Below are 230686 nucleotides of genomic sequence, written 5' to 3'. Positions count from 1 at the left end.
CAGCACGGCGATGAACGCGATCCATGGTGCCACCAGCCAAGGCGAGGCGAACAATGGTTCGTCGGTCCAGAACCAGAAATAGAGCGGCAGCATCGCCAGGGCGGCACCTGCCGGAGCTGGCACGCCGGTGAGGAAGCCGGCCGACTTGTGCGGCTGTTCGTCGGCGTCGATCCGCGCGTTGAACCGCGCCAGACGCAAGGCGCAGAAAACCGCGAAGACGAGCGCGCAGATCCAGCCGAGCCGCGGCAAGGCGGCCAGCGACCAGAGATAGACGATCAGCGCCGGCGCCACGCCGAACGAGATCGCGTCGGACAGGGAATCGAGTTCGGCGCCGAAGCGGCTTTCGCCTCGCAGCAACCGCGCGATGCGACCGTCGATACCGTCGAGGACACCGGCGATCATGATCATCGTCACCGCGCTCTGCCATTCGCCGCCGATCGCGAAACGCACGCCGCTCAGCCCCGAACACAAGGCAAGGGCGGTGACGGCATTGGGCGCGACAGCGCGCAACGGCAGCCCGCCGGCCGGACGACGCAGCGCCCGCATCGGCCGGCGCGGCCGCACTGGCGGAGTCGTAGGCATCAGATCGGGATCGCTCACCGGGAACGAAGGATCGTCCGGCGTCACTGGCTGATGCCTGCAACCGGCACGCCGCCGACGCGACCGATCACCGTCTCGCCCGCGATCGAGCGCTGGCCGAGCACGACCTGCGGCACGATGTCGTCGGGCAGGAAGACATCGACGCGGCTGCCAAAGCGGATCAGGCCGATCCGCTGGCCGGTCGCCACCATGTCGCCGGGCTTGACGAAGGGGACGATGCGGCGGGCGACGAGGCCGGCGATCTGGGTAAAGCCGATGCGACGGCCGTCGCGGCCCTCGACGACGATGTGCTGGCGTTCATTCTCGTCCGAAGCCTTGTCGAGATCGGCGTTGAGGAACTTGCCGGAGATGTAGACGACCTGGCGGATCGTACCGGCGATCGGCGTGCGATTGATGTGGACATCGAACACCGACATGAAGATCGACACACGGGTCAACGGTGCATCGCCCAGCTCGCCGACCAGCTCGCGGGGCACCGGCACGCGCTGGATCATTGTCACCAGTCCGTCGGCAGGCGCGATGATCAGGCCCTCACCGGTGGGCGTCGTGCGTACCGGATCGCGGAAGAAGGTCAGCACCCAGATGACGACCGCGAACAGCGGCCAGAACAGCACCTTGGTGACGATCGTCGCCAGCAAAGTGATGCCGAAGGCGATGGCGGCATATTTGTGCCCCTCCGGATGAACGGCGGGAAAGCGCCATTTGACGGTGGTCGTCGGCAGCGGCGTGTGGGGAGGCTTTTCGAGCGATGGCATAGATCGAGGGTGTAACCGTGACCTTCCGGCAACACAACGCCGGAGCCGCGCAGCGGCGCGCGATCCGCGGACCGGCCCGCATCGCAGGTTGATCCCCTGCCCGCTTCTGCCTAGACGAGCGGCAAATTCCCCCTCCCATAGGATGCGAAACATGGCGAAGATCAAGGTGAACACGCCCGTCGTGGAGATCGACGGCGACGAGATGACGCGGATCATCTGGGAATGGATCCGCGAGCGCCTGATCAAGCCGTACCTCGACATCGAACTCGATTATTACGACCTCGGCATCGAGCATCGCGACGCCACTGAGGATAAGGTGACGGTCGACGCCGCCAAGGCGACGCAGAAATATGGTGTCGCGGTGAAGTGCGCGACGATTACCCCCGACGAGGCGCGGGTCGAGGAATTCGGCCTGAAGAAGATGTGGAAGTCGCCGAACGGCACGATCCGCAACATCCTGGGCGGTGTCGTGTTCCGCGAGCCGATCGTGATCAAGAACGTCCCCCGCCTGATCCCGGGCTGGACGCACCCGATCGTCGTCGGCCGCCACGCCTTCGGTGACCAGTATAAGGCGACCGACTTCCGCGTTCCCGGTCCGGGCAAGCTGCGCCTCGTCTTCGAGGGTGAGGACGGCACGCGTATCGACGAGGAGGTGTTCCAATTCCCCTCGTCGGGCGTCGCGATGGGCATGTACAATCTCGACGACTCGATTCGCGACTTCGCCCGCGCGTCGATGCACTATGGCCTCAACCTGAAGTGGCCGGTGTATCTGTCGACCAAGAACACGATCCTCAAGGCCTATGACGGCCGCTTCAAGGACCTGTTCGCCGAGGTGTTCGAGGCCGAGTTCAAGGACAAGTTCAAGGAAGCCGGCATCGTCTACGAGCATCGCCTGATCGACGACATGGTCGCATCGGCGCTGAAGTGGAACGGCGAGTTCGTCTGGGCCTGTAAGAACTATGACGGCGACGTCCAATCGGACCAGGTCGCGCAGGGCTTCGGCAGCCTGGGCCTGATGACCTCGGTGCTGCTCACCCCGGACGGCAAGACGGTCGAGGCGGAAGCGGCGCACGGCACTGTCACCCGCCACTATCGCCAGCATCAGCAGGGCAAGGCGACGTCGACCAACCCGATCGCGTCGATCTTCGCCTGGACCGGCGGCTTGAAGTATCGCGGCAAGTTCGACAACACGCCCGACGTCGTCCGCTTCGCGGAGACGCTGGAGCGCGTCTGCATCGAGTGCGTCGAGAATGGCCAGATGACCAAGGATCTCGCCATCCTGATCGGGCCGGACCAGCCGTGGATGACCACCGAGCAGTTCTTCGAGGCGGTGCGGTCGAACCTGGAAACCAAGATGGCCGCCTGGGCCTGATCGCCTTCAGGCGAACCAACAAAAGACGGGGCGCGACCGCGAGGTCGCGCCCCTTTTCGTATCAGCGCTGGCGCAGCTCGACGACCAGCCCCGCGTCACCGCGCACGACGGCGACGCCGCTCGGCGGCACGGCGATCGTCTGACGCAACTCGACCGAGCGGCTCCCGCCGCAGACATCGTCGCCGGACCGCACCCAGCGCACGGTCACCGCGATCCGCGACGCATTCGCCTCGTCGATAACTGGCGACAATTGGACGCTGATCTCGTTCTGGTCGTTGGACCATGGCCGGGGGCCGCATTGTTCGGGCAGCGGCTCCTGCACGCTCTGTCGCCAGACGCTGACGCCGCGACTGGCGACCCAGAGTGCGCCGTCCCACAGCGGCAGATTGCCCGCCCTCACCACCACACCGATCCGGCTGCGCTTCGGTGCCGGCATCGTCGGCACACCGTTGCGGTTCGATTGCCCCGGCGGGGGGCTGATCGGGGTCAGGTAGATCTGGGGGGGCGCCGGGGGCGCCGGCGGCGCCGCAATGACGGCGGCTTGCAGTGCGGTGAGCATGATGATCATCAGAAAATCTCCCCTTCGATCACGATGATGCCCTGCTAATCTTTGCCGCGATTGCAAGAAGAGCGGTTAATGGGCTGACGCGCGCAACACCGACAAAACATTGCCGGACGCGGCAAGCGGACGATCAATGCCTGACAAGCGACGCCCAACATGATTAAGGTCGCGGTATGGCAATTGGTCTCGACAATGAAGGTTTCTCGGACACGCTGGTGATCCTGGGCGCAGCGGGGTTGGTGATCCCCGCCTTTGCGCGCTTCAAAGTCAGCCCGGTGATCGGCTTCATCCTGGTCGGCATATTGGTCGGACCAGCGGGGCTCGGCAGCCTCGTGCCGCAGGCGCCCTGGCTTTATTATCTGACCATCTCCAACCCGGAATCGATCGAGCCGTTCGCCGAACTCGGCATCGTCATGCTGCTGTTCTCGATCGGGCTGGAATTGTCGTTCCGACGGCTCTGGTCGCTGCGGCGCCAGGTGTTCGGCACCGGTCCGGCGGAGCTGCTCGGCTCGGCGGCGCTGATCGGCGTCACGCTCCACCTGCTGGGCCAGCCCTGGGCGGGCGCGGCGGGGCTCGGCCTCGCGCTGGCACTGTCGTCGACCGCCTTGGTGCTGCCGCTGGTCGGCACGACCAGTCCGGTCGGGCGCGGCGCCTTCTCGATGCTGCTGTTCGAGGATCTGGCGCTGGTGCCGATCATCTTCGCATTGGGCGCGATGGCGCCGACCGCCAGCGAGGGCGGCTGGGTCGGCTTGGCGGGCGTGGCGCTGCGCGGCATGGGCACGGTGGCGGCGATCTACATCGGCGGCCGCATCTTCCTGCCCCGCCTGTTCGCGCAGGCGGCGCGGACCAAGAGCCCGGAACTGTTCCTCGCCGCCTCGCTGCTCGTCGTCATCGTCGCCAGCGTCGCGACCACCGCGGCCGGTCTGTCACCGATCGTGGGTGCGTTGCTCGCGGGGCTGCTGATCGCCGAGACCGAATATCATACCGAGGTCGAACTGGTCACCGCGCCGTTCAAGGGCCTGGCGCTCGGCGTGTTCCTGATCACCGTCGGCATGAGCCTCGATCTCAGGCTGATCCTCGCCAATTGGCCGGGGCTGCTCGCCGCGGTGGTCGGCGTGGTGCTGGTCAAGTCGGTGGTCACCTATCTGCTGCTGCGCGTCGCCCAGTCGCGCCGCGGTCTGGCGGCGGAAACCGGCCTGCTGATGGGCAGCCCGTCCGAAACCACGCTGATCGTGCTCGCCACCGCGACGCAGGCGCAGTTGATCACCGCCTCCACCGCCGCCTTTTGGCAGACAGTGACCGCGATCGGGCTGACAATCACGCCGTTGCTCGCGCGTGCCGGCCAGGTGATCTCGCGGCGGATCGACGCCCGCGCGCAGGACGCCCTGACGCCGGAGCCGGACGACACCGCCGCCGTGGTGATCGGCTTCGGCCGCGTCGGCCGGATGGTCGCGGACCTGCTGCGCGTGCACAAACAGCCGTTCATTGCGGTCGAAGCCGACATCGACGCGGTCGGTGAGGCACGCGAGGCCGGCTATCCCGTGGTGTTCGGCGACGTCGCCCGCGGCGAGCTGATCGAGCGGCTGGGCATTGCGCGAGCGCGCGCGCTGATCCTGACCATGGACGATCCGGTGCTGACCGTGCGGCTGACCCGGCGGATCCGCGCACTGGCGCCGGACCTGCCGATCATCGCCCGTGCGCGCGACCCGGACCATGCCGCCGAACTCTATCGCGCCGGCGTCACCGACGCGGTGCCGGAGACGCTGGAAAGCTCGTTGCAGCTCTCCGAGGCGGTCCTGGTCGATCTGGGCGTGGCGATGGGTCCGGTCATCGCCTCGATCCACGAGAAGCGCGACGAGCTGCGCCAGACGATCCGCCAGGCCGCGGCGCTCGACCGCGAACCGCGTATCCGCCGCGTCCGCCGGCTGAGCGAGGCGACGGGTCAGACGTAGAGGTCGACGACCTCCGCCCGCTTCGCCACCGCGGCGAGCAACAGGGTGCGGTGGCAATGGCCGGGTTCGCGTTCGTAGCAGAGCAAGGCGCTCGGCATCTCGCCGGCAAGGTCGAGCATCGCCGCGGCCGCCACCTGCGCTTCGGGCAGGTCGAGCTGCTCGTCGTAGACCGCGCGCAGCGTCGCGACATCGCCCTTCTTGGCCGCATCCCGACCGCGCTTGGGCGTGCCGAGCGCCTTGAGGTGGATATAATCGATCCCCGCCTCGCGCAGGCTGCCGGCGAGCGGCGTCTTGGAGAAGCCGGGGCGGCGCGACGAGGGCAAGGCGCGGACGTCGATGACGCGGCGCACGCCCGCGCCGGTCAGCGCGGCAAGGAAGTCGGCCATGGTCGCGCCCTCGTAGCCGATGGTGTAGATGGTCGTCATCGCGCCGATATAGGCACGACCGCGCCATGCCGCTAAGGCCCGCGCTTTCCTCTTACCTGCTCGGCACCACAGTCATGACTTCGCATCATATCCATATCGTCGGCGGCGGCCTCGCCGGATCCGAAGCCGCCTGGCAGCTCGCCGAGGCCGGCTTTCGCGTCAGGTTGTCGGAGATGCGCGGCGGCGGCGATGGGACGGCCGCGCATCAGACCGACCGTCTCGCCGAACTGGTCTGTTCGAACAGCTTCCGGTCGGACGATGCCCAGTCCAATGCGGTCGGCCTGCTGCATCAGGAGATGCGCGCGATGGGATCGCTGATTATGGCGCAGGCGGACAGGCATCGGGTGCCTGCCGGCTCAGCACTGGCGGTCGACCGGGAGGGGTATTCGGCGGGCGTCACCGCGGCGCTGGCGCAGCATCCCAATGTCACGTTGGTGCGCGAGCGCATCGACACCCTGCCGGAAGGACCGGCGATCCTCGCCACCGGACCGCTTACCGCGCCGGCGCTGGCGGAGGCGATCGGCGGCGCGACCGGGGCGGAGGCGCTCGCCTTCTTCGATGCGCTGGCGCCGATCGTCCATTTCGACACTATTGACATGGACATCGCATGGAAGGCGTCGCGCTGGAACAAGGGCGAGGCCGATTACATCAACTGCCCGATGGACAGGGACCAGTATCTCGCCTTCCACGCCGCGCTGCTGGCGGGTGAGAAGACCGAGTTCAAGGAGTGGGAGAAGAACACGCCCTATTTCGACGGCTGCATGCCGGTCGAGGTGATGGCGGAGCGCGGCGTCGACACGCTGCGCTATGGCCCAATGAAGCCGGTCGGCCTGGACAACCCGCGCACCGGTCGCTGGCCTTATGCGGTGGTGCAGCTGCGGCAGGACAATGCCCAGGGCACGCTGTGGAACATCGTCGGCTTCCAGACCAAGCTGAAACATGCCGAACAGGTGCGGCTGTTCCGCACCATCCCGGGGCTGGAGAATGCCGAATTCGCCCGGCTGGGCGGGCTGCATCGCAACACCTTCATCCGCTCGCCGGACCTGCTCGATGCCACGCTCCGCCTGCGCAACCGCCCCAATTTACGCTTTGCCGGGCAGATCACCGGCTGCGAGGGCTATATCGAAAGTGCGGCGATCGGCCTGCTCGCCGGCCGCTTCGCCGCCGCCGAGCTGGCCGGCCAGTCGCTGGCGCCGCCGCCGGTGGAGACCGCCTTGGGCGCGCTGCTGCACCATATCACCGGCGGAGCGGAAGCCGCCACCTATCAGCCGATGAACGTCAACTTCGGGCTGATGCCGCCGATCGAAGGGCGCACCAAGAAGGCCGACCGCAAGAAGATGTACACCGCGCGGGCGCGAACCGCCTTCGACGGCTGGCTTAGCTGTCTTCCGTCTCGGCCGGCGCCGTCGACGGACGCTCCGCCGGCGGACATTTCGCGCGCGATGGCGACTTCCGCTTGACCGCGGTGGTGGCGAATTCCGCCGGGTCCATCGCACCCGAATGATCGCGATCGGCGGCGGCGAACTTGGTCGTCGCCTTGATCGCCCATTCGTCGAACGACAGCCGGCCGTCGCCATTGGTATCGAGCTTGGCGAAGGCCTTGCGGCGGGCGGCGAGATATTCGTCGCGCGTCACCTTGCCGTCGCGATCCTTGTCGTAGCGGGCGAAGCGCTTCTCCTCGCGGGTCGCCGCCGTCGCCTCCGGCACGACACCCGCATCCCCCGCCGACACCGAAGTGGTCGCCTGGGCCGCAGCGGGCGCGGTGGGCAACAGCGGCTGCGGGGCACCGCCGCCATGCATCAACAGCCATGCCGCCACCGCCGCGGCAGCGATCGCCGCGCCCCCCGTCAGATATCGCCACATGATCCGCCCTCCGGTCGCGCCGAAATCTAGCGCGGCGGAGGCTGCGAGCAACGCCTATCGACCGGTCATCCGAAAGCGCACCACGATCAGCGACTTGGCTAGCGGCGACCGATCGCCGAGCGCGAGCCGGGCGAGCAAGGCGAGTATTCCGACCGCACGGGCAGCGTCCCACCGATTCGCGAAGGCCCGCTGGAGCAGATCGTCGGCATGGCGACGGATCTCCCCGGCCAGCGCGTCATCGCTGCTGTGCGACGCGAGATCGGCGAGTGCCCACCCCTGCCCGGCCGTACGCAATGCTTCGGCATCGGCGCCGAGGACGCGGCCGGCCAGCGCAAACAAGGCGCCGCCCCGCGCCGCCGCATAGGCGTCGAAACCGGCGGGGTCGTCAGGCATACCCTCGAGCAACATCTCCCATCCCTCGACCAGCATCGCGAGTTCGGCGCCCGTGACGCCATGCGGCAGGACCTCGGCGGCCAATGCCTGCAACAATGGCTCGGCGGGAGGCGGAGCTTGGTCCAGCCGGGCGAGGGCATCGTGCCACCATGTCAGCCGCATCTGGCCGATCATCGGATCGCGCGCCGCCCGGACAATCGCGCCGAACCGCTGGTCGAGCGCGAGCAGCGCCGCCAACCCACCGCGATCGGTCGGCGCGGCGCTGGCGACGGCGATCTCGCGATCGGGGGTCAAATCCTCGACGATACTGTCCATCAGACAGCCCTATCGCCACGCTAGCGGCGCGTCGTCCCCTTTCGCGCGAGGCCCCGTCAGCCATCACGTCCAGCCCTTGCTATCGACGGGTCGCTCAATCGGCCTCATCGCTGCGACCGCGCCGATCTTCCAAATGAAAAGGGCGGCCCCGCGGGACCGCCCTTTCCCCGTCGTACCGGCCGATTGATCAGGCGGCCGGCGTCGCGGCCGTGCTGGTGCCGGTCTGCAGCCACGTCGTCCACAGGCCGGCGATGTCGGCGCGCGGCTGCGTGGTGATCGAGGCGAAGGTGGTCTGCGCCCCCGCCTTGTCGCCAGAACGTGCCTGGGCGATGGCGAGGTGGGTGTTGACCTCGTCCTTGTCGACGCCGCCCTTGGTCAGCGCCTGACGGTAGAGCTCGATCGCCTTGGCGTAATTGCCCTGGCCGAGATAGGCGTCGGCGGTCTGCGCGGACAGCTTGCCGTCCTTCGCCGCCGCGGCCTGCTTCTCGCTGCTGGCGAGCGAACCCTCGTTCTTGATCGCGGTGTTGGCATCGCCGAGCAGCCGCTTGGAGAAGGTGCTGGTCGCGGGGATCTTGCCCGACGCCATGCCTTCCTTCAGCACCGCCGCCGCCTCATAGGGGTTGCCGCGATCGTAGACCGCCTGGGCATATTCCTCATAGGCCGCCTGGTCGACCAGCGAGTTGCTCGCGCGCATCAGGCGGAACAGGTCGATCTGCTGCAGCTTGTCGGTCTTGACCGGCGCATTCTGGGCGAAGGCGTACTGCAGGATGACGTCGCGCCACACCTTCGGCGTCGGATAGGCGACCAGATACTTTTTCATCCAGTCGATCGTCTGCGCCTTCATGCCCTTGCCGTTGGCGGTAGCGATGGCATAGCGGTAATAGGCTTCCGGCGGGGTCTGGCCGGCGGCCTTCTGCGCGGTCACGACCTGATCGAGATCGGTAAGGCCGCCGGCGACGTCGCCGCTCTGCACCTTCAGCTTGGCGAGCTGGATGTCGAGATCGGGGCTGGTGAAGCCGGCCTGCTTCGCCTGGGTGAAATATTGCACCGCGACCTGCGACTGGCCGCTGTTCGCCGCCAGCGCGCCGCGACGGAACAGATACTTGCCGCGATCGGCGGCCGGCGTGCTCTTCGCCGCGATCAGCGCGTCGAGCGGCTTGGCGAGCACGGTCTCGTCGACCGGCGCCTTGGGATTGGCATCCTGTGCCGCGGCGAGCTTGCGGTTTTCGAGATCGTAGCGCAGCGCGGCAGCGACATATTTGTCGTCGTCGGTGGTCGCGGCAGCCTCGATCTGCGCGACCAGCGGCTCCGCCGCGGCGACGTTGTTCTGCGAGATCGCCGTCTGCGCCTGCGAGGCGACCGCGAGCACGGGCTTGCTCAGCTTGAAGCCGGGAGCCTGGGCCTGTTCCTTCTTGTCCTTGGCGACGGCAGGCGTCGCGAGGGCAAGGCCACTCACGCCGGTGGCCAGCGCGGCGGCCAGCGCCAGCTTCGAAAGGGTCTTCATGCGAACTCTCTCCGTTTAGGGCATGCCAAGTGAACGATTGGCAGGGCAACGTGCGGCGTTGCTGTAGAGGTCCCTGCCGAGCCGTTCAAGCGAGGCTAACCATCGCGCCCTTGCCGCCAGCCACTGAACGGCGATTGAACGGCATCGTCGCGCCGGCTACCGGCGGAGCCATGATCGCGCTGCTCTCCCCCGCCAAGACGTTGGATTACGAATCGCCGCTGCCGGCAGTCGCACCCAGCCGGCCACGCTTTGCTGACGAGGCGACGACGCTGGCCAAGGCGGCGTCGCACCTGACGCAGAAGAAGCTGCAGGAGCTGATGCACATCTCGCCCGCGCTGGCGAAGCTCAACGCCGACCGCTTCCGCGACTTCGCCGACGCGCCGGAGCGGCCCGCCTTGTTCGCCTTCGCCGGCGACGTCTACACCGGGCTGGAAGCGGCGACTCTGCCCGAGGAAGCCTTGCCCTTCGCGCAGGATCATCTGCGATTGCTGTCGGGCCTGTACGGGTTGCTGCGACCGCTCGACCTGATGCGCCCCTATCGCCTCGAGATGGGGACGCGCTGGGCGCCCCGGCGCAGCAAGCTCACCGACTGGTGGGGCGATCGTATCGCCGTCGCGCTGGTCGACGATCTGCGCGCGGAGGGTGGCGACACCATCCTCAACCTCGCCAGCCAGGAATATTTCGCCGCGGTCGCCGGCCGCCTGCCCAAGGACGTGCGCGTGATCGCCGTCGACTTCCGCGACGGCGACCGCTTCATCAGTTTCCACGCCAAAAAGGCGCGCGGGATGATGGCTAGCTGGATGGTGGAGCATCGCGTCACCGATCCGCAGGCGATGCAGGGCTTCGACAGCGACGGCTACGCCTTCGACGCCGCCGCCAGCGACGACGACAGCTGGACGTTCCGCCGGTGAGCGCCGCGGTGGTCATCGGCGCCTCCGGCGGGATCGGCCATGCGCTCGTCGCCGCGCTGCGCGAGGAGGAGACGTACGACGTCGTTCACGCCCTGTCGCGCAGTGGCCCCGGCGATGCCCGGATCGACATCGAGGACGAGGAAAGCATCGCCGCCGCCGCGGCGCGGATCGCCGCCGGTCCGTTACCGTCGCTGGTGATCGTCGCCAGCGGGCTGCTCCACGACGGAGAGCGAGGCCCCGAGAAGACCTATCGCGACCTCGATCCGGCGTGGCTGATGCGGACGCTGGCGGTGAATGCGGTCGGCCCGGCGCTGGTCGCCAAACATCTGCTGCCGCTGATGCCGAAGCAGGGGCGCAGCATCTTCGCCATCCTGTCCGCCCGTGTCGGCAGCATCACCGACAACCGCCTCGGCGGCTGGTACGGCTATCGCATGGCCAAGGCGGCGGCCAATCAGCTGGTCCGAACGCTGGCGATCGAGGAGAAGCGGCGCAACGATCGGTCGATCGTCGTCGGCCTGCATCCCGGCACCGTCGATACCCGCCTATCGAAGCCGTTCCAGGCGAACGTGCGGCCCGGAACGCTGTTCACGCCCGATCGCGCCGCATCGCAACTGCTCGATGCCCTCGACGGACTGAAGGTGACGGATAGCGGACGGCTGTTCGACTATGAGGGCAAGGAGATCCAGCCCTGAAGGGGGTGGAAGCGAAGATGACACCAATGTCATCGGCCAGCCACGCTGCCGACAGATGGGCGCGCGCATCCTTGACTGACGACGTCCGTCGGACGGACGATCGGTGCATCGCAAGGAGAGAGCCATGACCAAGTCGCTTCCCGTCCTGATCTTGTCCACCGCCGCATTGCTGACCGCCGGCACCGCGTCGGCACAGGGCATGACCCCGACCCACAAGGCGCAGGCGAAGACCACCGTCGCCACCAAGACGACCACCACGACCCGTCCGTCCGCCGCTCCTGCCGCCAAGGCGACCAGCCGCACGACGACGACCCGGCAGACCGCGGCCAATGGCCGGATGGTCACGACCAAGACCGCGACTGGCAAGACCGTGACCTACAATTGCAGCAAGGCCGGCAACGCCAACAAGAAGGCCTGCAAATAAGCATCTCGCCGTGCCGCGCGCCGCGGCGCGGCCGATCGTCCAGCGCGGCCGGGTTTCGGCCCAACCGCGCTGGCAGCGTCTCTCGCGGGCGCACGCGCGCGTGACATTCCGGCGACTCATGCCTAGATAGGGGTTCGTTACACCCCCATCTTCGGAAAGCATGATCCTTGGCCGACGAGACCGTCCTCGCCGAACCCCCCGCCCATCCCGAGGGCATCTCGACGATCTCGATCGTCGACGAAATGAAGTCGAGCTACCTCGACTATGCGATGAGCGTGATCGTCGCCCGCGCGCTGCCCGACGTGCGCGACGGGCTGAAGCCAGTGCATCGGCGCATCCTTTTCTCGGCGCAGGAAAGCGGGTTCTTCTTCAACCGGCCCTATCGCAAGTCGGCGCGCATCGTCGGCGACGTGATCGGTAAATATCACCCGCACGGCGACACCGCGATCTACGACGCTTTGGCCCGCATGACCCAGGATTGGTCGATGCGGCTGCCGCTGATCGACGGCCAGGGCAACTTCGGTTCGATGGACCCCGATCCGCCCGCCGCGATGCGCTACACCGAGGCGCGGCTGGCGCGGGCCGCCAACTATCTGATGGAGGATCTCGACAAGGATACCGTCGATTTCCAACCCAATTACGACGCCAGCGAGCGCGAGCCGCAGGTTCTGCCGGCGCGCTTCCCCAATTTGCTGGTCAACGGCGCCGGCGGCATCGCGGTCGGCATGGCGACCAACATACCGCCGCACAATCTCGGCGAGGTGGTCGACGCCTGCCTGGCCTATATCGACAATGGCGCGATCACGATCGAGGAGCTGATGGAAATCGTGCCGGGGCCCGACTTCCCGACCGGTGCGATCATCCTCGGCCGCGCCGGCGCACGTTCCGCCTACAACACCGGCCGCGGCTCGATCATCGTGCGCTCGCGCCACGAGGTCGAGGAGGGTCGCGGTGACCGCCGGTCGATCGTGCTGACGGAAATCCCGTTCCAGCAGGGCAAGAACGCGCTGGTCGAAAAGATCGCCGAAGCCGCCAAGGACAAAAGGATCGAGGGCGTCAGCGACATCCGCGACGAATCGAATCGTGAGGGCGTACGGATCGTCATCGACCTGAAGCGCGATGCGACGCCGGACGTGGTGCTGAACCAGCTGTGGCGGCATACGCCGGCGCAGGGCTCCTTCCCCGCCAATATGCTCGCGATCCGCGGTGGCCGACCGGAGACGCTGAACCTCAAGGACATCATCCAGTCCTTCGTCCAGTTTCGCGAGCAGGTGATCACCCGCCGCTCCAAGTTCGAACTCGCCAAGGCGCGCGACCGGGCGCACATCTTGCTCGGCCTGGTGATCGCGGTCACCAACCTCGACGAGGTGGTGCGGATCATTCGCGGTTCGGCCAGCCCGGCGGAGGCGCGCGCGGCGCTGCTCGGCCGCGAATGGCCGGTGGCGGAGATCGCGCCCTATCTGAAGCTGGTCGAGGCCGTCGATACCCAGGCGACCGGCGACACCTATCGCCTGACCGAGGTGCAGGTTCGTGCGATCCTCGACCTGCGGCTGCATCGCCTGACCGCGCTCGGCCGCGACGAGATCGGCGACGAGCTGAAGGGCCTCGCCGATTCCATTGCCGAGCTGCTCGCCATCCTCGGCAGCCGCGCCAAGCTCTATGAAGTGATGCGCGAGGAATTGGTCGACGTCCGCGCCGCCTTCGCCACGCCGCGGCGTACCGAGATCGCCGCGGCGGCCGACGGTATCGATGACGAGGATCTGATCGAGCGTGAGGACATGGTCGTCACCGTCACGGTGCAGGGCTATATCAAACGCACGCCGCTCGACACCTTCCGCGCCCAGAAGCGCGGCGGCAAGGGCCGCGCCGGCATGGCAACCAAGGACGAGGATGCGATCACCTCGCTGTTCGTCACCTCCACCCACACGCCGGTGCTGTTCTTCTCCAACCACGGCAAGGTCTATCGCAAGAAGGTCTGGCGCCTGCCCGAGGGTGGACCGGCGACGCGCGGCCGCCCGATGATCAACCTGCTGCCGCTCAGCCCCGGCGAGACGATCTCGACCGTGCTGCCGCTGCCCGAGGACGAGACGCGCTGGGGCGATCTGCACGTCATGTTTGCGACCGCCAACGGCACGGTGCGGCGCAACGCGATGGACGCCTTCGCCAACGTTCCGACCAACGGCAAGCTGGCGATGCGCTTCGACGAGGGATCGGACGACCGGCTGATCGGCGTCGCCCTGCTGACCGAGGACGACGACGTCCTGCTCGCCACCCGGGCTGGCAAGGCGATCCGCTTCGCCGCGACTGAGGTGCGCGAGTTCCAGAGCCGTACCTCGACCGGCGTGCGCGGCGTCAGCCTCGCCGAGGGCGACGAGGTCATCAGCCTGTCGATCCTGCGCGGCTTCGCGGCGACCACAGAAGAGCGCGACGCCTATCTCAAGGCGGCGCCGTGGAAGGAAGGCGACCGCGAAATGTCGCTGCCGCCAGAGCGTATGGCGGAGTTCGAGGCGGCGGAGGAGTTCATCCTCACCGTCACCGCCAACGGCTATGGCAAGCGCACCTCCGCCTATGAATATCGCCGCACGGGTCGCGGCGGCCAGGGGATCACAAATATCGTTTCCGCCGGGCGCAACGGCCCGGTGGTGGCGAGCTTCCCGGCGCACAACGGCGAGCAGCTGATGCTGGTCACCGATCAGGCGAAGCTGATCCGCATGTCGGTCGGCGACGTCCGCGTCACCGGTCGCAACACGCAGGGCGTGACGCTGTTCAACGTCGCCAAAGACGAGCACGTCGTCTCCGCCGCGCGGATCGACGAGGAGGAAGAGCCGGAGAATGCCGCCGAGGCACTGGTCGCGGAGGAGCGTGCCGATGCTCCCGCCGCGGACACCTCCGACGCGATCATGCTCGACGACGGCACGGGTCCGCAGACCATGGACGAGCGCGTCGACGAAACCGACGACGAGGGGGACGAGGCATGAGCGAGAAGCCGCTGACCGCCTATAAGGTACTGACCGCGGACGAGATGGCGACGCTGGAACGGGACGGGCACTTCGCCGGCGCCCCGATCGACCTCGCCGACGGCTACATCCATCTGTCGACCGCTGCGCAGTTGACCGAAACGGTCGACAAGCATTTCACCGGCCAGACCGACCTTTACGTCGCCGCCGTCGACCTGGAAGCGCAGGACGACCCGGTGCGGTGGGAGACCTCGCGCGGCGGACAGCAGTTCCCGCACCTGTATGGACCGCTGCTGCTCGAAACCATCGTCGCCTATTCGCCGCTGACGCGCGACGAAGACGGTCGCGTACGGCTGCCGATCACCGGCTGATCGCGCCCGCCACTCCGTCCGCCGCAGAAAACGGGCGGAACCGCGATACGCACCCCATCGTTTCTCTGTCTCAACGACGCGAAACAATTGGGAGATATGTTGATGCGTACCTTGGCCCTGACGATCGGCACCCTGATGCTGGTGCCCGCCGCGGCTCAGGCCCAGCAGGCCGCGCCGCAGTCCACGGTTGAAGGCGGCGCGAGCGCGACCGCCGCGACCCCGACGGTCGGCGCCACCGTCTATGATTCCGCCGGCGTCGCGCTCGGCACCGTCGCGCAGGTGACGCCGCAGGCAATCATCCTCAACACCGGTTCGGCGCAAGTGCCGGTGCCGCCGACATCGATCGGCAAGACCGACAAGGGCTTTGCCATGGCGATGACCAAGGCCGACCTGGATGCCGCCGTCGCCTCGTCGCAGGCGCAGGCCAAGGCCGCGCTGAAGGCGAAGCTGGTCGCCGGCACGCCGGTCACCGGCCTGAACGGCGCGACGCTCGGCACGGTCAAGGGTGCGGACGAGCAATATGTGACGCTGACCACGGCCAAGGGCGATGTGAAGCTGCCGATCGCCGGCTTCAGCCTGAATGCCAGCGGCAATGTCGTGGCCGGCGTCACCGCCGACCAGCTGGCGGCGGCGACGGCATCGGCGACCGCTAAGTAACCTTGATCGGGGTTTGCCCGGTTGACCAAAAAGAAGCCCCCTTCCGATCCCATCGGCAGGGGGCGTTTCTTTGGCACTGGCGGGGCCCATGCCGAAGCGACGTGTTACCCCGCGAGGGCGGCGCGGATCGCGTTGAGCGCGTCCGCGGCCTTGTCGCCGTCCGGGCCGCCGCCCTGCGCCATATCCGGCCGGCCACCACCGCCCTGCCCCCCTAGCGCCGCGACGGCGCGCCGCAGCAGGTCGACCGCATTGTGGCTGGCGACCAGATCCTCGGTCACGCCGACCGCCACCGAGGCGCGACCGTCGTTCACCGCGACCAGCGCCGCGACGCCCGATCCCAGCCGCTGCTTGGCGTCGTCCACCGCACCGCGCAGGCCCTCGGCCTCGAAGCCGTCCAGCACCTGACCAATGAACGCGACTTGGCCGATCTGCTCCGGCCCCGCCGCCTGGCCGCCGCCGCCGCCCATGGCCAGGGCCTTCTTCGCCTCGGCCAATTCGCGCTCGAGCCGGCGCCGCTCGTCGACCAGCGCGGCAACGCGCGCGGGGACCTCGTCAGGCGTCGTCTTCAACGTCGCCGCGGCGTCGCGCAGCTTCTCGTCGCGACCGTTAAGATAGCTGCGCGCCGCCTCGCCGGTGAGCGCCTCGACGCGGCGCACGCCGGAGGACACGGCACCCTCGCCGACGACCTTGAACAGGCCGATGTCGCCGAGCGCATCGACGTGCGTGCCACCGCACAGTTCGAGCGAATAGGTCTGGCCGCCATCGTCCATGCCCATCGACACGACGCGCACCTCGTCGCCGTATTTCTCGCCGAACAGCGCCATCGCGCCCTCGGCGATCGCCTCGTCGGGCGTCATCAGGCGGGTGGTGACGCGGCCGTTGCCGCGGATCTGCGCATTGACCGCGGCTTCCGCGTCGGCCAGCTCATCCGCCGTCATCGCGATCGGATGCGAGACGTCGAAGCGCAGCCGTTCGGGTGCGACCAGCGATCCCTTCTGCGCGACATGGCCGCCCAGACGTTGGCGGAGCGCCTCGTGCAACAGGTGGGTGGCGCTGTGATTGGCGCGGATCTGGCCGCGGCGGGCGACATCGATCTGCAGCTTCACCGCGTCGCCGACCTTGATCGTGCCAGCCTGCACCTCGGCATGATGGACGAACAGGCGGCCGAGCTGCTTCGACGTGTCGGTGACCAGCGCGCGCAGCCCGACGTCGCTGCTGATCGTGCCGGTGTCGCCGACCTGGCCGCCGCTTTCGGCGTAGAACGGCGTCTGGTTGACGATGATCGCGACCGTGTCGCCGGCGGTGGCGTGATCGACGCGCGCCCCATCCTTGACCAGCGCGAGCACCGCGCCCTCGCCCTGGTCGACGCTGTAGCCAATAAATTCCGTCGAGCCGCTTTCCTCGGCGATGTCGAACCACAGATCGTCCGATGCCTTGGCGCCGGACCCCTTCCACGCGGCGCGCGCCGCACGCTTCTGCTCGGCCATCGCCGCGTCGAAGCCGGCGCGGTCGACGTGCAGGCCCTGGGTGCGTAGCGCGTCCTCGGTCAGGTCGTAGGGGAAGCCATAGGTGTCATAGAGCTTGAACGCGGTCTCGCCGGCCAGCGTCGCCCCGTCGCTCATCCCGGCAGTCGCCTCGTCGAGCAGCTTCAGCCCTTTGTCGAGCGTCTTGCGGAATTGCGTCTCCTCCTGGCGCAGCGTCGCCTCGATCAGCGGCTGGGCGCGGACGAGTTCCGGATAGGCTGCGCCCATTTCCGCCACCAGCGCCGGCACCAGCCGGTGCATCAACGGCTCCTTGGCGCCGAGCAGATGCGCGTGCCGCATCGCCCGCCGCATGATCCGGCGCAGCACATAGCCGCGGCCCTCGTTGGCCGGCAGCACGCCGTCGGCGACGAGGAAGCCGGACGAGCGCAGGTGATCGGCGATGACCCGGTGCGACGCTTTCTGCGCACCTTCGGCTTGGGTCGCGGTCAGCGATTCCGATGCGGCGATCAGCGCCTTGAACGTGTCCGTGTCATAATTGTCGTGCACGCCCTGCAGCACTGCGGCGACACGCTCCAGCCCCATGCCGGTGTCGATCGACTTCTTCGGCAGTTCGCCGACGATCTCGTTGGCCTCCTGCTCATATTGCATGAAGACGAGATTCCAGATCTCGACGAAGCGGTCGCCGTCCTCATCCGGGCTGCCCGGCGGGCCTCCGGCGATATGCTCGCCATGGTCGTAGAAAATCTCCGAGCACGGGCCGCACGGCCCGCTGTCGCCCATCGCCCAGAAATTGTCCTTGGTCGGAATGCGGATGATGCGATGATCGGGCAGGCCGGCGATCTTCTTCCACAGGTCGAACGCCTCGTCGTCGGTGTGGTAGACGGTCGCGGTCAGCTTGTCGGCCGGCAACCCCCAGTCGCGCGTCAGCAGCGTCCAGGCATGCAGGATCGCCTGTTCCTTGAAATAATCGCCGAACGAGAAATTGCCCAGCATCTCAAAGAAGGTGTGGTGGCGCGCGGTATAGCCGACATTGTCGAGGTCGTTGTGCTTGCCGCCGGCGCGCACGCACTTCTGCGACGAGGTGGCGGTCGAATAGGGCCGGCTCTCGAGGCCCGTGAAGACGTTCTTGAACGGGACCATGCCGGCGTTGACGAACATCAGCGTCGGGTCGTTCTGCGGCACCAGCGGCGCGGACGGCACGATCTGGTGCCCCGCCTTGCCGAAATAGTCGAGGAAGCCGCGGCGGATGTCGTTGGTCGAGGTCATAGGGGATGCGACTTAGGCGAGAGCGCGGCCCGCCTCAAGGCGACTCGTCGTCATACCGGTGCGTCGATCGACGTCGGCGGCGTCGAGAACCAGCGCGGCCCCTCGCCGGTCATGTGGAAACAATCCTCGAGCCGGACGCCGAACCGGCCGGGGAGGTAGAGACCCGGTTCGTCGGAGAAGCACATGCCGGCGGCGAGCGGGGTCGTCTCACCATGGACGAGGTTGACGGGCTCGTGCCCGTCCATGCCGATGCCATGGCCGGTGCGGTGCGACAGGCCCGGCAGGCGATAGCCCGGTCCGTAACCGGCGCGCTGGTAGAGCGCGCGGACGGCATCGTCGACGCTGCCCGCCGGCGCGCCCAGGCGCGCCGCGGCGAGCGCGGTCTGCTGGCCACGGGCGACGAGGTCCCAGACGTCGCGCTGCGCCTTGCTCGCGCGGCCCTGCGGTACCCAAGTGCGCGACACGTCGGACTGATAGCCCTGCACCGTGCAGCCGCAGTCCATCAGCAGGATCTCGCCCGGCGTCACCCGGTGCACCTCACGGCTGCCATGCGGTAGCGCGGCGGCGGGACCGATCAACGCCAGCGCGAATTCGGGATCGCCGCCCAACTTGCGGGTCGCCGCGTTCATCAGCGCGGCGATCTCGCCGCCGGTCATCCCCGGCTCGACGCGCGGATGCAGCCAGCGATAGGCGGCGATCGTCACGTCGGTGGCACGCTGCATCAGCGCGATCTCCGCCGGCGTCTTGATCATCCGGCAGCCGCGCACGACCGGATTGGCCGAGACGAGCCGCGCGTGGCCGAGCGCGCGGGCGAGCCCGTCGGAGACGAAATAGCGGACGCTCTCCTCGATGCCGACGGGACGACCGGCCAGCTGGCGGTCGCGCAGGAAGCCGGCGACGGTGCGCAAAGGATCCTCGTCCTCCTGCCAGACGCGCACCTCGGCCGGCACCGCCAGCGTCTGGCGGACCGATGGCTCCTCGAAGAAGGGCGTGACGATGCATGGCTGCCCCTCGACCGGGATCACCGCCGCGGTCAGCCGCTCGCTGCGCCCCCAGCGCACGCCGGTGAAATAGATCAGGCTGGAGCCCGGTTCGACCAGGATCGCCCCGATCCCCGCCGCCTTCATCAGCGACTGCGCACGGGCCAGCCGGTCGGCGCGTTCGGCCGGGCCGATCGGCACCGCATCGCCGGTGATGTCGCGCAGCGCCGACAGGTCCGGCTCGGCGGCGCGCAGGATGGCGGCGGAGGCGAGCGGCAGCAGCGTGGCGGCAGCAAGCAGCGAGCGGCGGGAGGGCGTGAAGGCCATGTTGCCAAAGCGATAGGGCGCTTGACCCGCGCGCCGCAATCCCCTCTCTGTCGCGCCGTTACCGGGGAGCATCGAATGGCCAAGCGGCTGACCTTCTATATCCTGATCGGCCTGGTGCTGGGCATCGTCGTCGGCCTGGTCCTCAACGGGCTGCTCGACGACGGCACGCCGGCCGCCGCGGCGCGGCTGAAGAGCATCGCCGGCTATTTCACCATCGGCACCAGCGTCTTCCTGCGGCTGATCAAGATGATCATCGCGCCGCTGGTCTTCGCCACCCTCGTCTCCGGCATTGCGCAAATGGGCGACACCGCCGCCCTGGGGCGGGTCGGCGCGCGGGCGATCGGCTGGTTCATCGGCGCGAGCCTGGTCTCGCTGAGCCTCGGCCTGGTGCTGGTCAATCTGCTGCGCCCGGGCGTCGGCATCAACCTGCCGCTGCCGCCGGTCACCGCCGATGCCGGCGTGGCGACGGCGGCGTTCAGTCTCGATAAGTTCATCACCCATATCGTCCCCGCCTCGATGATCGAAGCGATGGCGACCAACGAGATCCTGCAGATCGTCGTCTTCTCGATCTTCGTCGGCGTCGCGATCACCGCGGTCGGCGAGAAGGGCCAGCCGCTGATCCGCGCGGTCGACGGACTGGTCGCGGTGATGCTGCAGATCACCGACTATGTCATGCGCGTCGCGCCGTTCGCGGTGTTCTGCGCCGTCACCGCGACGCTCGCCGAGCGCGGCGCCGGGGTGATCGGACAGCTCGCCTATTTCATGGGCAGTTTCTACCTCGCGCTCCTCGTGCTGTGGGCGGTGCTGCTCGGCCTCGGCTTCCTGGTGATCGGCGGGCGGATCACAACCCTGGTCCGCTACATCCGTGAGCCGTTGCTGGTCGCCTTCACCACCGCCTCGTCGGAAGCCGCCTATCCGCGAATGCTGGAGGCGCTCGACCGGTTCGGGGTGCCGCCGCGCATCGCCAGCTTCGTGCTGCCGCTCGGCTATTCGTTCAACCTCGACGGCTCGATGATCTACATGACCTTTGCGTCGCTGTTCATCGCCCAGGCCTATGGCATCGCCATTCCACTCGGCACGCAGATCGCCATGCTGCTGTTCCTGATGATCTCGTCCAAGGGCATCGCCGGCGTGCCGCGCGCCAGCCTGGTGGTGATCGCCGCGGTGCTGCCGGTGTTCGACATTCCGGAAGCGGGGCTGCTGCTGATCCTGGCGGTCGACCATTTCCTCGACATGGGCCGCACCGCGACCAACGTCGTCGGCAATGCGGTGGCGAGCGCGGTGGTGGCGAAATGGGAGGGCGGCTTCGACCCGCGCGAGCCGGTCGCGATCGAGCCGCCGCATGCCCCGTCGGGCGGCCCGGCGCCGCAGGCGCCGGACAGCCTCCGTCAGGCATAGGCATAGGGCCCACCCTGCGCCAGCGCCGCCTGATAGGCGGGGCGGGCGTGGATCGTGTCGAGCCAGGCGATCGTGTGCGGGCGTGACGCGTCGAGCCCGGCCCGGCTGCGCGCCGCCTCGAGCGGGAAGCTCATCATCACGTCCGCCGCGGTCAGCGCGTCGCCGGCGAACCAGGTTCGCTGCGCCAGTTCCGATTCGACATAATCGAGGTGCACGTCGATCATCGGCTGGATGCGCTTTTGCGCCGCCTTGCCGAACAGCGGCACGCGGCCGAGCACCAGCTTGACCAGCAGCGGCGGCATCAGCGAGCCCTCGGCATAATGGAGCCAGAAGCGGTAGCGGAGCGCCGAGTCGCGGTGCGCCGGCGGCCCCAGGCGACCATCCGCCTTCTCGACCAGATATTCGACGATCGCGCCGGTCTCCGCGATCACCCGGCCGCCATCGGCATCGAGATCCTCGATCACCGGCGACTTGCCGAGCGGGTGGATGCGCTTCAGCTCCGGCGGGGCGAGCATCGTCTGCTTGTTCCGCTCGTAGCGCTTGACCTGATAGGGCAGGCCCAGTTCCTCCAGCATCCACAGCACCCGCTGCGACCGGCTGTTCTCGAGATGATGGACGATGATCATCGTGCTTACCCCCTTGCCCGCGCGGACCAGATCCAGGCCGCAGCGGGAAAATCGATCGTGGACCCATTTCGTTGCGCCGCCAAGCGATCGCGCAGTCGCGCCAGCATCGCCGCGCGATCGGCGGCGGCGGCATCGCGCATCAGGCGCGCCGCAGGGCCTATGCGGCCGAGGAAGGCGATGGCATCGGCGACCGGATCGTCGCCTTCGCCGACGCGATAGGCGAAACCGATCTTGACCGGCTGCGCCGCCTGCCAGCCGGCCGCGGCCAGCCATGCCGCCACCCGATCGGGTTCGGCAAAGGCAAAGGGGCCGGGGGCAAAGGGGCCGGGGGCAAAGGGGCCGGGGGCAAAGGGGCCGGGTGGGGCGTCCGGCGGACCGACAAGCAGCGACCAGGGATTGTCCGCCTGGGCCGCGAAGCAGCTGAACACCAAGGCGCCGCCGGGCGCCATCGCCCGATCCAGGCGGGCGAAGGCCGCCGTGGGATCGGCGAAGAACATGACGCCATGGCGGGACAGGACGAGATCGAGCGGCGCGGCCGCTTCCGCCGCCGACAGGGCGTCGCCGTGGTGGAAGTGGACATGGGGCAGCGCGGCGCATCGCTGACGCGCGACGGCGAGCAGAGGCCGGGACAGGTCGACGGCGGTGATCGCCGCGTCCGGGCGCGCCGTCGCAAGCGCCGCGGTAGTGGCGCCGGCACCGCAGCCGAGATCGAGCGCCGCGAACGCGCCCGGCGGCGCGGCGGCGAGGATCGCTGCATCGAGCCGCGGCGCCAGATCGGCGAAGGACCGGTCGGTGCGCCGCCACTCCTCCGCCCATATGTCTCCGACCCGCCCCGTCCAGTCGCCGCTCGCCGTCATTCCGTCCTCCAATGATCGCTGCGCTGCCAACCTCCGCCGCCAACTGTCGGAAGGACTATGCCGGCGCGCTCCTTTCGCGAGGAGGCCTCAGTCGCCCGGGGGGAGGATCTGTCCGTTGGAAGGTCTCAAAGGTCGCACCCAGGCGTCCTCTCGCGAAAAGTCTCAAAGGTCGCACCGAAGCGCCCTCTCACGAAAAGTCTCGAAGGTCTCACCGAGGCGCCCCTCGCGGAAAGTCTCGAAGGTCTCACCGAAGCGCCCTCCCGCGGAAGATCTCGAAGGTCGTACCAGAGCACCCTCGCGCGGAAGGTCTCGAAGGTCGCACCGAAACGCCTCACCGGAACGTCGCGAAAGTGGCGTCGAAGCACCCTGCCGTCATCGCTCTGCCAGCCGCCCGTCGGAGGCGGGGCGGCTGCAAACGAAAAGAGGCCCTTCGTCGCCGAAGAGCCCCTTTCCTTTCGCACGGCTGGTCGGATCACAGATCGTCGTCGGCATCCGGACCGGTCATCATCTCCTCGGCGACCTTGTCGGTGCGCTGACGGATCGCCTTTTCGAGGCGGTCGGCCATTTCGGGATGTTCGCGCAGATAGTTCTTCGCATTCTCGCGGCCCTGGCCGATGCGGGTGCTGTCGTAGCTGAACCACGCGCCCGACTTCTCGACGAGACCCGCCTTGACGCCGAGGTCGAGGATCTCGCCGATCTTCGAGATGCCTTCGCCGTACATGATGTCGAATTCGACCTGCTTGAACGGCGGGGCGACCTTGTTCTTCACGACCTTCACGCGCGTGGCGTTGCCGACGATGTCCTCGCGGTCCTTGATCTGGCCGGTGCGACGGATGTCGAGGCGGACGGAGGCATAGAACTTCAGCGCGTTGCCGCCCGTCGTCGTCTCCGGATTGCCGTACATCACGCCGATCTTCATGCGCAGCTGGTTGATGAAGATCACCATGCAGCGCGAGCGGCTGATCGAACCGGTCAGCTTGCGCAAGGACTGCGACATCAGCCGCGCCTGCAGACCGACGTGGCTGTCGCCCATCTCGCCTTCGATCTCCGCGCGGGGCACCAGCGCCGCGACCGAGTCGACGACCAGCACGTCGATGGCGTTGGAGCGCACCAAGGTATCGGTGATCTCGAGCGCCTGTTCGCCGGTATCCGGCTGCGACACGATCAGCTCGTCGATGTTGACGCCGAGCTTCTTGGCATAGACCGGGTCGAGCGCATGTTCGGCGTCGACGAAGGCGGCGGTGCCGCCGTTCTTCTGCGCCTCGGCGATGACGTGCAGCGCGAGCGTCGTCTTGCCCGAGCTTTCCGGCCCATAGACCTCGATGACGCGGCCGCGCGGCAGGCCGCCGACGCCAAGCGCGATGTCGAGACCCAGCGAGCCGGTCGAGATCGCCTCGACCTGCATCGCCTCCTTCTGGCCCAGCTTCATCGCCGACCCCTTGCCGAAGGCGCGGTCGATCTGCGCGAGGGCGGCGTCGAGCGCCTTCTGACGGTCTGCGTTTGCGGTAGCCATACCGGAGTCGATCACTTTCAGATTGGCGGCCATAAGGATGTTCCCTTCGCTTAGGCGATGCGCGCGCGCGGGGCAACGCGGTTGACAGCCATGTACATCTTTTGTTCCGGTGGAACAAGAGGGGAACCGGATGTTCCTGAGCGAACCTAGGATTTTTTCCGCAATGCCGTGCGGCGGTCAGTCCAGCGTGGTCGCCAGTGCCCACCAGCCCCGCCCCCGGGCCGCTTCGGCCGCTGCGTCCCGCGCCGTCTCGCTCTCGAACAGCGCGAAGCAGGTGGCGCCCGAGCCGGACATGCGGGCGAGCGTCCCGCCCTCGGCGCGGTCGAGCAGCGCCCGCACCTCCGCGATGACGGGGGCGAGCGCGGTGGCGGGCGGCTCCAGGTCGTTGCGGCCGGCGTGGGCGGCGGCGAGCAGGTCCGCGCCGACCGCGAGCGGTCCGCGGTCAATGCCGTCCCAACGGGCGAACACCGCCGCGGTCGATACGGCGACGCCGGGATTGACCAGCAGCAGCGGCGTGCCGGCGAGCCCGGCGACCGCGACCAGCGCCTCGCCCCGGCCGGTACCCAATGTCGTCCGCCCGTCGAGACAGGCGGGCACGTCGGCGCCGAGCGCCGCCGCGATGGCGAACAGCCGCGGGTCGTCGCTCGCCGTTTCCGCCAGCCGGGCGAGCGCGCGCAGCGTTGCCGCCGCGTCCGCCGAACCGCCGCCGATGCCGGAGGCGATCGGCAGATGCTTGTCGAGCGTGATCGCCACCGCTCCGCCGCCGAAGGTCGCGCGGAAGGCATCGCGGGCCCGCAGCACGAGATTGTCGGGCGCCGGCTGCAAAGCCGCCGCGAACGGTCCGGTGATGATGAAATCGTCCTCCGCCGCCGGCACGACGGTGATCGTGTCGCCGTCGCGGGCGAAGGCGAACAGCGTCTCGAGCTCGTGATAGCCGTCGGCGCGTCGGCGGCGGACGTGGAGGGCGAGGTTGATCTTCGCCGGTGCGGGCTCGACGATCATCGCCGCGGCAATCCATTGGCGATCTTGCCGGCGAGGCGCTGGCTGTCGCCGGCGTCGGCGACGACCTGCGCGGCGCGCCAGGCATAGCGCGCCTCGTAGCGGCGGCCGAGCGTCCAGAAGAGATCGCCGAGATGTTCGCCGATCTCGGCATTGTCGGGCTCGCCGATCGCCGCCGCCTCGACCAGCGGCAGGCCGCGGGCGGTCTGGCCGCCGAGATGATAGACCCAGCCGAGCGAATCGGTGATCGACGTGTCGTCGGGCTTGAGCGCATGCGCGCGTTCGAGCATCCGCGTCGCGGTGGGCACGTCCTCGCTGTGCGCCGCCTTGGCATAGCCAAGATAGTTGAGCGCCAGCGGTTCCGCCGGCCCGAGCTGGACGGCGCGTTCCAGCGCCGGCCGCGCCCGCTTCCAGTCGCCGGCCTGATCGAGCGCGCCGCCATATTGCAGCCACAGCGTCCACTCGCCGGTGCCGCCGGCATCCAGCACCCGACGGTACCAGGGTGCCGCCTCCGCATAGCGCGACGCGGCGACGAGCCGGTCGCCGTAGCGCTGCCAGTCGCCGTCGGTGGACTCCGGTCGCTCGGCCTGGGTCTTGGCGAGGGCCAGCGCCTCCGCCTCGCGACCGGCACCGGCGAGCGCGGTGACGCGCGCCGCGGCGGCGGAGGACGCAAAGGGGCTGGTCGTCGGCACGGCGGCAAGCTGCGCCAGCGCGGCATCGGTCGCGCCGTCGGCGGCGAGCGCGCTGGCGAGCAACAGGCGCGCGCGGTCGTTGGCGGGATCGGCGATCAGCGCGGTGCGGGCGAGCGAGGTCGTCAGCGGCGACGCCCCCTGCCCGGCCAGGTCGCCGGCGATGCGGGCGAGCAGACGCGACACGCCGAAGCCGAGCGTCGGCCTGGCGGCGATGCCGGTGCGGAAGGCGGCGAGCACCGGATCGTCGCCGGCGATCAGGGTACGCGCCGGCTGCGCCTCGCCGCGGGCGAACAGCAATTGCGCCGCGGCGAGGCGCAAGTCGATCGGCGCGCCGGTCGCCTGCAGCGCCTGCACCGCGGCGAGACCGTCGTCGGTCTTGCCGCGCGCGATCTGCAACAGCGCGCCCGTTTCGGCGGCGAGGCGTTCGGCGATCGGCTGCTTCAGCGCCGCTGCCGCGGCCAAGGCCGGCGCCGGGTCCTTGCCCTCGGCAAAGGCGATCCAGCCGCGCAGCGACGGGGTCAGCACGGCGAGCGGCGTACCGTCGAGGCCCGCGACCGCGGTGGCGGCGGCTGCGGTATCGCCGCGCGCCGCCGCTTCGGCGAGCGGCAGCAGGGCGAGGTCGCCGGGCGCCTGCGCACTGCCCTTCAACGTCGCGGCGGCGCGGTTGGCGAGCGACAGGTCGCCGGCGGCCAGCGCCTCGCGAAAGGCGCGCAGCGCGATGCCGGTGTCCGCCGGCGCCGCCGCGAGCGCCTGGCCATAGCCGGCGGCGGCGACATCGACCCGCCCGCCCGCATCGGCGGCGCGCGCGGTCATATAGGCGGACAGGCCACGCCCGACGTCGCGGGTATCGGCAAGGGCCGGCTGCGCGACGATGCTCGCAACCGACGTCAACAACAGGAGCTTACATGTTGGGATAATTGGGGCCTCCACCGCCCTCCGGCACAACCCAGTTGATGTTCTGGGTCGGGTCCTTGATGTCGCAGGTCTTGCAGTGGACGCAATTCTGGGCGTTGATCACGAACTTCGGATCGCCCTCCTCGACACCCACCACCTCGTAAACACCGGCCGGGCAATAGCGTTGCGCCGGTTCGTCGTACAGCGGCAGGTCGTAGCTGATCGGAACGTCCGGGTCCTTCAGCGTCAGATGGACCGGCTGGTCCTCCTCGTGATTGGTGTTGGACAGGAACACCGACGACAGCCGGTCGAAGGTCAGCACGCCGTCGGGCTTGGGATAGACCGGCGGCTTGACCATGTCCTTGCGCCACAGCGTCTCGTGATCGGGATGGTGACGCATGGTGAACGGCATGCGGATGCCGAAATGCTCCAGCCACATCGTCACGCCGGCAAGGCCCGAGCCGAGGAAGTCGCCGAACTTCTTGACCAGCGGCACGACGTTGCGGACGATCGACAGCTCCTTCTTCACCCACGATTGCTCGAACGCCTCCGGATAGGCGGCGAGTTCGTCGTGCTGGCGCTGCGACAGGATCGCGTCGACCGCGGCCTCGGCGGCCATCATGCCGCTCTTCATCGCGGTATGCGTGCCCTTGATCCGCGGCACGTTGAGGAAGCCGGCGCTGTCGCCGATCAGCGCGCCGCCGGGGAAGACCAGCTTCGGGATCGACTGCAGCCCGCCGTCGCTGATCGCGCGCGCGCCGTAGGAGACGCGCTTGCCGCCCTTGAGCAGCGCCGCGACCTCCGGATGCGTCTTCCACTTCTGCATCTCCTGGAACGGGGAGGTGTAGGGGTTGGAATAGTTGAGCCAGGTAACGAAGCCGAGGCTGACCTGGCCGTTCGCCTGATGGTAGATCCAGCCGCCGCCATTGGCGTCGTCGCCGAGCGGCCAGCCCTGGGTGTGGATGACGCGGCCGGGCTGGTGCAGCGCCGGATCGATGTCCCACAATTCCTTGACGCCGAGGCCGTAGACCTGCGGGTCGCTGTCGCGCGCAAGGTCGAAGGTGCGGATCACCTCCTTGGTCAGATGGCCGCGGCAGCCTTCGGCGAAGAAGGTGTATTTGGCGTGGAGTTCGAGACCGGGCTGATAGTCCGGCTTGTGCGTGCCGTCGCGGGCGACGCCCATGTCGCCGGTGGCGACGCCCATCACCCGGCCCTGGTCGTCGAACAACACCTCCGCCGCGGCGAATCCGGGGAAGATCTCGACACCCAGCTCCTCCGCCTTGCCCCCCAGCCAGCGGCAGAGATTGCCGAGGCTGCCGGTATAGGTGCCCTTGTTGTGCAGGAAGGGTGGCGTCCACAGGTGCGGCAGCACCGTCTTCTTCTTCGCCGACAGCACCCAATGCAGATTCTCGGTCACCGGCACCTCGGCGAGCGGGCAGCCGTCCTCGCGCCAGTCGGGCAGCAGCTCGTCGAGCGTGCGCGGGTCGATCACCGCACCCGACAGGATATGCGCCCCGACCTCCGAGCCCTTCTCCAGCACGCAGACGCTGAGGTCGGCACCCTGTTCGGCGGCGATCTGCTTGAAACGGATCGCGGCGGTCAGGCCGGCGGGGCCGGCGCCGACGATCACCACGTCATAGGGCATCGATTCGCGGTTCGACATCATCTCACTCCCGGGGCCGGCGGCTTTCCGTAACGACAACGATCGCTGACAGCGATCGGGCGCGGGCCGGCAACGTCTTGTCTCCCGAACGCGATCGGACAAGTTGACGAAAACGTCAACCGCGGGAACAAGGCCGCCCGTGGGGGCCGATCAGCATCTCGACTGGATAAGCGCAGCCGCGGCGACGCTGGACTGGTGGCAGGAGGCGGGCGTCGACGTGCTCGTCGACGAGGCACCGCGCGACTGGCTGCACGCGCCGATGCCCGAAGCGCCGGCCTTGCCGCGCCCCGCCCCGGCCGGCAGCGCGCCCGTCGCCGCCCCTGCCCCGCCGCCCGCCGCGACGATGCCCGACGCGCTCGACGCCTTCCTCGCCTGGCGGCTCGGCGAGGCGGTGCCGGAGGCGCGCTGGCACGGGATTTCCGTAGCGTCGAGCGGCCCGGCCGATGCCGCGCTGATGGTGTTGGTCGACTGCCCGGACAAGGACGACGGCGATGCCGGCACGCTGCTCAGCGGCGCCGCCGGCCGGCTGTTCGACCGGATGCTCGCGGCGATCGGCCAGTCGCGGGACACGGTACACCTCGCCGCGGTCTGCGCGCGCCGGCCGACCGCGGGGCGGATGCCGCGCGACGTCGAGGACGAACTCGCCACGATCGCCCGCCACCACATCGCCCTGGTCGGCCCGAAGCGGCTGCTGTTGCTCGGCAATGCGGCGAGCCGTGCGATTCTGTCGGCCGAAATGCCCGGCAGCCGCGGGTCTTTACACCCGTTTAACCATACACGCGGCACGACCGAGGTGGTCGCCAGCTTTCACCCGCGCTTCCTGATCGAGAAGCCGGTGGCGAAGGCGGAGGCCTGGAAGGACCTGCAATTGCTGATCGGGGGATTGTCCGCGTGACCCGCAAGCTGGCGCTAGTGATGGCGATGTCGATGGTGCCGGTGGCGGCACAGGCGAAGGGTGCGGCCGAGGCCTCGCCCGCCGGCGACGCCCGCCTGACGACCCCGATGCGCGGCAGCGAAGCCCTTCCCGCCCAGCTCGATGCGCAACAGCGCGAAGGCTATCGCGCCGTCTTCCAGGCGATCCGCGACGGCCGCTGGCAGGATGCGCAGCTCGGCCTGGACGCGATGAAGCCCGGCCCGCTGCACGCGATCGCACGCGCCGAACTCTATACCGCCAAGGGATCGCCCAGGGTCGAGCTGGAGCCGCTGGTCGCGCTGCTCAACGATGCGCCCGAATTGCCGGAGGCGGCCGATGTGGCGCGGCTGGCGCGGGCGCGCGGCGCAAGCGACCTGCCGCCGCTGCCGGTGGCGCAGCGGCTGATCTGGCAGGACGGTGCGCCGCGCCGGGTCCGCGCCAAGACGACCCGATCGGACGAGATCGCCGCGGCGCTGGCGACGCAGATGCAGCCCTTCGTCAAGGCGGACATGGGCCGCGAGGCGCAGGCGCTGCTCGAATCGACCGGCGGGCTGAGCCCCGAGGCACAGACCGAATGGCAGGCCAAGGTTGCCTGGATGTATTATCTGTCCGGCGACGACGTCAGCACGCGCGCCCTCGCCGCCAAGGCCGGCGACGGCGTCGGCGACTGGGCGGTACAGGGCCGCTGGATGGGCGCGCTCGCCGCCTGGCGGCAGAACGACTGCGCCGCGGCGGAAAGCGGCTTCGAGGGCGTCGCGGCGCGCGCGACCGACATCGACCTGCGCGCGGCGGCGCTGTATTGGGCGGCGCGCGCCGACATGGTCTGCGGCCGGCCCGACAAGGTGCAGCCGCGCCTGCAGTCGGCGGCACAATTTTCCGAAAGCTTCTATGGCCAGCTCGCCCGCCAGGCGCTGCTGATCCGCGACAAGGACAAGCCGGCCGGCGGCGTCGTCGCGGCCGACTGGGCGCGGCTGGAGAAGCGGCCCAATCTGCGCGTCGCGGCGGCGCTGGTCGAGATCGGCGAGACCGATCTTGCCGACGACGTCATCCGCCAGCAGGCGCGGATCGGCGCGCCCGAGGAATTCGGCAGCCTGGTCCGTGTCGCCGAGGCGCTGAGCCTGCCCGCGACGACGGTATGGCTGGCGCACAATTGCCCGCAGGGCGTCACCGCGACGGCCGAGGCGCGCTATCCGACGCCGAACTGGACGCCGGTCAGCGGCTGGCGCGTCGACAAGGCGTTGGTCTATGCCCACACGCTTGAGGAGAGCGGCTTCCGCAGCCGGGTGACCAGCCCGGCGGGCGCCTATGGCCTGATGCAGATCATGCCGGCGGCGGCGACCGATTATTCGCGCGAACAGGGCGTGCCGCTCGACAAGGCGGCGCTCGCCAAGCCGGCGACCAACATGGACATCGGCCAGCGCCATCTGGAGCGGCTGCGCGACATGGCGGGCATCACCGGCGGTCTGCTGCCCAAGGTGATCGCCGCCTATAACGCCGGGCCGAAGCCGGTCGGCGAATGGAACGCCATCGTCCGCGACGGCGGCGATCCGCTGCTCTACATCGAGAGCATCCCCTATTGGGAAACGCGCGGCTACGTCACCACGGTGCTGCGCAATTATTGGATGTACGAGGCGCAGTCGGGTCGAAAGGCACATGCCAGCCGATCGGCGCTGGCGCAGGGCTTGTGGCCGCGCTTTCCGGGCCTGCCCGGTGCGGCGGCGGTGCGCATGGACGCCCGCCCGGCGACCACCGCGATCGCGATCAACGGCAGCGTCTCGCCCCGTTCGACCACGGTGACGACGGCAAAGGACTGATCGGGCCCCGGCATCGCGGTTCGCACCTGGCCGCCTCGTGCAGGTGATTTAGCGCATCCGCTAGAGGATGCCGACGATCGGCGCCTTGAAGCACAAGGGGATGGTGCGGTCGAACAGGCCATGCCTGGCGAATGGTGCGACGCGGCCGCCGGTGAAGGGCACGAACAACGCCGGTCCGAGGGCGCATCGATCCAGGCTTCCGTCGGCGCGTTTGGTCATGCGCAGCAATTGCGTGCTCATATCGGTCGCCCCAATCGGCATCACGATCCGGCCGCCGACCTTCAACTGCTCGATCAACGGCGGAGGCGGCGCCGTGGCGCTCGCGGCGACGATGATACCGTCGAACGGGCCGCGATCTGGCCAGCCTGCAAAGCCATCACCAGCGCGCACGACGACGTTCGAATAGCCCATGCGGTGCAGGCGTGCCGCGGCAGCCCGCGCCAGCGGCGCGACGATCTCGATCGACGATACCCGGGCCGCGACATGCGCGAGCACCGCGGCCTGGTAACCGGAACCGGTGCCGATATCGAGGACGTTGGCGCGACGATCGGCGGGCAGATCGAGCGCAGCCGTCATGACGGCGACCACATAGGGGTCGGAGATGGTCTGGCCGAAACCGATCTGCTGAGGAAGGTCGACATAGGCGGCGGCGCGCCCTTCGACCGGGACGAATTCTTCGCGCGGGATGGTGCCGATGACCGCCAGCGCACGGTCGAGCGCTGGCGTATCGGCGATGGGGTCGCCATCGCGAACGCCTGCCCGGATCTCGGCCACCATGTTGGCGCGCCGTTCAGCCGGCGTAGCGGCGACTTGCGCCTTGGCCAGCGTCGACAAGGCATTGGCGGCGCCGGTCCGTCGTTGCGCGCATGCGGTCGCCAGCAGCGCGACGGCGATGATGGGCAGGTTGAGGCGCATGGGCATCCGGCGCCGTTCGGACAGCCCCGGATCGGCCGCAACAAAACATTTGTTCATGGTCCGCCGTCGCCGGACATGCCCGAAGCGGGAAAGGCCGATCGATGGCCGCGCGTCGCCCCGCCACGATCGTCGGGACTGCGCCCAACCTCCATCGGCGATCACAGCGATGCCGACCGGCGCTGCACGGCCGGGACCTCACACGGGCGGCTTGTCCGATTTCCTGCCGGCGGTATGGTTGCCTGAACGGTGCCGTTCGACGGTGTCGCGGTGAAGGAGTGGGATAATGCTGGGCGGGATGCAGGACTTCGAACTTCGGGTTCCCTCGCTCATCGACCACGCGGCGCGCGAACATCCGACACGGGCGATCGTCAGCCGCTGGGCCGACGGGCGCGAGACGCGCACCGACTGGGCCGGGATCGCGCACGATGCGCGGCGGCTGGCGCAGGCGCTGGAGCGGCTCGGCATCGCGCCGGGCGAACGCGTCGCGACGCTGGCGATGAACCATGCGCACCACCTCGCCGCCTGGTATGGCGTGATCGGCATGGGCGGCGTGATCCACACGATCAATCCGCGGCTGTTCGACGACCAATTGGTCTATATCGCCAACCATGCCGCCGATCGCGTGCTGCTCTACGACCGCGCCTTCCAGCCGATCGTCGACCGGCTGCGGTCCCGCTGGACGACGATCGACCATTATGTCGTCATGGACGGCGACGGCGCCGACGGCTTCGAAGCGTTGCTGGCCGCGGAGAACGGCGACTACGCCTGGCGGACGGGACCGGAGCGCGATCCGTGCATGCTCTGCTACACCAGCGGCACGACCGGCAATCCCAAGGGCGTGCTGTTCACGCATCGCTCCAGTATCCTCCACGCACAACTCGTCGCCTCCCCCGCAGTGCTCGGCCTGACCGCCGGATCGGTGTTGTTGCCGGTGGTGCCGCTGTTCCACGCCGCGGCCTGGGGCACGCCGTTCGCGGCGCCGATCGCCGGCGCGACGCTGGTGATGTCCGCGGTCAACGACGCCGGCGTGCTGTGCGACCTGATGAACCGCGAGCGGGTGACGATCTCGTCGGGGGTGCCGACCGTCTGGCTGGCGATGTTCGCGCACATCGATGCCACCGGGCAGCGGCCCGAGCATCTGCGGCTGGCGACGATCGGCGGCTCGGCGGCACCGCGCGCGATGATCGCGCGGCTGATGGACATGGGGGTCGAGGTCAAGCATCTGTGGGGCATGACCGAGACCTCGCCGGTGGCGACGGTCGCCGCGCCGCCGCCGGGCTTCGCCGACTGGCCGCGGGAGGCGCAGCTCGACCTGCTCGTCCGCCAGGGTCAGGTCCCCTATGGGATCGAGCTGACGATCCGCGACGCCGACGACCGCCCGTTGCCGCGCGACGGCGTCAGCGCGGGGCGGCTGCATATCCGTGGGCCGTGGGTGATCCAGCGCTATTTCGGCGCCGAGCAGGACGCGGTGGATGCCGACGGCTGGTTCGACACCGGCGATGTCGCCATCCTCCATCCCGACGGTACGATGCAGATCACCGATCGGTCGAAGGACGTGATCAAGTCCGGTGGCGAATGGATCAGCTCGGTCGAGCTGGAGAATGCGGCGCTCGGCTGTCCCGGTGTCGCCGAGGCGGCGGCGATCGGTGTGGCGCATCCGAAATGGGACGAACGGCCGCTGCTGCTGGTCGTGCGCAAGCCGGAGGCGGCGGTCGACGCGGCAGCGATCCGCGCGCATCTCGCCGACGTGGTGGCACGGTGGTGGCTGCCCGACGCGATCCTGTTCGTCGACGATCTGCCGCATACCGCCACGGGCAAGCTGCTCAAGACCGCCCTGCGCGACCGCTATCGGGATTTCCGGTTCGACGGCGCCACGCCGGCGTGACCGGCGGCCGGGCGCTTGGCCCGACGCCGGTCAGCTAGCGACGTCAGCCTTCGTTGTCGTCGTTGTCGGGCGCGTGATTGCCATAGCCGGCACCGGATTCCGGTGTCTCGGCACGGTTAGCGTCGGTGCCCTCAGCGCCTTCGCGCTGGCGATCGGCGTCGTTCGGGGTCGGCTGTTCGGGATCGGTCATCATATCGTCCTCCATCCGTGACAGAACCGTTCAGGCCAGCGAAGCGATCCCGAGGCGTCTATCCGGCAGGCGATCAATGGCTCGCCGTCGCGCCCGCGGCGCGCAGGTCGGCATATTTGCGGGTCAGATCGGGCAGGCTGTCGAGCACCCAGGCGGCCATCCTTTGCTCCTCGCCGAGCGACTGTTCGAGCAGGCTGCGCTGGCCGCCGAAGCCGCCGAGCTCGGCGAGCGTCAGCAGACCGGTATAGCTGGCGATCTCGAAATGCTCGAAGGCATGGTTGGCGAAGCTGTTCTTGAGGATCTCGTCCGGGGCGAAGACGTGCGCCAGCGCGGCGAGATTGCCCGAGATGCTGAGGCCGAGATCCTTCAGCGTCGACGGCGTTTCGTCGAAGCCGGTCAGGATCTCGTCGATGCGACTGATCTGCGTCTCCGTCTCGCCGCGGTGACGGCGCAACTGCGCCTCGACTTCCGGATAATTGGCAAGATGGTCGAGCTGCCGGTCGATCAGCGCCAGCGCCTGATGCTCGACGCCATGGGCGTTCTTCAGGCCGGTGACGAACAGCGAGCGGACGACGTCGGTCGGTACGGTGGCCATGCGAGGGTCCTCCTTGGCTGGAATAGGTCTCGGCTCAACGAGCCTTGCCTTGGGAGGATGCAGTAAAAGTGTTTAACCTCAATCAGTTGGTTCGAGCGTAGACGGCGTAGCCGAGCGTCGTGCCGACCCGGCGATAGTGGCTGCGGACCGCGGTGCGGACGAGCGCCACGGTGGCGGGATTGTCGCCGCTGCCGGGGCGGCGCGAGACGATCACCGGCGGGCGCGACGCCAGGATGCGTGCCACCTCCACCTGCGGATCGATGCCGATCGCGCCGCGCTCGCTGATGTTGCCGAGATGTTCGGAGAAGGGGTAACGAGTCGGCAGACACGATCCGCTCGCATTGTAGAAGGCGGGCGGCCCGAGGAAGATGTAGGCGCAGCCCCGCCCGCGGTAACGGTCGATCAGCCGCGCGGACGCGACAACCGCACGCCGCGCCATCGCCGTCTCGCCGCGATGGGGATAGCCCGACAGCCACAGGAACCAGCCGGCGGGAATCGCGAGCAGCGCCGCCGGCGCCCAGGAGCGGCGTACCGCCAGCCCGGCGCCAAGCGCGATCGGCAGCATCAGCGGCATCGCATAATGGACCAGATAGGGCGGGATCGCGAGCCAGCCGAGCAGCGCCGCCGCCAGCCAGCCGGCCAGGAACGGGCGCATCGGCCCGGCGTGGCGCGCGATGCCATATATCGCCACCGCCAGCGGGATGGCGACGATCGTCGCGGTGTTGATCACCCGGCCGCCCACCGGGTCGCTCGGCGTGATGCCGCGCAGGAAGATCGAATCGACATTGGCGAACCACCAGGCCTGGCCGTGGCCGCAGACCGCATAGACGCCATAGGCCAATAGGGTCGGTGCCAGCGCCAGCGCGATCATCGCCGCCGCCTCGCCCGCCAGCGCAAGCAGCGCGCGCCCGCGTCGCCAGTCGCCGAACAGGATGGCGGCGCCGAAGAAGCAGCCCTCGAACACCACGGTCGGCTTGATCTGCAGCGCGACGCCGGCGAGCAGCATCGCCGCCGCCGTCCAGCCGCGCCGCCCGCCGCGCGCCGCCCGCCACGCCGCCCAGGCCGCGGCGGCGACGAGCGGCTCGTAATAGACCGGCGCCTGCCCGCCACGGCCGCCGAGCGAGGCGATCCACAGCATGTAGACCAGCCCGCCGACCAGTCCGCACCAGGGCGATGCGATCCGCGTCAGCCACGTTGCGATCAGCATCGCCGTCCCGGCGACGCAGAGCAGCGCGAGCAGATGATAGGCGACGATCGGATCGCCACCGAATGCCTGCGATCCGGCATAGACGAGGAACAGCCCGATCGGCTTGCGGTCCCAGATGTCGATGTACGGCCAGGCGCCGTCCCACATCCGGCGGGCGACCAGCAGGTACATCTGCTCGTCATAGTCGATCAGCGGATTGCCGACGTCGGGCAGGCGCAGCGCCACGGCGGCAAGGCAGAGGATCAGCCAGGCGCGGCGCAGCGTCATCGCCCGGCCTCTAGCGCGGGATGGTTACCAGCGCGCTAAAACAATTCGCCCTGCGGCCCGGCGGGCGGCCGGAACAGGTCGCAACGCAGCGTCACTCCATGGTTGACGAGGCCATGGCGGCGGCAGGCGATGCGGAAGCGCGTGCGCATCAATTCCGCCCAGGGCCCCTGCCCCTGCATCCGCGTGAAGAAGCCGGGATCGTTGTCGCGGCCGCCGCGCAGCGACTGGATCGTCGCCATCACCTTGCCGGCGCGATCGGGATAATGAGCGTCGAGCCAGGCGCGGAACAACGGCGCGACCTCGTGCGGCAGGCGGACGGGGATGAAGAAGCAGGCGCGTGCCCCCGCCCGCGCCGCCCGCTCGACCAGATGCTCCAGCTCGTGATCGGTGATCGCCGGGATCACCGGCGCGATCGAGACATAGGTCGGCACCCCGGCGTCGGCGAGCGCGCGCACCGCCGCCAGCCGCCGCTCCGGATGCGGCGCGCGCGGCTCGAGCGTGCAGGCGATGACCGGATCGAGCGAGGTGACCGACACCGCCACCGCCGCCAGCCCCTGCGCCGCCATCGGTGCGAGGATGTCGAGGTCGCGGGCGACGCGATCCGATTTGGTGGTGATGGTCAGCGGATGGTGGGTGTCGCGCAACACCTCCAATATGCCGCGGGTGATCCGCCAGTCGCGCTCGATCGGCTGATAGGGATCGGTGTTGGTGCCGAGCGCCATAGGCCGCACCTCGTACTGGCGCTTGGCGAGCTCGGCGCGGAGCAAGGCCGGCGCATCGGGTTTGGCGAACAGGCGGCTTTCGAAGTCGAGCCCCGGCGACAGGTCATGGAAGGCGTGGCTCGGCCGCGCGAAGCAATAGATGCAGCCGTGTTCGCAGCCGCGATAGGGATTGATCGACCGGTCGAAACCGACGTCGGGGGAGGTGTTGCGCGCGATGATCGTGCGCGGATGCTCGACCGTCACCGACGTCGCCAGCGGTGGCGACGCGCCGTCGATATCGGCGCGCGCATCCAGCCAGTCGCCATCCACCTCCGTCTGGGGCAGGTTAAAGCGCGTGCTTTCCCGGTTCCAGGTAGCGCCGCGCACCGGACGTGGCTTGCGTTCGGGCATCGCCGGAGACTAGAAGAAACGTCAGAACATAGCAAGAACGCACGGGAGTAGTGACGTGGCACGACTCAACTATTGCGAACTGCCGGTGGCGGACACCGGCCGCGCCAAGGCCTTCTATGGGGCGGCCTTCGGGTGGGAGATCATGGACTTCGGGCCGAGCTACGCCGCGACGACGAGCGGCGATACCGATCTCGGCTTCCAAGCGGACGAGGCCGAAAAGACCGCATCGGTGCTACCGGTGATCGCGGTCGACGATCTCAATGCCGCATTGGCGGCGGTGGAGAAGGCCGGCGGGCGGATCGCCAAGCCCATCTTCGCCTTCCCCGGCGGCCGGCGCTTCCACTTCTTCGATCCGGACGGGCACGAACTCGCCGTCGTCCAGACCGACTGACGCGCGCTACCGCTCGGTCAGCCGCGGCATCAGTTCCACGAAGTTGCACGGGCGGTGGCGGCTGTCGAGCTGGTCCTTGAGGATGCCGTCCCAGCCGTCCTTCACCGCCCCGGTGGAGCCGGGCAGCGCGAAGACATAGGTGCCGCGCGCGACGCAGGCGCAGGCGCGCGACTGGACGGTCGAGGTGCCGATTTTGGCATAGCTGAGCCAGCGGAACAGTTCGCCGAAGCCGGGGATCATCTTGTCCGCGACACGCTCGACTGCCTCGGGGGTGACGTCGCGGCCGGTGACGCCGGTGCCGCCGGTGGTGACGATACAGTCGACGGCGGGATCGTCGATCCAGCGGTCGAGCTGCGCCGCGATCGCGTCGACGTCGTCGCGCAGGATCACCCGATCGGCGAGGACGTGCCCCGAGTCGGCGATCCGCGCCACCAACGTGTCGCCGGAGCGGTCGTCGGCGAGGCCGCGCGTGTCGGAGACGGTGAGCACCGCGATACGGACGGGCAGGAACGGCAGGGCGGCGTCGATCGGCATCGGATCAGCCCACCGAGCGCAGCTGCGAGGCGGCGCGGTCGAGCGCGACCTCGGTGATGCCGGGAATCGCCTCGATCGCGGCGACCAGTTCGAGGTCGAGCAGGAAGTCGCGGCCGAGCAGCAGCTTCGCCTCGCCGCCCTCCATCGGCAGCCGCACGCGCACCTCGCCGCGCGCGCCGCGCTGCGGCCCGAGCAGTTCGGCGAGGCGGCCAAGCGCCGCCGCATCCGCGACCCGTGCCTCAATGATGAAGCGCGCGTGGGTCGCCAGGCTCTCGAACGGCTGGATGCGCTTGACCGAGACGCGCGGCGTCTCCTCGCCCGGCCGCCGGTCGAGCTCGACGGTGATCAGCCCGCAGCCACCCTCGCGCGCCGCCTCTTCCAGATCGGCGGCGACGCCATCGTCGAAACAGGTCGCCATGAACTGGCCGCTCGCGTCGGACAGCGTCGCCATCATATAGCGCTTGCCGCGCGCCGACGTGCGCCAGCGCGCCTCCTCGACCAGCACCGCCATGGTCGCGCCGGCGCGCGTGCCGTCTTCCGGAATGCGCAATTCGGTCAGCGCGACATATTGCCGCGCGCCGTGCATCCGCGCGAGATGGGCGTGGCGGTCGACCGGATGCGCGGAGAAATAGAAGCCGAACGCCTCCTTCTCCTGCTCCATCGCCTGCGCCATCGACCAGCGCAGGTTCGCCGGCAGCTTGATCGTGTCGCCGGCGACGTCGTCCGCACCGAACAGGCCGCCCTGACCGCTGGTCCGCCCGGCATGGGTATGCGCGGCGAGGCCGAGGATGGTTTCCGCCACCGCATGGACCGCCGCGCGGTTCGGCTCGATCGAGTCGAAGGCGCCGGCGGCGGCGAGCGTTTCGAGCTGGCGCTTGTTGATCAGCCGCGGATCGACCCGCTCGGCGAGGTCGTCGAGGCTCTTGAACGGTCCTGCCGCTTCGCGTTCGGCGACGAGCTTTTCCATCGCGCCCTCGCCGACCGACTTGAGCGCACCGAGAGCATAGCGGACCGCAAGGCCCCGCTCCTCGCCCTCGCCGACCTCCTGCACGTCGAATTCCGCCTCGCTGGCGTTGATGTCCGGGCCGACCACGGTGACGCCGAGGCGGCGCATGTCGTCGACGAAGATGCTCAGCTTGTCCGTCAAGGCCATGTCGTAGCACATCGACGCGGCGAAGAATTCGTGCGGGTGATGCGCCTTCAGCCAGGCGGTCTGATAGGCGAGCAACGCATAAGCCGCCGCGTGGCTCTTGTTGAAGCCATAGCCGGCGAACTTGTCGATCAGGTCGAACAGCTGGTTGGCATAGTCCTTCTTGATGCCGTTATGCTTGGCGCAGCCCTCGACGAAGGTGGCGCGCTGGGCGTCCATCTCCGCCTTGATCTTCTTGCCCATCGCGCGGCGCAGCAGGTCGGCGCCGCCGAGGCTGTAGCCGGCGAGCACCTGCGCCGCCTGCATCACCTGTTCCTGATAGACGAAGATCCCGTAGGTCTCCTTCAGGATCGGCTCGAGCAAGGGATGCGGATAGGTCAGCTCTTCCGTGCCCTGCTTGCGGCGGCCGAAGGACGGGATGTTATCCATCGGGCCGGGGCGGTAGAGCGAGACGAGCGCAACGATGTCGCCGAAATTGGTCGGGCGGACCGCCGACAGCGTGCGCCGCATGCCCTCCGATTCGAGCTGGAAGACGCCGACGGTGTCGCCCTTCTGCAGCAGCTTGTAGACGCCCTCATCGTCCCAGGTCAGCGCGTCGAGGTCGACCGCGATGCCGCGCTTGGCGAGCAGCTGCACCGCCTTCTTGAGCACCGACAGCGTTTTCAGGCCGAGGAAGTCGAACTTCACCAGCCCCGCGCCCTCGACATATTTCATGTCGAACTGCGTCACCGGCATGTCCGAGCGCGGATCGCGATAGAGCGGCACCAGCTGCGCGAGCGGCCGGTCGCCGATCACCACGCCGGCGGCGTGGGTCGACGAATGGCGCGGCAGCCCCTCCAGCTTGGTGGCGAGGTCGAGCAGGCGGCGGACCTGATTGTCGTTGGCGTATTCCTTCGCCAGCTCGGGCACGCCGTTGAGCGCGCGCTTCAGGTCCCAGGGATCGGTGGGATGATTGGGGACGAGCTTGGCGAGCCGGTCGACCTGGCCATAGCTCATCTGCAGCACGCGGCCGGTGTCCTTGAGCACCGCGCGCGCCTTCAGCTTACCGAAGGTGATGATCTGCGCGACCTGATCGCGGCCGTATTTCTCCTGCACGTAGCGGATCACCTCGCCACGCCGGGTTTCGCAGAAGTCGATGTCGAAGTCGGGCATCGACACGCGTTCCGGGTTGAGGAAGCGTTCGAACAGCAGACCGAGCTTGATCGGATCGAGATCGGTGATGGTCAGCGCCCAGGCGACCGCGCTGCCTGCGCCCGAGCCGCGGCCCGGCCCCACGGGAATGTCGTGATCCTTCGCCCATTTGATGAAATCCGCGACGATCAGGAAATAGCCGGGGAAACCCATCTGGACGATGACGTCGATCTCGAAGTCGAGCCGCTCGAAATACTCCGGGAAGCGGCTGCGGAGATAGTCGGGGGTGACGTCGTCGACGGCGGCCGAGGTTGCGGGGCCGACCGGCGCGGCAGCCGCACTTTCCGCCACGGTGCCGAGCGGCACCTCCGCCACCGCGACGCCGCGCTCGACCTCGACGATCCGGCGCAACCGCGCCTCCAGCCCGGCGTGGGCATCGCGGCGCAGCATCATCGCCTCGCCCTCGCGGTCGCCGGCGAGGCTGGGCAGGATCGGCTTGCGCTTCGGCGCCGCCACCGCGCAGCGCTGCGCGACGAGCAAGGTATTGTCGATCGCCTCGGGCAGGTCGGCGAACAGCTCGCGCATCGCCGCCGCCGGCTTCAGCCAGGCGTCGGGCGAGGATTTCGGCCGGTCGTCGCTTTCGACATAGGTGGAATGGGCGATGCACAGCATCGCGTCATGCGCGTCGAGAAAGCCGCTGTCGGCGAAGCAGCAGGGATTGGTCGCGACCAGCGGCAGGTCGCGGGCATAGGCAAGGTCGATCAGTGCCTGCTCCGCCGCCTCTTCGACCGGGTCGCCGCGGCGGGCGAGCTCGACGAACAACCGATCGCCGAACAGCGCCTGCAGCCGGTCGCAATAGGCCTCCGCCCGCGCCGGCTGGCCCTCGGCGAACAGCCGCGCCAGCGTCCCCTCGCCCGCGGCGGTCAGCGCGACCAGCCCGTCGGTACGGCCGGTCAAAGCGGCGAAATCGACGTGCGCCGGCTGTTCGACCGGGCGGTCGAGATGCGCCAGGCTGACCAGGGCGCAGAGATTGTCGTAGCCGGTCGCATCCTGCGCATAGAGCGCCAGCCAGTCGAGCGGCGCGGCCACCCCCTCCGGCATGTCGGGCCGCGCGACGCACAGCATCGTGCCGATCACCGGCTGCACGCCGTCCTTCTTGGCCGCGTCGGAAAAGGCCATGGCGGCATAGAGGCCGTTGCGGTCGGTGAGGCCCGCGGCGGGGAATTGCAGCGCCTTGGCCTGTTTGGCGATCGCCTTCGGCTCGATCGCGCCATCCAGCATCGTGTAGGACGAAAAGATACGGAGCGGTACGAACCCGGAATGCATCGCGCCCATGTAGCGGATGGGGGGCGATTCGAACAGGGACGGCGCGGAACCGGCGGTGGATAACTCCGTTGCGTCAGAAACGGAGGGATCGAACATGACCGACGCGCGCAGCTTCACCAACCCGCTCGCCACCGGCTCCGCCGGCGCCGGCTGGGGATGGATTCTCGCTTATGGTGTGGTGTCCGCTCTACTGGGCCTCGCCGCCTTCGCCTGGCCGTTCGCCGCGACGCTGGCGGCAACGCTGGTGATCGGCGCCTTCTTCATCGCGGCGGGCATCGTCTCGATCGGCGCCGGCATCTTCGGCAAGGGGCATGAAGGCCGCGGCTATGCGATCGGTTTCGGCCTGCTGTCGCTGATCGTCGGACTGCTGATGGCGTTCGAGCCGGCGACCGGCGCCTTCTCGCTGACGCTGATGGTCGCCATCTGGCTTGGGGTGCGCGGCGCGATGGAGATCGGGCTGGGCGCGCGCTTTCGCCGCGGGCGTGGGCTGATGATCGCGCTCGGCGTCATCAACATCCTGCTCGCCGTCTACGTGCTGATGACCTTGCCCTGGTCGGCGCTGACGCTGCCCGGCTTCATTCTGGGCATCAGCTTCCTGTTCGGCGGCGTGACCTCGATCGCCGCGGCACTGAACCACCGCAAGGGCGCCCCCGCCTTCGCCACGCCGGCGGTGTGAGTCGCTAGAGCAGCGCCTCAATGTCCGCCGCCAGCGCCTCCGGCTTGGTGGTCGGGGCATAGCGGCGGACGACCTTGCCGGACCGGTCGACGAGGAACTTGGTGAAGTTCCACTTGATCGCTTGCGAGCCGAGCAGTCCCGGCGCGGCCGCCTTGAGCCGATCGAACAGCGGATCGGCGGCGGCGCCGTTGACGTCGATCTTGGCGAAGACCGGGAAGGTCACATCGTAGGTCAGCGAACAGAAGCTGGCGATCTCCGCCGCATCGCCCGGCTCCTGGCTGCCGAATTGGTTGCACGGGAAGGCGAGCACCGCGAAGCCGCGGTCGGCATAGCGGCGGTAGAGCGCCTCCAGGCCTTCATATTGCGGAGTGAAGCCGCATTGCGAGGCGGTGTTGACGATCAGCAGCACCTGCCCGGCCCATCGGTCGAGCGCCACTGGCGCGCCGTCGGCGCCGCGGATGGAAAGGTCGGTGATGGTCGTCATCCGTCGTGCCTCGCCAGCAAATATTGGAGGTTCGCTTTTACCCCCGGCCATTCACGGTCGAGGATCGAATAGACGATGGTGTCGCGCAGCCGCCCGTCCGCCATCTGCTGATGGCCACGCAGCACGCCGTCCTTCTTGGCGCCGAGCCGCTCGATCGCCCGCTGACTACGGAGATTGAGCGCGTCGGTGCGGATCTGCACGCACTGGCAGTCGAGCGTCTCGAAGGCGTGGCTCAGCAGCAGCCGTTTGGCCTCGGTATTGACGCCGGTGCGCTGCACCGCCTTGGCGTAGAAGGTGCCGCCGATTTCCAGCCGGCGGTGGCCCGGGTTCATCCGCATCAGCCGGGTCGTGCCGACCAGCTGCCCGTCGGGCGTCTCCACCGCGAACAGGCGGGCGCGGCCATAATCCTTTTCCGCCGACGCCGCCGCCCACCAGCGGTCCGGCGTCTTCATCATCGCGACGTTGGCGTAGAAGATGTCCCACAGGTCGCCGACGCGCGCGACCTCGACCAGCGCCGGCAAATCGCCCTCGACCAGCGGGCGCAGCGTGACATGGCGACCGACCAGGGTCGGCGTGTCACGCCAACCGGTCACGATAAGACGCCGTCGTGCAGGCGGACGACGCGATCCATCTTCTGCGCCAGCCGCTCGTTATGCGTCGCGATCAGCGCCGCCGAGCCCTCGCCGCGGACCAGCCGCAGGAATTCGGCGAGGACGACATCGGCAGTCGATTCGTCCAGATTGCCGGTCGGCTCGTCGGCCAGCACCAGCATTGGCCGGTTGGCGAGCGCGCGGGCGACGGCGACGCGCTGCTGCTCGCCGCCCGACAATTGGCTCGGCCGATGGGTCAGGCGGTGGCCGAGGCCGAGCGCGGTCAGCAGCCCGGCGGCGCGCGTCTCCGCCGCACTCCGCTCGGCACCCTGGATCAGCTGCGGCAGCACGACATTCTCGGTGGCGTTGAAGTCGGGCAGCAAATGGTGGAATTGATAGACGAAGCCCAAACGGTCGCGGCGCATCACGGTGCGGCCGTGCGCGTCGAGGCTCGCCGCCTCCTCGCCGCCGATGCGGATCGAGCCTTCGAACCCGCCTTCGAGCAGGCCGACCGCCTGCAGCAGGGTGGACTTGCCCGATCCCGACGGCCCGACCAGCGCGACGATCTCGCCGGGGCCGACCGACAGCTCGACGCCGCGCAGCACGTGGATCGTGTGGCCGCCCTGGGTGAAGCTGCGCGTCAGGCCGCGGGTCTGGAGGACGGCGTCATTCATAGCGCAGCACCTGGACGGGGTCGGTGCTCGCCGCCTTCCATGCCGGATAGAGGGTGGCGAGGAAGCTGAAGCCCAATGCCATCACGGTGATGACGACGATCTCGACCGGATCGGGCTTGGACGGCAGTTCCGTCAGATAGCGGATCGACGGGTCCCACAGATTCTGGCCGGTGACGAACTGGACGAAGTTCACCACCGCCTGGCGGTAGAACAGGAACACCGCGCCGAGGATCAGGCCCGCCACCGTGCCGAGCGCGCCGATGATCGTGCCGACGGTGACGAAGATGCGCATCATCCCGGCCCGCGTCGCGCCCATGGTGCGCAGGATCGCGATGTCGCGCGTCTTGGCGCGGACCAGCATGATCAGGCTGGACAGGATGTTGAACACTGCGACCAGAATGATGATCGACAGCACGGTGAACATCGCGACGCGCTCGACCTCCAGTGCCTGAAACAGCTGCGCATTCATCGACCGCCAGTCCTGAATGATCGCACCGGGTGGCAGCTTGTCGGCGAGCGGCGCGAGGATCGGCCCGACCCGATCGGCATCGACGGTCTGCAATTCGATCATGCCGATCGCATCGCCCATCAGCAGCAGCGTCTGCGCATCCTGGATCGGCATCATCACGAACTGCTTGTCGTAATCGTACAGGCCGATCTCGAAGATCGCCCCGACCCGATAATTGACGATCCGCGGCACCGTTCCGAACGGCGTCGTCTGTCCCTGCGGATTGAACAGCTGGATTTCGCTGCCGACGGTCGCGCCCAGCGCCTCGGCGAGGCGGGAGCCGATCGCGATCCGCCCGCTGCCCGGCGTGACCGAGGCGAGCGAACCCATCACGATCTTCTTGCCGATCACGTCCTGCACGTCGTTCATCCGCACGCCGCGGACCAGCACCGCCTCGGCACGGCCATTGTAGGTCGCGGCAAGCGGCTGTTCGATCAGCGGCACGGCGCTGGTCACGCCGGGGGTCGCACGCGCCTGGCGGACGATGTCCTGCCAGTCGGGGAGGCGACCGCCGACGCTCTGGATCACGGCGTGGCCATTGAGCCCGACGATCTTGTCGAACAGCTCTGCCCGGAAACCGTTCATCACGCTCATCACGATGACGAGCGCGGCGACGCCGAGCATCACCGCGACGAGGCTGATCGAGGCGACGAGGAAGATGAACGCCTCGCCCTTGCCCGGCAGCAGGTAGCGACGGGCGATCATCCGTTCATAGCGCGAGAGGATCATGGCGCGAGCCTGTAAGCGGGCCCAGCGGTGCGCGCAACGAGATGTTGCGGAATCGTCACAGGGCAGGCGCAATCGTGATGCGGACGTGACATAGCCGATGACAAAGGCCGGCCCATGCCATAGCAGAAACTCATCTGAGACACAGGCAACGGCCGTGGTTCGGGGACGACATCGGGACGACGCAGCGAACACGCGCGATCGGCCTGACGACCAAGGGGGCTGACGAGTTTCTCGTCACGCAGGCGCCCGGATCGGCAACGGTCCGGGCGTTTGCCGTTGAAAGGCCGCCCTCCCCTCCCCGCCGCGGCCGAGCCGGGCAAAGGGCGGGAGCTTCCAAATCGCGCCCCTTGTCCGGCTGATCCGGATTAGCCGATCCATTCTGAACGATCGCCTAACGTGGCCCAATCTTTGTATTTTCCGGCGGCATCGGCCGAGGCCGGGGGATGGCGGCCGCCCCTCCCCCGGCCCGGCTGCGGCCGACACTGCGCGTCGGGCGCCGCCGATCGCTCTGCCTAGAAGGACTTCGACACGGTCACGCCATAAGTGCGCGGATCGCCCGGCTGGCCGACGATCAGCCCGGTGCTGCCCGACTGGGTCGACAGCAATTCGAAATAATGGTGGTCGAAGACGTTGCGCACCCAGGCGAAGACATTGGTGCCGTTCTGCCGATAGCCGAGCCGGACGTTGGAGAGCGAATAGCCCTCGATCCAGGTATAGGTGGACGGCGACGGATTGGACGAGAAGCGCGAGCGATAGCTGCCGTCATAGCCGACATAGGCCTCGCCGCCGGCACTCGGCACCGGCAGGCTGTATTCGCCGCCGAAGGAGAAGGCCCATTTCGAGATGCCGGGCAGCCGCTGGCCGGAGATGTCGCATTGCGCGGGGCTGTACGACGGTTGCGTGGCGGTGCCCGCCTGCCCCGCCGGGCTAGCCGGGTGGGTGGCATCGGCGGCGGTACCCCCCGTCAGTTCGGGCGGGCATGGCGCGTTGGTGAAGCGGACATATCGGGCGTCGGTAAAGGCACCGCTGAGATACAGGCTGAGGTGTTTGTCGGGACGGAAACTGCTGTCGAATTCCACCCCGCGCGAACGCACCTTCCCCGCATTGGCCAGATAGCCGCGGATCACGTTGATCGCATTGTTGTTCACCGTCGCCTGATAATCCGAAACATCGGTCCAGAAGCCGGCGAGGTTGAAGGTCAGGCGCCGGTCGAGGAACTGCGTCTTGAGGCCGATCTCGTAATTGTTGACCTTTTCTGGCTTCACCGTCTGGGTGGACAGATCGACGCCGGTACTGTCCTTGTTGAGCGGCAGGCCGGACAGGTTGATGCCGCCAGATTTGAAGCTGCGGGCATAGGTCGCATAAGCGTGGATGTCCGGCGTCGCGTCGTAGGAGACGGTGATGTCGCCGGATGTGTTCCAGGCGCTGAATCGCGGACTGTAGCGTTGCGGTGCGAGCGTGTTGATCTGGTTCTGGAAGGTGGTGCGCGCCGCCGCGGTCGGCTGGGCGGCGAGCAGGGCGGCGACATTGTCGGCGGTCGCGGTGAAGCGATATTGCGCATTGGCGATGCTGACCACGGACTCATAGAAGCCTGACTTGCGGTCATAGTTGACGCGCAGGCCGGGCTGGACGTGCAATACGTCGGTCAGCGCCCAGTTGAGCTTGGCAAAAACGGCGAAACTGTCGTTGCTGAAGTCGATCGTGTTGGTCGAGGTCAGGCCGTTCAGCACATTGGGATTGTTCGCGTCCGAACCGGACAGCAGGAAGCGGCTCGCCGCCGATCCCTGCACCTGCGATCCCTGGGTGTGGATCGTCTGGTGGAACAGGAAAGCGCCGACCGTATAGTCGAGCCGGTTGCTGCCGTTCGAGGCGAGCCGGAATTCCTGCGACACCTGTTTCTGCTGCGACGGGTTCTGCGACACGGTGGTGATCGGCAGGCCGGTGAAGTCGCGATCGTTCTGCGGCTGCCAGTCCCAATAGCGCCAGGCGCTGACCGAGGTCAGCGTCGCCGGGCCGACATCCCAATTGGCGACCAGCGACGCGCCGCCGACCTCCTGCCGGGAATTGATGCCGGCATCGAGATCGGTGACCCGGTCGAAGGGATCGGTGCTCGGCGGCCGATAGTTGAGCGCCGCCGCCAGCGCGGCATATTGGCGGGCGAGCGGCCTCTGCGTCGTCCCGACGCGGGCGTAATATTGCACGCAGCACAGCGGGTTCTGGACGTTGAAGTCACCCGACAACGTCAGGCTGAGCGCGCTGGTGGCATGCCAGAGCAACTGGCCGCGCAGGCCGAGGTTGCGCTGGCGGTGCAGATCCTCTCCCGAACTGGTGTCGTAGATCGTCCCGCGGCGCGTCGTCGCAGAGGCCGACAGGCGGAGCGCGATATCGTCGGACAGCGGCCCGGACACCGATGCCTTGGCCTGGACGAAGCGGTAATTGCCAAGGCTGATTTCCGCCCGCCCCTCCGGCGTGAAGCTGGGCGCGCGAGTGGTGACGTTGAGCGCCCCGGCCGTGGTGTTCTTGCCGTATAGCGTTCCCTGGGGACCGCGCAGCACCTCAACCCGCTCGACATCGACGAAATCGAAGGTCGAGGCGCCGATCCGGCCGATATAGACACCGTCGACATAGAAGCCGACGCCCTGTTCGATGCCGTCGTTGGTCAGGCCGAACGGGGCGCCGAGCCCGCGGATGTTGATCGCCGAATTGCGGGGGTTGCTGGAGTAGAATTGCAGGGCCGGCTGTTGCTGCTGCAGCCGGTTGACGTTGAACGCGCCGGTCTTGTCGATGTCCGCCCCACCGATCACCGACATGGCGATCGGCACGCGCTGGACCGATTCGGAACGCCGCCGCGCGGTGACCAGAATGTCGCCCTGCTGCGCGCTGGCGTCCGTCGCCGTCGGTGCCGCCTGCCCCTCCGCCGGCGCATCCTGGGTCGGCACGGCGGACGCGGCGGCGGTCTGACCCGCCAACAGGATTGCGAGCGTAAGCGACATGCAGGACCCCTTTATCGTTCGCCGGCAACGTCCACTGGTTGACTAGGCGATCAAAGAAGGACTTGCTTGTCCGGGACATAGCGCGGCTTGCCGGCCAGCGACGCCGGCTCCCTTGAAAAGGGCCGAAGCCTTCCCAAATCTGGGTCGCACGGGGCCGATACGGACCGTGCAGAGGTGCCGCGCACGAGCGGGCGCCGAACACATCAACTCGCTTCTTTCGGAGGATTTGACATGCGACTCGACCTGACCCCCTATCGCCGCTCGACGATCGGTTTCGACCGGCTGTTCGACCTGCTCGAGGCCAATGCCCGCAGCAATGCGGCGGAGAACTACCCGCCCTTCAATCTCGAGCGCGTCGCCGACGACCGCTATCGCATTACGCTGGCGGTGGCCGGCTTCACCCGCGACGAGATCGAGATCACCGCGCAGCAGAATCTGCTGCTCGTCGCCGGCAAGAAGGATGACAAGGCGGCGAACGCCAACTTCCTGCACGTCGGCATCGCGAACCGCAGCTTCGAACGCCGCTTCGAACTCGCCGACTTCGTCTTCGTCGAGGATGCCCGTCTCAACGACGGTCTGCTCGTCATCGACCTGGTCCGCGAAGTGCCCGAGGCGATGAAGCCGAAGAGCATCGCGATCAAGACGGGCGCGCCGCTCGCCGCCGTCGAGAACCAGACCGAGGCGACGCAGCAGGCCGCGTAACACGGATCGGCGTCTGTAGCTCCCTTTTCCAGACGTCGTGGGGCGTCCGGGCCGACGGGTCCGGGCGCCTTCTTGTATGCAGCGACAAGGGTCAGCCGCGCACGAATGCGGGGGAGCGCGGGTCGAACCAGTCGCTCGCGTCGGGGCTGTACAGGATGAGGATCGCCAGCCCCTCGATCATCAATTGGGCGATCGAAGCGACGATCATGACCGGCGTCGTCCCCTCCGGAGGCACGACCCCAATCGCGCGCAGCAGCGCCACGCTGGTCGCCAGACCCATGAACCACCGAAGCAGCAGCGTTCCCCGCGCTCCGGCCGAGCGCCGGAAGACGACGAGGACGAACAAGGTGGCGGCAAAGCCGATCCCTGCGACACGGATCCAAAAGATCCGACGCGCCAGCATCCGGGCGGCCGCCGGCGCCAGTGCGACGCTGAAGGTCATCGAACGGCTCGCCGCGATGGCGAGCGCGACGCTCAGCAGACAGGATGCGGCGAACAGGAACGCGAACAGCTTCAGCGACAGCGGCCGTGCCACAAGCGCCTCCGGGGGACGAATGAATCGTCCCCTTCCTATCGTTTCAGCGCTTAACGCTTTGCGACGTCGGCGTCAGACCAGGCGGCTCTGCTTCACCGCCGCGGCGATGAAGCTGGCGAACAGCGGATGCGGGTCGAACGGCTTGCTCTTCAGCTCCGGATGGAACTGGACACCGACGAACCAGGGATGGTCCGGCCGCTCGACGATTTCCGGCAGGGTGCCGTCGGGCGACATGCCGCTGAACACCAGCCCGCCCTTTTCGAGCGCGTCCTTGTAATGGGTGTTGACCTCATAGCGGTGGCGATGCCGCTCATGGATCGTCGTGCCGCCATAGATCGAGGCGACCACCGAATTGCCGTCCAGCGCCGCCTCATAGGCGCCAAGCCGCATCGTGCCGCCAAGATCGCCCGACGCCTCCCGCTTCTCCAGCCCGTCGCGACCCATCCATTCGGTGATCAGACCGACCACCGGCTCCTCGGTCGGTCCGAATTCGGTCGACGACGCCTGCTCGATCCCGGCGAGGTCGCGCGCGCCCTCGACACAAGCCATCTGCATGCCGAAGCAGATGCCGAAATAGGGGATCTCGCGCTCGCGGGCGAATTTGACCGACTTGATCTTGCCCTCCGCGCCGCGCTCGCCGAACGCGCCGGGGACGAGGATCGCGTCGCACGGCTCGAGCTGGCTGACGATCTCGCTGGAATCGTTCTCGAACATTTCGGCGTCGATCCACCGGATGTTGACCTTCACCCGGTTGGCGATACCGCCATGGACGAGCGCCTCGTTGAGCGACTTGTACGCATCCTGCAGGCCGACATATTTGCCGACGACGCCGACCGTCACCTCGCCCTCGGGATTGGTCAGCCGGTCCATGATGTCGGTCCAGCGCGACAGATCGGGCGCCGAGGACGGCGTGATGCCGAAGGCGCGCAGCACCTCCGAATCGAGGCCCTCGCCGTGATATTGCAGCGGCACGCCGTAGATGCTCTTGGCATCCAGCGCCGGAATCACCGCGCTCTCGGGCACGTTGCAGAACAGCGCGATCTTGGCGCGCTCCGACGGCGGCAGCGGATGTTCGCAGCGGCAGACCAGCACGTCGGGCTGCACGCCCAACGCCGCCAGGTCACGCACCGAATGCTGCGTTGGCTTGGTCTTCAACTCGCCGGCGGCAGCGATATAGGGCACCAACGTCACGTGGATGCTGATCGCATTGCCGCGGCCGACCTCGTTCTTCAACTGGCGAATCGCCTCGATGAACGGCAGCGATTCGATGTCGCCGACCGTGCCGCCGATCTCGCAGAGCACGAAGTCGAGGTCGTCCGTCTCGGCGCGGGCGAACGCCTTGATCGCGTCGGTGACGTGCGGGATGACCTGCACCGTCGCGCCGAGGTAATCGCCGCGCCGTTCGCGCTCGATGATCGACTTGTAGATCCGGCCCGAAGTGACGTTGTCCGACTGGCGCGACGCGACGCCGGTGAACCGCTCGTAATGGCCGAGGTCGAGGTCGGTCTCCGCCCCGTCGTCGGTCACATAGACCTCGCCGTGCTGATACGGGCTCATCGTGCCCGGATCGACATTGAGATAGGGATCGAACTTGCGGATCCGGACGCGGTAGCCGCGTGCCTGGAGAAGAGCTGCAAGAGAGGCCGCCATGAGGCCCTTGCCGAGCGACGAGACCACGCCGCCGGTGATGAAGATATACCGCGCCATGGGAAGAACCGCCTAGCTTGGGTTGGGGGCAAACGACAAGAGCGCGCGCCGCGAGGACGCGCGTTTATGCGGCGAACCGCTGAACCGGATTAGCGGGCGAGCGGAACCGCGCCGTTGTCCGCCGGCGCCGTCGCGGGCGCTGCCGCGTTGCTCGGCGTCGCCGGCGCCGCATCGGCGGGCGTGTTGGGCACCGCATCCTGCTTCGGTGCCGGAACGGTCCGCGCCAACGAGGTATCGATCGTCTGCGTCTGCCGGCTCGCCGCGAGGAACGCCAGCGCGATCGACATGACGACGAACACCGTCGCCAGGATCGAGGTCAGGCGGGTCAAGAAGTCCGCCGCGCCGCGCGCCGACATCAGGCCCGACGGGCTGCCGCCCATGCCGAGGCCACCGCCCTCCGACCGCTGCATCAGGATCACCGTCACGAGTGCGGCAGCGATGATGGCATGGACGACGAGAAGGAAGGTGAACATCTAAGGTCCCGATTGTCGGTGAAGGCGCGCACATAGGCGAGGTGGGCGGGGGGATCAACCGCGCGTTCCGTCGCCGCGGCACGGGCCGGGATCGCCCTCGCCAGACCAGTGTCGATTCGCGTCCCGAGCCGGCCGCGCGGCCGCGCCAACCGCCGCTGCCGTCCGACCGGCCGGCAACGGCCGCCTTTTCGTTAATTTTTCGCGGAAACCTGCAGCGGGGCGCGGCGTTATGACCGCGAAACGACACCCGAAAATGGGTGCAGATACGGGTATTTGCACGTGGGAACAGCCGCCGCGCAATCACTGTCGACGTGGATGACCGCTCTGGTCGATTACGTCCGCTCGGGCGAGCCCGATCTGACCAACCGGCAGATGGCCTTGCTCATGCTCGTCTACCTCAATCCCGGCCCCCATACCGTCCGCGGTCTGGCGCGCGCTCTGAACGTCTCGAAGCCCGTCGTCACGCGCGCCTTGAACAGGTTGGGCGCACTCGGCTATCTGCGCCGGCAACGCGACGACAGCGACAAGCGCAACATCTTCGTCGCTCGCACATCCGAAGGGGCAGATTTTCTTGAAGAGTTCGGGCATTTCCTCGGCGAAGGCGACCCGCCAGCCCCCCTCCGAGCCCCTCTCCGCGCCGCAATCGCGTAAGACGTTCGCACTGACGGGCCCGTCGGTCGTGCTCGATCCCCGCACGCATGCGGTGCGCGGCGACCTCGCCGACGTGCGCCTCGCCGAGCAGGTGTTCGCGCCGCATTATGCCGCGCCGATCCTGACGGTCGCGCGGCAGGCGGCGTCGATATTCGCCGATCGCAACCGCACCGCGCCGCTCGCCGAACTGGCCGAGGGCGATCGGTTCGAGGTGCTCGAACTGGCCGGTGATCATGCCTGGGGCCGTGCGCCCGAGCGCGACGTCGTGGGCTATGTCGACCGCGCGGCACTGGATGCCAGCGCATGACCGTCGCCGTCTTCATCGACGGTGCGGTCGGCACCACCGGGCTCGACATCCGCGATAGATTGGCCGGGCGGCGCGACCTGTCCGTCGTCACCCTCGACGAGGCGCGCCGGAAGGACGCCGCGGCGCGCGCCGAGGCGCTGAACGATTGCGACATCGCCATCCTGTGCCTGCCCGACGACGCGGCGCGCGAGGCGGTGGCGCTGATCCGCAACGATCGTACCCGCGTGATCGACGCCTCGACGGCGCATCGCGTCGCCGATGGCTGGACCTATGGTTTCGCCGAGTTGGAGCCCGATCAGGCGCAGCGCATCGCCGCCGCCCGCTTCGTCGCCAATCCCGGCTGCTATCCGACCGCCTTCCTGGCGCTCGTCCGCCCGCTCGTCCGTGCCGGGCTGATCCCGGCCGACTGGCCGCTGTCGTTCAACGCGGTGTCGGGCTATTCGGGCGGCGGCAAGGCGATGATCGCCGAATTCGAGGAGGGGGGCACCGACACCGCCTTCCGCATCTACGCGCTCGGCCTCGCCCACAAGCATCTGCCGGAGATGCGCGCGCATGCCGGCCTGTCCTATCCGCCGATCTTCGCACCGTCGGTTGCTCGCCTGCTCCGCGGCATGCTCGGCGAGGTGCCGCTGCCCCTGCTCCATCTGCCGGCGGCGCCGTCGCTGGCGGACGTCGAGGGTGCGCTGTTCGCGGCCTATGCCGGCTCGCCACTGGTCCGCGTCGCTCGCGGCGATACGCAGACGGTGACGATCGAGGAGCATAGCGGCACCGACGGGATGACGCTGCGCGTCTGCGGCAACGCCGACAGCGGCCAGGCGCGGCTGATCGCGACGCTCGACAATCTCGGCAAGGGCGCCGGCGGCGCCGCCGTCCAGAATCTCAACATCATGGCCGGACTCGATCCGCTCGCCGGCCTGACCCTGACGAAGGAATAGCGACATGCCGCGCACGCCCGTGGGTAAGCTCCTGCTGTTCGGCGCGACCGGCGATCTCGCCCGGCGCATGCTGCTGCCCTCGCTCTATGGCCTGCATGCCGACGGGCTGCTGCCGGAGGGGCTGACGATCACCGGATCGGCGCGCGGCGACATGGACGACGCCGGCTATCGCGACGTCGTCAAGAAGGCGCTCGACGAATTCCTGCCCGACGATCGCAAGGACGAGAGCGCGCTCGGCACCTTCATGGAGCGAATCCAGTTCCAGCCCGCCGACCTGTCGGATCCGAACAGCTTCCAGCCGCTCGCCGACAAGATCGGCGACATAGCGGGTGGCCTCGCCATCTATCTGTCGACCGCCCCGTCGCTGTTCGAGTCGGCGGTCGAGGGGTTGGAGAAGGTCGGCCTGACCGGCCCGACCGTCCGCATCGCGCTGGAAAAGCCGCTCGGTTACGACCTCGCCTCGTCGATCGAGATCAACGACACCGTCGCGCGTGCCTTTCCGGAGGAGCGGACGTTCCGCATCGACCATTATCTGGGCAAGGAAACGGTCCAGAACATCCTGGCGCTGCGTTTCGGCAATTCGATGTTCGAGCCGATCTGGAACGCGCAGGGGATCGACAACGTCCAGATCACCATCGCCGAAACCGTCGGGCTGGAGGATCGCGCCGGCTATTACGAGGGCGCGGGCGCGCTGCGCGACATGGTCGCCAACCACATGCTCCAGCTCGTCGCGCTGATCGCGATGGAGCCGCCGGCATTGTACGACGGCACCGCGATTCGCGACGAAAAGGCGAAGGTCTTCCGCTCGATGCGCCAGATCAAGCCGGAGGAGGTGCAGGCCTGCACCGTCACCGGCCAGTATGAAGAGGGCGCGGTCGGCGGCAAGGTCGTCAAGGGCTATGACGAAGAGCTCGGCTATGACAGCGACGTCGAGACCTTCGTCGCGATCAAGGCACATATCGATAACTGGCGCTGGCAGGGCGTGCCCTTCTACCTGCGCACCGGCAAAAGGATGGCGAAGCGCCGCAGCGAGATCGCGATCCAGTTCAAGCCGGTGCCGCATTCGATGTTCTCCGGTCGTGGCGGCCTGCTCCAGCCCAACACGATGGTGATCCGTCTGCAGCCGGAAGAATATGTCCAGCTGCTGGTGATGACCAAGGAACCGGGTCTCGACCGCGAGGGAATCAAGCTGCGCGAAGTGCCGCTCAATCTCAGCCTCGACGCCGAATTCTCCGGCAAGCGGCGGCGCATCGCCTATGAGCGATTGCTGCTCGACCTGATCGAGGGCGACCAGACGCTGTTCGTCCGCCGCGACGAGGTCGAGGCGCAATGGAAGTGGATCGACGCGATCCGCGCCGGCTGGGCGGCCAACCAGACCCGGCCGAAGCATTATGCCGCGGGCACCTGGGGCCCGGCCGGCGCGATCGCGCTGACCGAGCGCGACGGCGTGACCTGGCAGGACGATTGACCTTTTACTGTCATTCCCTCGAAGGCGGGAATCCAGACGCGCAGGGCTGCGATAGAGCCGCGACGGCATAGTGTGTGGATCCCCGCCTCCGCGGGGATGACGGCAGTTTGAAGAGATTGGACGACGCATGACCGAAATCGAATGGTGGGAATACGACGACGCAGGCGAGCTCGCCGAGGCGATCGCCGGCGACATCCAGTTCGTCATCGAAAGCGCGCTGGATGCGCGCGGCTCCGCAGTCATCGCCCTCGCCGGCGGCAAGACGCCCTTCCCCGCCTATGAGAAGCTCGCCAAGGCGAAGCTCGACTGGAAGCGCGTGACGATCGTCCCTGGCGATGAGCGGATCGTGCCGCTCGGCGACCCGCTGTCCAACGTCACCCAGCTCGGCAAGCTGTTCATTCCCAAGGGCGCGCGTGTCATCCCGATCGTCCCCGCGGCGACCGAGGATTACAAGGCCGCGGGCCGCTCCGCCGATGCGCTGATGCAGGATCTGCACTGGCCGCTCGACCTCTGCCTGCTCGGCGTCGGCGGCGACGGCCATACCGCGTCGATCTTTCCCGGCCCCGATTTCGACGAGGCGCTCAACGGCCCCAAGGAACGACGCATGCTGGGCGTGATGCCCGATCCGCTGCCGCCGGAGGCGCCGGTGGCGCGCGTCACCCTGTCGCGCGCCGCGATCGCCAGCGCGCGCGCGCTGATGATCGCCGTGACGGGACAGGCGAAGCGCGAAGTGATTGAAAAGGCCATCGACCAGGGGCCGTCCTCGCCCTATCCCATCGGCCGGGTACTCGCCGACGTCGAGCTGCCCGTCGACATCCACTGGGCGCCCTGACCGGACGCCCCACTTCTACCGGACGGATTTCCTCCCCATGAATCCCGCCGTTTCCGCCGTTACCGACCGGATCATCGAACGATCCCGGCCGCGCCGCTCTGCCTATCTCGCGCTGATCAAGCGCGAGCGCGAGAATGGCGTTCGCCGCCCGCAGCTGGGCTGCGCCAATCTCGCCCATGCCTATGCCGGCACCGAGGAGGATCGCGACGCGATGCGCCACGGCCCCGGCATGAACATCGGCATCGTCACCGCCTACAACGATATGCTGTCGGCGCATGCGGTCTATTATCGCTATCCGGAACTGATGAAGGTCTGGGCGCGCGAGGTCGGCGCGACGGCGCAGGTCGCGGGCGGCGTGCCGGCGATGTGCGACGGCGTGACCCAGGGCTATGCCGGCATGGAGCTGTCGCTGTTCAGCCGCGACACGATCGCGCTCAGCACCGCGATCGCGCTCAGCCACGGCACGTTCGAGGGGGCGGCGCTGCTCGGCATCTGCGACAAGATCGTGCCCGGCCTGCTGATGGGCGCTCTGCGCTTCGGCCATCTCCCGATGGTGCTGATCCCGGGCGGCCCGATGCCCACCGGTATCGCCAACAAGGCCAAGGCGGCGGTGCGCGAACGCTATGCGGTCGGCGAGGCGACGCGCGACGAATTGCTCGATACCGAAATCCAGGCCTATCACGGCAAGGGCACCTGCACCTTCTACGGCACCGCCAACACCAACCAGATGATGATGGAGGTGATGGGCCTGCACATGCCCGGCGCCGCCTTCGTCCAACCGCAGACCAAGCTGCGCCAGGAGCTGACGCGGGCGGCGGTGCACCGGCTTGCCGGCCTCGGCTGGCGCGGCGACGATTACCGGCCGCTCGGCCATTGCGTCGACGAGCGCGCGGTCGTGAACGCCGCGGTTGGCCTGCTCGCCACCGGCGGCTCCACCAACCATCTGATGCATCTGCCGGCGATCGCGCGCGCGGCGGGAATCGTCATCGACTGGGAGGATTTCGACCGCCTGAGCCAGGCGGTGCCGCTGATCGCGCGCGTCTATCCGAACGGGTCGGCGGACGTGAACGGCTTCGAGGAAGCGGGCGGCATGCCGTTCGTGATCCGCGAATTGCTGTCGGCCGGACTGCTCCACGGCGACATTCCGACGATCGGCGGCGGTGATCTCAGCGCCTATGCCGAAAAGCCGGTGATGCAGGACGACCGGCTCGCCTGGCAGCCGGTCGGCGACAGCGGCGACGAAACAATCCTGCGCCCCGCCACCAACCCCTTCTCTCCCGACGGCGGCATGCGCATCCTCACCGGCAATATCGGCCGTGCCTGCATCAAGGTGTCGGCGGTGGAGCGGTCGCGCTGGATAATCGAGGCGCCGGCGCGGGTCTTCACCGATCAGGCCGACGTGCTCGCGGCCTTCAAGGCGGGCGAGCTCGAGCGCGACGTCGTGGTCGTGGTTCGCTTCCAAGGGCCGCGTGCCAACGGCATGCCGGAATTGCACAAGCTGACCCCGCCGCTCGGCGTGCTGCAGAATCGCGGCTTCAAGGTCGCGCTGGTCACCGACGGCCGGATGTCCGGCGCCAGCGGCAAGGTGCCGTGCGCGATCCATTGCTCGCCCGAAGCGCTCGGCCGGGGCGCGATCGGCAAGATTCGCGACGGCGACCTGATCAGGCTGGATGCCGAAGCCGGCACGCTGGAGGCGCTGGTCGATGCGACGGAATGGGACGCACGCCCCCTCGCCGAGGCGCCGCCCGCCGCCGAGGGCATGGGCCGCGAGCTGTTCGCGATGTTCCGCCAGCTGGCCGACGAGGCGGAGCAGGGCGCATCGCCGATGCTGGCCGCGGCGGGGCTTTAAGGAACGCGATCACCCTCACCCTTGCCATCGCCATCCGGCGATGGGCCCCTTCCCTCTCCCAGCGGGAGAGGGAGGGAGGCGCGAAGCGCCCGAAGGGTAAGGGTGAACAACGATATATGGAGGGATGAATGCACGTCGTAGCGGTGGACATCGGGGGCACGCATGCCCGTTTCGCGATCGCGGAGGTCGAGGGCGGCCGCGTCGTCTCGCTCGGCGAGCCGATGACGCTGCGCACCGAAGACCATGCTAGTCTGCAGACGGCATGGCAGGCCTTCGCCGCTACGCATGGCGGTGACCTACCCAAGGCGGCGGCGATCTCCGTCGCCTCGCCGATCACCGGCGATGTGATCCGGCTGACCAACAATCCCTGGGTGATCCGCCCGTCGCTGATCCCGGAACGGCTCGGCGCCGACATTTATACGGTGATCAACGATTTCGGCGCGGTCGGCCATGCGGTCGCGCAATTGCCGCAGCAGCATTTCGTCCATCTCTGCGGACCGGACACGCCGATCCCGACCGACGGCATCACCACCGTTTGCGGGCCCGGCACCGGCCTGGGCGTCGCGCAGGTCTTCCAGACCGACAATCGTTATTATGTCCTGCCGACCGAGGGCGGCCATATGGACTTTTCGCCGCTCGACGCGATCGAGGATGCGATCGTCCGCCGCCTGCGCCGCACCTTCACCCGCGTCTCGGCCGAGCGGATCTGCTCGGGCCCCGGCATCGTCGCGATCTACGAGACGCTGGCGGAGATGGAAGCGCGCCCCGTCCCCAGCCGCGACGACAAGACGATCTGGACCGAAGCCCTCGACGGCACCGATTCGATCGCGCTTGCCGCGCTCGATCGCTTCTGCCTGTCGCTTGGCGCGGTCGCCGGCGACCTGGCGCTGACCCACGGGGCCAAGGGCGTGGTGATCGCCGGCGGTCTCGGCCTGCGCATCAAGGACAAACTGATCCGTTCCGGCTTCGACCAGCGCTTCGTCGCCAAGGGCCGCTTCCAGTCGATGATGGCCGGCATTCCGGTGAAGCTCATCACCCATCCCCAGCCCGGCCTGTTCGGCGCCGCCGCCGCCTTCGCCCAGCAGCATACCGGCCAATAAGGACCTAACATGACCGACATCGCCACCATCATGCAGACCAGCGCCGTGATCCCGGTTCTGGTGATCGACGACGCCGCCACTGCCCGGCCCCTGGCCGAGGCGCTCGTCGCCGGCGGTCTCAAGGTGCTCGAGGTGACGCTGCGTACCGGCGCCGCGATGGAGGCGATCGCCGAGATGAAGCAGGTGCCGGGGGCGATCGTCGGCGCCGGCACCGTGGTCAACGAGGCGCAGGCGCGCGACGTGATCGATGCCGGTGTCGAATTCATCGTCTCGCCCGGCCTGACCGAGCGGCTCGCTAGGCCGATCCTCGACGCCGGCGTCGCCTATCTTCCCGGCACCGCGACGGCGGGCGACATCATGCGCGGCCTCGATCTTGGCCTCACCCACTTCAAGTTCTTCCCCGCCGAAACCAGCGGCGGCCTGAAGGCGCTGAAGGCGCTCGCCGCCCCCTTCTACCAATGCCGCTTCTGCCCGACCGGCGGCATCACCGAGGCGTCTGCGCCCGAGTGGCTGGCGTTCAAGCCCGTGCTCTGCGTCGGCGGCAGCTGGGTGACCGGCGGCAGCATGGCAGAGGTGGAGACCAACGCGCGCGCAGCGAGCGCATTGCGCGGCTGAGGATCGTGACGGCGGGGAGCATCATACGATGCGTCCCGCCGGCCCGGTGATCAGCATTCAGCCGACGCCCCCATGCTGGGATCAACGACGGCGTGGCGGCGTTTCGGGCAGGCGATCGCTCGTGCAGCTGAATTCAGCGAGAAGCGCATTGCCCACCGCTTCCACCCAATCGCCACTCTCATGGTCAAAGCGCAGCGCGCGGACCGCCACCAAACGCAACCGGTCCGGCTTCGCAGTCGGCGGCACGCATTGCGGCATTTGATGCGCCGCCCGGTACGCATCGATCCGGTTGGCTATCGCATAAACGTGCTGAAGGCAGAAATCGCTGTCTCGCGCGAAGTCAGGCGAGGTCGCAGCGGTTGCGCAGCGCTTCCGCAGCATCTTGGGGCTGAAGCCCTCGTCCCCGTTGATGGCGGGCGTTGCGGCGGCGGCGAGTGCGAGGACCACGCCGAACACGCCTACATCTCCCCCCGCGCACGGCGGATGGCGTACCATTTTTGGACATTGGCATTATGCTTGGCGAGCGTGTCGGCGAAGACGTGACCGCCGGTGCCGTCGGCGACGAAATACAGCGCCTTCGATTGCGCCGGATCGAGCACCGCGTCGATTGAGGCGCGGCCCGGATTGGCGATCGGCCCGACCGGCAGACCGGTCTCGGCATAGGTGTTGTAGCCGTTCTTGGCGCGCAGCTCGGAGCGCAGGATGCGGCGGCCGAGCGGGCGCCCCTTGGTGATCGGATAGATGACCGTCGGATCGGCCTGAAGCGGCATGCCGGCCTTCAGGCGGTTGCCGTAGACGGCGGCGACCATCCGCCGCTCGGACGGCTTGCCCGTCTCCTTCTCGACGATCGAGGCGAGGATGACCGCCTGTTCGGGCGTCGACACCGCGATGCCGGGCTTGCGCTTCGCCCAGGCGGACTGGAGGTAGGTGCGCATCGCCGTCTGCATCCGGGTGACGACGGAGGCGCGCGTGTCGCCACGCTGGAAGGCATAGCTGTCCGGCAGCACCGATCCTTCCGCCGGCACCGGTACCGGGCCGACCAGACCCTCGGCCTTCATCAGTGCGTCGTGGACGAGCACCGACGGATAGCCCTCCGGCACGACGACGAGCCGCTGCAGCACCTTGCCGCCCTGCAGCATCTTGAGGATGTCGGACTGGCTGGTATGCGGCGGAATGCGATATTCGCCGGCCTTGATCGGCTCGCCCGAGCCGAACAGCCGCGCGAGCAGGCGGAAGCGGCCGGCGGAGGGGATCGCGCCTGCCTTCTCCAGCTCGCGGGCGGCGCCGGCGAGCGTGCTACCCTCCGCCACCTGCACCGTCAGCGTGCGCGGCGCCGGGCCGCTGCCGCCCCAGCCATGCACCACCCAGAAGGCGGCGACGATCGCCACCAGGGCGACCAGCAATCCGACACAGCCGACCTTGCGCACGTCCGTCTCCCCGCCGTGCGGATCAGATCGCCTTCATCACCAACGACGCATTGGTCCCGCCGAAGCCGAACGAGTTGTTCAGCACCGCCTTGACCTCGCGCTTCTTGGCGGTGTGCGGCACCAGGTCGACGCCCTCGGTCCCCTCGTCGGGATCGTCCAGGTTGAGCGTCGGTGGCACGATCTGGTCGCGCAGCGCGAGGATGCAGAAGATGCTCTCCACCGCGCCGGCGCCGCCGAGCAGATGGCCGATCGCCGACTTGGTGCTCGACATGGACGCCCCCGACAGGTCGTCACCGAACACCCGCTTGGCCGCGGCGAGTTCTATCGTGTCCGCCATGGTCGAGGTGCCATGGGCATTGATGTAATCGATGTCCGAAGGCTCCATCCCCGCCTTGCGCAGCGCCATGCGCATCGCATTCTCCGCGCCCTTGCCCTCCGGATGCGGCGCGGTGACGTGATAGGCATCGCCCGACAGGCCGTAGCCGACCACCTCGGCATAGATTTTGGCGCCGCGCGCCTTGGCGTGCTCATATTCCTCGAGCACGACGACGCCCGCGCCCTCGCCCATCACGAAGCCGTCGCGATTGCGGTCATAGGGTCGGCTCGCCTCGGTCGGGCGGTCGTTCATGCTCGTGTTGAGCGCCCGCGCCTGGGCGAAGCCGGCGACGCCGAGCGGGTTGATCGTGCTTTCCGCACCGCCCGCCAGCATGATGTCGGCATCGTCGTCGCGGATCATCCGGGCGGCATCGCCGATCGAATGCGCGCCGGTCGAGCAGGCGGTGACGACGGCGTGATTCGGCCCCATCAGCCCGTATTTGATGCTGACCTGACCGGAGATCAGGTTGATCAGCCGGCCATGGACGAAGTGCGGGCTGACCCGGCCGGGGCCGCGTTCGTGCAGATTGACCGATTCGATCTCGATGCCGGGCAGGCCGCCGATGCCAGAACCGATCGACACGCCGGCGCGCAGCTTCGTCGCCTCGTCCATCTCGGTCAGGCCGGCATCCTCCAGCGCCTGGCCGGCGGCGTCGATGCCGTAGACGATGAACGGATCGACCTGGCGCTGGATCTTGTGATCGACGCGCTTGTCGGGGTCGAAGCCATAGTCATGGTCCTTGGGCTTCACCTCGCACGCGATGGTGCATTTCTGCCCCTGGGTATCGAACCGCGTAATCGGGCCGGCGCCCGACTTACCCGCGATCAGATTGGCCCACGCGGTCTCCACGTCCGCACCCAGCGGAGTGACCAGACCGAGACCGGTGACGACGACGCGACGCATGCTCTTCTTCCTCTCAGGCGCCCTGCCGGTCGCGACCGGCATCCCCGCGCTGGGTGACCCCGCGACGATGCGGAGCGGCGACGACATTCAACGCAAAACGGCTCCCCGCCCTCGAGCCGGGGACGGGGAGCCGCTCAATTCCGGCCCGATGTCGACATCGGGCGAGGGCTTAGCCCTTGTGCTCGTCGATATAGGTGATCGCGTCCTTCACGGTCGTGATCTTCTCGGCGGCATCGTCCGGGATCTCGACCCCGAACTCTTCCTCGAACGCCATGACGAGCTCGACGATGTCGAGGCTGTCGGCACCGAGGTCGTCGATGAAGCTCGCATCCTCGGTCACCTTGTCGGCTTCGACGCCGAGATGCTCGACGACGATCTTCTTCACGCGGTCGGCGGTCTCGCTCATGTTCATATCCCTCTTCAGATTGGGGGGTTTTGTCAAAATTGCCCGCATGCCCGTAGAACGGGGCCGTGCGGCTGGCAAGCGTCTGTTAAGACTGGTCCGCGTTCGCCAGTCTTCTTAGCAACTTAGATCATCGCCATGCCGCCGTTGACGTGCAGCGTCTGGCCGGTGACATAGCCGGCTTCGCGGCTGGCGAGATAGACGACCGCGGCGGCGATGTCCTCGCCCGTGCCGAGGTCGCCCGCCGGGATGCGGCCGAGCAGCGCACTCTTCTGCGCCTCCGGCAGCACGTCGGTCATCGCCGAGCGGATGAAGCCCGGTGCGACGCAGTTGACGGTGATGTTACGGCTGGCGAGCTCCTGCGCCAGCGCCTTGGACATGCCGACCAGTCCGGCCTTAGAGGCGGCATAATTGGCCTGGCCCGGATTGCCGGTCTGACCGACGACGGAGGTGATCGACACGACGCGCCCGAAGCGCGCCTTCATCATCGGCTTGGCGGCAGCACGGATCAGGCGGAAGGCAGCCTCCAGATTGACTCGGATCACCTGATCCCATTCGTCATCCTTCATCCGCATCGCCAGATTGTCGCGCGTCACGCCCGCATTGTTGACGAGGATGTCGAGCTTGCCGCCGAGCGCCGCGAGCGCCTGCGGCACCAACGCGTCGACGGCGGCACCGTCCGACAGGTTGCATGGCACGGCGACGTGATCGCCGCCGAGCTCGGCCCGAAACGCCTCCAGCTTGTCGGCATTGCTCCCCGACACCGCCAGCCGCGCCCCCTGCGCCGCCAGACCCTTGGCAATCGCGGAGCCGATGCCCCCAGACGCACCCGTCACCAGTGCGGTCATTCCCGTCAGATCGAACATCTAGCCTCCAAAATTCTTGTTCACGCGGAGGCGCGGAGGCGCGGAGGAAGAAGAATAGTCGTTCACCACCCTCTTCACGCCCTCCTTCAGCGTTGCGCCTCCGAAGTTGATGAGCAGCCCTACGGGCTGATTCAATAATCTGAGATAGGTCAGCAGTTGCTTGGCATGAGCGGCAGTCAGCCGCTCAATCGATTTAACCTCGACGACAAGACGTGCGTCAACGAGGAGGTCGACCCGAAAGGCGCCAGCGAAGCGTTGGCCGTCGGAAACGATATCCACGGGACGCTGCCTGACGATATCATACCCCATTGCGGTGAGGCGCCGGGCAAGTACCGTTTCGTACACGCTTTCAAGCATACCCGGACCGAGCTCCCGGTGGAGACGAAGCGCCAGGTCAAGAACGTCGCCGCTGACGGCGTCGATATCCCTCACGTCTTCTCCGCGCCTCCGCGCCTCCGCGTGACCATCAAGCCTTCTTAAGCCAATCCTCCAGATCGTCCATCGTCACCACGCTGATCGCCTCGACGTCCGGCGCGATGCGCTTGACCATCGGGGCGAGTACCTTGCCGCCGAATTCGACGAACTGCGTGACGCCCGCGTCCGCCATCGCCAGCACCGACTCGCGCCAGCGGACCATACCGGTGACCTGCGCCACCAGCGAGGCGCGTATCGCGCCGGGATCGGCGATCGGCGCGGCATCGACATTGGCATAGACCGGCACCAGCGGCGCGGCGATGCGCGCGTCGGCCAGCGCCGCATCCATTGCGTCGGCGGCCGGCTGCATGAGCGGGCAGTGGAAGGGCGCCGACACCGGCAGCAGCAGCGCGCGCTTGGCTCCCAGTTCCTTCGCCAGGGCGACGGCGCGCTCCACCGCGACCCGGTGGCCGGAGATGACGACCTGCGACGGGTCGTTGTCGTTGGCGACGGTGCAGACGAGCTCCTCACCACCCTCCGCAAGGATCGAATCGACCGCAGCGCCCGCGATCGTCCGCGCCTTGTTGAGGTCGGCGCCGAGCAGCGCCGCCATCGCCCCCTCGCCCACCGGCACCGCCGCCTGCATCGCCTGGCCGCGACGCTTGAGCAGCCGCGCGGTGGTGGCGAGGTCGAACGCCTCGGCGGCGCAGAGCGCGCTATATTCGCCGAGCGAATGGCCGGCGACGAAATCCGCCTTGTCGGCCAGCCGGACGTTGCCCTCGCGCTCCAGCACGCGCAGCGTCGCCACGGCATTGGCCATGATCGCCGGCTGGGCGTTTTCGGTCAGGGTCAGCGCATCGGCTGGCCCTTCCGTCATCAACCGGAACAGGGTCTGGCCCAGCGCCTCGTCGACTTCGCCAAATACCTCGCGTGCGACCGGGCTGGCATCGGCCAGCGCCTTGCCCATGCCGACCGCCTGGCTACCCTGGCCGGGAAAGATGAACGCCCGCATGATGCCGCTCCTGTTCGAGTTATGGCAGGCGCCCCTAGGGCCGCTGCGGTCCTCGTGCAACCTGAACGAACCTTCTGGAGTTGCGACACCATGCGACCGTTTTCGGGGTCGGACGGGAGAGGTCTGCGACAACCGGACTCCATCTTGTCACTCGACGCCGGATGACGGCGCCAGTTCGTAATGGGAGTACGACATCATGAAGAAGATCATCCTCTCCGCCATCGCCGCCACGCTGATCGCCGGCCCGCTCGCCGCCACCGCCGCGGAGGCCGCGCCGCAGCAGCGCCGCGAGGTGACCACCGTCCGTGAGCGCCCGAACGGCACCACCGTCGTGACCACGCGCACTTGGCGCGCCGGCCAGCGGTTCGACCGCCGCTATGCGCCGAACTATCGCCGATCAACGAATATCGCACCTATCGGCTGCGCGCGCCGCAGCGCGGCTTCTACTGGGCGCGGTCGGGCCGCGACGCGATCCTGGTCCGTCCGAACGGGACGATCGTCGAGGTGCGGCCCGGCCTCTTCCGCTAAGACGTGAGGCTTGCCTTTCCGGCCGTCCGAGGCTAAGGGCGGCCGGATGGAACGGGGCGGTGGGCGTTGCCTGCCGCCCCGATTGCATGGACGACAGCCGGAGGGGCATCGCATGGGGCGGTGTCAGCGATCGGCCAACGAAGGACAAGGCATGGCTCTGTACGAGCACACGTTCCTTGCGCGCCAGGATCTGGCACAGGCGCAGGTGGACGCGCTGGCGGAAAACGCCACCAAGATCATCGAAGACAATGGCGGCAAGGTCGTCAAGACCGAGACCTGGGGCCTGCGCAGCCTCGCCTATCGGATCGCGAAGAATCGCAAGGCGCATTACGTCATGCTCGAGATCGACGCACCGGGTTCGGTCGTTGCCGAGCTGGAGCGCCAGACGCAGATCAACGAGGACGTGATCCGCTACATGACCGTCAAGGTTGACGAACATGAGCAGGGCCCGACCGTGATGATGCGCAAGCAGGAGCGCGACCGCGAGCGTCGCAGCGACCGTGAAGGTGGTCGCGAGAGTGGCCGTGACGGCGCGCCGCGCGGCGACCGTGGCCCCCGTCGTGACCGTGAAGAGGAGGCCGCATAATGGCTCGCCCGTTTTTCCGCCGCCGCAAGTCGTGCCCGTTCAGCGCCAAGGATGCGCCGCGGATCGACTATAAGGACGTCCGCCTGCTGCAGGGCTTCGTGTCCGAGCGTGGCAAGATCGTCCCGTCGCGCATCACCTCGGTGAGCGCCAAGAAGCAGCGCGAGCTCGCCCAGGCGATCAAGCGCGCCCGTCACCTGGGCCTGCTGCCCTACGTCGTGAAGTAAGGAGCGACCCCTATGGACGTTATTCTGCTGGAGCGCGTCGAGAAGCTCGGCGCCATCGGCGACGTGGTCAAGGTGAAGGACGGCTTCGCCCGCAACTACCTGCTGCCCAACAAGAAGGCGCTGCGCGCCAACGAAGCCAACCGCAAGGTGTTCGAGGCGAACCGCGCTCGCATCGAGGCCGACAATGCGTCGCGCCGTTCGGACGCGGAGAAGGAAGCCGGCTCGTTCAAGGACGCGCAGGTCACTCTGATCCGTCAGGCGTCGAACACCGGCCAGCTGTACGGCTCGGTCGCGGTGCGCGATCTGGTCGAGGCGCTGGAAGCGGCCGGCCACAAGGTGACCAAGAGCCAGGTCGTGCTCGACAAGCCGATCAAGGCGATCGGCGTGTACGACGTGCGCGTCGCGCTGCACCCCGAGGTGGCGGTGACCGTCAAGGTCAACGTCGCCCGTTCGCCGGAAGAGGCCGAGATGCAGGCGCAGGGCGTCGACGTCATGGCGCAGATGTTCGAGCGCGACGAGGCCGGCTTCACCGAGGATTACGATCCCAATGCCGAGCCGGGCGCGACCGCCGAGGTTCAGCCGGAGGAGCAGGCGCAGGGCTGATCGCTCACGCGCCGGCATCCGCCGCACGCAAAAGGGCCGTCCGATCTGTCATGGATCGGGCGGCCCTTTTGTCTCCATTGCACTCTGTTCAAACGGTCCCATCATCCCGGCTGCAGCGGCGGCCGATAGCTTACCCGCTTATGGGCAGGAAACGCAGGCGCTGACCACCGCGGCCAGAGGAATAAGGGCAAGAACGAGCGGCACGATCTGTTTCATGACATATTTCCGTTTCGATCACGCACTGAATGCGCGCCCGGCGAAAAGGTTTCCGCTTGGTGAATAGATGGTGGCCATTCGGCTTGTCGCAAGTGAGAAACGGTCTGTCTCTTGAATGACCGTTCCAGTAACGCGTCCTGCGCAGCGTTACGCCCAGGGCTGATGCCGGACGCTGCGTCGCTACGTGCTGGATGCGGCAGCGAGATCAGACCGAGCACCCGGACGCTTGATACCGCATACCGAGCGGGATCACTGCGCAACCTTGGCAGGCTCGCTCCACCCCAGCCCGAGCGCCTTCTGCACGGCAATATAGCTGTTGGTCAGCTGCGCCTTGCCCTGCGCGACGCCGATCGCCGCGGACAGCCGCTGGCGCTCGATATCAAGCTGGTCGATCACCGTGCTGGTGCCCGCCTGGACGCGCTGATCGTTGAGCCGGGCTGCCCGGGTCGCGGTGCTCTCCGCCTGGACCAGCTGACCCAGCTGCTGGCGGACATTGCCGAAGCGCGACAGCGACGTCTCGGCATCCTGCAGCGCCTCCAGCACGGTCTGGCGATATTGGGCCTCGGCGGCGTCGCGTTGCGCCTCCGACTGGCGGACATTCGCCCGGGCGCGGCCGAAGTCGAGGATCGACCAGCTCAGCATCGGCGTCAGCAGCGCGGTGAAATTGCCCGGGTCGACGACATCGCCGATGCTGGTGCCACCGAGCCCGAACAGACCCATGAATTTGAGCGATGGGAACAGCTTGGCGGTGTTGACGCCGATCTGCGCATTGCTCGCCGCCAATGCACGCTCGGCGGCGCGGACGTCGGGCCGGTGCGCGATCAGCGCGGCGGGATCGCCGATCGGGACCTCGCGCGGCGGCATCGGAACCGGCGCCGGTACCGCCAGGGCCGCATCGAGCGCGCCGGGCGTCCTGCCGGTCAGCACCGCCAGCTGATCGCGATATTCGTCGATCTGGGCGGCGAGCGGAATGTTTTGCGCGTCGGTGCTCTGCAATTGCTGTTCGAGCCGGTCGACCTGCAATTGCGAGGCGGTGCCGGCGGCGAAGCGCTGGCGGGTCAGGGCCAGCGCCTGCCGCTGCAGCGCGGTCGAGCGGGCATTGAGGCGCGCCCGCTCCTGCACGTCGCGCAACCCGACATAGGCCTGAGCGACCTGCGCCGACAGGCTGACCTGCGCGTCGGCGAGATCGGCATAACGCTGGCCGACGGCGGCGCGCACCTGCTCGACGCCGCGGCGCGTGCCGCCGAACAGGTCCGGCTCCCACGACGCGGTGCCGCCGAGATTGAAGAAGTCGAGCGTCGACAGCGAGTCGCCTCCGCTGCTGCCACCGCCCTGCCCGCTACCGCCGGACTGGCTGGTGCTCCCGCCGATACCGGTGCCGGGAAGCTGAGCATGCAGATAGGTCGCGCTGGCGCTGACGTTGGGCAAGGCGGCGGTCCGCTGCGCGCGCAGCTGCGCCTGTGCCGCGCGGATGCGCGCCTCGGCGGCGTCGATCGTTGGGCTGTGCGCCAGGGCATCGTCGACCAGCGCGGTTAGAGTCAGATCGCCCAGCGTCTCCCACCAGCGCGCAACGCCGGGCGCACGGCGGATCGCCGGATCGCTCGCCCGGACGAAGGTGCCGCGCGCCGCCGCGTCGGACGCGACCGCGGGCGGCCCCTTGTAATCGGGCCCAACCGTACAACCGGCGGCCAGGATCAGCGGCAGCAGCGCAAACGTCTGTCTCATCAGTGCATCGCCGCGGGTGCGGCGTCCTTCGGCAAGGGGCGGAGGAACAGGACCAGGGGCAGCACCACGAAGGTGCCGACCCCCATGATCCAGAAGATGTCGTTATAGGTCATGACCAGCGCCTGCCCCTGAATCTGCCGCTCGATCAGCGGGATGCCGGCCGAACCTCCCAAGCCGCGAAGATAGTCCTGCACGGCCACGCTGTTGGCGCTCAGCGTTTCCTCGATCCGGCGGGAATGGAACCACAGCCGCGTGTCCTGCAGGATCGATATGCCGGCGAGCGCGAGGCTGCCGCCGAGATTGCGGACGGCGTTGAACAGGCCGGAGGCATCGCCCGCATCCTGCGGCGGTACCGCGCGCACCACCGCCTGGCTGAGGAACAACATGCCCAGAATCTGCCCAACCCCGCGCAGCAGCTGCGACGCGGTGAAGTCGCTGCCGTCCGACGTGATCGTCAGATGGGCGTCCATCAGCGCGGCGCCCCCCATGATGACGAGGCCGGTGGCGACCGCGATGCGAATGTCGATCCGCTTGAGCAGGATCGGCACGATCGCCATCATGAACAGGCTGGGGATGCCCGAGAGCAGCACGACCTTACCCGATTGCAACGCATTATAGTCGGCGATCGATGCGAGGAACTGGGGAATGGCGTAGGAGGTGCCGTAGAGCACGATGCCGAGTACCACGCCCATCAGCGCGACCGCGCCGAACTGACGGTCGAGCAGCAGCTTGAGCTTGATGACCGGCCGCTTGGCGGTGACTTGGCCGGCGAAGAGCAGGGCGAAGCCGACGAACGAGACCAGTGCCATCAGCCGGATCAGTCCGGACGAGAACCACTGCTCGCGCTGCCCTTCCTCGAGCAGCACGGTCAGCCCGCCGAGACCGAGGGCGAGGCCGGCGATACCCATCCAGTCCGCCTCACCGAGCAGGTTGAGCCGGCTCTTCTGGTGTGGCAAACCGACCAGCAACAGCGCGACTAGCAGCGCGCAGATCGGCAGGTTGATGAAGAAGCTGTAGTGCCAGCTGATATTCTCGGTCAGCCAGCCGCCGATCAGCGGACCGATCACCGGGCCCATGATCGCGGTGACGCCAAAGGCGGCGATGCCGATCGGCTGCTGGCTGCGCGGCAGCCGCGTCGCGATGATCGTCTGCGCGGTCGGGATCATCGCCCCGCCGGTGAAGCCTTGACCAACGCGACCGATGATCATCGCGGTCAGCGTGGTGGCGGTGCCGCAGATCACCGAAAAGCCGGTAAACAGACCCGCCGCGATCAGCAGGAAGGTGCGCAGGCCGAGCAGCCGCTCGAGCCAGGCCGCCATCGGGATGATGACGATCTCGGCGACGAGATAGGCGGTGGCGACCCAGGTGCCTTCCGTGCCGCTCGCGCCGATCTCGCCCTGGATCGTCGGCAAGGCCGAATTGACGATCGAGATGTCGAGCGTCGCCATCAGCGCGCCGAGCGTTCCGGCGGCGACCGCCAGCCAGGCGCCGAGGTCCGCCTTCTGTGCTCCGCCCGCCGGCTGGCTGCCAGCGCCGGAAGCGGCCGCCGCGCTCGCCATCGTCAGCGGCCCTGCTTGCCAAGCTGCGTCTGCTGCTCCTTGAGCCGGTCGAGGTCGCCCTTGGCGCCGATCGTGTCGACGGTGACGGTGACCGATAGGCCCGGCACGAGCAGCCGCCGCGCGGCCGGCGTCGCCTCAATGCCGATCCGCACCGGCACGCGCTGGACGATCTTGGTAAAATTGCCCGTCGCATTCTGTGGCGGGATTAGTGAAAATTGCGCACCGGTGCCCGGGGACACACTCTCCACGCGACCGCGCAACTCGGTGCCGTCGAGCGCGTCAACCTTGATCGTCGCCGGCTGGCCCGGCCTCATCAGCGCGAGCTGCGTCTCCTTGAAGTTCGCGGTGATGTAGAGCCGGTCGAGCGGCACCAGCGACATCAGTCGGGTGCCGGCCTGGACGAACTGCCCGACTGTCACCGTCTTGTTGCCGACCCGGCCGTCGGCGGCGGCGCGGATGAGTGTCGCCCCGACGTTGACGTTCGCCGATTCGAGCTGCGCGCGTGCGGCCTGGGCCTGGGCGTCGCCCTGGCGGATCTGCGCGCGGAAGGCGCCGATCCGGCGCTGCTGCATCGTCACCGCCGCCGCCTGCGCGCGCACGTCCTCCGCCGACTGGCGCGCGGCGAGCTCAAGCTGGGCGAGCTGCTCGCGCGTTTCCGCCCCGGATGCGGCGAGCGGGCGATAGCGCGCGACCTCGGCCGCATCGTGCGCGGCTTTGATCCGGGCGGCGTCGAGTTGAGCGCGTGCTTGGGTGATCGTCGCATATTGCTCAGCGATCTGCGCGCGCGTCGCGTCGGATCCGGCATTGGCCTGGGCGATCTGCGCCTGCGCCTGCGCCGCCTGCGCGCGATAGTCGCGCGGATCGATGCGGACGAGCGGCTGGCCCGCTTTCACGTCCTGATTGTCACCGACCAGCACCTCGGCGACATAGCCATTGATCTTCGGCGCCACCGTGATCGCATCCGCCTGGATCGTCGCGTCATTGGTGTCCTGGAGGAACTTGCCACGGCTTTCGTAGCGCACGTACCAGAGAGTGCCGAGCACCACCGCCACTACCAGAATGACGAGCAGGATCAGCTTGGCCCGCGGGCTCAGCCGCTTGGCGGGCTTCGTATCCGTGCCGCCGGCGTGCTGAGCTCCAGAATCCTGGGAGCCGGTTGGGGACGAGTCGCTCATCGTGATGCCATCCGTGTCCATCGCGCGCGCCGGCGCCGCCTGATCTTTAACGCATCGCGCATAAGCGGACGCCGTGTCCGCTATCGCAGGAACACCGCGCGCCGGCAAGGGTTCCGCACTGCAACATGATATGCCCACACAGCTTGCTCTTGCATTTGCCACGATGCCGCTCATTCACGTCCGAGTGACATGTAACCGATCTTGGGCGGAAATCTGGTGACGGATCGGGCACCCTTGCGGCGCGACGCCCAAGCGAGGCGCGAGGCCTTGCTGTCCGCCGCAGCCGACTGCTTTCGCGACGGCGGCTTCACCGTACCGCTCGAACAGATCGCCGAGCGCGCCGGCGTCGGCCGCGGCACCCTATACCGCAATTTCGCCGACCGTTTCGCGCTGGCGATCGCGATCTTCGAACGGGAGATCGATGCGGCCGAGGCGCATATCGACCCGACCGCACCGATCGGTGAGACCTTGCTGCTGCTCGTCCGCCAGGGGGCGCAGGCGAGTTCGCTGTTCCAGCGCATCGCAGTGGACATTCCGCCGACCGACGAGAATCGTGCTCGCTTCGAGGCGCTACGTCAGCGCATGGTGCTGCTGATGGAGCCGGTTGCGGCGCGTGGTCATGCCGACGGTTCGCTGCGCCAAGACGTCACCGCCGACGATCTGGTGCTGGCGATCCGCATGCTGAGTGGCCTCGTCAAGCATCGCCTGCCCGACGATGAGATGGAGGTCGCACTAGGCGCGGCGCTGCCGCTGCTGCTCCAGGGGCTGCTCCCCTAGACGGTCTCAGACAAGGATCGCGCCGGCCGATAAACTGGATCCGCCGTATGACGTCGCGCTGTTGCGCGAACTGCCAGTGCCGAAACCCGCTTTGGCAGCGATTATTGCGGCCGGGATGGTTCCGCAGTCACGACGGATCGCGCGGGGTCCGCCGCAATCTGCAGGTAGATGATCACGGAGGTGCCGCGTCCCAGCTCGCTCTCCAGCCTGACGGTCCCGCCGAAACTCCGGGCGGTGTCCATCACCATGCTCAGTCCCAGCCCGGTCCCCTTACCGGATGGCTTGGTGGTGAAATAGGGCTCGAGCGCCTGGCGGAGCACCGCCGCCGGCATCCCCGGGCCGTTGTCTCTCACCGTGATCGTCGCATAGCGACCGGCCGGAAGGTCGAGCGGCGCGGCGTGGCTGGCAAGCATTGCTCCGCCGATAACCAGCTTGCAGCCATGAGGTCGCGCGTCGCGCGCATTGAGGCCGAGATTGAGCAGGCACGCCTGCAGCAGCCCATGGTCGGCAATCACGTCACAGCGACCCTCCATCGGCTGCACCGCGATCTCGACGCCCGGCAACGTGCCTTCCAGCAACGGCAGCGCATCGTTCAGACAGGTCTGGAGATCGATCGCGCTGGCCGGCACCTCCTGCTTACGAGCGAAGGTCAGCAAACGCCGGGTGATCGCCTCGCCCTGGCGGATCGCCTTGCTGCCCTGTTCGAGCACCCAATCGACTTCGGCGGACGGATTGATCTTTGCCAGACGGAGGAAGCAGCCTCTCAGGCTGGTCAGCGTGTTGTTGAAATCATGCGCGACGCCGGCGGCCATATGCCCCAGCGCGCTGATCTTGTGCGATTGCTGGAGCGCCAGCGCGGTCTGTCGCTGCTCCGTGACATCGCGTGCCCGACACAGAATGGCCGTGACGCTGCCCCTTTCGTCCCGCAGGGGCATATAGATCGCGTCATAGACGACCGATTTCTCGCTGTAATCGAACGTCGGCTCATAGTGGACCGGCAGTCCGGTTTCGACGACGGACCTCAGCGCGGCTTCCATCTGTCCGCCGTTGCCCGCGCCGAGCACTTCGACCGGGGTCAGACCGTGGGCGGCCGCCATCGTCATGCCGATCATCTTCAATCCCGAGGGATTGATCATCTGATAGGTGAAGCGGCCATCGGCCTCGACCTTCAGTTGCACGAGGCAATCGGACGTCTCCTCGAACAGGACATCGAAGCGGCTCGGCCCACCGAAGAGGTCGGCGAGTTCGGCATCGCGATGCGCGCGGGCAAGGGCCAGCCGCTGCTCGCTCTCGGTCACGTCGCGGCTGGTGCCGATCATCCGCAACGGCGAACCGTCGAGACCACGGATCAGCCGTCCCCGCGAATGGATCCAGTGGACATCGACCTTGGCAGCCTCGTCGTCCCTCCAGAGAACGCGGAATTTCAGGTCGATCTCGCATCCCGAGGCGATGGTGTCGGCGATCGCCGCCTGCACCATGGCCTGATCGTCCTTGTGGATCGCTTCCAGCCAGCGCTCGTAGGTCAGCCCTTCACCCGGCACGGGCTGAATGCCGAAATGGGCATATTGCTTGGGTGACCAAGAGAAACGGTTGTCGACGATGTCCCAGTCCCAGGTCCCGACATCGGCCGCTTCGGTAAGTAGCTCGACGAGCCCCTGGCGACAGTCCGAGGGCAAATCCTCCAGCCGCGCATGCATGGTCCCAACTCCCCTGTGCCGGCCGCTTTGTGCCGTGCACCCGATTGATAACCCGAGAGAAAGGAGGCCGCAAGATGGTACCGGATCGAGACTTATCCGCTTTTGGCTATGCCTTGTGGATCGGTGGATCGGTCGTCGCAAAAGCGACGAGGCCGTTAGTTCATAGGGCGCCGAAACTTGCAGTCTCTGCACGCGACGAGGGACAGAGACGAAGCTGAGCCGCGGGCGAAATATCGCCCGAGCATAGGCATGGGCTAGCCCTGGCCGCTCACCGCCGTCCGAACAATTTTTCGATGTCGCCGTGCGCGAGCTTCACCCAGGTCGGCCGGCCATGGTTGCACTGGCCCGAATGCGGCGTCGCCTCCATCTCGCGTAGCAGCGCGTTCATCTCCGCGACGGACAGGATACGCCCGGCGCGCACCGAGCCGTGACACGCCATCGTCCCGGCGACGGCATCGAGTCGCTCACGCAGCGACAGCGCCTCGTCATAGGCGGCGAGTTCGTCGGCGAGGTCGGTGACGAGGCCGCGCGGATCGGCCTGGCCGAGCAGCGCCGGCGTCGCGCGGACCAGCATCGCGGTCGCACCGAACCGTTCGAGGTCGAGGCCAAGATCGGCCAATTCCGTCGCCCGTCCCTCCAGCCGATCGCAGCCGGGCTCGTCGAGTTCGACCACCTCGGGGATCAGTAGCGCCTGGCTCGCCACGCGCCCGCCAGCCAGTGCGGCGCGCATCCGTTCCAGCACCAGCCGTTCGTGCGCGGCATGCTGGTCGACCAATACCAGGCCGTCCTCCGCCTCGGCGACGATATAGGTCTTGGCGACCTGCCCGCGTGCGACGCCGAGCGGATGCGCCCCGGTCTGCGGCGGCGGCGCCCAGGCCGGCTCCGCCCGCGCAGCCGGCGGTGGCGTGAGGAAGGTCGCGCGGCGGTCGTGGAGGCTGTGCGTGGCAGGCGCCGACTCGCTATGGAGCGCGAGATAGGCGTTCGGACGTTCCGCGCCCGGATGATCACCGGCGGGCTGATCCCATCCCGCTTGGGCGAACGTACTACCGGCGACCGGCTCGGCCTGCCACATGGCCAGCGCGGCTTCGGCCGGGCGTTGAACGCTGCGGTGTCCTGCCGCGTCCAGCGCCCGCCGCAGTCCGGAGACGATCAGCCCGCGCACCAGCATCGGGTCGCGGAACCGCACCTCGGTCTTGGCGGGGTGGACGTTGACATCGACCTGATCGGGCGGGACGTCGAGAAACAGCGCGACCACCGCATGCCGATCGCGCGGCAGCATCTCCGCATAGGCGCCGCGGATCGCGCCCATCAGCAGCCGGTCGCGCACCGGGCGGCCGTTGACGAAGAGATATTGGTGATCGGCAACGCCGCGATTGTAGGTCGGGATGCTCGCCACCCCGCCCAGCACATGCCCCTCGCGCTCCAGATCGATGGGCACCGCATTGTCGGCGAGCGCGCGATCGGTCAGCGCCGCGACGCGGCCCGCCCGGTCCTCGCCCGCGGTCACAGCCAAGGCGCGGCGGCCGTCATGTTCGAGCGAAAAGGCGACATCGGGTCGCGCCATCGCGAGACGGCGCACGACGTCCAGGCACGCGGCATATTCCGACCGCGCGCTGCGCAGGAACTTGCGGCGCGCCGGCACGCGGGCGAACAGCTCTTCGACCACGACGCGCGTTCCCGGCGGCAAGGCGGCGGGCCCCTCGCGGACCAGCGCGCCATTGTCGACCACCCTCGCCCAGCCCTCCGCGCCCGGCATCCGGCTTTCCAGCGTCAGGCGCGCGACGCTGGCTATCGACGGCAGCGCCTCGCCGCGAAAGCCCATGGTCGTGACGTTCTCGATCGCCTCGTCGGGCAGCTTCGAGGTCGCATGCCGCTCCAGCGCCAGCGCCATGTCCGCCGGGGTCATGCCGCAGCCGTCGTCCGCCACCTCGATACGAGCGAGACCGCCGTCGCGCAGCACTACCGCGACTCGCGTCGCACCGGCGTCGATGGCGTTCTCGACCAGCTCCTTCAACGCGCTGGCGGGCCTTTCCACCACTTCACCGGCGGCGATGCGATTGACGAGTTGTTCGGGCAGACGACGTATTGACACCGCGCAAGCTCTATACCAAGCGGCGGCATCCCGCGAGCCTGCCGCAACGACGTGACGGAACGAGCCCTGGCCGATACCGTGGCGTGGGGCGGCGCTGGCGGAGCCCTGGCACCGAAGACGGAACCTATCGCCCGATGGCCTTCCCCCGCTTGTTCAAATTCATGTCGCACGACATGGCGATCGACCTCGGCACCGCGAACACCGTGGTCTATGTCCGCGGTCGCGGCATCGTCCTCAACGAACCGTCCGTGGTGGCGGTCGAGACGATCAACGGCATCAAGAAGGTGAAGGCGGTCGGCGACGACGCCAAGCTGATGATGGGCAAGACCCCGGGCAATATCGAGGCGATCCGGCCGCTGCGCGACGGCGTCATCGCCGACATCGACGTCGCCGAAGAGATGATCAAGGCGTTCATCCGCAAGGTCCACGGGCCCCGCAAGTTTGCGCGTTGGCCGGAAATCGTGATCTGCGTGCCATCGGGTTCGACCAAGGTCGAGCGTCGTGCGATCCGCGACGCGGCGTCGAACGCCGGCGCCAGCCAGGTCTATCTGATCGAAGAGCCGATGGCCGCGGCGATCGGCGCCGACATGCCGGTCACCGAGCCGATCGGTTCGATGGTGGTCGATATCGGCGGCGGCACGACGGAGGTCGCGGTGCTGTCGCTGCGCGGTCTCGCCTACACCACCAGCGTGCGGGTCGGCGGCGACAAGATGGACGAGGCGATCGTCAGTTACATCCGCCGCAACCACAATCTGCTGATCGGCGAAGCGACCGCCGAGCGGATCAAGCAGGAGGTCGGCATCGCCCGCCCGCCGGCCGACGGCATCGGCACCACGATCCACATCAAGGGTCGCGATCTGGTCAACGGCGTGCCGAAGGAAATCCAGATCAACCAGGGCCAGATCGCCGAGGCGCTCAGCGAGCCGGTCGCGACGATCGTCGAGGGCGTCCGCGTCGCGCTGGAAAACACCGCGCCGGAACTCGCGGCAGACATCGTCGACCAGGGCATCGTGCTGACCGGTGGCGGCGCGCTGCTGCAGGGGCTGGACGAGGTGCTGCGCGACGAGACCGGCCTGCCGGTCACCGTCGCCGAGGACCCGTTGACCTGCGTCGCGCTCGGCACCGGTCGTGCGCTCGAGGATCCGATGTTCCGGGGCGTGCTCCAGAACGGTTAACCGCCAACGGGGGGAGCGGCGCATGGCGCCTGCCCGCGACCGTCGCACGGGGTTTTCGCGGCGGCGGCAATATTCGGCCTTTCTCGGCTACGTGCTCGCCGTCGCGGGCACGCTAGTCGGCATCGTGCTGCTCGTCGTGTCGAGCTTCAACCCGCCCGCCTTCGCCGCCTTGCGGATGACCGCGGCCAGCGTCGTCGCGCCGGTCGCCAGCGTTCTCGACAGCGCGACGCGCGCGGTGGCCAGCGTGCCGGCTGCAATCGGTACCTGGATCGACGTCCATGGCGAGAATGCCGCGCTGAAGGCGGAGGTGGTGCGCGACCGCGCGTTGCTCACCCGCGCCCGCATCCTCGCCTATGACAACCGGCGTCTGCGCGCGTTGCTGGCGATCCGCGATCGTTCGCCGGCGCCGGTGATCACCGCGCGCCTCGTCGCCTCGTCGGCGACGAGCGGGCGACGCTTCGCCTTGCTCAATGCCGGCCGGTTGCAGGATGTCCGACCGGGCATGCCGGTGCGCGGGCCACTCGGACTGGTCGGCCGGGTGCTGGAAAGCGGCCCGATTGCCGCCCGCGTCCTGCTGATCACCGATCCGGAAAGCCTGGTGCCCGTCCGCCGCACGCGCGACGGCCTGCCCGCGATCGCGGCCGGCCGTGGCGACGGCCGTGTCGACATCCGTTCCGTCAATGCCACGAACGTCCGGTTCAGGCCGGGCGAGCTGTTCGTGACCACCGGCACCGGCGGCATCTATCCGCCCGGCATCCCGGTCGCCGTCATCCCCGCCACGGGGATCGACAATGTCGTCGCCATCCCCGTCGCCGCGCCGGATGCCGTCGATTTCGCTCTGGTCGAACAGCCGTTCATGCCCATGCCGCCGCCGCGCCGCGCCGTCGCGCCGCCGCCCACTGCGCCCCCCCTGCCGGCGAGTTCGCCGGCGCCATGAACACGATCGACCACCAGCCGTTCCGCGCGCCGCTTCCCCCCGGTCGCGCGCGCGCGGTGCCGTGGATCAGCGTGCTTGCCGCCTCGCTGGTCGGCGCCGTGCTGCCGGTGGTCGCCAGCCTCGCGCTGCTGCCGCCGCTCGGGCTGATCATGCTCCTGACCTGGCGGTTGCTCGCCCGCTTCGCCCTGCGCCCCTGGGCGGCGGCGCCGCTCGGCTTCGTCGACGATCTGGTCAGCGGCCAGCCGCTCGGCTCGGCCGTGCTGCTCTGGTCCGCCTGCTTCCTGGCGATCGACCTGATCGAGCAGCGGCTGGTGTTTCGCGACTTCTGGCAGGATTGGCTGATCGCCAGCGGCGCCCTCGCCTTCTGCCTGATCGCCGGGCGCTGGATCGCGCTGCCGTTCGGTGCCCGCGTGGATACCGTGCTAGTGGCGCAGATCGTGATCGCCGTGCTGCTCTTTCCCCTGTCCGCCCGCCTCGTCGCGTGGATCGACCGCAAGCGGGGTGTCGCCGCGTGAAGCGATCGAACCGCATCGTGACCGAGGCCATGCAGACCTACAGCTTCTCGCGTCGCGCCTGGCTGCTCGGCACGGCGCAGCTCGGCGTCGGCGCGCTGCTCGCCGGTCGCATGGGCTGGCTGGCGATCGCGCAGAACGAGAAATACAATGCGATGGCGGAGAGCAATCGCGTCAGCCTGACCAAGATCCCGCCGCGCCGCGGCTGGATCATCGACCGGCACGGCGCGCCGATCGCCAACAACCGCACCGACTTCCGCGTCGACATCATCCCCGACCGGCTCGAGGATCCCGACCGCACGCTCGGCCTCCTCGCCCGCATCCTGCAGCTGCCCCCCGAAGAGGTCGAGCGGATCAAGCTCGACCTGAAGGGTGCGGCGGGCTTTCAGCCGGTACAGGTGGCGGAGAATATCGACTGGGAGCGCTTCGCCGCGGTGTCGCTGCGCCAGCCGGAGCTGCCGGGCGTCGAGCCGACCCGCGGCTTCGCCCGCCATTATCCCGGCGGCGCGGCGGTCGCGCATCTGACCGGCTATGTCGGCACGCCCACCGCCGAGCAATATAAGGCGACGCACGACCCCCTGCTCGTCACACCGGGCTTCAAGATCGGCAAGGACGGGCTCGAGAAGATGCTCGAGAGCCAGCTGCGCGGCGTCGCCGGCGCCAAGCGGCTGGAGGTCACCGCGCGCGGCAAGCTGGTCGCCGAACTCGCCACGCGGCCCGACGTGCCCGGCAAGACGCAGCGGCTGACCATCGACGCGGCGCTGCAGGATTATGCGGCGCGCCGGCTCGGCACCAATTCCGGGTCCGCCGTGGTGATGGACTGCAACACGGGCGAGATCCTCGCGATGGTCTCGGTACCGGCCTATGACCCGAACAGCTTCTCCAACGGCATCAGCCATCTCGAATGGCAGATGCTGTCGGAGAACGACCATGTTCCGCTGATGAACAAGGTGACGCAGGGCCTGTACCCGCCGGGATCGACGGTGAAGCCGATGAACGGGCTGGCCCTGCTGCATTCGGGGGTCAAGGCGACCGATCGCGTGGTCTGCACCGGCGCGATGCGGGTCGGCACCGGCATCTTCCACTGCCACAAGAAGGGCGGCCATGGCGCGCTCGACCTCAAGGGGGCGATCGAGCAGAGTTGCGACATCTATTTCTACGAGATGATCCGGCGCCAGGGCTATGACGCGATCGCACCGGTCGCCCGAACGATGGGGCTGGGCCAGAAATTCGACCTGCCGCTCGCCACCCAGCGCTACGGCACCGTCCCCGATTCGGCGTGGAAGCTGCGCAAATACAAGAACCGCTGGACTGTCGCCGACGGCCTCAACGCTTCGATCGGCCAGGGCTATGTGCTCGCCAATCCCTTGCAGCTGGCGGTGATGGCGTCGCGGCTCGCCTCCGGCCGGATGATCCAGCCCAGTCTGCTCGCCGACCATGTGCATCGCGATGCCGCGCCGTTGCCCTTCCCGGCCGAGGATCTCGCGGTCGTGCGCAATGCGATGTTCGGCGTGGTCAACAGCGGCGGCACCGGCGGCGCGGCGCGGATGTACGTTCCCGGCGTGGCGCTGGCGGCGAAGACCGGCACGGCACAGGTCCGCCGCATCACCATGGCGGAACGGCGGGCGGGCGTGCTGAAGAACGGGCAATTGCCGTTCAAGCTGCGCGACCACGCGCTGCTGATCGCCTTTGCGCCGGCCGACAATCCCAAATATGCGCTCGGCATCGCGCTCGAGCATAACGGCCATACCGTCCGCAACCTCGACGCGCCGCTGATCGGCCGCGACATCATGACTTATCTGTTCGACAAGCAGCGTGCGATGACCAGCCTGGCCGAGATGGAGCCCAGCTGGGGTGGCGACATCGCGACGCGGATGACCGCGGAAGCGGCGGCCTATCGCGCCGCCCATACCCCCGCCCCCGCCGTCCAGGCGACCAAGACGGACGCGGTCGTGCCGAGCGATTCGGCCGCGGTCGAGGCGGCGACCGACCTCGCCAACCAGACCCAGGCCGCGCTAGTCAACGAAAGCGCCGGCGATACCGTCGCGGAAAGCGGCTCGACCGAACGGAGCGACGATCAGTGAGCCGCGCCGGCATCGTTCCCGATCCGATCGCCCGCCTGCCGTGGAAGGTGATCCTGCTGGTCGTCGCGATCGGCACCTTCGGCCAGGTCGTGCTCTATTCCGCGGCGGGCGGCTCGCTGCGGCCCTGGGCCCTGTCGCAGGGCCTGCGCTTCTACGTCTTCGTCGCCGGTGCGATCGCTCTGTCCTACGTGCCGGAACGGGTCTGGCGATCGGGCGCCCTGCCTGCCTATGGCGGCCTCGTCGTGCTGCTCGTCTTCGTCGAGCTGCTCGGTGCGGTGCGGGGCGGCAGCCAGCGCTGGCTCGACCTCGGCTTCATCCGCCTGCAACCGTCCGAGCTGATGAAGCCGGCGATCGTGCTCGCCTGCGCACGCTTCTACGACATGCTGCCCGCCAACGAAACGCGGCGGTTCAGCGCGATCTGGCCCGCGGCGCTGCTGATCGGCCTGCCCGCCGCGCTGATCATGAAACAGCCCGACCTTGGCACCGCGCTGATGGTCTGCGCCGGCGGCGCGACGATCATGTTCCTTGCCGGTGTGCCGCTGCGGCTGTTCGTCGGCGGTGCGATGGCGGTGGCGGTGGCGGCGCCGCTCGCGGTCAATTTCCTGCTCCACGGCTATCAACGTAATCGCGTGCTGATCTTCCTCGATCCCGAAAGCGATCCGCTCGGCACCGGCTACCATATCAGCCAATCCAAGATCGCGATCGGCTCCGGCGGCCTGTGGGGCAAGGGCTTCCTGCAGGGTACGCAGAGCCATCTCGACTATCTGCCGGAGGGACAGACGGACTTCGTCTTCGCGACGATGGCGGAGGAATGGGGGCTGATCGGCGGCTGCCTGCTGATCCTCGCCTTCCTGCTCGTCATCCGCTGGGGCGTCAACGTCGGCCAGAATGCCGGCACCCGCTTCTCGCGGCTGACCGCTGCCGGCCTGGCGACGACGATCTTCTTCTACGTGGCGATCAACCTGGCGATGGTGATGGGGCTGGCGCCCGTCGTCGGCATCCCGCTGCCGCTGGTCAGCTTCGGTAGTTCGGCGCAAATGACGGTGCTGCTGTGCCTAGGCATCATGATGTCGATCGACCGGGAAAATCGGCGCCGCGTGCGCTGGTAGGCAAAAAAGGGGGTTGCATCGCGCCGACACGATGGTAATTGCGCGCCTCCCGACGCGGTCGGCGCTTCACCAAGGCGCCGCGCATCACCGGTCACGGACGCATAGCTCAGTTGGTAGAGCAGCTGACTCTTAATCAGCGGGTCCTTGGTTCGAGCCCAAGTGCGTCCACCAGTTTCTCCGACGGCCTCGCAGCGATGCGAGGCCGTTGTGCATTGGGCCTTCCCGCATCGCCAGGCGTTGGGGCAAGGCGGCAACAGCGACGGAAAGGTCGATATGGCAGGATACAAGACACCCGATTTCTCGCAGCGCGCGTCCGCGTCGCGTGACGCCAAGGCCGCGGCGCTCGATAAATTGCGCAACAAAGCTGCCCCCGATCCGGAAGCGGTCGCCGCACGTGCCGCAGCCCGCGCCGCCAAGGAGGCCGCGGAGGCGGAGCGTCGCGCGGCGCACAAGGCCGCGATCGAGCAGAAGAAGGTGGCCAAGGAAGAGGCACGCGCCCGCGCCGCCGCCGCGGCAGCCGCCGCCGCCGAAGCCGCCGCCGCCGCCAAGCGGCCGCCGGTGGTGCCGACCGCGGCCGAGCTGAAGGCGGCGCGTGACGCGCGCTATGCCGCTCGCAAGGCGCGCCAGGGCAAGTGACCCCGCGCGAGCTGCTGGGCGTGGCCGATGTGCCCGGCGGCGAGCCATTGCGCCTGTTCCGGCGCGACGGCGACTTCATGATCGTGCTCGACCGCAACGAATTGATGAGCACGCGGATGAGCGGGTCCGAGGTCGCGCTCGGCACGATGACCTGCGACCGGCTCGCCGGCCGCCCTTCGCCCCATCTGCTCATCGGCGGCTATGGCATGGGCTTCACCCTGCGCGCGGTGCTCTGTCGGCTCGGGCCGCAGGCGCGGGTGACGGTCGCCGAGCTCGTCCCGGGCATCATCGAATGGGCGCGCGGGCCGATGGCGGCGCTGACCGACGGCTGCCTCGACGATCCGCGCGTGACGTTGGCGATCGGCGACGTCGGCGATGCGATCCGCGCGGCGCCCCGCGGCTATGACGCGATCCTGCTCGACGTCGACAACGGACCCGACGGCCTGACCCGCGCCGCCAACGACGGTCTGTATTCCGCGCGTGGGCTCGACGAGGCCCGCAACGCGCTGCGCCCGGGCGGCGTGCTGGCGATCTGGTCGGCCGGCCCCGACCCCGCCTTCGCCAAGCGGCTGGCCCGCGCCGGTTTTACCGTCGACGAAGTCCGCGTCCGTGCCCGCGACGACGGCAAGGGCGGCGGCAAAGGCGCCACCCATGTCATCTGGTTCGCCGTCCCGCGGTGAACGACCCTCTGGACTAGCGCGCCGCCCTGACGCATGGGGGCGACGTCGCCGGGTTAGCTCAGCTGGTAGAGCAGCGGTTTTGTAAACCGAAGGTCGCGGGTTCGATCCCTGCACTCGGCACCAGTTTCTGACGGAAGGCCCTGCCCTGGTGATCGTCGCACGTATCGGTTTCTGGGCGGCGCTCGCATTCGCGCTGACGATGGCGTTCCTGCCCCATCCCCCATCGATCCCGACCGGCGACAAGGTGCAGCATATGGCGGCGTTCGGCACGCTCACCATCCTCGCCGTCGCGGGCCATCCCCACGCCGAATTGTTGCGCATCGGCGAGCGGCTGTCCTTTGTCGGGGCGCTGATCGAGGTCGTGCAGGCGATCCCCGCCCTACACCGCGACTGCGACATTCGCGACTGGCTGGCCGACACGGTGGTGATCGCCGGCGTGTTGATCGTCGTCCATGTCTGGCGCCGGCGGAATCGCGCCGCCTGATCGACTGCAACCGCGCGCGCCTGCGGAGCGTTGCGCAGGTGCAATGGTTTCCCCGCCCCCGCTCAAGGTCGCCAGCTACAATATCCACAAGGGGATCGGTCTCGACCGTCGCCGCAATCCCGAACGGGTGCTGGAGGTGCTGCGCGAGATCGATGCAGACATCATCGCCTTGCAGGAGGCGGACCGCCGGTTCGGCACGCGCGAATCGGTGCTGCCGACCCATCTGATCGATGAGCATAGCGACTGGAAGCCGGTGCCGTTCGGCATGCGCGCGCTGTCGATGGGGTGGCACGGCAACGTCATCCTCGTCCGCAAGGACGCGCAGATCGTCGATCAGGAGCCGATCCACCTCCCCGCCCTGGAGCCGCGCGGCGCGGTCATGGCCGATGTGCGGACCCAGGCGGGCATGGTCCGCGTCGTCGGCATGCATCTCGATCTGTCGGGCCTGTGGCGGCGACGGCAGGCGGCGGCGATCATGACTCATGTCGACGCGTCGACACGTCGCTATCCGACGGTCCTGATGGGCGACCTCAACGAATGGACGAGTGCGTCGGGCTGTCTGCGCGACTTCTGCCGGGATTATCAGATGGCGCCGACCGGCCCCAGCTTCCATTCCCGCCGCCCGGTCGGCCGGCTCGACCGGATCATGGTGTCGCGGGAATGGACGGTGGCCGCATGCGGCGTGCATGCCAGCGCCGCGGCGCGCAAGACGTCCGACCATTTGCCCATCTGGGCGACGCTGACCGCCGCATGACGCGCCGCGGCCCGGATCGCCGCTGATGCGGGAGAAGGAACTGCGGCTCGCGCTCGTCTGCTACGGCGGGATCAGCTTGGCGGTCTACATGCATGGCATCACCAAGGAGGTGTGGCGCGTCGTCCGGGCCAGCCGCGCCTGCCACGACGGCACGCCGCCGGGCGACTGCAGCGAGGGCGTCTATGCCGGGCTGATCGCCGCGATCGAGGAGACCGCGGGCATGAAGCTGCGCGTTCTCGCCGACATCGTCGCCGGCGCGTCGGCGGGCGGCATCAACGGCATCTTCCTGGCGCAGGCGATCGCCACCGGGCAGAGCCTGGAGCCGCTGACCGACCTCTGGCTACGGTCGGCCGATGTCGAGGCGCTGATCGACCCCGCCGCCGCCCCGGCCTCGCGCTTTTCGAAGATGTGGGCGCTGCCACTGGCGTGGATGGCGGCGGGGCGCAGCGCCGACAAGGTGGCGGAGCTGGACGGGACGACCCGCGACGAGGTACGCGCCAAATTGTCGCATTTCGTCCGCTCGCGCTGGTTCGAACCGCCGTTCGGCGGCGCCATCTTCACCAATCTGCTGCTCGACGCCTTCGACGCCATGGCGGCGGGGCCAAGGGGTCCGCGGCTGTTGCCGGAAGGGCAGCCGCTCGACCTGTTCGTCACCGTTACCGACTTCAGCGGCCATCCCGAGCGGCTGTCGCTCAATTCGCCGCCCGAGGTGCTGGAGACAGAGCATCGGTTGGTGATCGGCTTCACCGACCACGGCGCCGCCGACCGCCCGCTCGCCGACGTGCCCGATCTCGCCTTCGCCGCGCGTGCCACGTCGAGCTTTCCCGGCGCCTTCCCGCCGTTCACCGTCGCCGAACTGGACCGCGTCCTCGCCGATCGCGGCGTCGACTGGCCCGGGCGCAGCGCCTTCCTGCGCCGCACCCTGCCCCGCCAGTTCGCCGTCAACCGGGCCGAGACCGCGGTGCTGATCGACGGTTCGGTGCTCGCCAATGCGCCGTTTCGGCCGGCGATCGACGCGCTCAAGGAACGGCCGGCGCGGCGCGAGGTCGACCGGCGCTTCGTCTACATCGACCCATCGCCAGGGATCAAAATCCGCCTCGGCGCGGCGGGCGGCGACCCCGGCTTCTTCCAGACGATCCTCGGCGCGCTGAGCGACCTGCCGCGGCAGCAGCCGATCCGCGACAATCTCGACGCGATCGCCGCGCGGTCGGCGCGGATCGATCGGATGCGCGGCATCGTCACCGCGCTGCGCCCCGCCGTCGAGGCGGAGATCGAGGCGCTGTTCGGCCACACCTTCTTCCTCGACAGTCCGACGCCGGCGCGGCTGGTCGCTTGGCGGCGGCGGGCGCAGGCTGCGGCGGCGACGCGGGCGGGCTACGGCTATGCCGCCTACGGCCATCTGAAGCTCACCGGCGTGGTGGAGACGATTACCGCCCTGCTCTATCAGGTGGGCGGCGAGCCGGGACAGCAGCGCTGGCGCCGCATCCGCGCCAGTATCGAGGCGGCGATCGCCGCGCGCGGCTTCGGCGGCGAACAGCCGGTGTTCATCGGCAAGGACAGCGCGGCGACGATCGACTTCCTGCGCACCTACGACATCGGCTTTCGCATCCGCCGCCTGCGCCTGATGGCGCGGCGGCTGACCGAGGTCGAGGCGGGCACCGAGCTGGAGCCGATGCGTGACGCCATCTACGATTCGCTCGCGCTCTACCTCGAGGCGCAGCGCGCCGACGATCATCCGCAGCTGCGCCAGATGGTGCGATCGCTCCGCGGCGACGCCGGCCCGCTCCTCGATGCACTAGCCGAGGCACTGGACCTCACGCGTCTGGATGCGGAAACCGATACCCGCCTTGCCACCGCGCTGGTCGCGCTCGACCGCACACCGCGCCGCGCGCTGCTGCTGACCTATCTCGGCTTCCCCTATTACGATACCGCGACGTTGCCGCTGTTGCAGGGCGAGGGGCTGGACGAATTCGACCCGATCAAGGTCGACCGCATCTCTCCCGACGATGCCACCGCGATCCGCGGCGGCGGCGCCGAGGCGACACTAAAGGGCATCCAATTCAACAGCTTCGGCGCCTTCTTCAGCCGCGCCTATCGCGAGAACGACTATCTGTGGGGCCGTCTGCACGGCGCGGAGCGGATGATCGACATCTGCGTCTCGACCCTGCCGCCGCAGGTCCGGATGCGCGCCGGCCGGGTCGCGGCGATCAAGCGCGACGTGTTCCGTGCCATTCTCGACGAGGAGGCGCCGCGTCTGACCGCCATCCCCGGACTGATCGCCAGCCTGCGCCGCGAGATAGGCTGACCCGGGCGGGTCGCTCCCGGACCGCCATCGACGGGCTGGCCTTCCGCCCCCCGCCCGGCTAGCGTCACCCCCGCCCCTGGGAGTCCCGCATGCAGTTCCTCAAGATCCTGTTCTGGTTCCTGCTCGCCTTCGTGGCGGCGCTGTTCACCTCGACCAACTGGAACAATGTGCAGATCAATCTGTGGAGTGGGCTGATCGCCGACGTGAACCTGCCGCTGCTGCTGCTTGTCACCTTCCTGCTCGGCTTCCTGCCGACCTATCTGTATCTCGGCACGGTCCGCTGGCGGTTGCGCCAGCGCGTCGCCGCGGCCGAACGGATGCTCGCCGACGCTCGCGCGCTGCCGCCGGTGCCGACCGCGGCCTTGCCGATCGCCGCGGCCGGGGAGCCGATCGCTGCCGATGAGGCGGCCGCGGTCGAAGGACGCCTGCTGTGAGCCCGGTCTACGTCGCGATCGACACGCCCGACCTCACCCGCGCCAAGGCGATCGCGACGCGCGTCCGCCACCATGTCGGCGGCATCAAGCTCGGGCTCGAATTCTTCTGTGCCCATGGCCAGCATGGCGTGCGAGAGATGGAGGCGCTCGGCCTGCCCGTCTTCCTCGACCTCAAGCTGCACGACATCCCCAATACCGTTGCCAAGGCGGTGCAGGCGCTTAGCCCGCTCGCCCCGGCGATCCTCACCGTCCATGCCGCCGGCGGCCGGGCGATGCTGGAGGACGCCAAGGCGGCGGCGCATCCGCAGACGAAGGTCGTCGCAGTCACCATGTTGACCAGCCTTGATGCCGACGATCTCGCCGCGACCGGTATTGGCGGCAGTCCGCATGATCAGGTGCTGCGCCTCACCGAGCTCGCCCATGACGCGGGCGTCGATGGCATCGTCTGCTCGGGGGCGGAGGTCGCGGCGGCGCGCAAGGCATGGCCGAAAGGCTTTTTCGTCGTGCCCGGCGTCCGGCTCGCCGATGGCGTCGTCGGCGACCAAAAGCGCGTCGTCACGCCGCGCGCCGCGCTCGACGCCGGCGCCTCGGTGATCGTCGTCGGCCGCCCGATCACCCAGGCGGAGGATCCCGACGCGGCCGCACGTGCGATCGGCGCAACGCTGTGAACGACGCGCCGCTCTGCAACGGCGGATGCCATTGCGGCGCGGTACGGTTCACCGTGCGCCTGACCGGCGGCCTGGCGGCAGCGCGGCGCTGCAACTGTTCCTATTGCCGGATGCGCGGCGCAGTGGCGCTGACCGCCAGGGTCGGCGACCTCGCCATCACCGCCGGTCACGATCACCTGACGACCTACCGCTTCAACACGGGCAAGGCGGAGCATCATTTCTGCTCCACCTGCGGCATCTATACGCATCACCGCCGCCGCTCGAACGGCGACGAATATGGCGTCAATGCCGCCTGCCTCGACGGCGTCAGCCCGTTCGATTTCCGCGAAATCCCCGTCAATGACGGCGTGCATCATCCGTCCGACGGCGGCGGGCATCGCGTCGCGGGAATCCTGCACTATCATCCGACGGAGTGATCATGGCGTCGATCCGCCCGTTCCTGCCAACGCGCGACTTCGCGCAATCGCGCGCTTTCTATGAAGCGATCGGCTTCACACCCGGCTATGTCGACACCGAGCTGGCGATCTACGACCATGATGGCGCCGGCTTCCTGCTGCAGAACTACTTCCAGCAGGAATGGGCGGGCAATACGATGGTGCAACTGATCGTCGCCGATCTCGATCATTGGTGGCGGCGGACCGACGGGCTTGCCGAGCAATTTGGCGTCCGCGCGCCGATCGCGCCCGAAATGAAGCCCTGGGGCCTACGGGTCGGCATGCTGTTCGATCCGGCCGGCGTGCTGTGGCACATCGTTGAGGAATCGCCAGCCGACGCTTGAATTCGCGGAGCGGTGGCGCGATGGCCGCGCCATGCCCGTTGCCACCAAGATCTGCGGCCTGACCACCCCCGACACGCTCGACGCGGCGCTCGGCGGCGGTGCCAGTCATGTCGGTTTCGTCTTCTTTCCCCCCTCGCCGCGTCATCTCGACTTCGCCCGCGCCGCCGGCCTCGCCGCGCGCGTGCCCGACGGCGTCGGCCGCGTCGGAGTGTTCGTCGATCCTGATGACGCGCTGCTCGACCAAGCGATTGCCGCCGGGCGCCTGTCCGCCGTCCAGCTTCACAAGACGGCGCCCGACCGCATCGCGGCGATCCGCGCGCGCACCCGCCGCGACACCTGGGCGGCGGTGGCGGTGAAGACCCGCGCCGATCTTGATCAGGCACGCCGCCATGCCGGCGCCGCCGATCGCATCCTCTACGACGCCAAGACTCCTGATGGCGCGGCGCTGCCCGGCGGCATGGGCCTGCGCTTCGACTGGGCGCTGCTCGACGGCTTCCGTCATCCGCTCCCCTGGGCGCTGTCCGGCGGGTTGGACGCCGGCAATGTCGCGGACGCGATCCGCCGCACCGGGGCGCCGCTGGTCGACGTCTCCTCGGGCGTCGAGAGCGCAGCGGGGGTCAAGGATGTGGACAAGATCGCCGCCTTCCTTAAAGCGGCACGGCTATGAACGCCCCGAACAGCTTCCGTAATCAGCCAGACGACCGCGGCCATTTCGGCCAGTTCGGCGGCCGCTATGTCGCCGAGACGCTGATGCCGCTGATCCTTGACCTGGATCGCGAATATAAGCGTGCCAAGGCGGATCCCGCCTTCCAGGCCGAATTCGACGACCTGCTCGAACATTATGTCGGCCGGCCGAGCCCGCTCTATCATGCCGAGCGGCTGTCCGCTGCGCTGCGCGACGGCGCACCGGACGGGATGGGCGCGCAAGTCTGGTTTAAGCGTGACGAGCTCAATCATACCGGCGCGCACAAGATCAACAATTGCATCGGCCAGATCCTGCTCGCGATCCGCATGGGCAAGACCCGGATCATCGCGGAGACGGGTGCCGGGCAGCACGGCGTCGCCACCGCCGCGGTCTGCGCGCGGTTTGGCCTGCCTTGCGTCATCTACATGGGCGCCAAGGACGTGGAGCGGCAGCAGCCCAACGTCTTTCGGATGAAGCTGCTCGGCGCCGAGGTCCGCCCGGTGACCAGCGGCGCGGCGACGCTGTCGGACGCGATGAACGAGGGGCTGCGCGACTGGGTCGCCAACGTCCACGACACCTTCTACATCATCGGCACCGCCGCCGGGCCGCACCCCTATCCCGAGTTGGTCCGCGACTTCCAAAGCATCATCGGCCGTGAAGCGCGCGAACAGATGCTGGCGCGGACCGGCCGCCTGCCCGACCTGCTGGTCGCGGCGATCGGCGGCGGATCGAACGCGATCGGCCTGTTCCACCCCTTCCTCGACGATGCCGAAGTCGCGATGCTCGGCGTCGAGGCGGCGGGCCACGGCCTCGGCGGCAGCGAACATGCCGCCAGCCTGGCGGGTGGTTTCCCGGGCGTGCTGCACGGCAACAAGACCTATTTGCTGCAGGACGAGGACGGTCAGATCGCGGAGGGTCATTCGATCTCCGCCGGTCTCGACTATCCCGGCATCGGGCCGGAACATGCGTGGCTGCGCGATATCGGCCGCGTCGAATATGACAGTGCGACCGACGCCGAGGCGCTCGACGCCTTCCAGTTGCTCTGCCGTACCGAAGGCATCATCCCGGCGCTGGAGCCGAGCCACGCGATCGCGGCCGTCGCCCGCCGCGCGCGGACGATGCGCGCCGACCAGATCGTCCTCGCCAACCTTTGCGGCCGTGGCGACAAGGACATCTTCACCGTCGCCGCCGCGCTCGGGGTGGCAATATGAGCGCGCGCTTGGCGGCAGCCTTCGCCAAGGGGCGCCCGGCGCTGGTCACCTTCGTCACCGCGGGTGATCCGCATCCCGCGGCGACACCGGCGATCCTCGATGCGCTCGTCGCCGGCGGCGCCGATGTGATCGAGCTGGGCATGCCGTTCACCGATCCGATGGCTGACGGCCCGGCGATCCAAGCCGCCAACGTGCGCAGCCTCGCCGCCGGCACCCGCACCGCTGACATCCTAGCCATCGCCACGGATTTCCGCGCCCGGCACCCCGACGTGCCGCTGGTGCTGATGGGCTATGCCAATCCGATGCTGCGCCGCGGGTCCGACTGGTTCGCGGCCGCCGCCGCCGAGGCCGGCGTCGACGGCGTGATCTGTGTCGACATCCCGCCGGAAGAGGATGATTCGCTCGGGCCGGATCTGCGCGCCCGAGGGATCGCATCGATCCGCCTCGCCACCCCGACGACCGATGCCGCCCGCCTGCCACAGGTGCTGGATGGTGCCGGCGGCTTTCTTTATTATGTCTCGGTGGCGGGCATCACCGGTTTGCAACAGGCCGCACAGGCCTCGATCGACAGCGCCGTCGCCCGGCTGAACGCGGCGACCGACCTGCCGGTCGCGGTCGGATTCGGCGTCCGGACGCCCGAACAGGCGGCGGCGATCAGCGCCGTCGCCGATGGCGTCGTCGTCGGCTCCGCGATCGTCGAGATCGTCGCAAAACATGGCCAGGATGCGCCGGCGGCGGTCACCCCCTATATCCAATCCCTCGCGGCCGCCCTCGCGACCGCCCGAAAGGTCATGGCATGAGCTGGATCACCAGCGTCCGCAACGCGCTGTCCCGCGTCACCACGCGCGAGACGTCGGAAGAGAATCTCTGGCACAAGTGCAAGGGCTGCGGCCAGATGGTCTTCTCCAAGGAATTGGAGGAGAATCTCTACGTCTGTCCGAAGTGCGACCATCACGAGCGCATCGGCCCCAAGCAGCGCTTCGCGCAGATCCTCGACGAGGGCAGTTGCGCCGAGATCGCCCCGCCCAAGGTGCCCGAGGATCCGCTGAAGTTCCGCGACTCCAAGCGCTACAGCGATCGGCTGAAGGCGGCGCGGACCAGTGCGCAGGAACAGGATGCGCTGATCAATGCGCGCGGCACGATCCATGGCCACCGCGTGGTGATGGGCGTACAGGACTTCGCCTTCATGGGCGGTTCGATGGGCCTGGCGGTCGGCGAGGCCTTCGTCCGCGGCGTCGAGGCGGCGATTGCCGATCGGGCGCCCTATTTGATCTTCACCGCCGCCGGCGGTGCGCGCATGCAGGAAGGCATCCTCAGCCTGATGCAGATGCCGCGCAGCACCGTCGCCATCCAGATGCTGCATGACGCGGGCTTGCCCTATATCGTCGTGCTGACCGATCCGACCACCGGCGGCGTCACCGCCAGCTATGCGATGCTGGGCGATGTCCAGATCGCCGAGCCGAACGCGCTGATCGGCTTCGCCGGCGCCCGCGTCATCGAAAGCACGATCCGCGAGAAGCTACCCGAAGGCTTCCAGCGGGCCGAATATCTGCTCGACCACGGCATGCTCGACATGGTCGTGCACCGCCGCGACCTGCGCGAGCGGCTGGCGACAGTGATCGGCTACCTCCGGCCGACCGCCCAGGCGGCGTAACGGCGTTCCTGTCGGTTGCGGGAGGGGTGGCGATGCCCGATCACGCGATGTCCTCCGATCCCGCCGTCCAGGCGCAGCTCGACCGCCTGGCGGCGCTGTCGCCCGGTGCGGACGTGCTCGGGCTGGAACGAATCACGCGGCTGCTCGCCCGGCTCGGCGATCCGCAGGATGCAATGCCGCCGGTCTTCCACGTCGCCGGCACCAACGGCAAGGGGTCGACCTGCGCCTTCCTGCGCGCGGCGATGGAGGCGGCAGGCCATCGCGTCCATGTCTTCACCAGCCCGCATCTGGTCCGCTTCAACGAGCGGATCCGGATCGGCGGCCGGCTGGTCGACGACGCGACGCTCGCCGCGCTGCTCACCGAGGTCCTGGACCATGCCGACGGCATCGGCGCCAGCTTCTTCGAAGTCACCACTGCCGCCGCCTTTCTCGCCTTCGCCCGCGCGCCTGCAGCGGCAACGATCGTCGAGGTCGGGCTTGGCGGCCGGCTCGATGCAACCAACGTGATCCGCAAGCCGGTGGTGACCGGCATCGCCGCGCTCGGCCTCGATCACGAAGCCTTTCTCGGCAACCAGCTCGCCGGAATCGCCGCGGAGAAGGCCGGGATCGCCAAGCCCGGCGTGCCGCTGGTGACGATGAATTACGCCCGCCCCGCCCGGGAGCGGGTCGAGGCGGCGGCGGCGGCGGTCGGCGCGCCGGTAATCGCGCGGCATCGGCAATGGTGGAGCGAGAGCGCACGGACGACGATCCGCTATCGCGACACCGGCTTCGCGCTCGTCGCACCACGGCCGCGATTGGTCGGGCCGCATCAGACCCGCAATTACGCCCTGGCGATCGCAATGCTGCGTCACCAGGGCGCCGTCACCGTGCCCGAAGCGGCGATGCGCGCCGCCGCCGACTGGGCGCAATGGCCGGCGCGGATGCAGCGCCTCGGCGACGGTCCGCTGCACGCCCTGCTGACCCCCGCCAGCGAACTATGGCTGGACGGCGCGCATAATCCCTCCGCGGCGCAACCCGTTGCCCGGGCGCTCGACGGCATCGCGCGCGGCCGACCGGTGGTGCTGGTCGCCGGACTGCTGTCCAACAAGGATGCAGACGGCGTGCTGCGCCTGCTCGCGCCGCATGCCTCGCGCATGATCGCGGTGCCGGTGCCGGGGCACGACAGTCATCCACCCGCCCGCCTTTCGGCACACGCGGCCAGCCTGGGTCTGCCCGCTGATACCGCCGCCGATCTGCCCGCGGCACTCGGCATGATTCGCGACGATGCCGTGGTGCTGATCGCCGGGTCGCTGTACCTCGCCGGCATCGCGTTGCGCTTGAACGATGAAGCGCCCGACTGACGCTATCACTGCGATTGACTTGCAATAGCGGATCGCGGACGATGCGGTTCGCTCAGAGGAGTCGCAGAATGTCCGACGTCAGCACCACGCTCCATCCCTTGCCGCATACGCTGCCCGCCTGCCCGAACGCGCGGCTGGCGCTGTTCGCGATCCGAAGGATGGGTGCTCATGGCCTCGCCGATGCGCGCGCCGCCCATGCGCTGTTCAGCGCCTTTGGCGAGGCGTTTCAGCGCCCGCTGGTGCTGCTGCGCGCGCTGATGGCGGATCTTGCCGGCACGGCGGCGGACACGATCGCGATCGCGCCATGCTGCTGCGCCCGCATGACCGCCGCCGAACGCGCGCTGCTGACCATCGTCGCGCGGGTCGAGACGGGGTCCGAGGTCGCGCGCCTGCTGCTCGCCGACCTGCTCGCGATGCGGCGGGTCGATGGCGTCCTAGCCAGTGCCGCAGCGGTCGCCGCCAGCTTCGCCGACGAGGGTCGCCCTATTTGCGTCTAGGCGGCGGTCTCCTCCGCCCGCGCATCGCCCGGACCGTCGATGCCCGCGCTGCCGATCGATCGGTCGACCAGCCCCGTCCGGCTCATCCACCAGAACAGCAGTACGCCGGGCATCGCCAAGACGGTCGTCAGCAGGTAGAAATCGACGTAGCCCAGCGCCTCGATCAGCGCGCCGGCGGTCGTTCCCGTGACGATCCGGCCGAGGATGCTCGCCGCGGCGGAGATCAGCGCGAACTGGGCCGCGGTGAAGCGCAGGTCGCACAAGGCCGAAAAATAGGCAATGACCACCACCCCGCCATAGCCGCTGGCGATATTTTCGAAGCCGATCGCGCCGGCCATGCCAAGGTTCGAATGTCCCGCCGCGGCGAGCAAGGCGAAACTGAGGTTCGACACCGCCATCAGCACCAGTGCGATCAGCACCGACCGCTTCAGCCCCAGTCGGGCATAGAGCACGCCGCCGATGAAGATGCCGATCAGATAGGCGAGAAAGCCGACGAAGACGTCGTAGAAGGCGATTTCGTCGCCGGTGAATTTGAGATCGTCGAACAGCAGGCGGAAGGTCAGATTCGCAAGCGTGTCACCGACCTTGTGGATCAGGATGAACGTGAGGACGAGGAACGCGCCGGGTCGGGTGAAGAACTGCACGAACGGCCCCCAGACGGCGCGCGCCGCCTCGCCGATCCCGCGCCGTGCGACGGGCTCGCGATACCGTTCCGGCTCGCCGAAGCTGATACCGCAGAGCATCGCCGGCAGCGCGAAGATCGCACAGGCGATATAGGCCGCCGACCAGCCGAACCGTTCGGCGACGATCAGCGCCAGCGCACCGGCGCCGGCGGAGCCAATGCGCCAGCCATATTGGCTCATCCCCGAGCCGACGCCGAGTTGGCGCGGCTCCAGCATCTCGATACGATACGCGTCGATGACGATGTCGAAGGTCGCGCCGGCGGCGCCGACCAGGATCGCGGCAAGCGCCATCGCGGCGATATCCGCCCGCGGATCGACCAGCGCGAGATGGACCACGGCGGCGATGACCAGGGCACCGGCGACGAGCAGCCACGATACGCGCTGGCCCAGTCGGCCGATCACTGGCAGCCGGACGCCGTCGACCACCCAGGCCCACAGAAATTTCAGATTGTAGACTAGGAAGGCGAGGCTGAATGCCGTCACCGTCTTCTTGTCGATGCCGTCCTGCGCCAACCGCGTCGTCAGCGTCGCGCCGATCATCGCATAGGGAAAGCCGGACGACAGACCCAGCGCCAGCGCGGCGATCGGCCCACGCTCCATGTACGGCCCGGCGCCGTCCCACCATGTCCGCGACTGCAACTGATCCATCCAGGCACCACCCCGCCCCATACCGGCCCACGGCATAGAGCGGATGCCGCGATCAAGTCCATGTGGTGAATGGCGCGATCAGGCGTCCATGCCGACGAACAGGCGGAAGCCGTTGGGCAGCTTGCGCGGCTTGCGGCCGTCGAGATGAGTCTCGATCGCGGCGATCGCGCCGATCAGGTCGCGCTGTGCATAGGGTTTGGCGAGGCAGCCGGCGGCGAGCGTCGCCGCCTCCACCGGGCAATTGCCGGTGACGAACAGCACATGGACGTTATGGTCTGCCGCCGCCCGCGCGACGTCGAGGCCGGAGCCGTCCGCCAGGCTGACGTCGACCAAGACCAGATCGAGGGCCGTGCCCGAGGCGATCAGCTCGACCGCCTGCGCGACCCGGTCGACCGTCGCGACGATCTCATAGCCAGCGTCGGTGAGGAAATGCTCCGTGTCGAAGGCGACCAGCGGTTCATCCTCGACGACGAGCAACCGCACGATCCGTCGCTTCTTCTTCCCGAACAACATCCACCCGCTCCGCGCGGCGTTCATTTCGTTACGCCTGCGCGACTTAACGCGCGTTGGCCGGTTCGGTCGCAAATATTTCGCAACATAAGTGGGATCGCGTTATGAGCCGCCGCATGGCCCCCACCTCCGGTTCGTCCCGCGGCGATCGCATCGCCAAGCTCCTCGCCCGTGCCGGCATTGCGTCGCGTCGCGAAGTCGAGCGCATGATCGCCGGCGGGCGCGTCGCCCGCGACGGCGTGGTGATCGACACGCCGGCGACCGTGCTGACCTCGCTGAAGGGGATCACCGTCGACGGCAATCCGGTCGCGACGCCGGAGCCGACCCGACTGTTCCTGTTCCACAAGCCCACCGGCCTGCTCGTCACCGAACGCGATCCGCGCGGACGGCCGACGATCTACGAGCGCTTGCCGCACGACCTGCCGCGGCTGGTGCCGGTCGGCCGGCTCGATCTCAACACCGAGGGGCTGCTGCTGCTGACCACCGACGGCGGCTTCAAGCGTCAGCTCGAACTGCCGGCGACCGGGGTGGAGCGGACCTATCGCGTCCGTGCCTATGGCAACATCACTCAGGCGCAGCTCGAGGATCTCGCCGACGGTATCGAGATCGAGGGGGTTCGCTACGGCTCGATCGACGCCAATATCGAGCGGCGGACCGGCGCCAACGTCTGGATCGAGATGACGCTGACCGAGGGCAAGAATCGCGAGGTGCGCCGCGTCCTCGAACACCTCGGCCTGCAGGTCGGCCGGCTGATCCGCATCCGCTACGGCCCCTTCGTGCTCGGCGACCTGCCGGTCGGCGAGGTCGGCGAGGTCAAGCAGCACGAATTGGTCGCCTTTCGCCGCACGCTGAATGGCGGTGTGCCGGACGAGTCGTTCGTGACGGTGTCGGCGGAGCCGCGTCCCGGGTTTCGCAGCGCGCCGACCGTCGATCGTGCCGCCCGCAGCCGCGCCCGGTCCGACGGGGCGGCCCGACCGACAGCCGCGAGCGGGACGACCCGCCCGCAGCCGACTCGCGCCACATCCCCCCGCGACGGGCAGGCCGGCCGGACGCGCACCCAGCTGCCCCGCGACGGCTCGGAGCGCCCGCGCTTTTCGCGCGCCAGTGGTGATGACCGTACTCGCCCGGCGAAAGCGAACGCGGCTTCCGAGCGGACGCGTCCGGCAAGGTCAGGCGCCGAAGGCGAGCGCAACCGCCCGGCACGAGCGGAAGCTGCGGGCGATCGCCGCGCCGCGCGGCCCGGCACCGGCGAGCAGCGTGGCCGACCATCGCGCCCGGGCGATGGCCCGCGATCACCCCGCCCCGGCGGCAATCGTCCCCGATCCGGCAGCCCCGGCAGCGGCAGCCCGATTGGCGGTGGCCCGCGCCGTCCGCGTGGGGGCAAGGCATGAGGGTGATCGCCGGCACCTGGCGCGGCCGTCCGCTGGTCGCACCGAAGGGCGACGCGACGCGCCCGACCGCCGATCGCACGCGGGAAGCCCTGTTCTCGATGCTGGCCAGCCGCCTAGGCAGTTTCGAAGGGCTCGCCGTCGCCGATCTCTTCGCCGGCTCCGGCGCATTGGGTATCGAGGCGCTGTCGCGCGGCGCCGGATCGTGCCTGTTCGTCGAACAGGATCGCGCCGCGCTCGATGCGCTCAAGGCCAATCTCGCCAAGCTCGGCGCGCGTGGCGATGTCCGCGCGTCGTCGGTGATGGCGCTCGGCCCGGCGCGGGCGCCGCTCGACCTGATCATGATGGACCCGCCTTATGGCACCGGAGCGGGCGCGGTCGCGCTCGACAAGCTGGCGCGGCTCGGCTGGGCCGGCCCGGCGACCTGGATCAGCGTCGAGACCGCCAAGGCCGAGGAAATCGCCGTGGCGGGCTTCACCATCGACGCCACCCGCGTCCACGGCAAGGCACGCCTCACCCTGTTGCGCGCGGAATCCTGACGCCACGCGGCAGCAGCGCCATGCCGGCGAGGCTGAGCAGGCCAGCTCCGACGAGATACAGTCCGATCCACCAAAGACCGCGCGTCGCCAGCATCTGTGCGGCGATCGGCGCCAGCGCGCCGCCGATGATCCCGCCCATGTTGAAGGTCATCGACACGCCGGTGTAGCGCACCCCTGCCGGGAACAGCTCGGGCAGCCAGCCGCCGAGCGGTCCATAGGCGAAGCCCATCACGAACAGGGCAAAGGCCAGCCAGGCGAAGACGATCGCCAGCGAGCCCGCGCCGAGCATCGGCCCCATCAGCAGCCCCGCGACGATGCAGCCGCCGAAGCCGAGCATCAGCATCGGCCGCGCGCCATGGCGGTCGGCAAGCATGCTGGCGACGATCACCCCGCCGGCGAGGAACAGGATCGCGACCAGTTCGCACGCCAGCAAGGCTTCCCGCCCATAGTGCAGCGTGGCGGTGCCGTAGCTCAAGGTGAAGGCGGTCGCGAGATAGAAGAGCGCGAAACAGGCGATCACGCCCCCCGTCCCCGCCACCAGCGCACGGCCGTGGCCGGACAGCAGCGTCGCGATCGGCACCTTCGGCAGAGCCTCCGCCTTGGCCGCCTCGACGAAGGCGGGCGTCTCGGTCAGCTTGAGGCGAACCCACAGGCCGAGCATCACCAGCACCGCGCTGACCAAGAAGGGCAGCCGCCAGCCCCAGCTTCGGAACGCCGCTTCGTCCAGCCCGAGGCCGATCAGCAGGAACAGTCCGTTTGCCATGATGAACCCGACCGGCGCGCCGAGCGGTGGGAACATCCCCCAGGTATTGCGGCGATGCGGCGGGGCATTCTCGACGGCCAGCAGCGCCGCACCGCCCCATTCGCCACCCAGACCCAGACCCTGGCCGAGGCGGAGCAGGCAAAGCAGCAAGGGGGCGAGCCAGCCCATCTGCGGAGCCATGCGCTCGATCTGAGCGTAGGTCGGCAGGAAGGCGATGGCGACGGTCGATCCGCCCATCAGCATCAGGCTGGCGACCAGCGTCGACTTGCGGCCGATGCGATCGCCGAAATGGCCGAACACCGCCGCCCCGATCGGCCGGGCGAAGAAGGCCACTGCGAAGGTCGCGAAGCTGAGCAACTGCCGCGCCGCCGGGCTTTCGCCGGGAAAGAACAGCGCCGGAAATACCAGTGCCGCTGCGGTCGCGTAGATATAGAAGTCGTAGAATTCGACCGCCGTGCCGACGAGGCTGGCGGTCAGGATGCGACGAGGAGACGGAGCCTGCATGCCACCCTGATAGGCCGCGTGCGACGCTTGGCAAAGCGGCGGCGGGGCAAGCCGCTCACGCCAGGAGCGGCGGGTCGGTGACCGAATGAATATTGCTCGTCGTCTGCGAGAGGCGACGGTCAGTATATCGCGAGACGCACCTTCGCTCGAAATGCGGCGCCTAGACGTATGTTCAGGGCGCGCCTTTTCAGCAGCGGACCGTGCACAGTGGCAATGCCCTCGATCGCTCGCGGCACGTGCGCCCCCCCAGCAGCGCTACATCGGCAATTACGATAATGCCTGCGGGAGGCTTTCGGAAACAGATGGGGAGATCTCACCGCCGTCATAACAAATCCGCCGCCGGTCACGCCATGACATCTTCGCGCAACAATCGCTACCTAGAGCGATCCTTGTCGCGGCCCTTCTTCCCCCTGTGGGCGCGACGTCCGGTCGCCTCCCTGTCGACCGGTCCTCCCTGAACTACGGGGCAGCCGATCCCGGCTGCCCCGACTTTTCAGGCAGGACGATCGCCCGGCGGCGATTACCCCATCATCGGGCGCTGACGACCTCCGCCGACGAGGAAAGACTGGCGAGCCGCACCGCTTGGTGCCCGACCAGCGTCGCGACAGAGGTGTGGCCACTCTCGCGCATCTCGGCGCGGCAATGTTCGGCATCGCGCTGCGCCGCGACGTCGGCACCATATGGCGCACAGGCCCAGGCGGCGGCCCGCATCACCCGCGCGTCCAGTATCGCCCGATGTTTCGGGTTGTTGAGGTTCAGCCCCTTGGTCGAGACGCGTGCCGAAACGGTTTCCCGCTCGGGATCGGCAGCTACCGTGCCGATGCTCAGGCACGACAGAAGGAGCGACGCCGAAGCGACGCGGATCAGGCTCTTCATGGTGATACTCCTGCAATAGCTCGCGCCGTATCGGGTCGCACCCCGCGCCGCGTCTCTGCCGGACCGGCTAGTCGGGGCCGGCCTGCGCTCCGGCAAGGCGCCGATAGGCGCAATCCGTGTCGCCAAAGCGACGTATCGGCGACAGCTATGTTGCGGCGCACCATTGCGATGCGGCTTGCCTCCGCTTGCCGCGTTCCCTACCTGTTCGCCGGTGACCGATGCTGCGCAATCCCTGCAAGATCCGCCCTATCTCAAGGGCCTGAACCCGCCCCAGCGCGAGGCGGTGCTGACCACCGAGGGGCCCGTGCTGATGCTGGCCGGTGCCGGCACCGGCAAGACGGCGGCCTTGACCGCGCGGCTCGCCCACCTGCTGTGGACGCGCAAGGCCTATCCGTCGGAGATCCTCGCGGTCACCTTCACCAACAAGGCGGCGCGCGAGATGCGCGAGCGCGTCGGCCGGCTGGTCGGCGAAGCGGTGGAGGGCATGCCGTGGCTCGGCACCTTCCACGCGATCGGCGCCAAGATGCTGCGCCGCCATGCCGAACTGGTCGGTCTGCAGAGCAATTTCACCATCCTCGACACCGACGACCAGCTCCGGCTGCTCAAGCAGCTGATCGTCGCTGCCGATCTCGACGAGAAGCGTTTCCCGGCGCGCAGTCTCGCCGGACTGATTGACGACTGGAAGAACAAGGGGCTTGTCCCCGCCGATATCGACGCCGGCGAAAGCGAGCGTTTCGCCAACGGCCGCGGCGGCGAGCTCTATGCGCAATACCAGCAGCGGCTGAAGGCGCTCAACGCCTGCGACTTCGGCGATCTGCTGCTGCACATGCTGACCATCCTGAAGACGCATGCCGACGTGCTGCGCCTGTATCAGGAGCGGTTCCGCTACATCATGGTCGACGAATATCAGGACACCAACGTCGTCCAGTATCTCTGGCTGCGACTGCTTGCCCAGGCGCGCAAGAACATCGCCTGCGTCGGCGACGACGACCAGTCTATCTATTCGTGGCGGGGTGCGCAGGTCGAGAACATCCTGCGCTTCGAACGCGATTTTCCGGGCGCGACGGTGATCAAGCTCGAGCAGAATTACCGCTCGACCCCGCATATCCTCGGCGCCGCCTCTGGCGTGATCGCCAACAACGGCGGGCGATTGGGCAAGACGCTGTGGACGGAACTAGACGTCGGCGAAAAGGTCCGCGTCATCGGCGTATGGGACGGACCGGAGGAAGCACGCCGCGTCGGTGACGAAATCGAAACGGCGCGCCGCAACGGCGTCAGCCTCGACCGGATCGCCATTCTCGTCCGGGCCCAGCACCAGACGCGCGAGTTCGAGGACCGATTTATCGCGATCGGCCTGCCCTATCGAATCGTCGGCGGGTACCGCTTCTACGAACGCGCCGAAATCCGTGACGCGCTTGCCTATCTGCGCATCGTCAACCAGCCCGCCGACGACCTCGCCTTCGAACGGATCGTCAACGTTCCCAAACGCGGCCTCGGCGACAAGGCGCTGGCCAAGATCCACCAGCTCGCCCGAATCGAGGGGCTGCCGCTCACCATCGCCTCGGCCCGCATCCTCGACACCGACGAGCTGACGCCACAGGCGCGCCGCGCGCTCGGCAATCTCGTCGGCGACATCGCACGCTGGCGCGACATGGCGCGCGAGCTGCCGCATGCCGAACTGGCCCGCCAGTTGCTCGACGAGAGCGGCTATACCGCGATGTGGCAGGCGGAAAAGTCGGTCGAGGCCGCCGGGCGCCTGGAGAACTTGTCCGAACTCGTCCGCGCGATGGAGGAATATGAGTCGCTCGGCGCGTTCCTGGAGCACGTCAGCCTCGTCATGGACAATGAGGGCGCTGCGCAGGACCCGCAGGTGACGATCATGACGATCCACGCCGCCAAGGGGCTGGAGTTCGACACCGTCTTCCTGGTCGGCTGGGAGGAAGGTCTGTTCCCGTCGCAACGCGCGCTCGACGAGGGCGGGACCAAAAGCCTCGAAGAGGAACGCCGCCTCGCCTATGTCGCAATCACGCGTGCGCGGCGACTGGCGGTGATCATCCATGCCGCCAACCGCCGCATCTACGGCCAATGGACGTCGAGCATCCCCAGCCGCTTCGTCAACGAACTGCCCAACGAGCATATCGATGCCGAGACGACCATGTCCGGCGGCGAGAGCCTGTGGCGCGCCAACTGGTCCGAACGCGCCGATCCCTTTTCCGACGTCGCGCGCGGCACGGGGCGCGGCCCCGGCTGGCAACGCGCCGCCGGCAGCGGATCGAGCTTCACGACGCAGCCGACGCGGATCGTCGAGAGCCGCGCGAGTGCCGTCAGCCTCGGCAACAAGGGCCGCGACGATCTGTCACCGGGCCAGCGCGTCTTTCATCAGAAGTTCGGCTATGGCGCGATCGCGGAGATCGAAGGCAACAAGCTCGAGATCGACTTCGAGACCGCGGGTCGCAAGCGCGTCATGGACAGTTTCGTCACGCTGGCGTGAGCAGGTCATTGACGCATCCAGGGATCATCGCGGATTTATCGGGACGAAGAGTGGTGATTGAGGCGGGCGAACAAGTCGGGCCTCTAGAGCTCGCGACCCGGTGCCAAATTACTCATTTTGGCTGAAGCGTCTAACTGCCCAGCTTTTCTTCAACCCTTTGAGGACGCTTTCAAACCCGAGAAATCAAAGCATTGAGTACGGATATATTTCGGCGATTTCCTAGCGGAGACGGTCCTACTTCAAGCCAATCTTCACGGATTTCATCCGCGAATGGTTCATATCCAGTATGTCCCCATTTATACATTTCCCTAGCGTCGCGTCGGGCGGCGTCGGATGGGGAACCAACATGAAGAAATATCTGCTCTTTTCCGCAACGGCTGCGGCAACGCTGCTGGCAGCGGTACAACCGGCGTCGGCAGCGTCGATCATCGACCTGAAGACCGTCAAGCTGACCAACGACGGCTCGACCGGCTTCGGCAGCACCGAACTCGCCGACCTGCGCGCCGCTGCCGACAAGGCGGCCGGCGTGACGTCGCAGATCGATATCCTGCCCGATGTCTTCGGCGGCTCGATCGCCAATTGGACCGCCGAACTGTTTTCCGGCACGCTCAACGTCGCCACGACGGGCTTCTACGACTTCAATTTCACCCCGTCGAACAGCCCGATCGCCGGCTTCGTGAAGATCGACGGCACGATCATCGACCGCGTCACGCTGGGGAGCAACGGCAACGGCTCGAGCCTGAGCGGCTCGACTTTGAGCGCCGGCGCCCATGCGTTCGAGGCGTTCATCGTCAAGAAGGGCGGCAGTGCCGGTAGCTTCACCGCCAACGCCAGCGGCACCAATGCGGCATCGCTGACCTTCTCGCCGCTCACCGGCGCGGTGCCGGAACCGGCGACCTGGGCGATGCTGATCGTCGGCTTCGGCATGATCGGCGCGGCTGCGCGCTACCGCCGGAGCAGCACCCGCGTCGCGTTCGGCTGACCCGCGTCGGCACGGAAGCTTGGGGGCCGTCGCGGCGCAGCGGCGGCCCTTCGCGCTTCGGTGGTGTGCCGCAGGCGCGTCGTTCAGGAACCGCCAAGGCACGATCTGCGTAGATTGACCTTACGCCCGGTATGGCCGGATGTTTGAGGAGGATTACGCCGATGTTCGCCCGTTTGCTCGCCACCGCCGCCGCCGCGACCGCCCTTGCATCGGCGGCTGCGCCGGTCGCCGCCCAGAGTGGTGCCGATGATGCCCGCTTCGCCGCCGCACAGGCCCGCTTCGATGCCGAACTCGCGCGCTATCGGGCGGAATTCGATCGCTATCGCGCCGCTCGTGGCGGCGGCTACAGCTCGAACGCCGGCCCAGGTGGGTATCGCCAGGCGCCGGTGCCGGGCAGCTACGACCCGCGCTATGCCGACAACGGCGACGACGATCGTTACGAAAACGGCTACGATCCAGCCCGCTATTATCGCTCGGGCGCCAGCTACCGTGAACGCGTGCTGAGCCCGGACGAGCGCGTCTATGCGGGTAACGACGGCCGCTATTACTGCCGTCGCAGCGACGGCACGACCGGGTTGATCGTCGGCGGCGCGGCGGGCGGCCTGCTCGGCAACGTCATCGACGGCGGCCACAGCCGCATCGTCGGCACACTGCTTGGAGGTGCCGCCGGCGCACTGGCCGGCAAGGCGATCGATCAGAACCAGTCGGACATCCGCTGCCGCTGATCGCCGACCGATTGCCGTCGGGTGGGTTTAGGCCCGCTCGACGGCGAGCAGGGTCACACCGGCATATTTCTCCTGCGCCGGATCGTAGAGCGTGCTCGGGAAGAACGGCCGATCCTCGACGATGGTCGGCGCGCCGAGGCCGTCGAGCTTGAACGTGCCCATCTTCTCCTCGCGCGGCGGCTTGCCGTCCCGCTCCAGCGTCACCGCGTCCAGATAGATTTCGCCATGGCGCGTGAACAGGATGTGCGGGGCGAGCAGCACCGCACCGCGATTGTAGGTGGCGGTGATCGCCCGCATCCGGACGATCGCTTCGAACAGGGTCGGCATCGGGCCGCTGGGGGTCGGCTCGCCTGCATGGGGCTCAGTCATCGGGATCGCTCTAGCCAAGGTCGCTGCAGTGCAGCAAGAACGCTTTACGCAACGCTGCGTTCAACGTTCGCAATCGAAGAAGGGACGCGACGATGAGCGACACGGCGGAAAAGACCGACCCCGCACTATGGGAGACGGTCAAGGCGGAGGTCACCGCCGGTGCCAAGGGCGGCCGCAAGGGCCAGTGGTCGGCGCGCAAGGCGCAGATGGCGGTCGCCGAATACAAGAAGCGCGGAGGCGGCTACAAGGGCGGCAAGGACCCGCACAATTCGCTGCACGAATGGACCGAGGAGGATTGGGGCACCAAATCGGGCGTGGAGAGCGGCAAGACCGGCGAGCGCTACCTGCCGAAGAAGGCCCGCGAGGCGCTGAGCGACGAGGACTATGCCCGCACCACCGCCAAGAAGCGCGCTGACACCAGGAAGGGCAAGCAATTCTCCGCCCAGCCCGACGACATCGCCGACAAGGCCCGCCCCTATCGCGACCACCGCAGCAAGGCCAATCTGTATGAAGAAGCGAAGAAGCGCGACATCAAGGGCCGCTCGACGATGACCAAGGCGGACCTGGTCAAAGCGCTGGATCACGGGTGAGGTCCGAGCCGAACCCCACCCTCGCTGGTAACTGACGGCGAGAACCGATGTCGTCACCCGGGTTTGAGACGAGGTGACGAGAACCGCGTTACCTATTTGGACGCCGTCTGCCCGCCATTGGCGGGACCCAGCAGCTTCTGCGCGAAATAGGTCATCTGCAGCGCCTGCAGCCGCGCGCCCTGCTCGATGTCCGCATCGCCCGAATGCCCACCCGCCGTGTCCTCGTAGAACAGATAGGGCAGATGATATTCCTTCAGCCGTGCCGCGAACTTGCGGGCATGCTGCGGGCCGACCCGGTCGTCCTTGGTCGTCGTCCAGATATAGGGCTCGGGATAGGCGACGCCCTTCTTGATGTTCTGGTAGGGCGAGATGGTCTGCAGGAATGCCTTTTCCGCCGGCACCGAGACCGAACCATATTCGTCGACCCAGGATGCGCCCGCCGCAATCTGTTCGTAGCGGATCATGTCGAGCAACGGCACCTGGATCGTCACCGCTTTCCAGAGGTCGGGATGCTGGTTGAACTCGACGCCCATCAGCAGGCCGCCGTTCGATCCGCCATAGATGCCCAGCTTCTGCGCGCTGGTCAGCCGCCTTGCGAACAGATCCTTGGCGACGCTGGCGAAGTCGTCATAGATCACCTGCCGCTTGGTCTTGCGGCCGGCATCGTGCCACGCCGGGCCGAATTCGCCGCCGCCGCGGATGTTGGCGAGGACATAGGAGCCGCCCTGCTCCAGCCACAATTTGCCGGTGATCGCCGAATAGCTCGGCAGCATCGGCAGTTCGAATCCGCCATAGGCGGTCATGATCGTCGGCGTGCTGCCGTCGAGGCGGATGCCCTGCTTGTGGACGATGAAATAGGGCACCTTGGTGCCGTCGGTCGAGGTCGCCTCATGCTGTTCGACGACCAGACCGGTGGCGTCGAACTTCGCCGGCAACGTCTTCACCGCCGCTCCCGCCCGCGCCGCCGCCGCATCGAGCGGCAGCAGGGTGGTCGGCGTCAGGAAGCCGGTGACCGTCACATAGGCATGGTCGCTCTTGTCATCGGCGCTCGCCACGCCCAGCGACGCATTGTCGGGCAGGGTCACCGGCCGCGCCGTCCAGCCGCCCTCCCCCGGCGTATAGACCGCCGCCCGCCCGCGGACGTTGTCGTTGTAGATCAGCACCAGCCGATCCTTGGTCGTCACCACCTCGTCGACCGACTGGCGCGGATTGGGCGCGAACACCACCGTCGGGTTCAGCACCCCCTTCTCGACATCGGCGAGCGGCACGGACGCGATCGCCCCAGCCGGCACCTTGCCCCACGGGTCGCTGGTGCGGAACAGCACCTGGCCTTGCACCATGCCTTCCGGGAAGGTGCGCGCCGGGATGTCGAGCTTGCGCGTCCCCGCCGGCGTCCAGACATAGGTTTCGCCGCCGAAGAAGGTCGTGCGCCGCGTGATCGCCACCAGCCGATGGCCCTGGCCGTCGGTGATCACCCCGGCATAGGTGCCGAGCTGGTCGCTCGGCTGGCCGCGATAGATTTCGGTCGCCGCGTCCAACGGCTGGCCCCGCTTCACCATCTTGACCACGAACGGATAGCTCGACGCGGTCATCGTCCCCGCGCCCCAATCGCGGCTGACCAGCAACGTATCCTTGTCGAGCCAGCTCGCGCCCTGCTTGGACTTGGGCAGGGCGAAGCCATTCGCGACGAATTGGCCGGTTGCCAGGTCGAACTCGCGATAGCTGATCGCGTCCTCACCGCCTTCCGATAGCGCGACCAGGCACAGCCGCTCCTCGGGCTGCAGGCAGGTCGCGCCCTTCCACACCCATTTCTTGCCTTCCGCCTTCGACAAAGCGTCAAGGTCGAGGACGGTCGTCCAGTTCGGCTGCGGCCGGGCGTAATCGGCCTCGCTGGTCCAGCGCCAGATACCTTGCGGATGATCGGCATCACGCCAGAAATTGTAGATGCGGCCGTACATCTGGCTCGGCATCGGGATCCGGTCCTTCGCCGCGGCGATCGCCAGCGCCTGTTGGTAGAAGGTCTGGTAGCGCGGATCGTTCTGCAGCCGGGGCAGCGTGCGGGCATTCTCCGCCTCCACCCAGGCGAGCGGCTTGGCGCCGTCCTTGTCCTCGAGCCAGATGTACGGATCGCTATCGTTCGTCATCGGTTTGCTCTGCGCGAGCGCGGGCGCCGCGGCAAGCATCGAGGTGGCGATCAGCAACGCGCGAAACAGCATGGAGTCCCTCCCAGGTCAGGCAGCCAGCTTGGCCGCGAACGGGCGTGAGCGCAATCCGCAGTCAGTCACTGGAGACGGTCTGCCGCTGCCGCGGCGTTATCTGGCGATCGGGGCGATTTCCGCCGGAACCGCGTTGACGATCATTGACGGCGGCATCGCCACCGTCGCGTTGCCGACGATCGCGCGCGACCTGCATGTGTCGAGCAGTGCGGTGGTCGCGGTGGTCACCGTCTATCAGCTCATCCTCGCGATGATGATCCTGCCCTTTGCCGGCCTTGGCGACCGGTTCGGGCTGAAACGCACCTACCAGTTCGGCCAGATCGTCTTCACCGTCGCCACCTTGCTCTGCTTCTTTGCGCGAAGCCTACCGTTCCTGCTGGTTGTGCGGGCGGCGCAGGCGTTGGGGGCGGCGGCGGCGCTCAGCGTCTCGTCGGCGCTGATCCGGTCGATCTACCCGGCGAAGCAGCTCGGCCGCGGCCTCGGCATCAATTCTGTGGTGGTGTCGAGTTCGGCGGCACTGGCGCCGACGCTCGGCGGCTTGGTGCTGTCGATCGCCCCCTGGCCCTGGGTCTTCGCCAGCGCCGTGCCCTTCGCCATCCTCAGCCTCGCGCTCGGCCGCGCCCTGCCCGCGCCGCGGCTGCGTGACGAGCCGTTCGACGTGCTCGGCGCGGTCATGTGCGCCAGCATGATAGGCCTCGTCATCGGTGGCGCGGAAAGCGCCGTGCGTGGCGACAGCCCGGTCGTTTCGGCGGCGATCGTCGCACTCGGCATCGGCATCGGCGCGATTTTCATCCGTCGCGAACGCGGTGAGGCCAAGCCGATCCTACCGATCGACTTGCTCGGCCGCCCGGTGATCGCACTGTCGGTGGTCGGTGCCTATACCGCCTTCACCGCCTCGATGACGCTGCTGCTGTCGACCCCTTTCCGGCTGCAACATGAATTCGGTTTCGCCGCGGCGGAGGTCGGCGCGATGATCGCGCCCTGGCCGCTGACCAACATGATCGTCGCGCCGCTCGCCGGCTGGCTGTCGGATCGCGTTCCCGCCGGCATCCTCGGCGGCATCGGCATGGCGGTGTCGATCGTCGCGCTGGTGCTGATCGCCCTGCTCCCGGCGCATCCCGGCTATGTCGACATCGCCTGGCGGATGGCGCTGTGCGGCTCGGGTTTTGGCCTGTTCCTGCCCCCCAACGCCCGGCTGATCATCGGTTCCGCGCCGCGCGAGCGGGCCGCGGCGGCGGGCGGTCTGGTCGGCACCGTCCGCCTCGTCGGCCAGACCACCGGCGCGACCCTGGTCGCCGCCCTGCTGGCGCTCGGCATCGGCGGCGGCGCCACTCCGCCGCTGATCGCCGCCGGCCTCGCGCTCGTCGCCGGCCTGTGCAGCCTCGCCCGCCTCCGCCCCTCGATCCGCAATCCGCGCAGCGACGAGGCGGAGGATGAACAGCCCGGCACGCAGGTGTCGCGCTAGATCTTCACGCTGGCGCCGAGCAACACAGTGCGGGGCGGCTGGACGAAGACATAGCCGGAGGCGAGGAACCCCCAGCTCGCACGGTCGGAAAGGTTGTAGACCTCGGCGCGCAACGTCACCGGCGTGCCGTTCGGCTTCACCACATAGCTCACACGCGCGTTGACCAACGTCACCGACGGGACGCGGAAGCTGTTGACGTCATTGCCCCACAGGCTGCTGCTGCGCTGCGCCTCCAGCGTTGCCTTCAGGTCGGGCAGAGCCGATGGCTGCTCGCTCAGCTGTACCGTCTCCTTCAGGCCGGGCACGCCCTCGACCGACTTACCCTGTAACAGCGGGTCGGTGCGGCGATAGACGGCGCGCTCGACGGCGATGCTGTCCGCCAGCACCAGTCCGAGCGGCAGTGACACTCGCGCCTCCGCCTCTATCCCCTCGTAGCGTTGCTGCCCGTCGGAGACATAGACGCGCGCCGCATTGGCATATTGCGCCCCGCGATCGATCCGATACGCCGCGGCGGAAAAGGACCAGCCCGCTCGATCGATCTTGATCCCGGCCTCGACCTGCTGCGACTTGACCGGCGGCAGGGTCTCGCGCGCATTGACATAGGTATCGGGCACGGTGATCCCGCTCTCCAGCGCCTGGACGTAGCTGAAGTACAGTGTCGCGTCGTGCCAAGGGTGATAGAGTAGCGCCCCGACCGGGGTTACCGGTGTCTTGGCATAAGGCGTGTGCACGCCAGTCTTGCTGATCTGGTCCTCGGCGAAGCGGCTGGCGCGCAGTCCGGCGATCAGCGACACCCGGCCGAGGGTCAGCGTGTCGCTGGCGAATAGTCCGCCCTGTGTTGAACGATAGTTGTGATAGACGCCGCCGGTAAACTCGGTCGGATAGGCGATAGGTACCACCGCCGCATAAAGGTTCTCCGTCCCGACCAGCGCGGAGACGCGGCTCAGCGGCAGATATTTGTTTAGCCGTTGCCAGTTGGTCCCTAGCGTCAGTTGATGGCGTATAGCGCCGGTCGCGAAATGCCCCTCCAAAGAGAGCTGCACCTGATTGTAGCGCGACCACGATCGAGGATTGGTCGACAGGAGCGGCTGATAATCGCCCGCCGGATTGGTCAGCGACATCCATTCCGACTTGTAGGTCCGCCAATCCAAACTGTTGCTGTAGGCGGCGTGCGCCGTCCAACGGGGCGTCACCGCCCAACTGAGGCCGGTGCCGCCGTAGAAGGCGTGGCTGGTGAAGAAGAGGTCTGGATAAGCGGCCAGATTGGTCCGTCCGCTCACCGGTCGCGGCAGATGGTCGGCGCCATAGGCGTCGGGATCATTGATGAAGAAATCCTGCGTCCCGCCGCGGATGCGCCGATCCTGATAGATGAGGTCGCCGGTCCAGGTCAGCGTGTCGTTCAGCCGCGTGTCGAGGCCGAGCGAAGCCGAATAACGCTGGACATGCGAGCCGCTGTACGTCTCGCCGCGCTCATGCGTTGCATTGAGGCGATAGCCGAAGCCGCCGGCGATCGGGCCGCCGAGATCGACATGTTCCGATAGGATGGTGTCCGACGAGGAGCCGATATCCGCGCTGGCGAAGGCCGCGGGTGTCGACCGCTTGGTCCGATAGTCGATCAGCCCGCCCGGCGCGTTGAAGCCGTAGAGGAAGCCCGATGCCCCCTTCAACAGTCGTATGCTCTCGAAGGATTCGAGCGGCAGCTCGACCGTCGTCATGTAGAACGGGTCGCCGTTGATCCGATAGCCATTATAGTCGTCGAGTGGAATGCCGCGCACGGTCTGCGAATAGGCGTTGAACGTGTAGGTGTCGCCGTTGGCGACAACGGACGCATCCTGCGCGAAGACGCGGGCAAGTGATTTGACCTGCCGCTCCGCCAACTCCTCGGCACCGACCACATGCACCGAAAACGGCGTGTCGAGGATCGACCGCGTGCCGAGCGCTCCGCCGTCCGCGGCCCGCCGCTCCGCCGCCGTGCTGACGACGATGTCGGTGCGGTCCTGGTCGACGGGGTCGCCGGTGGATTGCACCTGCGCGACGGCGGGCTGCGCCAGCGCCAGAGCGGGTAAGGCCAGCCAGCAAGGACGGGTCATAAACTTCTCCGATATCCGACTCTGTCAGTAGGGTATCGGTGGCCTATCTGCGACGCAGTCGTCATTTAGTCCGATAAAGACCTATCTTACATCTTGAGGCTTGGCTCCCCAGGCAGGAGATCGTCCGCGGTGTGCCCCGGCGCGGCGACAGGAGCGTGATGCCGCGGAACTACCGTTTTTGGATTTGTTAAGGCACAGGACGACAGCTCAGCACGAAGGCGTCGCGCCAAAATCGCTGCTTCCTCGAATGGCTGTCCTACAACGTTCCCCGCTGATAGATATAAGACGCCATCGCCGCGCCTGCTCTTTGAACCGTTGAGATCAACCATCGAATGCCGGTCACGCACAGGACCGCACAATCGCACGTTCAGGCGTCAATTCTGTCAAGACTCACCATCGCAAGGAGGGGGCTGCCAACGGTGTCGACCGCCGCACAGCCCCCTCGCCGTCTCAGAACAGCGCCTTTGCGGTTGGCTCACCCATCATCTGCTGGCGGACCAGCGGGATCGGCGGGCCGCCGTAGCTCAGGAACTGGTCGTGGAACGCCTTCCACGCCTTGCGTCCGCCGCGGCTGGCGGTCCAGTCGGCGCGCAGCTTGCGGATCATCAACTTGCCCATCGTATAGTTGAGATAGGCGGGGTCGTAGGTGCCGCGTGCCGCCTGCTGCCGCGAATTGCCTTCGTCCTGATAGCATTGCTCGCGGAACATCTTGAGGCTCTGGTCCTGCGTCATGCCGCGCGCATGCAGCCCGATCGCCGACAGGAAGCGGCAGTCGCGCAGCAGCGCGTTGCTGATCTGCCCGACATGCGTCTCGGCATCGCCGTTGTTCAGCCCCGCCTCCCACATCATCTCCTCGGCATAATGCGCCCAACCTTCGGCGAAGGCATAGCCGACGAACAGCCGGCCGAAGAGCGACGGCGAGCGGTTGGCGTGGAGAAACTGGACGAAATGCCCGGGCATGACTTCATGCACCGAGGTGAACAGCAGGTCCGCCTTGCCCGGCACGAACGCGTCCTGCGTCTTCTTGTCCCACGCCGGATCGGGCGGCGAGATGTAGTAGACCGAGGGGATGCCCTTATCGAACGGCCCCGGCGGATCGATATAGGCGCTGTTCTGCCGGTTGTAGGGCGGGCTTTCCTCGACCTTCGCCTCCTCCGTCCCCGGGATGGTGACGAGGTCGTTCTTGATGACGAAGGCGCGCAGCGTCGGGATCTGGCGCCGCGCCTCGGCCACCGGGCCGTCCGGCGCCTTGTTGGCGCCCATCTTGTCGATGCACTGGGGGATCGTCTGCCCGGGCGCGAATTGCGCGCAGGCCGCGGCGAGCGCCTGCTGGTTGCGCTTCAGGTCGGCGCGCCCCGCCGCCTCCAGCGTTGCGAGCGGCGTGTCGACGCCCTCCGTCGCCGCAATCATGCGCTGGAAGCGATCGGCGCCGAGCGCGAAATTGCCGGTCGCGCTGCCCTTCTGGCTCGCCACCCAGCCGCCGAGATCGCGCATCGCCTTGCTGGCGTTGGCGGCGGCGACGTCGAGCTGCCCCTGCAGGTTCGCGTCCTTTACCCCGGCAAACGCCTTTTTCGCATCGCCGACGTAATAGTCGGCGAAACCGTTGAAGCCGGCGGTGCCATAATCGACGAAGGACCGCGGCATCGGCGTCTTCAGATTGGCGCGAATGTTGGCGACCGCATCGGGGACGCGGGTGAGGAAGGCGATCAGCGCCTTCATCCGCGTCGGCGCATCGGCATAGGGCCGCGCGATATAGACGTTGGGATCGAGCCCGCCGCCGACATAATAGGCCGGATTGGTATGCGGCTGGTCGGCATCCTCCAGCCAGAACAACTTGCCGCGCGCGACCTGCACCAGATAGTCGCGCTCGAACCGCTCCTCCGGCTTCAGATCGGCGTCGGCGAACCCCTTCGCCTTGTCGATCGCCTGATGCAGGAAGTCGCTCTGCCGCTTCAGCCCCGCGGCGCTCCAGTCGGGCAGCTGACCGTCGAAATCGTGCCGGCCCTGATAGACGGCATTGGCCGGATCGAGCTTGAACCAGCCTTCGATGAAGCCGTCGCGGAACTGCGCCCAGCGGCTCTTCGCCATGCCGGCCGGCGCCGCCGCCGGCGCCGCTGCGGCGCTCTGATTGTTGTCCGCCTCGTGTACATTCACCTGACAGGCCGCCGTCGCCATGGCGAGCGCCGTCAGGGATGCCGCTACCCTCAATCGCATATCGTCTCCTGATTCGTATCGCGTCGGATGCTGGCACCGTTGGTACGGTTGCGCCAGCCCGCCAGCGGGAACGGCGGCGAGGACGGGCTCGTTGAAGCGGAGGGCGGTGAAGCCACGGAGAAACTGCAATGCCTTACGTCAAGACGCGCGACGGCACCGACATCTATGTCAAGGATTGGGGCGAAGGCCGCCCGGTTGTGCTGCTGCACGGCTGGCCATTGTCCGCCGACAGCTGGGACCCGCAGATGATGGCGCTGGCCGACGCCGGCTTCCGCGCCATCGCCTATGATCGTCGCGGCTTCGGCCGCTCGGGCCAGCCATGGAGCGGCTACGACTATGACACGCTGACCGACGATCTGGCCGACGTGCTCGAGGCGACGGGCGCGACCGATGGCGTCACGTTGGTCGGCTTTTCGATGGGTGGCGGCGAGGTCGCGCGCTACATGAGCCGCCATGACGGCAAGGGTATCGTCGCCGCCGGCCTGATCAGCTCCGTCGTGCCGTACATGCTGAAGACCGACGACAATCCGCACGGCACGCCGGAAGAGACGCTGCAGAGCATCGGCGACGGCATCAAGCAGGACCGCGCCCACTTCTTCCGCCACACCTTCTTCAAGCAGTTCTTCGGCGTCGGCTATATCAGCTCGCCCGTCAGCGACGAGGTGCTCGACTGGGCGACCACAACCGCGATGATGGCGGGGCTGAAGCCGACTTTGGCCTGCGCGGAATCGTTCGGTCATACCGATTTCCGCCCCGATCTCGCCGCCTTCCGCGTGCCGACGCTGATCATCCACGGCACCTCCGACCAGACGGTGCCGATCGACGCCGCCGGCCGGGCCGCGGCGGTCGGCATCGCGGACAGCCAGCTGGTCGAATATGACGGCGCGCCGCATGGCCTGTTCGCCACCGAGGGCGACCGGCTGACCAGCGATCTGCTGACCTTCCTGGGGCGTTGAACAACGTCCCGTCATCCCCGCTCAGGCGGGGATGACGAAGGCGGTGGTGACGTCTTGCCTGCTGCCCCAACCCGACTACAGTCCCGCCGCCCTGCCACCCGATCCCTGGAAGCGTCGATGACCGATCCCGAAATCTACCCGATCACCGGCGACTGGACGGACGCCAGCCTGACGCCCAAGCGCTACACCGACCTGTACGAAGCGGCGGCCAATGATCCGGGCGGCTTCTGGCTCGACCAGGCGAGCAAGCGGCTCGACTGGGTCACCGCGCCGACGATCGCCGGCGACTGGTCGTTCGCCAAGGCGGACTTTCACATCAAATGGTTCGAGGACGGCGTGCTCAACGTCGCGGCCAATTGCATCGACCGGCACCTCGCCAAGCATGGCGAGACCGTGGCGATCATCTGGGAGCCCGACGAACCGTCGGAAGAACCGCGCCACATCACCTACAACCAGCTCCACCGGGAGGTCTGCCGTTTCGCCAACGTGCTGAAGGGCCAGGGCGTCGGCAAGGGCGATCGCGTCACCATCTACATGCCGATGATTCCGGAGGCGGCCTATGCGGTGCTCGCCTGCGCCCGGATCGGCGCGATCCATTCGGTGGTGTTCGGCGGCTTTTCCGCCGACGCGCTCGCCGGCCGGATCGAGGATTGCGGCTCGACGATCGTCGTCACCGCCGACGAGGGCCGCCGCGGCGGCAAACGCATCAAGCTCAAGGCCTGCGTCGACGAAGCCGCGGCGCGCGCACCGACACTGCAGCGCGTGATCGTCGTCAAGGCGACCGGCGCCGACGTGGCGATGACCGATCGCGACATCTGGTATCATGAGGCCGCCGCCGCGGTCGGCACCGATTGCCCGGCCGAGCCGATGGGCGCCGAGGATCCGCTGTTCATCCTCTACACCAGCGGCTCGACCGGCAAGCCCAAGGGCGTGCTCCATACCAGCGGCGGCTATTTGCTGTGGGCGAGCATCACGCACCAATGGGCATTCGACTATAAGCCCGGCCAGGTCTTCTGGTGCGCCGCCGACATCGGCTGGGTCACCGGCCACACCTATATCCTCTACGGTCCGCTCGCCAATCGCGCGACGACGCTGATGTACGAAGGGCTGCCCAACTGGCCCGATGCCAGCCGCATCTGGCAGGTGGTCGACCGGCACAAGGTCCACGCGCTGTTCACCGCCCCCACCGCGTTGCGGGCGCTGATGAAGGAAGGCGACGGCTCCGTCACCCGCACCGATCGCTCGAGCCTCAAGGTGCTCGGCTCGGTCGGCGAGCCGATCAATCCGGAGGCGTGGCGCTGGTATCACGACGTCGTCGGCGGCGGCCGCGCCCCGGTGGTCGACGCCTGGTGGCAGACGGAAACGGGCGGCATCATGATCGCCCCCCTGCCCGGCGCGATCCCGATGAAGCCGGGTTCCGCCTCCAAGCCATTGCCCGGCGTCACGCCGCAGCTGGTCGACGAGAAGGGCTCGCCACTGGTCGGTCAGGCGGAGGGCAATCTCTGCATCATCCAGAGCTGGCCGGGCCAGATGCGCACCGTCTGGGGCGATCACGATCGCTTCTTCCAGACCTACTTCACCACTTACGAGGGGAAGTATTTCACCGGCGACGGCTGCCGCCGCGACGCGGACGGCTATTACTGGATCACCGGCCGCGTCGACGACGTCATCAACGTCTCGGGCCACCGGATGGGGACCGCCGAGGTCGAGAGCGCGCTGGTGCTGCACGAGGCGGTCGCGGAGGCCGCGGTCGTCGGCATGCCGCACGACGTCAAGGGTCAGGGCATCTACGCCTATGTGACGCTCAACAGCGGGCAGCAACCGACGGACGAGTTGCGCGAGACGCTGAAGCAATGGGTGCGCCGCGAGATCGGCCCGATCGCCACCCCTGACAAGCTGCAATTCGCCCCCGCCCTGCCCAAGACGCGCTCGGGCAAGATCATGCGCCGCATCCTGCGCAAGATCGCGGAAGGCGGTACGGGCAGCCTCGGCGACACCTCGACCCTCGCCGATCCGGCGGTGGTCGACGATCTGGTGGCCAATCGGGTGGGGTGATACGCGCCGCCATCACTGACCAAGGAGTTGGGGGCCGGAAGGCCGCCGACGCCCACTTCGTCATTCCCGCGGAGGCGGGAATCCAGAAATGCTGACCTGGCGGATGACCTAGGAACCTGCGTATCTGGGTCCCCGCCTGCGCGGGGATGACGAGCTATTCGAGCATCGTCCCGACCACCACCCCACACATCTCAGCCCAACAGACGCAATCAGCGCACCCCCTCGTCGACGTCCGCCTCTTCCTCCGCGCCGACGCCGTCGTCGAGCGCCGCCTCGTCGCGCGCGAGATCCTCGGCATCCTCGGCGAAGATGCCGAAACGCGCCGCGACGTCCGGCGCATAGCGCAGCAGATCGGGCCGCAGCTTCAGCAAGCTGAGGTCCTTGGCCTTGCCCTCCATCATCACGTCGAACACAAGCCCCTCGGCATCGCGCATGAAGCGGGCGAATTCGAACGGATTGGTGAAGTCGGCATGGCCGGTCCACACCGGCGGGCGCAGCACGGTCTTGACCCGCGCGTTGTCCTTGACCGGTGCCTTGGTCACTTCACCTTTCCGGACCGCCTTGCCGCTCGCGCGCTGCTGCGCAGTGATCTTCTGCTTCACCTCGCGCATCTCGGTGCGTGGGCTGGAGAAGTGGATCTTCGGCCGCACGCCCTCGGGCCAGCTCGCCATGAACCGTTCCAGCGTCTCGCGCATGTCGAGCCGCTCCGGGTTGAGGCACCAGAAGTGCTGATAGTCGAAGATCAGCCGGACGCCGGTACGCTCGTGGATCCACAGCACGTCCGCGGCCGAGAACCGCAAGTCGTCATTCTCCAGCACCAGCCGCCGCCGGACATGATCCGGGCATTGCTCCCAGCCCGCGATCCACCGCGCCCGGCTTGCCTCGCGATCGTCGTAGACGCCGCCGACATGGGTGACGACCACCGCCTCGTCGTCGAGCTCCATCCGCTCGAGCATTTCCGACTGGCTGGCGAGGTCCCAGATGCTCTTCTTGGTCAGCGCCGCATCGGGGCTGTTGAGCAGGACATATTGCGACGGGTGGAACGACAGCCGGATGTCGAGCGCCCTCGCCTTGGCGCCGAACGCCTTCAGCTCCGCGTCGCTCTCCGCGACCATGTCATGGAACTGCGGCAGGTCGGGATGCGTCGCATAGGGTGCGAGATCCGACGACAGCCGGTACATGTGCAGATCCTCGGCGGCGAGATAGTCGAGGATGCGGTCGACCTCCTCCAGCGACGCCTTGAGGTGCGGCCCCTTCTGCCAGCGGCGGGTGTCGTTGCTCTTGAAGTCGGGCCGGCCCATCACCTTGACGGGAAAGCCGAGCCGCAGCGGGCGATCGGGATCGGTCATCGCGGGTGAACGAGCGTCAGCGCGGGCGGTTGCGCGACATGACATCGCCGCCTACCGCCTACCTGTCACCCGGGACATGTTCCGGCATGACGGGTGAGGTGCACAAGGGAGAGGCCATGAGAATCGCGAACAGGCTCTGCTGGATCGCTCTCGCCCTGCTCGGCGCCGGCGCGCTCGGCCTTGTCGCGCTCCACCGCGGCGAAAGCGTCAACGCGCTGTGGATCGTCGTCGCGGCGGTGTGCGTCTACCTCATCGCCTACCGCTTCTATTCGCTCTACCTCGCCAAGGTCGTCGTCGGCCTCGACCCCGCCCGGCCGACGCCGGCGGTCCGTCACCCCGACGGGTTGGACTTCGTGCCCACCGACCGCCGCGTGCTGTTCGGCCATCACTTCGCCGCCATCGCCGGCGCCGGGCCGCTGGTCGGCCCCGTGCTCGCCGCGCAGATGGGGTACCTCCCCGGCATGCTGTGGATCCTCGCCGGCGTCGTGCTCGCCGGCGCGGTGCAGGACTTCATGGTGCTGTTCATCTCGATGCGCCGCGACGGGCGTTCGCTCGGCGAGCTGATCCGCATGGAGATGGGCGCGGTGCCCGGCACGGTGGCGCTGGTCGGCGCCTTTGCGATCATGGTCATCATCCTCGCCGTGCTCGCGCTGATCGTCGTGCGCGCGCTGGCCAACAGCCCCTGGGGCCTGTTCACCGTCGCCGCGACCATCCCGCTCGCGCTGCTGATGGGCATCTACACGCGCTGGATCCGGCCGGGTCGGATCGGCGAGGTGTCGCTGCTCGGCCTCGTCGGGCTGATCCTCGCTATCGTCTACGGCCGCGATGTCGCCGCCTCCGCCATCCTCGCGCCGCTCTTCACCTACACGCCGGTGCAGCTCTGCTGGATCCTGATCGGCTATGGCGCGATCGCCTCGCTGCTCCCCGTCTGGCTGCTGCTCGCGCCGCGCGATTATCTGTCGACCTTTCTGAAGATCGGCGCGATTGCGGCGCTGGCGATCGGCATCGTCGTGGTGATGCCCGCCATGCGCATGCCGGCGCTGACCCGTTTCGTCGACGGCAGCGGCCCGGTCTGGTCGGGATCGCTCTTCCCCTTCCTGTTCATCACCATCGCCTGCGGTGCGGTCTCCGGCTTCCACGCGCTGATCGCCAGCGGCACCACGCCCAAGCTGATCGCAAGCGAAGGCGATGCGCGCTTCATCGGCTATGGTGCGATGCTGATGGAAAGCTTCGTCGCGATCATGGCGCTGATCGGCGCGTCGATCATCGATCCGGGCGTTTATTTCGCGATGAACAGCCCCGCGGCGGTGGTCGGCACGGACGCCGCCAGCGCCGCCGCCGCGGTAACGGCGATGGGCTTCCCGATCGACGCCGCAGCCCTCGCGCAGACCGCCCGCGACGTCGGCGAGACGACGATCATCAGCCGTGCCGGCGGCGCGCCGACGCTGGCGGTCGGCATGGCGCACATTTTCAGCCGTATCATCGGCGGCCGCGAGATGATGGCTTTCTGGTACCATTTCGCGATCCTGTTCGAGGCGCTGTTCATCCTGACCGCGGTCGATGCCGGCACCCGCGCCGGGCGGTTCATGCTGCAGGATCTGATCGGCCTCGCCGTCCCGTCCTTCCGCAACGCGACCTCGTTCGTGCCCGGCCTCGTCGGCACCGGCCTGTGCGTCGCCGCCTGGGGCTTCTTCCTCTACCAGGGCGTCACCGATCCACTCGGCGGGGTGAACACCTTGTGGCCGCTGTTCGGCATCTCCAACCAGATGCTCGCGGCGGTCGCGCTGCTGCTCGCCACCGTCGTGCTGTTCCGGATGAAGCGCGAGCGCTACGCCTGGGTGACGCTGGTGCCGACCGCCTGGCTGATCGCCTGCACGGTCAGCGCCGGGCTGCTCAAGCTGCTGTCGTCCGATCCGCGCGTCGGCTTCCTCGCGCATGCACGCCGCTTCGCCGATGCGCTGGCGCGCGGCGAAACGCTTGCGCCCGCCAAATCGCTCGCCGAAATGCGCCGCATCGTGTTCAACGACCGCGTCGATGCCGCTCTGTGCGCGCTGTTCCTTGCCGTGGTGGCGACGATCATCGTCTACGCCATCCGCACCTGCCTTGCGGCGCGGCGGATGCCGGCGCCGAGCGTCAACGAAATTCCGGCGGCGGCATGAGCATCTGGTCGCTCGTCGCCGACACCGCGCGTGCGATGGTCGGTCAGCCGTCCTACCGCGCCTATGTCGACCATATGGCCGCGCATCATCCCGACGCGCCGGTGATGACCGAGGCGCAATTCTTCCGCGACCGGCAGCAGGCGCGCTACGGCGGCCGCGGCGGCGGGCGATGCTGCTAGGCGATCAGCCGATCGCGAGCAGCGCCGTGCAACAGAGCACGACCGCGGTGCCGCTCATCCAGCACAAAGACCGGAAGCTGCACGCGCACACATGGGGATCCATCCATTCCATGGCACCTCTCCATCCCGTTCTGCGACGGTATGGAGCGGAGCCTATCACGACCGGATCGGCACAAAAAGACAGCGATGCCGACTGATTGCCGTGCGTGCGGGCCTTCAGCCGTTCGCCGCCTGCGCCTCCGGTTCGTGCGCGCGCACCTGGGCGAGCGCCACCGCCTCCATCTTCGCAAGTTCGCTCAGCGTCGTGTCGAGCGCCTGACGCTGCTGTTCCAGTTCCTCGATCCGCTCGCGGCAACGCCCGGCGAGCGCGCGCATCTGCTCGAGATGCTGCGGATCGGCGTCGTACAGGTCGAGGAATTCCTCGATGTCCTTGAGCGAGAAGCCAAGCCGCTTGCCGCGCAGGATCAGCTGCATCCGCGCGATCTCGCGCCGACGGTAGACGCGCGTCGTGCCGATTCGGCACGGCTCGATCAGCCCGCGATCCTCGTAGAAGCGCAACGTGCGGGGCGTGATACCCAGCCGATCGGCGACCTCCTGTATCCCCTGAAGTTCGGAACCCTCCTCCATCATCCCTCCGTTACGGCTTATCGCGCCGCTTTTTGCAATTCCTCTTCGACCAGCTCCTTCTTGGACAGCTTGCCGATCAACGTCTTGGGCAAAGTCTCGCGTATCTCGATCTCGCGGGGAAGCTCGATCTTGCTCACCTTGTCGCGCAGGAAGTCGCGTAGCTCAATGGCGGTCACCGCCCCGGCTTCGGACAAGGTGACGAACGCCTTGGGGCTCTGGCCGCGATGCGCGTCGGGTACACCGATCACCACCGCCTCGGCGACGGCGGGATGTTCGTACAGCGCTTCCTCGATGACGCGCGGATAGACGTTGTAGCCGCCGCACAGGATCATGTCCTTGATCCGGTCGACGATGAACAGATAGCCGTCCGCGTCGAGATAGCCGACGTCGCCGGTGCGCAGCGCGCCGTCGGCGAAGGCACCTTCGGTCTCCGCCGGCTTGTGCCAATAGCCGCTCATCACCTGCGGCCCGCGCGCGCAGATCTCGCCCTTCTCGCCTTGCGGCATGATCCGCGTCGGGTCCTCGCGATCGCGGATCTCGATCGTCGTGCCCGGAAAGGGCAGCCCCGCCGAGCCTTCCTTGTTGACCCCGGCAAAGGGGTTGCAGGTGATGATCGGCGACGCCTCCGACAGGCCATAGCCCTCGACCAGCTTGGCGCGGGTGCGCTGTTCGAACAGGTGGCGGACCTCGATCGGCAAGGGCGCGCCGCCGGAGATGCAGACCTTGATCGTCGACAGGTCCGGCACCTTGTCGTCGCCAAGGTTGGCGAGCGCATTGTAGATCGTCGGCACCGCCGGGAAATAGGTCGGCCGCGTCCGCTTCAACGTGGCGAGCAGCTGCTTCATCTCGAAGCGCGGCAACAGGATCATCTCCGCCCCGACCAGCGTCGAGAAGGTCAGCACGTTGGTCAGCGCGAAGACGTGGAACAGCGGCAGCACGCCGAGCACGCGGTCCTGGTCCGCCGTCTCGCCGCCGACATGGACCAGCATCGCATCGGTATTGGCGACGATATTGGCATGGCTCAGCATCGCCGCCTTGGGCAGGCCGGTGGTGCCGCCGGTATATTGCAGCACCGCGGTCTCATCGGGATCGACGGTGACCGCGGCGGGCGCCCCGCCCTTGGCCATCAGGTCGGCAAAATAGAGATGCGACGCGCTGCGTGGCGCCCGGCCGATCTCCTTGCGCTTGAACAGCCGGTACAGGATTTTCTTCACCGGCGGCAGCGCGTCGGCGATCGGGCAGGTGACGACGTGGCGGATGCCGGTCTCCCCCGCAACCTTCAGCACCCGCGCCTGGATCTCGGCGAGGTCGCAGGTGACGATCACCTCCGCCCCCGAATCATGGATCAGATGCGTCAGCTCGCGCTCGACGTAGAGCGGGTTGACGTTCACGACGATCCCGCCCGCCTTCAGCGTCGCGAAGAACAGGATCGGATAATACGGCGTGTTGGGCAGGCACAGCGCGACCCGCGTGCCCTTGACCACGCCGAGCGCCTGTAGCCCGGCCGCCGTCCGATCCACCTGCGCCGCCAGCGCGCCCCAGGTCGTCGTCGCGCCGAGGAAATCGATCGCCACCCGCGCCGGAAAGCGCCCGGCCGACTGCTCGAGCAACGCGCCCAGCACGCGGGGTCGCTCGATCAGCGGTGCGCCCCTCATCACGGCCAGCGCGCGGTGCGCAGGGTCCGCGACGGCATCGCTCGGCATCCCGGTCATGTCTGTCCTCTCGCTTATCGGGCCGGTCGACGCAGCTTGTCGATCCGCCCCACTTGACGTAATGGGAAGCTATCGCACCTATACGGTACTTCGCAAGGCCGACGCAGCACGATTGCTGTATTTCGAGAGGATCCCATGACCAACGTCGTCATCGCCGGTTACGCCCGCTCGCCCTTTCACCTCGCCGGCAAGGGGGCGCTCGCCCGCGTCCGGCCGGACGATCTCGCCGCACAGACGATCCGCGGCCTGATCGAGAAGACCGGCGTCGACCCGTCCGAGATCGAGGACATCATCCTCGGCTGCGCTTTCCCGGAGGGCGAACAGGGCCTCAACGTCGCGCGGATGATCGGGTTGCTCGCCGACCTGCCGCTGTCGGTCGGCGGCATGACGGTGAATCGCTTCTGCGGATCGTCGATGAGCGCGATCCATATCGCGGTCGGCCAGATCCAGATCGGCGCCGGAGAGGCGTTCATCTGCGCCGGGCTCGAATCGATGAGCCGGGTGCCGATGGGCGGCTACAACCCCCTGCCCAACCCCGCGCTCGCGAAGAAGAACGCCGGCGCCTATATGGGCATGGGCGACACGGCGGAGAACGTCGCGCAAAAGTATCAGATCACCCGCGCCGAGCAGGACGCCTTTGCGGTGAAGAGCCAGCACAAGGCCGCCGCCGCGCGCGCCGACGGTCGCCTCGCCGACGAGATCGTGCCGATCCAGACCAAGGCCGGCGTGGTCAGTGAGGACGGCACCATCCGCCCCGACACCAATGTCGAGGCGCTCGCCGGCCTCAAGCCCGCCTTCAGCCAGGACGGTTCGGTGACTGCCGGCACCTCGTCGCCGCTGACCGACGGCGCCTCGACGGTGCTCGTCACCTCGGAGGAGTTCGCCAACACGCACGGCCTCAAGATCCTCGCCCGCATCAAGTCGGTCGGCGTGTCGGGCATCGAGCCGGAGACGATGGGACTCGGCCCGATCAGCGCCTCGCAAAAGGCGCTGCAGCGCGCCGGACTGTCGGTGGCCGATCTCGACGTGGTCGAGATCAACGAGGCCTTCGCCAGCCAGGCGATCGCCTGCATCCGCGACCTCGGCCTCAAGGACGAGACGATCAACAAGGACGGCGGCGCGATCGCTATCGGCCATCCGCTCGGCGCCACGGGCGCGCGCATCGTCGGCAAGGCGGCGGCGCTGCTGGAGCGCGAGGGCGGGAAATATGCCCTCGCCACCCAGTGCATCGGCGGTGGCCAGGGCATCGCCACGGTTCTGGAGCGCGCGTGACATGAGCGACACCATCAAGAAGGTATGCGTGATCGGCGCCGGCGTGATGGGCGCCGGCATCGCCGCGCAGATCGCCAACGCCGGTATCCCGGTGCTGCTGCTCGACATCGTTCCCAAGGACGGCGACGACCGCGACGCGGTCGCCAAGGGCGCGGTCGCGAAGATGCTCAAGACCGACCCCGCCCCCTTCATGTCGAAGGCGGCGGCGAAGCTGGTCGAGACCGGCAATATCGACGACCATCTGCCTCGCGTCGCCGAATGCGACTGGATCGTCGAGGCGATCGTCGAGCGGCTCGACATCAAGCAGGCGCTCTATGCCAAGCTCGAACAGCTCAAGCGTCCCGGCACTGCGGTCAGCTCGAACACCTCGACCATTCCGCTTGGGGCTTTGGTCGAAGGGCGGTCGGATCAGTTCAAGGCGGACTTCCTGATCACCCACTTCTTCAATCCGCCGCGCTACATGCGGCTGATCGAGATCGTGCGGGGCGAGCACACCGACGCCGCCGTGGCCGAAAAGGTCGAGGATTTCGTCGACCGCTTCATGGGCAAGCGCATCGTCCGCGCCAAGGACACGCCGGGCTTCATCGCCAACCGCATCGGCACGTATTGGCTCGCCGTCGCGATCAACGCGGCGATGGACCAGGGGCTAACGGTCGAGGAGGCGGACCAGATCGGCGGCCGGCCGATGGGCGTGCCGAAGACCGGCATCTTCGCGCTCGTCGACCTCGTCGGTGTCGACTTGATGCCGCTGCTGTCGAAGAGCCTGTCGTCGACGCTGCCGGCGGGCGACCCCTATTTCGACACCGTCCGGCCGATGCCGCTGGTCGACAAGATGATCGCGGAGGGCTTCACCGGCCGCAAGGGCAAGGGCGGCTTCTACCGTTTCGACAAGGCGACCAAGACCAAGTTCGCGCTCGACCTCGCCACCGGCGATTATCGCCCTGAGGCGAAGCCCGAGAAATTGCCGTCGGCGGCGGAGAAGGACCTGTCCACGCTGATCGCGCTGCCCGGCAAGGCCGGCACCTATGCCTGGGAAATCCTCGGCAAGGTGCTGAGCTATGCCGCGTCGCTGGTCGGCGAGGCGGCGGACAACGTCGTCGCGATCGATGACGCGATGAAGCTCGGCTACAATTGGAAGTTCGGGCCGTTCGAGCTGATCGACCGGCTTGGGCCCGGCGCGCTCGCCGACCGCCTGCGGGCCGAGGGCCGCGCCGTGCCGCCGATCCTGGAAACGGCGGGCACGCGTCCCTTCTACCGGGTCGAGAACGGCACGCGCCAGTTCCTGGGCGCGGACGGCGCCTATCATGACGTCGTGCGCGGCGAGGGCGTGCTGCTGCTCGAGGACATCAAGCTGCGCAGCGAGCCGCTGCTCAGGAACGGTTCGGCGGCATTGTGGGACGTCGGCGACGGCGTCGCCGCACTCGAGTTCACCACCAAGATGAACGCGCTCGACGAACAGATCATGCAGCTGATCCAGAAGGCGATTCCCGTGGTGAAGGCGCAGTTCAAGGCGCTGGTCATCTACAACGAGGGGTCGAACTTCTCGGCGGGCGCGAACCTCGGTCTCGCCATGTTCGCGGTCAACATCGCCGCCTGGGGCGAGGTGGAGAAGCTGATCGCCGCCGGGCAGGCCGCGCTCAAGGCGCTGAAATACGCGCCCTTCCCCGTCGTCGCCGCGCCCGCGGGCATGGCGCTGGGCGGCGGCTGCGAGGTCGTGCTCCACGCCGACGCGGTGCAGGCGCATGCCGAAAGCTATATCGGCCTGGTCGAATGCGGCGTCGGCCTGCTGCCCGGCTGGGGCGGCAACGGCGAACTCCTCGACCGGATGGCGAAGGCGCCGATGATGCCGAAGGGGCCGATGCCTGCCGTCGCCAAGGCGTTCGAGACGATCTCGACGGCGCAGGTGTCGAAATCCGCCGCGCTGGCCAAGGAAATGATGTTCCTGCGTGCCAGCGACGGCATCACGATGAACCGCGACCGCCTGCTCGCCGATGCCAAGGCGAAGGCGCTGAGCCTAGTCGACGGCTATGTCGCGCCGGAGAAGCCGACCTTCCACCTGCCGGGCGAAAGCGGCCGCGTCGGCATCGCAGGCGTCGTCGACGGCTTCCGCAAGAAGGGCATGGCCACGCCCTACGACGCCGTGGTGTCGGACCGATTGGCGACCGTGCTGACTGGCGGCGATGCCGATCTGGTCGACACGGTGACCGAGGACCAGCTGCTCAAGCTGGAGCGGCAGGCGTTCATGGCCAGCGTCAAGGACGGCCGCACCCAGGCACGGGTCGAGCACATGCTCGAGACCGGTAAGCCGCTGCGCAACTGATCGCATGCCCTTCCGTCCCCGCGGCGGAAGGGCATCAGAGGATAGAGGACGACGATGCAAGTCTACACCGCCCCGTTGCGCGACATGCGCTTCGTGCTGCACGAGCTGTTCGCCGACGACCAGTTCGCCAATCTGCCCGCGCATGCGGACTTCACCCCCGACCTGCTCGACGCGGTGCTGGAGGAAGGCGCGCGCATGGCACAGGAGGTCTTGCTGCCGCTCAACGCCAGTGGCGACCTCGAAGGGTGCCGGCTGGAAAACGGCGTCGTCCGCACGCCCGCCGGCTTCAAGGCGGCCTATGATCAGTTCCGCGAGGGCGGCTGGGCGGCGCTCGCCTCGGCGCCCGAATGGGGCGGCCAGGGCCTGCCGGAAAGCCTCAACAAGCTGGTCGAGGAGATGATCTGTTCGGCCAATCTGTCGTTCAGCCTCTATCCCGGCCTGACCCACGGCGCGACCACGGCGATCGAGGGCCATGCGTCCGAGGATCTGAAGCGGGCCTATCTGCCCAAGATGGTCAGCGGCGAATGGTCGGGGACGATGTGCCTGACCGAATCGCATTGCGGCACCGATCTCGGCCTGCTCCGCACCAAGGCGGTGCCGCAGGACGACGGCAGCTACAAGGTGAGCGGCGCGAAGATCTTCATCTCGTCGGGCGACCACGACCTGACCGACAACGTCGTCCACCTCGTCCTCGCCCGCCTGCCCGACGCGCCGGCCGGCGTGCGTGGCATCAGCCTGTTCCTGGTGCCGAAATATCTGCCCGACGCCGCCGGCAATGCGGCCACCGCCAATGGTGTCAGCGTCGCCGGCATCGAGCACAAGATGGGCCTGAAGGCGTCCGCCACCTGCCAGATGGTGTTCGAGGATTCGACCGGCTGGCTGGTCGGCGAACCCGGCAAGGGCCTCGCCGCCATGTTCACGATGATGAACACCGAGCGCGTCTCGGTCGGCATCCAGGGACTCGGCATCAACGAGATCGCCTACCAGTCGGCGGTCGCCTACGCCAAGGACCGGTTGCAGGGTCGCAGCCTCGCCGGCCCGGCGCGCCCGGACCTGCCCGCCGACCCGATCATCGTCCACCCCGACGTGCGCCGCAGCCTGATGACGATGCGCGCCTATGCGGAAGGGTGCCGCATGCTCGGCCAGTGGGCCGCCCGCGCGCTCGATGCGGAAAAGCACGCCGACGATCCCGAGCTGCGCCAGCGCGCCGCCGACTTCGTCGCGCTCGTCACCCCGGTGGTCAAGGCGCTGTTCACCGACCTCGCCTTCGACGCGGCGAACCATGGCGTCCAGATCCACGGCGGCCACGGCTATATCCGCGAAACCGGCGTCGAGCAGTTCGTCCGCGATGCGCGCATCTGCCAGATCTATGAAGGCACCAACGGCGTCCAGGCGCTCGACCTCGTCGGACGCAAGATGCCCGCGCACATGGGTCGCCAGCTCCGCCCCTTCTTCCACGCCGTGGCCAATTTGTGCGAGCAGATGGCGGGCGTGCCCGACAAGGCGCTCGCCGGCATGACCGCCGGCCTGCAGCAGGCGTTCGGCGCGTTGCAGCTGTCGACCGCGACGATCGCGCAAAAGGGCATGAAGGACCCGGAGGAGGCCGGCGCCGCCGCCACGGACTATCTGCGCCTGATGGGCCTGGTCGGTATCGGCCATTGCTTCCTCAAGGCGGCGAAGATCGCCACCGACCGCCTCGCCGAGGGCAGCGACGACGCCGCCTTTTATCGGGCCAAGCTCGCCACCGCCGGCTTCTTCTTCGACCGCATCCTGCCGCAGGCGACCGCGGCCTTTCTCGCGATCAAGACCGGCAAACGTTCGACCATGGCTCTGGAACTGGAGGCATTCTGACGGTTTTGCAGGGTTGACAGCGCCGCCACCGCGACTAGGCCGGCCGGTGACTGCCGTATAGGGCAGCCGGCTCGCCATTAGGTCGATCGACTGACGTGGCGTGCCGGTAAGACGATCGCAAGCATGCGGCGTCCAGGACCAAGGTCACTGTTCGCCCCCGCGGCTGTTAGCGGGGGCAATGTCCGGAGAGGAGTTTCATCATGTCCCTGCTTCTGCTTGGCGCCTTGCTCGCCGCCGCCCCGGCCGCCGCCCCGTCTGCGGATTCCGCGATCGGTACCTGGAAGACCGAGACGCGCGGCGGCGTGGTCGAGATCCAGCGCTGCGGTCCGTCGATCTGCGGCCGCCTCGTCACCTCCGAACTGCTGCGCACCCAGCCGGACCTCAAGGACACCAAGAATTCCGACCCCAAGCTGCGCAACCGCCCGCTCAAGGGGCTGCTGCTGCTCAGCGGCTTCAAGGCCGACGGCGACGCCTGGACCGGCGGTTCGATCTACAAGGCCGACGAGGGCAAGACCTACAAGGCCACCGTCACCCCGATCGACGCCAACACGCTCAAGGTGCGCGGCTGCATCTTCGTCCCGCTCTGCAAGACGCAGACCTGGACGCGCCTGCGCTGATCCCTCTTTTTCGATGACAACCAAAGGGTATTACCATGTCTCTGCGTAACAAGGTCGCGCTGACCGCCACCGCTTTGCTCGCCTCGGCCGGCTGGAGCGCCGCCGCGCACGCCCAGGCCTTCTACCTTCAGGAACAGTCCGCCCGCGGCGCCGGTCGCGCCTTTTCGGGCGAGGGCGCCGATACCGGCGCGCAGTCGCTGTGGTGGAATCCGGCGTCGATCGCCGGTATCGACCGCGCCGAAGCGGCGATCCAGGCCGCGGTGATCCTGCCCAAGGGCTGGGTCAACAACAACGGCACGGTGATCTGCCGCCCGGCGGGGGTGAGCTGCGCCAATCCGGCCAATTACCGCCCGGTCGGCGGCGACCAGAGCGCCAAGGACCCGATCAACAACGGCGTGCTGCCGTCGGGCGCGGTCGCGGTGCCGTTCGGCGACAAGGTCGCGGTCGGCCTGGCCGTTACCTCGCCCTATAGCTTCACCACCGATTATGCGCCGACCAGCTGGACCCGCTACAGCGCACTGCGCACCAAGTTGCAGACGATCGACCTGCAGCCGAGCCTGGCGATCGCGCCGACCGACTGGCTGCGCATCGGCGGCGGCGTCAATGTCGAGCACGTCTATGCCAGCCTCGGCAACGCGCTGCCCAACCTGACCTCGACGACCGACGGGCGCCAGAAGCTGGAAGGCGACGGCTGGGATCTCGGCTGGTCGGCCGGCATGCAGATGCACAACAGCTGGGCGACGATCGGCGTCAGCTACAAGTCCCGGATCAAGCACACGCTGACCGGCGATCTGACGATCAGCGGCCTGGTCGGCCCGCTCGCCGGCCAGAATGCGACGCTTTCCGACCTGAAGGCGACCTTCTACACGCCGGCGCAGACGATCGTCTCGGGCCGCTTCAAGCTCGCCTCGCCGCTGACCTTCAACGCCCAGATCGTGCGCTATAACTGGAGCAAGTTCGACGCGATCCGCCTCGGCTCGCCGCTCAACGTCGCGCTGCCGGAGAACTACCGCGACAGCTGGAGCCAGGCCGGCGGCTTCGACTATATGGTCTCGCCCGCGCTGACCCTGCGCGCCGGTGTGCAGCATGCCAACACGCCGACCCAGAACGGTCTGCGCGACGCACGCGTGCCCGACGCGGACCGCTGGAACTACGGTGCCGGCGGCACCTTCCAGCTGACGCCGCGGATCGGCATCGACTTCGCCGGCAACTACGTCGACTTCAAGGATGCGTCGATCGACCGTGTGACCGCCGCCTATGCCGGCACCGCCGCGCAGACGCCGGTGCTGACCAACGGCACGCTGACCAACGCCCATGCTTTGGTCTTCTCTCTCGGCGCCCACGTCGGCTTCTAAGTCCGGAAGGCCCTTCCCGGCGGGAGGGGCCTGACACCGATCCTCCCCGCTCGCGGGGAGGTGGCAGCGCACCGGCGCTGACGGAGGGGGCTCGCCACGCAGCGCAACGCCCGCGGACACCCCCCTCCACCGCCTGCGGCGGTCCCCCTCCCCGTGTCGGGGAGGGTTGCCGTCCAACACCATTCCTCTCCGCTCGCGGGGAGGTGGCAGCGCGCCAGCGCTGACGGAGGGGGCTCGCGACGCAGCACAACGTCCGTAGCGCCTCCCGCTGAAATCGTGAATGCGGCGAACCGCGATCGCCTCTCGATAAGTCACCCGACCTTCCCTATATCCCCCTCACCGCCGCGACAGACGACGCAACCTCCCGGGAGAGCCGGCCGTTCGGGCTCCGCCACCGTCAGGGAAATTTCCGTCCGTTGCAGTTCCATCTCCCCAGCGCTCTCGATCCCCGCCAGTATCTGCGCCCGCGCCGGCGCGGCATCGCCTCCGTCAACGCGGAGGTGCGCGACGGCATCGTGCCCGCCGGCAACGCCATCGCCCAGACCCGCGACGAGGACGACGGCGTCGTCCCGATCCGCAACTACCGCACGGTCGCGCTGATCATCGCCACGGCGATGTTCATGGAGAATCTCGACGCCACCGTGCTCGCCACCGCCTTGCCGACGATGGCCCGCGACTTCGGCGTGCGCGCGCCGGAGATGAGCATCGCGCTCACCTCCTATCTGCTCGCGCTCGCCATGTTCATCCCCGCTTCCGGTACGATGGCCGACCGGTTCGGCGCGCGCACCGTGTTCCGCGCCGCAATCGGACTATTCGTCGCCGGTTCGCTGGCCTGCGGTCTCGCCCCGACCCTGCCGCTGATGGCGGTCGCCCGCTTCGCGCAGGGCATCGGCGGCGCGATGATGATGCCGGTCGGCCGGCTCGTGCTGCTCCGCTCGGTCGCCAAGCGCGACATGGTGTCGGCGATGTCGTGGCTGATCATGCCGGCGCTGATCGGCCCGATCGTCGGTCCGCCGCTCGGCGGCTTCATCGTCACCTATCTCGACTGGCGCTGGATCTTCTGGCTCAACCTGCCCATCGGAATCGCCGGCATCTGGCTGGTCGGCCGGTTCATCGCCGATATTCGCGAGGATCGCCCTCACCCCTTCGATCCGGCCGGCTTCGTGCTGTCGGGTATCGCGCTCGGCTGCCTGCTGATGGGGTTCGAGATGGCGAGCCGCAGCGGCGAGGGGCGTCTCGCCGCGACATTGATCGCCGGCGGGGCGATCGCCGGCGCGCTCTACCTGCGCCATGCCAAGCGCACCGCCCACCCGATCCTCGATGTCGCGCTGATGCGCGTGCCGACCTTCCGCCTCTCGGTGATCGGCGGCTCGCTGACCCGCATCACCCAGGGCGCACAGCCCTTCCTGTTACCGCTGATGATGCAGCTCGCCTTCGGCCTGTCGGCGGCGCAGAGCGGCGCGATGACCGTCGCTGGCGCGATCGGCTCGTTCGGCATGAAGGGCGTCGCCCGCCGCATTCTCGCCCGCTTCGGCTTCCGCAACAGCCTGATCGTCATGGGCGTGCTTGGCACGCTCGCCTATGCCACTTGCGGCCTCTTCCGCAGCGACTGGCCGCTGTGGGCGGTGTTCGCCGTGCTGGTCGTCTCCGGCTTCCTGATGTCGTTTCAGTTCACCGCCTACAATACGATCGCCTATGACGAGATCGACAAGGCACGGATGAGCGCGGCGACCAGTTTCTATTCGACCTTCCAGCAGCTGATGCTGTCGCTCGGCATCTGCGCCGGCGCCACGGCGCTGCACGCGTCGATGGCGTGGAGCGGCCGGTTGCGCCCTGCCTTCCCCGATTTTTCCGTCGCCTTCTGGACGGTGACCGCGATCTCGCTGTGCGCGGTGCTGGTCAACGCCCGGTTCAAGCGGGATGCGGGGGCGGAGCTGACCGGTCAGGCACCGCCGCCGGTGGCAAAGCCCAGCCGTCGGGATCGATCCGCGACTGCATGAAGTCGACGAACGCCGCCACCGCCGGCCGCACTCGCGGCGCCGGCAGGTGGACGGCATGGACCGCCGAATCTGTCGACCCCTCCCACGGCACCAGCACCCGCACCAGCCGCCCCTCCGCCAGCAGGTCGCCGACGTCCCAGATCGACCGCAGCGCGATGCCCGCACCGTCCAATGCCAGTTCGCGCACCATCTCGCTCGAATTGGTCGCCACCGCGCTCGGTCGGTCGATCGTCGCCGCCGTACCGGGCGCGACCAGCCGCCAGGGCATCTGCCCGTCCGCCGCCAGCAGGCGGTGCGCGGCGAGCGCATCGATCGACGTCGGCACACCCCGTTCGGCAAGATAGCGCGGCGCCGCGCACAGCACGCGCCGACTCGTCGCCAGCCGATGGCCGACCAGCGGCGGCCTGACCGACGGCGCGATCCGTATCGCCACGTCGACCCCCGCCGACGCCAGATCGACAAAGCCGTCGTCCAGATCGATGCGCAGCGCCACCGCCGGATAGGCGCGCAGGAACGAGCCGAGATGCGGTGCGAGATGCAACCGCCCGAACGACGTCGGCGCACTCACCGTCAGCCGGCCGGCGGGTGCCGCCGTTTCCCCCGCGATCCGCGCCTCCGCCTCGCGCACCGCGGCGCGCACCGGGATCAAATCGTCGCGGAACTGCGCGCCCGCTGGGGTCAACACCAGCCGCCGCGTCGTCCGGTGCACAAGCCGCACGCCCAGCCGCTGCTCCAGCCGCGCCAGCCGCTTCGACGCCATCGCCGGCGAGATGCCAATCGCCCGCGCCGCCGCCGACAGGCTGCCCGCCTCGGCGACCAGTGCGAAGAGATCATAGTCGGGATCGAGCGGCATTGTTTCCTTAATGGAACAGGAGCTTCAACATCTTCGCCCCTACCGCACAAGTTGCCGCGACACTATGCTCGGCATCGCTGAACGAGGGAGGTTCCATGTTGTCGATGGTCGCGCGCGCCGGGTTGCAGGTCGATCCCGGCTTCGTCGCCTTTCTCGAATCGGAGGCGCTGCCCGGGAGCGGTGTCGCACCCGGCGCCTTCTGGGACGGCCTCGCCGACCTGTTCGCGCGCTTCACGCCCGACAATCGCGCGCTGCTCGCCGAGCGCGACCGGCTGCAGGCCGCGATCGATGCGCGCTATCGATCTGGTGCCAGCGCCGACGAAGGCTTTCTGCGCGGAATCGGCTATTGCCGGCCCGAACCCGACCCCTTCACGATCGATCCGCAGGGTGTCGATGCCGAGGTCGCCGCGATCGCCGGACCGCAGCTGGTCGTGCCGATCCTCAATGCCCGCTTCCTGCTCAATGCCGCCAATGCCCGCTGGGGCAGCCTCTACGACGCGCTCTACGGCAGCGACGCAATCCCCGGCGCCGCGGCCGGCGGCGGCTACGACCCCGTCCGCGGCGCGGCGGTGATCGCATGGGCCAAGGCGTTCCTCGACGAGGCGCTGCCGCTCGCCGACGGCTCCTGGGCGACGCTGACCGGCGATCCGATCCTCGCCGACCCGAACGCCTTCGTCGCGCGAAGCGACAAGGTCCTGCTGTTCCGCCACCACGGCCTGCATATCGAGGTGGTGATCGACCGCGACCATCCGATCGGCCGTGACGATCCCGCCGGCATCGCCGACGTGGTGCTGGAAAGCGCGGTGACGACGATCTGCGACCTCGAGGATTCGGTCGCGGCCATCGACGGACCGGACAAGGTGTCCGCTTACGCCAATTGGCTCGGCCTGATGCGCGGCGATCTGTGCGCGAAGTTCGAGAAGAATGGCCGCAGCCTGACGCGCCGCCTCGCCGACGACCGCCGCTACACCGGCTTCGACGGCACCCCGCTGACCCTGCCCGGCCGCAGCCTGCTGTTCGTCCGCAACGTCGGCCATCTGATGACCACCCCCGCCGTGCGCCTCGCCGACGGTTCGGAAGCACCGGAGGGCATCCTCGACGCCGCCGTCACCAGCCTGATCGCGCTCCACGATCTCCGCGGTCCCCGCCGCAACAGCCGCGCCGGCTCGATCTATATCGTCAAGCCGAAGATGCATGGCCCGGAGGAGGCGGCGTTCACCGACCGGCTGTTCGACGCGGTCGAGGACCTGCTCGGCCTCGCCCGCCACACGATCAAGGTCGGCCTGATGGACGAGGAGCGCCGCACCAGCGCCAACCTCGCCGCCTGTATCGCCGCGCTGCGCCACCGCATCGTCTTCATCAACACCGGCTTTCTCGACCGCACCGGCGATGAGATCCACACCGCCATGCACGCCGGCCCGGTGATCCCGAAAGCGGCGATGAAGACCAGCGCCTGGATCGCCGCCTACGAGGATCGCAACGTCCAGATCGGCCTCGCCTGCGGCTTCGGCGGCCGCGGCCAGATCGGCAAGGGCATGTGGGCCGCGCCCGACCGCATGGCGGACATGCTCGCCCAAAAGGGCGCCCACCCGCAGAGCGGCGCGACCACCGCCTGGGTCCCTTCGCCCACCGCCGCGACGCTGCACGCCACCCATTACCACCGGACCGATGTGGCGGACCGCCAGCGCGCCCGCACCGCGGAAGCCATTGCCCCCCTCGACGCGCTGCTGACCCCGCCGCTCGCCACCGGCCGCAACTGGTTGCGCGAGGAGGTCGAACGCGAACTCGACAACAATGCCCAGGGCATCCTCGGCTATGTCGTCCGCTGGATCGACCAAGGGATCGGCTGCTCCAAGGTGCCCGACATCCACGACGTCGGCCTGATGGAGGACCGCGCCACCTTGCGCATCGCCTCACAGCATATCGCCAACTGGCTGCGCCACGGCGTCGCCGGCATCGCCGATGTCGAGGCAGCGCTGGGCCGCATGGCAGCCAAGGTCGATGCCCAGAACGCCGGCGATCCGCTCTACCGGCCGATGGCACCCGATCCGGACGGCAGCATCGCCTTCCAGGCCGCCCGCGCGCTGGTCCTCGAGGGCGTCGACCAGCCGAATGGCTATACCGAACCGCTGCTCCACCGCTTCCGGGCGCAGCGCAAGGCGGCGGATGCGCCGCGGCAGGCTGATACGCTCTTGCCCTGACCGCCCGTGTCGCGGCAAGCAGTCGCCGCCATGCCGCGTCCGCCGTTTCCGATCGCCTCGCGCCTGATCGCGCTGCTGCTGCTCTGCATGCCGGCGCTCGCCACGGCGCAGGTGCCGACTCCCGCCGACCTGACCCGCCAGATCGCCGCGGCGGGCGACGACGTCCATGCCGTCGATCGGGCGCTCGATTCACGCGTCGATCCGGCCGATGTCCGCGCGCTGCGCGACCGCGCCAGCGGCGCGCAGCAGAATGCGCAAAGCGCCGCCGACCAGCTCGACGAGCAACGCGCCCTGCTCGACGCCCGCATCGCCCAGCTCGGCCCTGCCCCCGCCGCCGGCGGCGAGGCGCCCGACATCCACAGCCAGCGGCTGCGCCTTACCCAACAGCGCAGCGTGCTCGACGCCGCGGTCAAGCGCGGCCATCTGCTCGCCGTCGAGGCGCAGCAGTTGCTCGCCGAGATGGATCGCAGCCAGGCGGAGGAGCTCAGCGAGCGCTTCACCGCCAAGGCCCCCTCGCCCGTCTCGCCGGACTTCTGGCGCCAGATCATCGTCAATCTGCCGCGCGACCTGCGCCGCATCGAGCTGTTCCTGTCGCAGGGGTCGTTGCAGGTCCGGGCGCAATGGCGCGGCGGCCTGCCCTGGCATGCCCTCGCCGGTGCGCTGCTCGCGCTGGTGCTGCTCTTCCCCGCACGGCTCGCGGCCCGCGCGGCGGTGCAGCGGATGCTGATCGAGGATGCGCCCGGCCGGCGCGTCCGCCGCTCCGCCAATGCGATGCTGCGGGTACTGATCGGTACTTTGTTCCCGACGCTCGCCGCCGCCGCCTTCGTCCAGGGATTGCGCTGGTCCGGCCTGTTGCCGCAGCGCTGGAGCGGCCTGCTCGACGCCCTGGTCGGCGCGACCGGATTCACCGGCTTCACCATGGCGATCTTCGGCGCCTGGCTGATGCGCGGCCAGCCGTCGTGGCGGATCGCCCCGCTCGACGACGACACCGCCAACGGCCTGCGACCGCTGACCCGCCTGCTCGCGCTGGTCGCCTTCCTCAGCCTGATGCTGCAGGCGTTCAACACCGCAGTCGGCGCCAGCGGTGCGGCGCAGATCGCCGCCCAGGCGGGCGAGGCGCTGATCCACCTGCTGCTGATCGTCGCGACCCTGCTGGTCGTCGCCCGGCTGCGCGCCCGCCGCGCCGGCACGCCGGACCAGGGCAGCACCGGCACCCGCGCCGGCCTGGCCGCAGCGACGCTCTTCGCCTGGATCGTGGTCGCCGTCGCGCTGGCGGCGCTGCTGCTCGGCTACATCAGTCTCAGCCTGCTGATGGCGCAGATGATCGCCTGGGCGGCGGTGCTGGGCTGTAGCGTCTATCTGCTGATGGCTGCGGTCGACGACCTGTCGACCAGCCTGTTCCGCCGTGACAGTCCGCTCGGCACCACCCTTGTTGCCGGCCTCGGCATTCGCGGCAGTGCGGTGGACCAGTTCGGCGTGCTGCTGTCGGGTGTGCTGCGGTTGGTCATCGCGATATTGGCGATCGGCATGCTGCTGACCCCGTTCGGGGCCGGGGCCGGCCTGTCGGCGATCTTCGGCCGCATCGGCGTGTTGGCGCAGGGCGTCCAGGTCGGCGGCGTCGCGATATCGCCCTGGGCGATCCTGCGCGGGCTGGCGGTGATGTTCGTCGGCCTGGCGCTGGTGCGCGCCTTCATGGGGTGGCTGGAAGGCCGCTACCTGCCGACCACCGATCTCGACGGTTCGGGCCGCAACTCGGTCAGCCTGATCGCCCGCTACGTCGGTGTCGCGCTGGCGGTGATCTGGGCCCTCGCCTCGCTCGGCATCGGGGTGGAACGGATCGCGCTGCTGCTCTCGGCCCTGTCGGTCGGCATCGGTTTCGGCCTGCAAGCGATCACACAGAATTTCGTGTCCGGCCTGATCCTGCTCGCCGAACGGCCGATCAAGATCGGCGACCTCGTCCGCGTCGGCACCGACGAGGGCGACGTCAAGCGGATCAGCGTCCGCTCGACCGAGATCGAGCTGGCCGACCATTCGACGCTGATCGTCCCCAATTCCGAACTGATCACCAAATCGGTGCTCAACAAGACGCTGAGCAACGCGCTCGGCCGCATCCAGCTGCAATTCTCCGTGCCGCTCGGCACCGATGCCGATGCGGTGCGCACGCTGGTGCTGCAGACCTTCGCCGCCGAGCCGGCGGTGCTCGACGCGCCCGCCCCCGCCGCCTTCGTCGACGGCATCGCCAACGACCGTATCTTGTTCAACTGTTTCGCACATGTCGCCAGCGCGCGGGCCGCCTATCCAGCCCGCAGCGCGATCCTGCTCACCCTGCTGCGCGCCTTTCGCGAACGCGGCATCGACATCGGCACCGTGCCGCAGAAGCTGGAGATCGTCGGCAGCGCAGCGGAGCCCCAACCGCCGGCCTGAGGCGTGGCCGCACGACGTCGTCACAAATAGGTAATCGATACTTCACCAAATTGTCCTGCTCCCTTCGTAGCGCGCGGCATCGGCCGCCGCGGTGCGGCCCTGGGGGAAGATCATGACACTTCATCGGTTGCTCGCCGGCGCCTCCGCGCTTGGCATGTTCGTTGCCACCGCTGCCGCGGCGCAGGAGGCGCCCGCCGCCAGCAACACCGCCTCGTCGCAGGACGCGGCGCAAGCGGACGTACAGACCGATGCCGACATCGTCGTCGTCGGCACGGCGCAGGGCGAGAAGAAGGCGATCGAAGCCAAGCGGCAAGCGGACAATGTCGTCGAGGCCCTCTATGCCAACGACGTCGGCAAGCTACCCGACCAGAATGTCGCGGAGGCGGTGCGCCGCCTGCCCGGTCTATCGGTCGCCAATGATCAGGGCGAGGGCCGCTACGTCATCATCCGCGGCGTCAATCCGAACCTCGTCAACGTCGTGCTCAACGGCCTGACGCTGCCCGCCCCCGAACCCGACGGGCGGCAGGTCAAGCTCGACGACATCCCTTCGGCGCTAATCAATTCGGTGATCGTCACCAAGTCGCTCACCCCCGACCAGGACGCCAATGCGATCGGCGGCGAGGTCAACATCCGCACGCTCACCGCCTTCGACCGCAAGGCACCGCTGTTCGCCGACGCGCGGGTGCAATACGGCTCGTTCCACCTCAACGGCGAGCATCCGTACGAGGGCGACGTCCAGGTCGGGGGCCGCTTCGGCCGCGACGAGCAGTTCGGCGCAGTGCTATCGGTCAATTATTCGCGTCGGCCGATCGAATCAGAGAATTTCCAGGGGTCGACCAACTGGCGATCGGTAAGGACGGCCGCCGGATCGACGGTGCCGAGCGTGCTGCTGCCCGACCAGGCGGGCCTGCGCGACTATAATCTCGTGCGGACGCGCAAGGGCGTGGTGCTCAATCTCGACTGGCACGCAACCGATGCGGTGAAGCTGTTCCTGCGCGGCACGCTATCGCGCTTCGACGACAACGAAACGCGCGACCAGTTCATCATCGACAACGAATCGGCGGTCACCGCGAACAGCGCGACGACGGGCACGTTCCGCGGCCGCGGCAGCGAGCGCGTGCGACGCCGACAGGAGGTGGACAACACCAAGTCGGTGCAGGGCGGCGGCAACTTCCGCTTCGGCGACGCCGCACTCGACATCGCCGGCGCCTGGACGCGCGCACAGAAGCGCGATCCACTGCGCTCCGAATACAATTTCCGGACGGGCGGCAGCGCCCTCACTGTCAATTACGACGTGTCGGACACGCCCTACAATTTCATCCCGACGGTGCAGCCCAACGCCAATCAGACCGCCTACGGCCTCAACAGTGTCAACTACGACTATCGCAACGCGGTCGAAACCTTGTGGCAGGGCCGTGCCGACCTCACCCTGCCCTTGTCCGTCGGCAGCGACAGCGCGATCAAGCTGGGCGTCAAATATCTCGACCGGCGCAAGACCAACGATCGCGATTACCTGACCTATGGGCTGACCAGCGGGCGCACCTTCACGCTCGCCAACGTCTCCTACCTCGGCGACACGAGCTTCTACGATCGCTACACTTTCCCGGTTCGCGTCGGCTATGACACGGCGCAAGCCTATATCGCGGCGAACCCCGGCATTATCACCGCGAATATCGCGTCCAGCCGCGCCAACAGCCTCGCCAACGACTACGACGTGCACGAGCAGATCTGGGCCGGCTATGCGATGGTGACTGCGCATCTCGGCCCAGTGACCCTCGTGCCGGGCGTGCGCGTCGAGCACACGCAGGACCGCACCAAGGGCAAGCTGATCACGGCCAACACGGCGCTCAACAGCGATTACAATGCGTTCGGGTCGAAGAATTACACCAATTGGTTTCCGGGCCTGAACGCCAAATGGGAGGTGACGGACGGGCTGATCGTCCGCGCCGCGGCGACCACGTCGCTCGGCCGGCCGAATTATCCCGACCTCGCGCCCTATGCGCTGATCGACCAGACGACGTCGCCCAATACGGTGACGCTCGGCAATCCCAATTTACAGCCGTACAAAGCGGTCAATCTCGACAGCGCGATCGAATATTACCTGCCGGGTCAGGGCCTGATCTCGCTTGGCTATTTCTACAAGCATATCGACGATCCGATCTACACCGGCTCGACGATCAACGTGAACGGCACCTATGCCGGCCAGGCACTGACCGGCGTGACGGTGACGCAGGCGACCAACGTCGACAGCGCGGTGCTGCAGGGTTTTGAGGCGAACCTGCAGGTCCGCTTCACGTTCCTGCCCGGCGTGCTCGATGGCTTCGGCATCGCCACCAATTATGCGCACATCACCGGCCACGGGGAGGGCAATATTCCCGGTGGCCGCAGCGGACGCTTCCCGCTGTTCCTCCAGTCGCGCGACGTCGGCACGGCGCAGGTCTTCTACGAGAAATACGGCGTCGCGATCCGCGCCGCCTATTCGTTCCGCTCGAAATATCTCGACACGCTCGGCACGACGGCGGCCACCGACCAATATACCGACACCAACGGCCAACTGGATGCCAACGTCAGCTACGAGGTGACGCCGCAGCTGACCTTCTTCGGCCAAGCGCTCAATCTCACCGATGCGCCGTGGCGGCGGTTCATCGGCGCCAAGCCGCTGTTGGTCGAGCGCGAACGCTACGGCTACAGCTTCCGCTGGGGCGCTCAGCTGCACTTCTAGGAGAGGGTTGGCGATGACGAAGACGATTTTTCTGGCAGGCGCCCTACTCGCGGCGACGCCGACACTGGCGCGTGAGCCGGCGGTACCGGCCGGATTGCGGGTCGATCGCGTCGTGATGCTGATGCGACACGGCGTCCGGCCGCCGACCAAGGCACCGCCCATGCCCGCCGGCACCGCGATCGAGCGCTGGCCGGACTGGCCGGTCGCCCCGGGCTATTTGACGCCGCACGGTGCTGCGGCGATACGGCGCGTCGGCGGTTACGATCGCACCGCCTGGACGGCGCTCGGACTGCTCGCGCGCTCCGGCTGTCCCAAGGTGCGGATCGTCGCCGACAGCGACCAACGCACGATCGAGACGGCACGTCACTATGCCGCCGCGCTCGTGCCCGGCTGTACCATCACCACGGAGCATCGCCCTCAGGACGTGGCGGACCCGATCTTCTCGCCGATCGACGAGCGGGCGACCACGTTCGACGCAGAGGCCGCGCGCAAGGCGGTGCTCGCCGCGGCGGGGCCCGGCGGGATTGCGGCGGAAGAGCGCCGTCTCGCTCCGTTGATCGAACGGCTCGACACGATCCTGTGCCAGCGGGCCAAGCCGGACTGCGGCGTCGCCGCCAGCGGACCATCCGACCTGGCGCCCGCACGACCGGGCAAGCGCCCGAAACTGACCGGTACGCTCGACCGCGCCTCGACCGCAGCGCAGATCCTGCTGCTCGAATATGCCGAGGACAAGTCGATGCCGCAGGTCGGCTGGGGTCGCGCCACGGCGGGGGACATCGCGTCGCTCTCCGAATTCCACGCGGTCGAATTCCGGCTGCTGGCGCGGCCCAGCTATGTCACCCGCGCCAATCTTGCGCTGATCGCCCCGCTGATCGCCGACGCGATCACCAAACCCGACGGTGCGGTCATCACGATGTTGTCGGGGCATGACACGAATGTCGCCAGCCTCGGTGGCCTGCTCGATCTCCACTGGCAGGTGCCCGGTTTGGCCACGGACGATCCCAGCCCGGGCGGTGCCATCGTGTTCGAGCGGCTCACCGACCGGTCGGGAAAGCACTATGTCCGCGCCCTCTATCGATCGCAGACGGTGGATCAGATCCGCGACCTGACCGCGCTGACGGGCAAGGCGTCACCCTATGTCGCCGTACTGCCGATCGCCGGCTGCAGCGCCCGCGGCATCAACGGCCTGTGCAGCGCCGAGCAATTCGCCACCGCGCTGGCGGTGCAGCGCTGACAGGGTTGGGGCGGTCGGCCGCCCGCGTTCTCAGAGCGGTTTGAAGCCGCCGATGCCGCGCAGATACTGGACCCGGATGGTGGTGACGGTGACCCCGTCGCCGGCATCCACCAGAGCCTGTGAAAAGGGCGGTCGCGAGCGGCCAATCGTCCCATTGCCCGGGAGGCCGACGCCGTCATTCCAGATGGAGAATTTGTCTTTGCCCGTGCGGTTGTGCCGCAGCAGCAGCGCATAGCGGCCGGCGCGCGGCAGCTGGACGCACATTGCGAACGGGCCGGTGCTCGGCGGGGTCGCGCGCGTCCGCCGGAACGTCTTGCCCGACGCGGCGAGTTCGGTGTCGTCCTTGAGGAAATCGGCCTCGTTGGCGGGATAGAGTTCGAGCCACATCTGGCCGCGACGATCCTTCAGTCCTTCGACATTGACCTGCACCGCGGGGCCGTGGCCGGTGCGGCAGATGGCGGCATCATCGCCGACCGGCTGCCCCGCCGTCGGCTCAACGGCGACTAGCGCGGTGAACAGGAGCGAGGCGGCGAAGCTGAGGCTGAAGGTCGGGGTCACGACAAGGCTCCGAGGGCGGCTGCATTCCTATCATAGACGACGCCGTCCGGTGCGACCCGCAACACGGTTCACCGCACCGCAAGCCGATCCCGGCGCACATAGGCCAGCAGATGACCGTCCTCGCGAGGCGCCCGCAACACGAGGCGATAGTCCGCCCGCAGGGTCGCCGCGACCTGCCGCTCGCTGTCCGCGTTCCACGGCGCGAAGGGTTCGTCCATCGTGACGATCACCGGCGGCCGACGGGCGAGGATGCGTCCGACCTCCGCCGCTTCGTCGATCCCCGTGGCGCCACGCTCGGGCTCGTAGGCGAGGGTCGACGGAAAGGCATAGGGCGTCGGCGTGCAGGCGTCGGCGAGCAGATAGAGCACCGAATCGCCGGCGAAGACGAAGGGACAGCCGTCCCCATCATAACGGCGCATGACCTGCGCCACGGCCCGAGCCGATGGGGCGTCGGTCGGCACGAACGCCACCCGGGCGACGAACAGGATCAGGCCGTAGGCGAGCAGGGCGACGATCGCACCGCGATGCCGGCCGAGCACCGGCGCCGCGACCATCGCCAGCGGGATCATCAACGGCAGCGCATAATGATCGAAGAAGGCGCCGATCATGGCGAAGGCGACCAGCGCCGCCGCCAGCCAGCCGAAGGCGATCAGCGTTGCGTCGGTCCGCGGGCGCCGGCGCCAGGCGACGATCGCGCACAGAATGAACGGGAGCAGCTGCGCGCCCGTCCCGGCGAGGCGCGCGGCGATCTTGGCCGCGGGATAGCCCCGCCGCAGCGCGATCGAGGCAAAGTTGGAGAACCAGAAGGCGGCGAACACCTCCGAGCCGCGCCAATAATAAGCGAGGATGACGAGCAGGGTCGGCATCAGGCCAAGCACCGCCCAGAGCAAGGCCGCCCCAACGATCTGGAGCAGCGATCCACCGGCACGCCGGCCATACCAGAGATGGACGAGACCGAAGAACGCCCCCTCGACCACCGGCGTATATTTGGTCTGGATCGCCAACCCAGCGAGTAGGCATGCGGCGGAACCGTTGACGACGATCGCGCCGACCCGCGCGCGCCGCGCCAGATCGGGCAGCCGCAGCGTCAGCACCGCCGCGGCCGCGGTGAACAGATTGTAGAAGACCGGCGACTGACCGCCCCGCCCGCTGAGCAGCGACAGCCAGAGAATGTAGGCGACCCCCGCCGCCAGCGCGCCCGCCGACGTCGCGCCGAGACGCCGCCCGCCGGCCGTCACCAACCAGGCCGTCGCCGCCGCGAACAGCGTCGCGACCAGTTGATAGACCAGGATCGGATCGCCCGGGATCAGCCGGATGCCGGCGAAGATCAGAAACAGGCCGACCGGCTTGCGATCCCATAGATCGATATAGGGCACGGCGCCCTGCAGCATCCGGCTGCCGACCAGCAGATAATATTGCTCGTCGACGTGAATCACCGGATTGCCAAAGTCCCGACAGCGGATCGCGACGCCGGCGGCGAGCAGCCACAGGAAAACGATCGCGCCGCCCGATCGGGGGGACGCGGCAGCGGGCGCAGAAGAATGGTGAGCCGTCATGGCCGCCCGGTAGCGTAGCAGCGGGCGGCGGTCATGGGCGATCTCAGCTGTCTTCGTCCGATTGTCGCCGCCTAACCGTCGGAAAGGATTTTTTAATCTGAACCGCTGCGGGAACTGTGGATCGGCATCGTCTTGATCACGGGCGAGATAGCGGATGTCGCTCGGACCGTGGGGACGGTCCGGTTGAGCGAGCCGCCAGCGGGAACGTGGCATGTACTTGAATTTCGATCAGGATGTCGGTCTTGCCAGCGAAGGCTGGGTCCGTCGGGCGACACCCGCCTGGACCGTCCTGATCCCCTTCTTCAACGAAGCCGCCTTGCTGGCCGACACGATCGCCAGCATCGCCGCACAGACCGTGCCGCTGACGCTGATCCTGGTCGACAACGGCTCGACCGACGGCAGCGCCGATGTCGCCCGTGCCGCGATCGACCGCCACGGCCTCGACGCGATCGTCGTCACCGAACGCCGGGCCGGCAAGGTCGCCGCGCTGCGCACCGGCCTCGGCTGGGTCCGTACCCGCTTCGTCGCCACCTGCGACGCCGACACGCTCTACCCGCCGCATTATCTCGCGGAGGCTGAGCGGCTGCTGCGACGTGACGGATGCGTCGTCGCCGGCGCCTATTTCGTGGCGCCCGGTGCCGATCAGGCCGCACTGGATGCCGAGGCGCGCAAGATTCTCTCGGCCGCCCGCGCGCTGCCGCGGCAGTGCCATGCCGGTGGTGCTGGCCAGGCATTTGATGTCGCCGCACTGCGCGCCGCGGGCGGCTTCGACCCGGACATCTGGCCGTTCATCCTCGAGGATCACGAGGTGATCCACCGCACGATGACGCAGGGCGGGATGCTCTATTCGCGTGACCTGTGGTGCATGCCGTCGCCCCGCGAACGCGACCGCGAATCGATCCGCTGGACGCTCTTCGAACGCTTGGTCTATTCCGCCACGGCGCCGTGGGCAGGCAGCTGGTTTTTCTACAATTTCCTCGCCACACGGTTGCAGCGCCGGCGCCTGTTGAGCAACAAGATCCGCGAGCGCGCCTATCACGATCTGGAAGGCCCGGCCTTTGCCACGACTCATCCTGTGTGCTGACGATTTCGCCTTCTCGCGGGGCACCAGCGAGACGATCGTCCAGCTTCTCGCCGCAGGCAAGCTGAACGCCACCAGCTGCATGACCGTGATGCCGGGCTGGGCGGAGGATGCCGAGCTGCTGCGCGACCTGCCGCCGCATGCCGAGGTTGGCCTGCACCTGACGCTGACCGGCGAGACGCCATTGACCGCGATGCCCGAAACCGCACCGGACGGCGTGCTGCCGGAAATCGATCCGCTGTGCCGGCTGGCCGCGCGTCATCTCGTCGCCCTGGATGAAATCGCGCGCGAGGTGCGGGCGCAGTTCGATGCGTTCATCGGCGTGCTGGGCCGCCCGCCGGCCTTCGTCGACGGCCATCAGCATAGCCATGCGCTGACCGGCATCCGCGACGTGGTGCTTGCCGAAACCGCCCGCCGCGCGCCCGAAGCATGGGTGCGCGATTGTACCGACACGTTGCCCGCGATGCTGGCGCGTCCCTTTCCGGGAAAGGCGATCGGCAGCGCCTACCATTGCCGAGGACTGCGGCGCGACGCCGCCCGTCATCGTCTGCGCTGCAACCGCGGCTTTGCCGGTCATTATGATTTCGCCAGCAATTACAACGTGATGCTGCCAAAGTTCCTGCGCCGGCCGGGCGACATGCATCTTGTCATGTGCCATCCCGGCGCGGGCCGGCGCAATGGCGACGCGATCGCGGATGCGCGCCCGCGCGAGGCAGCGGCCTTGCAAGCCGCGTCGATCGCCGACATGGCTGCTGTGCAGGGGCTCAGCTATCCGGCCTGATCCCCCGCGGGGCGCGACGCGAGCGGGAGCAGGATAGACTTTGTCGGACAATGGGCTTCGCGGGATCTTCCTCACGCAACGGCCGATGCTGTTGCGGATGCTGACCGCACGGCTCGCCAGTCGGGACGATGCGGAAGACGTGCTGCAGGACATGTGGCTGCGCCTCGACCGGCTGGCCGCCGAGCCGGTCGCCCAACCCGCCGCCTTCCTCTACCGTATCGCCGCCAATCTCGCCACCGACCGCCGCATTGCCAGCGGCCGGCGCACCGCCCGCGACGCCGCCTGGCTGGAGACGCAGCCGGCGGCCCACGAACTGCCGGACATGGAGCGGCAGCTGGTCGCGCGCAGCCAGTGGCGCGTCGTCGAGGCGGCGATCGCGGACATGCCCGAACGCATGGCGACCGCCCTGCGCATGTTCCGCATCGAGGGCCAGCCGCAGCGCGCCATCGCCGAAACGCTGGAGATCAGCGTCAGTGGCGTCGAGAAGCTGCTGCAGCGCGCCTATCGAATAATTCACGACCGCCTGCAGCAAGTCGATGAGGATCATCCGGGACCGCGTCGTCTAGGAAGTGGAAAGGGCGTGGATCGTGCAGATTGACCGCGAGACGATGATCGACACGGCGATCCACTGGCATCTGCGCCAGGCGGAGATGACCGACGCCGAGTGGGAGGAATTCACCCTCTGGCTTGAGGCGGATGCGGCGCATGCCGAGGCGTTCGACCAGGTCGCGTCGCTCGACGCGCTGATCGACGTCGCCCGGTTTCCGCCGCCGCAGGATCTGCGCGCGGCGAACGACGATATGCCCATTGTCGCCCCACGGCGGCGATGGGGCTGGATCGCGGGCGGCGGCGCAGCGGTCGCCGCGACGCTGGCCGTCCTCGCCACCAATTTCGCCGGCACCACGACAGATTCCAGCTATGTCGTTGCCACCAAGGCGGGCGAGCGGCGCACCGTCGCGCTGGCCGACGGCAGCCGGATCGAGATGAGCGGCGGCAGCCGCCTGCGTCTCGACCATGGCGACACCCGCATGGCCTCGCTGGAGGCGGGCGAGGTGACGCTGCATGTGCGTCACAATGCCGAGGCGCCGTTCACGCTTCAAGCCGGCGACCTCGCCGTGCGCGATCTCGGCACCGTGTTCAACGTCGCGCGGACCGGCGAACGGACCGATGTCGCGGTGGCCGAGGGATCGGTGATGCTCGCCCCGACGGATGCCCGCGTCGTCCTTGCCGCCGGTGACGCGGCCAGCGTCGCCAGCGGGCAGATCGCGCGGAGCAAGGTGTCGCCGGCCTCGGTCGGCGACTGGCGCACGGGTCGCCTCAGCTTCGATGCGGTGCCGCTGCGCCGTGTCGCCGAACGGCTGGCGCGTCTGTACGGTTTCCGGCTGTCGCTGGCCGCGGACTTGTCCGAAAGGCCCTTTACGGGCATGATCGCGATGACGGGGATTGCCGATCGGGACGTTCCGCATCTGGCCGATCTGATCGGGGCGACGTGGCGGCGTGACGGCGACACATGGATATTGGCTGGCGAGGCGGTTTCCGCCCGCTGAGCTGCGCCGTCGCCGCCTAGTCGGCGTCCGTACCGTCACTTTCCCCATATTGGCCGGCCTACTGACTGTCGCCGCGCCAGTGATTGCCGCGGCACCGCGCGACGTGCCGGTCGCCATTCCCGCCACCACGCTTGATCGCGCGCTGACCGCGCTGGCGGTGGCGAGCGGGGTCGAGATCATCAGCACCGAACCGGGGCTGCACGCGATCCGGACGCGCGCGCTCAGCGGCCCGATGCCGCTGCGCCGGGCGCTGGCGGCGATGCTGGCCGGCACCGTGTTCAAGGCGGAGCCGACGCGCGGTGGCGGCTTCCGCATCGTGCGTCGTCGCACGCCGCAGATGGTGGCGCGGCGCCAGGCGGCGCGTGCCGCCTATCACCCGCAGCCGACCGATGCCGCCGGCCACGATATCGTCGTCACCGCCAGCAAACAGCCGGTGCCGCTGCTGCGCTATCCCGGCAGCCTGACGCTCGCCCTCGGCGGGCCGACCCTGCCCAATGGCGGGGTCGGCGAGGTCACCGATCTGTCGCGCACCATGCCGGTGATCCAGAGCACGCAGCTCGGCCCGGGCCGCAACAAGCTGTTCATCCGCGGCATCGCCGACAGCAGCTTCGCGGGCACGACGCAATCGACCGCCAGCGTGTATCTGGACGATGTCCAGCTCAACGCGTCCGGGGCCGATCCCGGCTTGCGCCTCTACGACATCGCCAGCGTCGAAGTGATGGAGGGGCCGCAGGGCACGCTGTACGGCGCCGGTGCGATCGGCGGCGTCGTGCGGTTGACCACCAACGCACCCGACCTGCGTCGCGCTGGCGGGATGGTGGCGGCCGGGCTGGTCGCGACGGCGCATGGTATGCCCGGCGCCGATCTGGCGGCGATGCTCAACGTTCCGGTGACGGACACGCTCGGCCTGCGCGCGGTCAGCTATGTCGCGCGGGACGGCGGCTATATCGACGATCCCCGGCGCCGCCTCGCCGACACCAACGCGGTCCGTACCGACGGCGGCCGTTTGGCCGGACGCTGGCAGCCGGATGGTGGCTGGCGGATCGATGCCAGCGGCGCGATCCAGACGATTCATGCCCGCGACGGCCAATATGCCGAGCCCGCCTTCGGTCCGCTTGCGCATGCCGCCCTCGTCGCGCAGCCGTTCGACAGCCAGTTTCTGTTCGGACGGCTGGTGGCGACCCACGATTGGGAGAGCGGCCTGGCGCTGTTCGTCTCCGCCGGTGCGGCGCGGCTGACGACGGCGGACACGTTCGACGCGACCGCGCCCTCCCCGCGCGCGTTGCCGACCCGCTATCATGCCCAGAATGCCAAGACTTTGCTGTCGCAGGAGGCCCGCCTGTCGCGCGCGCTGCCGGACGGGCGGCAGTGGCTGGTCGGCTACACGCTGATCAGCGACAAGTCGATCCTCAGCCGTTCGGTCGAGGCGCAGGGCCGCGAGGCGGACATCGTCGGCGTCAGCAACGTCACCCGACAGGCTTCGGTGTTCGGCGAGGCGACCCTTCCCGTCACGCCGGCGCTGGCCCTCACCACCGGCCTGCGCTGGACCGCGGCGCGGGTCGATGGCGAACCCTCGAGCACACCGCGCGGCGGCAGCTTCATCCGCGGCCGGTCGACCCTGCGCTTCGATCCGACCGTCGCCCTCTCCTACCGGCTGGCTTCGCGTCTGGCCGCCTTCGCGCGCTTCCAGACCGGCTTCCGCACCGGCGGCCTTGCCGTGGCGCAGGGGATCGGCCGGGTAGCGAACTACAAACCCGATTCAATCGTCACCGGCGAGTTGGGCTTGCGCCGCCTGCGCAGCGGCACCACCGGCCTGGCCCTGTCGACGAGTGTCTCGACCGCCTTCTGGCGCGACATCCAGGCCGATCTGATCAACCGGCGCGGCGCGCCCTACACCAGCAACATCGGCAACGCCGTGATCCATACGGTGGAGGGCACCGCCGACTGGGTGCCGATCGCCGGCCTGTCGCTGACCGGCGCGTTGCTCTACACCGAAAACCGGGTGTCCGGCGAGATCGCGGATCAATCTCGCCTCGCCAATCGCCGCCTGCCCGACACGCCGCCGCTCGCCGGCAATGCCGCCATCGCCTATGCCTGGAACCGGGATGCGATGTGGCGGCCGCGGATCGGCGCGACCGCCGCTTACGTCGGCCGATCGGTGCTGGGCACGGGCGATCTGCTCGATGTCAGCCAGGGCCGCTATTGGAGCCTCGGCGTCTCCGCCGGCCTGCGCTGGCGCAATCTCGATACGACGCTTGGCGTCGACAATCTGACCGACACGGCGACCAGCCGCTTCGCCTACGGCAACCCTTTCAGGCTGGCGATGCGTGACCAGACGACGCCGCCGCGTCCACTCAACGTCCGGCTCGGCATTACCGCCAGCTGGTGAGCATCTGGAAAAGTCTGCGCGCTTCGACTATGTGCGCGGGCCTCCCATGGCAACGAAACTTCCTCTCCCGCCGCGGGTCGGCATGGTGTCGCTCGGCTGTCCGAAGAATCTGGTCGACAGCGAACGCATCCTGACCCAGCTCCGCTCTGACGGCTATCAGATGTCCGCCGACTATGCCGGCGCCGACGTCGTGCTGGTCAACACCTGCGGCTTCCTCGATTCCGCCAAGGAAGAGAGCCTGGAGGCGATCGGCGAAGCGATCAAGGAAAACGGCCGCGTCATCGTCACCGGCTGCATGGGCAAGGAAGCCGAGGCGATCCGCGCCCGCTTCCCCGACGTGCTCGCCGTCACCGGCGCGCATCAATATGAGCAGGTGGTCGAGGCGGTGCATGCCGCGGCGCCGGCCAATCTGTCGCCCTACCTCGATCTGATCCCCGACGCTGGCCTGAAGCTGACGCCGCGGCACTACAGCTATTTGAAGATTTCGGAGGGCTGCAATCACCGCTGCTCCTTCTGCATTATCCCGAGCCTGCGCGGCGACCTCGTCAGCCGCCGCCCCGACGCGATCCTGCGTGAAGCGGAGAAACTGGTCGCCGCCGGCACCCGCGAGTTGCTGGTGATCAGCCAGGACACCAGCGCCTATGGCATCGACATCCGTAAGGAGCCGCGGCTGTGGCAGGGCCGCGAGGTCGTGCCGCACATGACCGATCTGGCGCGCGAACTGGGCCGGATCGCGGCGTGGGTGCGGCTGCACTACGTCTACCCCTATCCGCACGTCGACCAGGTCATTCCGCTGATGGCGGAGGGGCTGGTGCTTCCCTATCTCGACATTCCGTTCCAGCATGCTGCGCCGTCGGTGCTCAAGCGCATGAAGCGCCCGGGCAACGACGCCAAGGTGCTGCAGCGCATCCATCAATGGCGCGAAATCTGCCCGGATATCGCGATCCGCTCGACCTTCGTCGTCGGCTTCCCCGGCGAGACGGAGGAGGATTTCGACTATCTGCTCGACTGGCTCGACGAAGCGCAGCTCGACCGCGTCGGTGCCTTTCGTTTCGAACCGGTCGAGGGTGCGGCGGCCAACGCTTTGCCCGATCCGGTGCCGGAAGAGGTCAAGGAAGAACGCTACGCCCGGATCATGGAAAAGACCGCGGCGATCTCGGCCGCCAAGCTGAAGGCGAAGATCGGTCGCACGCTGCCCGTGATCATCGACGAGGTCGGCGACGAGGGCGCGACGGGCCGCAGCCAGGCGGATGCGCCGGAGATCGACGGCCAGGTCTTCCTGCGCGATGCCGCCCATCTCGCGGCCGGCGATATCGTGCCGGTGGTGATCGAGGATGCGGACGAGCACGACCTGTACGGCGTACCCGCCACCTGACACGCGGGACTTACGGTTAACAAAGTCGCCATTGCGCGCACGGCCGCTTTCTGGTTCCGTGCCGCGATGCTTCGTAGCCTGATCGTCGCCGCCCTCGTCGCGGCGCCCGCCCCCGCCCTCGCGCAAGCGCTCACCCCCGACGAAAGCGCGAAGATCGAGAAGATCGTCGCCGACACGCTGCGCGACACGGGCGTGCCCTCGGCCTCGGTCGCCGTGGTACGCGATGGCCGCATCGTGCTGGCCAAGGCCTATGGCAAGCAATCGGAGACGGCCGGGACCGCCGATCCGAAGGCGATGTATCAGATCGCCTCCATCTCCAAGCAATTCACCGCCGCGGCGATCCTGTTGCTGGAGGACGAGGGCAAGCTCAAGCTCGACGACCCGGTCAGCAAATACGTCTCCGGCGTGACCGAGGGCGATCGGATCACCATTCGCCAGCTGCTCAGCCACACGTCCGGCCTGCGCGACTATTGGCCGCAGGATTATAGCTTCAAGGCGATGGCGACGCCGGTCACGCCGGGCGAGATCGTCCGGCGCTGGGGATCGGAGCGGCTCGACTTCCGGCCCGGCGCGCAATGGCAATATTCCAATACCGGCTATGTCGTCGCCGGCATGATCGTCGAGAAGGTGTCGGGACAGCCGCTGCTGGCGTTCCTGCAGCAGCACGTCTTCGCGCCGCTTGGCATTCGCGCGATCGACCAGGACAAGGCGGTCGGGCCAGGCTTCCCCCAGGGGTACAAGCGCTATGCGCTCGGCCCGGTCCGTGTCGAGACTCCCGCCGCGCCCGGCTGGCTCTATGCCGCCGGTGAGCTGGCGATGAGCGCTGAGAATCTGGCGAAATGGGACGTCGCGCGGATCAACCGCTCGCTGTTGCCGGCTGACGACTGGCAGGCGCAGGAAACGGAGGTCAAGCTGAACGACGGCTCCGGCACCGGTTACGGCCTGGGTGTCGACGTCGGCGTGCGCGACGGCCGGCCGATCGTCGAGCACGGCGGCGAGGCGGTCGGCTTCCTGTCGGAGAACATCGTCTATCCGAAGGATCGGGCGGCCATCGTCGTGCTGACCAACGCCTGGTTCGCCGACGCCCAATCCCGCATCGCCAATGGCATCGCCAAGGTGGTGCTGCCGGCCCCCGCCGCCGCCATTCCCGGCGATGCCGAGGCGCTGACGCAGGCGCGCAAAGTGTTTGACCAGCTGCGCGGCGGCACGCTCGATCGCGCGCTGCTGACCGAAGACGCCAATTTCTATTTCACCCCGGCGGCGCAAGCGGATTACCGCACCAGCCTGACGCCGCTCGGCGAGCCGACCGGCTTCACCCAGGTGGGCCGCGCGCGACTGCGTGGCGGCTTCGTCTATCGCGGCTTCCGCGTCACCTATCCCGACCGCACCTTGTCGATCGCGACCTTCGCGCTGCCCGGCGTCGGCCAGCCGTTTGAACAGTTTCTGGTGAGCCCTGCACAATGATCGATTTTGCGCCGCTGCTGCAGCCGGATCGCGGCCAGACCGCGCGGGCGATCCATGTCGTCCACCCCGATGCCTATGCCGATTGGCTGTCCCACCAGCCGGTCCGGGTCCGCACCGCGGTGGCGGCGCACGGCCTGACCGGCAAGGCCGGCGACCGGGCGGTGCTGCCCGGCGAGGCGGCGGACGAGTGGGCGATGCTGCTCGTCTGCAACGAAGCCCTTGATTCACCCTGGCGGATCGCATCGCTGGCGTCGACGCTGCCGGCGGGGACCTATCGGCTGGCGACCGGCGAGGTCGGCGCGGCGGGGCTCGGCTGGCTGCTCGCTCAGCATCGCTTCGACCGCTACCGCAGCGGCGCGCCGGAGGCCGGCGCTCGCGTCCTGCTGACCACCGAAGCGGCGGCGATCGACGAGACGGTGCGCCTCGCCACGGCGACCGCGACCGTCCGCGACCTGGTCAACACCGGCGCCTCCGATCTCGGCCCGGCGGAACTCGAAGCCACGGTCGAGGCATTGGGGCGCGAACATCACGGCCGGGTCACGGTGACGCGCGGCGAGGCGTTGGCGACCGGCTATCCGATGATCCACGCCGTCGGCCAGGCCGCGGTCAAGGAGCGCGCGCCCCGGCTGATTGAACTGGAATGGGGCGATGCCGGTTATCCACGGGTAGCCATCGTCGGCAAAGGCGTGGTGTTCGATACCGGCGGGCTCGACCTCAAGCCGTCGGCCGGCATGCGGCTGATGAAGAAGGACATGGGCGGCGCCGCCCATGCGATCGCACTGGCCGGGCTGGTGATGGCGGCGCGGCTGCCGGTGCGGTTGCACCTGCTGATCCCGGCGGTCGAGAATGCGGTGGCAGGCAACGCCTTCCGCCCCGGCGACGTGCTGCGCAGCCGGGCTGGCCTGACGGTGGAGAACACCAATACCGACGCCGAGGGCCGGCTGATCCTGGGTGACGCGCTAACCCGCGCGGGTGAGGAAAAGCCGGAACTGATCCTCGACTTCGCCACGCTGACCGGCGCTGCGCGGGTCGCGCTCGGCCCCGATCTGCCGCCGCTCTTTACCGACGATGCCGCGCTGGCGGGCGATCTGCTCGCTGCCGGGGAAGCGCTCTATGACCCGTTGTGGCGCCTGCCGCTGTGGGACGGCTATGACGAGATGCTGAAATCGGACATCGCCGATCTGGTCAACGCGCCCGACGGCGGCTTTGCAGGGGCAATCACGGCCGCGCTGTTCCTGCGCCGCTTCGTGCCCAAGGGCACCGCCTGGGCGCATATGGACGTCTTCGCCTGGCGCCCTGCTGGGAAGCCCGGCCGGCCGAAGGGCGGCGACGCTTATGGCCTGCGCGCCTGCTACCAGCTGCTCAAGAGCCGTTACGCCGGGCATTGAGTTCGTCGTCGCCGGGGATGTCCCATTCTTGGTCGCGCAGCACCGTCGACGGCACCGCTCGGCCATCGGCATCGCGCCACGGCCGGTAGCGGAAGCGCGTCTCAACCGCGCGGCAGGTGATCGCATCGATTTCCGCGCTGCCGCTGCTGCCGACGACGCGACAGCCGGTGGCGCGGCCGTCGACGCCGACACGGTACCGCATCCGGACGACGCCGTGGAAGCCTTGCTCCAGCGCCCAGGCCGGCACGTCCCGACCCTTGACGTCGCCGCGGATCAACACCGGCGTCCGTTCCCAGCCGCTGCCGTCACCATCCCCGTCGCCGCCTGCACCATTGCCGTTGCCGATGCCGCCCGCCCCCGTGCCCGGACCGCGCCGGTCGGACGCACCGGACGTCGCCTGCGCGCCGATATTGGGCAATGGCGCGACGATGATCGGCGGCGGCACGGTGGCGATGATCGGTACGGGCGCGGTCACTTCCGTCGCCTTGGAACGCAAGTTCGGCGGTGATGCCTTGCCGCTCGGCCGGTTGACCTTGCGCGGCGGCGGCACGATCCGCGGGGGCGGCGGCGGATCGGGCAGTACGGCGAAGGTCGCCAGCCCATCCTGCACGACCGCCGGCAGAGCAGGCGCGCCGAGGCCGCGCAGCAGCACGACCCCCAGCGCACCGACCACCAGGGCGGTCAGCGCCGCCGCACCCGCGCGTTCCCTAAAGCGTTGTTCCGGCACCGCCATCACGACGAGATGATGACGCCGATCGCCTTTCGCAACGCTGACCGGCCGCTCAGACGGCGGCGGCGGCGCGGATAATCGGCACGAACTTCGCGGCGGTCAGGCTGGCGCCACCCACCAGCGCCCCGTCGACGTCGGGACAGGCCAGGATCGCGCCGGCATTGTCGCCCGTCACAGAACCGCCGTAGAGGATGCGGATGCCGTCGGCGGCGTCGCCGACCAGCATGCGCAGCTTGGCGCGAGCGATGGCGTGGATCGCCGCGATTTCGTCCAGCGTCGGGGTCCGGCCGGTGCCGATCGCCCAGCGCGGCTCATAGGCGAGCGTGAACCAGCTGCCGTCCGCATGATCGGGCACCGATTTCTCGATCTGCGCCTGCACCACGCGTTCGGCGCGATCGGCGTTGCGCTCCGCCTCCGTCTCGCCGCAGCAGGAGATGACCTGCAGTCCCTGCCGCCGCGCCGCCGCCGCCTTGGCCCAGGCATCGTGGCTGGTCTCGCCCTGATCGGCGCGGCGTTCGGAATGGCCGACGATCGTGAAGCGGGCGCCCGCCTCCTGCACCATCGCGGCGGAGACGCAGCCAGTATGCGCGCCATTCTCCGCCTCGTGCACATCCTCGGCGCCGATCGCCAGCCCCGGCACGCGCTGCGCCGCCGGGGCGATCAGGGTGAAGGGAACCGCGACCGCGACATCGACCGTCGCCGCCTCGCCCGCGGCAGCGGCGATCGCGTCGAGCTCGCCGAGGCTGGCCAGCGACCCGTTCATCTTCCAATTGCCCGCCACCAGCTTGCGCCGCATCGTCATCGGATCCCCCTGTCTGTTCTGTCGCTATCGTTATGTCGGCCGGCGATGGCGCGCCGCGCGCTTGATGGCAAGCCGTCGTCCCCCTAAAGCCGTCTCACTACTGTCCAGGGACGATCGGCCACTTCATGCTCAGCTTCTTTCGCCGGATCATCAATTCCAAGGCCGGCGTCATCGTCACCTTCATCGTGCTCGGCATCATCGCGCTCGCCTTTGCGGCCGGCGACGTCACCGGGCTGCGCACGGGCGGCGGCGGGCTGACCGGCAATACCGTGGTCAAGGTCGGTGGCCAGAGCGTCACCACCGCCGACCTCGAAAGCCGGATGCAGAGCGAGCTGGAAGGGGTCCGCCAGCAGCAGCCGACGATCACCATGCCGTCCTTTCTGGCCCAGGGCGGGCTAGAGGGCGTGCTCGACCGCCTGGTCAACACGCTTGCGCTCGAGGAATTCGGCCACAAGCAGGGCATGGTCATCTCGAAGCGCGCGGTCGACGGCCAGATCGCCAGCATCCCCGGCCTGCGCGGGCCGAACGGCCAGTTCGATCCCGCCATCTACCAGCAATTGCTGTCGCAGCGTCGCCTGACCGATGCTCAGGTGCGGACCGACATCGCCCGCGACTTGATGTCGCAGCAGTTGATCCTGCCAACGCAGGGCGCAACCCAGCTGCCCCAGCAAGTCGCGCTGCAATATGCCTCGATCCTGCTGGAGAAGCGCGAGGGGCAGATCGGCTTCATTCCCGCCGCCGCCATGGCGACCGGCGCCGCCCCGACCGATGCCGAGATCCAGGCGGCTTATCGTCGCAACATCGCGCGCTACACCGTGCCGGAACGACGCGTCGTCCGCTACGCCCGCGTCGACGCCGATACGGTCAAGAGCCGAAGCACGCCGAGCGATCAGGAGATCGCTCAGGCCTATGCGCAGCAGCGGCCCCGTTTCGCCGCAACCGAAAAGCGCGACGTGACGCAGGTCGTCGTCCTTGATCAGGCCGGCGCCAACGCTCTGGCGGCCAAGGTGAAGGCCGGAACGCCGCTTGCCGATGCAGCACGCGCCGCCGGCCTCGAACCGCTGACGCAGACTGGTCTGACCAAGGACGCCTATACGAGCGCGTCCGGCGCAGCCGCAGCCACGTCGGTCTTCGGCGCCGTCAAGGGCGCAGTCGTCGGGCCGGTGCGTGGCACGCTCGGCTGGATCGTCGCGCGGGTCGACAATGTCGTTCAGGTGCCAGGCAAGACGCTGGAGCAGGCCAAGCCCGAAATCGTTGCCGAACTGACCAAGCAGAAACTGCAACAGGCGCTCGGTGCGGCGCATGACGCGCTCGACGACGCGCTTGCCAAGAATGCGACCTTCGACGAGGCGGTGGCCGACCAGAAACTGGCGGCACAGCAGACGCCGGCGCTGCTCGCCAACGGCACCGACCCCGACTCCCCCGCGACGCCGGCCAATCCCGCCTTGGCACCGATTGTCGCCGCCGCCTTCCAGATGCAGGATGGCGATCCCGCGCAGCTCGTGCCGGTCGGCCAGGATGGCAGCTTCGCCGTCGTCGCGCTGAGCCGCGTCGTCGGCGCCTCGCCGCGTCCGCTCGCGCAGGTACGCGACGCGGTCGTCGCCGACATCCGCGCCGACAAGGCCCGCGCCGCCGCGCGCGCGATCGCCGCCGACGTCCTCGCCAAGGTCAATCGCGGCACGCCGCTCGGTCAGGCGCTGGCCGGTACCGGACGGACGCTGCCGCCGAGCCAGCCGATCACCGCGAGCCGCGGCCAGCTCGCGTCCAATCCGCGCGGGGCGCAGCCGGGCCTCGTGCTGCTGTTCAGCATGGTGCAGGGCACCGCCAAGCTGCTCGAGGCGCCGAACCGTGCCGGCTGGCTGGTCGTCAAGCTCGACCGCATCACGCCCGGCGACGCCAAGGGCAACACGCAACTGATCCAGGGCACGCGCCAGGAGCTCGGTCGGATCGTCGGCCGCGAATATGTCGACGAATTCGCCCGCGCGGTGCGCAAGGAGGTCGGCGTGAAGACCGACACCGGCGCGCTAGCCCGCGTCCGCAGCGCGCTGACCGGCGCCGGTCAGGGCGCCGGCAACTGACGTGAGCGAGCAGACGGCCGCCATCGCCGCCGCGCGGGCTGCGCTCGACGCCGGCCGTCCGGGCTTCATCTGGCGCCGCCGCGTCGCCGACACCGAGACGCCCGTGGCCGCCGCGCTGCGCCTGATCGAGCCGGGGCGCGGCGACTATCTGCTCGAATCGGTCGAGGGCGGCGCGACCCGCGGCCGCTACAGCCTGATCGGCTTGGCTCCCGATCTCGTGTTCCGCGCGTACGGTGACGCGGCCGAGGTCAATCGCCACTGGGCAACCGATCGCACGGCCTTCGAGCCCTCGGCGTCTACGACGCTGGCGGCGCTCCGCGCGCTGATCGAGGAATGCCGCGGCGAGGTCCCGGCCGGACTGCCGCCGGCGCTCGCCTGTCTGGTCGGCTATTTCGGCTACGAGACGATCGGCCTGGTCGAGCGGCTGCCGCAACAGGCGGCCGATCCGCTCGGTCTGCCCGACATGCTGTTCGTGCGGCCGACGATTATCCTCGTCTTCGACCGGCTGGCCGATACGCTCTTCTTCGTCGCACCCCTGTGGCCGGGTCAGGGTGACAGCGAGACGATGATCGCAGCGGCGCAGGACAGGCTCGACGATATTGAGGCAAGGCTGGCCCATACGCCCCTACCCGCCCCGGTCCGCGACGAGCTTCCCGAACCGGCCTATACGCCGGCGATCCCACCCGCGCAGTACGAACAGATGGTGTTGCGGGCGCAGGACTATATCCGTGCCGGCGACATCTTCCAGGTCGTGCTGGCGCAACGCTTCTCCGCCCCTTTCGAATTACCCCCGTTCGAATTGTACCGCAGTCTGCGGCGGATCAATCCGTCGCCCTTTCTCTACCATCTCGACCTGCCCGGCTTTGCCCTGATCGGCTCCAGCCCCGAAATTCTTGTCCGCGTCCGCGACGGCGAGGTGACGATCCGTCCGATCGCCGGCACCCGCCCGCGCGGCCGCACCGGCGCGGAGGACGAGGCGAACCGCCAGAGCCTGCTCGCCGATCCGAAGGAACGCGCCGAGCATCTCATGCTGCTCGACCTCGGCCGCAACGATGTCGGCCGCAGCGCGGCGCCGGGCACCGTCCAAGTGACGGCGAGTTACGGCATCGAATTGTACAGCCATGTCATGCACATCGTCTCGAACGTCGTCGGCCGGCTGCATCCGGACCGCGATTCGATCGACGCGCTGTTCGCGGGCTTCCCGGCCGGCACCGTATCGGGTGCACCGAAGGTCCGCGCCTGCCAGATCATCGCCGAGCTCGAGCCCGAACGGCGCGGCGCCTATGCCGGCGGCGTCGGCTATTTTTCACCCGATGGGTCGATGGACTCCTGCATCGTGCTACGCACGGCGGTGGTCAAGGACGGCATGATCCACGCTCAGGCCGGCGCCGGCATCGTCGCGGACAGCGTGCCCGAATCGGAGCAGCGCGAATGTGAGGCCAAGGCGGGTGCCATTCTCGCCGCCGCCCGCGAGGCGGTCCGCCGCGCAGGCGAAAGCGGCTTCGGGCAGTGACGGACCGAGGCGGTCAGGCAGAGCCGTCCAATCAGGGCGCCACTTCGCCCGCGCGCCGTGCCTTCTCCTCCGCCAGCCACTGACGGTTGGTCGCAAGCGCACAGCCGCTCTGGCCGCCGGTGCCGACGACCGAGCAGGTGTCGGGCAGGCCCCCGGCGACGCGACTCACCTGATCCATCGTCTGGGTGCGGTTGACCCAGCTCTGATTCTGCGCGGGGATCGGTCCGCTGTCGCGGAATTCCTTAGGAATGCGATAGGGTTGATCGAGCGTCGAGCAGACGACGATCTCGGTGCTGCTGCTGCGCGGGCAGCGCTCGCCCTGGCGCAGCGTCACGCTGCGCACGCGCTGCGGCGGCTGACCGCTCTCGGCCTGCTCCGCGGAGCCAGGGGAACTGGCGGTCTGGGCTTCCGCGACGGCAGGCATGGCGATCAGCGCGGCGATCAGCAACGGGCGGAACATCAATCGTCTCCTTTGCGCAAACCAACGTCCGGCACGGCTGTTCGGCTCCCGGCGCGTCGCGCTTCCTTACGAGGGTACAGATTGCCGCAGGATTGCCGCGATGCAACACCGTTGCACGGGGCGAGGCATCGGCTATGGCGGGGCGATGATCCTCGTCGTCGACAATTACGACAGCTTTACCTGGAACCTCGTCCATTATCTGATGGAGTTGGGCGCCGAGGTCGAGGTGGTGCGCAACGATGCCATGTCCGCCGGCCAGGCCTTGAGCTCGGGTGCGCAGGCCTTCCTGATCTCGCCGGGACCGTGCACGCCGAACGAGGCCGGGGTCAGCCTTGACCTCGTCGCTGCCTGCGCGGAGGCGAAGAGGCCGCTGCTCGGCGTCTGCCTGGGCCATCAGGCGATCGGCCAGCATTTCGGCGGCCGCGTCGAGCGAGGCGGCCTGATGCACGGCAAGACGTCGCCTGTGCTGCATGACGGCACCGGCCTGTTCGAGGGACTACCCTCGCCCTTCACCGCGACGCGGTATCACAGTCTGATCGTCAACGACGTGGCCGCTCCCTTGGTCGTCAACGCCCGTGCCGACGACGGCCATGTGATGGGCTTCCGCCATGAAGAGCTGCCGATCCATGGGGTCCAGTTTCATCCGGAAAGCATCGCCACCGAACATGGCCATGCGATGCTTGCCAATTTCCTGAAGAGCGCCGGCATCGCGACCAAGGCAACGGCATGACCACCGTTGCACCGTTGCCCGATCCGTCGACGCCACTGTCGCACGAAAGTGCGCGCCAGGCGTTCGCCGATATCCTCGACGGCCATGCCGATGACGAGGCGATCGGCACCTTCCTGCTCGCCCTGTCTGATCGCGAGGAGACCAGTCTCGAGATCGCCGAGGCGGCACGCGCGCTGCGCGCCCGGATGATCCCGATCGCTGCCCCCGCCGGCGCGATCGACGTCTGCGGCACCGGCGGCGACGGCCACCACACGCTCAACGTCTCCACCGCGGTCGCACTGGTTGTGGCGGCGTGCGGCGTACCGGTCGCCAAACATGGCAACCGCGCCGCCTCCTCCAAGGCAGGGGCGGCCGACACGCTCGAGGCTTTGGGCCTCGACCTCGACGTCGCCGGCGCAAGCGCGGAGGGCAGCCTCGCCGACCTCGGCATCGCCTTCCTGTTTGCCGCCAATCACCACCCGGCGATGAAGCGGATTGCGCCGATCCGGCGGCGGATCGGCAAGCGGACGATCTTCAATCTGATGGGTCCGCTCGCCAATCCGGCCCGCGTCACCCGCCAGCTGCTCGGCATCGCGCGACCCGATTACGCCGGCCTGTATGCAGAGGCGCTCGACCAGCTCGGCACCGAGGCGGCGGCGGTGATCGCCGGCGAGGAGGGGCTGGACGAATTGTCGACCGCGGGCCCCAGCCTCGCCGTCTCGATCGGCACCGCGAAACTGCCGCAGCGCATCGTGCCCGAAGACGCCGGTCTGCCGCGCCACCCGCTCGCGGCGCTGCGTGGCGGCGATCCCAGCTACAATGCCGCCGCGCTGCGCCGCCTGCTTGACGGCGAGGCGGGGGCCTATCGCGACGCGGTGCTGCTCAACGCCGCCGCGGCGCTGATCGTCGCCGGGCATAGCGACGATCTTGCCACAGGTGCGCGCGCAGCCGCCCAACTTCTTGACGACGGCGGCGCTTCAGCGCTGCTCGACCGCTGGATCGCCTACCGATGACCACCATCCTGTCCCGCATCATCGAAACCAAGCGCGCCGAAGTCGCCGCACGCAAGGCGACGATCAGCCTCGCCGATCTGGAAGCCCGGATCGCCGCCGTGTCGCGCCCGCGCGGCTTCCGCGCCGCGCTCGACGCCACGCCCGGCCATGCCCTGATCACCGAGATCAAGAAGGCCAGTCCGTCGAAGGGACTGATCCGTGCCGATTTCGATCCCGCCGCCCATGCCCGCGCCTATGCCGCCGGCGGCGCGGCCTGCCTGTCCGTGCTGACCGACGAGCAGTGGTTCCAGGGGTGCGACGACGATCTGATCGCGGCGCGTGCCGCCTGCGACCTGCCGGTGATCCGCAAGGACTTCATGGTCGACCCGTGGCAGGCGACCGAATCGCGGTCGATCGGCGCCGATGCGATCCTGATCATCGTCTCCGCCCTCGACGACACGCAAATGGCCGAGATCGAGGCGAGCGCGATGGACTGCGGCATGGACGTGCTGGTCGAGGTCCATGACGACGCGGAGTTCGATCGCGCGCTGAAGCTGAAATCGCGGCTGATCGGCGTCAACAACCGCAACCTGCACGACTTCACCGTCGACTTCACGCGGACCTTCGCGCTGGTCGATCGCGCACCCAAGGATTGCACCTTCGTCGCAGAGAGCGGCCTGTCGGGCCGTGCCGATCTCGACGCGCTGGCGGCGCGTGGCGTGCATTGCTTCCTGATCGGCGAATCACTGATGCGGCAGGACGATCTGACCGCCGCGGTGCAGGCGCTGGTGGCGTGAGCCGCCTCACCCACCTCGACGCGAGCGGCGCCGCGCATATGGTCGATGTCGGCGGCAAGACGCCGACCCAGCGTGATGCGACCGCCAGCGGCCGCATCCGGATCGCCGCCGACGCACTCGCCGCGATTCGTGACGGGCTGGCCAAGAAGGGCGACGTGATCGCCGTCGCGCGCATTGCCGGCATCATGGCGGCGAAGAAGACCGCGGAGCTGATCCCGCTCTGTCACCCCCTGCCCCTTACCAAGGTCACGCTCGATCTGGAGATTGGCGACGACGGCATCACCGCCACCGCGACCGCCGCGACCGACGGCAAGACCGGGGTCGAGATGGAGGCGCTGACCGCCGTCTCGACGGCATTGCTCACCGTCTATGACATGGCCAAGGCGATGGATCGCGGCATGACGATCGAGAATATTCGCCTGCTCGCAAAATCGGGCGGTGCCTCGGGCGACTGGCACGCCGCATGAGCCTGTTGCCGATCGCGGAGGCGCAGGCGCGGCTGTTCGCTTTGGCTGCGCCGGTGGCGACCGAGAGGGTCGGCTTGGCCGCGGCACATGGCCGCTGGGCGGCGGACGATGTCCTGGCACGGCGGACGCAACCGGCAAGCGACCTGTCGGCGATGGACGGCTATGCAATCCGCCATGCCGACCTTCCCGGCCCCTGGACGCTGATCGGCGAGAGCGCCGCCGGGCGCCCGTTCGCCGCATCCGTCGCACCCGGCGAGACGGTGCGTATCTTCACGGGCGCGACCATGCCGGCCGGTGCCGATACGGTGATAGTGCAGGAGGAGGTCGCAGCCGATGGCGTGGCGGTCCGACTGACCGGCGAAGGCCCCGGCACATTGGGCCGCAACGTCCGCCGCCGCGGCCTCGACTTCGACGCGGGCGACGTGCTGATTCCCGCCGGCGAGCGGATCACCCCGGCGCGTCTCGCCGTCGCGGCGACCGGCGGTCTCGGCACGATCCCCGTCCGCCGCCGCATCCGCGTCGCGCTCTGCGCCACCGGTGACGAACTGGTCGAGCCAGGCAGCGCCGGTTGTGACGCCCTGCCGGAGTCCAACCGCGCGATGCTGGCGGCGATGCTCGCCGACCTGCCGATCGACATCGTTGACCTCGGCATCCTGCCCGACGATCTCGTCACCTTGCGCGATGCCTTCGCCGGCGTCGACGCCGACCTGATCGTCACCACCGGCGGCGCGTCGGTCGGCGACCACGACCTCGTCCGGCCGGCGCTGGAGGCCGCCGGCGGCGCGATCGATTTCTGGCGCATCGCGTTGCGGCCGGGCAAGCCGATGATGGCCGGCCGGATCGGCGCGGCGCTGGTGCTCGGCCTGCCGGGCAATCCAGTCTCGGCCTTCGTCACCGCGACGCTGTTCGTGCGGCCGGTGATCGCGCATCTCGCCGGCGCCCGGAACCCGCTGCCGCGCACGACCAGCACGATCCTCGGCGAAAGTCTGCCGGCGAACGGCGGCCGCACCGACTATCTGCGCGCCGAACTTCGCGAAGGCCGCGCATATGCGTCGACCATACAGGACAGTTCGATGCTGTTGACGTTGGCGCGGTCGCATTGCTTGATCGTCCGCCCCGCCGGCGCCCCGGCCGCGCAGACGGGCGACTCGGCAGAAATCCTCATGATCGCTTGACGAGCGCCGGTCCGTTCCCTAGAAGTTCCGCGTCTGTTCTGACGGGAAGGACCGCCCAATGCTCACGCGCAAGCAGCACGAGCTCGTCTGCTTCATCAACGATCGGCTGGAGGAAACCGGCATTTCCCCGTCGTTCGAGGAAATGAAGGAAGCGCTCGACCTCAAGTCCAAATCCGGTGTGCACCGGTTGATCAGCGCGCTGGAAGAACGACATTTCATCCGCCGTCTGCCCAATCGGGCGCGGGCGCTGGAGGTGCTCCGCATGCCGGAGCGGCCCGAGCGCAAGGCAGCGCCTGCGGCGGCCGCATCCGTGCCTGCCCCTGCCCCTGCGGCACGCGGCAACGTGCGCCCGGCACCGCAGCCGGCGAACGACGTGGTCGAGATCCCGCTGCATGGCCGGATCGCGGCCGGCGTGCCGATCGAGGCGTTCGAGGGCAGTTCGATGCTCGCGGTACCCGCCGCGCTGCTCGGCTCAGGCGAGCATTATGCGCTCGAAGTGTCCGGCGATTCGATGGTCGAGGCGGGCATTCTCGACGGCGACTATGCGCTGATCCGCCGGACCGAAACCGCTCGCGATGGCGAGATCGTCGTCGCGCTGATCGAGGAGAGCGAGGCGACGCTCAAATACTTCCGCCGGGAAGGTGCGATGATCCGCCTCGATCCGGCCAACCGGGCGTACGAACCGCAGCGCTACACGCCGGACATCGTGCGGGTGCAGGGCAAGCTGTCGGGCATCCTGCGGCGTTACGATTGAGATTCCCGCGTCCGTCTGGGAGGCAGTGACAAGCAAACGGCTGGAATGTCCCAGTTTGGGACAGACGCTAGGTCGCATTCCCCGCCATTGGTGGGGCTTGTTTCGGTCGTACGATGCCACCGATCGACGGCCGATGGGCTTTGCAATGGCAGACGCGGCGTCCGGGTCGGTCAGCGCCTGTGACGTGGGGACAGCCCGGATCCACAGGTGTGCAATCGTGTAGCGAGGCCAAAGTCGCGGCGTGGGCCTCCGTCAGTAGCCGGTGGGTTTCTCGGGTCTCGGCTCGTCAGCGTAACGCGTTCGTCGGCGACGACGTCTTGTCATGGCAATAGGTCACGCGGGTAACGGCAGCCGCCACCGTGACATCGCGTCGCGATGTTCCGGCCGCTCCAGTCCGGTCGATACAGCACCACTGCGGCCGGGCGTGCGACGGGCGGATGCAGCCAAGGGTGGGCGTCGCCGGATTGGCGCACGGTGACGACCCGGCGCGTGGCGAGGGTCACCGCCACCCCGCCCGTCTCCGCCAGCACCGACCCATCGAGCTTCAGCCAGCGGGGCGTGCAACCACGCGGCAGCCGCCGTTCGCTGATCACGATATCCGCCTGCCGACATGCCGCGATCAGCGTCGGCCAGGGCAGCGGATAGGGGCTCCGTGTCGCCAGCACCCTCCACCGGCGCCCGTCGCGGTCTAGCACCACGGTGCAGGCATCGCGCGAGCATCTGGCCGCAGGGCTGTCCGCGAGGAAGGCCGGCTCTCCGTCGACACCGCCCGTCTCGCTCAACATCGCCCGTGTATAATCGCCGGCGCGGTCGCGCAGGATCGACAGGCCGTCACGGGTGCGCGCCGCCAGATGCCGGCCATCGCCTGTCACCAGCAGATCGGGCGGCGGGCTGATCAGGATCCAGCCGCAACCCAGGACGAGCGGCAGCATACCCAACCAGCGCGGCGGAGTCCGCCACAAAGCAAGCCACAGCCCGCCGAGCACGCACAAGGCGAAGGCGCCGGTCGGCACCGTCGCGATTGCGGTGGCGGAGCCCGGCAGCGCTGCGACGCGATGCGCCAGCCAGAGCAGGAAGCGCAGCGACCCATCGGCGAGCCACCACACAGGTCCGCCGAGCCCGGCGAGATCGCAGAGCAGCGCCAGCGCCTCGAGCGGCATGACGACGAAGGTGGTCAGCGGGATGGCGACGAGATTGGCGATGGCGCCGTACAGGCCGGCCTTGTGGAAATGGTAGACGGCGATCGGTAGCAACGCCGCCTCGACGACGAACCCGGTCAGCAGCAAAGAGGCGAGCGATCGTGCCAGCTGGCGCCAGCGCGGTTCGTCGCGCGCCAGAAAGGCGGCGGCGATACGCGGATGCTCGTGCAGCGCGACGATCGCGCCGATCGCGGCGAAAGACAGCTGGAAACTCGGTCCGACCAGCGCCTCCGGCCAGATCAGCAGGACCGCGCCGGCGCCGGCCGCGACCAAGCGCAGCGTCATCGCCTGCCGCCCCAAAGCGAGCGCGCCGATCACGAGCAGCGACGCAACGCAGGACCGGATCGTCGGCACCTGGCTGCCGGTCAGCAGGGTATAGCCGATCGCCGCCGTGGCGCCTGCCGCTGCGGCAACCAGCGGCAGGCCGACGCGCAGCGCCAGCCACGGCCAGAGCGCGAGCAGCCGCATCACCAGCAGCATCGTCGCGGCCACCGCCGCGGTGATGTGCAGGCCGCTGACCGACAGCAGATGCGCCAGCCCCGCCCGCCGCATGGCATCCGAATCGTCTTGCGTGATCGCACCCTCGTCGCCGGTCGCCAGTGCCGCGGCGATGCCGCCGCGACTGCCCTCCAGCCGATCGGTGATGTGCCGGGTGAGCATCGCCCGCCACGACCCGCCGCCGTCGCCGCCGCGCTGCGCGACCGACCCGAAGGCCCGGCCGGTGCCGCCGATGCCGGCGAACCAGGCGACCCGCGCGAAATCATAGGCGCCGGGCACGGCAGCGGAGGGCGGCGGCATCAGCCGCGCGGTCAGCGTCACCGTCGCGCTGGCCGCTGCGCCCTGTGGCAGCGCGGCTGCATCGACATTGACCCGCAGTCGCTTCGGCAGGCCGCTGGCCGGAAAAGGCGAGACGGTCAGCCGGACGAGGCCCCGCGCCGGCAGCGGCTCGACCTGTTCGATCGTCCCGGTCACGCGCACCACCGCCGGCCGCGCGAGGACGGGCGCGGCGACCCGCTCGGCCCGCCACCAGGCAAGGCCGAGGCCGAGCATGGCCACCGCCGCGCCGATGCCGATCGCCCGGCTCGCCCGATCGCCGCGGCCGGCGGTGAGCGCCGCCAGCGCGATGGCGGCGAGCGCGCTAAGGGTGGCGAGCCAGTGCCGCGGGTCGGGCAGGACGAACCAGGCGGCGATGCCGCCGCCGAGCGCGACCGGCAGCCATAGGGGCAATTGGTCGCGTTCTGCCTCCAGCCACCGCTCGATCCGCGGGCCTATCGCCGCGTCGGCGACGGGTGGCGGGATTTGAAGGCGCGGAAGGCGCGTGCTAGGGGCCGCCCCGGCTGTGACAGCCATCATCTCGAACCGTAAGGAGCAGGCGCGGTTGGGCGCATCATCGGATCACGACGCGAACGGCATTTCCGAAGCGACGGGCAAGGCCGTCGTCACCCGTTTCGCGCCCTCGCCGACCGGCTATCTGCACCTGGGCGGCGCGCGCACCGCGCTGTTCAACTGGCTGTTCGCACGCCATCACGGCGGCACCTTCCTGCTGCGCATCGAGGATACCGACCGCGTCCGTTCGACCCAGCCGGCGATCGACGCGATTCTCGCCGGTCTGACCTGGCTCGGCATCGACTGGGACGGCGACGCCGTCTTTCAATTCGCGCGGGCGGATCGCCATGCGGAGGTGGCGCATCAGATGGTGGCGAGCGGCAATGCCTATCGCTGCTACATGACGCAGGCGGAGATCGCCGCGCAGCGCGAGGCGGCGCAGGCCGAGAAGCGGCCGCTGCGGATCCGCTCGCCATGGCGCGACCGGACCGATTATCCGGAGGGCGAGCCCTATGTGGTCCGGCTGCGTGCCCCGCGCGAGGGCGCGACGACGATCGAGGATCGCGTCCAGGGATCGGTGACGGTGCAGAACGCCGAGCTCGACGATCTCATCCTCCTGCGTTCGGATGGTACACCGACTTATATGCTGGCCGTGGTCGTCGACGATCATGACATGGGCGTGACGCACGTCATCCGCGGCGACGATCACCTCAACAACGCCTTCCGTCAGCTGCCGATTTATCGCGCGATGGGTTGGCCGGAGCCGGTCTACGCCCACATTCCGCTGATCCACGGCACCGACGGCGCCAAGCTGTCGAAGCGGCACGGTGCGGTCGGCATCGAGGCCTATCGCGACGAACTGGGCATCCTGCCCGAGGCGTTCGACAATTATCTGCTGCGCCTGGGCTGGGGACATGGCGACGACGAGATCATCAGCCGCGAACAGGCAGTGGCCTGGTTCGACCTCGACGGCGTCGGCAAGAGCCCGTCCCGCTTCGACCTCAAGAAGCTCGAGAACCTCAACGGCCATTATATCCGGGCGGCCGACGATGCGCGGCTCGCCGCCTTGGTCGCCGGCATCGGCGGCTATGGCGAGGCGGCGGTACCGCTGCTGACGCAGGCGATGCCGTTCCTGAAGGCACGGGCCGCCAATCTCAACGAGCTCGCGGAGGGCGCACGGTTCCTCTTCGCGCACCGGCCGCTCGACCTGGATCAGGCCGCGGCGGACCTGCTCGGCGGTACCGCGCCGCAACTGCTTGCGCAGCTGCACACGGCGCTTGACGCAGTGCAGCAGTGGGATCAGGACACGACCGAAGCAGCGGTACGGCAGGTGGCGGACGGCCAGGGCGTCAAGCTCGGCCAGGTCGCCCAGCCGCTTCGCGCCGCTCTCACCGGGCGTAAAACCTCGCCCGGCATCTTCGACGTGCTCGCGCTTCTCGGCAAGGAGGAAAGCCTCGGCCGGATCGCGGACCGGATGACAGTCTGATTAGGAAGGACACTGACATGACCGACAACGCGACAGTCGCCCTGGAGGGCAAGCAGTTCGAATACCCGGTCATGTCGGGTTCGGTCGGCCCGGACGTGGTCGACATCCGCAAATTCTACGCGCAGACCGGCGCCTTCACCTATGATCCCGGCTTCACCTCGACCGCGTCGTGCCGCTCGGCGCTGACCTATATCGACGGCGACGAGGGCGTGCTGCTGCACCGCGGCTATCCGATCGGCGAGCTGGCCGAACAGTCGAGCTTCATGGAGGTCGCCTACCTCCTGCTCAACGGCGAGCTGCCGTCGGGCGAGGAACTCGACACCTTCACCGGCACGATCACCCGCCACACGATGGTGCACGAGCAGCTGGCCGCCTTCTTCCGCGGCTTCCGTCGCGACGCGCACCCGATGGCGATCATGTGCGGCGTGGTCGGCGCGCTGTCGGCCTTCTACCATGATTCGACCGACATCCACGATCCGGTGCAGCGCACCATCGCCTCGCACCGGCTGATCGCGAAGATCCCGACGATCGCTGCGATGGCGCACAAGTACAGCGTCGGCCAGCCGTTCCTCTATCCGGACAATTCGCTGAGCTACACCGGCAATTTCCTGCGCATGACGTTCGGCGTGCCGGCCGAGCCCTATGAGGTGAACCCGGCGGTCGAGAAGGCGATGGACCGAATCTTCATCCTCCATGCCGATCACGAGCAGAACGCCTCGACCTCGACCGTCCGCCTTGCCGGTTCGTCGGGCGCCAATCCGTTCGCGTGCATCGCGGCGGGCATCGCCTGCCTGTGGGGTCCGGCGCATGGCGGCGCCAACGAGGCGGCGCTCAACATGCTGCGCGAGATCGGCACGCCCGAGCGCATCCCCGAGTTCATCGCCCGCGCCAAGGACAAGAACGATCCGTTCCGCCTGATGGGCTTCGGTCACCGCGTCTACAAGAACTACGATCCGCGCGCGACCGTGATGCAGAAGACCGTGCGCGAGGTGTTCGACGCGCTCAAGGTCAACGACCCGCTGTTCGAGACCGCGCTGCGGCTCGAGGAACTGGCGCTCAGCGACGATTATTTCATCGAGAAGAAGCTGTTCCCGAACGTCGACTTCTACTCGGGCGTGATCCTGTCGGCGATCGGCTTCCCGACGGAGATGTTCACCGTGCTGTTCGCCCTCGCCCGCACCGTCGGCTGGGTGGCGCAGTGGAACGAGATGATCACCGATCCGGATCAGAAGATCGGCCGCCCGCGTCAGCTCTACACCGGCCCGACGCAGCGCAGCTACGTCCCGCTGGCGCAGCGCTGATGCGCCGTCTCCGGCCGATCCTGGTGGCGGTGGGCGTGCTGCTGGCGCTCACCGGTGCGCTGTGGATCGGCCAGGGACTGGGGTACATTCACTGGCCGCAGTCGAGCTTCATGCTCGACCAGCGGATCTGGGCCGACCGTGGCAGCGCCGTCACGGTCCTGGGCTTGTTACTGATCTTGGTCGCCCGCCGCCTGCCGCGGCGTTGAGCGGCGATCAGGCCGGCAGGGTCAGGGTGAAGGTCGCACCCTCGCCCGGCTCGCTCGCCACCGTCAGGTCGCCGCCCATCGCCCGCGCCAGCCGCCGCGCGATATAGAGGCCGAGGCCGTTGCCGCCCGGCTCGCTGGGGTCGACCCGCTCGAACTTTTCGAAGATGCGCGCCTGATCGTCGCCCGCGATGCCCTTGCCCTGATCCGCGACCACCGCTTCGGCCATTGTGCCGACCCGCGCGGCGGTGACCGTGACGACTCCGCCCGGCGGCGAATAGCGGACGGCATTGCCGATCAGATTGACCAGGATCTGCAAGGCACGGCGAAAATCGCCCAGCGCCGGCACCGACGCCTCCGCCAGCGGCCGGGCGATCGCGACATCGGCATTGGCTGCCTTGACCGACAGCAGCCCCGCGGCGCGGCGCGCGACGTCGGCCATGTCGATCGGCTCCGTGGTGAGCGCAAAATCCGGCCGCTCGACCGCGGCGAGATCGACCAGATCGTCGACCAAGCCAAGCAGATGCCGGCCGGCATTGGCGATGTCCGAGGCATAATCGGCATAGTCCGCCTGGATCGGGCCTTCCGCCTGCGCATGAATCGTGTCGGCATGGGCGATGATCTTCGCCAGCGGGCTGCGCAACGCGCGGTCGAGGCCGCGGGTGAAGCCGGGCGTCAAGGACGGGCGCGCTGCCGTCGGTGCGGTGATGACGGGGCGCGCCACGCCGATCAGCCCGGCCATGCCGCCGGCGGCGTCCCGGCGTATGGTGGCGCTGAGCAGCATTGCGACATCGCCCTGGCGCAGCCGGGCCGGCTGCACCCCGTCCCAGCGGCGGCGGGCGACCGCATCGAGGATCGGCATCGCGCCGTCGCGATCCGCGTCGAGCGCGAACATCGCGGTCAGCGGCTGTCCGAGCAAGGCCTGCGGGTCGACGCCGTAGCGGGCCGCGCCGTCATGCGCGACGAAGGTGAGGTGCAGGCCGCCGTCGGTTTCCCAGGCGAGATCATCGGCGCCGGCCACGGGCACCGCCTCCGCCGTCGCCGGAATGGCCCCGGGGCGCTCCTGCCAGCCGGTGGTGACGAGGCGCAACTGGTCGACCGTCGGCTCGGCCCGGACCGAGAGGATCAGGTCGGCCTCCGGATCGGCGACGGTGACCTGCCGCGTCACCGGCACGCCGAGCCGCTGCGCCAGCCGTGCCACCGCCGCAATCGGGGCGATGGCGAGCGGCATGCCGATCTCGCCCCCCGCCGCCGCGTTCAGCGTCAGCAGCGCCGGATCGGCGGCGAGCAGCCGGCCGTCGCGGTCGAGCGTGCCCTGAACGACGATCGGGTCGCGCATGGTGCCCGGTCTCATCGCGCGCCCTCCCGCGCCAGGGCATCGATCGCCACGCGCAATTCGGCATGCAACGTCAGCGGCGCCAGCGCTGCGCGGGCGCTCTCCACCGGTACGGCGACGATCGCGTCGAGCGCATCCGCGAACGCCTCGATGTCGCGGCGAGGATCGGCATCCGCCAGCGCCAGCGCGATGCGGGCGATCGTCGCCCGATCGAGGTCGATCGCGCGCAGCGCCAGCCACAGGCGATCCCCCTCCGGTTCTACCACGATCTGCCGCGTGGCGACGAAATCGAGCCGGGTCGCGCGGGCGAGCACGGCGATGAAGAGGAGCAGGCGCCGATCGCCGAGCGTATCGACCAGCAAGGGGCCAAGTTCGTCGGGCCGCGCGTCGATCGCCATCGCCAGCCGCATCGCCGCCGCTTCCGGCCGCTGCGTCTCGTCATGCGCCGCGAGATTGCGCTGCGCGGCCTCGACCACCGCCTGATCGAGGGCAGCATCGTCCGCTTGTGCCTCGCGCACTGCGGCAGCGACCCACCAGACCAATTGCCGATGCAGCGCCGCCGGCAGCGTGCCGTGCAGCACCCGCTCCTGCTCGACCGCCGCACGGCGCTGCGCCTCGGCGGCCAATAGCGCGCGGGCGGCGGTCGCGACGACGCCATCGTCGACTTGGGCAAGACGGATCAGCAGACTCGGCTGATCCGGCCCACCGACCTGGGGCACCAGCGCCTCGGCGATCTGATCGCAGCGCACCTGGCCGAGCAATTCATCGATCAGCGCACGGTCGCGCAATAAGCCGGCGCGCGACAGGCGACGCAGCACATCCGCCGCCGCCGGCATCGTTGCGCCGCGCGGGGCCAGCAGCCGCGCCGCGTGGTGGCGGATGTCCGTTTCGATCGCCCGGACCGCACCGGCCAGCGTCTGGCCGAGCGCCAGCCGCGTCCGCTCGTCGAGCCTGGCGTCGTCGGGCAGGAAGAAATCGACGATCGTCGCGCCCAGCCGCCCGTCCGCCTGCGCCGCCAGGCGGCGCGCGGCAGCAAGGCGCGCATCCGGCGTGGGGCTGTGCGGGGGATCCGGCTCGACCGTCATGGTTCTGGCGCCTAGCCGCTATGTCGTTAAGAGCGAGCTAAGGCTGGCGCCGCAGGCGTTCGATCGCGGCCGCCGCGGTGGCGCCGGCATAGAGCGTCGCCGCGGTGAGGCCCAATGTCGGCGCGGCGACGATCGCCCCGGCCAGCAACACGACCAGATAGGCGGGCGCGCTGCCCCACCAGCTCGGCCGCGTCGCGGGGCCGATCGCGCGCTCGCCGAGCGCCGCGACGAGCAGCAGCGCAAAAGCCAGGGCCAGCGTCGCGCCCTCCGCGCTGCGCCGCATCTCGGCATCGCCGTAGAGCAGCGCGGTCAGTGCCGGCAGCACGAGCGCCGCCGCGGCCAGACCGCGCGCCATGCCGGCGTCGTCGCGCAGATCGGCGAGCACGCTCGCCAGTGCCACGCCGATCCCGCCGAGCACAGCGAGACCCAAGCCGATGACCGGATGACCGAACCAGATCGACGCCAGCGCGATCAGGCCGAGCGCGCCGCCACCAGCGGCAACACCCAAGGCCGGGATGCTGCGCGGCACCAGCACGGGAATCAGCGCACGGGCGATCGGGGCGACGACGAAGCGGTCGAACCAACCGCTGCGCCCCGCCACCATCGCCGACAGGACCGCACGCCCCCGCGCCTCCAACGCTGCGCCGCCATGACCGATCGCATGACCGGCGCGCATCGCGGGCTGCGGCAGCAGCAGGTTGACCGCCCCCGCCTGCGCCGCCAGCCGGACCAGCGTCGACGGCACGTCATAGTCGCGCGGCAAGGCGGCAAGTTCGGCAACCCGCCGAGCCTCCAGCCGCGCGATGCCCGCCCAGACCATGCCGCCGCCGACGCGTTCATAGCCCGGCGGCGCCGCATCCTCCGGCACGACGAGCAGCGCGTCGCTGCCCGGCTGGGCGAAGGCGCCGATCATCTCCTCGGTGGTCGTCAGGCCGTCGGCAAGCATCACGACATGTGCCAGGGGATGCAGCTTCTCGGCGGCTTCGGCGGCGGTGCGGACGGTGTCGACCGCGATCCCGCGGCGACCGATGCGGTTGATCGCGCCGAGCAGTTCCGGGGTCAGTCGGGCAACGACGATGACCAGTTGCGACGCACCCGCGGCGACGAGCAACCGCGCCTGATATTCGATCAGCGTCACCCCGCCGAACGGCAGGGTCGCCGTCAGCATCGTCGGCCGGTCGTCCGCATCGTGCAGGGCAAAGAGAAGGCCGGCGAGCATCCGGCCGCTGTTATGCGCTGGCGTTCCCGCTGGCTAGGGTCGTGCGCGTGCTTTTTGCTGCGATCAGAGGCGCGCGACGGTGCGCTTCAGCTTGGCCAGCGTCGGCGCATCGTGCGGCAGGGTCGCCGCCCGGTTGGCCATCGCCATCAGGCGCACCGCGCCGAAGCTCGCCGCCAGACCGGTCAACCGCGCCGCGGCATCGCGCCATTCGGCATCGCTCTGTGCCTGCTCCAGCGCCTGGACCGCGCTGTCGGCGCTTTCGACGAAGGCGACGCGCAGTTCCGCGATCAGCGCGGGCGCATCGCCCACCGCCGCGGTGAGGGTCGCATCGATCGCTCCGGGGTCATAGGCCATGAACCGACCCTAGCGGGGCACCGCTTAACGCTTCGTTGCGGTTTCGCTTTGTCGACGGAGCAAAGCTGGCTAAGTTCCCCGCCACTATCAGGGGGTGTTCATGATCGTCGACATGCGGGCGAAGGCCGGCAGCACCAACCGCTATGACGAGGGCGCCGCCATGGCTCATGATACGCTCGACCTGTCTGACAATGCCGCCTGGACATTGCCGGTGGGGGCGGAGCCGACCCCACGACGCTGGATTCTGCCCGCCGGTGCGACCGTGCTCAGCCTGGTGTGGCTCGGTGCGATGCTGTGGCTGGTCCGCGACGATCTTGGCCTTTTGCAGCCGGTGGCGCTGGTCCAGTTGATCGCCGCGCTGGCCAGCGTGCCGGCGCTGATCGGCATCGTCTGCCTGCTCGCGCTGCGCACTAGCCGCGCCGAGGCGCGCCGGTTCGGCGACACCGCCCGGGCGATGCGAGCGGAGGCGGAAAGCCTGGAGCGCACGGTGGGCGTGCTATCGCGCTCGCTCGACGTCAATCGTCAGATGCTCGCCGAACAGATCACCACGCTGAGCACGATGGGCGATGCCGCCACCCAGCGGCTGGCGGCGATCGGGCGGGGCATTGGCGATGAGATCCAGCAGGCGGAAGCGCATGCCCGCTCCCTGTCCGACGCCGCGACGACGACGCAGGCGAACGTCGGGGTGCTGCTCGCCTCGCTACCCCGCGCCCAGTCGGAAATCCTGGAGGCCGGGCGCCTGCTCGAAGCGAGCGGCCTGACCGCCGGTGCGCATGCCGCCGCGCTGGAAGGCCATCTTGCCGCGCTGGTCGATCGCGGGCGCGAAGCCGATCTGATCGCCGGCGGCGCGGCACAGCGGCTCGCCGCGCATCTCGCCCGGATGGAGGCGACCAGCGAGACCGCGGGCGCCCGCCTCGAGGCGGTGACGAGTGAAATGTCGGGCGAGGTCGACGCCCTGCTCGGGCGCACCGCCGACGCGGTCGACGAGGCGCGCAAGGGCATCGCTGCGCAGGGCGAGGCGATGCTGGCGATGCTCCACGCCAATCAGGCCGCACTCGACCGCGCCGCGCGCGACAGCGCCGACGCGCTCGGCGAGCGGATCGCCGCGGTCGAGGATGTAATCGACCGCGTCGTCGCCCGGCTCGACCAGCATCGCACCGCCAGCGACGACATGCTCGTGGTCATCGACGCGGAGGTCGATCGCGTCGAGCAGCGGCTGGACGCGCTGCACGGCCAGGGGGTCGAGCGGACGCAGATGCTCGCCGCCTCGATCAGCGCGCTGGGCGGATCGGCGGATGCTATGACCGAGGCGCTGCGCACCGGCGAGGCGATGGCGACCAAGACCATCGGCACCACCGAATCGCTGCTGATCGCGCTGGACGCCGCGGCGCGCGAGATCGACGAAACCCTGCCAGAGGCGCTGACCCGGCTCGATGGCAAGATCACCGCGAGCAAGCAGGTCGTCGTCGCCGCCAAGCCGGAACTGCTTGCGCTCGTCACCGCCGCGGAAAGCACGCATGACGCGATCGAGGCGATCGCCGGCGTCATCGCCGATCAGCGCCGCACGCTCGACCAGCTGTCGCAAGGGTTGCTGCAGACGCTCAACGAAGGCCGCGACAAGGCCGACGCGCTCGGCACGATGGTCGACGAGACGATCGAGCGGACGCACCGTTTCGCGGAAGAAGCGGCGCCGCGGCTGGTCGATGCCCTGTTGCGGGTGCGCGACACGGCGGCGACCGCGGCGGACCGTGCGCGCGATACGCTCGCCTCCGTCATCCCCGAGGCGGCCGACGCGCTCGAACAGGCCAGCGCCGACGCGATGCGTCGCGCCACCAGCGACACCGTGGAGCGGCAGGTGCGTGCGATCGCCGACGCCACCGACAGCGCGGTCGATGCAGCGACCCGCGCCACCGAACGGCTTGCCGCGCAGGTGCAGACGATCCTCGACAGCACCGCGCTGGTCGAGACGCGGATCGAAGACGCACGCCAGGACCGCGAGGAGGCCGAGCGCAACAGCTTCGCGCGACGCGCCTCGCTGCTGATCGAGTCGCTTAATTCGGCGGCGATCGACGTGACCAAGGCGTTCGCACCCGATGTCAGCGACAGTGCCTGGGCCGCCTATCTGAAGGGCGATCGCGGCGTGTTCACCCGCCGCGCCGTGCGCATCCTCGAACCCGGCGACGCGCGCGAGATCGCGCGCCTCTACGACGACGATGCCAGCTTCCGCGAGGCGGTGAACCGGTACATCCATGATTTCGAAAGCATGCTGCGCACGATCCTGGCGCAGCGCGACGGGTCGCCGCTCGGCGTCACGCTGCTGTCGTCGGACATGGGCAAGCTGTATGTCGCCCTCGCCCAGGCGATCGAGCGGTTGCGCTGACCGGGCCGCCCCGGGCCAGGCCGGGGTTCGGGCGATCTGCCGCCGGTAGGCTCAGAACAGCGGCGGCAGCCCGTGGCAATGCGGCTGCCGCTCCAATTCGTCGATCGCAGTGGCGATCTGCGCCGCGATCAGCGCCATGCCGGCATCGTCCATCAATCCCAGCGCACGGTGGAGCAGGTCGAGCGTGTTGAGGCAGGTCTGGTTCACGGCGAGCGATACTCCGAACGGTGGCTGCCGCTAGCGCCGGGACGACACTGCCGGCAAGCGCCAATCCGGAAAATATCCGTTACCGAATAGGTGGTTAAGCGGCGTTGAGATAGACCTCGTCGGGATTGAACAGGTCGAGCATCCGCGGCGTGATCCAGCCGAATTCGTAATTGGCGACGAACAGCAGGAACAGGATCGTCGCGACGATCGTCACCCGGACGACCAGCCGGCCGAGGTGGAATTCATGCGGCGCGCTTTCCGCCTGGCCGGGGACGTGCTCGCCCCCCGCCTCTCTTGTCGTCCGCACGCCCCAGGGCAGCACCAGGAAGACGGAGAACGCCCAGAACAGGACGTAGATCGCGAGCATCGACGTCCAGCGCACGGCGTTCCTCCGGTCAGGCCTGGACGATCAGCACGTCGACGATCGGCTTCTTGCCGGTCCAGCGCGTCGCGACGCGGCGTACCGCCAGGCGGATGTCCTCGCGCCGCTTCTCGATCTCGCGCTTGCCGCCGTTCAGCGCTTCCTCCGCAGCGGCCGCCGCATCCTCGACGAAGGCGACGCGGTCCTCCTCGACCGGCACGCCCTGCACGCGTACCTGCGGCCGGCCGATGCCGCGGCCCTGGCGATCGATCGCGACGGCGACGGAAATCTGGCCGTTGATCGCCAGCTTGCGCCGCTCGTTGATCGTCGATCCGTCGGCGGGCAGGATCACGTCGCCGTCGAGCACCAGGCGCCCGACGCCGGCATGGCCAAGCTTCTGCGGCGCGCCGGGCAGCAGGCGGACGATGTCGCCGTCGCTCTGCACGATCGCTTGGCTGACGCCCTGCGACTGCGCGTAGCGGGCATGCTCCATCATATGGCGCATCTCGCCATGGACCGGCACCAACGTCGTCGGGCGGATCCAGCCGTACATCTGCGCCAGTTCCGGGCGCCCCGGGTGACCGGAGACGTGGACATGCGCCTGCCGCTCGGTGACCATCCGCACGCCCTTGGCGGCGAGCGTGTTCTGGATCTTGCCGATCGCAATCTCGTTGCCGGGGATCTGCTTGGACGAGAAGATGACGGTGTCGCCCTCGTCGAGCTTGATTGTGTGGCTGCCGTCGGCGACGCGGGCCAGCGCCGCGCGCGGCTCACCCTGGCCTCCGGTGGCGACGATCAGAACCTTGTTCTTGGGCAGTCGCATCGCCGTCTCGGGATCGACCGTCTCCGGAAAGTCCTTCAGATAGCCGCAGGCGCGCGCGACCTTCAAAATCCGGTCGAGCGAGCGGCCGGTGACGCACAATTTGCGCCCCGTCTCGCGCGCGACCTCGCCCAGCGTGTGCAGGCGCGCGGCGTTGGAGGCGAAGGTGGTGACCAGCACGCGGCCGGGCGCCTTGGCGATCGTTTCCGCCAGCCCGCGGCGCACCGACGATTCCGAGCCGGAGGCGGTATCGTTGAACACGTTGGTCGAATCGCACACCAGCACGTCGACGCCCTCGTCGCCGATCGCGCTCAGCGCCTCGCCGCTGGTCGGCCGGCCGATCACCGGATTGGGATCGAGCTTCCAATCGCCGGTGTGGAAGACGCGGCCGGCCGCCGTCTCGATCACCAGCGCGTTGGGCTCGGGGATCGAGTGCGACAGCTCGACGAAGCGGACGTTGAAGGGGCCGATCTGCTCCGACCCGCCCGGCTGCACCATGCGCAGCTTGACGCGATTGGCATTGCCCTCCTCTTCCAGCTTGCCGCGGATCAGCCCGGCGGTGAACGGCGTCGCATAGAGCGGCACGCCGAGATCCTCGGCCAGATAGGGCAAGGCGCCGATATGATCCTCGTGCCCGTGGGTCAGCACGATGCCGACCAGATCGTCGAGGCGGTCCTCGATGAAGGCGAGGTCGGGCAGCACGATGTCGATGCCAGGATAGGCGGCATCGGCGAAGGTCACGCCGCAATCGACCATCAGCCACTTGCCGGCATGGCCGTAGAGGTTGACGTTCATGCCGATTTCGCCCGAGCCGCCGAGCGCGCAGAAGAGCAATTCGTTATTCTTGGGGGTCATCAATATCTTTCGGTGAATTTCTGGGCGCCCGCCAGGCCAGAACGGCGCGAGCGCGTCAGGATGGGATATGGGCTCTTTCAGCCATGATCGCCAGCCCCTGTATCGTCAGGTCCGGCTCGACCACGTCGAACGCGTCGGTATGCTGCTCAAACAGCACGGCAAGGCCGCCGGTGGCAATCACCTTGACCGGCCGGCCAACCTCCGCCTTCAGCCGCGCGACCAGTCCCTCGATCATCGCGATATAGCCCCAGAAGATGCCGATATGCATCTGGCTGACGGTGTTGCGGCCGATCACGCTGGTCGACGCCGGCGCCTCGATCGCGATGCGCGGCAGCTTGGCGGCGGCGCTGACCAGCGCGTCGAGCGACAGGTTGATTCCCGGCGCGATGATCCCGCCCTTGTACGCGCCGCGATAATCGCTGACGTCGAACGTCGTCGCCGTACCAAAATCGATGACGATCAGGTCGCCCTCATGCAGCTCATGCGCCGCGATGGTATTGACCGCACGATCCGCGCCGAGATTCTGCGGCTCGTCCACGTCGAGGGCGATGCCCCATTCGACCGGCGCCCGACCGGCGATCAACGCCTCCGTCCGGAAATATTTGCTGCTCAGCACCTGCAGGTTGTGCAGTGCGCGCGGCACGACGGTGGCGACGATCACCTGCGTCACATCCTCGCGCGCGAAGCCTTCGAGCGCCAGCAACTGGCTCAGCCAGACGGCATATTCGTCTGCGGTGCGGCGCGGATCGGTGGCGATCCGCCAGCGGCCGCGGATCGCCCGCCCCTCGATCAGGGCGAAGACGACATTGGTGTTACCGGCATCGATCGCGAGCAGCATCGCTCCGCCTCATCCCCTTGTGCGCGGCCGCTGCCGCCAGATTATCGTTACAGCAGAAACACGTCGCCCGCGTGCATGACACGCCGTTCGCCATCGGCCAAGCGCACCACCAGGGCGCCATGGGCGTCGAGGCCGTCGAAGATCCCGTCGATCGCCCCGCCATCCGGCAGCCGGACGTTGAGCGCGGTGCCGACCGGATGCGCCGCGGCGAGCCAGGCGCGGCGGATCGCGTCGATGCCTTCGCCCCGCCACCGTTGGAGCCAGCGCGCCACCGCCTCGGCGAGTTCCTCGATTAGCGATGCCGCATCGAGCGGCGCGCCCTCCGCCGCGAGGCTGGTGGTGCGGCGGTCGGGAAGATCGGGGTGGTGGGCGACGTTGACGCCGATGCCGATCACCACCGCATCGCCGCTCCGTTCCAGCAGGATGCCGGACAGTTTGGCTCCGTCGACCAACACGTCGTTGGGCCATTTCAGCATCGCCCGGCCGGGCAGATGCCGCGCGAGCACCGCGTGCAACGCCACTGCAGCGACCAGCGCCAGCGATGGCGCCGGCGGGTCGCCAGGGCGCAGCCGCACCAAGGTGCTGGCGTAGAGATTGCCGGCGGGCGATTGCCACGCCCTGCCCTGCCGCCCACGGCCCGCAGTCTGCAGCTCGGCGCGGAGCCACTCCCCCTCGCGCGCGCCCAGCGACGCGAGGTGGAGCAGGTCGGCGTTGGTCGACCCCGTCTCGACGACGGTGCGGATCGTCAGAACAGCGCCTGCGCGGCGACGGTGGTCCAGGCGGTCAGCGGCGCGATCAGCAGATAGCCGAGCGGCGAAATGAACGCCGCGGTGACGACGATCAGGCCGCCCTCGAGCTTGCTGTCGCTCGGGCCGAATGCCGGCGCCGGTTCGTCGAAGTACATCGTCTTGACGACGCGCAGATAGTAATAGGCGCCGATCACCGAGGCGACGTAACCGATCACCGCCAGCGGGAAGAGCCCCGCCGCGATCGCCGCGTCGAACACCGCGAACTTGGCATAGAAGCCGAACAGCGGCGGGATGCCCGCGAGGCTGAGCATGAACATCATCAGCGCGAAGGCGAGGCCCGGACGGGTCCGCGACAGGCCGCTGAGCGACGCGATGCTCTCGACCGGCTGGCCGTCGGCGTCGCGCATTTGCAGCACGATCAGGAACGAGCCCAGCGTCATCACGACATAGATGGTGAGATACACCAGCACCGCCGAGACGCCGGTCGGTGTGCCGGCCGCCAGGCCGATCAGCGCGAAGCCGACGTTGTTGATCGACGAATAGGCGAGCAGCCGCTTGATGTTGGTCTGCCCCACCGCCGCGACCGCGCCGAGGATGATCGAGGCGAGCGCCGCGAAGATCACGATCTGGCGCCACTGGTCGGTGGCCGGGCCCATCGCCTCGACCCCGACGCGCACGGCGAGACCGAGCGCCGCCACCTTGGGCGCAGAGGCGAAGAAGGCGGTGACCGGGGTCGGCGCGCCCTCATAGACGTCCGGCGTCCACATGTGGAACGGCACGGCCGACATCTTGAACGCCAGGCCGGCGAAGACGAACACCAGGCCGAAGATCAGACCCAGCGAGCGCGGGCCGGCATAGGCCTGGGCGATGCCGTCGAACAGCGTCGTACCGGCGAAGCCATAGACCAGGCTGATGCCGTAGAGCAGGATGCCGCTCGCCAGCGCGCCGAGCACGAAATACTTCAGGCCGGCTTCCGCCGAGCGCGAGTCGCGGCGCATGAAGCTGGCGAGCACATAGGCCGCGAGGCTCTGCAGCTCGAGGCCGACATAGAGGGTCAGCAGGTCGGCCGCCGATACCATCATGCCCATGCCCGCGGCGGAGAGCAGGATCAGCACCGGATATTCCGGGCGCAGATCGTCACCGCTGGTGCGCTGGAAGAAGCCCGGCGCCATCAGGATGGCGATAGCCGCGGCCGGGAACATCAACAGCTTGGCGAAGCCGGCAAAGGCATCGGCGCGGTAGAGGCCGTCGAACGCGACCCCGCCACCCGAGGCGGGACCGGCGACCGCGACGCAGGCACCGGCGAGGATCGCCACCGCGGCCCAGGAGATGGCGCGGGTCGAACCCTGCCCGCCCCAGGCGGCGACGAGCATCAGGACGATGGCGCCGACCCCGAGGATCACCTCGGGCAGCGTCATGGCGAGATTCGCGGCGTAATCCATCAGTGCGCGCCCTCGGCTGCAACATGAACAGGCGCGGCAGCTTTGCCGGCGGTGGGTTTGGAGTCGCTCGGCGGCGCCGCGCGATCGATGCGGGCGAGCAGCACCCCGACATCCTTGCGCATCGGCGCCATGAAGCTTTCCGGATAGACGCCCATCCAGAGTGCGACCGCGGCGACCGGCGCGAGCAGCCAGAGCTCACGCCCCGACAGATCCTGCATTTCCCGGACGTCCTCCGACTTGATCTCGCCGAACACGACGCGGCGGTACAAATAGAGCATGTAGGCCGCGCCGAGGATGATGCCGGTGGTGCAGACCAAAGCCGTCCAGGTCGAGATCTGATACGTGCCCATCAGGCTGAGGAATTCGGCGACGAAGCCGCTGGTCCCCGGCAGGCCGATCGACGCCATGGTGAAGAACAGGAAGAACAGGGCATAGCGCGGCATGTTGATCGCCAGGCCGCCGTAGCGCGCGATCTCGCGGGTGTGCAGGCGGTCATAGATAACGCCGACGCACAGGAACAGCGCGCCCGACACCAGCCCGTGGCTGAGCATCATGATCATCGCCCCCTCGATCCCCTGCCGGTTGAAGGCATAGAGGCCGATGGTCACGATCGCCATGTGCGCCACGGAGCTATAGGCGATCAGCTTCTTCATGTCCGACTGCACCAGCGCGACGAGGCTGGTGTAGACGACCGCGATCCCCGACAGCAGGAAGATCAGCCAGGCGAGCTGGCCCGACGCCTCCGGGAACATCGGCAGGCTGAAGCGCAGGAAGCCGTAGCCGCCGAGCTTGAGCAGCACGCCCGCCAGGATCACCGAACCCGCGGTCGGCGCCTGCACGTGCGCGTCGGGCAGCCAGGTGTGCACCGGCCACATCGGCATCTTCACCGCAAAGGAGGCGAAGAAGGCGAGCCATAGCCAGGTCTGGACATGCGCCGGGAAGTCGTACGCCATCAGCTCGGGGATGCGCGTCGTCCCCGCCGCGCGCGCCATGTAGAGCATGGCGATGAACATCACGACCGAACCAAGCAGCGTGTACAGGAAGAATTTGTACGACGCGTAGATGCGGTTCACCCCGCCCCAGATGCCGATGATCAGGAACATCGGGATCAGGCCGGCTTCGAAGAAGATGTAGAACAGGAACAGGTCCTGCGCCGCGAAGGTGCCGATCATCAGCACCTCGGTGAACAGGAACGCCGCCATATATTCCGGCACGCGATTGGTCACCGAACGCCAGCTCGCGCCGATGCAGATCGGCATCAGGAAGACGCTGAGCATGATCAGCAGCAGCGCGAAGCCATCGATGCCGAGCGCCCAGGCGAAGCGACCGAACACCGGCTGGTATTCGACGAACTGCCACTGCGCGCCGCCGATGTCGTAGCTGGTCCACAGCAGCACGCCGAGCGCGAAGTCGATCAGCGTCGCGACCAGCGCCGTCATCCGCGCGCCCTGCGGGCTGAGGAACAGGCAGGCGCTGGCGGCGATCGCCGGGACCGCCAGCATCAGCGAGAGGATGGGAAAGCCGCTCATTTCGCGATCGCCCAGGTAACGGCCGCGGTCAGCCCGATCAGCATGACGAAGGCATAGGTATAGACATATCCGTTCTGAAGCCGGCCGGCGATCCGGCTGGAGAGCTGCACCGCCCAGGCCGAGCCGTTCGGCCCGAACCGGTCGATCGTCTTCTCGTCGCCGCGGTGCCACAGCAGGCGGCCGATCGCGAAGGCGGGGCGGACGAAGAGCAGGTTATACAGCTCGTCGAAATAATATTTGTGGAGCAGGAAGCGGTAGAGGATCCGGAACTGGTCCGACACCGCCTTGGGGAAGCTCGGCGCCTTGAGATAGGCATACCAGGCGGTCACCAGCCCGAGCAGCATCGCGATCGTCGCCGACAGTTTGATCAGCGTCGGCACGCCGTGCATCGCATGCATCAGATGCTCGCGGAACGCGATGTCACCCTTCCAGAAACTCTCGCCCGCGCTCGGCTCGATGAAGAAGCCGTGGAAGACGAAGCCGGCCGCGATCGCGCCGATCGACAGGACGATCAGCGGGATCAGCATGACCAGCGGGCTCTCGTGCGGATGATAGCCGCCGGTGCCGGCAGGCAAATCCTGCTGCGCCGGGCCATGTTCCGACGGCCGGTCGCCAGAGTCCTCGGCCTGCGCCGGATTGGCATGGGCCTCGCTCGGATGATGCGAGTCATGGCCATGCGCGTCGTGTGCATGATCGCCGTGGCCGTGCGCATCGCGGGCATGATCGTCATGGCCGTGGCCATGGGCGTCGTGCCCATGAGCGTCGTGCAGCGCGTGCTGGATATGCTCCGAAGCGGCCCAGCGCGGCGTGCCCCAGAAGGTCAGGAACATCAGCCGCCACGAATAGAAACTGGTGATCGCCGCGACGAGCACGCCGACGAACCACACGCCCGGCTCGCCTGCCGCCCAGCTCGCCTCGATGATCGCGTCCTTGGAATGGAAGCCGGCGAAGCCGAAGGCCAGCGGATTGCCGAACAGCGCGGGCAAGCCGACGCCGGTGATCGCCAGCGTCCCCATCATCATGCCCCAGAAGGTCAGCGGGATGCTTTTGCGCAGGCCGCCGTAATAGCGCATGTCCTGCTCGTGGTGCATCGCATGGATCACCGAGCCCGCACCGAGGAACAGCAACGCCTTGAAGAAGGCGTGGGTGAACAGGTGGAACATCGCCGCGCCATAGGCGCCGACGCCGGCGGCGAAGAACATATAGCCGAGCTGCGAACAGGTCGAATAGGCGATGACCCGCTTGATGTCAGTCTGCACCATGCCGACCGTCGCGGCGAACAGGCAGGTCGCAGCGCCGATGAAGGTGACGAAGTGCAGCGCGGTCGGCGACATTTCAAACATCGGCGACAGGCGGCACACCATGAACACGCCCGCGGTGACCATCGTCGCCGCATGGATCAGCGCCGACACCGGGGTCGGGCCCTCCATCGCGTCCGGCAGCCAGGTGTGCAGGCCGAGCTGCGCCGACTTGCCCATCGCGCCGACGAACAGCAGCAGACACAGCACCGTCATCGTATCCGCGCGGAAGCCGAGGAAGCCGATCGTCGAGCCCGCCATGTTGGGCGCGGCGGCGAGGATCGCCGGGATCGACACGGTGCCGAACACCAGGAAGGTGCCGAAGATGCCGAGCATGAAGCCGAGGTCGCCGACGCGATTGACGACGAACGCCTTGATCGCTGCGGCATTGGCGCTCGGCTTGCGGAACCAGAAGCCGATGAGGAGGTAGCTGGCGAGGCCGACGCCTTCCCAGCCGAAGAACATCTGCACCAAAGTGTCCGCGGTGACGAGCATCAGCATCGCGAAGGTGAACAGCGAGAGATAGGCGAAGAAGCGTGGCTGGTCCGGGTCCTCGCTCATATAGCCCCAGCTATAGAGGTGGACGAGCGCCGACACGGTGGTGATCACCACCAGCATTATCGCGGTCAACTGGTCGACGCGCAGCGACCAGGCGACGTTCATGTCGCCGCTGGCGATCCATTCGAACACCGGCACCACCGTCGCGGTGTTGGCGCCCGACAGGAAGCCGAGGAAGATCGGCCAGCTGAGCAGGCACGAGGCGAACAGCGCGCCGGTGGTCACCAACTTGGCGGGACCGAAGCCGATCGCCTTGTTGCCGAGCCCGGCGACTGCCGCTGCGAGCAGCGGCAGGAATACAATGAACAGGATAGACGTCACCTGCCGATCACCCCTTCATCCGGTTGACGTCGTCGACCGCGATCGTGCCGCGGCCACGGAAATAGATCACCAGGATCGCCAGCCCGATCGCGGCCTCGCCGGCGGCGACGGTCAGCACGAACATCGCGAACACCTGCCCGACCAGATCGTGCAGGAAGGCGGAGAAGGCGACGAGATTGATGTTCACCGCCAGCAGGATCAGCTCGATCGCCATCAGGATGACGATCAGGTTCTTGCGGTTCAGGAAGATGCCCAGCACCCCCATGGTGAACAGGATCGCCGCGACGACCAGGTAATGGATAAGACCGATGGTCACAGCTGGACCCCCTCGCCGACCGGCGGCTGGACGTTGCGCGTCGCGTCTTCGGGACGGCGGGCGATCTGGCGGAAGGGCGATTGCGCCCGTACCCCGCCGCGCTGGCGATGGGTCAGCACGATCGCGCCGATCATCGCGACGAGCAGCACGAATCCTGCCCCTTCGAAGACGAACAGATAGCGCGTGTAGAGCAGATTGCCGATCGCCTGGATGTTGGGCACCGTTCCGTCGATCGGCGCGATACGCTGCGACAGCTTGACCCCGCCCGCGCTCCACGCGCCGACCGCGATGATGATCTCCGCCGCCAGGCCGACCGCCAGCGCCAGGCCGAGCGGCAGATAACGCGCGAAGCCGGCGCGCATCTGCGCCACCTCGATGTCGAGCATCATCACGACGAACAAGAACAGCACCGCGACCGCGCCGACATAGACGATGACGAGCAGCATCGCGATGAATTCCGCCCCGACGAGGATCATCAGACCCGCGGCGTTGAAGAAGGCGAGGATCAGCCACATCACCGAATGGACCGGGTTGCGCGACGAGATGGTCATCGCACCCGAGCCGATCACGATGATGGCGAACAGGTAGAAGGCAAGAGCCTGGATCACGATTCGGTCGGCCCCCTTAAGCCCGGATAATCGACGCGGCGCGCATTAACGGTACGGCGCATCGGCGGCAAGGTTCGCCGCGATCGCCCGCTCCCAACGGTCGCCGTTGTCGAGCAGCTTGGCCTTGTCGTAGATCAGCTCCTCGCGCGTCTCGGTCGAGAATTCGAGGTTCGGCCCCTCGACGATCGCATCGACCGGGCAGGCTTCCTGGCACAGGCCGCAATAGATGCACTTGGTCATGTCGATGTCGTAGCGCGTCGTGCGGCGGCTGCCGTCGTCGCGCGGCTCGGCCTCGATCGTGATCGCCTGCGCCGGACACACCGCCTCGCACAGCTTGCACGCGATGCAGCGTTCCTCGCCGTTCGGATAGCGGCGCAGCGCATGTTCGCCGCGGAAGCGCGGGCTGACCGGATTCCGCTCGAACGGATAGTTGATCGTCGCCTTGGGCTTGAAGAAATACTTCAGCGTGAGGGCATGCGCCTTCACGAACTCCCAAAGCGTGAACGATTTGACGATCTGTGCGACGCTCACGATCCAAACCCCATAACCCGGTCGATGGCCACGACCGTCAATCCGATGATCACGCCGCCCAAGGCGCGGCGCTTGACTGCCGCGGGGTCGAGCCCCGCCCGCAGGATGAAGGCATTCACCCGGTTCACGCCGGCACGCGCATCCACATCAGCACGCCCGACACCAGGAACACCCAGAACAGCGACAGCGGCAGGAAGATCTTCCAGCCCAGCCGCATCAGCTGGTCATAGCGGTACCGCGGCACCGTCGCCTTCACCCAGCTGAAGATGAAGAAGAAGATCAGGATCTTGATCAGCAGGTTGATGACGCCCGGCACCCAGGTGAACGGCGCGAAATTGAAGAACGGCAGCCAGCCGCCCCAGAACAGGGTGGCGTTGAGCGCGCACATCAGCAGCACGTTGGCATATTCGCCGAGCCAGAAGAGCGCGAAGCTCATCGAGCTATATTCGGTCTGATAGCCGGCGACGAGCTCGCTCTCCGCCTCGGTCAGGTCGAACGGCGCACGGCCGGTCTCCGCCATGCCGGAGATCAGGAACACCACCGACATCGGGAACAGCAAAGGATTGAGCACGAAGCCGTTGATCGGCAGGCCGTACAGATTCTGCTGCGCCATCACGATCGACGACAGGTTGAAGCTGCCCGCCCACATCACGACGGTGATCAGGACGAAGCCGATCGCGACTTCGTAGCTGACCATCTGCGCCGCGGCGCGCAACGCCGAGTAGAACGGGTATTTCGAGTTGGATGCCCAGCCCGAGATGATGATGCCATAGACGCCGAGCGACGAGGCGGCGAGCACGTAGAGCAGACCGACGTTGATGTCGGACACCACCACCCCCGCCCCGAACGGCACCACCGCCCAGACGATCAACGCGACAGTGAAGGTGATGATCGGCGCGAGCAGGAACAGGCCGCGGTTCGCCGCCGACGGGATGATCGTCTCCTGCAGGAAGACCTTGAGGCCGTCGGCGAACGACTGGAGCAGGCCGAACGGCCCGACGACGTTCGGACCGCGGCGCAGCGCCATCGCCGCCCAGATCTTACGATCGGCGTAGATGATCATCGCCACCGCCAGCATCAGCGGCAGCGCGATGACCAAGATGCCGACCACGGTCGCGACGAACCACGCCCAGCCATAGGGCAGGCCGACGGTGGTGTTGAAGAAATTGGTCATTGGGCCTTGCTCCCCGCCCAAAGCGAAAACCATCCGTCGAAGCGCGCCAGGACCGCGGCGGCAATGAAGGGCACCAACGCGGAACTCAATGCCGCGGAAAGGGCGAACAGCAGGCCACCCGGCATACCCGTGCGAGCGGTCGCCACCATGATCAGCGATCCAAGGACGTTGATCACGGCGATGGCCAGCAGCACCGGCACGCTGACGCGAACCACGAAGACAGACACGCCGGCCATCACTCCGCCGCCTCCGCGAACGCTTCACCATGGACCAGTTCGGCCGAGCAGCGCTGCATCGTCGGGCTGGCGCGGCAGATCGCGTTGGTGAGATAGAAGTCCTTGATCGGATAGCCGGCGAGATCGCCCTGCCCGGTCGCGTCGAGCGCCGGCGGGTTCCATTCGAACGTCACCAGACCGGGATGACGCAGCGCCGGCACCTCGGTCGCCATCGCCTCGCGCAACCCGGCCAGGCTGTCGAAGGGCAAGGTCGCCCCCAGCACTTCCGACAGGGCGCGGAAGATGGTCCAATCCTCGCGCGCGTCGCCCGGCGCGAACACCGCGCGCTCGCCACGCTGCACGCGCCCTTCGGTATTGACCCAGGTGCCCGATTTCTCGGCATAGGTCGAACCCGGCAGGATCACGTCGGCATGATGCGCGCCGGCATCGCCGTGATGGCCGACATAGACCTTGAAGCCACCGAACTTGGTGAAGTCGACCTCGTCGGCGCCGAGGAAGAAGGTGACGCCCGCATCCGCGACATCGGCGATGCCGCCCTGCTGCGCATAGCCGAGCATCAAGCCGCCCATCCGGCTCGCGGCCATATGGACGACGTTGAAGCCGTTCCAGGCACTGCCGTTCTCGAGCGTGCGGACGAGGTTGTACTGCTTGGCGAACGCCAGTGCCGCACCATGGCCGCCCTTCAGCGCGCCGCCGCCGACGATCACCATCGGCGCCTTGGCGTCGGTGAACGCCTTCGCCGCGGCCTCGGGCAGGCCGCCAAGCAGCGACAGATCGGTGCCGAGCCACTCGGCCTTGTACGTCAGCTCCGTCTCGGGGCCGATCGCGAAGACCTTGGCGCCCTTCTTGATCGCCTTGCGGATCCGCGTGTTGATCAGCGGCGCTTCCCAGCGGAGATTGGTGCCGACCAGCAGGATAACGTCCGCCTGCTCCACGCCCGCGATCGTCGTGTTGAAATTGACCGCCGCCAGGCTGGACACATCATAATCCATGCCCGTCTGCCGGCCTTCCAGCTTGGTCGAGCCGAGCTTGGCGAGCAGCGCCTTGGCGGCATACATCGTCTCGCAATCGACCAGGTCGCCGGCCACCGCCGCGACGTTCGATCCGGCTGCTCCGACGCGCTCCTTGATGACTGCGAACGCCTCGTCCCAGCTGACCGGGGCGAGCTTGCCGTCGCGCCGCACATAGGGGCGGTCGAGCCGGCGGCGGATCAGCCCGTCGACGTGATGGCGCGTCTTATCGTGCGCCCATTCCTCGTTGACGTCCTCGTTGATGCGCGGGACGCAGCGCAGCACTTGCCGGCCGCGGCTGTCGAGGCGGATGTTGGTGCCAACCGCATCCTGCACGTCGATGGTCAGCGTCTTGCGAAGCTCCCAGGGCCGCGCCTCATAGGCATAGGGCTTGCTGGTCAGCGCCCCGACCGGGCACAAATCGACGACGTTGCCGCTCAGCTCGCTGGTCACCGCCTGTTCGAGGTAGGAGGTGATCTGCATGTCCTCGCCGCGGTAGATCGCGCCGATCTCCTCGACGCCGGCAACCTCCTCGGCGAACCGCACGCAGCGGGTGCACTGGATGCAACGGGTCATGATCGTCTTGACGATCGGACCCATATACTTCTCGGTCACCGCGCGCTTGTTCTCGGTATAGCGGCTATGGCCCTTGCCATAGGCCATCGACTGATCCTGCAGATCGCATTCGCCGCCCTGATCGCAGATCGGGCAGTCGAGCGGATGGTTGATCAGCAGGAATTCCATCACGCCTTCGCGCGCGTTCTTCACCATCGGCGTGGTGGTGAACACTTCCTGATTGTCGGCGGCGGGCAGCGCGCACGACGCCTGCGGCTTCGGCGGCCCGGGCTTCACCTCGACCAGGCACATGCGGCAATTGCCGGCGATCGACAGGCGCTCGTGATAGCAGAAGCGCGGGATTTCCTTGCCCGCGGCTTCGCATGCCTGGAGGACCGTCGCGCCCTGCGGCACCTCGACCTCGATCCCGTCTACTTTAAGCTTCGGCATATCAGTGTTCCGTATCGCGGAGGCCGAGCCGATGCTCGATCCGATCGACGCGATCCTTCAAATGAGCCACGTCGACTTCGACGCCATGGATGGACGTCACGACGCCTTGCAGCGAGGTGATGATACCGCGCTGATGATCTTCCATCGCGAGCAGGCGCGTGGACAGCGAGGTTTGCTCGCGTCGCATGAGCGAGAGGTCCGATTGGACCCGCTTCAAGATCTCCAGCATCAGATCGGCGCGGTCGTCCGTCACTCCGCCGCCTCCTGCATCGGGGCGAGCGTGCCGCCGTTGCGTTCGTTGATCCGGCGCTCGATCTCGGGCCGGAAGTGGCGGATCAGGCCCTGGATCGGCCACGCGGCGGCATCGCCGAGCGCACAGATGGTGTGACCCTCGACCTGCTTCGTCACCTGTTGCAGCGTGTCGATCTCGCTGATGTCGGCGTCGCCGGTGCGCAGCCGCTCCATCACGCGCCACATCCACCCCGTGCCCTCGCGGCACGGCGTGCACTGGCCGCAGCTCTCGTGCTTGTAGAAATAGCTGATCCGGCTGATCGCGCGGACGATGTCGGTCGACTTGTCCATCACGATCACCGCCGCGGTGCCGAGGCCCGAGCCGACCGCCTTGAGGCCATCGAAGTCCATCGGCGCGTCGATGATGTCCTTGGCGGGCACCAGCGGCACCGACGATCCGCCCGGGATTACCGCGAGCAGATTGTCCCAGCCGCCGCGGATGCCGCCGCAATGCGTCTCGATCAGCTCGCGGAAGCTGATGCCCATCGCATCCTCGACCACGCAGGGCTTGTTTACATGCCCGCTGATCTGGAAGAGCTTGGTGCCCTTGTTGTTCTCGCGCCCGAAGGAGGAGAACCACGCGGCGCCACGGCGCAGGATGGTCGGCGCGACGGCGATGCTCTCGACGTTGTTGACCGTCGTTGGGCAGCCGTAGAGTCCCGCTCCCGCCGGGAACGGCGGCTTGAGCCGCGGCTGGCCCTTCTTGCCCTCGAGGCTTTCGAGCATCGCGGTCTCTTCGCCGCAGATATAGGCGCCGGCACCACGGTGGACGAAGACGTCGAAGTCATAGCCGGAGCCGCAAGCGTTCTTGCCGATCAGGCCGGCGTCATAAGCCTCGGCGACCGCCGCGAACAACGTCTCGGCCTCGCGGATATATTCGCCGCGGATGTAGATATAGGCGGCGCGCGCGCGCATCGCGAAGCCGGCAATCAGCGCGCCCTCGATCAGCTTGTGCGGATCGTGGCGGATGATCTCGCGGTCCTTGCACGACCCCGGCTCGGATTCGTCGGCGTTGATCACCAGGAAGTTCGGCCGGTCGGGCTTCGGCTCCTTGGGCATGAACGACCATTTGGTGCCGGTGGGGAAGCCCGCGCCGCCACGGCCGCGCAAACCCGACGCCTTGATGACGTCGATGATCGCGTCCTGGCCGATGGCCATCAGCGCCTTGGTATTGTCCCAGTCGCCACGTTTCTGCGCTGCCTGAAGGTTCCAGGGTTGGAACCCGTAGACGTTGGTGAAGATGCGGTCCTTGTCGGCGAGCACGTCAGCCTTCCCCATCAACGAGTTCAAGTCGTTGCTGCACGCGGCGCATATCCGCGGACATCCCATCGACGCCGTGCTGTACGGCGACGAGGTGCGTGTCGATGCCGAGCAAGCGCTGCTCCATGGCCGACTGACGCAGTTCGATGCCGGTCATGCGGGTACGGACGTCCGCCACATCCTGGCGGATGCCGCGCAGCATGTCGGTAATGAAATGGGTCTGCTCGACGGTCATGCCCACTCCCCGCGGTAGTCATGATTGTCCCCGACCATCGCCGTCAGCGTCGTCGGGCCGCCTTCGGGGCAGCTCGTCTGGCGGCCGATCGTCGACCCGGTCTTCGGCTGCTCGCCCTTGGCCAGCGCCTCCAGCACCGCGATCGTGCGATCGTAGTCGAGGTCCTCGTAATTGTCGTCGTTGATCTGCACCATCGGCGCATTGGCGCAGGTGCCCAGGCACTCGACCTCGGTCAGCGTGAACAGGCCGTCGGGCGTCGTCTTGCCCTTGATCAGCCCCTTGTTCTTGCACGCCGCGAGCACGTCGTCGGAGCCGCGCAGCATGCACGGCGTCGTGCCGCAGACCTGCACGTGATAACGACCGACCGGCGCGAGGTTGAACATCGTGTAGAAGGTCGCGACCTCGAACACGCGCATGTACGGCACGCCGATCTGACGCGCGACGAACTCGATCACCGGCACGGGCAGCCAGCCCTGCGTCTGCGTCTCGGCGCCGACCTGGCGCTGGGCGAGGTCGAGAAACGGGATCGACGCCGATTGCTCGCGCCCCGCCGGATAGCGGGCGAGGATTGCATTCGCCTTCTTCTGGTTTTCTTCGGTCCACGCGAAACCGCCCCAGCGTGCGCGGGTCTCGGCCTCGTCGGGGATCTGCGGTGCTTCAGCCATCAGCGGTCACATTCACCAAAAACGATGTCCATCGCGCCTAGGATCGCGGTCGTGTCGGCCAGCATGTGGCCCTTGGACATGAAGTCCATCGCCTGCAGATGGCTGAACGCGGTCGGGCGGATCTTGCAGCGGTAGGGCTTGTTCGACCCGTCGGAGACGAGGAACACGCCGAACTCGCCCTTCGGGCTCTCGGTCGCGACATACACTTCGCCCGCGGGCACGTGATAGCCCTCGGTGTAGAGCTTGAAGTGATGGATCAGCGCTTCCATCGAGCGCTTCATCTCGGCGCGCTTGGGCGGCACCACCTTGCGGTCCGTCGAGGCGATCGGCCCCTCCGGCATCTCGGCGAGGCATTGCTTCATGATCCGCGCCGACTGGCGGACCTCCTCGACGCGCACCATGAAGCGATCATAGCAATCGCCCTTGGTGCCGACGGGGATGTCGAAGTCCATCCGGTCGTAGACGTCATAGGGCTGCGACTTGCGCAGGTCCCAGGGAATGCCCGCCGCCCGGATCATCGGGCCGGAGAAGCCCCAGGCGATCGCGTCCTCGCGGCTCACCGTCGCGATGTCGACGTTGCGCTGCTTGAAGATGCGGTTGTCGGCAACCAGGCTGATCGCATCCTCGAACAGGCGCGGCAGGCGCGTGTCGAGCCAGTCGGCGATGTCGGTCAGCAGCTTCAGCGGCACGTCCTGATGGACGCCGCCGGGACGCATGTAATTGTGATGCATGCGCGCGCCCGAGGCGCGCTCGAAGAAATTGTAGCAATCCTCGCGGATCTCGAACAGCCACAGGTTCGGCGTCATCGCGCCGACGTCCATCACGTGCGAACCGAGGTTCAGCATGTGGTTCGAGATGCGGGTCAGTTCGGCGAAGAACACGCGGAGGTATTGCGCGCGCAGCGGCACCTCGAGATCGAGCAGCTTCTCGATCGCAAGGACGAACGTGTGCTCCATGCACATCGGCGAGCAATAATCGAGGCGATCGAAATAGGGGATCGCCTGCGCATAGGTCTTGTATTCGATCAGCTTCTCGGTGCCGCGGTGCAGCAGGCCGACGTGCGGGTCGACCCGCTCGATGATCTCGCCGTCCAGCTCCATGACGAGGCGCAGCACGCCGTGCGCCGCGGGATGCTGCGGGCCGAAGTTGATCGTATAGTTCTGGATGGTGACGTCGCCGGTCGTCGGATCGGCGGCGTCCTCGACACCCATCAGCTCGCTGACATAGTCGCTCACTGGTTCTGTCCTTCACCCTTGGTCGGCACGACGTCCGACTCCTGCGGCTTGCTCTCGGCCTTGTTACCGCCATGCGCCTCGCCCGCACCGGTCTTGCCGGTGTCGGTCGTGGTCGTCTTGGCATAGGGCTCGCTGCCCGCCTTCGGCGCCTCGGTCGGCGTCCTGGTGGCGTCGGCCTTCTGGATCTCATCCGCCTTCAGCGGCGTCGGCGCGCCCTTGGCCTCCGGCAACATGCCCTTCTCGTCGCCGGGAAGGACATATTCCGCGCCCTCCCACGGGCTCTGGAAGTCAAAGTTGCGGAAGTCCTGCGCAAGGCTCACCGGCTGGTAGACGACGCGCTTTTCCTCCTCCGAATAGCGCATCTCGACGAACCCGGTCATCGGGAAGTCCTTGCGCAGCGGATGGCCGCGGAAGCCATAGTCGGTCAGGATGCGGCGCAGGTCGGCATTGCCGCTGAACAGCACGCCGTACAGATCGTAGATCTCGCGCTCGAGCCAGCCGGCGACCGGCCAGATCCCCGTCACCGACGGCACCGGCTTCACGTCGTCGGTCGAGACATGGACGTGCAGGCGATGGTTGCGGGTCAGCGACAACAGGCAGTAGACGACCTCGAACCGCTCGGGGCGTTCCGGATAGTCGACGCCGGCGATCTCCATCAGCTGCTGATATTCGAGGCCCGGCGTGTCGCGCAGCGCGGTCAGCGCCCGGACGATGTCCTCGCGCTCGACGTACAGCTTGACCTCGCCGACCTCCGCCACCGCATGGCTCAGCGCGGCGCCGAGCGTCGCCTGCGCCAGCTCGATCGTCGCATCGTTGAGATGGGCGGCATAAGCGGGTGCGGGCGCCCTCACCGTTCGATGCTCCCGGCGCGGCGGATCTTCCGCTGCAGCTGCATGATGCCGTACAGCAACGCCTCCGCGGTCGGCGGGCAGCCGGGCACGTAGATGTCGACCGGCACGACGCGGTCGCAGCCGCGCACCACCGAATAGCTGTAATGGTAATAGCCGCCGCCATTGGCGCAGCTGCCCATCGAGATGACGTATTTGGGCTCCGACATCTGGTCGTAGACCTTGCGGAGCGCCGGCGCCATCTTGTTGCACAACGTGCCGGCGACGATCATTACGTCCGACTGGCGCGGCGACGCGCGCGGCGCGGCGCCGAACCGCTCCAGATCGTAGCGCGGCATGTTGACGTGGATCATCTCGACCGCGCAGCAGGCGAGGCCGAAGGTCATCCACCACAGCGAGCCGGTGCGGGCCCACTGGAACAGCTCCTCGGTCGAGGTGACCAGAAAGCCCTTGTCGGTCAGCTCACCGTTCAGGCTGTCGAAAAAGCCCTGGTCGGGCGGCACCAGCGACGAGGCGCCGGCCGCGCGATTGAGCTCAACGGGTCCGGATGTGGGGGTCATTCCCAATCCAACGCTCCCTTCTTCCAGGCGTATACGAGTCCCAGCGCCAGCTCGCCGATGAAGATCATCATGGAGATCCACGCGGTCCAGCCGAGCGTAAAAACGCTGACTGCCCAAGGATATAGGAAGGCTGCTTCGAGATCGAAGATGATGAACAGAATGGCGATCAGATAAAATCGCACGTCGAACTGGCTGCGCGGATCCTCGAAGGCGGGGAAGCCGCACTCATATTCGCTGAGCTTCTGCTCGTTCGGCTTGTGCGCGCCGGTCAGCCGGGCGACCGCCATGGGCAGGAACACGAAGGCGCTCGACAGCGCGAGCGCGATGCCCAGGAAGATGAGGATCGGAAGATATTGCGACAGGTCGACCAAGAGGCTTCTCGCACGTGCGAAGTGGATGGCGCCGCTTTAGGCCCGTGGCCGGGACCGGGCAAGGCCATGGGGCTGTGAGAATGAATCGCAGGAGGCAATGATACGACATCCACCCTCACCCTTCCGCGCCCACGGCGCTCCCTCCCTCTCCCGCCGGGAGAGGGAAGAGGTCGCGCAGCCGACGACAGGGTGAGGGTGAGTGCGAAACGCCGGTTGGTTTAGCGCAGCGCGCCCGCCACCAATTTGTGCAGCTTGCTGTGCAGGCCGTCGTTGGCGGCGAGGAACTCGTTGCGCTCCATCGCCCGGTCGGCACCGCGGAAGTCGGTGACATAGCCGCCCGCTTCCTTGACCAGCAGCAGGCCCGCCGCCGTGTCCCAGGGCTTCAGCCCCGATTCCCAATAGCCGTCGAACCGCCCCGCCGCGACCCAGGCGAGGTCGAGCGCCGCCGATCCGAACCGGCGGATACCCGCGACTTCCGGCGCGATCGCCCCGAAGATCCTGCTCCACTCGGCGAAATTGCCGTGGCCCAGGAACGGGATGCCGGTGGCGATCAGCGCCTCCGACAGGTCGCGCCGCGCCGAGACGCGCAGCCGCTGGTCGGTGTGCCAGGCGCCGCGGCCCTTTTCCGCCCAGAAGCTCTCGTCGGTGATCGGCTGGTAGACCAGCGCCGTGGTCACCTCGCGCTTGCCGTTGGGCAGCGGCTCCTCGACCGCGATCGAGATTGCGAAATGGGGGATGCCGTGCAGAAAGTTGCTGGTGCCGTCGAGCGGGTCGATGATGAAGCGCGGCTTGTTGGGGTCGCCTGCGACCTCGCCGCCCTCCTCCATCAGAAAGCCCCAGTCCGGCCGCGCCCGCTGCAACTCCTCGAACAACGTCTGCTCGGCGCGCTTGTCGGCGATCGAGACGAAGTCCGCCGGCCCCTTGCGGCTGACCTGCAGATGCTGGACCTCGTTGAAGTCGCGCCGCAGCCGCGGCCCCGCCTTGCGGGCGGCACGTTCGATGACGGTGAAGAGACCGGAATGGGAGGGCATGGTGCTTTCCATATCCCCTCTCCTGTCAGGAGAGAGTGACGGGGTCGGGCATGCCACCGGCATGCCCTGGATCACACGGGGTGTGAACCACCCCGCAGCTGGGCCCGCCGCCGTCAGGCGGTGGGAGGGTGAGGACGGGATGGGCCACTGCCCTCACCCGACCTCGCTACGCTCGGCCACCAGTTTCAGGTAAACGGTGCCCCGCACCGTTTAGATCATGCCTGGGGCATGATCGACCTGAAACTCCTGGAGGGAGAGGGTTCAGGCTCAGTCCGCGCGGCGGACATATTCCTGGTTGTACACGTCGACGACGATGCGCGTACCGCTGGCGATATGCGGCGGCACCATGATGCGCACGCCGTTATCGAGGATCGCGGGCTTGTAGCTGGACGAGGCGGTCTGCCCCTTCACCACCGCGTCCGCCTCGACGATCGTCGCCTCGATCGTGTCGGGCAGCTGGACGCTGATCGCTTCCTCGTCATACATTTCCATGACCACGTCCATGCCGTCCTGCAGGAAGGCGGCGGCGTCGCCGAGCAGGTCGCGCGGCAGCGTCACCTGATCGTAGGTATCCTTGTCCATGAAGACCAGGCCGTCGCCCTCGGCGAACAGGAACTGGAAGTCCTTGGTGTCGAGGCGGACGCGCTCGACCGTCTCGGCGGAACGGAAGCGGACGTTGTTCTTGCGGCCGTCGCGCAGGTTCTTCAGCTCGACCTGCATGTAGGCGCCGCCCTTGCCGGGCTGGGTGTGCTGGATCTTGACCGCGCGCCAGATGCCGCCTTCATATTCGATGATATTGCCGGGACGGATGTCCACGCCGCTGATCTTCATGATCTGAACCTACTGGAAAGAGCGAGTGGGCGCGACGTTCCCGTCGGGGTCGCACCCGGAAGGCGGCAGCCTTTACCGCGCGGCCGCCTTTCCGGCAAGCATCGGGTAGGGATCGACATCCTGGCCCTGCCACCAGCCTTCGCCCGGTGCCATCCGCTGCACGCCGAAATGCAGATGGTAATTGCCCGCGCCCGCATCGCCGGTGTCGCCGACGAAGCCGATCGTCTGCCCGGCGCGCACCGCCTGCCCCTCGGCCAGGCCGGGCGCATAGCCGGCGAGGTGGGCATAATAATGGACCCAGCGCGGGTCGGCCGTGCGGACGTAGATGGTCGTGCCGCCGCGGGTCGACTGGAACAGCTTCTCGACCCGCCCGTCCGCCGCGGCGACCACCGGCGTGCCGGAGGCGGCGGGAATGTCCAGACCATGATGTCCGCGTGCCCCGCCTTCCCGCGCATCGCCCCAGCTGTCGTACAAGGCCGCCCGCCGTACCCCCGCGACCGGGATTCGCCAGCTCCCGCCGTTTGCCGCGCCCTGTCGACGCGGCAACAGCCGCTCGATCTTCGTCGTCAGCGTGCGGACGACGGGCGCCCCCTCCTCCGCCGTGCCGAAGCGGGTGGTCGCGACGAAGGCCGCCGCGACGAGCACGATCAGCGCGAGGATCGCCCAGAACAGTCGCGGCATGCGATCAGGCCTGGAACACCGCCTTGGTGCCCGGCTTGATCATCTGCGCCAGCCGCGCGGCATCCCAATTGGTCAGGCGGATACAGCCGTGGCTTTCGGTCCGGCCGATCAGTTCGGGATTGGGCGTGCCGTGGATGCCGTAATGCTCCTTCGACAGGTCGAGCCAGACGACGCCGACCGGGCCGTTCGGACCGGCGGGCAGCATCTCCTTCTTGTCGCCCTTCTTCGCGTCCCAGAACAGCGCCGGATTGTAGTGGAACTTGGGATTATAGTCAGCGCCGTAGATCTTCCAGGTGCCGAGCGGCAACGGGTCGTGGCTCGACCCCATGGTCGCGCTGAACTGCGCGATCAATTTGTCCTGCGCATCGAGCACGCGCAGCACGCCGTCCGACTTGTCGACGACAATGTGATCGGCGACCGGCTGGTTGGCATCGACGTTGAGCATGTTGAGCGTGGCGCGCCAGTGATCGGGCAATTTGGGATCATAGTTGCGCGACGCGGGCAGATCGTTGGGGACGACGATCGCATTGCCGACCTTCAGCCGCGTATCGGGCGAATTGAGCGCGATCAGCGTGGCCTTGGTGGTGTGGAACATCTCCGCCAGCTTTTCCATCGGATCGGCGTAGCCGAGCGTCGGCAGCTGCGCCTGCTTGGCGTAATCCTTGGGCAGCGGACCGACGAACGGCCCTGCCAGCGCCTCCTGCGTCAGCACGAAGCGCGCGGTCGGGCGCTTGGCGCGATAGGGATAGAGCGCCTGCAGCGTGCGCTGGTCGGGCTTGCCGGTGATCGGCAACCCCTTCGCCTCCTGAAAGCCCTTCAGCGCCGCGGTCAGCGACTGGCCGCCCTTGCCGTCGAGCACGCCGGGCCCGAAGCCGAGCGAGTCGAGGATCACCTGGACGTGCAGGATCGACCGGTCGATCGTCGTCGGCTTGGCGGCGGATGCCGGCGCCGCCGGGGCCTGCCCCCGCCCTTCGGTGGCACCGGCGAGCGCGACCAGAGCGGCCGCGGCGGCGAAGGAACGCTTGAACATGCAACCTCCCACATGGATGTGGAAGGGAAACGGCTCAGCGACCCGTTGTTTCCCGGCCGGAATGATCCGCCAGCACTGCGGCAAAGGCCTGCACCGCCGCCGCCTCGTCGCCGTTCCACACCGCGCCGGACACCGCCAGAAAGTCCGCGCCGGCGCGGATCAGCGGCGCGGCATTGGCCGGCGTGATGCCGCCGATCGCAACGCAGGGCAGCTCGAACAGCGCCGACCACCAGGACAGGACCACCGGCTCGGGATGATGCTCGACCTGCTTGGTCGTGGTCGGGTAGAAGCTGCCGAAGGCGACATAATCGGCGCCCGCCTCGCCCGCCTCCATCGCCAGATGGCGACTGTCGTGGCAGGTCACGCCGATCTGCACCGCCGGGCCGAGCAGGCTGCGCGCTTCGCGCGCGTCGCCATCGCCCTGGCCGAGGTGGACGCCGTCGGCGCCGATCCTTTTGGCCAGGCTGACGCTGTCGTTGACGATGAAGGCGACGTCGCGATCGGCGCAGATCCGCTGCAGCGGCTCGGCCAGGCGCGCGGCGCTATGCTGGTCGATGTCCTTGACGCGGAACTGGAAGGCGGCGACCGGCCCGGCGTCGAGCGCCCGCGCCAGCCGGTCCGGGAACGCCCCGCCGACGTCGAGCGGCGAGATCAGGTACAATTGGCAGTCGGGCCGCGACAGGTCGCGCTGGAAAGCGGCGGCGAAATCGGGATCGAGCGGGCCGAGCGGGTCTTCGTCGAGGGTCATGCGGGCGCTGTATCGCGCGATCCCGCGAAACGATAGCCACCCTCACCCTATCGGTCGCTGCGCAACCTCCTCCCTTTCCCGGCGGGAGAGGGAGGGAGGCGCGAAGCGCCGGAAGATTGAGGGCGCGGCGGCCGTTACGCCGCCTCGGCGACCTTGTGAGTCGACGCCTGGTAGATTTCGTCGATCGCCTCGCCCAGCGCCTTGTCGAACTCGGCATCGCTCATGCCGGCGCGCAGATCCTCGAGCAGGGCGCGGCTGAAGCTCGCGATCATGCCGGGGTTCTTGGCCAGTTCGCGGCAGGCGTCGGTGCGGCTGTAGCCGCCCGACAGCGCGACGACGCGCACCACCTTGGGATGGGCGATCAGCGCGTCATAGCTGCCGGGCTTGGCCGGCAGCGACAGCTTGAGCATCACCGTCTTGCCCGCGTCGAGCGCATCCAGCGCCCTGAGCAGTTCGTCTGTGAGGATCGCGTCCGCCTCGGCACGCTCGGCGCTCTTGATGTTCACTTCGGGCTCGATGATCGGCATCAGGCCGCAGGCGATCACCTCTTCGGCGACCTCGAACTGCTGGCGCACCACCGCCGCGATCCCCTCGCGATTGGCGAGATTGACCACCGACCGCTCCTTGGTGCCGAACACGCCCAGCGCGCGCGCCCGGCCGAGCAGATCGGCGAGGCCGGGGATCGGCTTCATCAGCTGGACGCCGTTCGCCTCGTCCTCCAGCCCCTTGTCGATCTTCAGGAACGGCACGACGCCGCGGTCGTGCAGCGCGGCCGGCACCGGCTTGCCATCGGCCTCGCCATCCATCGTCCGCTCGAACAGGATCGCGCCGATCACCTTGTCGCCGGTGAAGGCGGGCGAGGTGATGATGCGGACGCGCATCTGGTGGATCAGGTCGAACATCTCGGCGTCGTTCGACCAGGCGCCGTCCTCGATGCCATAGCCTTTCAGCGCCTTGGGGGTGGACCCGCCCGATTGGTCGAGCGCGGCGATGAAGCCGTCGCCCTTGCCCATTTTCGCGGTCATCGCGGCGGTGTCCATCATCCCCATTCTCCTTTATGCATACGTATGCGTTGCCGTCGTGCGTTAGCCGCGCCGCGGCGGCGCGGCAATCACCGCGTCAGCGCCGCGACGCCGGGCAATTCCTTGCCCTCCATCCACTCGAGGAACGCCCCGCCGGCGGTCGACACGAAGGAGAAATCACCTGCGACGCCCGCCTGGTTGAGCGCCGCGACGGTGTCGCCGCCGCCCGCCACCGACACGAGCGTCCCTTCCTGGGTCAGCGCCGCCGCGGTCCGCGCCAGGCTGACGGTGGCGACGTCGAACGGCGGCGTCTCGAATGCGCCGAGCGGACCGTTCCACACCAGCGTGCGGCAGTTCTTCAGCACGTCGCCCAGCGCCTCGACCGCGCTCGGCCCGACGTCGAGGATCATCTCGTCCGCGGCGACTTCATGCACGTTGACGGTGCGCACCGGCGGGTTGGCCCGGAATTCGGTCGCCACCACGACGTCATAGGGCAGATGGACGGTGCAGTTCGCCGCGTCGGCGGCATCGAGGATCGCCTCGGCCGTGCCGGTCAGATCATGCTCGCACAGCGACTTGCCGACGTTCACGCCGCGCGCGGCGAGGAAGGTGTTGGCCATGCCGCCGCCGATGATCAGATGGTCGACCTTGCCGACCAGATGCTTGAGCACGTCGAGCTTGGTCGACACCTTCGCCCCGCCGACCACCGCGGCGACGGGATGTTCGGGCTTGCCCAGCGCCGTCTCCAGCGCGTCGAGCTCCGCCTCCATCGCCCGCCCCGCAAAGGCCGGCAGCACCCGCGCCAGCCCCTCGGTCGAGGCATGGGCACGGTGCGCGGCCGAAAAGGCATCGTTGACGTAGAGGTCGCCGATCGCGGCGAAGGTCTGCACCGTCTCCGCGTCGTTCTTCTCCTCGCCGGCGAAGAAGCGCGTGTTCTCCAGCACCGCAATGTCGCCCGGCTGCATCTGCGCGACGGCATCCGCCGCGCCGCCCCAATCGACGAAGCGCACCGGCCGGCCGAGCACCTGCGCATAGGGTTTGGTGATCATCGCCAGCGACATGTCGGGATGACGCTGGCCCTTGGGGCGGCCGAAATGCGCCAGCACCAGCACGATCGCGCCGCGATCCGCCAGCTCGGTCACCGTCGCCAGCGTCGCGCGCAGCCGCGTATCGTCGGTCACCTGCCCGTCCGCCATCGGCACGTTCAGATCCTCGCGCACCAGCACGCGCTTGCCCGTGACATCGCCGATATCATCGAGCGTTTTGAATGGCTTGCTCGTCATGTGTTACAGTCCTTGCGAAGGATCGAGAATATGGATGGCATCGCCGACCGCGATCCGTCCGCCGCGCTTGACGCGCGAACAGGCGCCGCCCCGCCAGTCGGGGGTCAGCGCCGCCTTCAGGCCGGTCGCGATCGTCTCCATGCGGCTGCACGGGTCGCATTCGACGGTGATTTCCAGAATGACCTCGGCGCCGATGCCGATCAACGTTCCGGCCGTCTGCGGCAGGTCGAGATGCTCGACGAGCAAATTGGCGCGCCGTTCCTGCCACGGAATCGCGTGGTCCAGCTCGGCCATTGCCGCCGCCCAGTCGCCCGCCTCCATCAGCGTCACCTGGCGCCGGCCGCGCCCGCCGGGCTTGACCGCACCGCGGAAATCGCCGTGCAGGCCGCCGTCGACGGTGACGTCGACATGGTCGACCAATTCCATCGGCGCTTTGGGAAAGGCGTGGCGGGCGATCCCGGCGAGCACGCCCACGGGCTCCTCCGTCATGGCGAGGAGAGAAGCGACGCGGCAATCCAGGGCGTCGCGCGCGGCGCCCTGGATTGCGTCGCTAGGCCCGCCATGACGAGGTCATGCATGGCGGCGTCTTTACAGGAACTTGGCCATCGCGGTCGCGGTGTCGACCATGCGGTTGGAGAAGCCCCATTCATTGTCGTACCAGCTGACCACGCGGACCAGCTTGCCGTCGATCACCGCCGTCTCCAGGCTGTCGACGGTCGACGACTGCGGCGAATGCATCAGGTCGATCGAGACCAGCGGCTCGTCCGAATAGACCAGCACGCCCTTCAGCGGGCCGTCCTCGGCCGCCGCCTTCAGCAGCGCGTTGACCTCGTCCTTGGTGACGTCGCGCGCCGGGGTGAAGGTCAGGTCGACCAGGCTGACGTCGGGCACCGGCACGCGGATCGCCGATCCGTCCAGCTTGCCCTTCAGCTCCGGCAGCACCTCGCCGACCGCGCGCGCGGCGCCGGTCGTCGTCGGGATCATGCTCATCGCCGCGGCGCGCGCCCGGCGCAGGTCCGGGTGGATCTGGTCGAGGATCTTCTGATCGTTGGTGTAGGCATGGACCGTGGTCATCAGGCCGCGCTCGATGCCGATCGCATCGTTCAGCACCTTGGCGACCGGCGCCAGGCAGTTGGTGGTGCACGAGGCGTTGGAGACGATCGTGTGATCGCCGGTCAGCTTGTCGTGATTGACGCCATAGACGACGGTCAGGTCGACGTTCTTGCCCGGCGCGGAGATCAGCACCTTCTTGGCGCCGGCATCGAGGTGCTTTTGGCACGACGCACGGTCGGTGAAGAAGCCGGTGCACTCCAGCACCAGATCGACGCCCAGTTCCTTGTGCGGCAGATTGGCGGGGTCGCGCTCGGCGGTGACGCGGATGCGCTTGCCGTCGATGACCAGGTCGTTGCCTTCGGCGGTGACGGTGCCGGGATATTTGCCGTGCACGCTGTCGCGGCTGAACAGCCAGGCGTTCGACTTGGCATCGGCCAGGTCGTTGATCGCGACCAGTTCCAGCTCATCGCCGCCGCGCTCGATCATCGCGCGCGCGACTAGGCGGCCGATCCGTCCGAAGCCGTTGATCGCAACCTTCACCGTCATCCTGATTCTCCTCGTGGGAATGCAGCGCGATGCCGGGACAACCGGCCGCACCGGACGCGCCCGCCTTTGGGGGGGGCGGGGTGTCGCTGTCAACCGGCGTGCGGCGGCGGCAGACGTCCCGCCCCGGATCGACGCCGCGGCCGGCGCCGGTCTTCGCGCGAATCGAACCGCCTGCCTCCGCCGGACGGTTTGCCCGCTTGCCGCCGCGGCCGCGCGCGCCTACCTCGCCGGCAATGCCCGATGCCCCCACCGCCGTCGATCGTATCGACACCGCCATCGCCCGCATCGAGGCGGCGATCGCCGCGCGCGCCCAGGCCGGTGACGCGCTTGCCCGCCGTCACGCCGCGCTCAAGGCGCGCATGGCGGAAGCGGTCAGTGCGCTCGACGAGGTGATCGCGCGGGGCAACGCCGGCTGATGGCACAGGTCACGCTGGATATCGGCGGCCGTCAGCATACCGTCGCCTGCCGCGACGGCGGCGAGCCGCGGCTGGAGATGCTCGGACGGATGATCGCCGAGCGCTGGCCCGCCGGGCTGCGCGCCGCCGGCAACATTCCGGGCGAGCGGGCGATGCTGTTCGTCGCATTGATGCTGGCCGATGCGCTTGACGAGAGCGAGAATCGCGCGCCGGAAGGATCCGCCGTCAGCGAGGCGACGCTGGCGCGAATCGCCGATCGCCTCGAAAGTCTGGCCGATGCCCTTGAGCATACGCCTCCGAACGCCTAAATCGGTCGGCGGCGGGTACTGCCCGGCACGAGCCTCGATCATCCCTGAGGCTATTCTTCATCCAAGGGGGCTGTCCCTGCCCAGGCCCTGGCCTGACGTACATGGTCCCCACCTGACGTATTGGGCGTCAGTGGATATTCCGGCAAACGACCACGGCGGTCCCGCCACCCGCCCGGTGTTCCGATCATGACCGACAAGCGCATCCTGCGCGGCCATCTACGCGCTGCACGCGACGCCTTCGCGCGCGACGGTGCGGTGACACCCTCCTCCGTCTTCCTCGACCGGCTCGCGCCGGATGTCGTGGTTGCCACCTACATGCCGCTCGGCAGCGAGGCGGATCCCGCCCCCCTCGCCCGCGCCGCGGTCGCCGCCAGCTGCGTGCTCGCCCTGCCGCATGTGGTCGATCGCGCGACGCCGATCCGCTTTCTCACATGGTCGCCGGGCGCGCCGCTCACCACCGGTCCGTTCGGCCTGCGCCAACCCGCGGCAACGGCGCCGGAAGTCGCACCCGACATCATCCTGACGCCGCTGGTCGGCTTCGACCGGCGCGGCAACCGGCTCGGCCAGGGTGCCGGCCATTACGATCGCGCCTTCGCGGCCTATCCGGATGCGTGGCGGATCGGCGTCGCCTGGTCGATGCAGGAGACGGACGGGCTGGTGCCCGATCCCTGGGACGTGCCACTCCACGCCATCGTCACCGAATCGGAATGGATCGTCCCATGACCCCGACCTGGCGCAAGCCCGCCGGCATGTTCGCCATCCTCGCGCTGATCGCGCTCTGGTGCATTCTCGTCACCAGCCTGTCGGGCATGGTCGGCGGCTGGCCCTGGTGGCTGCAGGCGCTCTTCTATCTGGTGACGGGGATCGTCTGGATCGCGCCGCTCAAGCCGCTGCTGCTGTGGATGGAAACCGGCCGCTGGCGATGACGCTGTCCTACAGGCGATTGGGACGGTAGGATCACCCGTCTTTCTCACCCCGTCGGGGAATCGGATTTATCAGATGCCGGGCGCCGCGGCACGGCAGCGTGCATTGCCATCCCTACCGCTCCGCGTGCGACTTTTGAGACTTTCCACGACGCGGCGCGGATGCGACCGTTGCGACGTTCCGTAACGCGTCGTCGGTGCGACCTTCGCGACGTTTCGATCGGGAACGCTTCCATGACGAAGCGTGGCGCGAGTGACGGGGCTCGAACCCGCGACCTCCGGCGTGACAGGCCGGCGCTCTAACCAACTGAGCTACACCCGCGTGACGGCACGCGGCGCTTTGGCGCACTGCATTTCGCGGCTGATCCGGCCATCCGCAAAGGGAATGGCGCGAGTGACGGGGCTCGAACCCGCGACCTCCGGCGTGACAGGCCGGCGCTCTAACCAACTGAGCTACACCCGCTTGGAAGCGTTGAGGCGCGCCGACTAGGCGAACCCCATCGGGGTGTCAACGGCCTATTCTTCGCCGGCCTCGTTTCGCCGGCGACGCGCGCGCTCCTGCTGCACCAGCGTGCCGTGCTCGAACAGGAAACCGGCGATGTCGGGCTTGCCCGCCGCGCCCAGCACGGTCTGGATGATGATCAGCAGCGGCACCGCCAGCAGCGCCCCCGCCGTGCCCCAGACCCAACCCCAGAAGCTCAGCGAGATGAGGATCATCAGCGGGCTGATCGTCAGCCGGTGCCCGACGATCAGCGGGGTGATCGCATTCGCCTCGACCAGGTGGCAGCCGATCATCACCGCGGGCGGCAGCATCGCCACCCAGATGTCGCTGAACACCATCATCCCGCCGACCGCGAGCAGCACCATCGCGATCACCGGCCCGAAATAGGGGATGTAGTTGAGCAGCGTCACGATGCCGCCCCACATCAGGGGGGACGGCATGCCGATGAAGTAGAGCGCGCCGGCAACGACGAGGCCCAGGGTGATGTTGATCGCCGTGATCGTGCCGAGATAGGCCGACACGTCGTCCACCACGTCCTGGATCACGCGCGCCGTCGCCATTGCGCCGTCGAAGCTGGTCCGGCCGGTGATCGTCCGCCGCCGCATCCGCGTCCAGCCGGACAGGAAGAAGAAGACGATCAGCACGCCGAACAGGAACTGGACGATGACCGTCGGCGCCGAGGTCGCCGCCAGTTCCAGGATCGAGCTGGGCGGCGACACCGCGGCGGTCTGCGCCTGGCGCGGCGGGCTGGACGCGATCTGGCGGAACATCCTGTTCACCGACTTCTCGAGCGTCGAATAGAGGTCGAGCAGCGGCGACAGATTGTGCTGGATGCGGCTGATCCGGCTCGGCAGCAGCTGGAAGAAGTCGGTCGCCGGCACGACGATCGCCGCGATCGCGATATTGGCGACGACCAGGAAGACGAACAGGCAGATCAAGGCGGCAAGCGCCGACGGCAGGCCGCGCCGCTCCAGCCATTCGAGCACCGGCACCAGCGCGATCGCGATGACCAGCGAGGCGGTCAGCGGCAGGAAGAATTCGGCGCCCGATTTGAGTGCGAACGGCGTCCCGACGGCAAGGCCGATGCCGGCGATCAGCGTCAATGCGGCGAGCAACCGATCGCGCCGCTGCGCGATCCGCCCGATTTCGTCCGCCCCCGGCACCAGCGGCGCGCCCAGCGCCACTTCGTCTTGCGCGGAAAGGGGAGCGGCGGGCGCTACGGGATCGTCGATCATCACCTTTCGTCTTAGCGCATTTTCGGGGGACGGAAGCGCTCTTCTTCAGCCTGCGCCGCATTCGTACGGAAAAGCCGATATCCTCGCTGCGGCAGATCGCCGCAAAATGCTACTTTCGACGGAAGGTTACTGTTGATCTTACCCACCCAACCGTGGTTAGACGTTCGAATTCGAAGTTGAGGTATGGGATGAGGAGAGATCGCATGGACGGCCGGGGCTTCGATTCCGCGCGGCTGGCGGCGATCGACGCCTTCATCGCCGAACGCTATCTCGACAGCGGCCGCCTGCCGCATGCGCAGCTGCTGATCGCCCGCGACGGCGAGATCGTGCATTTCTCGCATCAGGGCGCAGCCCGCGACGGCGGCGCGACGGTCGACGAAGGGTCGCTGTTCCGCATCGCTTCGATGACCAAGCCGATCACCTCGGTCGCCTTCATGATGCTGGTCGAACAGGGCAAGGTCGCGCTCGACACGCCGGTCCATCACGTTCTGCCGGAATTCCGCGACACCGGCATCTATAACGGTGGCGGCGCCGGCGTGCCCTTCGCCACCCGGCCCGTCGCCGAGCCGATGCGGATGCTCGACCTGCTCCGCCACACCGCCGGCTTCACCTACGGCTTCCAGAACCGCTCGAATGTCGATGCTGCCTATCGCGAGTCGCGGTTGGAGAACTGGCACGGCAACCACGACCTCGACGGCTTCGTCGCCGCGCTCGGCGGATTGCCGCTCGAATTCGCGCCCGGCGAGGGCTGGAACTACTCGGTGGCGACCGACGTGCTCGGCGCCGTGGTCGAGCGCCTGTCCGGCGAGACGCTCGACCGCTTCTTCGAAACGCGGATCTTCGCGCCGCTCGGCATGCACGACACCTTCTTCCAGGTGCCGGCGGACAAGCTCGACCGGCTGACCGACTGCTGGGCGGTCGGACCGGACGGCAATCGCATCCTCTACGACCGCGGCGCGGCGAGCGCGTGGAGCAAGCGCCCGCGCTTGCTGTCGGGCGGTGGCGGGCTGGTATCGACCGCGCTCGACTATCATCGCTTCTGCCGGATGTGCGAGGCGGGCGGCACGCTCGACGGCGCGCGCATCCTTGGCCGCAAGACGCTGGAGCTGATGCGGATGAACCATCTCCCCGGCGGTCGCGATCTCGCCAGCCTGTCACGCTCGCTGTTCAGCGAGACCTACAATGCCGGCGTCGGCTTCGGCCTCGGCTTCGCGGTGACGCAGGACGTCGCCAAGACGATGATCCCCGGATCGCCGGGCGAATATTATTGGGGCGGCATGTTCTCGACCGCCTTCTTCATCGATCCGGTCGAGCGGCTGCACCTCATCTTCATGACCCAGCTCAGCCCCTCGAGCCTCTACCCGATCCGCCGCGAGCTGAAGACGATGCTCTACGCCGCGCTCGACTGATCCCTGACCACAGGAGCCATTCCATGACCTCGCCGATCCGCACCGAACGCCATGACGACGTGCTCGTCATCATCTCCGACAATCCGCCGGTCAACGCGCTCGGCGCCGCGGTCCGCCAGGGCCTGGAAGCGGCGATCAAGGAGGGCGAGGCGGACGATTCGATCGCCGCGATAGTGATCCGCTGCGACGGCCGCACCTTCTTCGCCGGTGCCGACATCACCGAATTCGGCAAGCCGCCGGTCGAGCCGATGCTGCCCGGCGTCGTCGACATGATCGAGGCAAGCAGCAAGCCCGTCGTCGCCGCGATCCACGGCACCGCGCTGGGCGGCGGCTGCGAGGTCGCGCTCGGCTGCCACTATCGGGTCGCCGTGCCCTCTGCGAAGCTCGGCACACCCGAGGTGAAGCTCGGCCTGCTGCCCGGCGCGGGCGGCACGCAGCGGCTGCCGCGCCTCGCCGGCGTGCGGCTGGCGCTGGAGATGACCGCCAAGGGCGACCCGATCTCCGCCAAGCGCGCGCTGGAGGCGGGCCTGATCGACCGGATCGTCGGCGAGGACAGCCTCGCCGCCGACGCCATCGCCTTCGCCGGCGAGATCAAGGCGAAGCGGCCGATCCCGCGCGCGTCCGAGCGCGCGGTGCAGCCCGATCCCGAGGCGGTCGCCGCCTTCCAGAAGGAGAACGCCCGCCGCTTCCGCGGCTTCGATGCGCCCGCCGCCAACATCACCTGCGTCGTCAAGGCCACCGAAGTGCCGTTCGAACAGGGCATCGCCTTCGAACGGCAGGAGTTCATGCGCTTGATGATGGGCTACCAGTCGGCGGCCCAGCGCCACATCTTCTTCGCCGAACGCCAGGCGGCGAAGATCGATGACGTGCCAGCCGACACGCCGCTGCGCCCGATCGCGCGCGTCGGCGTGATCGGCGCCGGCACGATGGGTGGCGGCATCGCCATGAACTTCCTGTCGGCGGGCATCCCCGTGACGATCGTCGAGATGGCGCAGGAGGCGCTCGACCGTGGCGCCGGTGTGATCCGCAAGAATTACGAAGCGACCGCCGCCAAGGGACGGATGAAGCCGGAACAGGTCGACGCCGCGATGGCGGCACTGACCCCGACGCTCGACTTCGACGCACTCGCCGAGTGCGACCTTGTGATCGAGGCGGTGTACGAGAATATGGACGTGAAGAAGGAGATCTTCACGCGGCTGGACGGCATCGCCAAGCCGGGCGCAATCCTCGCCAGCAACACCTCCTATCTCGATATCGATGAGATCGCCGCCTGCACGAAGCGGCCCGAGGACGTGCTCGGCATGCACTTCTTCTCGCCCGCCAATGTGATGAAGCTGCTCGAGGTGGTGCGCGGTGCCAAGACCGCGCCAGACGTGCTCGCCACCGTCATGGCGCTCGCCAAGAAAATCCGGAAGGTCGCCGTGGTCGCCGGCGTCACCTATGGCTTCATCGGCAACCGCATGCTGATGCCGCGGCAGGTCGAGGCCAACAAGCTGCTGCTCGAAGGTGCGACGCCCGAACAGATCGACCGCGTCCACGTCGCCTTCGGCATGCCGATGGGGCCGTTCCAGATGGCCGATCTCGCCGGCGTCGATATCGGCTGGCACCGCGACCCGAACCGGATCGAGAACGTCCGCGACGCGCTGGCTGCCGAGGGCCGTTGGGGTCAGAAGAAGCAAGCCGGCTTCTACGACTATGACGAGAAGCGCAATCCGACCCCCTCGCCCCGCGTCGCCGCGATCATCCAGGAATGGCGCGACAAGACCGGCACGCCGCAGCATGAGGTGACCGACGAGGAGATTGTCGAGCGCACGCTCTATCCAATGGTCAACGAGGGCGCGCTGATCCTGGAGGAGGGTAAGGCGCAGCGGGCGTCGGACGTCGATGTCGTCTGGATCTACGGCTACGGCTGGCCGGTGTACCGCGGCGGCCCGATGTTCTGGGCGAAGACCGAGGGCTACGACAAGGTCGTCGCCGGACTGGAGAAGCACGGCTTCCCTGTCGCGCAGAGCCTGAAAAGCGGCAGCATCAAGTAAGCATCGCGATCGCGCCAGCGATCCGCAGGGAGAGGACATCATGACCGACCTCGATACCTTCCGCACCGAAACCCGCGCCTGGCTGGCGGACAATTGCCCGCCGGAGATGCGCGAGCCGGTGCGCTCCGACAAGGACGTCTGCTGGGGCGGCCGACGCTACGACCCCGCTGCCAACCCGCCGCAGGCGCGCTGGCTGAAGGCGATGGCGGAGCGCGGCTGGACCGTGCCCGACTGGCCCAAGGACTATGGCGGCGGCGGCCTGTCCGCGGCGGAGACCAAGGTGCTGCGCGAGGAGATGGCGGCGATCCGCGCGCGCAACCCGCTCAACTCGTTCGGCATCTCGATGCTCGGGCCGGCGCTGCTCAAATATGGCACCGAGGAACAGAAGCGCGAGCATCTGCCCAAGATCGCGCGCGGCGAGATCCGCTGGTGCCAGGGCTATTCCGAACCCAATGCCGGCAGCGATCTCGCCGGTCTCGCCACCAGCGCGGAGGATGGCGGCGACCATTATATCGTCAACGGCCAGAAGGTGTGGACCAGCTATGCCGACAAGGCCGACTGGATCTTCTGCCTGGTGCGCACCAGCAAAGAATCGAAGCAGGGCGGGATCAGCTTCGTGCTCTTCGACATGGAGACGCCGGGCGTCTCGACCAAGCCGATCCTGCTGATCAGCGGCTATTCGCCGTTCTGCGAGACCTTCATGGACAATGTGAAGGTACCCAAGGCCAATCGCATCCACGACGAGAACAAGGGCTGGGACGTCGCCAAATACCTGCTCGGCCACGAACGCGAGATGATCAGCGGCATGGGTCTCGGCGGCGGCGGGCGCAACCCGCTGGTCGAAGGCGCGATCGCGACGATCGGCCTGGACCACGACGGCCGCCTCGCCGACCCGGTGCTGCGTTCGCAGATCGCGCTGTTCGAGGTACGCGCCAAGGCGTTCGCGGCGATGAGCGAGCGGTTCATCGACGAGCTCAAGGCCGGCCTCGCCCACCCCGCCCAGCCGAGCATGATGAAATATGTCGGCACCGAGCTGAACAAGGATCGCCACGAGCTGATGATGGCGGCCGGCGGTTCGGACGCGCTGGAATGGGAGAGCGAGCGCTCGCGCACCGGCGCGATGCCGCGCGCCTGGCTGCGCACCAAGGCCAATTCGATCGAGGGCGGGACCAGCGAGATCCAGCTCAACATCATTGCCAAGCGTATCCTCGAGCTGCCGGGCGCTTGAACGGACATCTCTCTCCCACCGGGAGAGGGAAAGGGAGCCGCGCAGCGGCGGAAGGGTGAGGGCAGCAGGAACGGCTACCCTGCCCTCACCCGACCCTCTCCCAAAGGGAGAGGGCTAAGGAGACAACCATGCCTCTCTATCTCAACGACGAACAGACGATGCTCCGCGATACCGCCAAGGACTTCGTCGCCGAACATGCGCCCGTCGCGCATCTGCGTGGCCTGCGCGACGCCAACGACCCGACAGGCTTCTCGCGCGACTTGTGGAAGCAGTTCGCCGAAATGGGCTTCACCGGCATCCTGATCGACGAGGCGCACGGCGGCCTCGGCCTCGGCCATGTCGAGGCGGGCGTGGTGCTGGAGGAGATCGGCCGCAACCTCTCCCCCTCGCCTTTCCTGTCGACCGCGGTGGCGGCGGTGGCGGCCTTGCAGGGCAGCGCCCAGGCGGGCGAATGGCTGCCGCGAATCGCGGCCGGAGACGCGATCGCGGCGCTTTCGATCGACGAGGGGCCGAAGCACCGCGATCGGATCACGATGACCGCGGAGCGCGCCGGCAACGGCTTCCGCCTGACCGGTTCGAAGCAATTCGTCACCCACGGCCATGTCGCCGACCTGCTGATCGTCGCCGCCCGTACCGCCGGCGGCGCCGACGATCAGGACGGCGTCACCCTGTTCGCGGTGCCCCGCGACGCGGTGGGGCTGACCGCGACGCCGGAGCGGCTCGCCGATGCCAGTCTCGCAGCGCGCATGACCTTCGAGGGGGTTGAGGTCGATGCCGATGCGGTGATCGGCGAGGTCGATGCCGGACGCGATCCGCTCGGCCGCCTGCTCCGTGCCGGCCGGACCGGCGCCGCGGCGGAACTGGTCGGCGTCGGCGGCGGCGCGATGGACATGACGGTCACCTACCTCAAGGAACGCAAGCAGTTCGGCACCACGATCGGCAGTTTCCAGGCGCTGCAGCATCGTGCCGCACATCTGTACAGCGAGATGGAGGTGGCGCGCGCTGCCGTGCTGAAGGCACAGCAGCTGCTCGACGCGGGCAGCGATCGCGCCGATGAGGCGGTGTCGGTGGCCAAGGCGATGACCGGCATGGCGACGACGCTGTCGGTGCAGGAAGCCATTCAGATGCATGGTGGCATCGGCATGACGGACGAGTATGACGTCGGCTTCTACATGAAGCGGGCGCGGGTGCTCGCGGAGATGTTCGGCGACGTCGGCTTTCACGCCGATCGACTGGCGAGGAATGCGGGATATTGATGGACGAAACGGCCCTCCCACCACAGAAGTCGCCGGAGGAATTGGCGGCGATGCTGGTGACGCTGCTCGATGTCGAGGAGATCGACACCGACCTGTACCGCGGCGCACGCCAGCCCGGTGGCCGCGGCCGGGTGTTCGGCGGGCAGGTGATCGCCCAGGCGCTGCAGGCGGCGCAGCGGTCGGTGGTCGGCAAGGAGGCACATTCGCTCCACGCCTATTTCATGCGGCCGGGTGACGAGGATTTCCCGATCATCTTCCGCGTGATCCGCGATTTCGAGGGGCGCAGCTTCGCGACCCGGCGCGTCGTTGCCCTGCAAAAGGGCCAGCCGATCCTCAATCTCGCCGCCTCCTTCCAATTGCCGGAGGACGGCTTCCACCATCAGAACGCGATGCCTAACGTGCCGCCGCCGGAGGAACTGAAGTCCGAGCGTGAGTTGCGGCTGGCGGTGGCGGATCAGGTGCCGGAGAAGATCCGCGCCTTCTTCCTGCGGCGGCAGAATGCGATCGAGATGCGGCCGCTCTATCCGCGCAGCTGGTTCCAGCCGGTCAAGCGCGAGCCGACCAACGCCGCCTGGTTCCGCGTCGCCGCGCCGATCGGCGACGACCCGCAGCTGCACCGCGCTGCCCTCGCCTATGCGTCGGACATGGCGCTGATGGCGACGGCGATGATGCCGCACGGCGTCAACTGGCTGATGCCGGAGATGCAATGCGCGAGCCTCGACCACGCGCTGTGGCTGCACGAGCCGTTCCGTGCCGACGACTGGCTGCTCTACACCACCGACAGCCCCTGGGCGGGCCACGCCCGCGGCATGAACCGCGGCAGCATCTTCACCCGCGACGGTCGGCTGGTGGCGAGCGTCGCGCAGGAAGGGCTGATGCGGCAGCGCGTCCGCGACTGAGGCCGCTTAGTCGGGCGGGGGCAGCGGCGTCGGCGTCGGATCTATTCGCTCCGGCGCACCCGGTTTGGACATGACATAGCGGACACGGTCGACACAGCCGATATAGCCGGCCTGCGACGGCGGCAGCGATGCGTTGCGGATCATGGCCATCGCCGCATCGCCGAACTCCCCGGTCGGCTCGGCCGAGAGCACGCGGACGTTGCCCGTCTCACCCCAGGGGGCGACATCGTAAGCGATCATCGCCCAGCCCTCGATGCTGCGCCGCCGATACCGGCCCGGGTAGGTGAGTTGCGGTGCGCGTACCCAGCCATGCTTGGACGGGCAGGTCGCACCCGCCGGGCGGACCGCCTCTTCTTCGGGCGGGATCGGCGCGGGCAGCGTCGCCGGCGCCTTGAAATAAGGGAACAGGCAGCCGGTCCGCGCGCCGGCGACGAACCGGCTGCGCTGCACCGCCTGTCGCGCGGCGGCGTCAAGCGCTGGCTGGCTGCTGCCCGTGACGGTGCGGACCGCGACCGGCTTGCCGTTGCGCTCGATGTCGAAGCCGACCATCGACCAGGCGAGCGCGCCGCGCTGCTCCGGCAATTTGGCGAAATCCGGGTAAGCGCGCAGCAGCACGTCCGGCGTCGGATCGTAGCAAGTCGCACCTGCCGGCCGGATGCGGCGCCAGACCGCCTCGGTCGGCGTTGCACTGGGGAAGACCGAATAGGCGCGGACATCGTCGACCGGCGCCGCCGACAGGGGGCTGCGGCTGTCGGTGAACGTCACCGTGCAGCGTTCGCGCGCCGCGCCCGCGGCGAAGCGCGATGCCGCAAAGGCGGGCATGACGTCCTGCGCATCGGCGACATAGCCTGTGCTCTCGCGGCGGAGCGACAGCGGTCGGCCCTGGTCATCGATGCGAAACGTGAGCGTCAGCGTACGCTGCAGGCCGGTGCTGCCCGCCCAGGTCAGGGTGCGGCCGGGATCGACCGGCTGAGTCATCGCCGCGGTCGCCATGCTGCCGTCCGCCGCCGCGCACAGCACGGGGCTGCGGGTCCAGCGGACCAGATATTGCTGCGGCGGATCGACGGCGATCATCGCGGGCGGCGGCACCTGCGCGGCGGCCAGGGCGATAGCGGATGAGGCCAGGGCGATCATCTGGCCATCCTGATCCGCTCCTGTGACGGCTGCAAGTCAGACCGCCGTTTTGCCGTATTCCTGGCGGGTGACGGGGTGGCTGGACGACAGGCCGCCGTCGACGACGAGGGCATGGCCGTTGACGTAGCTCGCAGCGTCGGAGGCGAGGAAGGCGATCGCCTCCGCCAGCTCCTCCGGCCGGCCACCGCGCCGCAGGGGGTTGAGCCGGCCGAGCCGGTCCGCCTTCCCCGCCTCGCGGGCATAGTCGAAGGTCGGCTGGGTCATGCCTGTCTCGGTCAGGCCGGGGCAGACGGCGTTGACCCGCACGTTGCTGCCCGACAGCTGCTGCGCGGCGACCTGCGCCAGGTTGATGACGCCAGCCTTGGACGCCGAATAGGCGGGCGAGCCGGCGCCGGAGCGCAGGCCGGCGACGCTGGCGGTCAGCACGATCGCGCCGCCGCCCCGTGCCGCGATGCGGGGAGCGGCGTGCTTCACGGCAAGGAAGGGGCCGATCAGATTGACCCGCAGCACCTCGCTGATCAGCGCCACGTCGGTGTCGAACAGATTGGCGAGACCGCCGGAGATGCCGGCATTGGCGACCATCACGTCGAGTCCGCCGAACCGGTCGCAGGCGAGTGCCACGATGCGCTCGACATCCTTCTCCGCCCCCGCATCGCCCCGAACCGCGATCGCCGAGCCGCCGGCATCGGCGATCATTGCCGCCGTCTCCTCCGCCCCGTCGCTGAGGTCGGCGACGACGACGCGCGCGCCCTCGGCGGCGAACAGGCGGGCGGCGGCGCGACCGATGCCGGAGCCGGCGCCGGTGACGATCACCGACTTGCCGTCGAAGCGCGCCATCAGATCGTCACCCCGCCGTCGACGACCAGCGCCTGGCCGGTCATGTAGCGGCTGGCGTCGGCGGCGAGGTAGACGATCGTCCCGGCGATATCGATTGGCTCGCCGAGCCGGCGCAGCGGCGTGTGGCGACTCGACCGCTCCTCCGCCTGCGGCGTGTCCCAGAGGGCGCGGGCGAAGTCGGTCTTGATCAGGCCGGGCGCGACGCAATTCACCCGGACGTTGTCGGGGCCGTATTCGACCGCATAGTTGCGGGCGAGCTGGAAGTCGGCGGCCTTGGAGACATTGTATGCGCCGATCACGTCCGAGCCGCGCAGGCCGCCAATCGACGAGACGATGATGATCGAGCCGTCGCGGCGCTCGCGCATCTCCGGCGCGACCATCTGGATCAGCCAGTGGTTGGACAGGATGTTGTTGTCGAGGATCTTGCGGAACTGGTCGTCGGCGATGCCGGCAAGCGGGCCGTAATAGGGGTTGGAGGCAGCGTTGCAGACCAGCACGTCGATCCGGCCCCATGCGGCGCGGGTCTGCTCGACCAGCGCCTGCAGCGCCGCCTTGTCGGAGATGCTGGCGGCGATCGCCAGCGCGCGGCCGGGGCCGAACTCCGCCTCGATCTCGGCGGCGACCGCCTCGCAGGCGTCCTGCTTACGGCTGGAGATGACCACCCTGGCGCCATGGCGGGCGAGCTCGATGGCGCTGGCCTTGCCGATGCCGCGGCTGGAGCCGGTGACGATGGCGACCTTGCCGGTCAGGTCGAACAACATGGAACCCCTCCTTCAATCTTCGCAATCTTCGCGCATAGAGCGAGGCTACCGACCTCGCACATGATCGTAGAAGTCGCCGCTAAGCCCCGGCCTTTTGAGCAAAGTGCCAGGATGCAGCCGCGAGACGGTAGACCTGCGCCGCGGAGCGCTCCGCCTGGGCGCTGGACGCGGTGCCGTCGACGATGCGCTTCTTGATACCCTGGACGATGCCGGTGAGGCGGAACAGATTATACGCGAAATACCAGTTGAGGTCGGGCACGCCGTCGCGGCCCGTCGCGGCGCAATAGCGTTCGACGATCGCCTCGATCGGCGGGATGCCGGTCGCCGGGCCGGTCATGCCCTTGACCCCGGAGCGCCCCTCCGGCTCCGTGACCCAGCTCATCAGGAAATAGGAGAAATCGGCGAGCGGATCGCCGAGCGTCGACAATTCCCAGTCGAGCACCGCCCGCACGCGCGGCTCGGCGGCGTCGAAGATCATATTGTCGATGCGATAGTCGCCGTGGACAATCGAGGTGCGCGTCTGTTCGGGCACGGTGCGCGGCAGCCAGTCGATCAGCCGGTCGACGTCGGGCATCACCTCCGTCTCGCTGGCGCGATACTGGCGCGTCCAGCGTTCGACCTGACGCGCGAAATAATTGCCGGGTTTGCCGTAATCGCCGAGACCAGCGACCTGATAATCGGTGGTATGGAGCGCCGCCAGCGTGTCGACCATCGCATGGTAGAGGCCGGTGCGCTGCTCGGGCGCGTAGCCGGGCAAGGTGCCGTCCCACAGGTTGCGACCATCGACCATCGCCATGACGTAGAAGACCGCGCCGATGACGCCCTCGTCCTCGCACAATCCATAGGGGCGCGCGACCGGAAAGCCGGTCGGATGGAGGCCGGCGATCAGCCGATATTCGCGGTCGACCGCATGGGCGGAGGGCAGCAGCGGCCCGAACGGCTTGCGGCGCAGGACATAGGCACCCGACGGGCTGTCGAGCCGGTAAGTCGGGTTGGACTGGCCGCCGGCGAATTTCGCGTAGCTGAGCGGGCCGCGGAAGCCGGCGACGTTCGCCGTCATCCAGTCGGCGAGCCGGTCGAGGTCGAGGCGGTCCTTGTCCGCGACGGGAATGGTCTGGGGGGCGTCGGTCATGGAATAATCCCGTCCGTGCTCCTGCGGACGCAGGAGCCCAGGGTTGTCAAGCGTCCCCCTTTTGGCTCTGGGCTCCTGCGTCCGCAGGAGCACGCGGCGGCGGACCTCATTCGAACACGATCACGCTGCGCGTGGTGTCGCCGCGGCGCAGTTCGTCGAAGGCGTGGTTGATCCGGTCCAGCGGCATCCGGTCGGCGATGATCGTGTCGAGGTCGAGCAGGCCGCGCTGGTAGAAGTCAACCAGCCGCGGGATGTCGACGGGAAAGCGGTTGTAGCCCATGAAGCCGCCCTGCAGCGTCTTGCCCGACAACAGGTCGAGCGCCGACAGGCCGACGCTCTCGTTCGGCGGCAGCATGCCGAGGATCGTCGCGGTGCCGCCGCGGCGCAGCACCTTGACCGCGGTCGCCGCGGATTGCGGCCGACCGACCGCCTCGATCGCATGGTGCACGCCGCCGCGGGTGATCGCCACCACCTCGTCGGCGGCGGTGTCGCTGGCGGCGTCGATCGTGTGGGTGGCACCCAATTTCTCAGCGAGGCCGCGCTTCTCGGCGACGGGATCGAGCGCGATGATCTTGCCCGCGCCGGCGATCCGCGCGGCATTGACCGCAGCGAGGCCGATCCCGCCGCAGCCGACGACGCAGACCGTCTCGCCCGGCGTCACGTCGGCGGCGTTGAACACCGCCCCTGCCCCGGTCGTCACCGCACAGCCGATCAGCGCGGCCCGATCGAGCGGCATGTCGCGGTCGATCGCGACGCAGGCATGGTCGTGGACCAGCATCATCTCCGCATAAGCGGACAGGTTGAGCATCTGCGCGATGGGACGCCCATTCGGCCCCACGCCGAGCCTGAGTCGCGGCGGCGCCGAGCGCGGCCGGCGGACGCTGCTGTCGACGCACAGCACCATCCGGCCGGTGACGCAGAATTCGCACTGACCACAGAAGGCGGAGAGGCAGGTGACGACATGGTCGCCGACCTTGACCGTGCGCACCTCCTCGCCGACCGCCTCGACGATCCCCGCCGCCTCATGGCCGGGGATCGTCGGCATCGGGTGCGGATAGACCCCGTCGACGAAATGCAGGTCGGACCGGCAGACGCCGACGGCGGCGACGCGGATCAGCACTTCGTGCGGACCGGGCGCGTCGATGGTGACATCCTCGATCACCAGCGGCGTCTTGGCTTCGTAGAGGACGGCGGCTTTCATGTCAGATATCCCCCTGCGTCATCCCGGCGAACGCCGGGACCCATGGATGCGATCGGCGACTGATCCGCGCCACATCGATGGCAGTGTGTCCATGGGTCCCGGCGCTCGCCGGGATGACGAAGAGAGAACTCACCGTCCCGGCCGCTCCAGCGCGATATCGGCATATTTACCGAATTCGGCGCGGGCGATGGCGCGGTTGTGGACCTCGTCGGGACCGTCGGCGAAGCGCAGGGTCCGCATCGCCGCCCAGGCGTGGGCGAGTTCGAAATCGCCCGACACGCCGGCGCCGCCATGCGCCTGGATCGCATCGTCGAGGATCTGCAGCGCCATGTTCGGCGCCTGTACCTTGATCATCGCGATCTCGAGCTGCGCCGCCTTGTTGCCGGCCTTGTCCATCATGTCGGCGGCCTTGAGGCAGAGCAGCCGGGTCATCTCGATGTCGATGCGCGCGCGTGCGATCCGCTGCTCCCAGACCGACTGGTCGGCGATCCTCTTGCCGAAGGCGACGCGGGTGAGCAGCCGCTTCGCCATCGCCTCGATCGCCGTCTCGGCGACGCCGATCGTGCGCATGCAATGATGGATGCGGCCGGGGCCGAGCCGCCCCTGCGCGATCTCGAACCCGCGCCCCTCGCCGAGTAGCATGTTGGACGCCGGCACACGGACGTTGTCGAGCCGCACCTGGCCGTGGCCGTGCGGTGCGTGGTCATAGCCATAGACGGTGAGCATCCGCTCGATCGTCACGCCCGGCGCGTCCATCGGCACCAGGATCATGCTCTGCTGGGCGTGGCGCTTCGCCTCGGGATCGGTCTTGCCCATGACGATCGCGACGCGGCAGCGCGGATCGCCGACCCCGCTCGACCACCATTTGGTACCGGAAATGACGTAATCGTCGCCATCGCGGATCATCCGCGTCTCGATATTGGTCGCGTCCGACGAGGCGACCGCCGGCTCGGTCATCAGAAAGGCGGAGCGGATGTCGCCGTGCATCAGCGGCGCGAGCCATTCGTCCTTCTGCGCGCGCGTGCCGTAGCGGAGCAGCACTTCCATGTTGCCCGTGTCGGGCGCCGAGCAGTTGAAGCATTCCGACGCCCAGCCGACCTTGCCCATCTCCTCGGCGCACAGTGCATATTCGAGGTTGCTGAGCTGCGTGCCCTCGAATTCGAACGTGTCGTCGACCGGCGGCTGGCCGGAATGCGGCGGCATGAAGAAATTCCACAGCCCCGCCGCCTTGGCGCGCGCCTTCACCTCCTCGATGACCGGGATCACCTTCCAGCGTTCGCCGTCATGCTCCTGCGCATCGTATTCGGCCTGGCGCGGGCGGATCTCGGCATCGATGAAGGCACGTACCCGGTCGCGGAACACGGTCTCGCGCGCACTCAGGGTGAAGTCCATACAGGCTCCTCTCGAAGGGCGTTCTACGCCATACCCTTTTTTCGGTAAAGCATCGGCAGCGGCAGGCAAGAGCCAATTTGCCCTGCGTTCCGCAGGGTGAAGGCGAACGATCAAAAAATGCTGTTTCTTCGAAAGCGCGATTGATACAAGGGCGTGATGAACCAGGCGGGGACGGCGGCCGATGCGGCCGCAGCGACGATCGGCGGCGACGAGGAACAGGGCACGAAGCGATTCCGCGCCAAGCGCGACGCGATCCTGGCCGCCGCTGCGGAAGCGATCAACGAACAAAGCGCCAAGGGCATGACCTTCGCCGACGTCGCCCGCCGCGTCGGCCTGAACACGACCAGCGTCACTTATTATTTCAAGCGCAAGGAGGATCTGGCCGCCGCCGCCTTCGAGCATACGCTCGATCAGTTGCTGGCAATGCTCGACACCGCCGCGGCGGAGCCGGACGCCGAGGCGCGCGTCCGCCGCTTCCTGGCGCTCAACATGGCGCGGCTGGCACGGGTGCAGCGCGGCGAGGACCGCGCCATGGCGGTGCTGTCCGACCTACGCGCGACGGAGGAGCCGAACCGCAGCCGGCTGATGACTGGCTGGCGCGAGGTGTTCCGACGGACCCGCGCGCTCTGGGGCCCGGCGCCGAGCCGCGCGCACACCGACCTGCACGGCGCACGGGCACATGTGCTGCTCGAGAACATCTTCTGGCTGCCGGCCTGGCTGACCCGCTACGAACCCGACCAATACGACCGGGTCGAGATGCGGCTGATGGACGTGTTCGCGCACGGCATCGCCGGCGCGCGGTCGCTCTGGTCGCCGCAGCCGATCGACCTTGAACATGCCGAGACCGAGCCGGGGCGTGCCGCCTTTTTGCTGGCGGCGACGCGGCTGATCAACCAGCTCGGCTATCGCGGCGCCTCCGTGCAGCGGATCGCCGCGGAGCTCAACGTCACCAAGGGCAGCTTCTACCATCATCTCGACGCCAAGGACGATCTGGTCACCGCTTGCTATCAACGCAGCTTCGACACGATCTCCGACTGCCAGCGGCTCGCCGACGCGCACGGCGGCAGCCAATGGCAGCGGTTGGTCAGCGTCATCGCCACCCTGCTCGACGTGCAGTTCGCCGAGCGCGCGCCGCTGCTGCGCACCACTGCGCTGAGCGGACTGCCGGCCGACGTGCGCACCGCGATGGTCGATCGGTCCAACCGGATCGCGCGCCGCTTCGCCGGTACGATGATGGACGGCATCGCCGAAGGATCGATCCGCGCGGTCGACGCACTGATCGCGGCGCAGGCGCTGATGGCGCTGCAGAATGCGGCCTTCGACATGCGCAAATGGGCGGGCACGATGCCGCGCGAGCGGGCCATCGCCATCTACGCCTCGACCCTGCTGTTCGGCATGTTCGACGACCGGGCGATCGGCTGAACCGGACGCCGCCGCGGTATACCGTGTCCCGTTCGGTCGAATTTTTTACAGGATAGGGTGCGGATGTTGTCCTTCGGCATCGTCTCCACGGCAAGGGACGGGAACATCACCGGGCCCGTCTAGCTTCAGCCGAGAAGGGATCGATGGCCGAACCGATCAAGCCCCCCGCCGCCCAGTTCCTCCGCGACGACGTGATCCGCGGTGGCATGGACCTGTTGCTGTTTGCGCACAAATCACACCTGCGCCACGCCGATGGCGAACTCGGCGCACTGGGCCTGGGGCGGGCGCATCACCGCTGTCTCTATTTCATCGGCCGACGCCCCGACCTGTCGGTCGGCGAACTGCTGTCGCTGCTCGGCGTCACCAAACAATCTTTGGGCCGGGTGCTCGGCGCCTTGGTCGAGCGCGAACTGGTCGCGCAGCGGACCGGCGACACCGATCGTCGCCAGCGGCTGCTGCGCCTGACCCCTGCGGGCGAGGCGCTGGAGCAGCGGCTGTTCAGCGGGTTGCACGGCAACATGAGCCGCGCCTATGCCGCCTCCGGCGAGGATGCGGTCACCGGCTATTGGACGATGATGCAGAATCTGATGAGCGACGAGGCGCAGCGCCAATTCGCCGACTTCCATGCTGCGCCGGTGCGCGGCCGCGAGGCGATGGCGCAATAGCCGCCGCCCCGTGCACGGCACGGGGTGATCGCCCTTCTCCCGCAACCCCGCTACACCGCGGCAGGGTTCCGGGGGGAGTCGCATGAGGTTCGAACATCGCGCGGTGCCGATCGTGCTGGCGGCAGTGGTCGTCGACGTGATCGGCTTCGGCATCGTCATGCCGGTGCTGCCGGCGCTGATCACCCATATGGGGCATGTCGACCTGGCGCGGGCGACGCGGGTGTCGGGCTGGCTGCTCGCGGTGTTCGCCTTCACCCAATTTTTTGCCGGACCCGTGCTCGGACAGCTCGGCGACCGGTTCGGCCGACGGCCGGTGCTGATCGCGTCGATGGCGGCGTTCAGCCTCGACTATCTGCTGATGGCGGCGGCGCCGACGCTCGCCTGGCTGTTCGTCGGCCGCGCCATCGCCGGGATCGCCGGCGCCACCTATGGCCCGGCCGGCGCGGTGATCGCCGACACCACGCCGCCGGACAAGCGCGGCGCGACCTTCGGCCTGCTCGGCGCGGCGTTCGGCATCGGCTTCATCCTCGGCCCGGCGCTCGGCGGGATCGCCGCTGCGCTCGGCACGCGCGCGCCCTTCGTCGTCGCCGCCGCTCTGTCCGCGCTCAACGCGCTGGCGATGGCGGCACTGCTGCCCGAGACGCTGGATCGCGACACTCGCCGGCCGTTCCGGCTGCGCGATGCGCATGTCGTCGGCGCATTCAAACCCTTGTTCGCGGCGGGTAATGCGACGCCGCTGCTCGTCGCCTGGTTTCTGTGGCAATTGGGCGGCGCGGTCTATCCGGCGACCTGGGCGTTCTGGGCGGCGATCCGCTTCGGCTGGGACGCGACCGCGATCGGCTGGAGCCTCGCCTGAGTCGGGCTGCTCAGCGTCGTCGTGCAGGTCGGCCTGACGCAGCGGGTGCTGGCGCGCTTCGGCGAGCGCAACGCGGCGATCGTCGGCCTCGGCTGCGCGACGGTAACGTTGGTCGCCTATGCCTTCACCACCCACGGCTGGCAGGTCTATGCCTTCTTCCTGGTCGGCTGCCTCGGCGCCTTCGCTTATCCGGCGCTCAACGCGATCCTGTCGCGGATGGTCGATGCGACGCGGCAGGGCGCGCTGCAGGGCGGGATCGGCAGCATGAACGCCCTCGCCGCGATCCTCGGACCGCTGATCGCGGCGCAGAGCCTCGGCATCGGCGCAGGCCACGGTTTCGACGGCGCGGCCTTTCTGGTCGGCGCGGTCTTGATCGGCGGCGCGGCGGCGATCATCTGGGCAGGCACGCCGCGGATACCCCCCGCCCCCGCCGGCGAGGAGGCACAGCGATGATCGACCTGCACTATTGGCCGACGCCCAACGGGCACAAGATCACGATGATGCTGGAGGAATGCGGCCTCGATTATCGCATCGTGCCGGTCGACATCAGCAAGGGCGAGCAATTCGCCCCCGACTTCCTGACGATCGCGCCGAACAACCGCATGCCGGCGATCGTCGACACCGCGCCGGCGGACGGCGGCGACCCGGTGTCGGTGTTCGAATCGGGCGCCATCCTGCTTTATCTCGCCGAGAAGACGGGGCGGTTCGGCGGCGATACGCTGCGCGCCCGCGTCGCGGTGACGCAATGGCTGATGTGGCAGATGGGCGGGCTCGGCCCGATGCTCGGCCAGAACCACCATTTCAATCGCTACGCGCCCGAGAAGGTGCCCTATGCGATCGACCGCTACGTCCGCGAGACCGCGCGGCTGTACGGCGTGCTCGACCGCCAGCTGGCCGGGCGCGAGTTCATCGCCGGCGCCTATTCGATCGCCGACATGGCCTGCTATCCGTGGATCGTGCCGCATGCGCTGCAGCAGCAGGATCTGGCGGACTTTCCCAACGTCGCGCGCTGGTTCGCCGCGGTGACGGCGCGACCGGCGACCGTCGCCGCCTATGCCAGGGGCGCCGAGCTCAGCCGTCCGGATGCGCCGATCAGCGACGAGACGCGGCGCATCCTGTTCGGTCAGGGCAGCCGCTGACCGGCGGGCGGCGCGAAACGATGGTGGCATCGCGGTAGCGACGCGCCTAGCCTGGTGACGATGACCGCACTGAAGACGATCCTCGACACGCTCACCCCGCACGACGGCGGCTGGCACACCGACATCCCCGCCGACTGGCTGCAGGGACGAACCGCTTATGGCGGCCTGTCGGCGGCGCTGGCGTTGCATGCCGCGCAAGCGAGCGACAGCGACCTGCCGCCGCTGCGATCGGCGCTAATCGCCTTCGTCGGACCGCTGAGCGGCCGCGTCAGCGTCCGCGCCGAACGGCTGCGACGCGGGCGCAACGCCGCCTATGTGCAGGCGGACGTGATCGGCGAGGCGGGGCTGGGGCTGCGCGCGACCTTCGTATTCATGGCGCCGGTCGCGTCCACCGTCGACCATCGCATCGACCGCGGCAGCGCCGAGACACCACCTACGGCGGACGCCGCCGTCTACCGCGGCCATCCCGCGGTGACCTTCAGCCGCAACTTCGAGATGGTCGACGCCACCATTGCGCCCGGCGCCGGCTGGCGGCGCTGGGTACGGCTTGCCGAGCGCAACGGGCTGGACCCGGCGGTCGAGCTGACCGCGGTCGCCGACTGCCTGCCCCCCGCGGCGCTGCGGCTGATTGGCGGCCCCGCGCCGGTCAGTTCGATGACGTGGCAGCTCAACCTGCTCGGCCCGCCGGCGCCGACGCGCGACGGCTGGTGGCTGCTCGACAGCGACACCGACTATGCGCATCAGGGCAATTCGAGCCAGCGCATGACCGTCCGCAATGCCGAGGGCCTGGTCGTCGCCGAACAGATGCAAAGCGTCGCCCTGTTCGGCTGATCCGCCGCTACAAATTGCGACACTTGGCAGGGGCAACGACATACGATTGCGACATGGCACCGCCAGAAGGGCAAGGCTGAGGCGGGGATCGGCCCCGCCACCCGGAGACGTGATCCGATGCGATTGCCCCTGCTGACCCTTGCCCTCGCGGCGAGCGGCCTCGCCGCCGCCGCCCAGGCGCAGACCGCCACCCCGCCTGCCCCGCCGCCGCCCGGCAACCCGATGATGCGCGCCGACTCCAATCACGACGGCGTCATCACCCGAGACGAGGCCAAGGCCGAGGCGGGCGCGCGCTTCGACGCGATGGACGCCAATCACGACGGCACGCTGTTGCCCGAAGAACGCCAGGCCTATCGCGCGGCGATGCGGGCGCGGCGAATGGGCAATGCCCCGGCGGATGCCAAGGCGCCGCCGCCGCCCCCGGCGGGCGGCTATGCCGGCCGCGACGGCGACGTGTCGGTGACGCGCGCCGACTATGTCGCGCGCGCCGCGACGCGCTTCGACCGGATGGACGCCAATCACGACGGCAAGATCGACGCGACCGAAATGGCGCAGATGCGCTTTGGCGGCCGTCGCGGCGGCGGCAGCATGCCTGGCGGCGATACCCCGCCCCCGCCGCCGCCGTCCGACCAGTAACCACTGGACGATCAGCGTTGCACCGGCCGGGCCCGCGACCGTCGCGGTGCCCGGCCGGGTTGCAGGGATGGGCACAGTGACTATGGCCGACGAAATGGGAGACACGCCGCACCTGCTGCTCGTCGACGACGAGCGTTCGATCCGCGAGCCGCTGGCACAATATCTCACCCGCCAGGGCTTTCGCGTCACCCAGGCCGCCGACGCGGAAAGCGCGCGCACGCGCCTTGCCGCCTACGCCATCGATCTGGTCATCCTCGACATCATGATGCCGGGCGAGGACGGCCTGTCGCTGTGCCGCCATATCGCCGCGACCAGTGACACGCCGGTGATCCTGCTGACCGCCAAGGCGGAGGAGACCGACCGGATCGTCGGACTGGAAATGGGCGCCGACGATTATGTCGTGAAGCCCTTCTCGCCGCGCGAGCTGGCGACCCGCGTCAAGGTGGTGTTGCGCCGCCTGACCGCGGGCGGGGCACGTCAGCATGCGCCGGAAAGCGGCTCCTACGCCTTCGCCGGCTGGGTGCTGAAGACCGGCGAGCGCACGCTCGTCGACCGCGAGGGCGTGTCGGTGCCGCTGTCGACCGGCGAATACAATCTGCTGCTCGCGCTCGTCACCCGGCCGCGGCAGGTGCTGACCCGCGACCAGCTGCTCGACCTGACCCAGGGCCGCGAGGCGGCGGCGTTCGACCGCGCGGTCGACAATCAGGTCAGCCGCCTGCGCCGCAAGATCGAGGCGGACGCCAAGGCGCCGGAGATCATCAAGACGGTGTGGGGCGGCGGCTATACGCTGGCGGCGGAGGTGACGCGGCTGTGACGCGGCGGTGGCGCCCGCGCACGCTGGCCGGGCAGATCGCCCTGCTCGTCGCCATCGGCCTGTTCGTCGCGCAGGCGATCAACTTCGGCCTGCTGCTGCGCGAACGGCGCAATTTCCGGCTGGAGCAGACCACCGGCCCGGTCGTCGCCCGGCTGATCGACGCGACCGAGCGCGCCGCGCGCCCGCGCCCCGACCGAGACCGCGAGCAGCGCGGGCGGGTGCGGCGCTATCCCGCCAATCCGATCCCCGTCACCGCGCCGCGGCTCACCGAGGTCGAGGACGCGCTGCGGTCGACGCTGGCGGAGACCGGCATGCGGCCGGGGCGGATCGTCACCGGCCTGCTGCCGATCGATCCCGCCGACCCGCTGTTGCGCCGGATGCCGCCCAAGCGCGCCGAGCGGATCGTCGCCCGCGGCGCCGAGTTGCGGATCGCGGTCGAACAGCCGGGACGCGGCTGGTGGGTGTTGAGCACCTTCTGGCTGAGCGACGATCGCGATCTGGTCTGGCGGCTGGTCGGCGAGACGGCGGTACTCTATCTGCTCGTGCTGGTGCCGGTGCTGCTCGCCGGGCGGCGGCTGTCGCGCCCTTTGCGCGACCTGACCCGGGCGGCGGAGCGGTTCGGGCCTGGCGACGGCGCCGAGGAGGTGCCGGAAAGCGGGCCGGGCGACGTGCGTCAGCTGATCGCGGCGTTCAACGCGCTGCGGCTGCGCGTCACCGCGATGCTCGAGGAAAAGGACCGGATGCTGGGTGCGATCGGCCACGATCTGCGCACGCCGCTCGCCGCGCTGCGCGTCCGTATCGAATCGGTCGAGGACGAGGGCGACCGCACGCGCATGGCGGCGACGATCGAGGAGATGAACCGCACGCTCGACGACATCCTGTCGCTGGCGCGGATGGGCCGGCCGAGCGAGGCGCCGACCGAGGTCGACCTGGCGGCGCTGGTCGATGCCGTGGTCGAGGATTTCCGCGACCTCGGCCAAGACGTCGCCTTCGAGGAGGTCGAGCGGCTGCGCATGCGGCTGCGCCCGGCGCTGATGCGGCGCGCGGTGCGCAACCTGATCGAGAATGCGGTCAAATATGGCGGCGGCGCAGAGGTGCGGCTGGCCGTCGCGCCGCATGGCGTCGACATCGAGGTGGCGGATCGCGGACCCGGTATTCCGGAGGAGCGGCTGGAGGACGTGTTCGATCCGTTCACCCGCCTTGAAAGCTCGCGCAACCGCGACACCGGCGGCATCGGTCTCGGCCTGGCGCTGGCGCGCTCGATCGTGCGCGAGGCGGGCGGCGACATCCGGCTGCGCAATCGCGCGGGTGGCGGCCTGTGCGCGGTGATCGCGCTGCCCCGCGGTGCGCGGTCGATCGCACCCGTTTAGCGGCGCGATCGCACCCGTTACGGGTCCGTAATCGGCCGTTTACCGAAGCGGGCGGACATACGGGCATCCATGCTGCCCGAAGGTCCGATGAACCCCTTGCTGCCGCTCCGTCGCCTGATCCTCGGCGTGATCGCCATGCTGTGCGCCGCGATCGTCGCGTCGCCCGCCGCCGCCGCGGGCTGTACCGTCAGCACGTCGCTCGCGCCGGCGATCGGCCCCTATTCACCGGCGGCGATCAAAGCGGCGGCGGTGCCCGCGCAGAAGACGCGCGCCGGCCTGACCTGCGATACGTCGATCATCGTGCTGCTCGGCGGCAATTACATCCGCGGCACGCTGAACACGACCAACGGGCTGAAGCTGACGCGCAGCGGCGGCGGCACCATCGGCTATACGACCTCTGCCGACGCCAACGGCACCTACCCCTTCACGCCGGGCGTGCCGCTCGACTTCATGCAGAACAATCTGCTCAACGTGCTCGGCCTGCTCGGCGGCAGCACGGCCGACCTGCCGCTCTATCTGAAACTGACCGGTGGCACGACGCCGGTGGCGGGCACCTATACCGACCGGATCACGATCGACTGGAGCTGGTATATCTGCCCGGTCTATGCCGCGGGCGTGTGCACAGGCACACCGAATGCCGGCACCGGCCGCTCGACGATCGACGTGACGCTGACCGTCGCGGCGCAGAATGCGACCATGACGATGACGACCGTGACCAGCTGGGACCCGGTCAACGGCACCAGCAATCCGCGCGACCTGCCGGGGGCGCGACGCCGCGTGTCGGTGGCGATGAGCAATCCCGATATCGTGCCGCTCGACGCCGGTACGATCGGGCTGGTGCTGCCGACGCCGGCGCGGGCGGTGGTGGCCTTGGACGGCGACGGGACGTCGTCGACGACGGTGGTCGGGTTGACCGATGGCTCGCCCGCCTCCGGCGTCACGTTGCGCTATGGCGGGCCGGGCGACACCACCGACGACGTCGATTTCTCGTCCGACGGTGGCGCGACCTGGACCTATGTGCCGGTGGCGGGCAACATCGCCAGCGAGGCGGCGGTGACGCATGTCCGGCTGCGCCCGCGCGGCGCGATGGCGAAGCAATCCTCCTTCACCGTCTCGCTGCCCTATCTGCTGCGCTGAGCCTCAGTCCTCCAGGATCGCGCTGTGCCGGCGAGTGTCGCGCATCCGCCAATAGGTGATCAGCGACACGCCGATCATCGCCGTGACATACCAGTAGAAGGCGCGTTCCACGCCGGCCTGCTTCAGCCATAAAGCGACATATTCGGCCGTGCCGCCGAAGGCGGTATTGGCCAGGGCATAGGGAAGCGCGACGCCGAGCGCGCGGATATGGGCGGGGAACAGCTCCGCCTTCACCACCGCATTGATCGCGGTATAGCCGCTGACGATGACCAGAGCGATCATCACCAGCGCGAAGGCGGCGAAGGGGCTGTGGACACGCTCCAGGGCGGAGAAGATCGGGACGGTCGCAATGAGGCCGAGCACGCCGAAGCCGATCATCAGCGGCCGCCGGCCGATCCGGTCCGACAAGGCGCCCGCGACCGGCTGCAGCGCGGCATAGAGCGCCAGCGCGGCGGTCATGATCCAGGTCGCGGTCTCGCGCGAGAAGCCGGTCGTGTTGACCAGGAACTTCTGCATGTAGGTCGTATAGGCGTAGAAGGCGAGCGTGCCTCCGGCGGTGAGCAGGATCACCGTCGCCGCCTGACGCGGGTGGCGGCTGAACAACAGCCAGCCGCTCGACCGCGGCTGGTCGCGGGCGTTTTCGAACGCCTGCGTCTCGGCGAGGCCGCGGCGGATGCGGAAGACAAGGATGGCGAGCAGCCCGCCGAGCGCGAACGGGATCCGCCATCCCCAGGATTCCAGCTGCGCCTCGCTCAGCACCGCCTGCAGCAGCAACAGGGTGAACAGCGCGAGCAATTGCCCGGCGATCAGCGTGACATATTGGAAGGAGGAGAAGAAGCCTCGCCGCTCGCGCCCCGCCATCTCCGACAGATAGACCGCGCTGGCGCCATATTCGCCACCGACGCTCAATCCCTGCATCAGTCGGGCGACGACGAGCAGCGCCGGCGCGCCCCAGCGAATCGATTCGCAGGATGGCGACACCGCGATCAGGAAGGCGCCGGCGCACATCAGCACCACCGACAGCGTCAGCCCCGCCTTGCGGCCGTAGCGGTCGGCGTAGATGCCCATGATCCACGCGCCGACCGGCCGCATCACGAAACCCACCGCGAAGATCGCGGCGGTGTTGAGCAATTGCGCGGTGGGATTGCCCTTCGGGAAGAAATGCGGCGCGAAATAGAGGCCGAAGGCGGAATAGACATACCAGTCGAACCATTCGACGAGGTTGCCGGCCGAGCCGCCGAGGATCGAACGAAGACGATGGTTGGGGGTGGCCGGTGCGGTCATCGCGCCAGCATAGCCATGCTGGCCGGGGCGTCACCCCCGGCCGGCGATCAGAAGGGCGTCATCGAATAGGGCCGCGCCGTCTTGGCACTACCCCAGCTCCGGTTCGGCGTCGCCTGCATGGTGAAGCGCAATTCGCCGCCCGCCATGATCTGCTCGTGCGTGATGTAGCTGTGCGTCAGCGGCGTGCCGTCGAGCGTGACCTGGCCGACATAGCGGTTGGCGTCGCTCAGTCCGTCGGCGCGGATCGTGAACGTGCGGCCATTGGGCAGCGTCAGCACCGCACGGCGGACGAAGGGCCGGCCGATGACATATTGGTTGGTGCCCGGCGTCACCGGATAGAAGCCGAGCGCGGTGAACACCAGCCAGGCGGACATCTGGCCGAGGTCGTCGTTGCCCGACAGGCCGTCGGGGGTCGGCTTGTATTGGCTGGCGACGATCTGGGCGAGCCGCTCCTGCGTCCGCCACGGCTGGCCCGCGAGGACGTAGAGATAGGCGACGTGGTGGCTCGGCTCGTTGCCGTGGATATACTGGCCGATCAGCCCGGCGATGTCCTCGGCATGGCTGTAGTCGAGCTTGCTGTTGTCATAGTCGAACATCGCATCGAGCTTGGCGACCACCTTGCGGTCGCCGCCGAG

At 68.3% G+C, this 230686-nt stretch carries 215 protein-coding genes and 4 tRNA genes (2 of these 219 only partly in view); 111 read left to right on the top strand and 108 right to left on the bottom strand.

Going from position 1 to position 230686, the window contains the following annotated elements:
- Together D9601_RS05665 and D9601_RS05660 are read right to left on the bottom strand one after the other, a co-directional pair.
- Positions 1-582 carry the 5' portion of a CDP-alcohol phosphatidyltransferase family protein gene (locus D9601_RS05665; protein WP_443024700.1) on the bottom strand. The gene continues 249 nt to the left of window position 1, outside the view, so 582 of the gene's 831 nt are visible here — the first part of the coding sequence; the start codon lies at positions 580-582; the stop codon falls past the left edge of the window.
- Between the two features lie 41 nt (positions 583-623).
- Entirely contained in the window at positions 624-1355 is a 732-nt protein-coding gene (locus D9601_RS05660; protein WP_198352886.1) for a phosphatidylserine decarboxylase, read from the bottom strand.
- Positions 1356-1506: 151 nt separating this feature from the next.
- On the opposite strand from D9601_RS05660, the gene D9601_RS05655 reads away from it, so the two are divergent.
- On the top strand, positions 1507-2727 hold the full coding sequence (locus D9601_RS05655) for an NADP-dependent isocitrate dehydrogenase (RefSeq protein WP_198352885.1): 1221 nt from the start codon (positions 1507-1509) through the stop codon (positions 2725-2727).
- Positions 2728-2788: 61 nt separating this feature from the next.
- On the opposite strand, the gene D9601_RS05650 is transcribed toward D9601_RS05655, so the two are convergent.
- Positions 2789-3295: a hypothetical protein gene (locus D9601_RS05650; RefSeq protein WP_198352884.1), complete on the bottom strand. Its 507-nt coding sequence runs from the start codon at positions 3293-3295 to the stop codon at positions 2789-2791.
- Positions 3296-3462: 167 nt separating this feature from the next.
- Here D9601_RS05650 and D9601_RS05645 point away from each other — a divergent pair, with 167 nt between their 5' ends.
- Positions 3463-5241 carry a cation:proton antiporter domain-containing protein gene (locus D9601_RS05645; protein ID WP_198352883.1) on the top strand — a complete coding sequence of 593 codons (1779 nt, stop codon included), beginning with the start codon at positions 3463-3465 and terminating at the stop codon, positions 5239-5241.
- On the opposite strand, the gene D9601_RS05640 is transcribed toward D9601_RS05645, so the two are convergent.
- Positions 5232-5666: a DUF488 domain-containing protein gene (locus D9601_RS05640; protein ID WP_198352882.1), complete on the bottom strand. Its 435-nt coding sequence runs from the start codon at positions 5664-5666 to the stop codon at positions 5232-5234. The genes D9601_RS05645 and D9601_RS05640 overlap by 10 nt on opposite strands.
- A gap of 74 nt (positions 5667-5740) precedes the next feature.
- Here D9601_RS05640 and trmFO point away from each other — a divergent pair, with 74 nt between their 5' ends.
- Entirely contained in the window at positions 5741-7126 is a 1386-nt protein-coding gene (gene trmFO / locus D9601_RS05635; RefSeq protein ID WP_198352881.1) for a methylenetetrahydrofolate--tRNA-(uracil(54)-C(5))-methyltransferase (FADH(2)-oxidizing) TrmFO, read from the top strand.
- Here the strand turns inward: trmFO and D9601_RS05630 are convergent.
- From D9601_RS05630 to D9601_RS05620, 3 genes are all read right to left on the bottom strand, one after another.
- Positions 7044-7529, bottom strand: coding sequence for an EF-hand domain-containing protein (locus D9601_RS05630; RefSeq protein ID WP_198352880.1), 486 nt, complete (start codon positions 7527-7529; stop codon positions 7044-7046). The two genes, trmFO and D9601_RS05630, sit on opposite strands and share 83 nt — an antisense overlap.
- Before the next feature lie 54 nt (positions 7530-7583).
- A complete protein-coding gene (locus tag D9601_RS05625) occupies positions 7584-8237 on the bottom strand; it encodes a squalene/phytoene synthase family protein (RefSeq protein ID WP_198352879.1) in 654 nt (217 codons plus the stop codon).
- 187 nt (positions 8238-8424) lie between these two features.
- Complete coding sequence (locus D9601_RS05620) at positions 8425-9741, bottom strand: hypothetical protein (protein WP_198352878.1); 1317 nt, start codon at positions 9739-9741, stop codon at positions 8425-8427.
- A 170-nt stretch (positions 9742-9911) separates the two neighbouring features.
- Here D9601_RS05620 and yaaA point away from each other — a divergent pair, with 170 nt between their 5' ends.
- The 6 genes from yaaA (at position 9912) to D9601_RS05590 (ending at position 15753) form a co-directional block, all read left to right on the top strand.
- Complete coding sequence (yaaA, locus tag D9601_RS05615; protein ID WP_198352877.1) at positions 9912-10652, top strand: peroxide stress protein YaaA; 741 nt, start codon at positions 9912-9914, stop codon at positions 10650-10652.
- A complete protein-coding gene (locus tag D9601_RS05610) occupies positions 10649-11344 on the top strand; it encodes an SDR family NAD(P)-dependent oxidoreductase (protein ID WP_332837901.1) in 696 nt (231 codons plus the stop codon). The genes yaaA and D9601_RS05610 overlap by 4 nt, the downstream gene beginning before the upstream one ends.
- Before the next feature lie 124 nt (positions 11345-11468).
- Positions 11469-11768: a hypothetical protein gene (locus D9601_RS05605; RefSeq protein ID WP_198352876.1), complete on the top strand. Its 300-nt coding sequence runs from the start codon at positions 11469-11471 to the stop codon at positions 11766-11768.
- Between the two features lie 167 nt (positions 11769-11935).
- Entirely contained in the window at positions 11936-14746 is a 2811-nt protein-coding gene (gene gyrA / locus D9601_RS05600) for a DNA gyrase subunit A (RefSeq protein WP_198352875.1), read from the top strand.
- On the top strand, positions 14743-15096 hold the full coding sequence (locus D9601_RS05595) for a DUF952 domain-containing protein (protein ID WP_198352874.1): 354 nt from the start codon (positions 14743-14745) through the stop codon (positions 15094-15096). The genes gyrA and D9601_RS05595 overlap by 4 nt, the downstream gene beginning before the upstream one ends.
- Positions 15097-15198: 102 nt before the next feature.
- A complete protein-coding gene (locus tag D9601_RS05590) occupies positions 15199-15753 on the top strand; it encodes a hypothetical protein (RefSeq protein WP_198352873.1) in 555 nt (184 codons plus the stop codon).
- Positions 15754-15857: 104 nt separating this feature from the next.
- Here the strand turns inward: D9601_RS05590 and alaS are convergent, their stop codons facing one another.
- Positions 15858-18503, bottom strand: coding sequence for an alanine--tRNA ligase (alaS, locus tag D9601_RS05585; RefSeq protein WP_198352872.1), 2646 nt, complete (start codon positions 18501-18503; stop codon positions 15858-15860).
- 50 nt (positions 18504-18553) lie between these two features.
- Complete coding sequence (locus D9601_RS05580; protein WP_198352871.1) at positions 18554-19810, bottom strand: M24 family metallopeptidase; 1257 nt, start codon at positions 19808-19810, stop codon at positions 18554-18556.
- 75 nt (positions 19811-19885) lie between these two features.
- Between D9601_RS05580 and D9601_RS05575 the strand changes: the two genes are divergently transcribed.
- Positions 19886-21208: a dicarboxylate/amino acid:cation symporter gene (locus D9601_RS05575; RefSeq protein ID WP_198352870.1), complete on the top strand. Its 1323-nt coding sequence runs from the start codon at positions 19886-19888 to the stop codon at positions 21206-21208.
- On the opposite strand, the gene D9601_RS05570 is transcribed toward D9601_RS05575, so the two are convergent.
- From D9601_RS05570 to D9601_RS05545, 6 genes are all read right to left on the bottom strand, one after another.
- Complete coding sequence (locus D9601_RS05570; RefSeq protein WP_198352869.1) at positions 21199-21834, bottom strand: glutathione S-transferase family protein; 636 nt, start codon at positions 21832-21834, stop codon at positions 21199-21201. The two genes, D9601_RS05575 and D9601_RS05570, sit on opposite strands and share 10 nt — an antisense overlap.
- Before the next feature lie 5 nt (positions 21835-21839).
- On the bottom strand, positions 21840-22691 hold the full coding sequence (locus tag D9601_RS05565) for a class I SAM-dependent methyltransferase (protein ID WP_198352868.1): 852 nt from the start codon (positions 22689-22691) through the stop codon (positions 21840-21842).
- A gap of 472 nt (positions 22692-23163) precedes the next feature.
- The gene (gene recA, locus D9601_RS05560; RefSeq protein ID WP_198352867.1) at positions 23164-24237 is read right to left on the bottom strand and encodes a recombinase RecA; all 1074 of its coding nucleotides are present in this window, start codon (positions 24235-24237) and stop codon (positions 23164-23166) included.
- 144 nt (positions 24238-24381) lie between these two features.
- Entirely contained in the window at positions 24382-25206 is an 825-nt protein-coding gene (locus D9601_RS05555; protein ID WP_198352866.1) for a 4-(cytidine 5'-diphospho)-2-C-methyl-D-erythritol kinase, read from the bottom strand.
- Complete coding sequence (locus D9601_RS05550) at positions 25203-26786, bottom strand: tetratricopeptide repeat protein (RefSeq protein ID WP_232473826.1); 1584 nt, start codon at positions 26784-26786, stop codon at positions 25203-25205. Before D9601_RS05550 ends, D9601_RS05555 begins: the two co-directional genes overlap by 4 nt.
- A 10-nt stretch (positions 26787-26796) precedes the next feature.
- A complete protein-coding gene (locus D9601_RS05545) occupies positions 26797-28452 on the bottom strand; it encodes an electron transfer flavoprotein-ubiquinone oxidoreductase (RefSeq protein ID WP_198353404.1) in 1656 nt (551 codons plus the stop codon).
- A 139-nt stretch (positions 28453-28591) separates the two neighbouring features.
- Between D9601_RS05545 and D9601_RS05540 the strand changes: the two genes are divergently transcribed.
- Both D9601_RS05540 and D9601_RS05535 read left to right on the top strand, forming a co-directional pair.
- Complete coding sequence (locus tag D9601_RS05540; RefSeq protein ID WP_198352865.1) at positions 28592-29347, top strand: uracil-DNA glycosylase; 756 nt, start codon at positions 28592-28594, stop codon at positions 29345-29347.
- 26 nt (positions 29348-29373) lie between these two features.
- Positions 29374-31179 (top strand): lytic transglycosylase domain-containing protein, encoded by a 1806-nt coding sequence (locus D9601_RS05535; RefSeq protein WP_232473971.1) that lies wholly within the window; start codon positions 29374-29376, stop codon positions 31177-31179.
- A gap of 60 nt (positions 31180-31239) precedes the next feature.
- On the opposite strand, the gene D9601_RS05530 is transcribed toward D9601_RS05535, so the two are convergent.
- Positions 31240-32100 carry a protein-L-isoaspartate(D-aspartate) O-methyltransferase gene (locus D9601_RS05530; RefSeq protein ID WP_232473825.1) on the bottom strand — a complete coding sequence of 287 codons (861 nt, stop codon included), beginning with the start codon at positions 32098-32100 and terminating at the stop codon, positions 31240-31242.
- 277 nt (positions 32101-32377) lie between these two features.
- On the opposite strand from D9601_RS05530, the gene D9601_RS05525 reads away from it, so the two are divergent.
- On the top strand, positions 32378-33979 hold the full coding sequence (locus D9601_RS05525) for a long-chain fatty acid--CoA ligase (protein WP_198352863.1): 1602 nt from the start codon (positions 32378-32380) through the stop codon (positions 33977-33979).
- Between the two features lie 43 nt (positions 33980-34022).
- Here D9601_RS05525 and D9601_RS05520 read toward each other — a convergent pair whose 3' ends face one another.
- The 4 genes from D9601_RS05520 to D9601_RS05505 all read right to left on the bottom strand — a co-directional run bounded on the left by D9601_RS05520 (position 34023) and on the right by D9601_RS05505 (position 37350).
- A complete protein-coding gene (locus D9601_RS05520) occupies positions 34023-34172 on the bottom strand; it encodes a hypothetical protein (protein ID WP_198352862.1) in 150 nt (49 codons plus the stop codon).
- 70 nt (positions 34173-34242) lie between these two features.
- Positions 34243-34764, bottom strand: a complete 522-nt coding sequence (locus D9601_RS05515; protein ID WP_198352861.1) for a ferritin-like domain-containing protein — start codon at positions 34762-34764, stop codon at positions 34243-34245.
- 82 nt (positions 34765-34846) lie between these two features.
- Entirely contained in the window at positions 34847-36238 is a 1392-nt protein-coding gene (locus D9601_RS05510) for an ArnT family glycosyltransferase (protein WP_198352860.1), read from the bottom strand.
- Positions 36239-36273: 35 nt separating this feature from the next.
- Positions 36274-37350 carry a PA0069 family radical SAM protein gene (locus tag D9601_RS05505; RefSeq protein ID WP_198352859.1) on the bottom strand — a complete coding sequence of 359 codons (1077 nt, stop codon included), beginning with the start codon at positions 37348-37350 and terminating at the stop codon, positions 36274-36276.
- Between the two features lie 55 nt (positions 37351-37405).
- Here D9601_RS05505 and D9601_RS05500 point away from each other — a divergent pair, with 55 nt between their 5' ends.
- A complete protein-coding gene (locus D9601_RS05500; protein WP_198352858.1) occupies positions 37406-37741 on the top strand; it encodes a VOC family protein in 336 nt (111 codons plus the stop codon).
- Positions 37742-37747: 6 nt separating this feature from the next.
- On the opposite strand, the gene moaB is transcribed toward D9601_RS05500, so the two are convergent.
- Both moaB and dnaE read right to left on the bottom strand, forming a co-directional pair.
- Complete coding sequence (gene moaB / locus D9601_RS05495; protein ID WP_198352857.1) at positions 37748-38275, bottom strand: molybdenum cofactor biosynthesis protein B; 528 nt, start codon at positions 38273-38275, stop codon at positions 37748-37750.
- A gap of 4 nt (positions 38276-38279) precedes the next feature.
- Positions 38280-41882 carry a DNA polymerase III subunit alpha gene (dnaE, locus tag D9601_RS05490; RefSeq protein ID WP_198352856.1) on the bottom strand — a complete coding sequence of 1201 codons (3603 nt, stop codon included), beginning with the start codon at positions 41880-41882 and terminating at the stop codon, positions 38280-38282.
- 94 nt (positions 41883-41976) lie between these two features.
- Between dnaE and D9601_RS05485 the strand changes: the two genes are divergently transcribed.
- The gene (locus tag D9601_RS05485; protein ID WP_198352855.1) at positions 41977-42558 is read left to right on the top strand and encodes an HdeD family acid-resistance protein; all 582 of its coding nucleotides are present in this window, start codon (positions 41977-41979) and stop codon (positions 42556-42558) included.
- Positions 42559-42562: 4 nt separating this feature from the next.
- Here the strand turns inward: D9601_RS05485 and D9601_RS05480 are convergent, their stop codons facing one another.
- From D9601_RS05480 to D9601_RS05460, 5 genes are all read right to left on the bottom strand, one after another.
- Positions 42563-43042, bottom strand: coding sequence for a glutathione peroxidase (locus D9601_RS05480; protein WP_198352854.1), 480 nt, complete (start codon positions 43040-43042; stop codon positions 42563-42565).
- Positions 43039-43635 carry a GNAT family N-acetyltransferase gene (locus D9601_RS05475; protein WP_198352853.1) on the bottom strand — a complete coding sequence of 199 codons (597 nt, stop codon included), beginning with the start codon at positions 43633-43635 and terminating at the stop codon, positions 43039-43041. Before D9601_RS05475 ends, D9601_RS05480 begins: the two co-directional genes overlap by 4 nt.
- Positions 43632-44306, bottom strand: coding sequence for an ABC transporter ATP-binding protein (locus D9601_RS05470; RefSeq protein ID WP_198352852.1), 675 nt, complete (start codon positions 44304-44306; stop codon positions 43632-43634). The genes D9601_RS05475 and D9601_RS05470 overlap by 4 nt, the downstream gene beginning before the upstream one ends.
- Positions 44299-45543: a lipoprotein-releasing ABC transporter permease subunit gene (locus tag D9601_RS05465; protein ID WP_198352851.1), complete on the bottom strand. Its 1245-nt coding sequence runs from the start codon at positions 45541-45543 to the stop codon at positions 44299-44301. The genes D9601_RS05470 and D9601_RS05465 overlap by 8 nt, the downstream gene beginning before the upstream one ends.
- Positions 45544-46055: 512 nt before the next feature.
- A complete protein-coding gene (locus tag D9601_RS05460) occupies positions 46056-48536 on the bottom strand; it encodes a TonB-dependent receptor (RefSeq protein ID WP_198352850.1) in 2481 nt (826 codons plus the stop codon).
- A 231-nt stretch (positions 48537-48767) separates the two neighbouring features.
- Between D9601_RS05460 and D9601_RS05455 the strand changes: the two genes are divergently transcribed.
- Positions 48768-49238: an Hsp20 family protein gene (locus D9601_RS05455; RefSeq protein WP_198352849.1), complete on the top strand. Its 471-nt coding sequence runs from the start codon at positions 48768-48770 to the stop codon at positions 49236-49238.
- A gap of 91 nt (positions 49239-49329) precedes the next feature.
- Here the strand turns inward: D9601_RS05455 and D9601_RS05450 are convergent, their stop codons facing one another.
- From D9601_RS05450 to secG, 3 genes are all read right to left on the bottom strand, one after another.
- Positions 49330-49773, bottom strand: coding sequence for a hypothetical protein (locus tag D9601_RS05450; RefSeq protein WP_198352848.1), 444 nt, complete (start codon positions 49771-49773; stop codon positions 49330-49332).
- Positions 49774-49845: 72 nt separating this feature from the next.
- The gene (locus tag D9601_RS05445; RefSeq protein ID WP_198352847.1) at positions 49846-51480 is read right to left on the bottom strand and encodes a CTP synthase; all 1635 of its coding nucleotides are present in this window, start codon (positions 51478-51480) and stop codon (positions 49846-49848) included.
- Positions 51481-51569: 89 nt separating this feature from the next.
- Entirely contained in the window at positions 51570-51953 is a 384-nt protein-coding gene (gene secG / locus D9601_RS05440; RefSeq protein WP_198352846.1) for a preprotein translocase subunit SecG, read from the bottom strand.
- A 315-nt stretch (positions 51954-52268) separates the two neighbouring features.
- On the opposite strand from secG, the gene D9601_RS05435 reads away from it, so the two are divergent.
- From D9601_RS05435 to eda, 8 genes are all read left to right on the top strand, one after another.
- Entirely contained in the window at positions 52269-52604 is a 336-nt protein-coding gene (locus D9601_RS05435; RefSeq protein WP_198352845.1) for a MarR family transcriptional regulator, read from the top strand.
- 28 nt (positions 52605-52632) lie between these two features.
- The gene (locus D9601_RS05430; protein ID WP_332837900.1) at positions 52633-52911 is read left to right on the top strand and encodes an SH3 domain-containing protein; all 279 of its coding nucleotides are present in this window, start codon (positions 52633-52635) and stop codon (positions 52909-52911) included.
- Complete coding sequence (argC, locus tag D9601_RS05425; protein ID WP_198352844.1) at positions 52908-53846, top strand: N-acetyl-gamma-glutamyl-phosphate reductase; 939 nt, start codon at positions 52908-52910, stop codon at positions 53844-53846. Before D9601_RS05430 ends, argC begins: the two co-directional genes overlap by 4 nt.
- 4 nt (positions 53847-53850) lie before the next feature.
- Entirely contained in the window at positions 53851-55314 is a 1464-nt protein-coding gene (gene zwf / locus D9601_RS05420; RefSeq protein ID WP_198352843.1) for a glucose-6-phosphate dehydrogenase, read from the top strand.
- Positions 55315-55441: 127 nt separating this feature from the next.
- The gene (gene pgl, locus D9601_RS05415; protein ID WP_198352842.1) at positions 55442-56146 is read left to right on the top strand and encodes a 6-phosphogluconolactonase; all 705 of its coding nucleotides are present in this window, start codon (positions 55442-55444) and stop codon (positions 56144-56146) included.
- A 37-nt stretch (positions 56147-56183) separates the two neighbouring features.
- On the top strand, positions 56184-57995 hold the full coding sequence (gene edd / locus D9601_RS05410) for a phosphogluconate dehydratase (RefSeq protein ID WP_198352841.1): 1812 nt from the start codon (positions 56184-56186) through the stop codon (positions 57993-57995).
- 128 nt (positions 57996-58123) lie between these two features.
- Positions 58124-59095 carry a glucokinase gene (gene glk, locus D9601_RS05405; protein WP_198352840.1) on the top strand — a complete coding sequence of 324 codons (972 nt, stop codon included), beginning with the start codon at positions 58124-58126 and terminating at the stop codon, positions 59093-59095.
- A gap of 9 nt (positions 59096-59104) precedes the next feature.
- A complete protein-coding gene (eda, locus tag D9601_RS05400; RefSeq protein WP_198352839.1) occupies positions 59105-59710 on the top strand; it encodes a bifunctional 4-hydroxy-2-oxoglutarate aldolase/2-dehydro-3-deoxy-phosphogluconate aldolase in 606 nt (201 codons plus the stop codon).
- 81 nt (positions 59711-59791) lie between these two features.
- On the opposite strand, the gene D9601_RS05395 is transcribed toward eda, so the two are convergent.
- The 8 genes from D9601_RS05395 to D9601_RS20200 form a co-directional block, all read right to left on the bottom strand.
- Positions 59792-60166, bottom strand: a complete 375-nt coding sequence (locus D9601_RS05395) for a hypothetical protein (RefSeq protein WP_198352838.1) — start codon at positions 60164-60166, stop codon at positions 59792-59794.
- A 2-nt stretch (positions 60167-60168) separates the two neighbouring features.
- Positions 60169-61137 carry an endolytic transglycosylase MltG gene (gene mltG, locus D9601_RS05390; protein WP_198352837.1) on the bottom strand — a complete coding sequence of 323 codons (969 nt, stop codon included), beginning with the start codon at positions 61135-61137 and terminating at the stop codon, positions 60169-60171.
- A 22-nt stretch (positions 61138-61159) separates the two neighbouring features.
- A complete protein-coding gene (fabF, locus tag D9601_RS05385) occupies positions 61160-62416 on the bottom strand; it encodes a beta-ketoacyl-ACP synthase II (protein WP_198352836.1) in 1257 nt (418 codons plus the stop codon).
- A 169-nt stretch (positions 62417-62585) separates the two neighbouring features.
- A complete protein-coding gene (locus D9601_RS05380; RefSeq protein ID WP_019515010.1) occupies positions 62586-62822 on the bottom strand; it encodes an acyl carrier protein in 237 nt (78 codons plus the stop codon).
- A 122-nt stretch (positions 62823-62944) separates the two neighbouring features.
- Complete coding sequence (gene fabG, locus D9601_RS05375) at positions 62945-63685, bottom strand: 3-oxoacyl-[acyl-carrier-protein] reductase (RefSeq protein ID WP_198352835.1); 741 nt, start codon at positions 63683-63685, stop codon at positions 62945-62947.
- On the bottom strand, positions 63686-64117 hold the full coding sequence (locus D9601_RS05370; protein ID WP_198352834.1) for a GxxExxY protein: 432 nt from the start codon (positions 64115-64117) through the stop codon (positions 63686-63688).
- Between the two features lie 34 nt (positions 64118-64151).
- The gene (fabD, locus tag D9601_RS05365; protein ID WP_198352833.1) at positions 64152-65111 is read right to left on the bottom strand and encodes an ACP S-malonyltransferase; all 960 of its coding nucleotides are present in this window, start codon (positions 65109-65111) and stop codon (positions 64152-64154) included.
- A 147-nt stretch (positions 65112-65258) separates the two neighbouring features.
- Complete coding sequence (locus tag D9601_RS20200) at positions 65259-65456, bottom strand: hypothetical protein (RefSeq protein WP_443024699.1); 198 nt, start codon at positions 65454-65456, stop codon at positions 65259-65261.
- Between D9601_RS20200 and D9601_RS20195 the strand changes: the two genes are divergently transcribed.
- From D9601_RS20195 to rplI, 4 genes are all read left to right on the top strand, one after another.
- On the top strand, positions 65457-65639 hold the full coding sequence (locus D9601_RS20195; RefSeq protein WP_443024698.1) for an RcnB family protein: 183 nt from the start codon (positions 65457-65459) through the stop codon (positions 65637-65639).
- A gap of 151 nt (positions 65640-65790) precedes the next feature.
- Positions 65791-66225 carry a 30S ribosomal protein S6 gene (gene rpsF / locus D9601_RS05355; protein WP_198352832.1) on the top strand — a complete coding sequence of 145 codons (435 nt, stop codon included), beginning with the start codon at positions 65791-65793 and terminating at the stop codon, positions 66223-66225.
- Entirely contained in the window at positions 66225-66449 is a 225-nt protein-coding gene (gene rpsR / locus D9601_RS05350; protein WP_007403456.1) for a 30S ribosomal protein S18, read from the top strand. Before rpsF ends, rpsR begins: the two co-directional genes overlap by 1 nt.
- A 12-nt stretch (positions 66450-66461) precedes the next feature.
- Positions 66462-67052, top strand: coding sequence for a 50S ribosomal protein L9 (gene rplI / locus D9601_RS05345; protein ID WP_198352831.1), 591 nt, complete (start codon positions 66462-66464; stop codon positions 67050-67052).
- 465 nt (positions 67053-67517) lie between these two features.
- On the opposite strand, the gene D9601_RS05340 is transcribed toward rplI, so the two are convergent.
- From D9601_RS05340 to D9601_RS05330, 3 genes are read right to left on the bottom strand one after another with little or no spacing between them, the layout of a single operon-like run.
- Positions 67518-68993 (bottom strand): efflux transporter outer membrane subunit, encoded by a 1476-nt coding sequence (locus D9601_RS05340; protein ID WP_198352830.1) that lies wholly within the window; start codon positions 68991-68993, stop codon positions 67518-67520.
- Positions 68993-70552 (bottom strand): MDR family MFS transporter, encoded by a 1560-nt coding sequence (locus tag D9601_RS05335; protein ID WP_198352829.1) that lies wholly within the window; start codon positions 70550-70552, stop codon positions 68993-68995. The genes D9601_RS05340 and D9601_RS05335 overlap by 1 nt, the downstream gene beginning before the upstream one ends.
- Before the next feature lie 2 nt (positions 70553-70554).
- A complete protein-coding gene (locus D9601_RS05330; RefSeq protein WP_198352828.1) occupies positions 70555-71727 on the bottom strand; it encodes an HlyD family secretion protein in 1173 nt (390 codons plus the stop codon).
- Positions 71728-71994: 267 nt separating this feature from the next.
- On the opposite strand from D9601_RS05330, the gene D9601_RS05325 reads away from it, so the two are divergent.
- On the top strand, positions 71995-72504 hold the full coding sequence (locus D9601_RS05325) for a TetR/AcrR family transcriptional regulator (protein WP_198352827.1): 510 nt from the start codon (positions 71995-71997) through the stop codon (positions 72502-72504).
- A gap of 101 nt (positions 72505-72605) precedes the next feature.
- Here D9601_RS05325 and D9601_RS05320 read toward each other — a convergent pair whose 3' ends face one another.
- On the bottom strand, positions 72606-74342 hold the full coding sequence (locus tag D9601_RS05320; RefSeq protein WP_198352826.1) for an ATP-binding protein: 1737 nt from the start codon (positions 74340-74342) through the stop codon (positions 72606-72608).
- A 127-nt stretch (positions 74343-74469) separates the two neighbouring features.
- Positions 74470-76293, bottom strand: a complete 1824-nt coding sequence (gene mutL / locus D9601_RS05315) for a DNA mismatch repair endonuclease MutL (RefSeq protein ID WP_198352825.1) — start codon at positions 76291-76293, stop codon at positions 74470-74472.
- A gap of 134 nt (positions 76294-76427) precedes the next feature.
- On the opposite strand from mutL, the gene D9601_RS05310 reads away from it, so the two are divergent.
- The 22 genes from D9601_RS05310 to D9601_RS05205 all read left to right on the top strand — a co-directional run bounded on the left by D9601_RS05310 (position 76428) and on the right by D9601_RS05205 (position 94236).
- Positions 76428-77468, top strand: coding sequence for a rod shape-determining protein (locus tag D9601_RS05310; RefSeq protein ID WP_198352824.1), 1041 nt, complete (start codon positions 76428-76430; stop codon positions 77466-77468).
- 22 nt (positions 77469-77490) lie between these two features.
- Positions 77491-78405, top strand: coding sequence for a rod shape-determining protein MreC (mreC, locus tag D9601_RS05305; protein WP_198352823.1), 915 nt, complete (start codon positions 77491-77493; stop codon positions 78403-78405).
- A complete protein-coding gene (gene mreD / locus D9601_RS05300; RefSeq protein WP_198352822.1) occupies positions 78402-78920 on the top strand; it encodes a rod shape-determining protein MreD in 519 nt (172 codons plus the stop codon). Before mreC ends, mreD begins: the two co-directional genes overlap by 4 nt.
- A 29-nt stretch (positions 78921-78949) precedes the next feature.
- A complete protein-coding gene (gene mrdA / locus D9601_RS05295; protein WP_198353401.1) occupies positions 78950-81001 on the top strand; it encodes a penicillin-binding protein 2 in 2052 nt (683 codons plus the stop codon).
- Positions 80998-82110, top strand: a complete 1113-nt coding sequence (gene rodA, locus D9601_RS05290; RefSeq protein ID WP_198352821.1) for a rod shape-determining protein RodA — start codon at positions 80998-81000, stop codon at positions 82108-82110. The genes mrdA and rodA overlap by 4 nt, the downstream gene beginning before the upstream one ends.
- A 95-nt stretch (positions 82111-82205) precedes the next feature.
- Positions 82206-82281 (top strand) — tRNA-Lys (locus D9601_RS05285).
- 102 nt (positions 82282-82383) lie between these two features.
- A complete protein-coding gene (locus tag D9601_RS05280) occupies positions 82384-82746 on the top strand; it encodes a DUF6481 family protein (RefSeq protein ID WP_198352820.1) in 363 nt (120 codons plus the stop codon).
- Positions 82743-83426: a spermidine synthase gene (locus tag D9601_RS05275; protein WP_198352819.1), complete on the top strand. Its 684-nt coding sequence runs from the start codon at positions 82743-82745 to the stop codon at positions 83424-83426. Before D9601_RS05280 ends, D9601_RS05275 begins: the two co-directional genes overlap by 4 nt.
- Positions 83427-83473: 47 nt before the next feature.
- Positions 83474-83549, top strand: a tRNA-Thr gene (locus D9601_RS05270).
- 25 nt (positions 83550-83574) lie between these two features.
- Entirely contained in the window at positions 83575-83910 is a 336-nt protein-coding gene (locus tag D9601_RS05265) for a hypothetical protein (RefSeq protein WP_332837899.1), read from the top strand.
- Between the two features lie 43 nt (positions 83911-83953).
- Positions 83954-84664 (top strand): endonuclease/exonuclease/phosphatase family protein, encoded by a 711-nt coding sequence (locus D9601_RS05260; protein WP_198352818.1) that lies wholly within the window; start codon positions 83954-83956, stop codon positions 84662-84664.
- 25 nt (positions 84665-84689) lie between these two features.
- The gene (locus tag D9601_RS05255) at positions 84690-86969 is read left to right on the top strand and encodes a patatin-like protein (RefSeq protein ID WP_198352817.1); all 2280 of its coding nucleotides are present in this window, start codon (positions 84690-84692) and stop codon (positions 86967-86969) included.
- A gap of 89 nt (positions 86970-87058) precedes the next feature.
- A complete protein-coding gene (locus tag D9601_RS05250; protein WP_198352816.1) occupies positions 87059-87403 on the top strand; it encodes a lipopolysaccharide assembly protein LapA domain-containing protein in 345 nt (114 codons plus the stop codon).
- Positions 87400-88071, top strand: coding sequence for an orotidine-5'-phosphate decarboxylase (gene pyrF, locus D9601_RS05245; RefSeq protein ID WP_198352815.1), 672 nt, complete (start codon positions 87400-87402; stop codon positions 88069-88071). Before D9601_RS05250 ends, pyrF begins: the two co-directional genes overlap by 4 nt.
- Positions 88068-88487, top strand: a complete 420-nt coding sequence (locus D9601_RS05240) for a GFA family protein (protein ID WP_198352814.1) — start codon at positions 88068-88070, stop codon at positions 88485-88487. The genes pyrF and D9601_RS05240 overlap by 4 nt, the downstream gene beginning before the upstream one ends.
- A 2-nt stretch (positions 88488-88489) precedes the next feature.
- Positions 88490-88849, top strand: a complete 360-nt coding sequence (locus tag D9601_RS05235; protein ID WP_198352813.1) for a glyoxalase — start codon at positions 88490-88492, stop codon at positions 88847-88849.
- A 31-nt stretch (positions 88850-88880) separates the two neighbouring features.
- Positions 88881-89516 (top strand): phosphoribosylanthranilate isomerase, encoded by a 636-nt coding sequence (locus D9601_RS05230; protein ID WP_198352812.1) that lies wholly within the window; start codon positions 88881-88883, stop codon positions 89514-89516.
- Positions 89513-90745 carry a tryptophan synthase subunit beta gene (gene trpB / locus D9601_RS05225; protein ID WP_198352811.1) on the top strand — a complete coding sequence of 411 codons (1233 nt, stop codon included), beginning with the start codon at positions 89513-89515 and terminating at the stop codon, positions 90743-90745. Before D9601_RS05230 ends, trpB begins: the two co-directional genes overlap by 4 nt.
- Complete coding sequence (gene trpA / locus D9601_RS05220) at positions 90742-91545, top strand: tryptophan synthase subunit alpha (protein WP_198352810.1); 804 nt, start codon at positions 90742-90744, stop codon at positions 91543-91545. Before trpB ends, trpA begins: the two co-directional genes overlap by 4 nt.
- Entirely contained in the window at positions 91542-92399 is an 858-nt protein-coding gene (gene accD / locus D9601_RS05215) for an acetyl-CoA carboxylase, carboxyltransferase subunit beta (protein WP_198352809.1), read from the top strand. Before trpA ends, accD begins: the two co-directional genes overlap by 4 nt.
- 32 nt (positions 92400-92431) lie before the next feature.
- A complete protein-coding gene (locus D9601_RS05210; RefSeq protein WP_198352808.1) occupies positions 92432-93739 on the top strand; it encodes a bifunctional folylpolyglutamate synthase/dihydrofolate synthase in 1308 nt (435 codons plus the stop codon).
- A gap of 68 nt (positions 93740-93807) precedes the next feature.
- Positions 93808-94236 (top strand): DUF6628 family protein, encoded by a 429-nt coding sequence (locus D9601_RS05205; RefSeq protein ID WP_198352807.1) that lies wholly within the window; start codon positions 93808-93810, stop codon positions 94234-94236.
- Here the strand turns inward: D9601_RS05205 and D9601_RS05200 are convergent.
- Together D9601_RS05200 and D9601_RS05195 are read right to left on the bottom strand one after the other, a co-directional pair.
- The gene (locus D9601_RS05200; RefSeq protein ID WP_198352806.1) at positions 94233-95567 is read right to left on the bottom strand and encodes an AmpG family muropeptide MFS transporter; all 1335 of its coding nucleotides are present in this window, start codon (positions 95565-95567) and stop codon (positions 94233-94235) included. The genes D9601_RS05205 and D9601_RS05200 overlap by 4 nt on opposite strands.
- Before the next feature lie 78 nt (positions 95568-95645).
- The gene (locus tag D9601_RS05195; RefSeq protein WP_198352805.1) at positions 95646-96080 is read right to left on the bottom strand and encodes a response regulator; all 435 of its coding nucleotides are present in this window, start codon (positions 96078-96080) and stop codon (positions 95646-95648) included.
- A 113-nt stretch (positions 96081-96193) separates the two neighbouring features.
- On the opposite strand from D9601_RS05195, the gene D9601_RS05190 reads away from it, so the two are divergent.
- Together D9601_RS05190 and rsmD are read left to right on the top strand one after the other, a co-directional pair.
- On the top strand, positions 96194-97468 hold the full coding sequence (locus D9601_RS05190; RefSeq protein ID WP_232473824.1) for a pseudouridine synthase: 1275 nt from the start codon (positions 96194-96196) through the stop codon (positions 97466-97468).
- On the top strand, positions 97465-98004 hold the full coding sequence (gene rsmD / locus D9601_RS05185; RefSeq protein ID WP_198352803.1) for a 16S rRNA (guanine(966)-N(2))-methyltransferase RsmD: 540 nt from the start codon (positions 97465-97467) through the stop codon (positions 98002-98004). The genes D9601_RS05190 and rsmD overlap by 4 nt, the downstream gene beginning before the upstream one ends.
- Here the strand turns inward: rsmD and D9601_RS05180 are convergent.
- Both D9601_RS05180 and D9601_RS05175 read right to left on the bottom strand, forming a co-directional pair.
- Positions 97979-99271, bottom strand: a complete 1293-nt coding sequence (locus D9601_RS05180; RefSeq protein WP_198352802.1) for an MFS transporter — start codon at positions 99269-99271, stop codon at positions 97979-97981. The two genes, rsmD and D9601_RS05180, sit on opposite strands and share 26 nt — an antisense overlap.
- A 528-nt stretch (positions 99272-99799) precedes the next feature.
- On the bottom strand, positions 99800-100147 hold the full coding sequence (locus D9601_RS05175) for a UrcA family protein (RefSeq protein ID WP_198352801.1): 348 nt from the start codon (positions 100145-100147) through the stop codon (positions 99800-99802).
- Between the two features lie 211 nt (positions 100148-100358).
- Here D9601_RS05175 and D9601_RS05170 point away from each other — a divergent pair, with 211 nt between their 5' ends.
- From D9601_RS05170 to D9601_RS05160, 3 genes are all read left to right on the top strand, one after another.
- On the top strand, positions 100359-102638 hold the full coding sequence (locus tag D9601_RS05170; RefSeq protein WP_198352800.1) for an ATP-dependent helicase: 2280 nt from the start codon (positions 100359-100361) through the stop codon (positions 102636-102638).
- Between the two features lie 346 nt (positions 102639-102984).
- On the top strand, positions 102985-103620 hold the full coding sequence (locus D9601_RS05165; protein WP_198352799.1) for a PEPxxWA-CTERM sorting domain-containing protein: 636 nt from the start codon (positions 102985-102987) through the stop codon (positions 103618-103620).
- Between the two features lie 161 nt (positions 103621-103781).
- Complete coding sequence (locus D9601_RS05160; protein WP_198352798.1) at positions 103782-104345, top strand: glycine zipper 2TM domain-containing protein; 564 nt, start codon at positions 103782-103784, stop codon at positions 104343-104345.
- Between the two features lie 27 nt (positions 104346-104372).
- On the opposite strand, the gene D9601_RS05155 is transcribed toward D9601_RS05160, so the two are convergent.
- Complete coding sequence (locus D9601_RS05155) at positions 104373-104714, bottom strand: hypothetical protein (RefSeq protein ID WP_198352797.1); 342 nt, start codon at positions 104712-104714, stop codon at positions 104373-104375.
- A 92-nt stretch (positions 104715-104806) separates the two neighbouring features.
- Here D9601_RS05155 and D9601_RS05150 point away from each other — a divergent pair, with 92 nt between their 5' ends.
- Complete coding sequence (locus D9601_RS05150; protein WP_198352796.1) at positions 104807-105304, top strand: hypothetical protein; 498 nt, start codon at positions 104807-104809, stop codon at positions 105302-105304.
- Positions 105305-105396: 92 nt separating this feature from the next.
- Here D9601_RS05150 and D9601_RS05145 read toward each other — a convergent pair whose 3' ends face one another.
- The gene (locus D9601_RS05145; protein ID WP_198352795.1) at positions 105397-107520 is read right to left on the bottom strand and encodes a prolyl oligopeptidase family serine peptidase; all 2124 of its coding nucleotides are present in this window, start codon (positions 107518-107520) and stop codon (positions 105397-105399) included.
- Between D9601_RS05145 and D9601_RS05140 the strand changes: the two genes are divergently transcribed.
- Positions 107519-108985 carry an MFS transporter gene (locus tag D9601_RS05140; protein ID WP_198352794.1) on the top strand — a complete coding sequence of 489 codons (1467 nt, stop codon included), beginning with the start codon at positions 107519-107521 and terminating at the stop codon, positions 108983-108985. The two genes, D9601_RS05145 and D9601_RS05140, sit on opposite strands and share 2 nt — an antisense overlap.
- On the opposite strand, the gene D9601_RS05135 is transcribed toward D9601_RS05140, so the two are convergent.
- Complete coding sequence (locus tag D9601_RS05135; RefSeq protein ID WP_198352793.1) at positions 108982-111075, bottom strand: TonB-dependent siderophore receptor; 2094 nt, start codon at positions 111073-111075, stop codon at positions 108982-108984. The two genes, D9601_RS05140 and D9601_RS05135, sit on opposite strands and share 4 nt — an antisense overlap.
- 450 nt (positions 111076-111525) lie before the next feature.
- Positions 111526-113289 (bottom strand): DUF885 domain-containing protein, encoded by a 1764-nt coding sequence (locus D9601_RS05130; protein WP_443024697.1) that lies wholly within the window; start codon positions 113287-113289, stop codon positions 111526-111528.
- A 128-nt stretch (positions 113290-113417) separates the two neighbouring features.
- Between D9601_RS05130 and D9601_RS05125 the strand changes: the two genes are divergently transcribed.
- Both D9601_RS05125 and acs read left to right on the top strand, forming a co-directional pair.
- The gene (locus D9601_RS05125; RefSeq protein ID WP_198352792.1) at positions 113418-114245 is read left to right on the top strand and encodes an alpha/beta fold hydrolase; all 828 of its coding nucleotides are present in this window, start codon (positions 113418-113420) and stop codon (positions 114243-114245) included.
- A 117-nt stretch (positions 114246-114362) separates the two neighbouring features.
- Positions 114363-116300, top strand: a complete 1938-nt coding sequence (gene acs / locus D9601_RS05120; protein ID WP_198352791.1) for an acetate--CoA ligase — start codon at positions 114363-114365, stop codon at positions 116298-116300.
- A gap of 209 nt (positions 116301-116509) precedes the next feature.
- On the opposite strand, the gene uvsE is transcribed toward acs, so the two are convergent.
- Positions 116510-117649: a UV DNA damage repair endonuclease UvsE gene (uvsE, locus tag D9601_RS05115; RefSeq protein ID WP_232473822.1), complete on the bottom strand. Its 1140-nt coding sequence runs from the start codon at positions 117647-117649 to the stop codon at positions 116510-116512.
- Positions 117650-117765: 116 nt separating this feature from the next.
- Between uvsE and D9601_RS05110 the strand changes: the two genes are divergently transcribed.
- Positions 117766-119808, top strand: a complete 2043-nt coding sequence (locus tag D9601_RS05110) for a carbon starvation CstA family protein (protein WP_198352790.1) — start codon at positions 117766-117768, stop codon at positions 119806-119808.
- Complete coding sequence (locus D9601_RS05105; protein WP_198352789.1) at positions 119805-119987, top strand: YbdD/YjiX family protein; 183 nt, start codon at positions 119805-119807, stop codon at positions 119985-119987. The genes D9601_RS05110 and D9601_RS05105 overlap by 4 nt, the downstream gene beginning before the upstream one ends.
- Positions 119988-120203: 216 nt before the next feature.
- On the opposite strand, the gene D9601_RS05100 is transcribed toward D9601_RS05105, so the two are convergent.
- On the bottom strand, positions 120204-120617 hold the full coding sequence (locus D9601_RS05100) for a MerR family transcriptional regulator (protein WP_443024696.1): 414 nt from the start codon (positions 120615-120617) through the stop codon (positions 120204-120206).
- 14 nt (positions 120618-120631) lie between these two features.
- Complete coding sequence (locus tag D9601_RS05095) at positions 120632-122326, bottom strand: long-chain-fatty-acid--CoA ligase (protein ID WP_443024695.1); 1695 nt, start codon at positions 122324-122326, stop codon at positions 120632-120634.
- 135 nt (positions 122327-122461) lie between these two features.
- Between D9601_RS05095 and D9601_RS05090 the strand changes: the two genes are divergently transcribed.
- From D9601_RS05090 to D9601_RS05065, 6 genes are all read left to right on the top strand, one after another.
- Entirely contained in the window at positions 122462-123598 is a 1137-nt protein-coding gene (locus tag D9601_RS05090) for a thiolase family protein (protein ID WP_198352787.1), read from the top strand.
- Between the two features lies 1 nt (position 123599).
- Positions 123600-125918 (top strand): 3-hydroxyacyl-CoA dehydrogenase/enoyl-CoA hydratase family protein, encoded by a 2319-nt coding sequence (locus D9601_RS05085; RefSeq protein WP_198352786.1) that lies wholly within the window; start codon positions 123600-123602, stop codon positions 125916-125918.
- Positions 125919-125972: 54 nt separating this feature from the next.
- Positions 125973-127769: an acyl-CoA dehydrogenase C-terminal domain-containing protein gene (locus D9601_RS05080; RefSeq protein WP_198352785.1), complete on the top strand. Its 1797-nt coding sequence runs from the start codon at positions 125973-125975 to the stop codon at positions 127767-127769.
- 200 nt (positions 127770-127969) lie between these two features.
- Positions 127970-128386 carry a DUF2147 domain-containing protein gene (locus D9601_RS05075; RefSeq protein WP_198352784.1) on the top strand — a complete coding sequence of 139 codons (417 nt, stop codon included), beginning with the start codon at positions 127970-127972 and terminating at the stop codon, positions 128384-128386.
- Positions 128387-128421: 35 nt separating this feature from the next.
- Positions 128422-129741, top strand: coding sequence for an OmpP1/FadL family transporter (locus D9601_RS05070; protein ID WP_198352783.1), 1320 nt, complete (start codon positions 128422-128424; stop codon positions 129739-129741).
- A 458-nt stretch (positions 129742-130199) separates the two neighbouring features.
- Positions 130200-131741, top strand: a complete 1542-nt coding sequence (locus tag D9601_RS05065; protein WP_198353396.1) for an MDR family MFS transporter — start codon at positions 130200-130202, stop codon at positions 131739-131741.
- Here the strand turns inward: D9601_RS05065 and D9601_RS05060 are convergent.
- Positions 131653-132594, bottom strand: coding sequence for a LysR family transcriptional regulator (locus D9601_RS05060; protein WP_198352782.1), 942 nt, complete (start codon positions 132592-132594; stop codon positions 131653-131655). The two genes, D9601_RS05065 and D9601_RS05060, sit on opposite strands and share 89 nt — an antisense overlap.
- A gap of 104 nt (positions 132595-132698) precedes the next feature.
- On the opposite strand from D9601_RS05060, the gene D9601_RS05055 reads away from it, so the two are divergent.
- From D9601_RS05055 to D9601_RS05040, 4 genes are all read left to right on the top strand, one after another.
- On the top strand, positions 132699-134795 hold the full coding sequence (locus D9601_RS05055) for a malate synthase G (protein ID WP_443024715.1): 2097 nt from the start codon (positions 132699-132701) through the stop codon (positions 134793-134795).
- A 30-nt stretch (positions 134796-134825) separates the two neighbouring features.
- A complete protein-coding gene (locus D9601_RS05050) occupies positions 134826-137219 on the top strand; it encodes a DUF3772 domain-containing protein (protein WP_198352780.1) in 2394 nt (797 codons plus the stop codon).
- A 112-nt stretch (positions 137220-137331) separates the two neighbouring features.
- Complete coding sequence (locus D9601_RS05045) at positions 137332-139941, top strand: TonB-dependent receptor (protein WP_198352779.1); 2610 nt, start codon at positions 137332-137334, stop codon at positions 139939-139941.
- A 13-nt stretch (positions 139942-139954) separates the two neighbouring features.
- A complete protein-coding gene (locus D9601_RS05040; RefSeq protein WP_198352778.1) occupies positions 139955-141175 on the top strand; it encodes a histidine-type phosphatase in 1221 nt (406 codons plus the stop codon).
- A 30-nt stretch (positions 141176-141205) separates the two neighbouring features.
- Here D9601_RS05040 and D9601_RS05035 read toward each other — a convergent pair whose 3' ends face one another.
- Together D9601_RS05035 and D9601_RS05030 are read right to left on the bottom strand one after the other, a co-directional pair.
- Positions 141206-141733 carry a DUF2141 domain-containing protein gene (locus tag D9601_RS05035; RefSeq protein ID WP_198352777.1) on the bottom strand — a complete coding sequence of 176 codons (528 nt, stop codon included), beginning with the start codon at positions 141731-141733 and terminating at the stop codon, positions 141206-141208.
- A gap of 68 nt (positions 141734-141801) precedes the next feature.
- Positions 141802-143289 (bottom strand): ArnT family glycosyltransferase, encoded by a 1488-nt coding sequence (locus D9601_RS05030; RefSeq protein ID WP_232473821.1) that lies wholly within the window; start codon positions 143287-143289, stop codon positions 141802-141804.
- Positions 143290-143500: 211 nt separating this feature from the next.
- Between D9601_RS05030 and D9601_RS05025 the strand changes: the two genes are divergently transcribed.
- The 8 genes from D9601_RS05025 (at position 143501) to D9601_RS04990 (ending at position 153314) form a co-directional block, all read left to right on the top strand.
- A complete protein-coding gene (locus tag D9601_RS05025; protein WP_198352776.1) occupies positions 143501-144373 on the top strand; it encodes a glycosyltransferase family 2 protein in 873 nt (290 codons plus the stop codon).
- Positions 144348-145151 carry a ChbG/HpnK family deacetylase gene (locus D9601_RS05020; protein ID WP_198352775.1) on the top strand — a complete coding sequence of 268 codons (804 nt, stop codon included), beginning with the start codon at positions 144348-144350 and terminating at the stop codon, positions 145149-145151. Before D9601_RS05025 ends, D9601_RS05020 begins: the two co-directional genes overlap by 26 nt.
- A 40-nt stretch (positions 145152-145191) precedes the next feature.
- The gene (locus tag D9601_RS05015; protein ID WP_198352774.1) at positions 145192-145749 is read left to right on the top strand and encodes an RNA polymerase sigma factor; all 558 of its coding nucleotides are present in this window, start codon (positions 145192-145194) and stop codon (positions 145747-145749) included.
- Positions 145739-146698 (top strand): FecR family protein, encoded by a 960-nt coding sequence (locus tag D9601_RS05010; protein WP_332837898.1) that lies wholly within the window; start codon positions 145739-145741, stop codon positions 146696-146698. The genes D9601_RS05015 and D9601_RS05010 overlap by 11 nt, the downstream gene beginning before the upstream one ends.
- Positions 146649-149087, top strand: coding sequence for a TonB-dependent receptor (locus D9601_RS05005; protein WP_332837897.1), 2439 nt, complete (start codon positions 146649-146651; stop codon positions 149085-149087). Before D9601_RS05010 ends, D9601_RS05005 begins: the two co-directional genes overlap by 50 nt.
- Positions 149088-149133: 46 nt before the next feature.
- Positions 149134-150462, top strand: a complete 1329-nt coding sequence (gene rimO, locus D9601_RS05000; protein WP_198352773.1) for a 30S ribosomal protein S12 methylthiotransferase RimO — start codon at positions 149134-149136, stop codon at positions 150460-150462.
- Positions 150463-150528: 66 nt separating this feature from the next.
- A complete protein-coding gene (locus D9601_RS04995) occupies positions 150529-151926 on the top strand; it encodes a serine hydrolase domain-containing protein (RefSeq protein WP_198352772.1) in 1398 nt (465 codons plus the stop codon).
- A complete protein-coding gene (locus D9601_RS04990; protein WP_198352771.1) occupies positions 151923-153314 on the top strand; it encodes a leucyl aminopeptidase family protein in 1392 nt (463 codons plus the stop codon). Before D9601_RS04995 ends, D9601_RS04990 begins: the two co-directional genes overlap by 4 nt.
- On the opposite strand, the gene D9601_RS20005 is transcribed toward D9601_RS04990, so the two are convergent.
- Both D9601_RS20005 and tpiA read right to left on the bottom strand, forming a co-directional pair.
- Positions 153289-154047: an energy transducer TonB gene (locus D9601_RS20005; RefSeq protein ID WP_198352770.1), complete on the bottom strand. Its 759-nt coding sequence runs from the start codon at positions 154045-154047 to the stop codon at positions 153289-153291. The genes D9601_RS04990 and D9601_RS20005 overlap by 26 nt on opposite strands.
- 49 nt (positions 154048-154096) lie before the next feature.
- The gene (gene tpiA / locus D9601_RS04980) at positions 154097-154840 is read right to left on the bottom strand and encodes a triose-phosphate isomerase (RefSeq protein ID WP_443024714.1); all 744 of its coding nucleotides are present in this window, start codon (positions 154838-154840) and stop codon (positions 154097-154099) included.
- A 131-nt stretch (positions 154841-154971) separates the two neighbouring features.
- Here tpiA and D9601_RS04975 point away from each other — a divergent pair, with 131 nt between their 5' ends.
- On the top strand, positions 154972-156924 hold the full coding sequence (locus D9601_RS04975) for a peptidylprolyl isomerase (RefSeq protein WP_198352768.1): 1953 nt from the start codon (positions 154972-154974) through the stop codon (positions 156922-156924).
- 1 nt (position 156925) lies between these two features.
- Positions 156926-158437: an anthranilate synthase component I gene (trpE, locus tag D9601_RS04970; protein ID WP_198352767.1), complete on the top strand. Its 1512-nt coding sequence runs from the start codon at positions 156926-156928 to the stop codon at positions 158435-158437.
- A 31-nt stretch (positions 158438-158468) separates the two neighbouring features.
- Here the strand turns inward: trpE and D9601_RS04965 are convergent, their stop codons facing one another.
- Entirely contained in the window at positions 158469-158897 is a 429-nt protein-coding gene (locus D9601_RS04965) for a hypothetical protein (RefSeq protein WP_198352766.1), read from the bottom strand.
- 145 nt (positions 158898-159042) lie between these two features.
- Between D9601_RS04965 and D9601_RS04960 the strand changes: the two genes are divergently transcribed.
- From D9601_RS04960 to lexA, 6 genes are read left to right on the top strand one after another with little or no spacing between them, the layout of a single operon-like run.
- Entirely contained in the window at positions 159043-159627 is a 585-nt protein-coding gene (locus D9601_RS04960) for an anthranilate synthase component II (protein WP_198353392.1), read from the top strand.
- Positions 159624-160619, top strand: coding sequence for an anthranilate phosphoribosyltransferase (trpD, locus tag D9601_RS04955; protein ID WP_198352765.1), 996 nt, complete (start codon positions 159624-159626; stop codon positions 160617-160619). The genes D9601_RS04960 and trpD overlap by 4 nt, the downstream gene beginning before the upstream one ends.
- On the top strand, positions 160616-161395 hold the full coding sequence (gene trpC, locus D9601_RS04950) for an indole-3-glycerol phosphate synthase TrpC (protein ID WP_198352764.1): 780 nt from the start codon (positions 160616-160618) through the stop codon (positions 161393-161395). The genes trpD and trpC overlap by 4 nt, the downstream gene beginning before the upstream one ends.
- Positions 161392-161862: a cyclic pyranopterin monophosphate synthase MoaC gene (gene moaC / locus D9601_RS04945; protein WP_198352763.1), complete on the top strand. Its 471-nt coding sequence runs from the start codon at positions 161392-161394 to the stop codon at positions 161860-161862. Before trpC ends, moaC begins: the two co-directional genes overlap by 4 nt.
- Positions 161859-163037 carry a molybdopterin molybdotransferase MoeA gene (locus tag D9601_RS04940; protein ID WP_198352762.1) on the top strand — a complete coding sequence of 393 codons (1179 nt, stop codon included), beginning with the start codon at positions 161859-161861 and terminating at the stop codon, positions 163035-163037. The genes moaC and D9601_RS04940 overlap by 4 nt, the downstream gene beginning before the upstream one ends.
- A gap of 58 nt (positions 163038-163095) precedes the next feature.
- Complete coding sequence (lexA, locus tag D9601_RS04935) at positions 163096-163791, top strand: transcriptional repressor LexA (RefSeq protein WP_198352761.1); 696 nt, start codon at positions 163096-163098, stop codon at positions 163789-163791.
- Between the two features lie 320 nt (positions 163792-164111).
- Here lexA and D9601_RS04930 read toward each other — a convergent pair whose 3' ends face one another.
- Positions 164112-166343, bottom strand: a complete 2232-nt coding sequence (locus D9601_RS04930) for a ComEC/Rec2 family competence protein (RefSeq protein ID WP_232473819.1) — start codon at positions 166341-166343, stop codon at positions 164112-164114.
- 25 nt (positions 166344-166368) lie between these two features.
- Between D9601_RS04930 and gltX the strand changes: the two genes are divergently transcribed.
- Genes gltX through D9601_RS04915 form a run of 3 tightly spaced genes read left to right on the top strand, consistent with a single transcriptional unit; the run spans position 166369 to position 169309 of the window.
- Positions 166369-167802: a glutamate--tRNA ligase gene (gltX, locus tag D9601_RS04925; protein ID WP_232473954.1), complete on the top strand. Its 1434-nt coding sequence runs from the start codon at positions 166369-166371 to the stop codon at positions 167800-167802.
- Positions 167803-167819: 17 nt separating this feature from the next.
- The gene (locus D9601_RS04920; protein ID WP_198352759.1) at positions 167820-169103 is read left to right on the top strand and encodes a citrate synthase; all 1284 of its coding nucleotides are present in this window, start codon (positions 167820-167822) and stop codon (positions 169101-169103) included.
- Positions 169103-169309 (top strand): hypothetical protein, encoded by a 207-nt coding sequence (locus D9601_RS04915; RefSeq protein ID WP_198352758.1) that lies wholly within the window; start codon positions 169103-169105, stop codon positions 169307-169309. The genes D9601_RS04920 and D9601_RS04915 overlap by 1 nt, the downstream gene beginning before the upstream one ends.
- Positions 169310-169316: 7 nt before the next feature.
- Here D9601_RS04915 and D9601_RS04910 read toward each other — a convergent pair whose 3' ends face one another.
- The 4 genes from D9601_RS04910 to D9601_RS04895 all read right to left on the bottom strand — a co-directional run bounded on the left by D9601_RS04910 (position 169317) and on the right by D9601_RS04895 (position 173300).
- Positions 169317-170660: a sensor histidine kinase gene (locus D9601_RS04910; protein ID WP_232473818.1), complete on the bottom strand. Its 1344-nt coding sequence runs from the start codon at positions 170658-170660 to the stop codon at positions 169317-169319.
- On the bottom strand, positions 170657-171727 hold the full coding sequence (locus tag D9601_RS04905; RefSeq protein ID WP_198352757.1) for a DUF2336 domain-containing protein: 1071 nt from the start codon (positions 171725-171727) through the stop codon (positions 170657-170659). The genes D9601_RS04910 and D9601_RS04905 overlap by 4 nt, the downstream gene beginning before the upstream one ends.
- Before the next feature lie 37 nt (positions 171728-171764).
- Positions 171765-172946 carry a hypothetical protein gene (locus D9601_RS04900; RefSeq protein ID WP_198352756.1) on the bottom strand — a complete coding sequence of 394 codons (1182 nt, stop codon included), beginning with the start codon at positions 172944-172946 and terminating at the stop codon, positions 171765-171767.
- A gap of 63 nt (positions 172947-173009) precedes the next feature.
- Positions 173010-173300 carry an Hpt domain-containing protein gene (locus D9601_RS04895; protein ID WP_198352755.1) on the bottom strand — a complete coding sequence of 97 codons (291 nt, stop codon included), beginning with the start codon at positions 173298-173300 and terminating at the stop codon, positions 173010-173012.
- A 160-nt stretch (positions 173301-173460) separates the two neighbouring features.
- On the opposite strand from D9601_RS04895, the gene D9601_RS04890 reads away from it, so the two are divergent.
- A complete protein-coding gene (locus tag D9601_RS04890) occupies positions 173461-175680 on the top strand; it encodes a hypothetical protein (protein ID WP_443024713.1) in 2220 nt (739 codons plus the stop codon).
- Positions 175681-175731: 51 nt separating this feature from the next.
- On the opposite strand, the gene D9601_RS04885 is transcribed toward D9601_RS04890, so the two are convergent.
- From D9601_RS04885 to gap, 32 genes are all read right to left on the bottom strand, one after another.
- Positions 175732-175887 carry a hypothetical protein gene (locus D9601_RS04885; RefSeq protein WP_198353466.1) on the bottom strand — a complete coding sequence of 52 codons (156 nt, stop codon included), beginning with the start codon at positions 175885-175887 and terminating at the stop codon, positions 175732-175734.
- Between the two features lie 94 nt (positions 175888-175981).
- Entirely contained in the window at positions 175982-176269 is a 288-nt protein-coding gene (locus D9601_RS04880) for a DUF1467 family protein (RefSeq protein ID WP_198352753.1), read from the bottom strand.
- Positions 176270-176282: 13 nt separating this feature from the next.
- Positions 176283-177923 (bottom strand): ribonuclease J, encoded by a 1641-nt coding sequence (locus tag D9601_RS04875; RefSeq protein ID WP_198352752.1) that lies wholly within the window; start codon positions 177921-177923, stop codon positions 176283-176285.
- Between the two features lie 55 nt (positions 177924-177978).
- Positions 177979-178761: a type III pantothenate kinase gene (locus D9601_RS04870; RefSeq protein WP_198352751.1), complete on the bottom strand. Its 783-nt coding sequence runs from the start codon at positions 178759-178761 to the stop codon at positions 177979-177981.
- Between the two features lie 47 nt (positions 178762-178808).
- Positions 178809-179510, bottom strand: coding sequence for a biotin--[acetyl-CoA-carboxylase] ligase (locus tag D9601_RS04865; RefSeq protein WP_198353389.1), 702 nt, complete (start codon positions 179508-179510; stop codon positions 178809-178811).
- Complete coding sequence (nuoN, locus tag D9601_RS04860; RefSeq protein ID WP_198352750.1) at positions 179507-180952, bottom strand: NADH-quinone oxidoreductase subunit NuoN; 1446 nt, start codon at positions 180950-180952, stop codon at positions 179507-179509. Before nuoN ends, D9601_RS04865 begins: the two co-directional genes overlap by 4 nt.
- Complete coding sequence (locus D9601_RS04855) at positions 180952-182481, bottom strand: NADH-quinone oxidoreductase subunit M (protein WP_198352749.1); 1530 nt, start codon at positions 182479-182481, stop codon at positions 180952-180954. Before D9601_RS04855 ends, nuoN begins: the two co-directional genes overlap by 1 nt.
- Positions 182478-184658: an NADH-quinone oxidoreductase subunit L gene (nuoL, locus tag D9601_RS04850; protein WP_198352748.1), complete on the bottom strand. Its 2181-nt coding sequence runs from the start codon at positions 184656-184658 to the stop codon at positions 182478-182480. Before nuoL ends, D9601_RS04855 begins: the two co-directional genes overlap by 4 nt.
- A gap of 7 nt (positions 184659-184665) precedes the next feature.
- Positions 184666-184974, bottom strand: a complete 309-nt coding sequence (gene nuoK / locus D9601_RS04845) for an NADH-quinone oxidoreductase subunit NuoK (RefSeq protein WP_115380523.1) — start codon at positions 184972-184974, stop codon at positions 184666-184668.
- Positions 184971-185582: an NADH-quinone oxidoreductase subunit J gene (locus D9601_RS04840; RefSeq protein ID WP_198352747.1), complete on the bottom strand. Its 612-nt coding sequence runs from the start codon at positions 185580-185582 to the stop codon at positions 184971-184973. Before D9601_RS04840 ends, nuoK begins: the two co-directional genes overlap by 4 nt.
- A gap of 45 nt (positions 185583-185627) precedes the next feature.
- Positions 185628-186113, bottom strand: a complete 486-nt coding sequence (gene nuoI, locus D9601_RS04835; protein WP_198352746.1) for an NADH-quinone oxidoreductase subunit NuoI — start codon at positions 186111-186113, stop codon at positions 185628-185630.
- Complete coding sequence (locus D9601_RS20000) at positions 186110-186241, bottom strand: hypothetical protein (protein WP_269769644.1); 132 nt, start codon at positions 186239-186241, stop codon at positions 186110-186112. Before D9601_RS20000 ends, nuoI begins: the two co-directional genes overlap by 4 nt.
- Entirely contained in the window at positions 186238-187287 is a 1050-nt protein-coding gene (gene nuoH, locus D9601_RS04825) for an NADH-quinone oxidoreductase subunit NuoH (protein WP_198352744.1), read from the bottom strand. The genes D9601_RS20000 and nuoH overlap by 4 nt, the downstream gene beginning before the upstream one ends.
- Positions 187284-187523 carry a hypothetical protein gene (locus D9601_RS04820; RefSeq protein WP_198352743.1) on the bottom strand — a complete coding sequence of 80 codons (240 nt, stop codon included), beginning with the start codon at positions 187521-187523 and terminating at the stop codon, positions 187284-187286. The genes nuoH and D9601_RS04820 overlap by 4 nt, the downstream gene beginning before the upstream one ends.
- The gene (nuoG, locus tag D9601_RS04815; protein ID WP_198352742.1) at positions 187523-189538 is read right to left on the bottom strand and encodes an NADH-quinone oxidoreductase subunit NuoG; all 2016 of its coding nucleotides are present in this window, start codon (positions 189536-189538) and stop codon (positions 187523-187525) included. The genes D9601_RS04820 and nuoG overlap by 1 nt, the downstream gene beginning before the upstream one ends.
- A 1-nt stretch (position 189539) precedes the next feature.
- Entirely contained in the window at positions 189540-189791 is a 252-nt protein-coding gene (locus D9601_RS04810; RefSeq protein WP_198352741.1) for a hypothetical protein, read from the bottom strand.
- Entirely contained in the window at positions 189788-191092 is a 1305-nt protein-coding gene (gene nuoF, locus D9601_RS04805) for an NADH-quinone oxidoreductase subunit NuoF (RefSeq protein ID WP_198353387.1), read from the bottom strand. The genes D9601_RS04810 and nuoF overlap by 4 nt, the downstream gene beginning before the upstream one ends.
- A gap of 1 nt (position 191093) precedes the next feature.
- The gene (locus tag D9601_RS04800) at positions 191094-191324 is read right to left on the bottom strand and encodes a hypothetical protein (RefSeq protein WP_198352740.1); all 231 of its coding nucleotides are present in this window, start codon (positions 191322-191324) and stop codon (positions 191094-191096) included.
- Positions 191321-191989 (bottom strand): complex I 24 kDa subunit family protein, encoded by a 669-nt coding sequence (locus tag D9601_RS04795; RefSeq protein ID WP_198352739.1) that lies wholly within the window; start codon positions 191987-191989, stop codon positions 191321-191323. Before D9601_RS04795 ends, D9601_RS04800 begins: the two co-directional genes overlap by 4 nt.
- Positions 191989-193200: an NADH-quinone oxidoreductase subunit D gene (locus D9601_RS04790; RefSeq protein WP_198353386.1), complete on the bottom strand. Its 1212-nt coding sequence runs from the start codon at positions 193198-193200 to the stop codon at positions 191989-191991. Before D9601_RS04790 ends, D9601_RS04795 begins: the two co-directional genes overlap by 1 nt.
- Before the next feature lie 20 nt (positions 193201-193220).
- Positions 193221-194075, bottom strand: a complete 855-nt coding sequence (locus D9601_RS04785; protein ID WP_198352738.1) for an NADH-quinone oxidoreductase subunit C — start codon at positions 194073-194075, stop codon at positions 193221-193223.
- Positions 194072-194632 carry a NuoB/complex I 20 kDa subunit family protein gene (locus D9601_RS04780; RefSeq protein ID WP_198352737.1) on the bottom strand — a complete coding sequence of 187 codons (561 nt, stop codon included), beginning with the start codon at positions 194630-194632 and terminating at the stop codon, positions 194072-194074. The genes D9601_RS04785 and D9601_RS04780 overlap by 4 nt, the downstream gene beginning before the upstream one ends.
- Positions 194629-195003, bottom strand: coding sequence for an NADH-quinone oxidoreductase subunit A (gene ndhC / locus D9601_RS04775; RefSeq protein WP_198352736.1), 375 nt, complete (start codon positions 195001-195003; stop codon positions 194629-194631). The genes D9601_RS04780 and ndhC overlap by 4 nt, the downstream gene beginning before the upstream one ends.
- Before the next feature lie 218 nt (positions 195004-195221).
- On the bottom strand, positions 195222-196034 hold the full coding sequence (locus D9601_RS04770) for an inositol monophosphatase family protein (protein WP_198353385.1): 813 nt from the start codon (positions 196032-196034) through the stop codon (positions 195222-195224).
- Positions 196035-196301: 267 nt separating this feature from the next.
- On the bottom strand, positions 196302-196865 hold the full coding sequence (gene efp, locus D9601_RS04765) for an elongation factor P (RefSeq protein ID WP_198352735.1): 564 nt from the start codon (positions 196863-196865) through the stop codon (positions 196302-196304).
- Between the two features lie 72 nt (positions 196866-196937).
- Positions 196938-197546 (bottom strand): M23 family metallopeptidase, encoded by a 609-nt coding sequence (locus tag D9601_RS04760; protein WP_198352734.1) that lies wholly within the window; start codon positions 197544-197546, stop codon positions 196938-196940.
- Positions 197547-197550: 4 nt separating this feature from the next.
- Positions 197551-198576: a L,D-transpeptidase family protein gene (locus tag D9601_RS04755; RefSeq protein ID WP_198352733.1), complete on the bottom strand. Its 1026-nt coding sequence runs from the start codon at positions 198574-198576 to the stop codon at positions 197551-197553.
- 34 nt (positions 198577-198610) lie between these two features.
- Positions 198611-199324 carry a thiamine phosphate synthase gene (gene thiE / locus D9601_RS04750; protein ID WP_198352732.1) on the bottom strand — a complete coding sequence of 238 codons (714 nt, stop codon included), beginning with the start codon at positions 199322-199324 and terminating at the stop codon, positions 198611-198613.
- 134 nt (positions 199325-199458) lie between these two features.
- Positions 199459-200364, bottom strand: a complete 906-nt coding sequence (locus D9601_RS04745) for a fructose bisphosphate aldolase (RefSeq protein ID WP_198353384.1) — start codon at positions 200362-200364, stop codon at positions 199459-199461.
- A gap of 71 nt (positions 200365-200435) precedes the next feature.
- The gene (locus D9601_RS04740) at positions 200436-201629 is read right to left on the bottom strand and encodes a phosphoglycerate kinase (RefSeq protein WP_198352731.1); all 1194 of its coding nucleotides are present in this window, start codon (positions 201627-201629) and stop codon (positions 200436-200438) included.
- 3 nt (positions 201630-201632) lie between these two features.
- Positions 201633-202118: an MOSC domain-containing protein gene (locus D9601_RS04735; RefSeq protein WP_198352730.1), complete on the bottom strand. Its 486-nt coding sequence runs from the start codon at positions 202116-202118 to the stop codon at positions 201633-201635.
- Between the two features lie 99 nt (positions 202119-202217).
- Complete coding sequence (gap, locus tag D9601_RS04730; protein WP_198352729.1) at positions 202218-203228, bottom strand: type I glyceraldehyde-3-phosphate dehydrogenase; 1011 nt, start codon at positions 203226-203228, stop codon at positions 202218-202220.
- A gap of 233 nt (positions 203229-203461) precedes the next feature.
- On the opposite strand from gap, the gene D9601_RS04725 reads away from it, so the two are divergent.
- From D9601_RS04725 to D9601_RS04710, 4 genes are all read left to right on the top strand, one after another.
- On the top strand, positions 203462-203644 hold the full coding sequence (locus D9601_RS04725; protein ID WP_198352728.1) for a hypothetical protein: 183 nt from the start codon (positions 203462-203464) through the stop codon (positions 203642-203644).
- Positions 203644-203952, top strand: a complete 309-nt coding sequence (locus D9601_RS04720; protein WP_198352727.1) for a cell division protein ZapA — start codon at positions 203644-203646, stop codon at positions 203950-203952. Before D9601_RS04725 ends, D9601_RS04720 begins: the two co-directional genes overlap by 1 nt.
- Before the next feature lie 186 nt (positions 203953-204138).
- Positions 204139-204675, top strand: a complete 537-nt coding sequence (locus tag D9601_RS04715) for a 5-formyltetrahydrofolate cyclo-ligase (RefSeq protein WP_198352726.1) — start codon at positions 204139-204141, stop codon at positions 204673-204675.
- Entirely contained in the window at positions 204672-204878 is a 207-nt protein-coding gene (locus tag D9601_RS04710; protein ID WP_198352725.1) for a DUF2842 domain-containing protein, read from the top strand. Before D9601_RS04715 ends, D9601_RS04710 begins: the two co-directional genes overlap by 4 nt.
- Positions 204879-205120: 242 nt before the next feature.
- Here D9601_RS04710 and D9601_RS04705 read toward each other — a convergent pair.
- From D9601_RS04705 to D9601_RS04695, 3 genes are all read right to left on the bottom strand, one after another.
- A tRNA-Asp gene (locus D9601_RS04705) sits at positions 205121-205197 on the bottom strand.
- Positions 205198-205261: 64 nt separating this feature from the next.
- Positions 205262-205338 (bottom strand) — tRNA-Asp (locus D9601_RS04700).
- Between the two features lie 53 nt (positions 205339-205391).
- Entirely contained in the window at positions 205392-206612 is a 1221-nt protein-coding gene (locus D9601_RS04695) for an AI-2E family transporter (RefSeq protein ID WP_198352724.1), read from the bottom strand.
- A gap of 203 nt (positions 206613-206815) precedes the next feature.
- Between D9601_RS04695 and D9601_RS04690 the strand changes: the two genes are divergently transcribed.
- The 5 genes from D9601_RS04690 to D9601_RS04670 all read left to right on the top strand — a co-directional run bounded on the left by D9601_RS04690 (position 206816) and on the right by D9601_RS04670 (position 213440).
- On the top strand, positions 206816-208021 hold the full coding sequence (locus tag D9601_RS04690) for a serine hydrolase domain-containing protein (RefSeq protein WP_232473816.1): 1206 nt from the start codon (positions 206816-206818) through the stop codon (positions 208019-208021).
- A gap of 23 nt (positions 208022-208044) precedes the next feature.
- The gene (locus D9601_RS04685; protein WP_198352722.1) at positions 208045-210057 is read left to right on the top strand and encodes a 3-hydroxyacyl-CoA dehydrogenase NAD-binding domain-containing protein; all 2013 of its coding nucleotides are present in this window, start codon (positions 208045-208047) and stop codon (positions 210055-210057) included.
- A gap of 37 nt (positions 210058-210094) precedes the next feature.
- Positions 210095-211285: an acyl-CoA dehydrogenase family protein gene (locus D9601_RS04680; protein WP_198353383.1), complete on the top strand. Its 1191-nt coding sequence runs from the start codon at positions 210095-210097 to the stop codon at positions 211283-211285.
- A 128-nt stretch (positions 211286-211413) separates the two neighbouring features.
- Entirely contained in the window at positions 211414-212541 is a 1128-nt protein-coding gene (locus tag D9601_RS04675; RefSeq protein ID WP_198352721.1) for an acyl-CoA dehydrogenase family protein, read from the top strand.
- Positions 212541-213440: an acyl-CoA thioesterase gene (locus tag D9601_RS04670; RefSeq protein ID WP_198352720.1), complete on the top strand. Its 900-nt coding sequence runs from the start codon at positions 212541-212543 to the stop codon at positions 213438-213440. The genes D9601_RS04675 and D9601_RS04670 overlap by 1 nt, the downstream gene beginning before the upstream one ends.
- Before the next feature lie 6 nt (positions 213441-213446).
- Here D9601_RS04670 and D9601_RS04665 read toward each other — a convergent pair whose 3' ends face one another.
- From D9601_RS04665 to D9601_RS04640, 6 genes are all read right to left on the bottom strand, one after another.
- Complete coding sequence (locus tag D9601_RS04665; RefSeq protein WP_232473814.1) at positions 213447-214574, bottom strand: TonB family protein; 1128 nt, start codon at positions 214572-214574, stop codon at positions 213447-213449.
- 36 nt (positions 214575-214610) lie between these two features.
- A complete protein-coding gene (locus tag D9601_RS04660) occupies positions 214611-215411 on the bottom strand; it encodes an SDR family NAD(P)-dependent oxidoreductase (protein ID WP_198352719.1) in 801 nt (266 codons plus the stop codon).
- Positions 215411-216172, bottom strand: a complete 762-nt coding sequence (locus D9601_RS04655; protein ID WP_198352718.1) for an SDR family oxidoreductase — start codon at positions 216170-216172, stop codon at positions 215411-215413. The genes D9601_RS04660 and D9601_RS04655 overlap by 1 nt, the downstream gene beginning before the upstream one ends.
- Before the next feature lie 79 nt (positions 216173-216251).
- A complete protein-coding gene (locus D9601_RS04650) occupies positions 216252-217304 on the bottom strand; it encodes a phosphotransferase family protein (protein WP_198352717.1) in 1053 nt (350 codons plus the stop codon).
- A 106-nt stretch (positions 217305-217410) separates the two neighbouring features.
- Complete coding sequence (locus D9601_RS04645) at positions 217411-218505, bottom strand: Zn-dependent alcohol dehydrogenase (protein ID WP_198352716.1); 1095 nt, start codon at positions 218503-218505, stop codon at positions 217411-217413.
- Between the two features lie 129 nt (positions 218506-218634).
- The gene (locus tag D9601_RS04640; protein WP_198352715.1) at positions 218635-219897 is read right to left on the bottom strand and encodes an acyl-CoA dehydrogenase family protein; all 1263 of its coding nucleotides are present in this window, start codon (positions 219895-219897) and stop codon (positions 218635-218637) included.
- Between the two features lie 156 nt (positions 219898-220053).
- On the opposite strand from D9601_RS04640, the gene D9601_RS04635 reads away from it, so the two are divergent.
- From D9601_RS04635 to D9601_RS04595, 10 genes are all read left to right on the top strand, one after another.
- The gene (locus D9601_RS04635) at positions 220054-221319 is read left to right on the top strand and encodes a TetR/AcrR family transcriptional regulator (protein WP_198352714.1); all 1266 of its coding nucleotides are present in this window, start codon (positions 220054-220056) and stop codon (positions 221317-221319) included.
- 143 nt (positions 221320-221462) lie between these two features.
- Positions 221463-221984: a MarR family winged helix-turn-helix transcriptional regulator gene (locus D9601_RS04630; RefSeq protein WP_198352713.1), complete on the top strand. Its 522-nt coding sequence runs from the start codon at positions 221463-221465 to the stop codon at positions 221982-221984.
- Between the two features lie 82 nt (positions 221985-222066).
- The gene (locus D9601_RS19755) at positions 222067-222840 is read left to right on the top strand and encodes an MFS transporter (protein ID WP_232473813.1); all 774 of its coding nucleotides are present in this window, start codon (positions 222067-222069) and stop codon (positions 222838-222840) included.
- Positions 222841-222861: 21 nt separating this feature from the next.
- Positions 222862-223293 (top strand): MFS transporter, encoded by a 432-nt coding sequence (locus D9601_RS19750; protein ID WP_332837895.1) that lies wholly within the window; start codon positions 222862-222864, stop codon positions 223291-223293.
- Entirely contained in the window at positions 223290-223979 is a 690-nt protein-coding gene (locus tag D9601_RS04620; RefSeq protein WP_198352712.1) for a glutathione S-transferase N-terminal domain-containing protein, read from the top strand. The genes D9601_RS19750 and D9601_RS04620 overlap by 4 nt, the downstream gene beginning before the upstream one ends.
- Positions 223980-224039: 60 nt before the next feature.
- A complete protein-coding gene (locus tag D9601_RS04615; protein WP_198352711.1) occupies positions 224040-224810 on the top strand; it encodes a thioesterase family protein in 771 nt (256 codons plus the stop codon).
- Positions 224811-224927: 117 nt separating this feature from the next.
- Positions 224928-225446 carry a hypothetical protein gene (locus tag D9601_RS04610; protein ID WP_198352710.1) on the top strand — a complete coding sequence of 173 codons (519 nt, stop codon included), beginning with the start codon at positions 224928-224930 and terminating at the stop codon, positions 225444-225446.
- A gap of 94 nt (positions 225447-225540) precedes the next feature.
- Positions 225541-226260, top strand: coding sequence for a response regulator (locus D9601_RS04605; protein ID WP_198353382.1), 720 nt, complete (start codon positions 225541-225543; stop codon positions 226258-226260).
- The gene (locus D9601_RS04600) at positions 226257-227630 is read left to right on the top strand and encodes a sensor histidine kinase (RefSeq protein ID WP_332837894.1); all 1374 of its coding nucleotides are present in this window, start codon (positions 226257-226259) and stop codon (positions 227628-227630) included. The genes D9601_RS04605 and D9601_RS04600 overlap by 4 nt, the downstream gene beginning before the upstream one ends.
- A 69-nt stretch (positions 227631-227699) precedes the next feature.
- The gene (locus D9601_RS04595; protein WP_198352709.1) at positions 227700-228767 is read left to right on the top strand and encodes a spore coat protein U domain-containing protein; all 1068 of its coding nucleotides are present in this window, start codon (positions 227700-227702) and stop codon (positions 228765-228767) included.
- 3 nt (positions 228768-228770) lie between these two features.
- On the opposite strand, the gene D9601_RS04590 is transcribed toward D9601_RS04595, so the two are convergent.
- Positions 228771-230051 carry an MFS transporter gene (locus D9601_RS04590; protein ID WP_198352708.1) on the bottom strand — a complete coding sequence of 427 codons (1281 nt, stop codon included), beginning with the start codon at positions 230049-230051 and terminating at the stop codon, positions 228771-228773.
- Positions 230052-230098: 47 nt separating this feature from the next.
- On the bottom strand, positions 230099-230686 hold the 3' end of the coding sequence (locus tag D9601_RS04585) for a GH92 family glycosyl hydrolase (protein ID WP_198352707.1). The gene runs 1707 nt beyond the window's last position; only the last 588 of its 2295 coding nucleotides appear in the window; its start codon lies off the right edge, out of view — the gene reads right to left on this strand; its stop codon occupies positions 230099-230101.

Source organism: Sphingomonas sp. MA1305 (assembly GCF_016107325.1).
Lineage (GTDB): Bacteria > Pseudomonadota > Alphaproteobacteria > Sphingomonadales > Sphingomonadaceae > Sphingomonas.
Note: the sequence above shows the minus strand (reverse complement) of the source record. Positions and strands in the feature narration are given on the sequence as shown.

What these genes read in the sequence shown, in the direction of transcription:
- acs (WP_198352791.1), top strand. Translation starts at nt 114,363, where the DNA reads ATGACCGATCCCGAAATCTACCCGATCACCGGCGACTGGACGGACGCC.
- accD (WP_198352809.1), top strand. Translation starts at nt 91,542, where the DNA reads ATGAGCTGGATCACCAGCGTCCGCAACGCGCTGTCCCGCGTCACCACG.
- D9601_RS04640 (WP_198352715.1), bottom strand. Translation starts at nt 219,897, where the DNA reads ATGGACTTCACCCTGAGTGCGCGCGAGACCGTGTTCCGCGACCGGGTA.
- D9601_RS05205 (WP_198352807.1), top strand. Translation starts at nt 93,808, where the DNA reads ATGTCCGACGTCAGCACCACGCTCCATCCCTTGCCGCATACGCTGCCC.
- D9601_RS04905 (WP_198352757.1), bottom strand. Translation starts at nt 171,727, where the DNA reads ATGACGGTCGAGCCGGATCCCCCGCACAGCCCCACGCCGGATGCGCGC.
- D9601_RS04740 (WP_198352731.1), bottom strand. Translation starts at nt 201,629, where the DNA reads ATGACGAGCAAGCCATTCAAAACGCTCGATGATATCGGCGATGTCACG.
- D9601_RS05535 (WP_232473971.1), top strand. Translation starts at nt 29,374, where the DNA reads ATGTCGATGGTGCCGGTGGCGGCACAGGCGAAGGGTGCGGCCGAGGCC.
- D9601_RS04795 (WP_198352739.1), bottom strand. Translation starts at nt 191,989, where the DNA reads ATGGCTGAAGCACCGCAGATCCCCGACGAGGCCGAGACCCGCGCACGC.
- D9601_RS04910 (WP_232473818.1), bottom strand. Translation starts at nt 170,660, where the DNA reads ATGAGACCGGGCACCATGCGCGACCCGATCGTCGTTCAGGGCACGCTC.
- D9601_RS20005 (WP_198352770.1), bottom strand. Translation starts at nt 154,047, where the DNA reads ATGGCGGTGCCGGAACAACGCTTTAGGGAACGCGCGGGTGCGGCGGCG.
- D9601_RS05070 (WP_198352783.1), top strand. Translation starts at nt 128,422, where the DNA reads ATGTCTCTGCGTAACAAGGTCGCGCTGACCGCCACCGCTTTGCTCGCC.
- D9601_RS19755 (WP_232473813.1), top strand. Translation starts at nt 222,067, where the DNA reads ATGAGGTTCGAACATCGCGCGGTGCCGATCGTGCTGGCGGCAGTGGTC.
- efp (WP_198352735.1), bottom strand. Translation starts at nt 196,865, where the DNA reads ATGAAGATCAGCGGCGTGGACATCCGTCCCGGCAATATCATCGAATAT.
- mreD (WP_198352822.1), top strand. Translation starts at nt 78,402, where the DNA reads ATGAACACGATCGACCACCAGCCGTTCCGCGCGCCGCTTCCCCCCGGT.
- D9601_RS04995 (WP_198352772.1), top strand. Translation starts at nt 150,529, where the DNA reads ATGCTTCGTAGCCTGATCGTCGCCGCCCTCGTCGCGGCGCCCGCCCCC.
- D9601_RS05025 (WP_198352776.1), top strand. Translation starts at nt 143,501, where the DNA reads ATGTACTTGAATTTCGATCAGGATGTCGGTCTTGCCAGCGAAGGCTGG.
- rplI (WP_198352831.1), top strand. Translation starts at nt 66,462, where the DNA reads ATGGACGTTATTCTGCTGGAGCGCGTCGAGAAGCTCGGCGCCATCGGC.
- D9601_RS05145 (WP_198352795.1), bottom strand. Translation starts at nt 107,520, where the DNA reads ATGCTGTTTCGCGCGTTGCTGATCGCCACCTCGATGCTTGCCGCGGCG.
- D9601_RS05085 (WP_198352786.1), top strand. Translation starts at nt 123,600, where the DNA reads ATGAGCGACACCATCAAGAAGGTATGCGTGATCGGCGCCGGCGTGATG.
- D9601_RS05045 (WP_198352779.1), top strand. Translation starts at nt 137,332, where the DNA reads ATGACACTTCATCGGTTGCTCGCCGGCGCCTCCGCGCTTGGCATGTTC.
- D9601_RS04645 (WP_198352716.1), bottom strand. Translation starts at nt 218,505, where the DNA reads ATGAAAGCCGCCGTCCTCTACGAAGCCAAGACGCCGCTGGTGATCGAG.
- D9601_RS04690 (WP_232473816.1), top strand. Translation starts at nt 206,816, where the DNA reads ATGGACGGCCGGGGCTTCGATTCCGCGCGGCTGGCGGCGATCGACGCC.
- D9601_RS05100 (WP_443024696.1), bottom strand. Translation starts at nt 120,617, where the DNA reads ATGATGGAGGAGGGTTCCGAACTTCAGGGGATACAGGAGGTCGCCGAT.
- D9601_RS05465 (WP_198352851.1), bottom strand. Translation starts at nt 45,543, where the DNA reads ATGATCCTCTCGCGCTATGAACGGATGATCGCCCGTCGCTACCTGCTG.
- D9601_RS05435 (WP_198352845.1), top strand. Translation starts at nt 52,269, where the DNA reads ATGACCGCTCTGGTCGATTACGTCCGCTCGGGCGAGCCCGATCTGACC.
- D9601_RS05260 (WP_198352818.1), top strand. Translation starts at nt 83,954, where the DNA reads ATGGTTTCCCCGCCCCCGCTCAAGGTCGCCAGCTACAATATCCACAAG.
- D9601_RS04895 (WP_198352755.1), bottom strand. Translation starts at nt 173,300, where the DNA reads ATGGCCTATGACCCCGGAGCGATCGATGCGACCCTCACCGCGGCGGTG.
- D9601_RS05470 (WP_198352852.1), bottom strand. Translation starts at nt 44,306, where the DNA reads ATGAATGACGCCGTCCTCCAGACCCGCGGCCTGACGCGCAGCTTCACC.
- D9601_RS04800 (WP_198352740.1), bottom strand. Translation starts at nt 191,324, where the DNA reads ATGACCGTCGAGCAGACCCATTTCATTACCGACATGCTGCGCGGCATC.
- D9601_RS05280 (WP_198352820.1), top strand. Translation starts at nt 82,384, where the DNA reads ATGGCAGGATACAAGACACCCGATTTCTCGCAGCGCGCGTCCGCGTCG.
- D9601_RS05075 (WP_198352784.1), top strand. Translation starts at nt 127,970, where the DNA reads ATGTCCCTGCTTCTGCTTGGCGCCTTGCTCGCCGCCGCCCCGGCCGCC.
- D9601_RS04760 (WP_198352734.1), bottom strand. Translation starts at nt 197,546, where the DNA reads ATGCCGCGACTGTTCTGGGCGATCCTCGCGCTGATCGTGCTCGTCGCG.
- gap (WP_198352729.1), bottom strand. Translation starts at nt 203,228, where the DNA reads ATGACGGTGAAGGTTGCGATCAACGGCTTCGGACGGATCGGCCGCCTA.
- lexA (WP_198352761.1), top strand. Translation starts at nt 163,096, where the DNA reads ATGCTCACGCGCAAGCAGCACGAGCTCGTCTGCTTCATCAACGATCGG.
- D9601_RS05040 (WP_198352778.1), top strand. Translation starts at nt 139,955, where the DNA reads ATGACGAAGACGATTTTTCTGGCAGGCGCCCTACTCGCGGCGACGCCG.
- D9601_RS05660 (WP_198352886.1), bottom strand. Translation starts at nt 1,355, where the DNA reads ATGCCATCGCTCGAAAAGCCTCCCCACACGCCGCTGCCGACGACCACC.
- D9601_RS04685 (WP_198352722.1), top strand. Translation starts at nt 208,045, where the DNA reads ATGACCTCGCCGATCCGCACCGAACGCCATGACGACGTGCTCGTCATC.
- D9601_RS05190 (WP_232473824.1), top strand. Translation starts at nt 96,194, where the DNA reads ATGGCCCCCACCTCCGGTTCGTCCCGCGGCGATCGCATCGCCAAGCTC.
- D9601_RS05055 (WP_443024715.1), top strand. Translation starts at nt 132,699, where the DNA reads ATGGTCGCGCGCGCCGGGTTGCAGGTCGATCCCGGCTTCGTCGCCTTT.
- D9601_RS05180 (WP_198352802.1), bottom strand. Translation starts at nt 99,271, where the DNA reads ATGCAGGCTCCGTCTCCTCGTCGCATCCTGACCGCCAGCCTCGTCGGC.
- D9601_RS05250 (WP_198352816.1), top strand. Translation starts at nt 87,059, where the DNA reads ATGCAGTTCCTCAAGATCCTGTTCTGGTTCCTGCTCGCCTTCGTGGCG.
- D9601_RS05150 (WP_198352796.1), top strand. Translation starts at nt 104,807, where the DNA reads ATGAGCGACACGGCGGAAAAGACCGACCCCGCACTATGGGAGACGGTC.
- D9601_RS05650 (WP_198352884.1), bottom strand. Translation starts at nt 3,295, where the DNA reads ATGATCATCATGCTCACCGCACTGCAAGCCGCCGTCATTGCGGCGCCG.
- D9601_RS04870 (WP_198352751.1), bottom strand. Translation starts at nt 178,761, where the DNA reads ATGCTGCTCGCGATCGATGCCGGTAACACCAATGTCGTCTTCGCCCTG.
- thiE (WP_198352732.1), bottom strand. Translation starts at nt 199,324, where the DNA reads ATGACCCTCGACGAAGACCCGCTCGGCCCGCTCGATCCCGATTTCGCC.
- trpB (WP_198352811.1), top strand. Translation starts at nt 89,513, where the DNA reads ATGAACGCCCCGAACAGCTTCCGTAATCAGCCAGACGACCGCGGCCAT.
- D9601_RS04920 (WP_198352759.1), top strand. Translation starts at nt 167,820, where the DNA reads ATGACCGACAACGCGACAGTCGCCCTGGAGGGCAAGCAGTTCGAATAC.
- D9601_RS05565 (WP_198352868.1), bottom strand. Translation starts at nt 22,691, where the DNA reads ATGACGGCGAGCGGCGACTGGACGGGGCGGGTCGGAGACATATGGGCG.
- D9601_RS05630 (WP_198352880.1), bottom strand. Translation starts at nt 7,529, where the DNA reads ATGTGGCGATATCTGACGGGGGGCGCGGCGATCGCTGCCGCGGCGGTG.
- D9601_RS05050 (WP_198352780.1), top strand. Translation starts at nt 134,826, where the DNA reads ATGCCGCGTCCGCCGTTTCCGATCGCCTCGCGCCTGATCGCGCTGCTG.
- argC (WP_198352844.1), top strand. Translation starts at nt 52,908, where the DNA reads ATGACCGTCGCCGTCTTCATCGACGGTGCGGTCGGCACCACCGGGCTC.
- D9601_RS05165 (WP_198352799.1), top strand. Translation starts at nt 102,985, where the DNA reads ATGAAGAAATATCTGCTCTTTTCCGCAACGGCTGCGGCAACGCTGCTG.
- D9601_RS04605 (WP_198353382.1), top strand. Translation starts at nt 225,541, where the DNA reads ATGGGAGACACGCCGCACCTGCTGCTCGTCGACGACGAGCGTTCGATC.
- D9601_RS05380 (WP_019515010.1), bottom strand. Translation starts at nt 62,822, where the DNA reads ATGAGCGAGACCGCCGACCGCGTGAAGAAGATCGTCGTCGAGCATCTC.
- rsmD (WP_198352803.1), top strand. Translation starts at nt 97,465, where the DNA reads ATGAGGGTGATCGCCGGCACCTGGCGCGGCCGTCCGCTGGTCGCACCG.
- D9601_RS05210 (WP_198352808.1), top strand. Translation starts at nt 92,432, where the DNA reads ATGCCCGATCACGCGATGTCCTCCGATCCCGCCGTCCAGGCGCAGCTC.
- D9601_RS04990 (WP_198352771.1), top strand. Translation starts at nt 151,923, where the DNA reads ATGATCGATTTTGCGCCGCTGCTGCAGCCGGATCGCGGCCAGACCGCG.
- D9601_RS05455 (WP_198352849.1), top strand. Translation starts at nt 48,768, where the DNA reads ATGCGACTCGACCTGACCCCCTATCGCCGCTCGACGATCGGTTTCGAC.
- D9601_RS05480 (WP_198352854.1), bottom strand. Translation starts at nt 43,042, where the DNA reads ATGACGACCATCACCGACCTTTCCATCCGCGGCGCCGACGGCGCGCCA.
- uvsE (WP_232473822.1), bottom strand. Translation starts at nt 117,649, where the DNA reads ATGACCGATCCCGATCGCCCGCTGCGGCTCGGCTTTCCCGTCAAGGTG.
- D9601_RS05515 (WP_198352861.1), bottom strand. Translation starts at nt 34,764, where the DNA reads ATGGCCACCGTACCGACCGACGTCGTCCGCTCGCTGTTCGTCACCGGC.
- D9601_RS05575 (WP_198352870.1), top strand. Translation starts at nt 19,886, where the DNA reads ATGGCCAAGCGGCTGACCTTCTATATCCTGATCGGCCTGGTGCTGGGC.
- D9601_RS05595 (WP_198352874.1), top strand. Translation starts at nt 14,743, where the DNA reads ATGAGCGAGAAGCCGCTGACCGCCTATAAGGTACTGACCGCGGACGAG.
- D9601_RS05080 (WP_198352785.1), top strand. Translation starts at nt 125,973, where the DNA reads ATGCAAGTCTACACCGCCCCGTTGCGCGACATGCGCTTCGTGCTGCAC.
- D9601_RS04820 (WP_198352743.1), bottom strand. Translation starts at nt 187,523, where the DNA reads ATGGCCGGCGTGTCTGTCTTCGTGGTTCGCGTCAGCGTGCCGGTGCTG.
- fabF (WP_198352836.1), bottom strand. Translation starts at nt 62,416, where the DNA reads ATGCGTCGCGTCGTCGTCACCGGTCTCGGTCTGGTCACTCCGCTGGGT.
- nuoN (WP_198352750.1), bottom strand. Translation starts at nt 180,952, where the DNA reads ATGGATTACGCCGCGAATCTCGCCATGACGCTGCCCGAGGTGATCCTC.
- D9601_RS05255 (WP_198352817.1), top strand. Translation starts at nt 84,690, where the DNA reads ATGCGGGAGAAGGAACTGCGGCTCGCGCTCGTCTGCTACGGCGGGATC.
- D9601_RS05555 (WP_198352866.1), bottom strand. Translation starts at nt 25,206, where the DNA reads ATGATCGTCGAGCCCGCACCGGCGAAGATCAACCTCGCCCTCCACGTC.
- mreC (WP_198352823.1), top strand. Translation starts at nt 77,491, where the DNA reads ATGGCGCCTGCCCGCGACCGTCGCACGGGGTTTTCGCGGCGGCGGCAA.
- fabD (WP_198352833.1), bottom strand. Translation starts at nt 65,111, where the DNA reads ATGCGGGCGTTCATCTTTCCCGGCCAGGGTAGCCAGGCGGTCGGCATG.
- D9601_RS04780 (WP_198352737.1), bottom strand. Translation starts at nt 194,632, where the DNA reads ATGACCCCCACATCCGGACCCGTTGAGCTCAATCGCGCGGCCGGCGCC.
- D9601_RS05140 (WP_198352794.1), top strand. Translation starts at nt 107,519, where the DNA reads ATGGAGTCCCTCCCAGGTCAGGCAGCCAGCTTGGCCGCGAACGGGCGT.
- D9601_RS05570 (WP_198352869.1), bottom strand. Translation starts at nt 21,834, where the DNA reads ATGATCATCGTCCATCATCTCGAGAACAGCCGGTCGCAGCGGGTGCTG.
- nuoG (WP_198352742.1), bottom strand. Translation starts at nt 189,538, where the DNA reads ATGCCGAAGCTTAAAGTAGACGGGATCGAGGTCGAGGTGCCGCAGGGC.
- D9601_RS04620 (WP_198352712.1), top strand. Translation starts at nt 223,290, where the DNA reads ATGATCGACCTGCACTATTGGCCGACGCCCAACGGGCACAAGATCACG.
- rimO (WP_198352773.1), top strand. Translation starts at nt 149,134, where the DNA reads ATGGCAACGAAACTTCCTCTCCCGCCGCGGGTCGGCATGGTGTCGCTC.
- D9601_RS05090 (WP_198352787.1), top strand. Translation starts at nt 122,462, where the DNA reads ATGACCAACGTCGTCATCGCCGGTTACGCCCGCTCGCCCTTTCACCTC.
- D9601_RS04930 (WP_232473819.1), bottom strand. Translation starts at nt 166,343, where the DNA reads ATGATGGCTGTCACAGCCGGGGCGGCCCCTAGCACGCGCCTTCCGCGC.
- D9601_RS05160 (WP_198352798.1), top strand. Translation starts at nt 103,782, where the DNA reads ATGTTCGCCCGTTTGCTCGCCACCGCCGCCGCCGCGACCGCCCTTGCA.
- D9601_RS05655 (WP_198352885.1), top strand. Translation starts at nt 1,507, where the DNA reads ATGGCGAAGATCAAGGTGAACACGCCCGTCGTGGAGATCGACGGCGAC.
- D9601_RS04695 (WP_198352724.1), bottom strand. Translation starts at nt 206,612, where the DNA reads ATGATCGACGATCCCGTAGCGCCCGCCGCTCCCCTTTCCGCGCAAGAC.
- D9601_RS05200 (WP_198352806.1), bottom strand. Translation starts at nt 95,567, where the DNA reads ATGGATCAGTTGCAGTCGCGGACATGGTGGGACGGCGCCGGGCCGTAC.
- nuoH (WP_198352744.1), bottom strand. Translation starts at nt 187,287, where the DNA reads ATGACCAATTTCTTCAACACCACCGTCGGCCTGCCCTATGGCTGGGCG.
- D9601_RS05105 (WP_198352789.1), top strand. Translation starts at nt 119,805, where the DNA reads ATGAGCATCTGGTCGCTCGTCGCCGACACCGCGCGTGCGATGGTCGGT.
- trmFO (WP_198352881.1), top strand. Translation starts at nt 5,741, where the DNA reads ATGACTTCGCATCATATCCATATCGTCGGCGGCGGCCTCGCCGGATCC.
- D9601_RS05230 (WP_198352812.1), top strand. Translation starts at nt 88,881, where the DNA reads ATGCCCGTTGCCACCAAGATCTGCGGCCTGACCACCCCCGACACGCTC.
- D9601_RS04720 (WP_198352727.1), top strand. Translation starts at nt 203,644, where the DNA reads ATGGCACAGGTCACGCTGGATATCGGCGGCCGTCAGCATACCGTCGCC.
- D9601_RS04855 (WP_198352749.1), bottom strand. Translation starts at nt 182,481, where the DNA reads ATGAGCGGCTTTCCCATCCTCTCGCTGATGCTGGCGGTCCCGGCGATC.
- D9601_RS05530 (WP_232473825.1), bottom strand. Translation starts at nt 32,100, where the DNA reads ATGCCCATGCGCCTCAACCTGCCCATCATCGCCGTCGCGCTGCTGGCG.
- rpsF (WP_198352832.1), top strand. Translation starts at nt 65,791, where the DNA reads ATGGCTCTGTACGAGCACACGTTCCTTGCGCGCCAGGATCTGGCACAG.
- D9601_RS04615 (WP_198352711.1), top strand. Translation starts at nt 224,040, where the DNA reads ATGACCGCACTGAAGACGATCCTCGACACGCTCACCCCGCACGACGGC.
- D9601_RS04900 (WP_198352756.1), bottom strand. Translation starts at nt 172,946, where the DNA reads ATGCTCGCCGGCCTTCTCTTTGCCCTGCACGATGCGGACGACCGGCCG.
- D9601_RS04650 (WP_198352717.1), bottom strand. Translation starts at nt 217,304, where the DNA reads ATGACCGACGCCCCCCAGACCATTCCCGTCGCGGACAAGGACCGCCTC.
- D9601_RS05620 (WP_198352878.1), bottom strand. Translation starts at nt 9,741, where the DNA reads ATGAAGACCCTTTCGAAGCTGGCGCTGGCCGCCGCGCTGGCCACCGGC.
- D9601_RS05605 (WP_198352876.1), top strand. Translation starts at nt 11,469, where the DNA reads ATGACCAAGTCGCTTCCCGTCCTGATCTTGTCCACCGCCGCATTGCTG.
- D9601_RS05330 (WP_198352828.1), bottom strand. Translation starts at nt 71,727, where the DNA reads ATGAGCGACTCGTCCCCAACCGGCTCCCAGGATTCTGGAGCTCAGCAC.
- D9601_RS05485 (WP_198352855.1), top strand. Translation starts at nt 41,977, where the DNA reads ATGACCGACGCGCGCAGCTTCACCAACCCGCTCGCCACCGGCTCCGCC.
- D9601_RS05625 (WP_198352879.1), bottom strand. Translation starts at nt 8,237, where the DNA reads ATGGACAGTATCGTCGAGGATTTGACCCCCGATCGCGAGATCGCCGTC.
- moaB (WP_198352857.1), bottom strand. Translation starts at nt 38,275, where the DNA reads ATGCCGATCGACGCCGCCCTGCCGTTCCTGCCCGTCCGTATCGCGGTG.
- D9601_RS05335 (WP_198352829.1), bottom strand. Translation starts at nt 70,552, where the DNA reads ATGGCGAGCGCGGCGGCCGCTTCCGGCGCTGGCAGCCAGCCGGCGGGC.
- trpA (WP_198352810.1), top strand. Translation starts at nt 90,742, where the DNA reads ATGAGCGCGCGCTTGGCGGCAGCCTTCGCCAAGGGGCGCCCGGCGCTG.
- D9601_RS04755 (WP_198352733.1), bottom strand. Translation starts at nt 198,576, where the DNA reads ATGTTCAAGCGTTCCTTCGCCGCCGCGGCCGCTCTGGTCGCGCTCGCC.
- eda (WP_198352839.1), top strand. Translation starts at nt 59,105, where the DNA reads ATGACCGACATCGCCACCATCATGCAGACCAGCGCCGTGATCCCGGTT.
- D9601_RS05235 (WP_198352813.1), top strand. Translation starts at nt 88,490, where the DNA reads ATGGCGTCGATCCGCCCGTTCCTGCCAACGCGCGACTTCGCGCAATCG.
- D9601_RS05310 (WP_198352824.1), top strand. Translation starts at nt 76,428, where the DNA reads ATGGCCTTCCCCCGCTTGTTCAAATTCATGTCGCACGACATGGCGATC.
- D9601_RS04715 (WP_198352726.1), top strand. Translation starts at nt 204,139, where the DNA reads ATGACCGACAAGCGCATCCTGCGCGGCCATCTACGCGCTGCACGCGAC.
- recA (WP_198352867.1), bottom strand. Translation starts at nt 24,237, where the DNA reads ATGGCCGCCAATCTGAAAGTGATCGACTCCGGTATGGCTACCGCAAAC.
- pgl (WP_198352842.1), top strand. Translation starts at nt 55,442, where the DNA reads ATGACCGAAATCGAATGGTGGGAATACGACGACGCAGGCGAGCTCGCC.
- D9601_RS04725 (WP_198352728.1), top strand. Translation starts at nt 203,462, where the DNA reads ATGCCCGATGCCCCCACCGCCGTCGATCGTATCGACACCGCCATCGCC.
- D9601_RS05545 (WP_198353404.1), bottom strand. Translation starts at nt 28,452, where the DNA reads ATGTCGAACCGCGAATCGATGCCCTATGACGTGGTGATCGTCGGCGCC.
- D9601_RS05510 (WP_198352860.1), bottom strand. Translation starts at nt 36,238, where the DNA reads ATGACGCTGCGCCGCGCCTGGCTGATCCTCTGCCTTGCCGCCGTGGCG.
- D9601_RS04940 (WP_198352762.1), top strand. Translation starts at nt 161,859, where the DNA reads ATGAGCCTGTTGCCGATCGCGGAGGCGCAGGCGCGGCTGTTCGCTTTG.
- D9601_RS04665 (WP_232473814.1), bottom strand. Translation starts at nt 214,574, where the DNA reads ATGATCGCCCTGGCCTCATCCGCTATCGCCCTGGCCGCCGCGCAGGTG.
- D9601_RS04655 (WP_198352718.1), bottom strand. Translation starts at nt 216,172, where the DNA reads ATGTTGTTCGACCTGACCGGCAAGGTCGCCATCGTCACCGGCTCCAGC.
- D9601_RS05445 (WP_198352847.1), bottom strand. Translation starts at nt 51,480, where the DNA reads ATGGCGCGGTATATCTTCATCACCGGCGGCGTGGTCTCGTCGCTCGGC.
- D9601_RS04790 (WP_198353386.1), bottom strand. Translation starts at nt 193,200, where the DNA reads ATGGGTGTCGAGGACGCCGCCGATCCGACGACCGGCGACGTCACCATC.
- yaaA (WP_198352877.1), top strand. Translation starts at nt 9,912, where the DNA reads ATGATCGCGCTGCTCTCCCCCGCCAAGACGTTGGATTACGAATCGCCG.
- D9601_RS05155 (WP_198352797.1), bottom strand. Translation starts at nt 104,714, where the DNA reads ATGACTGAGCCCCATGCAGGCGAGCCGACCCCCAGCGGCCCGATGCCG.
- D9601_RS05095 (WP_443024695.1), bottom strand. Translation starts at nt 122,326, where the DNA reads ATGACCGGGATGCCGAGCGATGCCGTCGCGGACCCTGCGCACCGCGCG.
- D9601_RS05640 (WP_198352882.1), bottom strand. Translation starts at nt 5,666, where the DNA reads ATGACGACCATCTACACCATCGGCTACGAGGGCGCGACCATGGCCGAC.
- D9601_RS05340 (WP_198352830.1), bottom strand. Translation starts at nt 68,993, where the DNA reads ATGAGACAGACGTTTGCGCTGCTGCCGCTGATCCTGGCCGCCGGTTGT.
- D9601_RS05130 (WP_443024697.1), bottom strand. Translation starts at nt 113,289, where the DNA reads ATGCGATTGAGGGTAGCGGCATCCCTGACGGCGCTCGCCATGGCGACG.
- D9601_RS04745 (WP_198353384.1), bottom strand. Translation starts at nt 200,364, where the DNA reads ATGGACACCGCCGCGATGACCGCGAAAATGGGCAAGGGCGACGGCTTC.
- fabG (WP_198352835.1), bottom strand. Translation starts at nt 63,685, where the DNA reads ATGTTCGATCTGACGGGAATGACCGCACTGGTGACGGGTGCGTCTGGG.
- D9601_RS04875 (WP_198352752.1), bottom strand. Translation starts at nt 177,923, where the DNA reads ATGACCCCCAAGAATAACGAATTGCTCTTCTGCGCGCTCGGCGGCTCG.
- trpD (WP_198352765.1), top strand. Translation starts at nt 159,624, where the DNA reads ATGACCACCGTTGCACCGTTGCCCGATCCGTCGACGCCACTGTCGCAC.
- D9601_RS04610 (WP_198352710.1), top strand. Translation starts at nt 224,928, where the DNA reads ATGCGATTGCCCCTGCTGACCCTTGCCCTCGCGGCGAGCGGCCTCGCC.
- D9601_RS05525 (WP_198352863.1), top strand. Translation starts at nt 32,378, where the DNA reads ATGCTGGGCGGGATGCAGGACTTCGAACTTCGGGTTCCCTCGCTCATC.
- dnaE (WP_198352856.1), bottom strand. Translation starts at nt 41,882, where the DNA reads ATGCATTCCGGGTTCGTACCGCTCCGTATCTTTTCGTCCTACACGATG.
- D9601_RS04660 (WP_198352719.1), bottom strand. Translation starts at nt 215,411, where the DNA reads ATGGCGCGCTTCGACGGCAAGTCGGTGATCGTCACCGGCGCCGGCTCC.
- D9601_RS05060 (WP_198352782.1), bottom strand. Translation starts at nt 132,594, where the DNA reads ATGCCGCTCGATCCCGACTATGATCTCTTCGCACTGGTCGCCGAGGCG.
- zwf (WP_198352843.1), top strand. Translation starts at nt 53,851, where the DNA reads ATGCCGCGCACGCCCGTGGGTAAGCTCCTGCTGTTCGGCGCGACCGGC.
- tpiA (WP_443024714.1), bottom strand. Translation starts at nt 154,840, where the DNA reads ATGCGGCGCAAGCTGGTGGCGGGCAATTGGAAGATGAACGGGTCGCTG.
- D9601_RS05645 (WP_198352883.1), top strand. Translation starts at nt 3,463, where the DNA reads ATGGCAATTGGTCTCGACAATGAAGGTTTCTCGGACACGCTGGTGATC.
- D9601_RS05195 (WP_198352805.1), bottom strand. Translation starts at nt 96,080, where the DNA reads ATGTTGTTCGGGAAGAAGAAGCGACGGATCGTGCGGTTGCTCGTCGTC.
- rpsR (WP_007403456.1), top strand. Translation starts at nt 66,225, where the DNA reads ATGGCTCGCCCGTTTTTCCGCCGCCGCAAGTCGTGCCCGTTCAGCGCC.
- edd (WP_198352841.1), top strand. Translation starts at nt 56,184, where the DNA reads ATGAATCCCGCCGTTTCCGCCGTTACCGACCGGATCATCGAACGATCC.
- D9601_RS05125 (WP_198352792.1), top strand. Translation starts at nt 113,418, where the DNA reads ATGCCTTACGTCAAGACGCGCGACGGCACCGACATCTATGTCAAGGAT.
- D9601_RS05175 (WP_198352801.1), bottom strand. Translation starts at nt 100,147, where the DNA reads ATGAAGAGCCTGATCCGCGTCGCTTCGGCGTCGCTCCTTCTGTCGTGC.
- D9601_RS05580 (WP_198352871.1), bottom strand. Translation starts at nt 19,810, where the DNA reads ATGGCCTTCACGCCCTCCCGCCGCTCGCTGCTTGCTGCCGCCACGCTG.
- D9601_RS04675 (WP_198352721.1), top strand. Translation starts at nt 211,414, where the DNA reads ATGCCTCTCTATCTCAACGACGAACAGACGATGCTCCGCGATACCGCC.
- glk (WP_198352840.1), top strand. Translation starts at nt 58,124, where the DNA reads ATGCACGTCGTAGCGGTGGACATCGGGGGCACGCATGCCCGTTTCGCG.
- alaS (WP_198352872.1), bottom strand. Translation starts at nt 18,503, where the DNA reads ATGACCTCGACCAACGACATCCGCCGCGGCTTCCTCGACTATTTCGGC.
- D9601_RS04965 (WP_198352766.1), bottom strand. Translation starts at nt 158,897, where the DNA reads ATGTTCCGCCCGTTGCTGATCGCCGCGCTGATCGCCATGCCTGCCGTC.
- D9601_RS04670 (WP_198352720.1), top strand. Translation starts at nt 212,541, where the DNA reads ATGGACGAAACGGCCCTCCCACCACAGAAGTCGCCGGAGGAATTGGCG.
- D9601_RS05590 (WP_198352873.1), top strand. Translation starts at nt 15,199, where the DNA reads ATGCGTACCTTGGCCCTGACGATCGGCACCCTGATGCTGGTGCCCGCC.
- D9601_RS05110 (WP_198352790.1), top strand. Translation starts at nt 117,766, where the DNA reads ATGAGAATCGCGAACAGGCTCTGCTGGATCGCTCTCGCCCTGCTCGGC.
- D9601_RS05460 (WP_198352850.1), bottom strand. Translation starts at nt 48,536, where the DNA reads ATGTCGCTTACGCTCGCAATCCTGTTGGCGGGTCAGACCGCCGCCGCG.
- D9601_RS05135 (WP_198352793.1), bottom strand. Translation starts at nt 111,075, where the DNA reads ATGACCCGTCCTTGCTGGCTGGCCTTACCCGCTCTGGCGCTGGCGCAG.
- D9601_RS04630 (WP_198352713.1), top strand. Translation starts at nt 221,463, where the DNA reads ATGGCCGAACCGATCAAGCCCCCCGCCGCCCAGTTCCTCCGCGACGAC.
- D9601_RS04770 (WP_198353385.1), bottom strand. Translation starts at nt 196,034, where the DNA reads ATGCCCTCCCATTCCGGTCTCTTCACCGTCATCGAACGTGCCGCCCGC.
- D9601_RS05520 (WP_198352862.1), bottom strand. Translation starts at nt 34,172, where the DNA reads ATGATGACCGATCCCGAACAGCCGACCCCGAACGACGCCGATCGCCAG.
- trpC (WP_198352764.1), top strand. Translation starts at nt 160,616, where the DNA reads ATGACCACCATCCTGTCCCGCATCATCGAAACCAAGCGCGCCGAAGTC.
- D9601_RS04960 (WP_198353392.1), top strand. Translation starts at nt 159,043, where the DNA reads ATGATCCTCGTCGTCGACAATTACGACAGCTTTACCTGGAACCTCGTC.
- D9601_RS04890 (WP_443024713.1), top strand. Translation starts at nt 173,461, where the DNA reads ATGGCTCATGATACGCTCGACCTGTCTGACAATGCCGCCTGGACATTG.
- D9601_RS04590 (WP_198352708.1), bottom strand. Translation starts at nt 230,051, where the DNA reads ATGACCGCACCGGCCACCCCCAACCATCGTCTTCGTTCGATCCTCGGC.
- mrdA (WP_198353401.1), top strand. Translation starts at nt 78,950, where the DNA reads ATGCAGACCTACAGCTTCTCGCGTCGCGCCTGGCTGCTCGGCACGGCG.
- D9601_RS04595 (WP_198352709.1), top strand. Translation starts at nt 227,700, where the DNA reads ATGCTGCCCGAAGGTCCGATGAACCCCTTGCTGCCGCTCCGTCGCCTG.
- D9601_RS04635 (WP_198352714.1), top strand. Translation starts at nt 220,054, where the DNA reads ATGAACCAGGCGGGGACGGCGGCCGATGCGGCCGCAGCGACGATCGGC.
- D9601_RS05505 (WP_198352859.1), bottom strand. Translation starts at nt 37,350, where the DNA reads ATGCCCGAACGCAAGCCACGTCCGGTGCGCGGCGCTACCTGGAACCGG.
- D9601_RS04710 (WP_198352725.1), top strand. Translation starts at nt 204,672, where the DNA reads ATGACCCCGACCTGGCGCAAGCCCGCCGGCATGTTCGCCATCCTCGCG.
- secG (WP_198352846.1), bottom strand. Translation starts at nt 51,953, where the DNA reads ATGTTCACCTTCCTTCTCGTCGTCCATGCCATCATCGCTGCCGCACTC.
- D9601_RS04915 (WP_198352758.1), top strand. Translation starts at nt 169,103, where the DNA reads ATGCGCCGTCTCCGGCCGATCCTGGTGGCGGTGGGCGTGCTGCTGGCG.
- D9601_RS05030 (WP_232473821.1), bottom strand. Translation starts at nt 143,289, where the DNA reads ATGACGGCTCACCATTCTTCTGCGCCCGCTGCCGCGTCCCCCCGATCG.
- D9601_RS04975 (WP_198352768.1), top strand. Translation starts at nt 154,972, where the DNA reads ATGCTCAGCTTCTTTCGCCGGATCATCAATTCCAAGGCCGGCGTCATC.
- D9601_RS04735 (WP_198352730.1), bottom strand. Translation starts at nt 202,118, where the DNA reads ATGACGGAGGAGCCCGTGGGCGTGCTCGCCGGGATCGCCCGCCACGCC.